The 230686-nt window shown below is 36.6% G+C and carries 215 protein-coding genes, 4 pseudogenes and 2 other annotated features (2 of these 221 only partly in view); of the genes and pseudogenes, 191 read left to right on the top strand and 28 right to left on the bottom strand.

Annotated features, from left to right (window positions below):
- A protein-coding gene (locus H8787_RS07570; protein ID WP_187327783.1) for a relaxase/mobilization nuclease domain-containing protein crosses the window boundary here: on the bottom strand, positions 1-917 show its 5' portion. Its footprint begins 415 nt before the window's first position; only the first 917 of its 1332 coding nucleotides appear in the window; its start codon is at positions 915-917; its stop codon lies off the left edge, out of view.
- A 2-nt stretch (positions 918-919) separates the two neighbouring features.
- Positions 920-1276, bottom strand: coding sequence for a plasmid mobilization protein (locus tag H8787_RS07565; protein ID WP_187327782.1), 357 nt, complete (start codon positions 1274-1276; stop codon positions 920-922).
- A 353-nt stretch (positions 1277-1629) separates the two neighbouring features.
- On the opposite strand from H8787_RS07565, the gene H8787_RS07560 reads away from it, so the two are divergent.
- From H8787_RS07560 to H8787_RS07415, 30 genes are all read left to right on the top strand, one after another.
- Positions 1630-1830: a PLDc N-terminal domain-containing protein gene (locus H8787_RS07560; protein WP_187327781.1), complete on the top strand. Its 201-nt coding sequence runs from the start codon at positions 1630-1632 to the stop codon at positions 1828-1830.
- Positions 1830-2744: an ABC transporter ATP-binding protein gene (locus tag H8787_RS07555; RefSeq protein ID WP_187327780.1), complete on the top strand. Its 915-nt coding sequence runs from the start codon at positions 1830-1832 to the stop codon at positions 2742-2744. Before H8787_RS07560 ends, H8787_RS07555 begins: the two co-directional genes overlap by 1 nt.
- The gene (locus H8787_RS07550) at positions 2741-3508 is read left to right on the top strand and encodes an ABC transporter permease (protein WP_187327779.1); all 768 of its coding nucleotides are present in this window, start codon (positions 2741-2743) and stop codon (positions 3506-3508) included. The genes H8787_RS07555 and H8787_RS07550 overlap by 4 nt, the downstream gene beginning before the upstream one ends.
- A gap of 15 nt (positions 3509-3523) precedes the next feature.
- Positions 3524-4627, top strand: coding sequence for a helix-turn-helix domain-containing protein (locus H8787_RS07545; protein WP_187327778.1), 1104 nt, complete (start codon positions 3524-3526; stop codon positions 4625-4627).
- Positions 4628-4905: 278 nt separating this feature from the next.
- Entirely contained in the window at positions 4906-5319 is a 414-nt protein-coding gene (locus H8787_RS07540; RefSeq protein WP_187327777.1) for a sigma-70 family RNA polymerase sigma factor, read from the top strand.
- 670 nt (positions 5320-5989) lie between these two features.
- Positions 5990-7810 (top strand): recombinase family protein, encoded by a 1821-nt coding sequence (locus tag H8787_RS07535; protein ID WP_187327776.1) that lies wholly within the window; start codon positions 5990-5992, stop codon positions 7808-7810.
- A 561-nt stretch (positions 7811-8371) separates the two neighbouring features.
- Positions 8372-9220 (top strand): KilA-N domain-containing protein, encoded by an 849-nt coding sequence (locus H8787_RS07530; protein WP_000048811.1) that lies wholly within the window; start codon positions 8372-8374, stop codon positions 9218-9220.
- Between the two features lie 10 nt (positions 9221-9230).
- Positions 9231-9512 (top strand): CD1845 family protein, encoded by a 282-nt coding sequence (locus tag H8787_RS07525; protein ID WP_102568195.1) that lies wholly within the window; start codon positions 9231-9233, stop codon positions 9510-9512.
- Positions 9513-9587: 75 nt separating this feature from the next.
- Positions 9588-10625: a DUF6017 domain-containing protein gene (locus H8787_RS07520; RefSeq protein WP_081528322.1), complete on the top strand. Its 1038-nt coding sequence runs from the start codon at positions 9588-9590 to the stop codon at positions 10623-10625.
- A complete protein-coding gene (locus H8787_RS07515; RefSeq protein WP_081528323.1) occupies positions 10625-11110 on the top strand; it encodes a PcfB family protein in 486 nt (161 codons plus the stop codon). The genes H8787_RS07520 and H8787_RS07515 overlap by 1 nt, the downstream gene beginning before the upstream one ends.
- Positions 11107-12888, top strand: a complete 1782-nt coding sequence (locus tag H8787_RS07510) for a VirD4-like conjugal transfer protein, CD1115 family (RefSeq protein ID WP_081528324.1) — start codon at positions 11107-11109, stop codon at positions 12886-12888. Before H8787_RS07515 ends, H8787_RS07510 begins: the two co-directional genes overlap by 4 nt.
- Positions 12889-12967: 79 nt before the next feature.
- Positions 12968-13585: an SAP domain-containing protein gene (locus H8787_RS07505; protein WP_081528325.1), complete on the top strand. Its 618-nt coding sequence runs from the start codon at positions 12968-12970 to the stop codon at positions 13583-13585.
- A gap of 313 nt (positions 13586-13898) precedes the next feature.
- Positions 13899-14210 carry a hypothetical protein gene (locus tag H8787_RS07500; protein WP_017645749.1) on the top strand — a complete coding sequence of 104 codons (312 nt, stop codon included), beginning with the start codon at positions 13899-13901 and terminating at the stop codon, positions 14208-14210.
- A gap of 3 nt (positions 14211-14213) precedes the next feature.
- On the top strand, positions 14214-14429 hold the full coding sequence (locus H8787_RS07495) for a Maff2 family mobile element protein (protein ID WP_000345446.1): 216 nt from the start codon (positions 14214-14216) through the stop codon (positions 14427-14429).
- A gap of 12 nt (positions 14430-14441) precedes the next feature.
- Positions 14442-15305, top strand: coding sequence for a VirB6/TrbL-like conjugal transfer protein, CD1112 family (locus tag H8787_RS07490; protein WP_081528326.1), 864 nt, complete (start codon positions 14442-14444; stop codon positions 15303-15305).
- 12 nt (positions 15306-15317) lie between these two features.
- The gene (locus H8787_RS07485; RefSeq protein WP_000573637.1) at positions 15318-15584 is read left to right on the top strand and encodes a hypothetical protein; all 267 of its coding nucleotides are present in this window, start codon (positions 15318-15320) and stop codon (positions 15582-15584) included.
- 3 nt (positions 15585-15587) lie between these two features.
- The gene (locus H8787_RS07480) at positions 15588-15986 is read left to right on the top strand and encodes a PrgI family protein (protein ID WP_000542588.1); all 399 of its coding nucleotides are present in this window, start codon (positions 15588-15590) and stop codon (positions 15984-15986) included.
- Positions 15889-18321, top strand: coding sequence for a VirB4-like conjugal transfer ATPase, CD1110 family (locus tag H8787_RS07475; RefSeq protein ID WP_001901813.1), 2433 nt, complete (start codon positions 15889-15891; stop codon positions 18319-18321). The genes H8787_RS07480 and H8787_RS07475 overlap by 98 nt, the downstream gene beginning before the upstream one ends.
- A 6-nt stretch (positions 18322-18327) precedes the next feature.
- On the top strand, positions 18328-20409 hold the full coding sequence (locus H8787_RS07470) for a CHAP domain-containing protein (protein ID WP_081528327.1): 2082 nt from the start codon (positions 18328-18330) through the stop codon (positions 20407-20409).
- A gap of 15 nt (positions 20410-20424) precedes the next feature.
- Entirely contained in the window at positions 20425-20655 is a 231-nt protein-coding gene (locus H8787_RS07465) for a hypothetical protein (protein ID WP_001901812.1), read from the top strand.
- On the top strand, positions 20633-22240 hold the full coding sequence (locus H8787_RS07460; protein WP_081528328.1) for a CD1107 family mobile element protein: 1608 nt from the start codon (positions 20633-20635) through the stop codon (positions 22238-22240). Before H8787_RS07465 ends, H8787_RS07460 begins: the two co-directional genes overlap by 23 nt.
- A gap of 91 nt (positions 22241-22331) precedes the next feature.
- Positions 22332-24038: a DNA topoisomerase 3 gene (locus H8787_RS07455; RefSeq protein ID WP_081528329.1), complete on the top strand. Its 1707-nt coding sequence runs from the start codon at positions 22332-22334 to the stop codon at positions 24036-24038.
- A 55-nt stretch (positions 24039-24093) separates the two neighbouring features.
- Positions 24094-25041 carry a DNA cytosine methyltransferase gene (locus H8787_RS07450; protein ID WP_197090290.1) on the top strand — a complete coding sequence of 316 codons (948 nt, stop codon included), beginning with the start codon at positions 24094-24096 and terminating at the stop codon, positions 25039-25041.
- Positions 25042-25050: 9 nt separating this feature from the next.
- Positions 25051-33441, top strand: a complete 8391-nt coding sequence (locus H8787_RS07445) for a helicase-related protein (RefSeq protein WP_161517680.1) — start codon at positions 25051-25053, stop codon at positions 33439-33441.
- A gap of 52 nt (positions 33442-33493) precedes the next feature.
- Positions 33494-34153 (top strand): DNA-binding protein, encoded by a 660-nt coding sequence (locus tag H8787_RS07440; protein WP_081528331.1) that lies wholly within the window; start codon positions 33494-33496, stop codon positions 34151-34153.
- Between the two features lie 149 nt (positions 34154-34302).
- On the top strand, positions 34303-34524 hold the full coding sequence (locus H8787_RS07435) for a helix-turn-helix domain-containing protein (RefSeq protein ID WP_000033212.1): 222 nt from the start codon (positions 34303-34305) through the stop codon (positions 34522-34524).
- A gap of 1 nt (position 34525) precedes the next feature.
- Positions 34526-35548 carry a DNA cytosine methyltransferase gene (locus H8787_RS07430; RefSeq protein ID WP_001049189.1) on the top strand — a complete coding sequence of 341 codons (1023 nt, stop codon included), beginning with the start codon at positions 34526-34528 and terminating at the stop codon, positions 35546-35548.
- A 13-nt stretch (positions 35549-35561) separates the two neighbouring features.
- The gene (locus H8787_RS07425) at positions 35562-36518 is read left to right on the top strand and encodes a HaeIII family restriction endonuclease (RefSeq protein WP_049513413.1); all 957 of its coding nucleotides are present in this window, start codon (positions 35562-35564) and stop codon (positions 36516-36518) included.
- Between the two features lie 41 nt (positions 36519-36559).
- A complete protein-coding gene (locus H8787_RS07420) occupies positions 36560-38443 on the top strand; it encodes an ATP-binding protein (protein ID WP_187328376.1) in 1884 nt (627 codons plus the stop codon).
- A 30-nt stretch (positions 38444-38473) separates the two neighbouring features.
- The gene (locus tag H8787_RS07415; protein WP_049513415.1) at positions 38474-39727 is read left to right on the top strand and encodes a DNA cytosine methyltransferase; all 1254 of its coding nucleotides are present in this window, start codon (positions 38474-38476) and stop codon (positions 39725-39727) included.
- 1 nt (position 39728) lies between these two features.
- Here the strand turns inward: H8787_RS07415 and H8787_RS07410 are convergent, their stop codons facing one another.
- Both H8787_RS07410 and H8787_RS07405 read right to left on the bottom strand, forming a co-directional pair.
- Positions 39729-41060 carry a relaxase/mobilization nuclease domain-containing protein gene (locus H8787_RS07410; RefSeq protein ID WP_081528332.1) on the bottom strand — a complete coding sequence of 444 codons (1332 nt, stop codon included), beginning with the start codon at positions 41058-41060 and terminating at the stop codon, positions 39729-39731.
- On the bottom strand, positions 41061-41420 hold the full coding sequence (locus H8787_RS07405; protein ID WP_081528333.1) for a plasmid mobilization protein: 360 nt from the start codon (positions 41418-41420) through the stop codon (positions 41061-41063).
- Positions 41421-41751: 331 nt separating this feature from the next.
- On the opposite strand from H8787_RS07405, the gene H8787_RS07400 reads away from it, so the two are divergent.
- The 13 genes from H8787_RS07400 to erm(B) all read left to right on the top strand — a co-directional run bounded on the left by H8787_RS07400 (position 41752) and on the right by erm(B) (position 49861).
- Positions 41752-42012 (top strand): metalloregulator ArsR/SmtB family transcription factor, encoded by a 261-nt coding sequence (locus tag H8787_RS07400; RefSeq protein WP_081528334.1) that lies wholly within the window; start codon positions 41752-41754, stop codon positions 42010-42012.
- 293 nt (positions 42013-42305) lie between these two features.
- Positions 42306-42719 carry an RNA polymerase sigma factor gene (locus H8787_RS07395; RefSeq protein ID WP_081528335.1) on the top strand — a complete coding sequence of 138 codons (414 nt, stop codon included), beginning with the start codon at positions 42306-42308 and terminating at the stop codon, positions 42717-42719.
- Between the two features lie 117 nt (positions 42720-42836).
- Positions 42837-43217, top strand: a complete 381-nt coding sequence (locus H8787_RS07390; protein ID WP_081528336.1) for a GntR family transcriptional regulator — start codon at positions 42837-42839, stop codon at positions 43215-43217.
- Complete coding sequence (locus H8787_RS07385) at positions 43210-44058, top strand: ABC transporter ATP-binding protein (protein ID WP_081528337.1); 849 nt, start codon at positions 43210-43212, stop codon at positions 44056-44058. The genes H8787_RS07390 and H8787_RS07385 overlap by 8 nt, the downstream gene beginning before the upstream one ends.
- Positions 44058-44687, top strand: a complete 630-nt coding sequence (locus tag H8787_RS07380; protein WP_081528338.1) for an ABC-2 transporter permease — start codon at positions 44058-44060, stop codon at positions 44685-44687. Before H8787_RS07385 ends, H8787_RS07380 begins: the two co-directional genes overlap by 1 nt.
- Positions 44688-45139: 452 nt before the next feature.
- Positions 45140-45454, top strand: coding sequence for a YdcP family protein (locus H8787_RS07375; protein ID WP_000420682.1), 315 nt, complete (start codon positions 45140-45142; stop codon positions 45452-45454).
- Between the two features lie 15 nt (positions 45455-45469).
- On the top strand, positions 45470-45856 hold the full coding sequence (locus H8787_RS07370; RefSeq protein WP_000985015.1) for a YdcP family protein: 387 nt from the start codon (positions 45470-45472) through the stop codon (positions 45854-45856).
- A gap of 28 nt (positions 45857-45884) precedes the next feature.
- Positions 45885-47270, top strand: a complete 1386-nt coding sequence (locus H8787_RS07365) for an FtsK/SpoIIIE domain-containing protein (RefSeq protein ID WP_000813488.1) — start codon at positions 45885-45887, stop codon at positions 47268-47270.
- Between the two features lie 2 nt (positions 47271-47272).
- The gene (locus H8787_RS07360) at positions 47273-47425 is read left to right on the top strand and encodes a hypothetical protein (protein WP_000879507.1); all 153 of its coding nucleotides are present in this window, start codon (positions 47273-47275) and stop codon (positions 47423-47425) included.
- A 22-nt stretch (positions 47426-47447) separates the two neighbouring features.
- Positions 47448-48710 carry a MobT family relaxase gene (mobT, locus tag H8787_RS07355; RefSeq protein ID WP_016397615.1) on the top strand — a complete coding sequence of 421 codons (1263 nt, stop codon included), beginning with the start codon at positions 47448-47450 and terminating at the stop codon, positions 48708-48710.
- On the top strand, positions 48655-48867 hold the full coding sequence (locus tag H8787_RS07350) for a peptide-binding protein (protein ID WP_029645760.1): 213 nt from the start codon (positions 48655-48657) through the stop codon (positions 48865-48867). The genes mobT and H8787_RS07350 overlap by 56 nt, the downstream gene beginning before the upstream one ends.
- Positions 48868-48915: 48 nt before the next feature.
- Positions 48916-48999, top strand: a complete 84-nt coding sequence (locus H8787_RS07345; RefSeq protein ID WP_001814874.1) for a 23S rRNA methyltransferase attenuation leader peptide — start codon at positions 48916-48918, stop codon at positions 48997-48999.
- 124 nt (positions 49000-49123) lie between these two features.
- Positions 49124-49861: a 23S rRNA (adenine(2058)-N(6))-methyltransferase Erm(B) gene (erm(B), locus tag H8787_RS07340; protein WP_001038795.1), complete on the top strand. Its 738-nt coding sequence runs from the start codon at positions 49124-49126 to the stop codon at positions 49859-49861.
- A 256-nt stretch (positions 49862-50117) separates the two neighbouring features.
- Here the strand turns inward: erm(B) and H8787_RS07335 are convergent, their stop codons facing one another.
- Positions 50118-51365, bottom strand: a complete 1248-nt coding sequence (locus H8787_RS07335; protein ID WP_000019067.1) for an ISL3 family transposase — start codon at positions 51363-51365, stop codon at positions 50118-50120.
- A 60-nt stretch (positions 51366-51425) separates the two neighbouring features.
- Between H8787_RS07335 and H8787_RS07330 the strand changes: the two genes are divergently transcribed.
- From H8787_RS07330 to H8787_RS07090, 50 genes and pseudogenes are all read left to right on the top strand, one after another.
- On the top strand, positions 51426-51740 hold the full coding sequence (locus H8787_RS07330; RefSeq protein ID WP_221735475.1) for a hypothetical protein: 315 nt from the start codon (positions 51426-51428) through the stop codon (positions 51738-51740).
- A 174-nt stretch (positions 51741-51914) separates the two neighbouring features.
- Positions 51915-52763, top strand: a complete 849-nt coding sequence (locus H8787_RS07325; RefSeq protein WP_081528340.1) for a MerR family transcriptional regulator — start codon at positions 51915-51917, stop codon at positions 52761-52763.
- A 511-nt stretch (positions 52764-53274) separates the two neighbouring features.
- Positions 53275-53430, top strand: a complete 156-nt coding sequence (locus H8787_RS07320; protein ID WP_001035198.1) for a hypothetical protein — start codon at positions 53275-53277, stop codon at positions 53428-53430.
- Positions 53431-53528: 98 nt separating this feature from the next.
- Positions 53529-55193 (top strand): recombinase family protein, encoded by a 1665-nt coding sequence (locus H8787_RS07315; protein WP_081528341.1) that lies wholly within the window; start codon positions 53529-53531, stop codon positions 55191-55193.
- Positions 55193-56860 (top strand): recombinase family protein, encoded by a 1668-nt coding sequence (locus tag H8787_RS07310; protein ID WP_081528342.1) that lies wholly within the window; start codon positions 55193-55195, stop codon positions 56858-56860. The genes H8787_RS07315 and H8787_RS07310 overlap by 1 nt, the downstream gene beginning before the upstream one ends.
- Positions 56853-58346, top strand: coding sequence for a recombinase family protein (locus tag H8787_RS07305; RefSeq protein ID WP_081528343.1), 1494 nt, complete (start codon positions 56853-56855; stop codon positions 58344-58346). Before H8787_RS07310 ends, H8787_RS07305 begins: the two co-directional genes overlap by 8 nt.
- On the top strand, positions 58337-60130 hold the full coding sequence (locus H8787_RS09960) for an Eco57I restriction-modification methylase domain-containing protein (RefSeq protein ID WP_222848862.1): 1794 nt from the start codon (positions 58337-58339) through the stop codon (positions 60128-60130). The genes H8787_RS07305 and H8787_RS09960 overlap by 10 nt, the downstream gene beginning before the upstream one ends.
- Before the next feature lie 280 nt (positions 60131-60410).
- Positions 60411-61535: pseudogene (locus tag H8787_RS10235) on the top strand (recombinase family protein).
- Positions 61535-61942: a hypothetical protein gene (locus H8787_RS07290; RefSeq protein WP_003068598.1), complete on the top strand. Its 408-nt coding sequence runs from the start codon at positions 61535-61537 to the stop codon at positions 61940-61942. The pseudogene H8787_RS10235 and the gene H8787_RS07290 overlap by 1 nt, the downstream one beginning before the upstream one ends.
- Positions 61943-62090: 148 nt before the next feature.
- Positions 62091-62846 (top strand): DeoR/GlpR family DNA-binding transcription regulator, encoded by a 756-nt coding sequence (locus tag H8787_RS07285; protein WP_003068600.1) that lies wholly within the window; start codon positions 62091-62093, stop codon positions 62844-62846.
- 184 nt (positions 62847-63030) lie between these two features.
- Positions 63031-63456, top strand: coding sequence for a galactose-6-phosphate isomerase subunit LacA (lacA, locus tag H8787_RS07280; protein ID WP_003068602.1), 426 nt, complete (start codon positions 63031-63033; stop codon positions 63454-63456).
- Between the two features lie 16 nt (positions 63457-63472).
- On the top strand, positions 63473-63988 hold the full coding sequence (lacB, locus tag H8787_RS07275; RefSeq protein ID WP_003068604.1) for a galactose-6-phosphate isomerase subunit LacB: 516 nt from the start codon (positions 63473-63475) through the stop codon (positions 63986-63988).
- Positions 63989-64000: 12 nt separating this feature from the next.
- Positions 64001-64930: a tagatose-6-phosphate kinase gene (locus H8787_RS07270; RefSeq protein ID WP_187327775.1), complete on the top strand. Its 930-nt coding sequence runs from the start codon at positions 64001-64003 to the stop codon at positions 64928-64930.
- A gap of 3 nt (positions 64931-64933) precedes the next feature.
- Positions 64934-65914: a tagatose-bisphosphate aldolase gene (lacD, locus tag H8787_RS07265; protein ID WP_003068609.1), complete on the top strand. Its 981-nt coding sequence runs from the start codon at positions 64934-64936 to the stop codon at positions 65912-65914.
- Between the two features lie 391 nt (positions 65915-66305).
- The gene (locus H8787_RS07260; RefSeq protein ID WP_003068611.1) at positions 66306-67139 is read left to right on the top strand and encodes a PRD domain-containing protein; all 834 of its coding nucleotides are present in this window, start codon (positions 66306-66308) and stop codon (positions 67137-67139) included.
- A 20-nt stretch (positions 67140-67159) separates the two neighbouring features.
- Entirely contained in the window at positions 67160-67477 is a 318-nt protein-coding gene (locus H8787_RS07255; RefSeq protein ID WP_002894735.1) for a PTS lactose/cellobiose transporter subunit IIA, read from the top strand.
- A complete protein-coding gene (locus H8787_RS07250; protein ID WP_187327774.1) occupies positions 67477-69183 on the top strand; it encodes a lactose-specific PTS transporter subunit EIIC in 1707 nt (568 codons plus the stop codon). Before H8787_RS07255 ends, H8787_RS07250 begins: the two co-directional genes overlap by 1 nt.
- A gap of 95 nt (positions 69184-69278) precedes the next feature.
- Positions 69279-70685: a 6-phospho-beta-galactosidase gene (lacG, locus tag H8787_RS07245; protein ID WP_187327773.1), complete on the top strand. Its 1407-nt coding sequence runs from the start codon at positions 69279-69281 to the stop codon at positions 70683-70685.
- Between the two features lie 96 nt (positions 70686-70781).
- Positions 70782-71675 (top strand): aldose 1-epimerase family protein, encoded by an 894-nt coding sequence (locus H8787_RS07240; protein WP_003068618.1) that lies wholly within the window; start codon positions 70782-70784, stop codon positions 71673-71675.
- A gap of 224 nt (positions 71676-71899) precedes the next feature.
- Positions 71900-72121, top strand: a complete 222-nt coding sequence (locus tag H8787_RS07235) for a helix-turn-helix domain-containing protein (RefSeq protein WP_003068620.1) — start codon at positions 71900-71902, stop codon at positions 72119-72121.
- 276 nt (positions 72122-72397) lie between these two features.
- Complete coding sequence (locus H8787_RS10230; protein ID WP_306665188.1) at positions 72398-72526, top strand: SHOCT domain-containing protein; 129 nt, start codon at positions 72398-72400, stop codon at positions 72524-72526.
- Positions 72527-72581: 55 nt separating this feature from the next.
- Positions 72582-74363, top strand: coding sequence for a recombinase family protein (locus H8787_RS07230; protein WP_187327772.1), 1782 nt, complete (start codon positions 72582-72584; stop codon positions 74361-74363).
- 212 nt (positions 74364-74575) lie between these two features.
- The gene (locus tag H8787_RS07225) at positions 74576-75031 is read left to right on the top strand and encodes a hypothetical protein (protein WP_048800164.1); all 456 of its coding nucleotides are present in this window, start codon (positions 74576-74578) and stop codon (positions 75029-75031) included.
- Between the two features lie 455 nt (positions 75032-75486).
- A complete protein-coding gene (locus H8787_RS07220; RefSeq protein WP_048800165.1) occupies positions 75487-75972 on the top strand; it encodes a thioesterase family protein in 486 nt (161 codons plus the stop codon).
- Positions 75973-76319: 347 nt separating this feature from the next.
- Complete coding sequence (locus tag H8787_RS07215; protein ID WP_037591024.1) at positions 76320-77246, top strand: glycosyltransferase family 2 protein; 927 nt, start codon at positions 76320-76322, stop codon at positions 77244-77246.
- A 75-nt stretch (positions 77247-77321) separates the two neighbouring features.
- Positions 77322-78173: a dTDP-4-dehydrorhamnose reductase gene (gene rfbD, locus H8787_RS07210; protein WP_003068630.1), complete on the top strand. Its 852-nt coding sequence runs from the start codon at positions 77322-77324 to the stop codon at positions 78171-78173.
- Between the two features lie 641 nt (positions 78174-78814).
- Positions 78815-80071 (top strand): sugar transporter, encoded by a 1257-nt coding sequence (locus H8787_RS07205; protein WP_039677221.1) that lies wholly within the window; start codon positions 78815-78817, stop codon positions 80069-80071.
- Complete coding sequence (locus H8787_RS07200; RefSeq protein WP_037591155.1) at positions 80071-81051, top strand: glycosyltransferase family 2 protein; 981 nt, start codon at positions 80071-80073, stop codon at positions 81049-81051. Before H8787_RS07205 ends, H8787_RS07200 begins: the two co-directional genes overlap by 1 nt.
- Positions 81052-81080: 29 nt before the next feature.
- A complete protein-coding gene (locus H8787_RS07195; RefSeq protein WP_003068638.1) occupies positions 81081-82052 on the top strand; it encodes a glycosyltransferase family 2 protein in 972 nt (323 codons plus the stop codon).
- The gene (locus H8787_RS07190; RefSeq protein ID WP_187327771.1) at positions 82053-82769 is read left to right on the top strand and encodes a glycosyltransferase family 2 protein; all 717 of its coding nucleotides are present in this window, start codon (positions 82053-82055) and stop codon (positions 82767-82769) included.
- Positions 82769-83128 (top strand): DUF2304 domain-containing protein, encoded by a 360-nt coding sequence (locus tag H8787_RS07185; protein WP_003027703.1) that lies wholly within the window; start codon positions 82769-82771, stop codon positions 83126-83128. Before H8787_RS07190 ends, H8787_RS07185 begins: the two co-directional genes overlap by 1 nt.
- Positions 83118-83900, top strand: coding sequence for a glycosyltransferase family 2 protein (locus H8787_RS07180; RefSeq protein ID WP_187327770.1), 783 nt, complete (start codon positions 83118-83120; stop codon positions 83898-83900). The genes H8787_RS07185 and H8787_RS07180 overlap by 11 nt, the downstream gene beginning before the upstream one ends.
- Before the next feature lie 23 nt (positions 83901-83923).
- Entirely contained in the window at positions 83924-86911 is a 2988-nt protein-coding gene (locus tag H8787_RS07175) for a rhamnan synthesis F family protein (protein ID WP_187327769.1), read from the top strand.
- The gene (locus H8787_RS07170; RefSeq protein WP_187327768.1) at positions 86883-88190 is read left to right on the top strand and encodes a DUF2142 domain-containing protein; all 1308 of its coding nucleotides are present in this window, start codon (positions 86883-86885) and stop codon (positions 88188-88190) included. Before H8787_RS07175 ends, H8787_RS07170 begins: the two co-directional genes overlap by 29 nt.
- A 3-nt stretch (positions 88191-88193) precedes the next feature.
- Positions 88194-89441, top strand: a complete 1248-nt coding sequence (locus H8787_RS07165; protein WP_187327767.1) for a glycosyltransferase family 4 protein — start codon at positions 88194-88196, stop codon at positions 89439-89441.
- A 186-nt stretch (positions 89442-89627) separates the two neighbouring features.
- Positions 89628-90776, top strand: coding sequence for a beta 1-4 rhamnosyltransferase Cps2T (gene cps2T / locus H8787_RS07160; RefSeq protein WP_187327766.1), 1149 nt, complete (start codon positions 89628-89630; stop codon positions 90774-90776).
- Complete coding sequence (locus H8787_RS07155; RefSeq protein WP_187327765.1) at positions 90773-91708, top strand: glycosyltransferase family 2 protein; 936 nt, start codon at positions 90773-90775, stop codon at positions 91706-91708. Before cps2T ends, H8787_RS07155 begins: the two co-directional genes overlap by 4 nt.
- A gap of 2 nt (positions 91709-91710) precedes the next feature.
- Positions 91711-92517: an ABC transporter permease gene (locus H8787_RS07150; protein WP_187327764.1), complete on the top strand. Its 807-nt coding sequence runs from the start codon at positions 91711-91713 to the stop codon at positions 92515-92517.
- Positions 92517-93719: an ABC transporter ATP-binding protein gene (locus tag H8787_RS07145; protein ID WP_003068659.1), complete on the top strand. Its 1203-nt coding sequence runs from the start codon at positions 92517-92519 to the stop codon at positions 93717-93719. Before H8787_RS07150 ends, H8787_RS07145 begins: the two co-directional genes overlap by 1 nt.
- A 14-nt stretch (positions 93720-93733) precedes the next feature.
- Positions 93734-95401 (top strand): rhamnan synthesis F family protein, encoded by a 1668-nt coding sequence (locus H8787_RS07140; protein WP_187327763.1) that lies wholly within the window; start codon positions 93734-93736, stop codon positions 95399-95401.
- Entirely contained in the window at positions 95401-97866 is a 2466-nt protein-coding gene (locus H8787_RS07135; protein WP_187327762.1) for an LTA synthase family protein, read from the top strand. Before H8787_RS07140 ends, H8787_RS07135 begins: the two co-directional genes overlap by 1 nt.
- Before the next feature lie 343 nt (positions 97867-98209).
- Positions 98210-98899, top strand: coding sequence for a tRNA (adenine(22)-N(1))-methyltransferase (locus tag H8787_RS07130; protein ID WP_048801014.1), 690 nt, complete (start codon positions 98210-98212; stop codon positions 98897-98899).
- Positions 98886-99683, top strand: a complete 798-nt coding sequence (locus tag H8787_RS07125) for a Nif3-like dinuclear metal center hexameric protein (RefSeq protein ID WP_187327761.1) — start codon at positions 98886-98888, stop codon at positions 99681-99683. The genes H8787_RS07130 and H8787_RS07125 overlap by 14 nt, the downstream gene beginning before the upstream one ends.
- A gap of 12 nt (positions 99684-99695) precedes the next feature.
- Positions 99696-100793, top strand: coding sequence for an NAD(P)/FAD-dependent oxidoreductase (locus H8787_RS07120; protein ID WP_187327760.1), 1098 nt, complete (start codon positions 99696-99698; stop codon positions 100791-100793).
- Complete coding sequence (locus tag H8787_RS07115; protein ID WP_037596811.1) at positions 100794-101264, top strand: 8-oxo-dGTP diphosphatase; 471 nt, start codon at positions 100794-100796, stop codon at positions 101262-101264.
- Between the two features lie 142 nt (positions 101265-101406).
- Positions 101407-102276, top strand: coding sequence for a glucose-1-phosphate thymidylyltransferase RfbA (gene rfbA, locus H8787_RS07110; RefSeq protein ID WP_006268635.1), 870 nt, complete (start codon positions 101407-101409; stop codon positions 102274-102276).
- Between the two features lie 3 nt (positions 102277-102279).
- Positions 102280-102873 (top strand): dTDP-4-dehydrorhamnose 3,5-epimerase family protein, encoded by a 594-nt coding sequence (locus H8787_RS07105; RefSeq protein ID WP_020997880.1) that lies wholly within the window; start codon positions 102280-102282, stop codon positions 102871-102873.
- 31 nt (positions 102874-102904) lie between these two features.
- Positions 102905-103951: a dTDP-glucose 4,6-dehydratase gene (gene rfbB / locus H8787_RS07100; RefSeq protein WP_049481087.1), complete on the top strand. Its 1047-nt coding sequence runs from the start codon at positions 102905-102907 to the stop codon at positions 103949-103951.
- Between the two features lie 34 nt (positions 103952-103985).
- Positions 103986-105005 carry a UDP-glucose 4-epimerase GalE gene (galE, locus tag H8787_RS07095; protein WP_187327759.1) on the top strand — a complete coding sequence of 340 codons (1020 nt, stop codon included), beginning with the start codon at positions 103986-103988 and terminating at the stop codon, positions 105003-105005.
- A gap of 258 nt (positions 105006-105263) precedes the next feature.
- Complete coding sequence (locus tag H8787_RS07090) at positions 105264-105845, top strand: class I SAM-dependent methyltransferase (RefSeq protein ID WP_003068681.1); 582 nt, start codon at positions 105264-105266, stop codon at positions 105843-105845.
- Between the two features lie 522 nt (positions 105846-106367).
- Here H8787_RS07090 and H8787_RS07085 read toward each other — a convergent pair.
- Positions 106368-107450, bottom strand: a complete 1083-nt coding sequence (locus tag H8787_RS07085) for a M24 family metallopeptidase (RefSeq protein ID WP_187327758.1) — start codon at positions 107448-107450, stop codon at positions 106368-106370.
- A 264-nt stretch (positions 107451-107714) separates the two neighbouring features.
- Between H8787_RS07085 and ccpA the strand changes: the two genes are divergently transcribed.
- The 13 genes and pseudogenes from ccpA (at position 107715) to ftsY (ending at position 122477) form a co-directional block, all read left to right on the top strand.
- The gene (gene ccpA, locus H8787_RS07080; RefSeq protein ID WP_037596820.1) at positions 107715-108719 is read left to right on the top strand and encodes a catabolite control protein A; all 1005 of its coding nucleotides are present in this window, start codon (positions 107715-107717) and stop codon (positions 108717-108719) included.
- 91 nt (positions 108720-108810) lie between these two features.
- Complete coding sequence (locus H8787_RS07075; protein ID WP_187327757.1) at positions 108811-109809, top strand: glycosyltransferase family 4 protein; 999 nt, start codon at positions 108811-108813, stop codon at positions 109807-109809.
- Position 109810: 1 nt separating this feature from the next.
- Positions 109811-111124: a glycosyltransferase family 4 protein gene (locus H8787_RS07070; RefSeq protein ID WP_187327756.1), complete on the top strand. Its 1314-nt coding sequence runs from the start codon at positions 109811-109813 to the stop codon at positions 111122-111124.
- Positions 111125-111150: 26 nt separating this feature from the next.
- Positions 111151-111483 carry a hypothetical protein gene (locus H8787_RS07065; protein ID WP_006268722.1) on the top strand — a complete coding sequence of 111 codons (333 nt, stop codon included), beginning with the start codon at positions 111151-111153 and terminating at the stop codon, positions 111481-111483.
- 300 nt (positions 111484-111783) lie between these two features.
- Entirely contained in the window at positions 111784-112485 is a 702-nt protein-coding gene (gene yycF, locus H8787_RS07060) for a response regulator YycF (protein WP_048801004.1), read from the top strand.
- Positions 112478-113830 carry a cell wall metabolism sensor histidine kinase VicK gene (gene vicK / locus H8787_RS07055; RefSeq protein WP_037596825.1) on the top strand — a complete coding sequence of 451 codons (1353 nt, stop codon included), beginning with the start codon at positions 112478-112480 and terminating at the stop codon, positions 113828-113830. The genes yycF and vicK overlap by 8 nt, the downstream gene beginning before the upstream one ends.
- Before the next feature lies 1 nt (position 113831).
- On the top strand, positions 113832-114635 hold the full coding sequence (locus tag H8787_RS07050; protein WP_039677204.1) for an MBL fold metallo-hydrolase: 804 nt from the start codon (positions 113832-113834) through the stop codon (positions 114633-114635).
- Between the two features lie 91 nt (positions 114636-114726).
- Positions 114727-114996, top strand: a pseudogene (locus H8787_RS09955) (YbaN family protein); the annotation flags it as partial.
- Positions 114997-115131: 135 nt separating this feature from the next.
- Positions 115132-115830: a ribonuclease III gene (gene rnc / locus H8787_RS07045; RefSeq protein WP_003068697.1), complete on the top strand. Its 699-nt coding sequence runs from the start codon at positions 115132-115134 to the stop codon at positions 115828-115830.
- On the top strand, positions 115821-119354 hold the full coding sequence (gene smc / locus H8787_RS07040) for a chromosome segregation protein SMC (RefSeq protein WP_187327755.1): 3534 nt from the start codon (positions 115821-115823) through the stop codon (positions 119352-119354). The genes rnc and smc overlap by 10 nt, the downstream gene beginning before the upstream one ends.
- Position 119355: 1 nt before the next feature.
- Complete coding sequence (locus tag H8787_RS07035; protein WP_003025135.1) at positions 119356-120150, top strand: Cof-type HAD-IIB family hydrolase; 795 nt, start codon at positions 119356-119358, stop codon at positions 120148-120150.
- The gene (locus H8787_RS07030) at positions 120150-120962 is read left to right on the top strand and encodes a Cof-type HAD-IIB family hydrolase (RefSeq protein ID WP_003068700.1); all 813 of its coding nucleotides are present in this window, start codon (positions 120150-120152) and stop codon (positions 120960-120962) included. Before H8787_RS07035 ends, H8787_RS07030 begins: the two co-directional genes overlap by 1 nt.
- A gap of 12 nt (positions 120963-120974) precedes the next feature.
- Positions 120975-122477: a signal recognition particle-docking protein FtsY gene (ftsY, locus tag H8787_RS07025; protein WP_187327754.1), complete on the top strand. Its 1503-nt coding sequence runs from the start codon at positions 120975-120977 to the stop codon at positions 122475-122477.
- 52 nt (positions 122478-122529) lie between these two features.
- Here ftsY and zwf read toward each other — a convergent pair whose 3' ends face one another.
- The 5 genes from zwf to H8787_RS07000 all read right to left on the bottom strand — a co-directional run bounded on the left by zwf (position 122530) and on the right by H8787_RS07000 (position 127398).
- Positions 122530-124017 (bottom strand): glucose-6-phosphate dehydrogenase, encoded by a 1488-nt coding sequence (zwf, locus tag H8787_RS07020; RefSeq protein ID WP_187327753.1) that lies wholly within the window; start codon positions 124015-124017, stop codon positions 122530-122532.
- Positions 124018-124064: 47 nt separating this feature from the next.
- Entirely contained in the window at positions 124065-125429 is a 1365-nt protein-coding gene (locus H8787_RS07015; protein ID WP_187327752.1) for an MFS transporter, read from the bottom strand.
- A 114-nt stretch (positions 125430-125543) separates the two neighbouring features.
- Positions 125544-126359, bottom strand: a complete 816-nt coding sequence (locus tag H8787_RS07010; RefSeq protein WP_003068707.1) for a TIGR03943 family putative permease subunit — start codon at positions 126357-126359, stop codon at positions 125544-125546.
- The gene (locus H8787_RS07005) at positions 126356-127261 is read right to left on the bottom strand and encodes a permease (RefSeq protein ID WP_003068710.1); all 906 of its coding nucleotides are present in this window, start codon (positions 127259-127261) and stop codon (positions 126356-126358) included. Before H8787_RS07005 ends, H8787_RS07010 begins: the two co-directional genes overlap by 4 nt.
- A complete protein-coding gene (locus tag H8787_RS07000) occupies positions 127258-127398 on the bottom strand; it encodes an SPJ_0845 family protein (protein ID WP_102989260.1) in 141 nt (46 codons plus the stop codon). Before H8787_RS07000 ends, H8787_RS07005 begins: the two co-directional genes overlap by 4 nt.
- Positions 127399-127540: 142 nt before the next feature.
- Between H8787_RS07000 and H8787_RS06995 the strand changes: the two genes are divergently transcribed.
- From H8787_RS06995 to H8787_RS06940, 12 genes are all read left to right on the top strand, one after another.
- Positions 127541-128401, top strand: coding sequence for a DNA adenine methylase (locus H8787_RS06995; RefSeq protein ID WP_119056383.1), 861 nt, complete (start codon positions 127541-127543; stop codon positions 128399-128401).
- Positions 128394-129206, top strand: coding sequence for a DNA-methyltransferase (locus H8787_RS06990; protein WP_187327751.1), 813 nt, complete (start codon positions 128394-128396; stop codon positions 129204-129206). The genes H8787_RS06995 and H8787_RS06990 overlap by 8 nt, the downstream gene beginning before the upstream one ends.
- On the top strand, positions 129190-129762 hold the full coding sequence (locus H8787_RS06985; RefSeq protein WP_070669406.1) for a PD-(D/E)XK nuclease superfamily protein: 573 nt from the start codon (positions 129190-129192) through the stop codon (positions 129760-129762). Before H8787_RS06990 ends, H8787_RS06985 begins: the two co-directional genes overlap by 17 nt.
- An 18-nt stretch (positions 129763-129780) precedes the next feature.
- The gene (locus H8787_RS06980) at positions 129781-130686 is read left to right on the top strand and encodes a type II restriction endonuclease (RefSeq protein ID WP_187327750.1); all 906 of its coding nucleotides are present in this window, start codon (positions 129781-129783) and stop codon (positions 130684-130686) included.
- 229 nt (positions 130687-130915) lie between these two features.
- Positions 130916-133045 (top strand): Tex family protein, encoded by a 2130-nt coding sequence (locus tag H8787_RS06975; RefSeq protein WP_187327749.1) that lies wholly within the window; start codon positions 130916-130918, stop codon positions 133043-133045.
- Entirely contained in the window at positions 133032-133481 is a 450-nt protein-coding gene (locus H8787_RS06970) for a SprT family protein (RefSeq protein ID WP_070484549.1), read from the top strand. Before H8787_RS06975 ends, H8787_RS06970 begins: the two co-directional genes overlap by 14 nt.
- Before the next feature lie 104 nt (positions 133482-133585).
- Positions 133586-133858, top strand: a complete 273-nt coding sequence (locus H8787_RS06965) for a PspC domain-containing protein (RefSeq protein ID WP_003072339.1) — start codon at positions 133586-133588, stop codon at positions 133856-133858.
- A 49-nt stretch (positions 133859-133907) separates the two neighbouring features.
- Complete coding sequence (locus H8787_RS06960) at positions 133908-134429, top strand: NUDIX hydrolase (protein WP_039677198.1); 522 nt, start codon at positions 133908-133910, stop codon at positions 134427-134429.
- A gap of 110 nt (positions 134430-134539) precedes the next feature.
- Positions 134540-135472: an HPr(Ser) kinase/phosphatase gene (hprK, locus tag H8787_RS06955; RefSeq protein ID WP_187327748.1), complete on the top strand. Its 933-nt coding sequence runs from the start codon at positions 134540-134542 to the stop codon at positions 135470-135472.
- On the top strand, positions 135465-136238 hold the full coding sequence (gene lgt, locus H8787_RS06950) for a prolipoprotein diacylglyceryl transferase (RefSeq protein ID WP_039677197.1): 774 nt from the start codon (positions 135465-135467) through the stop codon (positions 136236-136238). Before hprK ends, lgt begins: the two co-directional genes overlap by 8 nt.
- A gap of 17 nt (positions 136239-136255) precedes the next feature.
- The gene (locus H8787_RS06945) at positions 136256-136639 is read left to right on the top strand and encodes a DUF948 domain-containing protein (RefSeq protein ID WP_003068734.1); all 384 of its coding nucleotides are present in this window, start codon (positions 136256-136258) and stop codon (positions 136637-136639) included.
- Positions 136640-136654: 15 nt separating this feature from the next.
- Positions 136655-137128, top strand: a complete 474-nt coding sequence (locus H8787_RS06940) for a YtxH domain-containing protein (protein ID WP_006270707.1) — start codon at positions 136655-136657, stop codon at positions 137126-137128.
- An 89-nt stretch (positions 137129-137217) separates the two neighbouring features.
- Here the strand turns inward: H8787_RS06940 and H8787_RS06935 are convergent, their stop codons facing one another.
- A complete protein-coding gene (locus H8787_RS06935; RefSeq protein ID WP_037596847.1) occupies positions 137218-137505 on the bottom strand; it encodes a DUF3270 domain-containing protein in 288 nt (95 codons plus the stop codon).
- A 138-nt stretch (positions 137506-137643) separates the two neighbouring features.
- On the opposite strand from H8787_RS06935, the gene H8787_RS06930 reads away from it, so the two are divergent.
- From H8787_RS06930 to H8787_RS10140, 8 genes and pseudogenes are all read left to right on the top strand, one after another.
- A complete protein-coding gene (locus tag H8787_RS06930) occupies positions 137644-138573 on the top strand; it encodes a peptidase U32 family protein (RefSeq protein WP_187328375.1) in 930 nt (309 codons plus the stop codon).
- A 128-nt stretch (positions 138574-138701) separates the two neighbouring features.
- Positions 138702-139988: a peptidase U32 family protein gene (locus H8787_RS06925; RefSeq protein ID WP_006267751.1), complete on the top strand. Its 1287-nt coding sequence runs from the start codon at positions 138702-138704 to the stop codon at positions 139986-139988.
- A 697-nt stretch (positions 139989-140685) separates the two neighbouring features.
- Positions 140686-142347, top strand: a complete 1662-nt coding sequence (locus tag H8787_RS06920) for a ribonuclease J (RefSeq protein WP_003068746.1) — start codon at positions 140686-140688, stop codon at positions 142345-142347.
- A gap of 95 nt (positions 142348-142442) precedes the next feature.
- Positions 142443-143234: an alpha/beta hydrolase gene (locus tag H8787_RS06915; protein ID WP_187327747.1), complete on the top strand. Its 792-nt coding sequence runs from the start codon at positions 142443-142445 to the stop codon at positions 143232-143234.
- A gap of 144 nt (positions 143235-143378) precedes the next feature.
- Positions 143379-144083 (top strand): matrixin family metalloprotease, encoded by a 705-nt coding sequence (locus tag H8787_RS06910; protein ID WP_187327746.1) that lies wholly within the window; start codon positions 143379-143381, stop codon positions 144081-144083.
- Between the two features lies 1 nt (position 144084).
- Positions 144085-144450, top strand: a complete 366-nt coding sequence (locus tag H8787_RS06905; protein ID WP_048800988.1) for a hypothetical protein — start codon at positions 144085-144087, stop codon at positions 144448-144450.
- A 73-nt stretch (positions 144451-144523) separates the two neighbouring features.
- Positions 144524-146419 carry an ABC-F family ATP-binding cassette domain-containing protein gene (locus H8787_RS06900; RefSeq protein WP_187327745.1) on the top strand — a complete coding sequence of 632 codons (1896 nt, stop codon included), beginning with the start codon at positions 144524-144526 and terminating at the stop codon, positions 146417-146419.
- 495 nt (positions 146420-146914) lie between these two features.
- Positions 146915-147088, top strand: a pseudogene (locus H8787_RS10140) (MFS transporter); the annotation flags it as partial.
- Positions 147089-147105: 17 nt separating this feature from the next.
- On the opposite strand, the gene H8787_RS06895 reads toward H8787_RS10140, so the two are convergent.
- The 3 genes from H8787_RS06895 to murT are packed head-to-tail and all read right to left on the bottom strand — an operon-like array spanning position 147106 to position 149509.
- Positions 147106-147363, bottom strand: coding sequence for a LapA family protein (locus H8787_RS06895; RefSeq protein WP_006267878.1), 258 nt, complete (start codon positions 147361-147363; stop codon positions 147106-147108).
- Between the two features lie 17 nt (positions 147364-147380).
- Complete coding sequence (gene gatD, locus H8787_RS06890; protein WP_187327744.1) at positions 147381-148166, bottom strand: lipid II isoglutaminyl synthase subunit GatD; 786 nt, start codon at positions 148164-148166, stop codon at positions 147381-147383.
- Complete coding sequence (murT, locus tag H8787_RS06885) at positions 148166-149509, bottom strand: lipid II isoglutaminyl synthase subunit MurT (RefSeq protein ID WP_048800984.1); 1344 nt, start codon at positions 149507-149509, stop codon at positions 148166-148168. Before murT ends, gatD begins: the two co-directional genes overlap by 1 nt.
- A gap of 106 nt (positions 149510-149615) precedes the next feature.
- On the opposite strand from murT, the gene cdaA reads away from it, so the two are divergent.
- The 6 genes from cdaA to H8787_RS06855 all read left to right on the top strand — a co-directional run bounded on the left by cdaA (position 149616) and on the right by H8787_RS06855 (position 155120).
- The gene (gene cdaA, locus H8787_RS06880) at positions 149616-150473 is read left to right on the top strand and encodes a diadenylate cyclase CdaA (RefSeq protein ID WP_003068760.1); all 858 of its coding nucleotides are present in this window, start codon (positions 149616-149618) and stop codon (positions 150471-150473) included.
- A complete protein-coding gene (locus tag H8787_RS06875; RefSeq protein WP_049481033.1) occupies positions 150460-151188 on the top strand; it encodes a YbbR-like domain-containing protein in 729 nt (242 codons plus the stop codon). Before cdaA ends, H8787_RS06875 begins: the two co-directional genes overlap by 14 nt.
- Before the next feature lie 24 nt (positions 151189-151212).
- Complete coding sequence (glmM, locus tag H8787_RS06870) at positions 151213-152565, top strand: phosphoglucosamine mutase (RefSeq protein WP_187327743.1); 1353 nt, start codon at positions 151213-151215, stop codon at positions 152563-152565.
- Between the two features lie 106 nt (positions 152566-152671).
- Positions 152672-153322, top strand: coding sequence for a phosphoserine phosphatase SerB (serB, locus tag H8787_RS06865; RefSeq protein ID WP_187327742.1), 651 nt, complete (start codon positions 152672-152674; stop codon positions 153320-153322).
- 3 nt (positions 153323-153325) lie between these two features.
- On the top strand, positions 153326-154438 hold the full coding sequence (locus H8787_RS06860) for a glycerate kinase (protein ID WP_187327741.1): 1113 nt from the start codon (positions 153326-153328) through the stop codon (positions 154436-154438).
- A gap of 187 nt (positions 154439-154625) precedes the next feature.
- Entirely contained in the window at positions 154626-155120 is a 495-nt protein-coding gene (locus tag H8787_RS06855; protein ID WP_006270717.1) for an EbsA family protein, read from the top strand.
- On the opposite strand, the gene H8787_RS06850 is transcribed toward H8787_RS06855, so the two are convergent.
- The gene (locus H8787_RS06850; protein ID WP_102989258.1) at positions 155107-155304 is read right to left on the bottom strand and encodes a ferredoxin; all 198 of its coding nucleotides are present in this window, start codon (positions 155302-155304) and stop codon (positions 155107-155109) included. The genes H8787_RS06855 and H8787_RS06850 overlap by 14 nt on opposite strands.
- Positions 155305-155349: 45 nt before the next feature.
- On the opposite strand from H8787_RS06850, the gene H8787_RS06845 reads away from it, so the two are divergent.
- From H8787_RS06845 to rplT, 5 genes are all read left to right on the top strand, one after another.
- Positions 155350-155802 carry an SAG1386/EF1546 family surface-associated protein gene (locus H8787_RS06845; protein ID WP_049477168.1) on the top strand — a complete coding sequence of 151 codons (453 nt, stop codon included), beginning with the start codon at positions 155350-155352 and terminating at the stop codon, positions 155800-155802.
- Positions 155803-155811: 9 nt separating this feature from the next.
- Positions 155812-156489: a (d)CMP kinase gene (gene cmk, locus H8787_RS06840; RefSeq protein WP_039677182.1), complete on the top strand. Its 678-nt coding sequence runs from the start codon at positions 155812-155814 to the stop codon at positions 156487-156489.
- A gap of 26 nt (positions 156490-156515) precedes the next feature.
- Positions 156516-156645: a sequence feature (ribosomal protein L20 leader region), on the top strand.
- A gap of 15 nt (positions 156646-156660) precedes the next feature.
- A complete protein-coding gene (gene infC / locus H8787_RS06835) occupies positions 156661-157191 on the top strand; it encodes a translation initiation factor IF-3 (protein ID WP_003025051.1) in 531 nt (176 codons plus the stop codon).
- 33 nt (positions 157192-157224) lie between these two features.
- Positions 157225-157425: a 50S ribosomal protein L35 gene (gene rpmI, locus H8787_RS06830; protein WP_003025048.1), complete on the top strand. Its 201-nt coding sequence runs from the start codon at positions 157225-157227 to the stop codon at positions 157423-157425.
- Between the two features lie 46 nt (positions 157426-157471).
- Positions 157472-157831, top strand: a complete 360-nt coding sequence (gene rplT, locus H8787_RS06825; RefSeq protein WP_000124830.1) for a 50S ribosomal protein L20 — start codon at positions 157472-157474, stop codon at positions 157829-157831.
- Between the two features lie 474 nt (positions 157832-158305).
- Here rplT and H8787_RS06820 read toward each other — a convergent pair whose 3' ends face one another.
- Both H8787_RS06820 and H8787_RS06815 read right to left on the bottom strand, forming a co-directional pair.
- Entirely contained in the window at positions 158306-159391 is a 1086-nt protein-coding gene (locus H8787_RS06820; RefSeq protein ID WP_187327740.1) for a DEAD/DEAH box helicase, read from the bottom strand.
- Entirely contained in the window at positions 159378-160367 is a 990-nt protein-coding gene (locus tag H8787_RS06815; protein ID WP_187327739.1) for a Gfo/Idh/MocA family protein, read from the bottom strand. The genes H8787_RS06820 and H8787_RS06815 overlap by 14 nt, the downstream gene beginning before the upstream one ends.
- A gap of 104 nt (positions 160368-160471) precedes the next feature.
- On the opposite strand from H8787_RS06815, the gene udk reads away from it, so the two are divergent.
- Together udk and H8787_RS06805 are read left to right on the top strand one after the other, a co-directional pair.
- The gene (udk, locus tag H8787_RS06810; protein ID WP_003068781.1) at positions 160472-161107 is read left to right on the top strand and encodes a uridine kinase; all 636 of its coding nucleotides are present in this window, start codon (positions 160472-160474) and stop codon (positions 161105-161107) included.
- A gap of 39 nt (positions 161108-161146) precedes the next feature.
- A complete protein-coding gene (locus tag H8787_RS06805; RefSeq protein ID WP_006270713.1) occupies positions 161147-161827 on the top strand; it encodes a YoaK family protein in 681 nt (226 codons plus the stop codon).
- Positions 161828-161880: 53 nt separating this feature from the next.
- Here the strand turns inward: H8787_RS06805 and pepT are convergent, their stop codons facing one another.
- Positions 161881-163104: a peptidase T gene (pepT, locus tag H8787_RS06800; protein ID WP_187327738.1), complete on the bottom strand. Its 1224-nt coding sequence runs from the start codon at positions 163102-163104 to the stop codon at positions 161881-161883.
- A gap of 133 nt (positions 163105-163237) precedes the next feature.
- Positions 163238-164056: a Cof-type HAD-IIB family hydrolase gene (locus H8787_RS06795; RefSeq protein WP_115263245.1), complete on the bottom strand. Its 819-nt coding sequence runs from the start codon at positions 164054-164056 to the stop codon at positions 163238-163240.
- 136 nt (positions 164057-164192) lie between these two features.
- On the opposite strand from H8787_RS06795, the gene lepA reads away from it, so the two are divergent.
- The 7 genes from lepA (at position 164193) to H8787_RS06760 (ending at position 171896) form a co-directional block, all read left to right on the top strand.
- Positions 164193-166016, top strand: a complete 1824-nt coding sequence (lepA, locus tag H8787_RS06790) for a translation elongation factor 4 (RefSeq protein WP_187327737.1) — start codon at positions 164193-164195, stop codon at positions 166014-166016.
- Positions 166017-166238: 222 nt separating this feature from the next.
- A complete protein-coding gene (locus H8787_RS06785) occupies positions 166239-166868 on the top strand; it encodes a hypothetical protein (protein WP_187327736.1) in 630 nt (209 codons plus the stop codon).
- Positions 166869-167115: 247 nt separating this feature from the next.
- On the top strand, positions 167116-168018 hold the full coding sequence (murB, locus tag H8787_RS06780) for a UDP-N-acetylmuramate dehydrogenase (RefSeq protein WP_187327735.1): 903 nt from the start codon (positions 167116-167118) through the stop codon (positions 168016-168018).
- A 96-nt stretch (positions 168019-168114) separates the two neighbouring features.
- Positions 168115-169272, top strand: coding sequence for an ABC transporter ATP-binding protein (locus H8787_RS06775; RefSeq protein WP_003068788.1), 1158 nt, complete (start codon positions 168115-168117; stop codon positions 169270-169272).
- A complete protein-coding gene (locus H8787_RS06770) occupies positions 169253-170059 on the top strand; it encodes an ABC transporter permease (RefSeq protein ID WP_119056352.1) in 807 nt (268 codons plus the stop codon). Before H8787_RS06775 ends, H8787_RS06770 begins: the two co-directional genes overlap by 20 nt.
- A complete protein-coding gene (locus tag H8787_RS06765; protein WP_003068790.1) occupies positions 170056-170829 on the top strand; it encodes an ABC transporter permease in 774 nt (257 codons plus the stop codon). Before H8787_RS06770 ends, H8787_RS06765 begins: the two co-directional genes overlap by 4 nt.
- Entirely contained in the window at positions 170826-171896 is a 1071-nt protein-coding gene (locus H8787_RS06760) for an ABC transporter substrate-binding protein (protein ID WP_187327734.1), read from the top strand. Before H8787_RS06765 ends, H8787_RS06760 begins: the two co-directional genes overlap by 4 nt.
- Before the next feature lie 396 nt (positions 171897-172292).
- Here H8787_RS06760 and H8787_RS06755 read toward each other — a convergent pair whose 3' ends face one another.
- Positions 172293-172715: a DUF6556 family protein gene (locus tag H8787_RS06755; protein WP_003068792.1), complete on the bottom strand. Its 423-nt coding sequence runs from the start codon at positions 172713-172715 to the stop codon at positions 172293-172295.
- A gap of 201 nt (positions 172716-172916) precedes the next feature.
- On the bottom strand, positions 172917-175526 hold the full coding sequence (gene ppdK, locus H8787_RS06750; protein WP_187327733.1) for a pyruvate, phosphate dikinase: 2610 nt from the start codon (positions 175524-175526) through the stop codon (positions 172917-172919).
- Positions 175527-175709: 183 nt separating this feature from the next.
- Here ppdK and H8787_RS06745 point away from each other — a divergent pair, with 183 nt between their 5' ends.
- The 12 genes from H8787_RS06745 (at position 175710) to H8787_RS06690 (ending at position 193178) form a co-directional block, all read left to right on the top strand.
- Entirely contained in the window at positions 175710-176339 is a 630-nt protein-coding gene (locus tag H8787_RS06745; RefSeq protein WP_003068795.1) for a CBS domain-containing protein, read from the top strand.
- A 13-nt stretch (positions 176340-176352) separates the two neighbouring features.
- The gene (locus H8787_RS06740; protein ID WP_003068798.1) at positions 176353-177177 is read left to right on the top strand and encodes a pyruvate, water dikinase regulatory protein; all 825 of its coding nucleotides are present in this window, start codon (positions 176353-176355) and stop codon (positions 177175-177177) included.
- A 31-nt stretch (positions 177178-177208) separates the two neighbouring features.
- Positions 177209-179131 carry a fructose-1,6-bisphosphatase gene (locus H8787_RS06735; RefSeq protein ID WP_187327732.1) on the top strand — a complete coding sequence of 641 codons (1923 nt, stop codon included), beginning with the start codon at positions 177209-177211 and terminating at the stop codon, positions 179129-179131.
- A gap of 123 nt (positions 179132-179254) precedes the next feature.
- Positions 179255-180397, top strand: a complete 1143-nt coding sequence (locus H8787_RS06730; RefSeq protein WP_187327731.1) for a cysteine desulfurase family protein — start codon at positions 179255-179257, stop codon at positions 180395-180397.
- A gap of 4 nt (positions 180398-180401) precedes the next feature.
- Positions 180402-181616, top strand: a complete 1215-nt coding sequence (thiI, locus tag H8787_RS06725) for a tRNA uracil 4-sulfurtransferase ThiI (RefSeq protein WP_003068803.1) — start codon at positions 180402-180404, stop codon at positions 181614-181616.
- Positions 181617-181725: 109 nt separating this feature from the next.
- Positions 181726-181815: a sequence feature (ribosomal protein L21 leader region), on the top strand.
- A 35-nt stretch (positions 181816-181850) separates the two neighbouring features.
- Positions 181851-182165, top strand: a complete 315-nt coding sequence (rplU, locus tag H8787_RS06720) for a 50S ribosomal protein L21 (RefSeq protein WP_003068805.1) — start codon at positions 181851-181853, stop codon at positions 182163-182165.
- A 15-nt stretch (positions 182166-182180) separates the two neighbouring features.
- Positions 182181-182525, top strand: coding sequence for a ribosomal-processing cysteine protease Prp (locus H8787_RS06715; protein WP_037596891.1), 345 nt, complete (start codon positions 182181-182183; stop codon positions 182523-182525).
- A gap of 17 nt (positions 182526-182542) precedes the next feature.
- The gene (gene rpmA / locus H8787_RS06710) at positions 182543-182836 is read left to right on the top strand and encodes a 50S ribosomal protein L27 (protein WP_003032879.1); all 294 of its coding nucleotides are present in this window, start codon (positions 182543-182545) and stop codon (positions 182834-182836) included.
- 335 nt (positions 182837-183171) lie between these two features.
- Positions 183172-190716, top strand: a complete 7545-nt coding sequence (locus tag H8787_RS06705) for a mucin-binding protein (protein ID WP_187327730.1) — start codon at positions 183172-183174, stop codon at positions 190714-190716.
- Between the two features lie 192 nt (positions 190717-190908).
- Positions 190909-191214, top strand: a complete 306-nt coding sequence (locus tag H8787_RS06700; RefSeq protein WP_003068816.1) for a rhodanese-like domain-containing protein — start codon at positions 190909-190911, stop codon at positions 191212-191214.
- A gap of 22 nt (positions 191215-191236) precedes the next feature.
- The gene (locus H8787_RS06695; RefSeq protein WP_187327729.1) at positions 191237-192892 is read left to right on the top strand and encodes an FAD-dependent oxidoreductase; all 1656 of its coding nucleotides are present in this window, start codon (positions 191237-191239) and stop codon (positions 192890-192892) included.
- Entirely contained in the window at positions 192882-193178 is a 297-nt protein-coding gene (locus tag H8787_RS06690) for a rhodanese-like domain-containing protein (protein WP_003024965.1), read from the top strand. Before H8787_RS06695 ends, H8787_RS06690 begins: the two co-directional genes overlap by 11 nt.
- 135 nt (positions 193179-193313) lie before the next feature.
- Here the strand turns inward: H8787_RS06690 and H8787_RS06685 are convergent, their stop codons facing one another.
- Positions 193314-193802 (bottom strand): prolyl-tRNA synthetase associated domain-containing protein, encoded by a 489-nt coding sequence (locus H8787_RS06685; RefSeq protein WP_187327728.1) that lies wholly within the window; start codon positions 193800-193802, stop codon positions 193314-193316.
- A gap of 645 nt (positions 193803-194447) precedes the next feature.
- The gene (locus H8787_RS06680) at positions 194448-194705 is read right to left on the bottom strand and encodes a metal-sensitive transcriptional regulator (RefSeq protein ID WP_003068825.1); all 258 of its coding nucleotides are present in this window, start codon (positions 194703-194705) and stop codon (positions 194448-194450) included.
- A gap of 106 nt (positions 194706-194811) precedes the next feature.
- Between H8787_RS06680 and H8787_RS06675 the strand changes: the two genes are divergently transcribed.
- The 6 genes from H8787_RS06675 (at position 194812) to H8787_RS06650 (ending at position 199177) form a co-directional block, all read left to right on the top strand.
- Positions 194812-195666, top strand: coding sequence for a GNAT family N-acetyltransferase (locus H8787_RS06675; protein ID WP_048800099.1), 855 nt, complete (start codon positions 194812-194814; stop codon positions 195664-195666).
- 136 nt (positions 195667-195802) lie between these two features.
- Entirely contained in the window at positions 195803-196711 is a 909-nt protein-coding gene (locus H8787_RS06670) for a LysR family transcriptional regulator (protein ID WP_003068831.1), read from the top strand.
- Complete coding sequence (lspA, locus tag H8787_RS06665) at positions 196708-197181, top strand: signal peptidase II (protein WP_070669139.1); 474 nt, start codon at positions 196708-196710, stop codon at positions 197179-197181. Before H8787_RS06670 ends, lspA begins: the two co-directional genes overlap by 4 nt.
- The gene (locus tag H8787_RS06660) at positions 197159-198055 is read left to right on the top strand and encodes an RluA family pseudouridine synthase (protein ID WP_187327727.1); all 897 of its coding nucleotides are present in this window, start codon (positions 197159-197161) and stop codon (positions 198053-198055) included. The genes lspA and H8787_RS06660 overlap by 23 nt, the downstream gene beginning before the upstream one ends.
- Before the next feature lie 139 nt (positions 198056-198194).
- Entirely contained in the window at positions 198195-198533 is a 339-nt protein-coding gene (locus tag H8787_RS06655) for a zinc ribbon domain-containing protein YjdM (RefSeq protein ID WP_006269403.1), read from the top strand.
- Between the two features lie 8 nt (positions 198534-198541).
- Positions 198542-199177 (top strand): Pr6Pr family membrane protein, encoded by a 636-nt coding sequence (locus H8787_RS06650; protein WP_006269395.1) that lies wholly within the window; start codon positions 198542-198544, stop codon positions 199175-199177.
- Between the two features lie 173 nt (positions 199178-199350).
- Here H8787_RS06650 and H8787_RS06645 read toward each other — a convergent pair whose 3' ends face one another.
- The gene (locus H8787_RS06645; protein ID WP_187327726.1) at positions 199351-200865 is read right to left on the bottom strand and encodes a helix-turn-helix domain-containing protein; all 1515 of its coding nucleotides are present in this window, start codon (positions 200863-200865) and stop codon (positions 199351-199353) included.
- 296 nt (positions 200866-201161) lie between these two features.
- Here H8787_RS06645 and H8787_RS06640 point away from each other — a divergent pair.
- The 12 genes and pseudogenes from H8787_RS06640 (at position 201162) to H8787_RS06585 (ending at position 213012) form a co-directional block, all read left to right on the top strand.
- Positions 201162-202003: pseudogene (locus H8787_RS06640) on the top strand (phosphate ABC transporter ATPase).
- A 38-nt stretch (positions 202004-202041) separates the two neighbouring features.
- The gene (locus H8787_RS06635; protein WP_006267865.1) at positions 202042-202305 is read left to right on the top strand and encodes a chorismate mutase; all 264 of its coding nucleotides are present in this window, start codon (positions 202042-202044) and stop codon (positions 202303-202305) included.
- A 15-nt stretch (positions 202306-202320) separates the two neighbouring features.
- Positions 202321-203538: a chloride channel protein gene (locus tag H8787_RS06630; RefSeq protein ID WP_187327725.1), complete on the top strand. Its 1218-nt coding sequence runs from the start codon at positions 202321-202323 to the stop codon at positions 203536-203538.
- 85 nt (positions 203539-203623) lie between these two features.
- Positions 203624-204463 carry a thymidylate synthase gene (locus H8787_RS06625; protein ID WP_187327724.1) on the top strand — a complete coding sequence of 280 codons (840 nt, stop codon included), beginning with the start codon at positions 203624-203626 and terminating at the stop codon, positions 204461-204463.
- Positions 204464-204747: 284 nt separating this feature from the next.
- Positions 204748-205260 carry a dihydrofolate reductase gene (locus H8787_RS06620; protein ID WP_039677162.1) on the top strand — a complete coding sequence of 171 codons (513 nt, stop codon included), beginning with the start codon at positions 204748-204750 and terminating at the stop codon, positions 205258-205260.
- Positions 205260-205433, top strand: a complete 174-nt coding sequence (locus H8787_RS06615; protein ID WP_003024903.1) for a hypothetical protein — start codon at positions 205260-205262, stop codon at positions 205431-205433. The genes H8787_RS06620 and H8787_RS06615 overlap by 1 nt, the downstream gene beginning before the upstream one ends.
- A gap of 53 nt (positions 205434-205486) precedes the next feature.
- Positions 205487-206719, top strand: coding sequence for an ATP-dependent Clp protease ATP-binding subunit ClpX (clpX, locus tag H8787_RS06610; RefSeq protein WP_003068865.1), 1233 nt, complete (start codon positions 205487-205489; stop codon positions 206717-206719).
- 12 nt (positions 206720-206731) lie between these two features.
- Complete coding sequence (gene yihA, locus H8787_RS06605; protein ID WP_003068868.1) at positions 206732-207319, top strand: ribosome biogenesis GTP-binding protein YihA/YsxC; 588 nt, start codon at positions 206732-206734, stop codon at positions 207317-207319.
- A gap of 324 nt (positions 207320-207643) precedes the next feature.
- Positions 207644-208351, top strand: a complete 708-nt coding sequence (locus H8787_RS06600) for a glucosaminidase domain-containing protein (RefSeq protein WP_187327723.1) — start codon at positions 207644-207646, stop codon at positions 208349-208351.
- A 175-nt stretch (positions 208352-208526) separates the two neighbouring features.
- The gene (locus H8787_RS06595) at positions 208527-209324 is read left to right on the top strand and encodes a formate/nitrite transporter family protein (protein WP_187327722.1); all 798 of its coding nucleotides are present in this window, start codon (positions 208527-208529) and stop codon (positions 209322-209324) included.
- Between the two features lie 213 nt (positions 209325-209537).
- Positions 209538-211274 carry an ABC transporter ATP-binding protein gene (locus H8787_RS06590; RefSeq protein WP_187327721.1) on the top strand — a complete coding sequence of 579 codons (1737 nt, stop codon included), beginning with the start codon at positions 209538-209540 and terminating at the stop codon, positions 211272-211274.
- Positions 211264-213012, top strand: coding sequence for an ABC transporter ATP-binding protein (locus H8787_RS06585; RefSeq protein WP_187327720.1), 1749 nt, complete (start codon positions 211264-211266; stop codon positions 213010-213012). Before H8787_RS06590 ends, H8787_RS06585 begins: the two co-directional genes overlap by 11 nt.
- Before the next feature lie 117 nt (positions 213013-213129).
- On the opposite strand, the gene H8787_RS06580 is transcribed toward H8787_RS06585, so the two are convergent.
- The 3 genes from H8787_RS06580 to H8787_RS06570 form a co-directional block, all read right to left on the bottom strand.
- Positions 213130-214665, bottom strand: coding sequence for an ATP-binding cassette domain-containing protein (locus H8787_RS06580; protein WP_187327719.1), 1536 nt, complete (start codon positions 214663-214665; stop codon positions 213130-213132).
- 374 nt (positions 214666-215039) lie between these two features.
- Positions 215040-215780 (bottom strand): amino acid ABC transporter ATP-binding protein, encoded by a 741-nt coding sequence (locus H8787_RS06575; RefSeq protein WP_003032251.1) that lies wholly within the window; start codon positions 215778-215780, stop codon positions 215040-215042.
- Positions 215780-217957, bottom strand: a complete 2178-nt coding sequence (locus H8787_RS06570; RefSeq protein ID WP_187327718.1) for an ABC transporter substrate-binding protein/permease — start codon at positions 217955-217957, stop codon at positions 215780-215782. The genes H8787_RS06575 and H8787_RS06570 overlap by 1 nt, the downstream gene beginning before the upstream one ends.
- Positions 217958-218150: 193 nt before the next feature.
- Here H8787_RS06570 and uvrB point away from each other — a divergent pair, with 193 nt between their 5' ends.
- The 15 genes from uvrB to H8787_RS06495 form a co-directional block, all read left to right on the top strand.
- Positions 218151-220139: an excinuclease ABC subunit UvrB gene (gene uvrB, locus H8787_RS06565; RefSeq protein ID WP_187327717.1), complete on the top strand. Its 1989-nt coding sequence runs from the start codon at positions 218151-218153 to the stop codon at positions 220137-220139.
- A 22-nt stretch (positions 220140-220161) separates the two neighbouring features.
- Positions 220162-220659, top strand: coding sequence for a GNAT family N-acetyltransferase (locus tag H8787_RS06560; protein WP_003068888.1), 498 nt, complete (start codon positions 220162-220164; stop codon positions 220657-220659).
- Positions 220660-220695: 36 nt separating this feature from the next.
- Positions 220696-221247: a DUF1697 domain-containing protein gene (locus tag H8787_RS06555; RefSeq protein WP_187327716.1), complete on the top strand. Its 552-nt coding sequence runs from the start codon at positions 220696-220698 to the stop codon at positions 221245-221247.
- A 202-nt stretch (positions 221248-221449) separates the two neighbouring features.
- Positions 221450-222580: a radical SAM family heme chaperone HemW gene (gene hemW, locus H8787_RS06550; protein ID WP_187327715.1), complete on the top strand. Its 1131-nt coding sequence runs from the start codon at positions 221450-221452 to the stop codon at positions 222578-222580.
- A gap of 3 nt (positions 222581-222583) precedes the next feature.
- Positions 222584-223324: an acyl-[acyl-carrier-protein] thioesterase gene (locus H8787_RS06545; RefSeq protein ID WP_003068891.1), complete on the top strand. Its 741-nt coding sequence runs from the start codon at positions 222584-222586 to the stop codon at positions 223322-223324.
- Positions 223311-223937 (top strand): NUDIX hydrolase N-terminal domain-containing protein, encoded by a 627-nt coding sequence (locus H8787_RS06540; RefSeq protein WP_187327714.1) that lies wholly within the window; start codon positions 223311-223313, stop codon positions 223935-223937. The genes H8787_RS06545 and H8787_RS06540 overlap by 14 nt, the downstream gene beginning before the upstream one ends.
- A 93-nt stretch (positions 223938-224030) precedes the next feature.
- Complete coding sequence (locus tag H8787_RS06535; RefSeq protein ID WP_048800384.1) at positions 224031-224804, top strand: TIGR01457 family HAD-type hydrolase; 774 nt, start codon at positions 224031-224033, stop codon at positions 224802-224804.
- Entirely contained in the window at positions 224794-225432 is a 639-nt protein-coding gene (locus H8787_RS06530) for a TIGR01906 family membrane protein (RefSeq protein WP_187327713.1), read from the top strand. The genes H8787_RS06535 and H8787_RS06530 overlap by 11 nt, the downstream gene beginning before the upstream one ends.
- Positions 225432-226382: a CPBP family intramembrane glutamic endopeptidase gene (locus H8787_RS06525; protein WP_187327712.1), complete on the top strand. Its 951-nt coding sequence runs from the start codon at positions 225432-225434 to the stop codon at positions 226380-226382. The genes H8787_RS06530 and H8787_RS06525 overlap by 1 nt, the downstream gene beginning before the upstream one ends.
- Before the next feature lie 77 nt (positions 226383-226459).
- Positions 226460-226882 (top strand): nucleoside-diphosphate kinase, encoded by a 423-nt coding sequence (gene ndk, locus H8787_RS06520; protein ID WP_187327711.1) that lies wholly within the window; start codon positions 226460-226462, stop codon positions 226880-226882.
- Between the two features lie 154 nt (positions 226883-227036).
- Positions 227037-227927, top strand: a complete 891-nt coding sequence (gene rapZ / locus H8787_RS06515) for an RNase adapter RapZ (RefSeq protein WP_003068901.1) — start codon at positions 227037-227039, stop codon at positions 227925-227927.
- Positions 227924-228901, top strand: a complete 978-nt coding sequence (locus tag H8787_RS06510; RefSeq protein ID WP_003035601.1) for a YvcK family protein — start codon at positions 227924-227926, stop codon at positions 228899-228901. Before rapZ ends, H8787_RS06510 begins: the two co-directional genes overlap by 4 nt.
- On the top strand, positions 228898-229809 hold the full coding sequence (gene whiA / locus H8787_RS06505) for a DNA-binding protein WhiA (RefSeq protein ID WP_006269423.1): 912 nt from the start codon (positions 228898-228900) through the stop codon (positions 229807-229809). The genes H8787_RS06510 and whiA overlap by 4 nt, the downstream gene beginning before the upstream one ends.
- Positions 229810-230081: 272 nt before the next feature.
- Positions 230082-230603, top strand: a complete 522-nt coding sequence (gene pyrR / locus H8787_RS06500; protein WP_003072874.1) for a bifunctional pyr operon transcriptional regulator/uracil phosphoribosyltransferase PyrR — start codon at positions 230082-230084, stop codon at positions 230601-230603.
- Between the two features lie 4 nt (positions 230604-230607).
- Positions 230608-230686 carry the 5' end (the start) of a uracil-xanthine permease family protein gene (locus tag H8787_RS06495; RefSeq protein ID WP_048800104.1) on the top strand. The gene runs 1190 nt beyond the window's last position, so only the first 79 of its 1269 coding nucleotides appear in the window; the start codon lies at positions 230608-230610; its stop codon lies off the right edge, out of view.

The following is a 230686-nucleotide window of genomic DNA, read 5'->3' as shown; positions in this document are numbered from 1 at the left end:
GATTTAATGCCATGTTCTCTGATATAAATAACAGACTCAGCCATTGTATGAAGGTTATGTTTGGTTGCCCAATATTCGTAGCCTTTGCTTTCCTTTACCCTTGCATTGGAGTTCATGTCAATAACATTGCCGATGCGTTTTTTGACGTCGGGAGTCTTGATAAACTCTCTTTCTGAAATTCGTTCTTTTAATCTTTCTTCGGTATAATCTTCTCCGATTGTTTTAGTCCTTGTAAATCTCGCCTTATCTTTTGGCTTAAAAGCAATGTGCTTACCGTATTTGATTTCATAGCCAAGATCAGCCATCTTCTTTAAAAATTCGTCCCAGTCCTTTGACTGTTTTATTATTCTATCAATGTCAAATTGAAGTTTACTTTTCCAAGAAGTGCCATGCTTTGCCTGTTCGTTTTCATACCAAGATTTACCGTTAATCTTATATTTTTTCTTATAGCTTTCGTAAAACTCGTCAATGACAGATAGGCTATTTTCTTTGCAGAGTTTATCACTCTGATAACGGATTTGGTGGTAGCTTTTCTTGTTAGACTGGTAGCACCTACCTGTTACCATATTTACATTATTGAAGATGATGTGATTGTGGATATGCCCCTTATCTACGTGAGTAGATAAAACAAATTCGTACTCATCTTTGAGTATCTTTTTACACAGCTCCATACCAATCTGGTGAGCCAATTCAGGGCTTGTTTCTCCCGGTAAAAATGATTGAATGAGATGTCTTGCAAGAACGGTTCCTTTTGTTCCTGCGTCATTTCGTGTCCTTAAAAACTGATTGTGAGCAGTTGATTCGTGGCATTTATGAGTGCTTACTAAAAGCTGCTCGTCTGTTTTATCTCCATTTACAATATAGTCAATGGCAAGATTAAGCGTTGATTTTATTGGGTGTATTTTTGTAATAGCCATTATTATTCACCTCCCGTTTCAGATGTTCTTTTCAGAAGTAGTGAATGAATTTGCCACAGCTCTTTTGAGAAATGTTCAATCTCTTTTTTTATATCACTGATGTCCTCTTTGTAGATTACGCCTGTCGAATTTACTCGCTTTGCAATCTGATTGATGTTGTTTGTTGCATTGGAAAGTAAGCCTTGTAAATCTCTGAAAGGCTCTAAATCCACTTGATAAATTTCCTTTTCTAAAACGCATTTGCGGATGAAATGGCTCATGTTTCTACACTTCGCAAGTCTTTTTTTCTCTTCAAAAAGAGCCTTTTCTTCTTCAGTTAGTTTAATTTCAAGTCTTTCGTTTCTTATTCTATTTGCCATAGTTAGTTCCTCCTTTGAATGTATTTCGGGGTCTTAGGGTTCTCCCTAACAAGCTAAAAATTGATAAAAAAAGAAGCAGATCCCAAGGGGCTGCTTCGTCAATTTTCCGTAAGTGTCCGTACACTTACTGTGCTTGCTACATAAGAGTGAATTAGATAGCAAGCGTTAAGCGAGCTTTTAATTTATGTTTATATTATACCACAAAAGAGTAATTAATTTAAATTTCGATATAAAAGTTGAGGTTTCATGATAGTTGATTTTCGGCTAAAAAATCAACTAATAGTTTCTTGAAAGTTAATAAAGTTAACTGCTATAATATAAATAACATAAAGATAACGTAAGGAGGATTTAAAATGGAATTTATTAGAGAATATTTACCAATCTTAATACCGATAGTTGTTCTGGAAATTGGGCTTATGATTTACGCATTGAGCCATGTATTAAAACACGACAAGTTTAAATTTGGGAATAAGGCAATGTGGATAGTTGTAGTTGTTTTAATACAAATTATTGGTCCTATTTTGTATCTAACGATAGGAAAGGATAATGAATAATGGATGCTCTTAAAATAGATAATCTATATAAGTCTTTTGGAACCCATAATATTTTAAATGGACTATCTTTAAATATTCCTGAAAAAACTATATTTGGATTTTTGGGGAAAAATGGTGCGGGTAAGACGACAACAATGAAAATGATTTTGGGATTTTTGAAAATTGATGGGGGTTCTATTGAAGTATTTGGAGAAAAAGTAAAATATGGTCAGACAAACACTAATAGGTTTATAGGTTATTTGCCAGATGTGCCTGAGTTTTATGGTTACATGACACCAAAAGAATATCTTAAATTATGTGGTTCTATAACTGGGCTTAATAATGATGAGATAGCAAAAAAAAGTGATGAATTATTAGAATTAGTTGGACTAGATGGAATTGACAAAAGAATACATGGTTTTTCTAGAGGTATGAAGCAACGTTTAGGAATTGCACAAGCTCTTTTAAATAGCCCTAAATTATTGATTTGTGACGAACCTACTTCGGCTCTTGATCCGGTGGGCAGAAAAGAAATATTAGAGATCATTAGAAAAATAAAATCAACAGCGACGGTTGTTTTTTCTACGCATATTTTATCTGATGTTGAAGCGATTTGTGATCATGTTGTTGTCTTAGATGGCGGTAAAAACGTATTAGAAGGCTCAATAGATGAGCTGAAGAATATGAAACGTACAAATGAAATTGAGATAAGGTTTAAATCTATTGATGAGTTGAATAAGTTTAAAAACAACAATGTTATTTCGAAAATGAATTTTAAGGAGGAAGAAAGTACGCTTAGATTTTTAGAAGTAGATTCTGAAAATAAAGCATTTGATATATTATCTGAACTTCATAATGAGAATATTCTCCCTATTGAGTTTAGTGTAAAAGAGCCAACACTAGAAAATATTTTTATGGAGGTAATTAAGTCATGAGAATATTTTTTTCACTGATAAAAAAAGAATCAATTGAAAATATTAGGACAAAAAAGATGTTGGGACTTTTATTGTTGTTTATATTTATTGGATTGATAAGTCCACTTACAGCAAAACTGACTCCTCAAATCCTTCAAGCTATTGCAACTGATGGCATTGATATCAAGGCTAATACTCCAACAGAAATTGATTCTTGGGTACAATTTTTTAAGAACGTTAACCAGATAGGAATGTTCGGTCTTGTGATTTTGTTCAGTACGCAAGTTACGAATGAGATTCAAAAAGGAACTTTAATAAATTTGCTATCAAAGGGGTTACCAAGATATCAAGTAATAATATCAAAATGTTTTTTTAATGCAATCATGTGGATTCTTTCATATTGTATTTGCTTTCTTATAGCATTTGGATATACAAAGTATTTTTTTAGCAATAAATTTCCCATTGAGAATATTCTCTTGGCAGTATTACTTCCGCTAATTTTTGGAATATTTTTGATTGCATTAGAGATACTAGGCAGTGTCATTACTGAAAATGTGATAGGGACATTATTATTCGTCGCAGGTGCTGTAGTGATACAATTTACTCTTTCTCTAAAAGAAGAAATTGTAAAATATATGCCGATTGCGTTACTTGTAAAGCCTATAAATATAATTAAGGGGATCGGGTTTAATGACTATTTTATCCCTATTTTTACAACATTTGGTTTAATAATTATTTGTATTATTAGTTCTATTATTGTATTAAATAAAAAGGAAATGTCATAAAAAGGAGTGAATCATATGTTGAAAATTGCGGAGAATATTTATCAAAGAAGAAAAGAAAAAAATATAACACAGGAAGAACTAGCTGATTTCATGATGGTTACAAAAGCTTCTGTTTCAAAATGGGAGACCGGTCAGAGTTATCCGGATATTTTATTGTTACCAAAACTTGCAACATTTTTTAACGTTACAGTAGATGAGTTGATTGGTTATGAGCCTCAATTATCACTAGAACAAATAAAAAAAATATATGAAGATTTTTCAAAAGACATTACAAAGGATGGAATTGATGACGTTATTAGGGATATTAAATTGACAATAAATCAATATTATTCATGCTTTGAATTGCTTTATTATATGGGGGCATTGATAGTTAATCACTGTGATTTGGTTGGTGAGGTAGAAAAAAAGCAGGAATACTTAAGATATGCAAATGAAATATTTAAAAGAGTAATTGACCACTCTAAGAATAATACATTAACTAAAAAAGCACTAAACATGAAAGGGGTATGCCTTCTTCAATTAGGACAGGCAAAAGAGACGATAGAAATATTACCTTCATCGGAGGAATTGTTCTTATCAACAGAATGCTTGCTTGCATCTGCTTATCTGCAAACTCAAGAGGATGAATTTGTGGATGCAAAATTACAGGTGTTCATTCTAAAAAATGTTGTTGAGCTAGTCACCTTATTGCTAATGAAAAGCAATCTTAAAAATGATAATTGGTGTGCAACTTGTGAAAAAATTGAAAATTTAATAGAAACATTTAACCTGGTAGAAATTAATGTAGCTATGGCTTTGAATTTTTATTTGACCTTAGCTATGCATTATAACAAGGATAAAAACTTTAATTTAGCTAATAAGTATATAGAAAAGTACTTACAAATTCTTTTGGAGAGAGAGAAACAATCTTTTGAAATCAAAGGGGATCAATATTTTAATAAAATTGATAACTGGATTGAAGATAACTTGCTTTTAGGAGGTAAGCCTAATAGAAATCATGAGATAGTTTATAGTTCATATTTAGATGCTGTAATTAAAAATACAGAATTGGAGAATTCAATTGATTTCGATAGTACAAAAAAACTAATAGAAAAAGCAAAAGATATAATTAGTTATTAAGTATTCAATTACATGAATTAGCTAAGATAGGAGATATGTTTATGAGGGGAAAATGGATTGAATAATGGGGGGTAATTGCTATGTGTTATTTATGGTCTGTTATTCATAAAGAAAAAAACAATAGACCTTTTTGATACTGGTAATTATCATAAAAAATCAAATTTAAAATATAGAGAAAAAGCAAGATTCTTTCATTTCAGAGGACTTCGTATGCCTATGTGCAGAAGTCCTCCTTTTTTGTCTTAAAACGCAGACAAAAAAGAAATGGAGGAAATAAAATGCCAAAAGAATATTATCTGTATGTCAATGGACAAAAGGTTAGAGTCAGCGAGCAGATATATAAAGTCTACTGGCGAGAAAAAGAACACGAGAAGTATTTAGAGCAGGTGGACAAGAAAAACCACTTGCTCTTTTTTTCATCATTGGATCATGACGGACACTTTGTAGATAATATTGTTGATGAAAGCATTGATGTAGAAAAGATTGTTGAAACACATATGATGATTGAAGCAGTCAGAAATGCTATATTAAGGCTCAATGCAGAAGAAAGAGATATTATTGAACGCTTATATTTCAATGATGAAACTTTATCAAGTGTTGCAAGAGATAAGGGAGTAACTTATCAGACTATACAATGGCGAAAGGATAGAATTTTAAGAAAGCTCAAAGAGATTTTAGAAAAATTATTGTAGAAAATACTCTGTATGTGAGGGCGGATTTTCCTTTATAAAGTGAAGAGAGATCTGTCCTCTTTAATTTTTTAGAAGATAGAAAATGAAATTCAAGATATTTAAAGGGAATTCTCTCTTATAGCCATTAGGCAGTTGTTCTTTGACAATTGAATAGACCAAGACGGGACTTTTAATTACTTAGTGAGCAAAAGATATTTACGCCATGACTTTCCTGCTGATTAAATTCGGTTTAAATGAATACTGCCATAAGCGAGGATATAAGGAAACGAGCGATAAATAAATATTCTAAAGCAAAGAACAAGGACAACTTTGTGAGCCATGATCTAAGTGATGATAATGATACTTCTTTAGTGAAAGCCGGCTCATCTTAACAGGGGCGGTGGTGAGATTCCAATGTTGCTGATCCAAAGCACCCGTCAATGTCATAAAACTTAAAAATGAATTTTAACGAGGAGGGTTTAGAATGAATAACGAATTACTAAAATATAGCCTCCAATTATCTATGCTATCTATCTTGCTCTCTAAACATTTACTAAACGATATTGAATACAGAAAGATAAAGTTAAAACTGATGAAAAAGTACAACATTTCAACAGAATTATATTTATAATGTTTTGCGAGTGTGGTATAATACAACTGCATAGAGAGATACAAAAAGGAGGCGGATGCAGTGAAGAAAGATGTAAAAGTTATTAAAGGTGATACCACACTGAAAAGAACTGCATCAGGCTGTGTTGAACGCTCAATAAAGAGAGTGGCAGCATATTGCAGAGTTAGTACGGATACTGAAGATCAGATTAACAGCTATAATTCTCAGGTAGAACATTACACAGAATTTATACAGAAAAATAAAGAGTGGACTCTTGCCGGAATATATGCTGACGAGGCGATAACAGGAACACAGGTTGATCGAAGAATTGACTTTCAAAGGTTAATAAATGACTGTATGAACGGCGATATAGATATGATAATTACAAAGTCTATATCAAGATTTGCAAGAAATACATTAGACACCTTAAAGTATGTAAGAAAGTTGAAAGAGTTTAATGTTGCGGTCTTTTTTGAAGAGGAAAACATAAACACCTTAACAATGGACGGAGAGTTGCTTTTAACAATTTTAAGTTCAGTTGCGCAACAGGAAGTAGAGAACATTTCAGCCAATGTCAAAAAAGGTTTGAGAATGAAGATGGAAAGAGGAGAAATGGTCGGCTTTCAAGGATGTTTAGGCTATGACTATGATCCGGAAACTAAAAGTATTTCTATCAATGAAAAAGAAGCTGAGATTGTAAGATATATTTTCAGAAGATATATTGAAGGTGTTGGCGGTATGGTAATCTCCAGAGAACTTGAAGAACAAGGATATTTATCGCCAAGAGGGAATAAAAGATGGACGGAAACAACAGTTTTAGGAATCATAAAAAATGAGAAATATAAAGGGGATCTTATGATGGGAAAGACCTATACGGTTGATCCTATTTCAAAGAGAAGATTGGATAATTTCGGAGAACAGGATAAGTTTTATATAGAGAACCATCACGAGCCAATCATTTCGGAAGAAGATTTTGAAAAAGCTCAAGGTATTAGATTAAGAAGGTCAAAAAACAGAAATACCGTTGCTAATAATGGTGGTAAGAGAGAAAAGTATTCAAGAAAATATGCTTTTAGCAGCATGCTTGAATGTGGATTTTGTGGTCATAATCTTTCAAGAAGAAATTGGCATTCGAGTTCAGAGTATACAAAAGTTATATGGCAGTGTGTCAATGCTACTAAAAACGGAAAGAAGTATTGTCCGCATAGTAAAGGGATTGAAGAAGAAGCCATAGAAAAAGCATTCATGGAAAGCTATCGTCAGGTATGCCACAATAATGTGGAAATTACTAATGAATTTCTTAAAACTGTGGAAGAAGAATTGAAAGACAACAGTTTAGCTAAAGACCTGAAGAAGATAACAAATCAACTTGATAAGATACTAAAGAAAGAAAAGGATCTTGTTGAGTTAAGGCTGAATGAGTCAATCAGCATGGATATATATCAGGATAAGTATAATGAAATAGCTATTAGTAAAGAGAAATTACTTGCAGAAAAAAGGACTTTAGAAGTAACACTCACTGATGAAAAAGCGTTGAAGAAAAGGCTCGAGGGGTTTAAAAAATTACTTGAGTCCAATAAATATCTTGAGGAATTTGATAGGGCAGTATTTGAAAGTATAGTAGATAAAATCATCATTGGGGGAACTAACGATGAAGGTGAAATTGATCCTGCAATGATTACTATCATATATAAGACTGGAAAAAAAGATTCTCAGGACGGAAGATTATTCAAGAGCAGAAGAAAAAATGCCAAGGAAGTTAATGAGGAAACTGACAACAAATTGTATCCTCATTCAAGCGACGAGGTCAATAATTTGTGTTCCTATCCTATTGACAACACATGTGGAGTGCGTAGCTTTGCTCGCGAAAGCCTAGAAACCTTTGAACTAAAGCCATTTTGAAAAGCCTTGATTCCAAGGCTTTTTGTCGTATAGGGGGAGTATCAGAGTAAGAAAAAATAAATATAAGAATATAGACCTGATAGATGGAAGCGGTTAAGATTTGTTTCCATAAACTCATGGTGGGTAATCCTATGATAGAGACACAGTCATCTGTTAATAGTATATCATATGGAAGAAAGTATTGAACTTTTATTTTAGATAAACAATAATGTAAATAATAATAATTTTGATTTTATAAAACAAATTTATGAATCTGTTGTTCCTAAAAGTTTTAGACATTCTTTAGGGGGAGTACTATACACCAGATTGGTTGGCTGAGAGAACTTTATTGAACTCAGTTAAAGAAATTGATACTAACATTCAAGATGTTTCAATAGTCGATCCAACTTGTGGGTTTCGTGTCATAATAATGACACAGGCAAATAGTCAAGTAAATACAAGGGTTTTAGAGCTTCTACCAAAGTTTAAAATCAAAAAAATGAATCGTTGGTGTGCTGTTTAGAGCAGTTATTATGAAAATAAATGTTGTAAACAGTACATCAGCATAAAGGAGGAACTCATATGTCTAAGGTGAAAAAAGAGACGATTGAAGCAAAAGGATTTGCTATTCAAATTTATACTGAAGACTTTCAAAACGACTATATAAGTCTAACGGATATTGCTAGATATAAAAGCGATGAACCAAGTGATGTAATTAAAAATTGGATGAGAAGAAAAGATACAATTGAATTTCTTGGTTTATGGGAAAGCTTAAACAACATGAATTTCAATTCGGTCGAATTCGACCGAATTAAATCGGAAGCTGGATATAATTCCTTTACACTGTCCCCTAAGAAATGGGTAGAAAAAACAGACGCAATCGGAATTATCTCAAAAGGAGGAAGATACGGTGGTGCATTTGCACATACAGATATTGCCTTTGAATTTGCTTCATGGATTTCTGCTGAATTTAAGATGTATGTAATTCAGGATTACAAAAGACTTAAGTCAGATGAAAACTCTAAGCTATCATTAGGTTGGAATTTGAATAGAGAAATTTCCAAGATTAACTACAAAATTCATACAGACGCAATCAAAGAATATCTCTTAAAAGATCTTACCAACGAACAGTTGTCTTACAAGTATGCAAGTGAAGCAGATATGCTCAATGTAGCCTTGTTTAACAAGAGAGCTAAACAGTGGCGTGAAGAAAATCCTGAGTTAAAGGGTAATATGAGAGACTATGCAAGTCTGAATGAATTACTTGTTCTTGCAAATATGGAAAGCTATAATGCAATTCTTATTGGTAAAGGTATGGATCAAAAAGAAAGAATGATAGAACTTAGAAAGCTTGCCAGAACTCAGCTGATGTCAATTGAAAAGTTGAACAATACAGGTATTAAGAGTTTAGAGGATAAATCAAAGAAATAGAGAGGTTGTTATGAGATGGGCATTGAAAATTATCTTATTTCCAATAATATTGATCTTGTTGATACTAATTGCTTTTCTAAAATTTATTATAAAAGTTAGTGGAATGATTTTAGGTATAATATCTTTCCTAGTATTTATTGGAGCAGTAGCTTGCTTTATACAAAAAGATATGGCAACAGGAATAGCAGCATTACTACTGGCATTCTTGATCAGTCCTTATGGGCTACCTAAAATTGCACTTTGGATCACAGCATATCTTGAAGTAGCGAAAGATACATTAAAGGAAATATAAGAGAGAGTTAAGACGATGGAATATAAATCTATCGTCTTTTTCTATGCCTAAATTTCAGAGAAAGGAGGCGATGATATGAGTATGTATTTATTTGATGAACAACCTATACTGGCTAATAAAGCATTAGCCAGAGAATTAGGCTTAAATGAAGCTCTTGTGCTTCAACAAATAAATTACTGGATTGAGATAAATAAGAAGTCTGGTAACAATTATCATGATGGCAAGTATTGGACATATAACTCCATACGAGCATGGCAAGAAAAAGATTTTGATTATTTAAGTGTTGATACAGTAAAGAGAACTTTTTCTAAGCTTGAAAAAGCGGGCTATCTTTTAGTTGGAAACTATAATAAAGATCCTAGAGATAAAACGAAGTGGTACACAATAAATGACAAGAAATTAGAAGAACTTTATCTTGAACTAAATCAAAGAAAACAAGAGAAAGAAAGAAAAATATTAGAACAAGTAAGTAAAAGTGCTATGCCTAATGCATTAGGGCAAAATGCACCAATGGAAGAGGGCAAAATCAACCAATGCAATGAGGCATTTAGCACCGATGCATTTGATGAAAATCTACCAGTGCATTATGGCAACTTGCATGAACCATTACCAGAGATTACTACAAATAATTCATCAAAGATTACTTCAGATATTTCTACAGAGAAGTCCTCCCACCTACCCATCTATGAAAGAGATCTGTTTTATTCAGGGGACGGAATGGAGGAAGGACGTAAACAAATAAAATCATATAAATCTTGTTTAGAAGAATTAAGAGAAAGCACAGGATACAACGAACATATGAAACTGGGCAATAAGATTATTGCTAAAACCTTTGATGAAATAATTAAAGTTTTAGCTGATGTTATGGTATTAAATGCGGAAGATACAGTCACAATAAATCAAACGAAATTACCAGCATATGTTGTTCAAGAGAGATTTAGAGAATTAGATTCTTCGCATATGGAGTATCTTGTAAATGCTTTATCAGAGAACGAATCAAAAATAAGAAATGTAAGAGCATTTATCTTAACGGCAGCATATAATGCACCAAGCAATATGGATGCCTATTATACAGCACTTGTTAGTTATGATATGAGGGAAGGAGGTTACTAATGATAAATGAAGAAATTTCTAATAGAGTAGTTAATATTGAAGTTAATGTCTTAAAGGCAACATATCAAGAAATCTTAAGCCAAGTAAAGAAGTTACAACAGAGATCAAAACAACATGGTGGCTTAGATAAACTTATCAAGGCTGAGGGAAATGAAGTCAAACTCAAAGATATGGTTAAGAAAGGTCAGCTTGAAGAAATCAATGTTAAAGATGGTGAATTAAAAGAACTAAAAAAAGAATTGAATAAACATGGTGTTAAATTCTCAGTGATGAAAGATAAGGAGACTGGGACACATTCAGTATTCTTCCAAGCAAAAGATACAAAAGTTATGAATAAAGCTTTTCAAAATGTGCTATCAAATATTGAGAAAAAAGAAAAAAATAAGGAGTCAATTCACAAGAACATAAAGAAATTTAAAGAACTAGCTAAAAATACTATTTCTAAGGATAAAGTCAAGAATAAACAAAAGGAGCAGAGCCTATGATAGATAAGATACTAAAAGACATCAAAGGCTTATTCAAAGTGCAAGATAAGGCAAAGTTTCTAAAACAGAACATTCCCTATCTTGCATTTTTCTATGTAGGCAATATCTTTTCTCATCATGTACGAGCCTATACTGGCGGCGATGTGATAGATAAAATCTTTCAAGGAATATTGGAACTTAACACCATGAGCTTACTGCCAAGTATTCATGTGGCTGATATTTTAATGGGCGTGGGAGTAGCAGCTTTAATTAAATTTATTGTCTATACCAAAGGTAAAAACGCAAAAAAGTTCAGACAGGGGAAAGAGTATGGCTCAGCAAGATGGGGAACGAGAAAAGATATAGAGCCGTATATGGATGAAAAGTTTCAAAATAATATCTTGCTTACTCAAACTGAGCGATTAACCATGAATGGCAGACCGGCAAATCCAAAGTATGCAAGAAATAAAAATGTTTTGGTTATAGGTGGTTCAGGCTCCGGAAAGACGAGATTTTATGTAAAACCGAACCTAATGCAAATGCACAGTAGCTATTGTGTTACAGATCCTAAGGGAACGATAGTCATTGAATGTGGTAAGATGCTTGAAGATAACGGTTATGAGATAAAAATCTTAAATACCATCAACTTCAAAAAGAGTATGAAGTATAATCCATTCGCCTACCTTAGAAGTGAAAAAGATATATTGAAACTGGTACAGACAATTATTGCAAATACCAAGGGAGAGGGTGAAAAAGCAGGCGAAGATTTTTGGGTGAAAGCCGAAAAACTCTACTATACTGCTCTTATTGGCTACATCTTCTATGAAGCTCCAAGAGAAGAAAAGAACTTTGCAACACTCCTTGATATGATAGATGCTTCAGAAGTCAGGGAAGATGATGAAACATATATGAATCCTATTGATAGGCTATTTGAAGCATTGGAAAAGAAAGAGCCTACGCACTTTGCAGTAAAGCAATATAAAAAGTACAAATTGGCTGCGGGAAAAACAGCAAAGTCTATTCTTATTTCATGTGGTGCAAGGCTTGCTCCATTTGATATTCAAGAACTACGGGACTTAATGAAAGAAGATGAACTTGAACTTGATACACTTGGAGATAGAAAGACAGCACTTTTTGTTATTATCTCTGATACAGATGATACCTTCAATTTTGTTGTATCTATTATGTACTCACAGCTATTTAACCTACTTTGTGATAAGGCAGATGACGAGTATGGAGGAAGATTACCCGTTCATGTAAGGTGCTTACTTGATGAGTTTGCAAACATCGGCTTAATTCCGAAGTTCGAGAAATTGATTGCAACAATCAGAAGTAGAGAGATTTCAGCAAGTATCATATTACAAGCACAATCTCAGCTAAAGGCAATTTACAAGGATAATGCAGATACGATTGTAGGCAACTGCGATAGCACTTTATTTCTTGGTGGAAAGGAAAAGACAACACTTAAAGAACTGTCTGAAACACTGGGTAAAGAAACCATAGATCTGTATAACACATCGGAAACAAGATCTAATGCTAATAGCTATGGACTGAATTACCAAAAGACAGGAAAAGAATTGATGAGCCAAGACGAGATAACAGTTATGGATGGTAGCAAGTGTATTTTTCAGCTTCGAGGTGTCAGACCATTTTTGTCAGATAAATTTGATATTACAAAGCACAAGAATTACAAGCTCCTTGAGGACTATGATAAAAAGAATGTGTTTGATATTGAAGACTATATCAAGAGAAAAGGAAAAGTTAAGTTTAATAGAAATACAGTAATTACAAGATTGTAATATTTTCTTTTATAGCTTTATGTGGCGTGGGTATATTTGGTATAATAAGATAAATTTGAATTTATGGGGGTGTGGCTATTTGAAGAACGGTAGACCTGATTTCAGAGATATAAAGTCATTTGAAGAATTTTCTAGATATTATTGGTACAGAGAGGAACTTTCAAAAATTTGCAAGTCACTTGGATTAGAATATAGAAGTACAAAGCAAGAACTGAATCATATCATAGAACAATATTTTATGGGAAATAGAATAGAGAAATCTCAGAGAAATGGAAACAAAAATCAAACAGAAGTTGTAACATTATGTACACCATTACTTGAATGTGCTTTTTCCTTTAATCAAAAATTTAGGGACTATTTTTCTGCAGTAACGGGTGTTAGTCCATTTAAGTTCAATGCCGATATGGCAACGGCATGGAGAAAAGTGAAAACAGAAAATAACTTAAACTTTACAATTCAAGATATGCTCAAAGTATATTATGGCGAGTCAGACTACGCTAAGTATGATAATTCAGCTTGTCAATGGAATCAATTCCTAAAGGACTTTTGCTCAGATGAATTTAGCAACTATTATTCTAACAAGTTAAAAGTTGCTGCTATTATATGGAAAGAAGTTAGAGACTCAAAAAATGAAAAAATTTATTCGAGACAACTCCTAAACGAATATGGAGATAAAATAGAGGAGTATCATAAATAAATCCTAGTTTGTCGAACTGAATATAAAGTATTAAAGACGATAGAAATAAAAAATCTATCGTTTTTTTTCATGCCTATTTTCAATTTATATTGCGATCAATAAATAGGGAAAACTCGCAAGAGTTGCTAACTAGTATTTCAAATGCCTCTCACTAATATATACACGACAAAATGCTAGTTCCCTTAAATATGTTACAGAAAGTAAAGGAGAAAAGATGATAAGGATAAGAAGCCCTACCTAATAGATAACTAAATATACAAATACTTGGTGATTGAAATTAACTTTTCAGTCGCTTTTTTAATTGGAGGAAAAAATGGATAAAGAAATGATTAATATCAATGCCAATCTGTTAAAAAAACCTACTTTTGGAACTTTTACAAGAGGTGATGAAGAGGTTCAAGTTGTAAATTTTGCTCTTTCGAAAGGATATGGAAAAGGTAGAGAGTATATCAACTGTGCAGCCTATGGCAATAAATCTGACGTGGCTAAGGAATTTTCAGAAGGTGATTTCATTCATGTGTATGGTTACTTCAACAAACGAACTAAAAATGGAAAGACATATAAGAATTTTGTAGTTATGTCTATGAACAAAATTGAAAAGAAAGAAGAAAACGAGGAGGAATAAATAATGGATTTTTTCGTACAAGCAGTTAATGTATTAAAGATTTTGGTAATGGCAGTAGGTGCTGGTCTTGGAGCATGGGGTGTTATTAACCTTATGGAGGGATATGGTAATGATAACCCTGGAGCAAAATCTCAGGGCATTAAGCAGCTAATGGCTGGTGGAGGCATCGTTCTAATCGGCTTAAAACTAATCCCATTACTTTCAAATGTATTGAAGTAAGGAGAGTAGCTTATGTTTGGTATTTTCGATAAGATAGAGGAATTTTTTAAAGAGCTTCTTCTCGGAGGTATCCAAGCAAATCTTGAGTCAATGTTTATCGACATTAATGATAAAGTCGGAGCAGTAGCAACCGATATAGGCAAGACACCAATGGGATGGAACTCAGAGGTATTTAACTTTATTAAGAGTATCAATGATAGTGTCATTATTCCAATTGCAGGTTTAATCATTACAGCAGTTTTATGTATTGAACTGATAAATATGGTTATGCAAAAGAATAATATGCACGATACAGATACCTTTGAGTTTTTTAAATACATGATAAAGATGTGGATAGCGGTATGGCTAGTATCTCATGCCTTTACATTCTCAATGGCAGTATTTGATGTTGCACAACACCTTGTAAATCAGGCGGCAGGAGTAATCAATACTTCTGCTGCCGTTTCAGGTGATCAAATTGTTCAGATGGTTGAGGGATTAAAAGACAAAGGACTTGGAGAACTGGTGATGATACTCTTTGAAACCTCGCTTGTTAAAGTTGCAATACAGGTTATGTCGGTAGTCATAATGCTAGTTGTCTATGGCAGAATGTTTGAGATATATGTTTACTGTTCAGTTTCAGCAATTCCATTTGCCACTATGGGAAATAAGGAGTGGGGACAAATTGGAACAAACTATATCAAAGGTCTATTTGCTATTGGGCTTCAAGGCTTATTCTTGATTATATGCTTGGGTATTTATGCAGTTTTAGTAAAGACGATAAAGATAACGGACATTCATGCAAGTACCTTTATGATATTAGGCTATGCATTACTTCTTGGTCTAATGATGCTAAAGAGTGGAACGCTTGCAAAGAGTGTATTAAACGCACATTAAGGAGGATTTTTAATGATAGAAGTAAAGAAAAAGTTGTTTCCTGTTTCAATTATTGCAGTAGGAATTGGAGCATTTGCTATCTCGATTTTTAACAGGAACAAATTAAAGAATTTAGAAGATGAAGTAAAAAGTACAAGAGATGATGTGAAATCTATTCTTTGTTATCAAGAGCAGAAAAATGCATTCATTGAGTCAGAATTAGAAGAGATGAGAAATGAAGTTGCTTCATGCTATGAACATTTTGAAGCATTTTCAAAGGAAAAAGAAGATGGGAGGTAAGCTATGGGCTATGTACCAATTCCCAAAGATTTAAAAAAGGTAAAAACAAAGGTAGCCTTTAACCTTACAAGAAGACAATTAATTGGATTTACACTTGCTGGACTGGTTGGTATACCAGTCTATTTATTTATGAGAAAGTTTATGCCAAATGATATAGCGATACTGTTTTTAATTGTATCAACGCTTCCAATCTTCTTTGTAACACTATTTGAAAAAGATGGACTTACCTTTGAGAAATATTTTAAGCACATATATCTACACAAGTTTTATCAACCACAGAAGCGAGTGAGAAAGGAGGTTTACCTTGAACAAGAAAAGAAAATTACAGCAAATTCAATTAGAAAAAAATCAAAAGGTATTAAAGGAAAACAAAAGAAACCTGAAAAAAGAAAAGCTGACTAAGCAGAAGAAAAAAGCTTCTCTAATCGACTTAATATTTAAGAAAGAGCCTAAGAGATATACTGTTGAAGACACAATACCTTATCTGAGAATGCTAAAAAGTGGAATATGCCAGCTTGATGAAAAGCACTATAATAAGTGTATTGCATTTCAGGATATAAACTATCAGCTTGCCTTAGAAGAAGATAAGGATTTGATTTTCAATCAATTTGCGAATGTCTTAAACTCTTTTGATCCAAGTGTAGATATTGAGTTTTCATATATCAATCAGCTTGGAAGAAATAATGAATTAAAAGCAGCTATTCAGATACCGGATAAAAATGATGGTTATGATGATATTCGATTAGAGTTTCGTGAGATGTTAAAAAGTCAGCTTGCAAAGGGAAATAATGGTTTAAAGAAATCGAAGTATATCACCTTTGGAGTTGAAGCGGATAGTTTGGAGCAAGCGACTGCAAAACTTGAGCGACTTGAGATTGATATATTATCAAATCTAAAGAGTATGGGAGTTCGTGCTGAGGGCTTAACTGGAGAAGAAAGATTAAAGGTATTGCATGATATTTTAAATCCAGATAAGCTCTTTTCTTTTTCCTATAAAGACTTAAAACCAAGAGAAAGTACAAAGACTGTTATTGCACCAGATTCTTTTAATTTTGTACCAAGTAAGTATTTTAAGTTTGGAAAATATATTGGAGCTGTTAGTCATCTTCAAATACTTGCAAGCGAGCTGTCGGATAGAATGCTTGCAGAATTTTTAGATATAGATGATAACATCAATATTTCTTTTCATATCAAGGCAGTTGAACAGACAGAAGCGATTAAGATGGTGAAAAGAAAAAATACAGATATTGATAAGATGAAGATTGAGGAAAATAAAAAGGCAGTTAGAAGTGGCTATGACATGGACATATTGCCAAGTGATTTAATTACCTATGGTGATAATATCAAGATGCTTTTAAAAGACCTTCAGACAAGAGATGAGCGTATGTTTATCGTAACGATTGTCTTTATGAATTTTGCAAAGACAGTACAAAAGCTAGATACGACTATTTCTCAGATTTCATCTATTGCAAGTAAGCATAATTGTAAGATTAAACGCTTAGATCATAGTCAAGAACAAGGTTTTATCAGTGTATTACCTCTTGGCGTAAATAAGATTGAAATAGATAGAGGGTTAACCTCATCATCTACAGCAGTCTTTTTACCATTTACAACAGAGGAGCTTTTCATAAACTCATCAAATAGCTTGTACTATGGATTAAATGCCTTAAGCCATAATCTTATTATGGCTGATAGAAAAATGCTTAAAAATCCAAATGGCTTAATTTTAGGTACGCCTGGTTCTGGTAAGTCATTTTCTGCAAAGCGTGAAATGGCAAATGCTATTCTTACAACCGATGATGATGTCATTATCTGTGATCCAGAGGGTGAATATGGCAATCTTGTTAAACAGTTTAAGGGAGAAGTCATAAAGGTTAGTGCAAAGAGTAAAGACTATCTTAATCCCCTAGATATAAATATGAATTATGGAGATGGAGATGCACCACTTAAGGATAAGGCAAATTTTATTATGTCTATGCTTGAACTTGTGGTTGGTGGTAGTGGACTTACAGCAGAAGAAAAGTCTGTTATAGATAGGTGCTTACCTAAGATTTACGAGAAATATTTTGAAAATCCAGTTCCAGAGAATATGCCTATACTTCAAGACCTTTACAATATGTTAAGAGGGCAAGAAGAAAAGGTGGGAAAGAAACTTGCAACAGAAATGGAAATCTATGTTTCAGGAAGTCTTAATGTCTTTAATCACAGGTCAAATGTTGACTTAAACAAGCAGCTCATTTGCTTTGATATTAAAGAACTTGGAACACAGCTTAAAAAGATAGGAATGCTTGTTATTCAAGATCAGGTGTGGAATAAGGTGTCGCAAAATAGAAACACAGGAAAAAGCACAAGATACTACATTGACGAGTTTCACTTGCTTTTAAAAGACGAGCAAACTTCTCAGTATTCTGTTGAAATTTGGAAGAGATTTAGAAAATGGGGCGGCATTCCAACAGGAATTACACAAAATGTCAAAGATCTACTTGCAAGTAAAGAAATTGAAAATATTTTTGACAATACGGATTTTATTCTAATGCTTAATCAAGCAACAGGTGATAGAGATTGGCTTGTTGTAAAGCTTAAAATCTCAAAGGATCAGGAAAAATTCGTTACCAATTCAAGAGCAGGTGAAGGTTTGATTTTCTTTGGAAACACCATTGTTCCATTTGTAGATAACTTCCCTAAAGACACAATCCTATATCAAAAGATGACTACAAAACCTGAAGAAGTGAGGTAGCGTCTTATGAGTAAAAAAAGAAAGCGAGATTTGAATGAAAAGTTAAGGGCAAGAGAGGAGAAAATCATCACAAAATCTGAAACAGATGATGTCCTAGATTATAAAAGAAAAACTGGAGATGATTACAGGGATAAGGTAGTTAAAGAAGAAAACAGGTTTCAAGATAAAATTCATGAGAAGATAAGTAAAAGAACGGATATTACTAGTGAAATAGAAACAAGTAACAAGAGCAAAAATGCTATAAAAAGAAATATTCGAAGTAACAGTTTTCAAGCCGAAGTAGCCAAGTCAGATTATCAAACAGAGGTTAAAGAAAATCGTATCTATGATCCTTTAGCAAAAGACCAAGATGGTGATGGTGTTATTGATAGATATGATAATGATTTTAGAGATAGCGATGTATCATATGAGCCTTTAGGTAATAAAAAATCCAAACTTCATGAAAAGCAGAAAAGGTCACTTAAAAGAAAGAACTATTCTGATAAGCTCTTTACAAGAAAAGAGATGGATAAGAAAAAGGAAGATAACACTAAAGCTTCTAAAACTGGTAAAGAAGTCATCAGAGATAGGGAAAAGAAAAATCAGCTTTATAAAAGGTATAACAAAGAAACCTTAGTCGGTGGAAGTGTGATTGGAGCCGCAAAACTTGGTGAGGTTACAAGTGCTTATCTATCATCTGGTAGTGATGAAAATGCATCTGTTGAAGCTGCTGAAAAAGGCTTAGGAAGTTCCTCTAAACTTATTCATGGCGTAAAAAATTATTCGGATAAGAGAAAAAGTAAGAAGATATATGATTTAGAAAAGAGCAATAGGAAAATCAAAAGTAGAAAGTCCAAGCTTGAGTTTAGAAAGAGCATGGACGAGGTTGAGAAGACCGACCAATATAAAAAAGCAAATGCTTATAAGAAGTTTCAAAAGAAGAAACAGATGAAGTCAGCTATCTATAAACAAAAGAAGACAAGAATTAGAGATAGAGTTAAAAAGACACTGATGGATACATTCAAGGTATCTAAAGACTTCATCATAAGAAAAGCAAAAGTGGCAGCAATAGTAGTAGCTGCCATAATTATTTTTGGAACTTTTGTATTTAACTTTGCAAGCATGACAATGGGTGGATTTGCTAATTCTACGAGCAGTGTTTTAACAACATCATATTTATCAAGACCAAATGTTTTAACTGAGATTAACCAAAGTTTTTCAAACAAGGAGAATGACTTATATAGCGAGCTTGAAAATGTAGAAAAGAATAATCCCAGATACGATGAATATATCGTAAGAAAAAATGGAGATATTGGTCATAATGTTCATGAACTTTTATCCTATATCACTTCAAGATATGGTGAAGTAAAGAGTTTATCTGAAGTTAGTAATATTTTAGATGACTTATTTAAGACTATGTACCATGTCGATTATAAAGAGGAAATAGAGATAAGGTATAAGACTGTAACTGGAACTTACACTGATGAAGAGGGGAACGAATATACCGAGAGCCATGAAGAACCTTATGAGTATAGAAAGCTCATTGTTACTTTAAGTAAAAGAGAAATGGATAGCGTGGTTCGAGAAGTCTTCGTTAAGTATCCAGACAATTTAAAGCATTATGAAGCACTATTCCTTGCACAGGGGAATATGGGCGAAATGTTTGGCAACACGAATCTCATTACTGCAAATGGTGGCATAGGTGGAGGAAAAGAATACGAAGCATCGTCTGATGTTCAAAAGAAAATTGTAAATGCAGCATATATTACTCCATCACCTGGAGCAGGTTGGTGTGCAATGTGGGTTTCTCAGGTTTATCAAAATGCAGGTCTTGGATATATCGGAGGTAATGCTAATGATATGTACCGAAACCATACATTTACTTCTGATAGATCAAAGTTAAAAGTAGGAATGCTTGTAGCAGTTGAAAGTAGCAGTAGTGGTGGACAAGCCGGACTTACTTATGGTCATGTCGGAATTTATATTGGTGATGGTAAGGTAATGGATAATATCGGAGTAGTTAGGGTAACAACCTTAGATGATTGGATTGCAACATTCTGTAAACACCATCCAGTAGGATTTGGATTTCCACCAAACGTACAAAGATAGAAGGGAGTGGAAAATGTGAATAGGGAACTGAATACTGTTAATAAAAAAATTCAAAAGTTATTAGATAAGAAGGTTCAGATCGATAAAGATTTAGAGCCTTTATTTATTCGTAAAGATGAACTATTAGACCAGGAGTATGTAGTGATTTGTAGAGAGAACAATATCACTCTTGAAGAATTAGTGAAGATGTTCAAAGAGAAAAAAGAAAAGGAGAAATATAGTAATGAAAAGCAAATTGAAGAATAAGAAAGTATTGGCCGCACTTATTGGAGCAGCGTTACTTTTGGTTTCAATTATAGGTGTGATGACTGTAAATAAGCAGATTGTATTTGCAAAAGATGGAACTGTACTTTCAATGCTTAATCCGATTGAAGCTCTTGCAGAAACGGAAGAGAAATTTGAAGTAAAGATTAAGTATGTATTTTCAGACGAGAAAGTATTTAAGGAAGAAGTTGTAAAGGCAGATAAAGGACAAATCCTTGATAGTGGTGATTTGCCAATGTTACCTGACGATATGAAATTCATTGATGATTTTCTTTATTATGGAGTAAAAGGCGATGGGAAAGATGAGATTATCCGTAAGGTAGAAAAGATTGTAAAAGATGAAGCAACTCAGACTGAAAATGATAAAGATAAAGAAAAGAAGTCTGATGAAGCAAAACAGGATAAAGCCACTCAAACAGAAGAGCCTAAGAAAGATTCATCAACTCAAACTGATATTACTAAAAATGATTTAGATAAGATGGATAAGGAGTCTAAGGACTTAAAAGAAAAGGTAGATAATCTTAGCAAGGAACTTAAGGATAAAGATAAGTTAAGTGATAAGCAAAAAGATAAAATCAAAAATCTTGAAGATGAAATTGAAGCTTTGGAAAAGAAAATCAAAAAGGACAAGGACTCTGTTGATTCATCGAAAGAAAATATTGAGCTTAAAAAATCTATTGAAGAGTTAGAAAAGAAGACTAAGGAACTACAGGAAAAGCTCAATTCTATGAATAAGATAGGGACTAATTCTAATTCAACTATCTCAAATCCAGTACCGAAAAATAACGAATCTTTTAGCAAATTTATTCCAAGCACACCTATAAATACAGGAAAAGGTAGCGATGCTTCTGGTAATGCTTCAACGCCAACATCTAAAATAGAAAATAAGGTAGAAACTAAGTCGGATAAAAAAGAGGAGAGACAGGAAATACGTTATCCGAATAAGCTAACACCTAAACAAACTTCAAGTAATGGAGATACGTCTTCTATGGATGGAACAAGCAAGTCAGCAAATACCAATAAAGGAGTAGCGTCAGCACCGTCAAAAGCAAGAGGAACCGTTACAGAGAATAAGGATAATGCAAACAAAGATTATCCAATTCACCACAACGATGGTAAAGATAATAAGTCTACGGATATGTATTCAGCAGACGCAAGACAGTTTGTAACTTTTACAACTAAAAATGGAAAGACTTTTCATCTAATCATTAATCATGATGAAGATAGCGAGAATGTAATGCTTTTAACAGAAGTTTCAGAAGATGATTTGTTAAATATGGTTGAAAAGAAAGAAACACAAAAGGAGATTGTAAAGGAAGATCAAATAAAAGAAGAGCCTAAACCAGTGAAAAAAGATGAAAGTAGTAATATGGGAACATACTTAATTCTGATTCTTGTAGTAGCTGGAGCATTAGGTGCAGGTTATTACTTTAAGGTTGTTAAAAAGAAAGAGAATGAAGAACTTGAAGCATTAGAAGATGATGACGATGATTTTTTCTCAGAAGCTGATGAAAGTGAAGAAACATCAGAAATAGAGGTTGAAGAAATCGAAGAAGATGAAGAATAAAATGCATCATAAATTATATGATTTTGGGTGCAAGTTAAAGGCGAGGGAGTATTATCTTTCGCCTTATTTTATTTGAAAGATTGGAGATAATATGGATTTAGTTATTGCAGAAAAACCAAGTGTAGCTATATCAATTGCAAAGGTGATAGGAGCTACAAAAAAGAAAGATGGATACTATGAGGGAAGTGGATATAGGGTATCATGGTGCGTAGGTCATCTGATTCAGATGGCAAATCCCGATAGCTATGATGAAAAGTATGCTAAGTGGAATATGGAAGATTTACCGATTGTTCCAAGTGAGTATAAGTATGAGGTTTCAAAATCTACTAAGAAACAATTTAGTGTCTTGAAGAAACTATTGAATGATAAAGAAATAGAGAATGTAATAAATGCTTGTGATGCTGGTCGTGAAGGAGAAAGCATTTTTAGACTTGTCTATAATCAAGCAAATTGTAAAAAGAAGATGAAACGACTTTGGATTTCATCAATGGAAGATAGTGCAATTAAAGATGGTTTCAATAACTTAAAAGATGGAAGTTACTACGATGATTTATTTGAATCCGCCAAGGCAAGAGCGATTGCAGATTGGCTAGTCGGGATGAATATTAGTAGGCTTTATTCTTGCCTGTATAAGCAAAATTATAGTGTGGGAAGAGTACAAACACCTACACTTGCAATGATTGTAAATAGGGATGATGAAATCAGTAATTTCAAGAAAGAAAAATATTATACAGTTGAGCTTTCTTTAGATAAATTTTCACTTTCTACAGACAGAATTGATGACAAGACTACCACAGAGCAGCTTATCAATTTAGTAGGTAATTCCATAGAAATTACTGATGTCTTTCAAAAAGAAAAGATAACAAAACCTGAGTTACCTTTTGACCTTACAACACTTCAAAGAGAATGCAACAAGTATTTTGGATATAGTGCGAAACAGACACTTGATTATGCTCAAAGTCTTTATGAGAAGAAGTTTATAACATATCCAAGAACTGATAGTAGATGCCTGACTGAAGATATGATTACAAGCGTCATTAATAATATCTTAGGCAAGAATGACTTTGATACTGAAAGAATTAAGATAGTGTTTAATTCTAAAAAAGTTACGGATCACCATGCGATTATACCAACAATCAGCTCATTAAAAGAAGATATTTCAACTCTTCCAGAAAGTGAAGCAAAGGTATATAGACTTATAACAAATAAACTTCACGCAAGTGTTGGATACCCTTTAGTAGAAAATACTACAAAAATTGTTGCTGAGTTTGATGGTTTTGAATTTAGTAGTAGTGGCAAAGTGATTATTGATGAGGGATTCACTAAGTATTTAAAAGAATATAAAACTAAGAAAACTGAAGATACATTACTACCAGGTGTAAAGGTAGGCGAAGTATTTGAGATAAGAAATAAAGAAGTAAAAGAGAAATATACATCACCACCTAAGCATTTTACGGAAGATACACTTTTAAAGGCTATGGAAGTAGCGGGTAATGACGCCTTAGAAAAAGGCATTGAGGTAGAAAGAAAAGGACTTGGTACACCGGCAACTCGTGCAGGTATTATTGAAAACTTGATTTTCAAAGGTTTTATCGAAAGAGATAAAAAGAATCTAATTGCAACCAATAAAGGAATTAGTTTGGTGACTATTGTTTCAGATACTCTTAAATCGGCAGAAACTACTGCTGAATGGGAAATGAAACTATCTGATATTGCTAATGGAAAGGCGAATAAGGATGATTTCTTAAAATGTATTGAGAATGAAATAAGAGAAACAGTAGGGATATATCGTAAATAATTTTTGGGGGAATGAGAGCTAATCTTGTTCCCTTATTTTATTGGAGGTGATTAAAATAGATGAGCTAAATGTATTAGAACTGTTTGGTGGTATAGGTGCCATTAGAAAAGCTTTAATAAGGCAAAAAATATCTCATAAGACGGTGGATTATGTAGAGATAGATAAGAATTGTGTTAAAAGTTATAATGCACTTTATGGCGAAGAATTTGAGCCTAAGAGTATAGTAGATTATCATCCGCCAGATGAAAAAATAGATTTACTAATGCATGGTAGTCCATGTCAAGATTTTAGTCGAAGTGGCTTAAAGAAAGGTGGCACAAAAGGTAGCGGTACAAGAAGTAGTCTTCTTTTTGAAACAATACGAATAATAGAAGAAATGAATATAAAGCCCAAGGTTGTGCTTTGGGAAAATGTAAAGGGAGTTCTCGATAGAAATTTGAGAACTTCCTTTTTTCATTACTTAAAAGAAATGGAGAGACTAGGATATGAGAACAAATATGAAATTCTAAATGCTATGGAGTTTGGAATACCACAGAAAAGAGAGCGTATCTTTGTTGTAAGCATCTTGGGGAATAATTCTTTTGATTTTGCCAAGCTCGAAAAAACACAAGCAAGGGATATATCTGAATTTCTTGAGAAAGACGCTTCAAATCTTTATGAAGTAAGGCAAGAGTCAATGCTTCGATATATAAGAGGAAAACCTAAGAATAATAATTTTAGAGGAAGACTTAAAGTGATAGATAAGTTTGCCTACACCATTTCCACCAAGCAAGTGCGTATTCCTAACTCAGGAATTATTGATTTAAGTAATGGTAAATATAGATATTTAACTGAGCGAGAGTGTTTTAGACTTATGGGATTTGATGATGAAAACTTTAATAGGCTAAAAGCTATTTATCCAGGAAGAAAAGGGAAATTATCGTCAATACTATATAAACAAGCTGGAAATAGCATTGTCGTGAATGTGTTAGAAGCAATATTAAGAGAAATTTTGAAGAACTAGGAGGTAAAGATGAGGACGAATGATTTTTACAACATAATTGAGCTTGTAAAAAGAGATGTTTTAGATAGTGAAAGAGAATATCTAAAACTCTTAAAGGTCATTGGAAATAATCAAAGATATGACTTTTTAAGTCAACTTAGTATCTATGATAAAAATCCCAATGCAACTGCTTGTGCAAGCTTTGATATGTGGAGAGAAAGATTTAATCGAACTGTTATGAGAGGGCAAAAAGGGATACCTATTCTAAATGACAGTAATGCTTTCCAAAAGGTAGGATATATCTTCGATATTAGTCAGACGGTATCGATGGATAGAAATGTTAATGAAGTGGAACTATGGTCTTTTGATAGAGAAAAGCATGAAAATGCATTAAAAGATATGATTGAGCTGCAAGGGTATGATTCAAGTGAAAACCTATCAGAGAATCTATATTCTCTTAGCAGAATATACGCAGATGAAAGCATATATGAGCTTGCAAATAATCTGAGGATTGCTGATGAAGATAGAAACTCATTTATAAATTTTATGAGAAATTCTATTAGCTTTGCAATTTCAAATAGATTTAATCTGGATTATCATATTCCAATGGATAACTTACAAGAAAATTTTAAGTACCTAGATAGAATTTCTTTAATGAGTGTTGGTAACTGTATTTCCAATGCTTGTAGCAATATTATTGAAGCTACGATGGTTAGAACAAGAAATTTATCTGTGGGTAGAGACCTGACAAAGAGTATAGGTGCCGATTATAATAAGCTTAATGAAAATAATAAAGAATTAGGAGGTATGGCGAATGCTATTCGATCAAATGACGAAAGAGATGATAATGACGGAAACCGAATTTTCAGAGCTGGAGAATACAGACGAGATAATTTTGATAATCAAGGAGAAGACTTTGAACAAACTGGAGGAAGAGAAGAAATTCATGGAAGAATTTCCGAATCCAATTTACGCAGTGATGAGATTGGACTTTCTAACAGAGAGCAGCGAGGAGAAACACTATCAAATGCTAATAGACCTTTACAAAGAGAAGAGCCTAGTGAAACACTTGATGGAAGTTCAAAAGAGAGCCATAGACTTTATGAGGAAGGAAAAGCCGAATATGATGGAAGCTTGGAAAATAGAGAGCGAAACGAATCCAAAATACAAGGCAATGATTTCAGCCTTGAAAGAGATGACAATCAAGGAAATAGTGGAAGCTTAGAAAATAGCATTGAAAAAACAAACGAGGGAGCAGAAAATGCTTCCTTTTTCTATTCTAAAGAAGATCCATACAATTTAATGACTGATGAAATGCTTGAGCGTGTTCCAAAACTTTATGACCAAGAACACACTGATCTGGCAGATACTCAGGTTCATGCAGCATATATCATTCCATTTAGAAGCAATTGGACATGGTATATGACGGAATATGATAGGGAAACAGGAGATGCATTTGGTCTTGCTTTAGGAATTGAACCAGAGTGGGGATATTTTAACATCCGTGAGCTTGAAGAACTAAATGCTCAAAGACTTATTTTAGAAGATTTCCCAAAGACTTTTAGAGAGCTTAAAGACAGAGAATTAAAAAAGCAGATGGATGAACATGAACTTCAAATGGTATTTAATGGAGAACTTAGTTTTGAAAATGAGGTAATTCCTAAAGAAGCTACCAGTAAAATAACAGATGAATTTGAAGAAGAATTAAGTCCTAATTTTGCTGAAGAAGTTGGCTCTATTATGGAAGAATACGAAGTCCCAAGAGATGTTGCAATTAGCAGACTTGCCACTAGTAAATTAGAAGAAGCTCTTCAAGGAACAAACATTGGGATTGATGATTTTAATTTTGAACAATTAGAACAGATTATGAGTGCTATAAAAGAGTATGACTTTTATGGAAATGAAATTACTGAGATTGCAGATCCTAAACTTCCTGTATGGAAGATGGAACATTTAAAATGGCTTATTGATGATTGGAACAAAGGTCTGGATGGTGTTACATCAGAAAAGATAAAATATCTGAAAGAGTTAGACATTGAACTTGCTAAGTTTAATGTGCTTAAAGGTTATCTAATGAATGATGAAGTAAGCATAAGTCAAATTGAAGAATTTAAGGATAACATTGACTTTGTTACGATGAGTGAGTTTGTTGATAGTCTTAAAGATTACGCATATAACAATCAGAATGAGAAAGTAGCAGTTAAAGTCGGCAATGAATTTATACTTGCAAGTAAACAAGATAGCTTTGCCATCAGCCTTGAAGAGACTGGAAGAAAAGTGAAAGTTGAAAGAATAGAGTATCCACTTCATCGTGGCACTACTTTTAAGGAAAGTACGAAAGTCGATAAGCTCATTGATAGCGGAAAATATAAGGCTCTTGAAATTTCTGAATATGCTTTAGATGAAAAAGAAGCTGAAAATACGCAAATGAAAGAGCCACAAACAAGGCAGGAAACACTTTTTGATTATCTAAACCAAGCGGATAGTAATGTAGATAATATCAATGAAAAGCCCCTTGATTTATCCATCGGAAAAACTGTATATATGGATCACGAAGCATATAGGATTGATTCAGAGATTACTTTTAATAACATTTTACAAAAGAATGATTTAAGACTTGCACCACTTAGAAAAGGTAACTTTATGATGCCGATTGTGAGTTTTGCTGATGATAAGGAGCTTTTAGAAAAAATCTCTTTTGATAGACCAAAACTTATGGTTGGAGATGAAGTTCAATATAAGAATAAGGACTTTACCATTACAAGATTTGATGACACGGGAAAGGGTCTAAAGACAGTAACCATAAAGGATAATGTGGAATATCTTGGCGGAATGATTACAGGTTCAGAAGTTATTGCCTACAGACAAGATAGCGATTTAGATAGACTTTTCGGTTTAGAAGAAACAACAAGAATTAGTGAAAAGACAAAAGCTTCAAACTTTAAAATCACAAAAGAAACACTACCTGAAAAGTTGTCGCCAAGTGAGAGGTTAAACAATAATCTTGAAGCAATCTCTATGCTTAACAGAGTGGAGAGCGGAGAACTAGAGCTTGATATTACAGCTCAGGAAGTTTTAGCAAAATATGTAGGTTGGGGTGGACTATCTGATGTCTTTGATGAAAGTAAAGACGGTCAATGGAAAGAAGCAAGAGCTTTCTTAAAAGAAAACTTAACATTACCAGAATATGAGACTGCTAAGGAATCTACATTAACAGCTTTTTATACGCCTAAAATTATAATTGATGGAGTATATAAGACACTTTCAGAAATGGGATTTAAGAATGGAAATATTTTAGAACCATCGATGGGCGTAGGTAATTTTATCGGTAATCTTCCAGATGAAATGAGCAAGTCAAAGTTTTATGGCATTGAGCTTGATTCTGTTAGTGGTAGAATTGCAAAATTTCTTTATCCTGAAAGTGATGTGCAAGTTAAAGGCTTTGAAGAGACAAGTTTTTCAAATAACTTCTTTGATGTAGCAATTGGTAATGTTCCGTTTGGCGAATTTAAGGTTAATGATAGGGAATACAATCGTAATAACTTTCTAATTCATGACTATTTCTTTGCTAAATCTATTGATAAGGTGAGAAATGGTGGTGTTATAGCATTTGTCACATCATCTGGAACTATGGATAAGAAAGACGAAAGTATCCGTAAATATATAAATGCAAGAGCAGAATTTTTAGGTGCAATAAGACTTCCTAACGATACCTTTAAGGGTGTTGCCGGTACAGAAGTAACTTCAGATATTATATTCCTGAAGAAAAGAGATAGTGTACTTGAGCGTGATGATGACTGGGTTCATTTAGCGGAAGATGAAAATGGTCTTGTATATAATAAATATTTTGTAGACCATCCAGAACAAGTTCTTGGAAACATGAGAGAAGTAAGTGGAAGATTTGGAAAAACTCTTACTTGTGAGCCAATAGCATTTTTACCTCATGAAATAAATACGTCTTCTTTAAAAGATCGTATTGAAGCTGCAGGTGAAAGAATATCAAAAGATGCGAAGTATGAAGAGATAGAGTTATTAGATGATGAAGTAACAGCAATCCCAGCAACAGATGATGTAAAAAACTTTTCCTACGCAATCATAGATGAGGAGGTATATTACAGGGAAAATTCACTTTTTGTTAAGAAAGAAGTATCGGACAAAAACAAGGAAAAGATTAAGGATTATCTCGAATTAAATGACGCACTAAAGGATGTAATATACAAGCAAAAAGAAGATTTTAGTGAAGCTGAAATTAAAGAGTCTCAGGATAAATTAAACGCTGTTTATGATAACTTTTCTAAGAAACATGGTTTTGTTAATAATTTAAGTAACACCAGAGCTTTAAGAGAGGATAGTAACTTCCCACTGGTATCTTCTATCGAGATACTTGATGAAGAAGAAAACTTCAAGGCAAAAGGCGATATTTTTTCTAAACGAACTATCACAAAAGCGAAAGTTATTGACCATGTGGATTCTTCACTTGAAGCATTGGTACTATCTATTTCACAAAAAGGTTATGTAGATTTTGATTACATGACAAATCTAACGGATAAGGATAGAAACACTCTTATAGAAGAACTTAGAGGAGAAATCTTTTTAAACATTAGGGAAGAGAATGTTAGTTTTAATCAGAAGCTTTCTTTTGACTTGGGAGATGGGGATTTACCATTTGCTTGTAGCGATGAAACTAACTCCTTTAAGTATACCTATGTAACGAAAGATGAATACTTAAGTGGAAATATTAGAGAAAAAATAGGTGTTGTAGATAGCTATATCAATAGGTTGCGACAAGCAGAACGAATACTTTCAGAAGAAAGTGAAAACGAAAGGGAAACACTTGTAAACGAACTAAGCAGACTGGAATATCAAAAAGCAGAACTTCAAAGAGTAATGCCAAAAGAACTTGAAGCCAGTGAAATCAATGTAAGGCTTGGTGCAACATGGATTCCACCTAAAGATATTGAAAGATTCATATTTGAAACATTAAAAACTCCAGGATATGCAAGATGGGATATTAAAGTCAAATTTTCACATTTAACCAGTGAATGGAATGTTGAGGGTAAGAGCAAAGACAGGGGAAATGACCTAGCAGAAATGACTTATGGCACAAACAGAGTAAGTGCCTATAAGCTTATTGAAGATGCTTTAAACCTAAAAGAAACAAAGGTGTTTGACCAAATTATTAATCTAGATGGTTCAAAGACTTCGGTACTAAATAAAAAAGAAACTATGCTTGCAGGACAGAAACAAGAGCTTATAAAAGAAGAGTTTAAGAATTGGATATTTAACGATCAGGATAGAAGAAATAGACTTGTAAAAGCCTATAATGAAAAATTTAATTCTATTCGTAATCGAGAATATGACGGATCTAATTTAAGTTTTGATGGAATGAGTACAGATATTTCGCTTCGCCCACATCAAAAGAACGCAATTGCAAGAATACTTTATGGTGGTAATAGCTTGCTTGCCCATGTAGTAGGAGCCGGCAAGACTTTTGAAATGGTGGCAAGCTCAATGGAAGCAAAGAAACTTGGAATGTGTACTAAGTCATTATTTGTTGTGCCAAATCATCTTACAGGGCAAATTGGTCGTGAATTTATGCAACTATACCCATCAGCTAATATTATGGTGGCTGATAAAAAAGACTTTGAGCCAAAGAATCGAAAGAGATTTATAGGGAAAATTGCAACAGGTGAATATGATGCAGTTATTATTGGGCATAGTCAGTTTGAAAAAATTCCAATGTCTAAGGAATATCAACAAAAGCACATTCAAGACCAGATTGATGAGATTATCAATTATGTAGAAGAGTATAAGCATGACAGAAATCAAAATTTTACAGTAAAAGAGCTTCAAAAGACCAGAAAAAAACTAGAAACAAGACTTGAAAAGTTAAATGATGATTTCAAAAAGGATGATGTTATTACTTTTGAAGAGCTTGGCGTAGATAAGCTGATTGTTGATGAAGCTCATAATTATAAGAACCTATATCTTTATACAAAAATGAGAAATGTTGCAGGTATTGGGCAATCTGAAGCTTTTAAATCATCGGATATGTTTATGAAATGTCGATACATGGATGAAATGACTGGTGGCAAAGGAATTGTATTTGCTACAGGTACTCCAGTATCGAATTCAATGACAGAGCTTTATACTATGCAAAGATATTTACAGTACGACACTTTAAAAAAGAATGGATTAGAGCATTTTGATTCATGGGCATCAACCTTTGGAGAAACACAATCTGCTTTCGAGTTATCTCCAGAGGGAACAGGCTACAGAGTGAAGACTCGTTTCTCTAAGTTTTATAACCTACCTGAGCTTATGAGTATGTTTAAGGAAGTAGCGGATATTCAAACTGCAGATATGCTCAATCTTCCTGTTCCAGAAGCTCATTTTAAGGTCATTAAGACTGAGCCAAGTGAAGAACAAAAAGAAATACTAAAGAGCTTGTCTGAAAGGGCTGATAAGGTGCGTAATAAGTCCGTAGAGCCTGAAGAAGATAATATGCTTAAGATTACTAATGATGGTAAGAAACTTGCCTTAGATCAGCGTTTAATCAATCCTTTACTTCCAGATGATGAAAACTCAAAGGTTAATGTATGTGTTAAAAATGTATTTTCTATTTGGGATAAGACAAAAGAAGAAAAATCAACACAACTTCTATTTTCAGATATGTCTACACCTAAAGGTGATGGCAGCTTTAATATCTATGATGATATTAGGGATAAACTTGTAGATTTAGGAATACGAAAGGAAGAAATTGCCTTTATACATGAAGCCAATACTGATAAGCAAAAAGATGAACTCTTTGCAAAGGTAAGAAATGGAGAAATTCGTATTTTAATGGGTTCTACTCAGAAAATGGGTGCTGGTACAAATGTGCAAAATAAACTAATTGCAATGCACGATTTAGATGTACCATGGAGACCTGCTGACCTTGAGCAGAGAAGTGGTAGAATTGTTCGCCAAGGCAATGAAAATAAGGAAGTTAGTATCTATCGTTATGTTACAGAGAATACATTTGACAGCTACTTGTGGCAGACAATAGAGAATAAGCAGAAATTTATTTCACAGATTATGACTTCAAAGACACCTGTTCGTGTTGCAGAAGATGTAGATGAAAGTAGTTTGAACTATGCTGAGATTAAAGCACTTGCTACTGGTGATCCAAAGATAAAAGAAAAGATGGATTTAGATAATGAAGTTACAAAACTTAAAATGTTGGAAGCAAACTATAAGTCCAACCGTTACAGATTAGAGGACAAGGTGGTGAAAACCTACCCGGAAGAAATTGCAAGAACAGAAAAGCTAATTGAAGCAGTGAAAAGAGATATAGAAAATGTTGAACCACAAGGAAGTGGTGAAAATAAATTCACTTCTATCACGATTAATGGCGAGATAATTCGAGATAAAAAGATAGCTGGAGAAAAGCTTTTAGAAGCGATTAAAACTGTAAAACTTAATGAAAGTAAGGTTATCGGACAGTATCGAAATATGGATTTAGAGGTAAGCTATAACTTCTTCACCAATGAGCATAATTTCACTTTAAAAGGTGCTACAAACCATTCAGGAGAGCTTGGTACAAGTTCAGATGGTAATATTACAAGATTAGACAATGCTATTGATAAAATACCTGAAAGGTTAAATCGTCTTGAAGAAAAACTCGTTAGCACAAAGGAACAACTGGAAAATGCAAAAGAAGAAGTAATAAAGCCTTTTGAAAAAGCAGATGAACTAAAGACAAAAGTATTAAGGCTTACAGAATTAAACAAGCTACTTGATATGGGAGAAGTAGAAGAAAAAGAAAATCCTAATCCATTACTTGAAGATGTAAAGAGGGCTATTGTAGATTTTTGCAAAAGGGAATATGAAGATGATAGTTATACCTATGAGAATTTTAATAATCTATTTCCTGACCTTGCTCATATTGGAATTGCATATACTACTACACCAGATGAAAAGCATGAAATCCAATATGAAATTAGCTTAGAAGATTTTACAGCTACTCAATATATCAATGGAGAATCAATCACAAAGATTGATTATCTCAAAGACCTTGGAAGTGAAGAAAAGGCATTGGAATTTCTAAAACAAGAAATGGAATATGGAGACTTTGGAGAGTTTGTATCTATTGATGATAATGACCTTAAAAAAGCATTAGGTCTTGAAAGAGATGACGATGGTAATATCTATGATCCGCTTGCAGAAGATTTGGACAATGATGGTGTGCCAGATAGATACGATAATGACTTTAGAGATAGTGACTATTTTGAAACTACTTATGATGTAGAGGATAATCTTAATGCAAGGGCAGAAAGCAAAGAAAAACCATCTATTTTAGGGCAAATTAAGTCATATCAGTCACAAGAAAAACAAGCAGAAACACGAGAAAATAAATCAAAAGAACACGATGAACGTTAAGGGGCTTATTACAAGCTCCTTTTCATTTTTAGTAGAAAAATGGAGGTATATTATGAACTACAAAGAAATGAGAAATACACTAGAACAAATGGCAAACGAAAAACACGAAGATTTTGCAAAGGCACTAATTAGTTTTGAAAAAGGTATCAATGATAAAAATGCCTTGGATAGGTTGTACCAGGAGTATATGGATAATGACAGTATGAGCTTACTTAATGATGAGTTTGATTATTTGATTGATGAACTTAGAGAAAATGGACAGATTAAAGAAAGTGCAGCAATTGAAAAAGAAGATAATAATCTGGTGAACATTGTTGGGAATGTCGTAGGTGAGATTGAAACAATTGAAAGAGAAAACAAAAATGGAGAAGCCTTTAAAGTAGTTAATTTCTCGGTTGTGTCAAAAGATGATGAGGGAAATAAGACTTATATAAATTGTTCGGCTTATGGAGATAAGGGAGATATACCAAAGAATTTTAAGCAAGGTGACTTTGTAAAGATTTTTGGTCAGGTAAGAACATCCATTGACGATAACGGAAAGGAACATACTAATGTTAGAATACTATCGTCTAAGCTTTTAAAAGCAAAGGAACAGATGAAGAAGCAAGAAGAAAAGAAAGAATCGGTACTTGGAGCAATAAAGAAATATAAGGCTGAAGAAAAAGCAAAACCTGTAGAAAAGAAAGAATCTCTAAAGGAAACTGAGAGATAAGATATGTCGGTGTAGTCTTCGGGCTGCACCGATTATTTTTTTTTGCAAAACTAGTTCGAGAAAAGGGAATAAAAGTGTACTATAAGTACTAGTTTTGTGGTATAATAGAAGCGATATGATTTTAACAAGAAAATGACTGGAGGTTAGTCATGTCAAAATTCAGCTATAAAAAATTGTTTAAAAAATTGATAGATAAAGATATGAAAAATACTGAACTTATGAAAAAAGCAAAAGTGAGTAAAAGTACATTCTATAAAATTAAAAATGGTGATAATGTCACAACTGACGTGTTACTAAGAATCTGTAATGTATTGGAATGTGATATTTCAGAGATTGTAGAATGTGTTAATGATTCTTCGGAGGAAATATAAAATGAATTTAATTAGCTTGTTTTCAGGAGCGGGAGGATTAGACTTAGGCTTTGAAAAAGCAGGGTTTAATGTTGTAGCTGCTAATGAATACGATAAAACAATTTGGGAAACATATGAAAAAAATCATGATACAAAACTTATTAAGGGAGATATTTGTGGTATTCCTTCAGAGATGTTTCCTGAATGTGATGGTATTATCGGAGGTCCGCCATGCCAGTCTTGGAGTGAGGCAGGGTCATTAAAGGGGATTGATGATCCTAGAGGACAATTATTTTATCAGTACATACGCATTTTGAAAGATAAAAAGCCGAAGTTCTTCTTAGCAGAAAATGTTAAGGGCATGATGGCGAAAAGGCATAATAGTGCTGTTGAAAATATTGTTTCTCAATTTGAGGAAGCTGGTTACGATGTTTTCATTCATTTGTTAAATGCTAGTGATTATGGTGTTCCTCAAGATAGAAAAAGAGTTTTCTATGTTGGATTTAGAAAGGATTTAAACATCAAATTTGAACCACCTAAACCATACGAGTCAAAGTTGACTTTTAAAGATGCGATATTTGATTTAAAAGATTCGGCAATTCCAGCATTAGAAAAAAATAAGACAAATGGTGATAACTGTAAAGTTTTGAATCATGAATACTTTATTGGTGCCTATTCGCCAATATTTATGAGTAGAAATAGAGTTAGACAATGGGATGAACAGGCATTTACGGTCCAGGCATCTGGTAGACAGTGTCAACTACATCCGCAAGCACCAGTTATGCCTAAAGTAGAAAAAAATAAAAATATATTTGAACCTGGTAAGGAAGCACTATATAGAAGATTAACCGTGAGAGAGTGTGCAAGAATACAAGGATTCCCAGATAATTTTAAATTCTATTATACGAATTTGAACGATGCATATAAAATGATTGGTAATGCTGTTCCTGTGAACTTAGCGTATGTTATGGCTGAGTCAATTTTAGAAGCTTTGCGTAATTCTAGTTCAAATTTGAGTCTCTTAAAAACAGGCACAGATAATTAGGCGGAGGTAATCTATGAGTGAAAAAAGTAATAATCAAGGAAGGGCATATGAGTTTTCTTATTTAACTACATTGTTTGAAGAAATATCAAAAGTTCGTCCGGCAAAGATAGAAAAAAACAGTAGTTTTTATGCTGCAGAACGTGCATGGAATACTTTAACCGATTCTGAAAAAGCTATATACAAGATTAGTGCATTAGCTGGAGTAAATACTATATTTGAACTTGAACCGTTGATTTTAGATGATGGATTAGATGAGTTGGAATTGAAAATTCAATCAGATGATAAAGGTAAAGAAGGCGATGTAAGAGATGTACTGATTATTAGACGAGGTATTGAGTGGGAAATTGGTCTTAGCGTAAAACACAACCATTTTGCTGTAAAACATAGTAGATTATCTAAAAATTTAGATTTTGGAAAAAAGTGGTATGGAATAGATTGTTCTGAACAATATTGGAAAGATATTAAACCAATATTTGAATATCTTGATTCTGAAAAACAAAAGGGTTCTAAGTGGAGTGAATTACCTAACAAAGAAGACGATGTATATGTTCCTTTATTAAATGCATTTAAAGGGGAACTGGAGAGACAAAATTGCTTGTTTAGTAAAGATATTCCTAGATTGATGGTTGAGTATTTGCTCGGAGAATTTGATTTTTATAAAGTAATTGGGATTGATAATAAAAAGATAACTCAAATTCAAAGCTACAATTTGAGAGGAACGTTGAATAGACAGGGTAAAAAGCGTAAAAGAAGTGTTGAATTGCCAATATCAACACTTCCAACAAGGATTGTTAGCTTGGAATATAAACCAGACAGTAAGAATACATTGGAACTATACCTTGATGGCGGTTGGCAATTTAGTTTCAGAATTCATAATGCTTCGACTAAGGTTGAATCAAGTTTGAAGTTTGATATACAAATTATAGGTATGCCTACAACAATTATATCGATAGATTGTAGATGGAAATAGGAATGCTAGGAGGGTCTGATAGTTTTATCAGATGTAATATTATGGAAAATAGTGGATTTAAAATAAAATTTGATAAGAATACAATTGATCATCTAGGTATTAAGTTGTATAGCAAATTTCCCCCAGTAATTGCTGAACTTATTTCTAACTCATATGATGCAGATGCTGAAAATGTTGTAATAGAAATAGATTACAATAATAAAATTGTTACAGTTACAGATGATGGAATTGGAATGAATCACGAGGAATTGAATGAAAATTTCTTGAAAATTGGTAGAAATAGAAGAAAAGCCGAGGGAACTGGATTATCTAAAATTAAAGGCAGAAAAGTAACCGGTAAAAAGGGACTTGGGAAATTAGCAGTATTTGGAATAGCAAACACAATTGAAGTTCATTCGATAAAAGAAGGAATAAAAAACGCCTTTAGTATGAACTACGATGAACTTAAGGCTGAAATCAAGGATGAATATAAGCCAAAGGCATTATATGAAAATGAAAAAACAGATGAGCTACATCAAACACAAGTAATTATTAAAGAGATAACTCAAAAAAATATTATGGATATAGACACTCTGGCATATAATTTATCAAAAAGATTTTCGTTCTATGATTCTGATTTTAAAGTGGAGTTAGTTGATTTAACATCGGATAGACGCATTGAAATAACTAAATCCATATATTTTGAGAAATTAGATAAAGAATTTGACTGGAATTTCCCAGATGATTTTGAAAGCGAGTTAAGTCAAACAGAATGGTTTGAATGGTTGAAATCTCATAATGTTTCAGGTAAAATTTTTACAAAAAAAACACCATTGAACAAATCGGAAGCAGGTTTTTACATTTATGTAAGAAATAAACTTGCTGCTGAGAATGATTTTTTTGATGACAGAGCGAATGATACGTTTAATGGATATGTTACTGGATATTTTAATATAGATTTTATTGATGATTTAAATGAAGCTGATTTTATATCCACAGATAGAAAAAACATTTTATGGGAAGCGGATGAAGATACAGCTAAATTAAAACAATATCTTAATAAATTAGTATCTAAAGTTTCAAATTCTTGGAGAAAAAAGAGAAAAGATAAGAAAGAAGAACAGTTGCAACTTCCTGAAGATTTTTTTGAAGGAATGTCAAAACTCGAAATATCTAGTATAAATAAAGTTAAAGATACTTTAATTGCTAACTCGATAGAAACTGATAATATTGACTCGTTGAAACGAATCTTAGATAGCATGAAAACATTATATAAATTTGAAAGTTTTCAAAATTATATTGCCGAGTTAGATGATGAAGATTTAACGGTTGATAAAGTGGAAAAAATTACTACAGATTGGGAATATATAGAATCTAAAGAGTTGGCTAAAATATCAATCGGACGTATTAAGGCAATTGAACAGTTCGAAAAGTATGTAAGAAATGATGCAAGTGAAACAAAAGTTATTCAACCTTTCTTAGAAAAATTTCCATGGATATTGGATCCAAGGATTACAACATTTGAACGAGAAGTTACCTTCAAGAAGATATTAAAAGAAAATTTTCCAGATACAGAACTTGAAGAAAAAAATAGAAGACTAGATTTTCTTTGCAATTTAGTAAATGGCGAATTGATAATAATTGAATTAAAGAGACCAAGAATAAAAATTTCGTTAAAAGAAATTAGACAAGCAAGGGAATACGAAAGATTTTTGCTGAAAAATCATAAAGAGAGTATTGCAAACGGTGTTAAAACATTTTTGATTTCAGATAGTTTTGTGATGGACGATGAGACGACAGATTTTTATTCGTCTTTGGAAGATACAGGCAAACTCTATATTAAATCGTATTCAGATTTACTGCAGCAGGCAAAGCAATATAATAAAGATTATATAACTAGGTATAAAGAGATTGAGAGCATTTATAAACCAGATAAAGAAGTATAGTGATAAAACAACTTGAAAGGAGGTGTGGTTATGCTCAATATAGTAGATGTGTTTTCGGGAGCAGGTGGATTAACCGAAGGCTTTAGGTATAAAGACTATTATAATTTTATTTGTCATATAGAAATGGACAAAGATGCTTGCTCTTCTTTAGAATTAAGAAACATATATTACTATTTAAAAAAAGAAAATAACCTATCTCCATATTTTGAATATATTCAAGGAAAAATCTCGAGAGATGATTTGTACTCGATTATACCAAGAAATCTAACTAAAGATATATTGAATAAGGAAATAAGTAAAGATACTATACCTTCGATTTTTGAATTTATTGACCAAAGATTAGGCAATAATGAGTTAGATGGTATTATTGGTGGACCACCGTGTCAGGCATACTCTACAATCGGTAGAGCCAATAACAAGTCGAAAAAATCTACAGATAAAAGAATTTATCTGTATAAACATTATTTAGATTTTCTGGATAAATATAAACCAAAGTTCTTTGTTTTTGAAAATGTTAAAGGGTTGCTTTCTTTTAAAGATTTATCAGGAGAGTTACTCTTGCCAAAAATAATTTGCGAATTTGATAAGTGCGGATATGAGGTAGATTATCAAATAGTAGATGCAAGTAATTATGGTGTAGTACAAAAAAGAGAACGTTTAATACTTGTCGGACATCGAAAAGATTTAGTGTTCGATAACTCATTTTTTGACAGTTTGGCTGAATATGTTGAGGCTGCTCCAACTATAAAAGAATTGTTTGAGGACTTGCCAAGTATAAAGTCTGGAGGAAGTTCTCATAAGTATCGTTGTGATGTTTCGAGTCAGTTCGTTGAAAAATATATTCGTAAAAAAGATGATATTTTAACACAACATGCTGCAAGACCTCATAATGAAAATGATTTGAAGATATATAAATTGGTACTAAGAGCTAAGAAAAAAGGTAAGAATTTAAGGTATATCGATATACCTGAAGAACTACAAACGCATTCTAATACAACATCTTTTTTAGATAGATATAAAGCTTTGGATTATGGCTCTGTTAGTCATACAGTTGTTGCTCATATAGCGAAAGATGGACATTACTATATTCATCCAGATTTAAGACAGAATCGTTCAATTACAGTAAGAGAAGCAGCTAGAATACAAGGATTTCCAGATGATTTTTATTTTGAACATTCACGAACAGCTGCATTTAAACAGATAGGCAATGCTGTTCCACCAATTTTATCTAAAAAAATTGCAATGGCCGTTATAGATTTTTTGAGAGGAGAAAAAGGAGAATGAATTACCTTTCAATCTCCTTACCCATATATTTTTCATAATTTTTTCTGATTTGATATAGTTCTTTCATATCGGATTTTGAAGAAGAATACTCTTGCATCAGGGTATTCTTTTTTTCATGCAATGAATCAAGCTCTTTCAAAATATCCTTGGAGTTTGGAAGTTTTGAGTAAGATTTTTTTAGGTCTGAAAGGGCATTTTCATAGAGCGTTATTTCTGATTTATGTTCTTCAGAAAAAGCCTTATCAGATGGATCTTTCTTATATTCTAAATAGATTTGACGATACAATTTTACGGTATGAACTTGTTCCATAATATTTGATAGAGTTGAAATTTTGTTATCAACAACTTTGATTTGATCCTGTAAATCTTGTCTTTTTAATGCACTCTCTTTAATGTATTCATCCAGCTGGGAGATAGACTTAAATCTTTTTTCACGCATCAAAAGTACAGTATCGGCTGCAGTTTTCAAATTATGTTTTGTAGCCCAATACTCATAGCCTTTACTTGATTTTATCTTTTCATTATTCTCAATATCAATTATATTTCCGATACGTTTTTTAACAGCATAGGTTCTTTGATTAGCATTATCTAAGATACGCTCTTTTAATCTATCCTCAGTATAATCTTCTCCAATAGTCTTAGCTCTTGTAAATCTTTCTTTGTCCTTGTGCTTAAATGCAATATGTTTTCCATATTTGATTTCATAATTAAGGGTAGCCATTCTCTTTATAAAATCAGCCCAATCTTTGGATTGTTTAATAGCTCTATCTATATCAAATTGAAGTCTACTTTTCCAAGAAGTACCTTTCTTAAGTTGGTCATTTTCATACCATGACTTACCATTAGTTTTATATTTCTTCCTATAAGTTTCGTAGAACTCATCAATAACAGATAGGTTGTTTTCTTTGCATAGTTTATCACTTTGATACCTAATTTGATGATAGCTTCTCTTGTTGGATTGATAGCACTTGCCTGTAACCATATTTACATTATTGAATATGATGTGATTGTGGATATGCCCTTTATCTATGTGAGTAGATAGTACAAATTCATATTCGTCCTTTAATATCTTTTTACACAGTTCAAGACCGATTTGATGTGCCATTTCGGGCGTTGCTTCACCAGGCATAAATGACTGAATAAGGTGTCTTGCAAGTACTGTTCCATTAACTTTATTATCTTCTCTAGTCTTCATAAAAGCAGCATGGGCAGTAGAAGCAAAGCACTTATTTGTGCTTACCAATATTTTTTCGTCTGTCTTTTCTTCATTTGTTATATAGGCAATAGCGAGGTTAAGTGTTGATTTTATTGGATGTATTTTTGTGATTGCCATTTAAACCTCATCTCCTTTGTTAGTAGTTTTATTAAGTAGTAGGGAATGTATTTGCCATATTTCTTTTGATAGATGTTCAATGTGGGATTGTATATATTTGATGTCATCGCTATAGATAACACCAGTAGAATTAACTCGTTTAGCAATTTGGTTGACGCTACTTGCATATCTAAAAAGTAATCCTTGTATATCTCTAAATGGTTCTAAATCGACAACATAAATATCTGATTCAGATACTACTTTTCTTAGAAAATGGTTCATGGTCTTACACTTTGACATCTTCATTTTCTTTTCAAAGAGTGCTTTTTCTTCTTCTGTTAAGTTTATTTTCAGCTGAACATTTCTAATTCTATTTGCCATGTCTGTTACTTCCTTTCAAAAAATGGGGTCTTAGGGTACTCCCTAACAAGCTAAAATTGATAAAAAAAGAAGCAACTCCACGAGGGGCTGCTTCATCGATTTTTCGTAAGTGGGTACACACTTACTGTGCTTGCTACATAAGAATGATTTGTAAAACAAGCGTTAAGCGAGATATGAGTTTGTGTCTTAATTATACCAAGTATAGAAGTTAATGTCAGCGTATTTAAGAAACTATTTCTAAAAAAATTGAAATAGTTATTGAGTTCATCCTTGTGGTGATGTTATAATTATTTTGAAAAAATTTGAAATAGATTATGGAAAGGCTAAGCTAATGGATTATTATGATAAGTTTAAAGCTCTATCCGATCCGATAAGACTGGATATATTAAATGAATTGAATAATGGAGAGTTATCTGCAGGGGATATTGCAGAAAAATTTGCTCTACCAAATTCAAAAATTTCGTATCATTTAGCGATACTAAAAAAAGTAGATATGGTTACAGAAAGAAAATATAAGAATTTTATTTTTTATAGCCTAAATCGAAATGGTATTCAGGAAGCTTCAACTTGGTTTGATAGATTTCAAAAATAAAATTCGCATAAATAAGCTTTCTAAAATTAGCAATTACAAGGAGATGAAGATTTAACTGTTAATTAGGAGGATGATGTGCATGGGATGGGTTACGCACGATTTAATAAAAGGGATTCATAATTTTTTGTGCGGAAAATTTTCCTTATTGCATTTATCCTTTACCTAATTCTAAACTTAATAAATTAAATAGTAGAACTGTTTTTGTTCATTTGCGAGGACTCGGTGTGACATCATGCCGTAGTCCTCCTTTTTTGTCTTCAAACAAGATTTTGAAACGAAAAGGAGGACGAAGAATGAATAAAGAATATTTCTTGTTTGTAAACGGAAAGAAGATCAAAGTTAGCGAGGAGATTTATAAAGTCTATTGGCAAGAGAAAAATCATGAGAATTACTTGAAGCAGATAGATCGAAAAAATCAACTGCTTTTATTTTCTTCTTTTGACCATGATGGGCATTTTGAAGATAGTATCGTTGATGAGGGATTTGATGTAGATAAGATTGTTCAGACACAAATGATGATAGAGGCAGTGCGAGATGCACTATCAAAATTAAATGATGAAGAAAGAGAAATAATTGATAGACTTTATTTTAATGATGAAACTATTCGTTCGGTAGCTGAAACGAAAAAAATATCTCATCCAGCTCTCATAAAGAGAAGAAATAAGATATTGGACAAGTTAAGAGAATTGCTGAAAGACTTTAGGTAGTAATGAGAAGAAGCGGGCAAAGAAAATTTTGTCTGCTTCTTTTTAGATATTGAAATGTTTTAACTGTTATGCTATAATAATAACAGTTAAAACACAAATAACAGTAGGGGGTTGAGGATGAATATACAGATAAATAATTCCAGTGATGATCCAATATATCTGCAAATAAAAAATCAAATTAAAGCACAAATCATTTCTGGAGATTTGAAAGTGGGAGAACAACTACCTTCGATAAGATTCTTAGCGAAAGAATTAAGAGTAAGCATGTTAACTGCAAAAAGAGCTTTTGATGAATTAGAGTTAGACGGGTTTATAAATTCGGTACAAGGAAAAGGTAATTTTGTTGCAGCACAAAATAAAGAACTAATTCGAGAAGAATACTTAAAGAAAATTGAATCGAAGCTTCAAGAAGTAGTTGAACTTTCAGAAATTGCAGATGTATCCAGTGATGAATTGATAGAAATGTTAAAGAGTTATGTGGAGGGTGAATATGAGTAAATATGCTATTGAAATTAAAGATTTAGTAAAAACATTTGACAGTTTTAAACTAGGACCGGTAAATCTTACTATTCCGAAAGGAACAATAGTTGGATATATCGGACAGAATGGAGCTGGTAAAAGTACAACTATAAAATTGTTACTTGGGCTTTTAAGAAAAGACTCTGGCGATATAAGACTTTTAGATGAGGAAAATCCTAATAGTGTTGAACTGAAAGATAAACTTGGAGTGGTATTTGATGATTTGTTAGTGCCGGAAGAAATGACATTAATCGATGTTGAAAAGTTTTGTTATAGAGTTTATTCAAAATGGGATAAAAAGCAGTTTTATGGATTCGTTGAAAAATTCAATTTACCACATAAAAAGATGATTAAAAATTATTCTCGTGGTATGAAAATGAAACTTTCAATGGCTGTTGCTTTATCTCACAATGCTGAACTTTTGATTTTAGATGAAGCAACAAGTGGGCTTGATCCAATTGTAAGAGAGGAAATCTTGGATTTGTTATTAGATTTTATGCAAGATGAAAATCATACAATTCTTATTTCTTCCCATATTTTATCTGACTTAGAAAAAGTGGCAGATTACATTGCTTTTATTCACAATGGAAAAATCTTATTTATGGAAACAAAAGATGAGTTAAAAGAAAACTACGGTATATGTACTTTATCCAATGAAGAAGTAAATAACTTTGATGAAGAAGCCATTGTAGGAAGAAGAATACATTCTTTTGGGCAAGAGTTACTTGTTAAAAAGAGTCTTGTACCTGATGGTATCAAGTTACAAAAACCGTCAATTGAGGATATTATGATTTACTTTGTGAAAGGAGTGAGACAATAATGATAGCATTAATTTTGAAAGATATAGCTACTTTAAAAAAGACATTATTATTAACGGTTACTATCAGTATTGCACTGGCTGTATATGGAATTTATGAAAATGAATTGTTTATGGTTCCGTTAATATGTGCAATGATTCCGCTCATACTTACTGCAATCGCCTTTGGTTATGATACAAAATCAAATTTCGAACAGTTTGCATTTTCGATGCCAATAAAAAAGAGCAGTTATGTGTTGAGCAAGCTTTTCTTTGCATTTGCCTTTGGTTTGGTCGGTTCAATCTGCATTTTTGTACTGTTGATGACAAAAAATCAAATGTCATTGGATAATATAGTGTTTATTGCTTTAATTACATTAGCTGCTAGTATACTTATGTCTGCCATTCAATTACCATTTATTCTTAAATATGGTGCTGAAAAGGGTAGACTCATTATGGTAATCACTTATTTCTTAATATTTGCTTTATCAACACTGTTAAAAGAAAAGTCGGATTTTCTTGCAGAACTAATGGAGATTTTTAGTAAGAATTCTATATCAATGATTTGCTTAGGAATTTTAGTTGTAAGCATATTAATCATAGGGGTTGCAGTAAAATTGTCCGTTATGATTATGGAGAAAAAAGAATACTAGTTATAAATTATTTAATTTGTAGTTAGGTGGTAGAGATGGAAAAACAATTTTTTTATATAGCTGCTATTATATTTTTAGTATTAGGTTTAGCGGACTTAAGTAAAAGTTTTATGCTTAAAAATAGCATAAAAATCTAGTTATCCGCATAAAAACTGGACTTATCACACTTTATCAAGGTCAAAACCACTCAATTTACTACTAATTTACTACTTATGAATGAGCTTTGATACGACGATTTATCCTTGAAAAGTGAAGATATAAAGATACTTCCAATAAAATTTGAATATTTAATAGGTAGACACTTCAAAAAATGAGGTGTCTATTTTTTTACCCGATTTTGAAAGGAAGTGAACTTATGAAAACAAAAAATCAAGAATCAAAAGGTCGTTCCCCACTCTTTAAGACCATCAAACATTCATTCAGCCAATAAAAAAGAAAGGATAGGTAAAAATATGGAACTTAAATTTGTGATTCCCAACATGGAAAAAACATTCGGCAATTTAGAATTTGCTGGCGAGGATAAAGTCGTTCAGCGAAGAATCAACGGACGGCTAACTGTCTTATCAAGAAGCTATAATCTCTATTCTGATGTTCAAAGAGCAGATGATATTGTGGTGGTGCTTCCTGCTGAAGCTGGCGAAAAACATTTCGGCTTTGAGGAACGTGTGAAGTTAGTCAATCCACGTATTACCGCAGAGGGCTACAAAATCGGCACTCGTGGTTTTACAAATTACCTTTTACATGCTGACGACATGATAAAAGAATAAAGAAAGAGAGGAAAAATGATGAGATTAGCAAATGGCATTGTATTAGATAAAGACACGACTTTTGGAGAATTGAAATTCTCTGCTCTACGTCGTGAAGTGAGAATCCAAAATGAAGACGGGTCGGTTTCAGATGAAATCAAGGAACGTACCTATGACTTAAAATCCAAAGGACAAGGACGCATGATTCAAGTAAGTATTCCTGCCAGCGTGCCTTTGAAAGAGTTTGATTATAACGCACGGGTGGAACTTATCAATCCCATTGCGGACACCGTTGCTACTGCCACCTATCAAGGAGCAGATGTTGACTGGTATATCAAGGCAGACGATATTGTGCTGACAAAGGATTCTAGTTCATTCAAAGCTCAACCACAAGCAAAGAAAGAACCGACACAAGACAAATAGTCGCTAGGTAGAAAGGAGACTTTTTCGCATGAAACAGCGTGGTAAAAGGATTCGCCCATCTGGTAAAGATTTAGTCTTTCATTTTACGATAGCGTCACTCCTGCCTGTTTTCCTGCTGGTTGTCGGACTGTTTCATGTGAAGACAATCCAGCAGATCAACTGGCAGGATTTTAACCTATCACAAGCAGATAAGATTGACATTCCCTATTTAATTATCAGTTTCAGTGTCGCAATTCTTATCTGCTTGCTGGTAGCGTTTGTATTCAAACGGGTTCGCTATGATACGGTTAAACAACTTTACCACCGTCAAAAACTGGCAAAGATGATACTTGAAAACAAGTGGTATGAATCTGAACAGGTCAAAACAGAGGGTTTCTTTAAAGATAGTGCTGGTCGTACAAAGGAAAAGATAACCTACTTCCCTAAAATGTATTATCGACTTAAAAATGGCTTGATACAGATACGGGTGGAAATCACGCTGGGAAAATATCAAGACCAACTCTTACACTTGGAAAAGAAATTAGAGAGTGGCTTGTACTGTGAGCTGACGGATAAAGAGTTAAAGGATTCCTATGTGGAATATACTTTGCTCTATGACACCATAGCCAGTCGTATTTCTATTGATGAAGTAGAAGCTAAAGATGGTAAACTTCGCTTAATGAAAAACGTATGGTGGGAATATGATAAGCTCCCTCATATGTTGATTGCTGGTGGTACAGGTGGCGGTAAAACTTACTTTATACTGACACTGATTGAAGCCTTGCTTCATACAGATTCAAAACTGTATATTCTTGACCCGAAAAATGCTGATCTTGCGGACTTAGGTTCTGTGATGGCAAATGTCTACTATAGAAAAGAAGACTTGCTTTCTTGCATTGAAACATTCTATGAAGAAATGATGAAACGTAGTGAGGAAATGAAGCAGATGAAGAACTATAAGACTGGCAAAAATTATGCTTACTTAGGTCTCCCGGCACACTTCTTAATCTTTGATGAATACGTCGCTTTCATGGAAATGCTGGGAACAAAAGAAAACACCGCAGTTATGAATAAGCTGAAACAGATTGTCATGTTAGGTCGTCAAGCTGGCTTCTTTCTAATACTGGCTTGTCAACGTCCAGACGCAAAATATTTAGGCGACGGAATCCGTGATCAGTTTAATTTCAGAGTGGCTTTAGGTCGTATGTCTGAAATGGGCTATGGCATGATGTTTGGCAGTGACGTACAAAAGGATTTCTTCTTAAAGCGAATCAAAGGTCGTGGCTATGTTGATGTAGGAACAAGTGTCATATCAGAGTTTTATACTCCCCTTGTACCAAAAGGATATGATTTCTTGGAGGAAATTAAAAAGTTATCCAACAGCAGACAGTCCACGCAGGCGACGTGCGAAGCGGAAGTCGCAGGTGTGGACTGATCTTGCTGGCTGGTGTGGCAATAGCCACGCCAGCACTTAACCCCCCGTATCTAACAGGGGGGTACAAATCGACAGGAAACAGTCAAAAAAACATTAGAAAATCCTTTGGTTACAAGGGATTTACAAAATTTCAGCGTATGTCAAATGGGCTTTAAAAGTTGACATACGCCTTTTTGATTGGAGGGATTTTTACTGAATGAACAAACTTGGTTACAGCATTTAAAAGAAAAACGCTTGGCTTATGGACTATCTCAAAACCGTTTAGCTGTTGCGACTGGTATTACAAGGCAGTATCTAAGCGATATTGAAACAGGAAAAGTCAAGCCATCAGAGGATTTACAGCAGTCCCTTTGGGAAGCTCTGGAACGCTTCAATCCCGACGCTCCCCTTGAAATGCTGTTTGATTATGTAAGGATTCGCTTTCCGACAACAGACGTACAGCAGGTGGTCGAAAACATCTTACAACTGAAACTGTCCTATTTTCTTCATGAGGACTATGGTTTCTATTCTTATTCAGAGCATTATGCTTTAGGCGACATATTCGTCCTTTGCTCCCATGAACTGGACAAAGGAGTTCTGGTGGAATTGAAAGGTCGTGGGTGCAGACAATTTGAAAGCTATCTTCTGGCACAACAAAGAAGCTGGTATGAGTTCTTTATGGACGTTTTGGTGGCTGGCGGTGTGATGAAACGCCTTGACCTTGCCATTAACGATAAGACAGGGATTTTAAATATCCCTGTACTCACTGAAAAGTGCCAACAGGAAGAATGTATCTCCGTCTTCCGCAGTTTTAAAAGCTATCGCAGTGGCGAACTGGTACGCAAAGAGGAAAAGGAATGTATGGGAAACACCCTCTATATCGGTTCATTACAAAGTGAAGTTTATTTCTGTATCTATGAAAAGGACTACGAGCAGTACAAGAAAAATGATATTCCCATTGAAGACGCAGAAGTAAAAAACCGTTTTGAGATTCGATTGAAAAATGAGCGTGCCTATTATGCAGTCCGTGATTTACTCGTCTATGACAATCCAGAGCATACCGCCTTTAAAATTATCAATCGGTATATCCGTTTTGTAGATAAAGACGATTCCAAACCTCGTTCTGATTGGAAACTGAATGAAGAATGGGCTTGGTTTATTGGGAACAATCGTGAACGATTAAAACTAACCACAAAACCAGAGCCTTACTCCTTCCAAAGGACGCTGAACTGGCTATCTCATCAAGTTGCCCCGACCTTAAAGGTTGCGATTAAACTTGATGAAATCAACCAGACGCAGGTTGTAAAAGACATTCTCGACCATGCGAAACTGACAGACCGACACAAGCAGATTTTGAAGCAACAGTCAGTAAAAGAACAGGACGTGATAACAACAAAAAAAGGATATCTGTCAACCATACCAGTTGACAGATATCCAAAAAAAAGATATAATGGGAGATAAGACGGTTCGTGTTCGTGCTGACTTGCACCATATCATAAAAATCGAAACAGCAAAGAATGGCGGAAACGTAAAAGAAGTTATGGAAATAAGACTTAGAAGCAAACTTAAGAGTGTGTTGATAGTGCATTATCTTAAAATTTTGTATAATAGGAATTGAAGTTAAATTAGATGCTAAAAATTTGTAATTAAGAAGGAGGGATTCGTCATGTTGGTATTCCAAATGCGTAATGTAGATAAAACATCTACTGTTTTGAAACAGACTAAAAACAGTGATTACGCAGATAAATAAATACGTTAGATTAATTCCTACCAGTGACTAATCTTATGACTTTTTAAACAGATAACTAAAATTACAAACAAATCGTTTAACTTCTGTATTTGTTTATAGATGTAATCACTTCAGGAGAGATTACATGAACAAAAATATAAAATATTCTCAAAACTTTTTAACGAGTGAAAAAGTACTCAACCAAATAATAAAACAATTGAATTTAAAAGAAACCGATACCGTTTACGAAATTGGAACAGGTAAAGGGCATTTAACGACGAAACTGGCTAAAATAAGTAAACAGGTAACGTCTATTGAATTAGACAGTCATCTATTCAACTTATCGTCAGAAAAATTAAAACTGAATACTCGTGTCACTTTAATTCACCAAGATATTCTACAGTTTCAATTCCCTAACAAACAGAGGTATAAAATTGTTGGGAATATTCCTTACCATTTAAGCACACAAATTATTAAAAAAGTGGTTTTTGAAAGCCGTGCGTCTGACATCTATCTGATTGTTGAAGAAGGATTCTACAAGCGTACCTTGGATATTCACCGAACACTAGGGTTGCTCTTGCACACTCAAGTCTCGATTCAGCAATTGCTTAAGCTGCCAGCGGAATGCTTTCATCCTAAACCAAAAGTAAACAGTGTCTTAATAAAACTTACCCGCCATACCACAGATGTTCCAGATAAATATTGGAAGCTATATACGTACTTTGTTTCAAAATGGGTCAATCGAGAATATCGTCAACTGTTTACTAAAAATCAGTTTCATCAAGCAATGAAACACGCCAAAGTAAACAATTTAAGTACCATTACTTATGAGCAAGTATTGTCTATTTTTAATAGTTATCTATTATTTAACGGGAGGAAATAATTCTATGAGTCGCTTTTTTAAATTTGGAAAGTTACACGTTACTAAAGGGAATGGAGATAAATTATTAGATATACTACTGACAGCTTCCAAGAAGCTAAAGAGGTCCCTAGCGCCTACGGGGAATTTGTATCGATAAGGGGTACAAATTCCCACTAAGCGCTCGGGACCCCTTGTAGGAAAATGTCCTAAGTGGGATATCTGTCAACTGGTATGGTTGACTAAAAATACTTCCTACGAAAATGTAGGGGGTATTTTTTTACGAAAAAATACAATCGATTCTTAAAAAGAAAAATTTTTGATTGGCAAAACCATAACAAGTTCGTTTTAGGGTTTTGATTTTGCGATTGATGCCTTCTAAAGGACCATTAGAGTATTCAAATTTAGCGCTATTTAAGACATATTTTCTGTTTTGACGAAGGGTTTGAATAGCAGTATCCATTTCTGTATTGGTTTTTTGGTAGTCTAAGATGGTTGACTCTAGTAATTCACTATTGCGCTCGTTTAGGGCTTTCGTGATATCTTGGTAAGTTTGGTATACTTCAGCGAACTTGGAAAATTTACTAGTAATGAGATCAACAGCATTTTGGCGAGTCATATATTGTTTAACGCCGCGAAGAAAAACTACTTCTTCAGGGTGAAGATCTTCAGCTTTTTTATGGAATAGCTTCCAATGTGACTTCATAATTTTATATTCTTGGCTCTGTTTATCAAGTTGCTTTAGGATAGAGATACGACAATTGTCCAAAGCGCGACCAGCTAATTGTACAAGGTGGAAGCGATCAATAATGATATTGGCATTAGGGAAAAGGCGATAGATAAAACTTTGATATTGAGCATTTAAATCAATTACAACTGATTGAACGCATTCGCGTTCGGCTTTTGAATAACGACTTTCAAAATAATCAACAATGGTAGGTGATAGACGATCCTGTAACTTTGTGACAATTTGGTGGGTTTCAGCGTCACAACAGATAAAGGACATCACAGACTTAATTGAACGAAACTCGTCAAAACATAGATGCTTAGGCAACTTAGCCACACGATAGTGTGGTTCCATGCGCTCTAAGATTGTTCGACGAACACTGCTAGGAGAGCAGTGACACATTTCAGCAATAAGCTGACCAGATAAGCCTTTACGAGCTAAAAGCATGATTTGATTTTTGAGATCACTGGATAAGGTTTGATTTTCTTTGGTTAAATTAGTAATAGCACCAAAAGTAGTATGGCATGATTTACATTTATAGCGTTGTTTACGAAGCTCTAGTTCATATCTTCTCCCATTTAAACTTGCCAGTCGTACATGAGTTTTGCGAAAGCCATCCTTATTAACTGTGGGAAAGCCACAGTTACGACAACGATTAATCGGATAAGAAAGAGTAGCTGTTATTAGCGTTATATACTCTTTAACAGAATCGTTGTTGTGTTCAGCTTCTTCAACAGAAATAATTTTAATATTTTTATCTTTAATTCCAAGAATATTTAGGATAGAATCATTATGGGACATTTGTTTAACCTTCTTTCATGATTTTTGTGGTGAATTGATTGTATAACGAGGGGACAGCAAATGTCCTCTTTTTTGTATAAAAGTAATACAGATTATGTAAAAGCAGAGGTTGTATCTATATGGCAACCAAATCCGGAGGCTGTGAAAAAAGGAAATTCCAAATGGGCAAATTTTATGTACTTAGTTGATGGTAAACAATATATATCTAGTAACAGAATACAGGTTTCTATGAATACGAAAGTAGGAGACTTAAAGCAAATAAAATATGATAAAAGAAATCCTGAAAAAATTTATGGGTTTTCAGTAAAAAGAGCATGTATTCTTTTTATCGTTGCAATTGTTTTATTTATAATTGCTAAATTTAAGTTGTTTTAGTGGAGGTGATTAATATGCCTAAAATTCCATCGCTTGTAGTCTTTTGTATGATATGTATTCCGATAATAAGATTAATTTATTTGGCTATAAAAAAGAAAAAAATACGAGTAAGTTTTTTGCTTGACCTGTCCGTTGGGGACAGTGCTATCTTTTAATTAAAGGAGGTGGCAAACCATGTTAAGAAATGAAATTCAAAACAAAACAGGTTTAACAAGAAAAGCAATTGAATATTATGAGGAGAAAGGACTTATAAATCCTCAAAAAACTGAAAACGGTTATAGAGATTACAGCGAGAATGATTTAGAGGTTTTAATTCAAATATCTTTATTTAGAAAACTTGGAATTAGTGTAACTGAAATAGAAGGGTATCTAACCACTGGCATTAGTGCATTATCATCTGTTTTAAGAAGAAAGCAACATCAATTAGATGTTGAAGAGAAAAGAAAAGAAGTCCTTGAACTTGTAGTTAAAGGTGAAAATCAGGAACTTATAAATGAAAAAATTAAATTGATTGAAGCAGAGGAATCAATCTACGAAAGATTAGAGAGATTATTTCCAGGATATTTTGGACAAATGTTATTTGCAGCATATCAACCATTTTTAAATGAATCATTAGGAAAAGATGAGGAAGAAGCATTTGAAAAATATGTAGATTACTTAGATAATTTACCATTATTTCAGTTAAGTAAGGATGAGCAAAATTATATTGAAAAGATAAGTTCTACTTTTGATATGCAGATACTAAAAAAAGTTAATAAAGATAAAATTAACGCTATTGAAAATGTTGAAAAATGGCTAAAAGAAAATGATAATACTATTTCTCAATATGAAGAATATAAAAACAGTGAAGAATATCAAAAGAGCCTAATGAAGCAAATTCAAGATAAATTACAAAACTTTATGAAAGACAACAAGTATTATGAAATTGCGATTCCACTTATTAGAAAATTTAGTAAAAGCTATGATGATTATTATAAGAAACTAATCGTAGCAAATGATAAGTACTTAGAAATTAAATGTTAATGGTATTGAAAAGTATCTACTTGTAAATAGTGGGTGCTTTTCTTTTTTTTAAAATTTCATAAATCTGGTTACCAAGAGGGATAAATTTTCACTATTAAAGTGTAGGGGGAAATTTATCCTTTTTGCTTTTGAGGTAGAAGAGAAAATCTATTCCGTTATTAAGCAAAGAATCCTACATAGCAGAAAGCTAATTGATCTTTGACAACTGAATAGACCAAGGTGGGACGTTATCCATTTGTGGAGAATTATGACCTACGCCAAGACTTTTCTGCTGAGAAATTGGTTTAAATGAATACTGGTAAGTGCCAAGGATAAAAGAAAAAGAGCGATAAATAGGAATACATAAAGGATAGGTGTGGCAATCTATCTCTGTGATACGAATGGTGATAATGATACTTCAATAGTTTAAGCCGGCTCGTCTTAATAAGGGGCGGTGGTGAGATTCCAATGTAGCAGCCAATGCACCTACCAATGTCATAAAACTTATTATAAAAATAGTGAGGTTAAGACTATGAATAAGAAAAAAGAAGTTAAGAAAGATAAGGATAAGAAGCAAATAGCCGATGATTATTCTAAGAAAATAACCTACTCTACGAGCGAAAGTGAAAAGCTTGATTTACTTGATATTGTTGAGATGTATCTATGTAAATCTTGTGTCAGAATTTGAGGGGCTGACAAAGAGAAATAGGGTGCGGTAAAATATAGGTGGTAGAAGTAATCTTCCGAAATGACTATTTGCCAAAATATCATTTTAGGAGGATTGTTATGAGAAATACTGCGTGTATGTATCTTCGTCTTTCAAGAGAAGATGGGGACAGTAATGAAAGTAACTCTATTTCAAATCAAAGACAAATAATCAAATCTTACGCTAAAGAAAAGAACATAGATCTATCTTATGAATATGTAGATGATGGATATAGTGGTTCTAATTTTGAGCGTCCAAATTTCAAGAATATGATTGATGACCTGAATAAAGGAAAGTTTTCTATCATTATGGTAAAAGACTTATCTCGTTTTGGTAGAGATTATATTGAGTCTGGGAAGTATCTGCAAAAGATATTTCCTGAAAAAGGTATTCGCTTCATATCTGTAAATGATAACTATGATAGTGATAATGCAGATGTTAGTGATACACATTTAATACTTCCAATTAGAAATTTTATCAATGACAGTTATTGTCGAGATATTTCTATGAAAGTGAAATCATCAAAAGAGGTGAAAAGGAAGAATGGCGAGTTTATTGGATCATTTGCTCCTTTTGGATATAAGAAAGATGATAAGAACAAACATCAGCTTGTAGTTGATACAGAAGTAGCTCATATCATTGAGCGAATATTTAATATGAAAATAGAGGGTTATTCCTCAAAGGCTATTGCCGACTTTCTAAACAGTATTGGAACAGTTACACCATCAAAGCACAAAGAAAATAATGGTGATAACTTCAATACTGGTTTTGTTGTGAAAAAAGCAAAGTGGGATGCTAAGATGGTAAACCGTATTATTTCAAATAAGGTTTATATTGGTGTCCTGGAACAAGGAAAAACCACAAAGTTAAATTATAAATCAAAGCACGAAGTCGATGTTTCCAAAGAAGACTGGATAACAATAGAAAATGCTCATGAAAGCATAGTATCAAAATCCATCTTTGCACTTGCAAACAAAATGCTACTTCGTGATGTGAAACAGTCTAAAGATAAGCCATATATATTATCAGGTATGCTTTATTGCAAAGATTGTGAAAGTCCTATGATTAGGCGAAAAGTAAGAGATAAGATTTTCTACATTTGCTCTGAATATAACAATGCTGGAGAGTGTTCAAGACATAGTGTAAAAGAAGACTATGTTACTCATGCAACTATTCATGCATTAAATGAATATCTATCTAAGTACAATGAACTGCTTAAAAAAGTTAGCGAAATAGATGTGTCAAAGTTTAAATTAAAAGTTGATTTTGAGTCATTATATGCAGAAAAAAGAAAGCATGAAAGACTTAGACAATCTCTTTACATGGATTTAGAAGAAGAACTTATTACGACTGAGGAATTTGAACGATTTAGAAAAAATTATCTTATCAAGATTAGAGAAATTGAGAAACAAATTATTACAAAGCAAAATATCGTAGATGAACTGAAAATGAAGATAAACGATAAAGGTAGTTTCGTTTCTGAGATAGTTCCTAATCCTGAAAATGGTGAACTGAATCGATTGTCTTTAGTGTCTTTTATAGATCGTATTGAGATTGGAGAGGATAATGCAATTAACTTTGTCTTCAACAATATTGAAACAGTGAATCTGCTTCAAGCGATTGTAGATAGTGATAAGGTCGAAGCTAAGGATACACATAATGCAAGACTAATATCAATGGGCAAGTTATTTGGTGAGCATTTAGAAAGAGTTGAACCTAAGCTTGCAGTTGGAGGTGTTTGTTAATGGCAAGGACTTCCAAAAGATATATAAGAAAAAACGAAGAACAAGCACAAAAAGTATTCTATAAAGCAGGAGTATATACAAGATTATCCAGTGAAAGAAAAGAAGAATGGCGTGAGAAATCATCGTCTATCGAAACACAGGTGCTTTGTTGTAAAGAGTATGCTTTAAAGGAAAATATCAAAGTCGTAAATATTTACACAGACTATGAATATAGTGGGACAAATTTTGAAAGACCACAGTTCCAGGAAATGATGCAAGATATTCGTGAAAGAAGAATTAATTGTATTATCATAAGGGACTTATCAAGACTTGGAAGAGAATATCTTGAGATGGGAAGACTCATAGACAAGGTATTTCCGTTCTTGGGAGTAAGGTTTATTTCTGTTAATGATAAGGTTGATACCGTTAAGGATTTAGACTCAAAGAAGTCATTTGAAGTAACTCTTAAGAATATCGTCAATGATATGTATGCTAAAGACATTTCTGTAAAGATAAAGACAAGCAAACATAATAGGGCAAGAAATGGATATTTTATTGGTTCTGTTCCGCCCTATGGATATAAGGTAGTGAAATTAAAAGAGGGACAGAAGTTAGAAGTTGATGAGAATGTTCGATTCATTGTTGAAGAAATGTTCCGACTAACACTTGGAGGGAAAAGCCAATATGAGGTTGCAAAACACTTTAATACTATGGGTTATGCTACAGGAATGGTCTATTACAAAACAGGTAGAATTTATAGACGGGATGGTGATCCGCAGTGGAATAAAGGTACTATTTCCAAAATGCTTACTAATAGAACTTATACAGGAACTTTGGTGCAAGGCGTTAAGCAACAAAATCTTGCAAAAGGAATGAAGCAACAATTTGTAGATGAAAGCCAGCATATTATATATGAAAATGCTCATGAACCTATTATCTCAAAAGAAGACTTTGAAAAAGTGCTGCAAGGGCGAGCAAATAGATTAAAGAACAATGCTTTTGGTGCAGAGATGCATAACTTTGAAAGAGATTATGAGAATAGATATAAGGGCTTGATTTTTAATAATGCAACAGGTAAGGAACTTTATCGAAGAACCAGAATTTACGGGACAAACCATGATAGGCTTTATTACTCTTTTCAAAACGATACTTGCACAGGCAAGATAGATAACGAAGTAGGAGTATTTATTATGGAAAGAGAGCTTGATAAGGCAATGTCTGAAAAGGTAGCAGAGTTTATTACTAAGGCTACAAGCAAGGCAAAGCTAATAGAAAGAGTGTCTGCTAGGTTTTTTGAAAGTATAGATAAGCTAAACGAAGATATTTCAAAGCTTAAAATTAAGACAGAGAAGGAAGAATTCCTAATTCAAAAAGCTTATGAAGAATATAGCTTAGGCAAGATTGATAGGGAAGTATATAGCCTTAAAAGAGAGATTACTCTTAGCCATATTGCAACAATCAATAATGAAGTTATTGCTATTGAAAAGGTTGTAAAAGACCTTGAAAGGGATAAGAAAATATCTATTAAGTGGATTAAGGACGTATTTTCGGCAAAAAAGGTTGAAAAATTACCATCTGATTTAATTCATAGCTTAGTGGAAAAGATAATTGTCTATGGCAATCATAACTTTGAAATAATCTTTAAATTTAATATGGATAGTTTGATGGGAGGTGTTAATATTGAGTAAAATTGCACTTTACATTAGATTATCTGTAGAAGATCAGATGAAGAAAGATGAGAGCGAAAGTATCATCAATCAAAGGTATTTCCTGAATGATTTTCTTGATAGAAATGATGAATTTAAAAGTTTTCAAAGAGAAGAATACATTGATGACGGATATACAGGTACAAATGAGAAAAGACCATCTTTTCAAAGAATGCTAGAAGGAGTTAAGAATGGTAAAATCAATGCCATAATTGTAAAAGACTTATCGAGATTTATGAGGGATTATATTTCGCTCGGTGATTATCTGGAGAATATATTTCCTTTTCTTGGTATTAGATTTATTGCGATTAATGATGGCTATGATAGTGATAAGGAAAAAGGGAATGGAACAGACCTTGATATTCAGTTTAAAGGTTTGCTATATGACTTTTATACAAAAGATATTTCGCAGAAAGTAAAGACAGTTACTACAGAACTTAAGAAGCAAGGAAAGTTTCTTGCATGGAGTCCAGCATTTGGTTATATGAAAGATCCAGATGATAAGCACAACATCATTATTGATGATAAGACAGCTTGGATTGTGAGGAAGGTATATGACTTAGCACTTACAGGACTTGCATCAAGAAAGATTGCAGCAGTTATGAATGAAGAGAATATACCAACACCAAACGAACGTAAAAAAGAACTTACAAATATGGATTATGAATATAACATAGTATCATCAGATACAAGAGATGCACCAACATGGACAAATGGTACAGTGGTAGATATTTTATCCAATGAAAATTACACAGGCACTTATGTCTTCAATATGCAAGAAAAGTCGGTATTGACTCCTGGTAGTTTTAAATTTAATCCTAAAGAAGAATGGGGTAGAGTTTATGACCACCATGAAGCTATCGTTTCAAGAGAAGAGTTTGAAAGGGTTCAAGCTATCAAAGAAAATAATAGTTTCTTAAAAGGGAAAAATACTGACTATACATGGAGAAAGCATTCCCCATTACAAGGCTTCGCAAGATGTCCTACTTGTAACCATATTCTGGGACTTACTCAATCAAAGTTTAAACGACCGGATGGAAGCATGAGAATACACAAGTATTTTCATTGTAGGATCTGCAAGTGTAATAATGTTGAACATAAAAACTCAAGAGTTGATAAATTAGAGGAACAGGTGCTTTCGCTTATTAAAGAGAAATATGGTGAAGTAGAAGTAAAGCTCAAAGAAAAAATAAGCATTAAAGATATAGAGAAAAAGATAGAAAAGCTTCAGGCAAAAAAGATGTCTGATTTTGAAAAATATAAACTTGGGAAAATGACGAAAGTTAAGTTTGTAGAAAGTAAAAATCAGATAGATAATGAAATTAGTAAGCTAGAAGAAAAGATAAAACTATCTTCTAACGAAACAGAAGTAGTAACAGATAATGAACTTACACGAGAACTTATGGAAAAGTATGTTGAGTCGGTTATCTGTGAAGGCAGTATAGTTCAAAAAATCATATGGAAATAGACGCAAGAGGGAGTGAGAAATCACTCTCTTTTTGCTATCTAAAAATAGACAATATATTTTGTGTCAGTCGCTTGACACGAGAGGGCTCTGGAACTTTTATATTTAAATCTATTGAGCTAAAACGTAATGCTGGTACAGACCTAGGACAAATAATTCGTACGGTTAAAGGTTTTGATATAAATCCACTGGCCGTACAAACTGCTAAAACAAATTATATATTGTCAGTTTTGGATTTACTTTCATTGGATTCAGAATTTCACATCCCTATATATTATAATGATGTATTAAAATTAAATTGCCCAGTGGATAGTTCACAATCAAAAAACGAATTTGTAAATAATGTCTTAGATTCAAAGAGAAGGGACCTCAATATTGTTGAAGAGCTTGATAGGGTAGATTTAGTAGCAGGTAATCCACCTTGGGTAAATTGGGAGTACATGCCTGAAGAATATAGAAAATTGAATCAACACTTGTGGATTGACTATAATTTATTTTCAGCAAAAGGTAGAGATCTAAGTTTTTCAAAAGAGGATATATCAGTTCTAATTACTTATAGAGTGATTGATAGATTTTTAAAATATGGTGGCATACTCGGATTTGTAATCAGACAAGGAGTTTTTAAATCTTCATCAAACGGAGTAGGGTTTCGACATTTTTATGTTAAAGACCTTTTTGAATTAAAGGTATTACGGGTTGATGATTTATCAAAAATAAAAGTATTTGATAATGCAAGTAATACTACGGCAATGTTTTTCTGTAAAAAGGGAGAAAGAAATACTTACCCAGTTCCATACTATTTTTGGGAAAGGAGACATAATTTAAAAAGATTTAGCTATAATTCTTATTCTACATTAAAGGAAGTAGAGAGTCAGATTAATATTAAACCTCAAATTGCAGTACCTGCAATTGAAGATGATTTAACATCATTATGGCTAACTACAGAAGAGAATAAATTGTATGAACTAAAAAAAGTATTAGGGAGCAATGACTATCAGGCAAGAACTGGTGTATTTACAGGTGGTGCGAATGCAGTATATTGGCTTGATGTTATTTCTCGAAAGTCTGACTTAGTGAAAGTAAGGAATATTACAACTCGAGCAAAACGAAAAGTCGAAGATATACAGATGGACATAGAGCCAGAGTATATTTTTCCAATGTTAAAAGGGAGTAACGTAAGAAAGTGGAGATATGAATATAATTCATACTTACTATGCCCACATTCTATGGAAACGAAAATGTGGCCAATCTCCGGAGAAGAATTAAAACAATCCAATCCTAGGACTTATAGCTACTTAGAACATTTTAAGAATAATCTAGATAGTCGAAAAGGTTTTGCAGGTTGGGAAAAAGAAATACAAAGAAAAGAGTTTCACGCAATACTAAGAGTAGGAGAATATACATTTTCTAAATATAAAGTTGTCTGGAAATATATTGCATCAGAGTTTATCTGTGCGGTGGTAAGTGAAGTTGAAGATACGTTGTTAGGCAAGAAGATGCTGTTGCCTAATGAAAAAGTAATGTATGTTAGTCTTGATAATGAGTTAGAGGCTTATTACTTATGTGGTGTATTAAGCTCTTCTCTTATAGCAGAATGCGTGCAATCATATATGAATCCAACAAGTATATCAGCGCATGTTCTAGATAAATTAAATATTCCTAAATTTGAGGCTAACAATACTATTCATTTACAAATTGCTCAAGCTTGCAAACAGGGGCATTTAGATGGAGATATCATAACAAACACCAAAATTATAGATAGCCTTATAATGGAATTAGTGAAATAATACAATCTAATCTAGGTTATGTTAAAATTTAATTTCCTATGTCTATAGAAATGACTTTGAGAGATAAGGTTGCAAAATAGATTGTTTTAAATAACCCATATGCCAATTTCTTAACAAAAAGGAATTAGAGTCAGTATTTCTTAAAAATGTGATTCTGAGTCTTTTATAGTTTCATCAGAGTCTTTTTATTCATTTTCTTAATTACAATTTTATTGATATGCTTCTAATCCCTCACTTCTTTTCTTATAATAAAGCTGCAGATTTCTGGAAAGGAGGAAAAATGGTCAAAAGGAGTTCTAAGAAATTAACGAAGAAGCAAGAGCGTATCCGTAATGCCTTTGAATCTGAAAGAACGGTAGAGGTCATTCCAGCAGTTGTGCAGAATGCTAGCTTGGGAGAGCAGAAGATCCGTGTGGCAGCTTATTGTCGGGTGAGCACTTTTGATGAATCCCAATCAGGTAGTTTTGAACTGCAGAAACAAACTTATTTGGAACGGATTCAGAATACTCCCAACTGGGAGTTGGCTGGTATTTATGCTGATCAGGGCGCATCTGGTACTACCATTAAGCATCGTGAGCAGTTTCAAAAAATGCTTGAAGACTGTAGGCAAGGGAAAATCGATTTGATACTGGTCAAGAGTATCAGTCGGTTTGCTCGGAACCAGCTTGACTTCATCAGTATCTACCGAGAGCTGAAAGCTTTACCTCGTCCAGTAGGTATTTTAATAGAAGACATAAATCTAAATACGCTGGATACCAAAGGTGAGCTGGTATTAGGAGTTATGTCTATAGTAGCTCAAGGCGAGAGTGAACAGAAGAGTGCTTCAATTACCTGGTCGATTATTGAGCGTTTCAAATGTGGCATTCCGATTATTCCGACACATAACCTTCTGGGCTACACCAAGGACAAGTATGGTTAAATCGTGATTGATGATTCGGAAGCCAAGGTAGTAAGGTATATCTATGATTCCTACATGAACGGCAGGACTGCGCGTGAGATTGCTGATGCGTTAATGGAGCACCATATTCCAACGGTCACCGGACTTGAAAACTGGTCTACCCTTGCTGTCAACAATATTCTTAGGAATGAGAAATACAAGGGTGAGATTATTATGCAGAAAACCTATACGGTAGACTGCTTTAGTCATAAGACACGGAAGAATAATGGTGAACGGCCGAAATACCGACTGAGAAATGGAATTCCTTCAATCATATCTGACTCTGACTGGAGTTTAGTACAAGAGCTACTCTCTCAACCGAGAAGAAGAACGAAATCTGCAAAGTTAGCTGTTGTGCCAAAACTCTATGTAAAAAAAGTGAAGTCAGGTATACTGAAGGATTTTATTGTACTCGATTCTTTATGGAAGAAGAAGGAGATTCGAACTGTATTTAAAGGAGAAGAGTGATGAGATTTTCAGACTACGACTTACAGGTTATTACCATTGAGAAAAATGCCAGTGATTACAGTATGACTGTAAACAAGAACTTTGTGACCTTTAGTAAGGCCATAGCTGCTGAGCTGAATTACCCAAGTCATGTCATTGTGGCCTTCAACAAGGACACAAAGGTTATGGGAATTCAAGTTTGCCATGCCAATACCAAAGGCGCTTATGAGTTCTGCAAGTCTAAGAAGGTTAGAAAAGGTGTGGTTCAGATGGTGAACAAGAACCTGAAAGAAGCTCTCTTGACCATCATGCCAGATTGGGAAAGTAATAAACGCTACAAAGTACCAGGTATTCACATTGCTGAAGATAGGGCCTTTGTCTTTGAATTAAAAGGCTATGAGGTTCTTGAGGACTTTAGAAAGAAATAAATCTAAATCAAAGCAAAAAAAGAGGTAGAGCCTATCCAGACTCTGCCTTTTTATAATGAGTAAATTATGTTTAAAATAAACATAATATGTGGAGTTTTCACAAAAAAAGAGTTATAATGAAGAAAAAGAGAAAAGGAAGGAGTTAGCCATGAATAAGAATCAACGATTGGATGAATTAGTAAAATTAGTTGATAGAGCGGGTTCTGTCACCGTTTCAGAAATTATGGAAAGTTTGAAAGTTTCTGATATGACAGTGCGACGTGATTTGACTGAGCTGGAAAAACAAGGAAAAATAACCCGTATATTTGGAGGAGCTAAAAGTAATAAACCTTCACCATACCGTGAGATTCCCCATGAGGAAAAACTTTTCAAAAATATTGAAGCAAAGCGAACTGTCGCAAAAAAAGCTGTGGAGTATATTAAAGATGGGGATACGATTTTCCTTGGTCCGGGCACCTCTGTAGAAGTGCTGGCTGAAGAAATTTCCAACCGAAATCTGCGTGTGATCACCAACTGTCTGCCTATCTTTAATGACCTGCTCAAGAAAAAATCAGATACCTTTAAAGTCTTTCTTCTGGGTGGGGAGATGAGGGAAGCCACCCAGGCTTTTGTGGGGGAAATGACCAACGCTATCATGGACCGTATGTACTTTACAAAGATGTTCTTTAGTGGCAACGGCATTAAGAATGGTCAAATCATGACTTCCTCTTTTGAAGAAGCCTATACTCAAAAACTAGCTTTGGAACGCTCGACAGAATCCTATCTTCTCATAGACTCGTCTAAGGTTGGTAAAGAAGATTTTACCACTATCTGTCCCTTGTCTGAAATTACAGCTGTCATCACGGATCAGACTTCTGATACCTCACATGAGGAATTGGAAACCTATACCAAAGTTATTTCATAAGGAATTCGAAAGCCCTGAATCGGGGCTATTTGTTTGTCTTTCACATCTTTTAAAATATTTGATTAAAATAAACAAAAAATGTTGACAGATAACCGAAAAAGGAGTATATTATGATTATAGAAAACAGATAGTGATTTATTTAAACACAATTCTGTTAAAAACAATCAAATAAAGGAGAACGCTCATGGCAATTATTATTGGAGCAGATGCTGCTGACAGCAAGCTGAAAGATGTGGTCAAAGATTTTCTCGTTGGGGAAAACTTTGAAGTGGTGGATGTGACCAAAGATGGTCAAGACTTTGTCGATGTGACTTTGGCAGTTGCAGCAGAAGTCAATAAGCAAGAAGAGAATCTTGGGATTGTCATCGATGCTTATGGAGCAGGCCCATTCATGGTCGCAACCAAGATTAAAGGAATGGTAGCCGCAGAAGTTTCTGACGAACGCTCAGCCTATATGACCCGTGGCCATAACAACTCTCGTATGATTACGATGGGCTCTGAAATCGTTGGAGAAGGCCTGGCGAAAAACATTGCTAAAGGCTTTGTCAATGGCAAGTATGACGGTGGCCGCCACCAAATCCGTGTCGACATGCTCAACAAGATGTGCTAAGAAAAGGAGAATTCAAATGAAAATTGCAATTGGATGTGACCATATCGTAACCAACGAAAAAATGGCAGTTGTTGACTTCTTGAAATCAAAAGGCTATGAAGTACAAGACTACGGTACTTACGACCATGTTCGGACTCATTATCCTATCTATGGGAAGAAAGTCGGTGAAGCAGTCGCTAGTGGCAAGGCAGACTTGGGAATTTGTATCTGTGGTACTGGGGTAGGTATTAACAACGCAGTAAACAAGGTACCTGGTATCCGCTCAGCTTTGGTGCGGGACATGACCTCAGCTCTCTATGCCAAAGAAGAACTCAATGCCAATGTTATCGGTTTTGGCGGTAAAATCACTGGTGAACTTCTCATGTGTGATATTATCGAAGCCTTCATTCATGCAGAATACAAACCAAGTGAAGAAAACAAGAAACTGATTGCCAAGATTGCTCATGTTGAGAGCCAAAATGCTGATCAGACCAATCCGGATTTCTTCAAAGAATTTCTTGAAAAATGGGAGCGTGGAGAATACCACGACTAGTGAGGTAGGCTTATGATTCTTACAGTTACTATGAATCCTTCGATTGACATTTCTTATCCCTTAGATGTCTTTGAATTAGATACGGTCAATCGTGTGGCAGAAGTCAGTAAGACGGCCGGCGGCAAAGGTCTCAATGTGACCAGGGTTCTGGCAGAAATTGGAGATAATGTTGCTGGAACAGGGCTAATCGGTGGCACCAATGGCGATTTCTTACTGCAGCACCTTCCTCAAAATACTCAAGCCTACTTTTATGAGATTGCTGGAGATACAAGAAACTGTATCGCCATTCTCCATGAGGGGCAGCAGACAGAAATTTTGGAGGCTGGACCAACCATTGCACCAGAAGAAGCGAATGGCTTCTTGCACCACTATCGGTCTTTGATGAAAGCAACTGATGTAGTTGCCATTTCCGGAAGTTTGCCTGCGGGGTTACCGACTGATTTTTATGTTCAGTTAGTTGAAATTGCCCACCAATTTGGCAACAAAGTAGTCCTGGACTGTTCAGGTGCTGCACTTCAAGCAGCCTTGGAATCGCCTGTTAAACCAACAGCCATCAAACCCAATAATGAAGAATTGTCTCAATTATTAGGCCGGGAAGTTTCCAAGGACTTGAATGAACTGAAGGAAGTTCTTTCGGAACCGCTTTTTGACGGAATCGAATGGATTATTGTATCGCTCGGGGCAGGTGGTGCTTTTGCCAAGCATTGGGATACTTTCTACAAGGTGGATATTCCTAAAATTGAAGTAGTCAATCCAGTTGGTTCTGGTGATTCTACGGTTGCGGGTATCTCCTCTGCCTTAAGTCATCAGGTGGATGATCAGTCTCTTTTGAAAAAGGCAAATGTCCTGGGGATGCTCAATGCCCGGGAAAAAATGACCGGGCATGTCAATGTCTCTAACTACGACACTCTATATAATCAAATTACAGTGAAAGAGGTATAAAGAATGGTATTAACAGAACAAAAACGTAAATATATGGAAAAACTGTCTGACGAAAATGGCATCATCTCAGCTTTGGCTTTTGACCAGCGTGGCGCTTTGAAACGTCTCATGGCTCAATACCAAGAGACAGAGCCAACAGTGGAACAAATGGAAGAACTCAAAGTCTTGGTTGCAGAAGAACTGACTCCATATGCTTCCTCTATGCTGCTGGATCCTGAATACGGTCTGCCTGCTACAAAGGCTTTAGACAAAAATGCAGGTCTCTTGCTTGCCTATGAAAAGACCGGCTATGATACTTCCAGCACCAAACGCCTGCCAGACTGTCTGGATGTTTGGTCCGCAAAACGTATCAAAGAACAAGGTGCAGATGCTGTTAAGTTCTTGCTCTACTATGATGTAGATAGCTCTGATGAACTCAACCAACAAAAGCAAGCCTATATTGAACGTGTGGGTTCTGAGTGTGTGGCAGAAGATATTCCATTCTTCCTTGAAATCTTGGCTTATGATGAAAAAATTGCGGATGCGTCTAGCGCAGAGTATGCTAAAGTAAAACCTCGCAAGGTTATTGAAGCGATGAAAGTCTTCTCTGATCCACGGTTTAACATTGATGTTCTGAAAGTGGAAGTGCCAGTTAATGTGAAATATGTAGAAGGCTTTGGCGATGGAGAAGTAGTGCATACGAAAGAAGAAGCAGCTGCCTTCTTCAAACAACAGGATGAAGCAACTAATCTTCCTTATATCTATCTGAGCGCTGGTGTAGCAGCTAAGCTTTTCCAAGAAACTCTGGTCTTTGCCCACGAATCTGGTGCTAACTTCAACGGAGTGCTTTGCGGCCGTGCAACTTGGGCCGGCAGTGTCAAAGACTATATTGAGCAAGGGGAAGAAGCAGCTCGTCAATGGCTCCGGACAAGCGGCTTTCAAAATATTGATGAGCTCAATCAAGTGCTTAAGCAAACAGCGACTTCTTGGAAAGAAAGAGTCTAATTCTGCTATTTTATAATGAAATTTTTAACAGCTCTGATTTAAAATAGAAGGGGGAAATAAAAATCCAACGTAAGCGTTTCTGCATAAAATAGAGCTTCTGGAAATTTCCTAAAATAGGATCAGTCATTGGTATCCATTTAGGGAGAGTTATCAATGACTGATTTTCGTTTAAAATCACCAAAAAAAGAAAAAAATGTTTAAAAAGCTCAAAGAAAGGGTTTACAAATTATTAACCTTATGATATACTATAGTCACAAGTTAATAAAAGGTGAATGTTAGTAACTAAGATTACGCATGATCACAGACGAATTAGAGGTAAAAAACTTTCTAAGGGTGTTTGTGGTCATTTTTTATTTTTACAATTCTTGAATATTCAAGTAAGGAGGTTACCATGTATCGGATTCTAAATCCAATGAACCACAATGTCGCTCTTGTCAGAAATGAAAAGGGGGAAGAGTTGGTCATTGTTGGGAAGGGAATCATTTTTGGTAAAAAGAAGGGTGATTTTATCCCAAAAGAAAAGGCTGAGAAAGTCTTTCGGATGAAAACGGAGGAATCGAGAGAAAACTTTGTGAGTCTTCTCAAAGATGTTCCGCTGGATTTCATCACTGTGACCTACGAAGTGATTGACAGTCTTTCAAGGAAGTACAGCTATCCGGTTCAAGATTATATCTATGTCACTTTGACGGACCATATCTACTGTTCTTATCAAGCAGTACAACAGGGACGCTACAAGGACAGCGCTCTTCCAGATGCTAGAGAGAAATATCCAGTTCCTTATCAAATCGCTCAAGAAGCAGTTACTATCTACAGAGAGCGCTTGTTAGATACTTTCCCTGATGATGAGGTAAACCGAATAGCCTATCACTTTATCAATGCCGAGGGCAATTCTGATCCTGAGGGGCAAAGCCATCTGGATAAGCGAAAGGAAATCCTGGGAGCTGTGGAAGCTGAGTTAAGGAAGAATGATATTAGAAGAACGGCTGAAAACAGCAACTTCTATGACCGCTTCATGATTCACTTAAATTATTTCTTAGACTATTTAGATAGGAGTCGGGATGATAATGTGTCACTCCTTGAAATGGAAAGTCAGATAAAGCTGACTTATCCAGAAGCCTATCAAATTGGAAGTACCATTTACAAGATTGTCGCTCAACAAACTGGAGTAGATGTATACAACAGTGAGCGAGTCTACCTTGTTTTACATATTCAACGATTACTTTAACTAAAAAAGGAGGTTCTGTCATGAACAGAGAAGAAGTAACATTACTTGGTTTTGAAATTGTAGCCTATGCAGGCGATGCCCGTTCCAAACTGTTGGAAGCCTTAAAGGCTGCAGAAGCGGGAGATTTTGCTAAGGCAGATGCCTTGGTGGAAGAAGCCAATGGCTGCATCGCTGAAGCTCATCATGCTCAGACCAGTCTCTTGACAAAAGAAGCTGCTGGCGAGGACTTGGCTTACAGTGTGACCATGATGCACGGCCAGGATCACCTAATGACTACTATCTTGCTAAAAGACATGATGCACCATTTGATTGAACTATACAAAAGAGGAGTAAAATAATGAACAAACTCATCGGACTTATTGAGAAAGGGAAGCCTTTCTTTGAGAAGATTTCTCGGAATATCTATCTCCGTGCTATTCGGGATGGCTTTATCGCTGGTATGCCAGTCATCCTCTTTTCATCTATCTTTATCTTGATTGCCTATGTGCCAAATGCTTGGGGCTTCCACTGGTCTAAGGACATTGAAACTTTCCTTATGACTCCTTATAGCTATTCGATGGGGATTCTGGCATTCTTTGTAGGCGGAACAACCGCTAAGGCTCTGACAGACTCTGTCAATCGTGATCTGCCAGCGACAAACCAGATTAACTTCTTGTCTACGATGCTGGCTTCCATGGTCGGCTTCCTCCTGATGGCTGCTGAACCTGCTAAGGAAGGTGGCTTCCTGACTGCCTTTATGGGAACCAAAGGTCTTTTGACAGCTTTCATCGCAGCCTTTGTAACGGTTAATGTCTACAAGGTTTGTGTGAAAAATAATGTCACCATTCGTATGCCAGAAGAAGTTCCACCAAATATTTCCCAAGTATTTAAGGACTTGATTCCATTCACTTTGTCAGTGGTTATCCTTTATGCCTTTGAACTGATTGTTAAAGCATCTCTTGGTGTAACTGTTGCAGAATCTATCGGTACGCTTCTGGCTCCTCTCTTCTCTGCAGCTGATGGTTATCTCGGAATTACCCTTATCTTTGGTGCTTATGCTTTCTTCTGGTTTGTGGGTATCCATGGTCCATCAATCGTTGAACCAGCTATTGCAGCCATTACTTATGCCAATATCGATGCCAACCTGCACTTGATTCAAGCTGGTCAACATGCGGATAAGGTCATCACCTCTGGTACACAAATGTTCATCGTTACCATGGGTGGTACTGGTGCAACCTTGATTGTTCCATTCCTCTTCATGTGGCTCTGTAAATCAGAACGAAACAGGGCTATCGGACGTGCCTCTGTTGTTCCTACCTTCTTTGGAGTTAACGAACCAATCCTCTTTGGAGCTCCTATCGTATTGAATCCAATCTTCTTCATTCCATTCATCTTTGCCCCAATTGCCAATGTCTGGATTTTCAAATTCTTTGTCGATACCTTGAACATGAACTCCTTCTCAGCTAACCTTCCATGGGTAACCCCTGGACCTCTGGGAATTGTTCTTGGTACCAACTTCCAACTCTTGTCATTCGTCCTTGCGGCTCTTCTGGTTGTAGTGGATATTATCATCTACTACCCATTCGTCAAGGTTTATGATGAACAAATTCTGGAAGAAGAACGTTCTGGTAAATCAAACGATGCTCTGAAAGAAAAGGTTGCGGCTAACTTCAATACAGCTAAAGCAGATGCGATTCTTGAAAAAGCAGGTGCTGCAGAAAAAGCTCCAGCTCAAAATAATATTACAGAAGAAACAAATGTCCTTGTTCTTTGTGCTGGTGGTGGGACCAGTGGTCTCTTGGCTAACGCTCTCAATAAAGCGGCAGCCGAGTACAATGTCCCTGTTAAAGCAGCAGCTGGTGGCTACGGAGCTCACCGTGAAATGCTTCCTGAGTTTGACCTTGTTATCCTGGCTCCTCAAGTCGCTTCTAACTTTGAAGATATGAAGGCCGAGACAGATAAATTAGGCATCAAATTAGCTAAGACAGAAGGAGCACAATATATTAAGCTCACTCGTGATGGACAAGGCGCTCTGAAATTTGTTCAGGAACAGTTTGAAGACTAAATCAGTTAGCTTATTTGAGATGAAGCAAAATAAGTACTTTCCCTGTTTCCTTTCCAATGCTTCATCTCAAATACTATTATAAAGAGGAGAAAAAGATGGCAAAAACACTCCCAAAAGATTTTATTTTCGGTGGGGCTACGGCAGCTTATCAGGCTGAAGGAGCTACTCACACAGATGGTAAAGGTCCCGTTGCTTGGGATAAATACTTAGAAGATAATTATTGGTATACGGCAGAACCTGCCAGTGACTTTTATCATAAATATCCAGTTGACTTGGCATTGGCTGAGGAGTACGGTGTGAATGGTATCCGTATTTCGATTGCTTGGTCTCGCATATTCCCAACTGGATATGGTCAAGTCAACCAAAAAGGTGTCGAGTTCTACCACAATTTGTTTGCGGAATGTCATAAACGGCATGTGGAACCATTTGTGACCCTTCATCACTTTGATACTCCGGAAGCCTTGCATTCAAATGGTGATTTTCTCAATCGTGAGAATATCGAACATTTTGTGGACTATGCAGCTTTCTGTTTTGAAGAATTCCCAGAAGTTCGCTATTGGACGACCTTTAATGAGATTGGGCCGATTGGAGACGGCCAGTATCTCGTTGGAAAATTTCCGCCGGGCATCCAATATGACCTAGCCAAGGTCTTCCAATCCCATCACAATATGATGGTCTCTCACGCTCGTGCAGTAAAGCTCTATAAGGATAAGGGCTACAAGGGTGAAATCGGAGTTGTTCATGCACTCCCTACCAAGTATCCTCTTGATCCGGAAAATCCGGATGATGTGGTTGCAGCAGAGTTGGAAGACATTATCCATAACAAATTTATCTTGGATGCGACTTATCTGGGATATTATTCCGAAAAAACCATGGCTGGAGTCAATCATATTCTGACTGCCAATGGTGGTACTTTGGATTTACGAGATGAAGATTTTGAAGTACTCGAAGCGGCTAAAGACCTCAATGATTTCCTGGGCATCAACTACTACATGAGTGACTGGATGCAAGCTTTTGATGGCGAGACTGAAATTATTCACAATGGTAAGGGCGAAAAAGGAAGTTCTAAATACCAAATAAAAGGTGTTGGTAGACGGGTTGCTCCAGACTATGTTCCAAGAACAGACTGGGATTGGATTATATATCCGCAGGGCCTGTATGACCAAATCATGCGGGTGAAACAAGATTATCCAAACTACAAAAAAATCTATATTACCGAGAATGGATTAGGTTATAAAGATGAGTTTGTGAACAATACGGTCTATGATGATGGACGGATTGACTATGTTAAACAACACTTAGAAGTCTTATCTGATGCCATTGCTGATGGAGCAAATGTCAAAGGTTACTTTATTTGGTCGCTGATGGATGTCTTTTCTTGGTCTAATGGTTATGAAAAACGTTATGGGCTTTTCTATGTGGATTTTGATACGCAAGAACGCTATCCAAAGAAGAGTGCTCACTGGTATAAACAAGTAGCTAAAACACAAATTATTGAGTAGGTTTTAAAGATACTTCTTTATTATAATTTCTAATATAAAACGAGAATGTGAGTCTTTGAACTGATATTCTCGTTTTCTTTTGTTTTGGAGGAAAAAATGGTTATTGAATTAAGAAATAATGAATTAACTGTACAGTTTAAGGAGTTTGGAGGTGCTTTATCATCAATTAAAGATGAAGATGGAATAGAATATCTTTGGCAAGGGAATCCACAATATTGGAGTGGCCAGGCCCCTGTTTTATTCCCCATTTGTGGAAGTGTTCGTGACGATAAAGTTAGTTTTGATTCTGACAACAAAGATATTCTAAGGATTATTCCTAGACACGGTTTAGTTAGAAAAGAAAATTTTTTATTTAGACAGATTGATGAGCAAACGATAGCTTTTACTTTTAAATCCACAGAAGTTACTTTGAAAAATTATCCTTTTAACTTTGTATTAAAAATTATTTATCGCTTACACGAGTCAACGATAACGACTCAATATCAAGTGACGAATACTGAAAATAATAGGATATTACCCTATTTTATTGGAGGACATCCAGGTTTTAATTGCCCGTTAATAGATAGCGATATTTACGAAGATTATTATTTGGAATTTTCTGAAGAAGAGACTTGTAGTATCCCTAAAAGTTTCCCAGAGACAGGGTTGCTTGATTTACAAAATCGTACACCGTTTCTCATGAATGAAAGAAAGATTGATTTAGTACATTCACTGTTTTCTCATGACGCCATTACATTTGACAAACTTAAGTCTCGTAGTGTCAGTTTGAAATCTAAGAAAAGTAATAAAGGACTGAGAGTGGATTTTAAAGATTTTTCTAACTTAATTATTTGGTCAACAACTAATAATGGTCCGTTTATTGCTTTAGAACCATGGAGTGGTTTATCTACTTCACTTGAAGAAAGTGATATTTTTGAAGAGAAACGACAAGTGACATTTGTGGAACCAGGAGAAACAAGTATTAAATCATTCGATATTACAATTTTGTAATCACAAGAAGATCAATATATCCAGAAAAGTTAAAAACTAGTTTCAAAAAACATGCATCTGTCTTATGAGAAAAGGAAAAATATTATACCATTTTTTGATAGCTAACAGCATTAGAAACCTCAAATGGCATTCAGATAAGGATGATATAAATTTTGCTGTCATAACATGACAATTTCCCAGCTTTTTTCTGAAAGTGACATATACTTTTCTTAGGAGAAAGCTAGATGTACCAACGTATAAGAGATTTGAGGGAAGATCATGATTTCACTCAAAGATATGTTGCAGAAGTGCATTCCTTTTCTCATACTAACTATGCAAAAATTGAGAGAGGGGAGGTGGTTTTAACAGCCGATGTTCTTATAAAACTCTCTAAACTCTATAACGTTAGTACAGATTATATTTTAGGACTAACTGATTATCCTCATAAAATCAATTTTAAAAAATAGTCTCTCCTTGATTTGTTCTTTGACAATTGAATAAACCGAGGTGGGACTTTCTTATTTGTTGAGCAGCTTAGTATGATACGCTGGGATATGAGCGGTAATTGTCAGCTATAAAATAGAGTGGTCCTCTATATGCCAAGATTACAAATAAGGACAATGATACTTCTGAACGTTCAGGCTGCCAGCGTAAAAGGACAGCGGGTGAAATGCCCATGAGTGATCTAACCAATCATACCCACGGAGGATTTTATATAGTACAATTTACGAGGAGGGGAGAGTTTGAATCAATCAGCAGTAAAATATAGTATGCAACTATCAATGCTTAACTTTTTATACTCAAAAAATATGCTATCGAAAAATGAGTATGAAAAGATAAAAAACAAACTGCGTATTAAGTACACAAAATAGCTGACCTTTTTGTTTGAACGCGGTAATATAGAATCAAAAAGGAGGAATTTCAGTTATGAAAAAAAATAATGTTGAAATAATAAAGGCTGATTCTTTAGTTAGACGAAGAGGTATCAATGTAGAAAGACATTTAAAAAGGGTTGCTGCGTATTGTCGAGTGAGTTCTGATAGTGAGGATCAAAAAAACAGTTATGAATCTCAAGTAAGACATTACAAAGATTATATCTCTCAGTGTTCAGATTGGGAACTTGCAGATATTTATGCAGATGAAGGAATTTCAGGAACACAAACAGGAAAGAGACAAGATTTTCAACGTTTAATAACTGATTGTATGAATGGAGAAATCGATTATATTGTCACTAAAGCAATTGCTAGATTTGCAAGAAATACCTTAGATACTTTGAAGTATGTCAGAATGTTAAAGGATATGCAAATTGGAGTATATTTTGAAGAAGAAAATATAGATACCCTCACAATGGATGGAGAACTGCTTCTGACTATTCTGAGCTCCGTTGCACAGCAAGAAGTAGAGAATACTTCTGCCCATGTGAAAAAGGGATTGAAAATGAAGATGCAACGTGGTGAATTGATTGGTTTTCAAGGGTGCTTAGGCTATGACTATGATATAGAAACTAAGAAACTTTCTATAAATAAAGAAGAAGCAATAATAGTTCGTTATATTTTTGAAAGATACTTAGAAGGTATTGGAGGGAAAGTCATAGCAAGGGAACTTGATGAACTAGGTTACAAATCTCCAAGAGGATTAGATCATTGGAATGATACAACAGTCTTAGGAATCATAAAGAATGAAAAATATAAGGGTGATATTCTTATGGGAAAAACTTTTACAGTTGATCCAATAAGCAAGAGACGGTTGAGTAATTTGGGAGAAGAAGATAAGTACTATATCAAAGATAATCATGAAGCAATAATATCTAAAGAAGATTTTGAAAAAGCTCAGGAAATTAGATTGCGTCGAGCAGGAAATAAGAAGACTGCTGCAAATGTAAATGGCAAACGTGAACGCTATTCAAAAATGTATGCTTTTAGTAGCATGTTAGAATGTGGTTTTTGTGGTTCATTATTGTCTAGAAGAAGTTGGCACTGTCGTTCAGATTATCGAAAAGTTGTGTGGCACTGTGTTACTTCGATAAAAAAAGGGAAAAAATATTGTAAACATAGTAAAGGATTAGAGGAGGTAGCTATTGAGGGAGCTTTCATGGAAGCTTACAGACAACTATATCATTCAAACGAAAATATAATGACAGACTTACTTGAAACGATTGAATCTGAATTGAATGACAATAGTCTCAATAAGGAGCTAAAAAAAATTACTAATAAACTTCATGCATTGTTAAAAAAAGAGGAGAATCTTGTAAATTTAAGGCTAGAAGGGGAAATTAGTGATTCTATCTATACCGAAAAATACAATGAGATTTCATCAGAAAAAGAGTATCTTGCTGAAGAAAAAGTAAATATTGAAGCAACTTTAAAATCAGAAATCGATGTAAAGAAGAGACTTACTGAGTTTAAGCAATTACTATCTTCTCAGAAAATACTCACGGAGTTTGATCGTACAGTTTTTGAAAGCATTGTTGAGAAAATTATCGTAGGTGGTGTTAATAGTGATGGAAAAATTGATCCAGCAATGTCAACTATTATTTTCAAAACAGGAGAAACTCAAAATAAGAATGGAAAAAAATTTAAAAGTAAATGCAAAAATGCTAAACTAAAATCAGATAAATTGTGTTCTCAAAACAGTGACGAGAATAAAAAATTGTATTCCCAAGAGATAGACAACACGTGTGGAGGTAGTATCACTGCTTATACGAGATGATCTATCAGCGAAGTGTAAGGAAATGGTCTGTTCTGAGATAAGATAAGACTTTAGATAAGAAGTTTTTATTGAAGTATTGTATTGATATGTAGGTTATATTTTAATTTTGGGAATTAGGACGTAATACGAAATCTGGGAATGCTGATATAACAGTTGAAGATAATGAAGGTACACCTTGAAGCTAAGACTTTTGGAAATGAATTTGATAAAGAGTGGAAAATACAGAAGTTGATGGTGGTCAACTTTTCTTATATGAAAAACAAGAAAATAAGGCAAGAGCTCTAGTTTTATATGCTTCTCAAATTGAAGCTGGTGAGATTAAACGGATGTATCATGCAATTCATTTGATTGATAATACCGATTTTCTTTCAACTCTGGATAATCCAAAATCATATAATGATGCTAAAGGAGGAAATGACAAATTCGAAATTTGGCGTGATGTCTATCAACAAGATTATGTTACAAATGGAGTATTAGAAGCTAACATTAAGCCTTTTGAAATTGGACAAGCGAAATCTTCAATTGCTGATTTAAAAGAAATCGCACACGATGAAGTTCAAAAAAAATATAATCAATTCGCAACAATTCTTCGTAAGTATAATGTTGGCGGACGTGAAAATGCCTTCGATAAACTCGTCAATCTCTTCTTAGCAAAAATTGTAATATAGAACATCAGAATGAAGCAATAAAACAAATAGAAAAATTAGAAGATTTGATTGTGATTGAAGAAAGTAAGATTGTAGAAATTCAAAAACAGAAAACAGATATCCTAGAAAGATATTTAAATGAATAAAAAGTATTTTTGAGTAGGTGTAACATTTACCTGATGTAAATCTGTTGAATTTCAAGGGCAAATCAATCAATTTTATTTCTCAGTATAGATAATCGTCAAGCATATATAGGAAACATTCTCCTCTTTGTCAAGTCTAAATTTTTAGCACTCTCATTCAAACTAAACAAACTGAATATTTTCCAGCTAAGTCTTTCTCACGCCACTTTTCTATAAATTCTGCTTAGACGAACAATTAAAATATTTTGAATCTACTTCGTATTTACTCTTCATAAAAAGATTGATATAATAACTTTGAAAGCGCTTAAAAATTCAATTTAAAAAGGAGATTAAATGACTTTAGAAACAAAAAACATTGCCGTTCAAGATACTTATGGCGATCGATTCCAACATTGTTGGGGGTGTGGTCCTAAGAATGAGTCAGGCTTGCGTTTAAAAACTTATCCTAGTCTTGATGGAACAAGTTGTATTAGTAAGATAACACCAGCTCGCCAGTATACTGGTGGTGTTCCAGCTAATCTATTTGGTGGTATGATTGCCATGATTTTTGATTGTCACGGTACCGCTTCAGCAGCTTGGTTTGCCCATCAAAATAAGGGGTTAGATTTGACAGAAAAAACGGTGATTGGACGATTTATTACCGCTCGATTGGAAGTAGATTATAAAAGTCCGACACCTATTGATGAGGAAATTACGGTTGTCTCTCGACTTGAAGAATTGGGTGAAAGAAAAGTCATTGTGACAATGGAGATGATAGTAGCGGATCAGGTACGTGCCAAAGCAAAAATGGTAGCAGTAGCAGTGAAAGATAATATGTAACGGATTTTCCCTTGGTTCATTACACCAAGGGATTATTTTGATTATTTAAAAAATCTCTTTAATATTAAATTAATAGTAAACATCTCAGTTAAAACGATGAAGAAATGACAATAAAGCTTTAGAAACGATGGATTTCATCGCAAAAATATTTAACCAGCATTTAGTCTATGTAAAATTTGTTTTTTTAATGCGGAATTTTTGGTATAAAATAAAAGTATCTTGATTTATAGAATTGAGAATTTCTTGTTTCTTTTATGGAAATAGTAGAAAATGGAGCGTAGATGTAGTATAATGCGATTGTTATGGGTTTTAATTTTAATAAGGTAAATCTTAAGAAAGGGCGAAAAATGACAATCTCAATCATCATTCCTTGTTTTAATGAGGAAGAGTCGCTTCCGTTGTTTTATGCGGAAATGGAAAAAATTAAATCTCAGATAAATGATCATTTTGAATATATCTTTGTCAATGACGGTTCAAAAGATAGAACTTTATCTATTTTACGAGAGCTCAGTCAGAAAAATAATAGTGTTCGTTATCTTTCTTTTTCGAGAAATTTTGGGAAAGAAGCAGCTCTGTATGCGGGTCTCAAATATGCAACTGGTGATTTAGTGACTGTCATGGATGCGGATTTGCAAGACCCACCTGCATTATTGATTCAAATGAAAAATATGCTAGATGAAAATGCTGAATTGGATTGCGTAGGAACGCGTCGTACAACACGCGAGGGAGAACCTCTGATTCGTAGTTTTTTTGCGAAGATGTTTTATAAATTGATTAATAAAATTAGCCAAGTTGAGATGGTAGATGGAGCGCGTGATTTCCGTCTCATGCGTCGACAGATGGTAGATGCTGTTTTAGAGGTTTCTGAGTATAATCGTTTTTCCAAAGGGATTTTTGCTTGGGTTGGATTTAAAACAAAATATTTGGAATATAAGAACGTGGAGCGAGTTGCAGGAAAAACCAGTTGGAATTTCTGGCAATTATTGAATTATTCTCTAGAAGGGATTATAAACTTTTCAGATGCTCCTTTGACAATAGCTTTTTGGGGAGGTATTGTTGCCTGCTTATTGGCATTTTTCCTTATCATTATTGTCATTATTCGTACCTTGATTTTTGGGGATCCTACAGCTGGCTGGCCTTCTATGGTTTCGATTATTCTTTTTCTAGGTGGTTTTCAGTTGTTGACAATTGGCATTCTTGGTAAGTATATTGGGAAAATTTTTATGGAAACCAAAAAAAGGCCAATTTATGTTATTAAAGAAAAGAGCGAGTAGAAAAAGCAGATTTTTTCTGCTTTTTTTGGTATAATTAAGTTCATTGAATGTTTATTGTTCAGAAAGGAATTTCAGATGATTTTAATTACAGGAGCTAACGGACAACTTGGGACAGAACTTCGTTATCTTTTAGATGAACGCAATGAAGAGTATGTGGCAGTTGACGTGACAGAAATGGATATTACCAATGCCGAAATGGTAGAGAAGGTTTTTGCAGAAGTGAAGCCAAGTTTGGTTTATCACTGCGCTGCCTATACAGCTGTAGACGCAGCAGAAGACGAAGGTAAAGAACTGGACTATGTCATTAATGTGACCGGGACAGAGAATGTCGCAAGGGCGGCAGAAGCCCATGGAGCAACACTTGTTTACATCTCTACAGACTATGTCTTTGCTGGAGATAAGCCAGTTGGGCAAGAATGGGAAGTAGATGATCGACCAGATCCTCAAACAGAATATGGTCGCACGAAGCGTATGGGAGAGGAGTTGGTTGAAAAATATTCTAGCCGTTTCTACATTATCCGCACAGCTTGGGTCTTTGGAAATTATGGAAAGAACTTCGTTTTTACCATGCAGAATTTAGCCAAAACACATAAAACCCTGACGGTTGTTAATGACCAGCATGGTCGTCCAACTTGGACGCGAACGTTGGCTGAATTTATGACTTACTTAGCAGAAAATCAAAAAGAATTTGGTTATTACCATTTGTCAAATGATGCTATAGAAGATACGACTTGGTATGATTTTGCAGTAGAAATTTTAAAAGATACAGATGTTGAAGTTTTACCAGTAGATTCTAGTAAATTTCCAGCGAAAGCGAAGCGGCCATTCAATTCTACTATGAGCCTAGCTAAAGCTAAGGCAACCGGCTTTGTCATTCCAACTTGGCAAGATGCCCTCAAGGAATTTTATAAACAAGGGAAGAAATAGCATATTTTTATCAATTGTAGTGATTGGTGTTAGCCGATTTTTGGAGAGGATTATTTTCATCTTCTCTTTTTTTGATCTTTAGAGTAATGAAGATATGAAGTTAAAATTTGTGGTAATGACTTTAATTTTATATTTTACTTTTTGAGATAACGTATGAAGTGTTATTTGATGTTCTAACGTCAAAGATGGATAAGAGTTTTCCAGAAGAAATCTTGTGGAACGAAGCTCATTCTGGCTTTCTTAAAACTGAGCAACTCCCTACTCAATAATCGAGGTTAAATCAGAGAAGTAGGTTAATTGAAACTTTTTGAATTTCCAAGTAACATTTTATACCGAGACAGTTAACTATTTTGCGATGCTTGTTATATGAATCCTTCCAATCAGTTTTTGGGTGATTTTATACTAAATAAGGTGAGTCACTTGGATAGGATAAGTTTTAGTAATAGCTATTTTTCTTTAGTAATGTGGGGAATTGGGGGCTAGATACTTCAACTTGCATACGAGTACCTTCATCTAATTTATTCGTAACAGAGATTATAGAATTCAAAAATAGAGGTAATCGATTGATTGTTTTTCCTTATACACAAATCTCCTAGAAAATGGTATAATTAAGAAACTATAATGTGGGAGAGAGTTAGAATTTGAAAGAAACAACCCAGCAAAAAGTATTCTTTTGGAATATATTTGGCAGCCTGTCATCAGCTGTCGTTTCGGTCATTCTTTTAGTTGTTGTTACCCGTGTATTGTCAAGTGAATCAGCTGATTTATACAGTTTCGCTTATGCGATTGCCAATTTATTAGTAATTGTTGCTAGTTTTCAGGTGAGAGATTTTCAAGCGACTGATATTCAAGAAAAGTATTCTTTTGATGCTTATCTTGTAACAAGAATTTTATCTAATATTTTGATGGTGCTAATTCTTATTGGCTATATTATCGTGACCCCTTCAACACATAACAATATGGATATTATTTTTGGAGTATCTTTCTTTCGCGTTAGCGAAGCATTGTCGGATGTCTTTCAGGGATTGTTTCAACAAAGAGAACGACTTGATATTGCAGGTAAGTCCTTATTTATCAGAAATAGTCTATCAACCCTTGGATTCTTTATAAGTTTGATTATTTCAAGAAATCTACTATTGTCGGTGATTATTCAAATAATTATTGCTTTTTTCTGTATCGGATTATTTGATTACCCACAATCAAAAGCATTTCATAAAATTAATTTTTTTAAAGTAAATGTGAAAGATATTTTTAGTATTTTAAAAGACTGTTTTCCGCTTTTTATCAACGCCTTTTTACTGGTTTCTATTTATAATCAGCCTAAATATGCTTTGAATGATATCTTTAATAAAGGCTTTATTGGAGCAGGTGTGCAAAGGGATTTCAGTGTTCTCTTCACCCCGATATTTTCCATGAATCTTATGATTGTATTCTTGAGGCCAATGATTACCCAGCTTGCAATTTTTCGAGAAGAAAAGAAAATAAGTCATTTTATAACTTATAAAAACAATCTGTTTAAAACGTTATGGTTAACGAGTGTATCTATCTTTTTATTAGGAACATTTTTAGCGATACCTATTTTAGATATTGTTTATGGTACTGACTTAAAGCATTATCATTCTAGTTTTTTGATTTTGTTATTTGGAGGGGTAGCAAGTACTTTTTCTACAGTGTGTGATAATATTCTAACTGTTTTTCGTAAACAACATTATTTGACTATCTCTTTTTTAACGGGATATCTAGTATCTGTGTTGACTGCAAGACCGTTGGTTATGAACTACGAGGTTTTTGGAGCCGCTTTATCATTCCTTTTTTCAATGGTAGCGTGGCTAAGTGTATCCTTGATTATATATTTTGTAACAAATCCCTATACATGGTTTAGAAAGAAAAACAAATGATGAAATTTTCAATTATAGTTGCGGCTTATAATGTGGCAAACTATTTAAATGAATGTGTTGGAAGCTTAGCAAAGCAAAATTTCCCTATGTCGCAGTTTGAGGTATTAATTATTAATGACGGTTCAACGGATGAGGCTACGGGCCCACTCAGTGATGCTTTATCTGATAAATATGATGTTGTTAGAGTTATTCATCAAAAGAATGGAGGCCTGTCTGCAGCTAGAAATACAGGTATTCAAAATGCTGTGGGAGACTACTTGTTGTTTGTTGACGGTGATGACTTTTGGAGTGACAATCATTTTCTCAAAAAGTTGAGTGATAATATTGAACAAAACAAGAGCGATATAGTAATCTTTTCGTATAATAAATTCTATGATATAGATGATATCATTCAGGTTGGTTTTGAAACTGTTCCTTCTTTTGGACTTTTCAGTGATCATGTCTTGGATTTAGTATCAAAAGAAGTTTTGACTGCTCCTGCGTGGAATAAGTGTGTAAAGAAAGAGTTATTTAATCAAGGATTGGGCTTCCCTGTAGGTTTTTTATCAGAAGATTGTCTTTATTGTGCAAATCTTTTGAAAATGGCAGGTAGTTTTTCTATTCTTAATTCGGATAATTACATGTATAGACAAAACCGAGATGGGAGTATTACTAATATAGTGAAAGAGAAGAATGTCTATGATATTTTAAAAAGTATTGACATTGGATTAAAAGGTATTGAAACATATAATCAAAATCTTAAGACTGCACTTGAGGTTTATTTCACAATATCTTATATTTCAATATTGCCTTTTGTTAATCAGTATCTTCACAATAAAGATATTGGAAGTTTACTGAAAAAATATCAATATCTATTAAAATTTTCTAAAAAAATAAACAATAGGACATTCAAAATGGTTGGTATTTTTACGAAGATTATGGGACTTAGCATATCAATCAAACTTTTTCCACGTTTGATAGGATATTACAAAAAGAGTTAATTAAGTGAATGAAAGTAAGGGAAGTATAAATGTCTAATAATCTAGCAGTTTCAGTTATTATTCCCGTTTATAATGCGGAAAAAGGCATTAGAAAATGTCTAGATTCGCTTTTAGAACAAACTTTTAAGAATTTTGAAATCATATTATTGAATGACGGATCGACTGATAATTCTTTAAAGGTGCTTCAAACCTATGCCAATCATTATCCATTCGTTCGAGTGATTGATAAGGAAAATGAAGGTGTGGCAAAAACAAGAAATAGAGGGATTCTCTTAGCTAAAGGGGATTATATTGTTTTTATTGATAATGATGATTATGTAAACAGTGATTATCTGCAAGTATTTTATGAATCCATCTCCAAAGAGGAAATGGACATTGTACTTGGTGGTTATAGACGTGTCAACCAAGAATATAAAATTATTTTTCAACAAGATTTGATTGACACAGATTGGTCGAAATATATTGTGGTAGCTCCTTGGGCTCGCATTTATCGAACATCTTTCTTGAAAGAAAATCAAATTCAATTTTTTGACTATCCAATCGGTGAAGATGTTGTCTTTAGTTTAAATGCCTATAATAAAACAGATAAAATCAAAATTATTGATTATAATGGTTATAATTGGTTTTTTAATGAGTCTAGCATTTCAAATACGTCTCAAAGAGGATTTAATCCTAAGATTGATATAGTTTACTTTTTATCACAATTGAAAGAAGTCGCTGGTGATTCGATTTATTTGAGGTACTTTATTAAACGTTATTATATTTGGTATTTGTTGTTTTCAGGCCGTTCTGCATCAAGTTCTGAGTTTATGAATCAGTATAGGATGATAAAAGAATGGATTGGACAAGAGCAAGTGGATTCTAATCTATCACCTCTGTCTAATAAGGTTCATGGTGAGAGATTTCAAATAATTATATTCATCTTGCTTTTTAGAAGCTTAGAATCTTTGAGACTGATGCCACTATTTTCAAAAATCTACTGTAAAGGAAAGAAAACGTAATTGAAAGTTTTAATGATTATTCCTGCTTATAATGAAGAGGAAAGTATTTTAAATACCGTTTTAAGCATTGTCGAATATCGGAAAAAAGTTGATTTTGAATTGGATTATGTCGTCATAAACGACGGTTCGACAGATCACACCAAAGAGATTCTTGATGAAAATGGACTGAATGCAGTTCATCTTGTGATGAATCTTGGAATTGGCGGAGCCGTTCAAACAGGCTATAAGTATGCTCTGGAAAACGGCTATGATGTAGCTGTTCAGTTTGATGGCGATGGTCAGCATGATATTAACTCGTTAGCGTCTTTATTGAGACCTATTCGTGAGGATAAAGCCGATTTAGTAATTGGGTCACGTTTTGTTGGAAATAAAGTATCAGAATTTCAGACGACTTTTATGCGTCGATTTGGTATTACGATTATTTCTGCTTTTATTAAATGTACAACTGGAAAAAGAATTTTAGATACCACATCTGGTTATCGCTTGGGCAATCATAAGATTATTCGACAGTTTGCGATGCGCTATCCTATTAAATATCCAGAACCAGAGTCTATCGTTCATATTTTAAAACGAAAATATAGAGTAGTAGAAGCTCCGGCAAATATGTTTGAGCGTTCTGGCGGAGTTTCTTCCATAACGCCTATCAAATCAATTCGGTATATGATTGAAGTTTGTTCATCTATTTTGATTGCTGCTTTTATGAAAGAGAGTGAATAATGTCTATTTTGTCTATTGCTATGCTGGTTGCTTCTGTTTTATTTTTATATTTTGTGTTTAGAAATATCAATAGGAATAACATATTGTTTGAGCAAGCCTTTATGTGGATTGTGATTGGTTTTGTATTGATTATTATTTCAATTTTTGATTTCATTCCAGTTTATTTTGCTCAACTTTTAGGTTTTGAATTGACCTCAAATTTTTTGCTTTCTCTGGCAGTTTTTTTCTTGTTGATTATCGTATTTTTTCATACAATTGCTATTTCTAAACAAAAGGAGCAAATCAAGCAGTTGGTGCAAGAATTATCAATTACAAAGCAAAAAATTTCTGAATTAGAAAGCGAAAAAGATGAAAAATAACCATACTTGGGTCGTTTGTGCTTATGGAGAAAGTGAGTTTTTAGAAGCTTGTATTTTATCTCTGAGGGCTCAGACAATAAGATCGAAAATTATTTGCTATAGTTCGACCCCTCTTGATTCAATCAGGCAACTTTGCCAAACATACGAGATTCCTTTTTATACTAAAGAAGGTGGAGGGATTGGCAAAGATTGGAACAATGCACTTTCATTCGTCGATAGCCAGTATGCAACTATTGCTCATCAAGATGACTATTATGAGCCGACTTACTTAGAAGCTGTGCTGCAAAAAATAGAGCAATCTAAAGATGTTTTGATTGCTTATACAGATTACTTTGAAGAAAAAAATGGTGTCAAAATTTTAGCTAATAAAAATCTGAAAATCAAGACATTTATGCTCAAAGTATTGAATATAATGCCAGCTAGCCATTTCTGGAGAAATCGAGTATTAGCTTTAGGAAATCCTATCTCATGTCCAGCTGTTACCTATAATCTGGCTCGGATCAAGGAGTTTCGCTTTGATGAAAAAATGCGGGTCAGTCTAGATTGGTATGCCTGGTACAAGATTAGTGAATACAAGGGACGATTTGCTTTTATCTCTGAAAAACTTATGTGTCACCGGATTCATGAGGAGTCAGAGACGACCAAAACCATTTCAGACAATACTCGAACCAAAGAAGATTTATATATGTATCAGCTCTTTTGGCCTAAATGGATAGCCAAGCTGATTAATCGTGCCTATATAAAAAGTCAAGATTCTAATTCTAATGACTAGACTTGATATGATAAGGAAAGTGTATGAAAGATTTAATATCTGTCGTTGTGACATGCTACAACCATGAAGACTATATTGAGCAATGCTTGCGCAGTATTTTTAAGCAGAGCTACAGAAATATTGAACTTTTTGTTTTAAATGATGGCTCTACAGATAAGTCTGCTCAGATTATTCAAGAAACTCTGGTAGATTCTCCTTTTCCAACACAATTTAAAAGCCATGAGAATATGGGTTTGGTCATGACCCGCAATAAAGGCTTAGGTCTGATTAATGGAGAATTTTTTCTTTTTGTGGATAGTGATAACTTTTTAGATGAAGCTTATATTGAGAAATGCCATCAAAAGCTCTGTCAAGCAGGCGCGGACATCGCCTATAGCGATTTATATGACCCAGAAAGAGAAAAAATATATTTAAAGGGACAGCCCTTTGATTTATCCTCTTTTTTGGAGAGAAGTTATATCGATAGTTGTTCCTTGGTTCGAACAGAAATAGTTAAAGGTGTAGTTTATGATGTGGAACTTAACTATAAGAAGCTAGAGGATTATGATTTTTGGCTTAATTTAATTATCAACAGACAAGCTGTTCCAATCTATGTTCAAGATACGAAATTAAATTATCGAGTTCTTGAAAGCTCCATGTCTCAGAGAAATTCTACCAAGTATTATTTTGACGTTTATCTTTATGTTTTAAAAAAATATCTAGATAAAATACCTAAGGAAGTTTATCAGGCTCTGAGCGACAATATCTTTACTTTAGAAGGACGGCTGGATGATTTAATCCAGCATACTGCCAAGGTAGCTGACTATGTTTCTGAATTAAAAGGAGAATTAAGCACTTCAAAAGGAACTATCGAAACTTTGAAAATAAGTGTCAAAAAGATTAAACATCAGCGAGATGAAGCGATTGAAGAACAGTTTGAGATTCGGCACTCTATTTCTTATCGTTTAGGAAATGCAATGATTACACCTCTAAAATATATAGGGCAGATTATTCGGAACCCTAGAAACATAAAAGGTGTTCTTAGTCTGATGAAACAGCAGCTAATTCGACTGAAAAGAAAAGTAAAATCTCCTAAGACATATTATTATCAACTATTGCGCAATTCTCAACGTAAGCAGATTGCAAATTTAAATGGAAAAAAAGTGCTCATTTATGTTATTTTTGAATCTGAAAGACGTTTACAGCAATATAAAATCCTCTTTTTAGAGAAATTAGCGGTTTTAGCTGATGAGACTTTAATTGTAGTGAATGGGGGGCTGCTTGCAGAAGATATAAAAATTTTAGAGAAATATGGTCAAGTGTTAACAAGAGATAATATTGGCTATGATACAGCAGCTTTTCGTGAGGGAATTTTGTCTCTTGGAAAGGATAAGTTGCAACAATATTCTCAGTTAATGCTAGTGAATGATACTAATATTGGTCCAATGAGAGATTTAACAGCAGTCTTTCAATCTATGATTGAAAAAAATCTTGATTTCTGGGGCATTTCTTATGGAGAAACACAAGAAGATATTACAGGATTTAATAAGTACGGTTATATCCCTGAACATTTACAATCATATTTTCTTGTCATTGAGCCTTTGCTACTTCGGTCAGAAGCTTTCTATAATTATTGGGAACAATTGACCGATACTGATTCGCGTGATGAGGCTATTGGAAAACATGAAACAATTTTTACCAAACATTTTGCAGACCTGGGCTATCGTTATGATGCACTCGTTCATGAAAATAAAGATTCAGCTATGTATATTCACCCCTTAAAAATGTTAGAAGCTGGAAGTCCTCTAGTTAAATACACTGCTTTACGAAATTATGACGATCAGCAGTTTCTATGGCAAGGATTGGAAAGAGAATCTGAAATAGGTGATTTGTTAGAGTATATTCAAGAGAAGACAGATTACCCTGTCGACATTCTTGAAAATATAATTAAAAAATTTAAAGAAATTCCAAGAAATCAGTACATCTTAATCATCGATGGAGTAGAAAATATCATTCCTCAATGTACCCGCTATCGTGTTTTGAATAAGGCTGAACAGCTTAGAAAAAACGGTTTTGCTGTTAAGGTAGTAAATGCCTCTGAGTTTCAGGTTTCGCAAGCTCAATATGCTAGCCATATCATTATTTATCGTGCTTCTTGGTCTATCCAATTACAGCTTCTATGTGATTTGGCTAAGAGTGAAAATAAGCCAGTATATTTTGACATTGATGACTTGGTGTTTGATACAGTTTACACAGATCAATTAAGTTATACACAGGGCTTGTCTGAAAAAGAAAAAGGCAATTATGATGCCGGAGTTAGAAATTATGGAAAGATGTTGGCGGCTTGTGATGGAGCCATTACTTCAACCAATCAACTGAAAGAAGAATTACTCAAGTATCAGGATATAGTTTTGTTAAATAGAAATTTAGCTTCGAGTGAATTGATGGAAGTTAGCTCATGTTTTATCAAGGATTACAATCAGCAAAGCCAACAAGTTAAGATTGGCTATTTCTCAGGGTCAATTAGTCATAACGAGAACTTTGAATTGATAAAGCCGGCTCTTAAAAAGCTGCTAGAAGCGTATCCATTTATCGAACTTCATATTGTAGGACATCTAGATATTCCGACAGATATGAAAGTTTATGAGCAACAGATTATTGTTCATGATTATGTTGATTGGAAGACTTTACCACAGTTGATTAGTCAGGTAGACATTAATTTGGCACCTCTGGTAGATTCAATTTTCAACCGTGCTAAATCTGAGATCAAATGGTTAGAAGCAGCAATGGTTAAAGTTCCTACAATTGCTAGTGATATAGGTGCTTTTGCAGATATGGTGATAGATGGTCAGACGGGGCTTTTAGCCAAAGAGGACGAATGGAAAGAGAAGCTAGACAGCTTGATTTTTTCAGCTGAACTGCGGCAGAAATTGGCAGAAAATGCCTATCATTTTGTTTTAGAAAATTGCAGTTTAGATAACAAAGATGAAATGGTGACATATTTTGAAAAGAATAAAAACAATAAAAGTTGAAACAATCTTCTTGATATTAGCGAGTATTTTTATCCTGACGTTTATGATTGTCCAGCCAATCAATCGTGTACCTGATGAAAGTAATCATGCTCGCATGACTTGGGAAGTTTTTCATAAACCCACATCCGAAACTTATAAATGGATGGAGAAGATTCCTGCTACACCAGATGTTTCTCCTAAGGACTACAAACAATTATTTACTAAAAAAATTGCTTTATCAAAAGAAACATTTTCTTTTAGATTCACTCTAAAATCCCTCTCTTTTCTTCCTCAGTTAATTGGAATGACTCTTGGAAGTTTCCTTTATCCCTCTGTTGGTGTAATTGTCATGATGGGACGTCTTTTTAATGCTTTGGCTTACATTATAGGAATTTACTTTCTTATTAAGTATTTTAAATATGGTAAGAAAGCTCTGCTTTTTATTTCCCTTTTGCCTATTATGGTTCAGCAAGCTGCTTCACTGTCTTATGATGTGATGAACTACTTGGAGATTATGCTGGTAATTGGCTTTTTCACTAATATTGCTTATAAAAAGAAATTTACAAATAAGAATTTGCTTGAATTGTTCTTTATTTCAATTGGACTCTTTATAACCAAGCCTAATAATTTACTTTTGCTGGGATTATTGCCGTTTATTGATTTTGAATTTGAAGGTTTTTTATCAGCTCTAAATAGAGGTTTTTTAGCAACAAAAAATTTTGTTGATCGTTATCGCTATGTTTTCTATATATTGGGATTTATTGCATTTTTCTTAGCACTTCATCTGGCTTTTCGCAATCAAGGCGGATTAATGCATTACGGTCGGGTTTTGCTTAATACTCTCTTTAAACAGCGTCTAAATGGTGATTTGAATACAATTTTGACGATTGGAATATTTGGGTTCTTGGGAAATTTCACCATCCAATTACCTCTCTGGTTAATTTTTATTGATGTTGCAGTACTTGTCATCATTTTCTTGCAATCCCAAAAGGATTTTATGAGTCGGAGCTACACTGTTATATCTTGTTATCTTTTTGTAGTGCAGGTTATTGCTGTTATCTCTATTATGTATCTACAGTGGACACCGATTGTCCTTGGTAAAAATGCACCAGTGTCAGTAGGGGCTCAAGGTCGCTATTTCACGCCTTTTCTCATTTTGCTATTACCAATAGTCGCAAACCTTGGTGTATTGGAGATAAAGGAAGAAAAAGTTAATAGACTAATGGTTGGTACCTTGATTGTCAACTTCTTGATTTCTCTGTATTTAATGGTACCATTTTATTGGAATTTATTAGGATAAGCTATGAAAAAAACTATATTATTTATTTCCCCAACAGGAACACTAGACAATGGTGCAGAAATATCAATTGTTCATTTGATGGAATATCTAGTGCAAACGGGCCATACCGTCATCAATGCTATTCCCGACTACCATGTGTCAGTTCAGCAGGATTATATGGCAAAACTTGCTAAAAAAGGTATCGAAACACTAGCTTTGCCATCTGTTAAGTGGTGGTGGGAAGATGCACCAGGTGGTTTAGCAGGAACTCATAACGAAAGAGTTATATCCTATCAGGAAAATATTGCTGCACTTAGGAAAATCATTACAGACAAACAAATTGAATTGGTCATTACGAATACAGTTAATATGTTTCAAGGAGCAGTTGCAGCAGCCTGTGAGAATATTCCGCATTTTTGGCTGATTCATGAATTTCCTAATGGAGAGTTTGGCTATTATAAAGAAAAATTAACTTTCATAACTGATTACTCACAGGAAATTTTTGCTGTAAGAGGCGCTCTACAAAAGCAGCTGAAAGAATTGCTACCCAAGCAGAGTATCTTATCTTTTGCGCCTTTTACACAAATTGTTCCTACTGGAATTAAGGGAAAAGCCGCAGCAAAACGTCGCATTGTGTCCGTTGGTCGCTTAACTGAACGGAAAAACCAATTAGAATTGATTAAAGCTTATGGTAAGTTACCTCATCCTAGTCCAGAGTTGATTTTTATTGGTGCTTGGGATGAAGAATATAAGAAAAAATGTGAGACTTACATAGCAGAAAAGAACCTTAAAAATATTCATTTTTTAGGTCATAGAGACCAGCCTTGGGAAGAAGTGACAGCAGCAGATCTTGCTGTCTTCCCTTCAGCTATGGAAACTTTTGGTTTGGTTTATATTGAAGCTATCATGAACGGAATTCCAGTCATTATCTCGGATAATTTGGGTCATTTGTCGGCTTATGAAATTTTTGAAGAAGGGCAGCTATATCCATCGGGAAATGTGGAAATTCTCACTGAGCGAATAAAAGAAGCTTTGGATTCATTTGAACAGTTAAAAGAAAATTCTTTAGCTAATCTAGAAAAGATTCGCAGCCTTTATACTGTTCAGGAAGTTTATCATGAGATATTGGACCGGATTGAAAACCTGACATTTACTGATGGAAATTCCTTGTATCACCTGAAATTTTTATTTGAGTCATCTGTTTCTGCTTATCCTACAAGTTCTTTTTTGAAAAAATTAAAGAAAAAATTGTGTTTAATCCTAAAAGAGTAGAGGGGTCAGGATGATAAAATCATTCTGTTTGAGTTTTTTGGTATCGCATCAGAAAAAGACGGATAAATCAGTATTCTAGTTCATACTATTGGCTGTTTTAACCGCCTTTTTATTTATTGTATTACACAAACGATTTATAAAGTGATATAATAGATTAGATTGCAAAATCTTGAAATGAGGAAAATCATGCAACATGTATTCATTATTGGAAGTCGTGGTCTTCCTGCAAAGTACGGTGGATTTGAGACTTTTGTAGAAAATTTGGTTGAACATCAAATTTCATCACAGATTCAGTATCATGTGGCTTGTTTATCAGATGATGAAGCTTATCATCATTTTGATTACAAAGGCGTAGATTGTTTTACGATTAAAGCGCCAAAACTTGGCCCAGCTCGCGTTATTGCCTATGATATGATGGCAATTAACTATGCTTTGAAGTTAGTGAAAAATCAAAAAATTGATCAACCGATTTTTTATATTTTAGGGAATACAATTGGAGCTTTTATCGCACCTTTTGCTCGAAAAATTCATCATGCTGGTGGTGTCTTTTATATCAATCCTGATGGACTTGAATGGAAACGAGCTAAGTGGTCCAAGTCCGTTCAAAATTACCTTAAATATTCTGAGAAAATGATGACCAAACATGCCGATTTAGTCATTTCGGACAATCAAGGAATTGAAACCTATATCAAAAAGTCCTATCCATGGTCTAAAACGACTTTTATCGCTTATGGAACAGATTTGCGCTTGTCGTCTTTAACTGTTCAAGATGAAAAAGTCCGACACTTTTTTGATACATGGGCAAGTAAGGAAAAAAGCTATTATTTGATTGTTGGACGTTTTGTTCCAGAAAATAACTATGAAATTATCATTCGTGAGTTTATGAAGTCACAGACGCAACGAGATTTATTGATTGTCTGCAATCATCAAGGCAGTGCTTATTTTGAAGAACTACGACAAAAAACAAATTTTGACCAAGATGAACGAATTAAGTTTGTTGGAACTATTTATGATCAAGATTTATTGAAGTATATTCGCAATCAAGCTTTTGCTTATATTCATGGTCACGAAGTCGGAGGAACCAATCCTGGACTGTTAGAGGCGCTAGCTCAGACAGATTTGAATTTAGTGCTGGGTGTTGACTTTAATCAACAAGTGGCAAAAGAAACAGTTCTTTACTGGGATAAGAAAGAAGATAGCCTAGTTGATCTCCTTCATCAGGTAGATAAACAGTCCGACTTTTCAGACCAAGGTCAAGCTGCCAAAGAAAATATGAAAGAAAACTACACCTGGGAAAAAATTGTGGGTGAATACGAGGAATTATTTTTATCATGAAAGTGACGATTCTCATGTCCACCTACAATGGTGAGCGGTTTTTAGCAGAACAAATTGAGAGCATTAGGCAACAGACCTATACAGACTGGCAGCTGTTAATTCGAGATGACGGATCTAAGGACAGGACACGTGAGATTATTCAAGATTTTTGTCAAAAAGATAATCGCATTCATTTTGTCAATCCTGATAGCGTTGAAAATCTTGGTGTTATCAAAAGTTTCTTTCATCTTTTGAAACATCAAATGTCAGATGTCTACTTTTTTAGTGACCAGGATGATGTTTGGTTGCCTGAGAAAGTAGAAATGCAGCTAGAAGAAGCGATTAAATATGATGATAATCAGCCTTTATTGGTTTACACGGATTTAAAAGTTGTTGATCAAGAGTTAAATGTCGTACATGAAAGTATGATTCGAACACAGTCGGATCATGCAAATACAGAATTGCTTCAGGAAATAACAGAAAATACGGTGACTGGTGGCGTTTCCATGATTAATCAAGCTCTGGCTGATTTATGGACTGGGCAGGAGGAGTATGACTTACTCATGCACGACTGGTATTTGGCTTTGCTGGCAGCAGCCTTTGGCCACTTAGTCTATATAGATCGACCAAGTGAATTGTATCGGCAACATTCAAATAATGTTTTAGGTGCAAGAACACTCAGAAAAAGAATGCAAAATTGGATTCGCCCGCATATCCTCTTTACAAAATATTGGAATCTCATCCAAGCGAGTCAAAAACAAGCAAAAAACTTATTGGGGTTATCATTGAGCCCTGCTAATAAAGAAATTATAGAAAATTTTGTAACGATTATGGAAGTACCTTTGACAGAACGATATAAGCGTCTACGGAAATATGGCTTCCGAAAAAATCGTGCTTTCCATACTTTTGTCTTCACCACTTTGATTCTCACAAAATTTGCTTATAAGGAGTAATAATGGACTTATTTAGTCGAAAAAATATGATTCTCTTACGCGAGATGATTAAAACAGATTTTAAATTACGGTATCAAGGAAGTTTGATTGGGCATTTATGGTCCATTTTGAAACCTTTTATGCTATTTACAATTATGTATTTAGTATTTGTTCGATTTTTGAAATTTGACGATGGAACTCCCCATTATGCAGTAGGATTGTTGCTAGGAATGGTAACTTGGAGTTTCTTTACAGAAGCTACCAATATGGGAATGCTATCGATTGTTTCACGTGGAGATTTGATGAGAAAATTAAATTTCTCCAAATCAATTATCGTTTTTTCAGCCATTGCCGGTGCAGCCATCAACTATGCAATAAATATTTTAGTAGTCTTTGTATTTGCTTTGATTAATGGAGTTTCTATAAATGCAGGTTGGTTGATTATTATTCCTTTGTTTGTGGAATTGATTTTAATGGCTACAGGAGTTTCTTTGGCGTTATCTACTCTATTTGTTAAATATAGGGATATTGGTCCGATCTGGGAAGTTGTATTGCAGGCTGGTATGTACGCAACGCCTATTATTTACTCTTTAACATTTATTCTTCAGCGTGGACAAGTAACTATCGCTAAATTGATGATGCTCAATCCTTTGGCACAGATTATTCAGGATTTGCGACATTTTGTGGTTTATTCTGGAAGTATGAGAGGTTGGGATTTGATTAACACCCCTTGGATTGCAGCGTTTCCTTATGTGCTGCCAGTTTTAATTTTTGTCTTTGGTCTATATATTTTTAATAAAAATGCTAAGAGGTTTGCGGAGATTTTATAATGTCGAATAATATTGCAGTAAAAATTGATCATGTTAGTAAATTTTTTCGTTTGCCAACAGAAGCAACTCAAAGTTTAAGGACTAGTTTGGTCAATCGTTTTAAAGGAATCAAGGGTTATAAAGAGCAACATGTGTTAAAAGATATTTCCTTTGAAGTTGAAAAAGGTGATTTCTTTGGGATTGTTGGTCGAAATGGTTCTGGTAAGTCGACGCTTTTGAAAATTATTTCAGAGATTTATGTTCCTGAGAAGGGAACGGTGACTATTGATGGAAAGCTAGTTTCCTTTATTGAGCTAGGAGTTGGTTTCAATCCTGAGCTAACAGGTAGAGAAAATGTCTATATGAATGGTGCCATGCTTGGATTTTCTACCGAAGAGATAGACACTATGTATGATGATATTGTTGAATTTGCAGAACTTGAAGAATTCATGAATCAGAAACTGAAGAATTATTCTAGCGGAATGCAAGTCCGTTTAGCTTTTTCGGTTGCTATTAAAGCTCAGGGAGATATTCTCATTCTTGATGAAGTGTTAGCAGTGGGTGATGAAGCTTTTCAACGCAAGTGCAATGATTATTTTATGGAACGCAAAAAATCCGGAAAAACCACTATCCTAGTAACCCATGACATGAATGCAGTGAAAAAATATTGCAATAAAGCAGTTTTGATTGAAGACGGGCTAATCAAAGTGGTCGGTGCACCGGATGATGTTGCAAACCAGTATAGTCTTGATAATGCCAGCCAGAAAAAAGCCTTAAATGACGACTTTACTGCAGAGCATGAAGCTATCTCTGATTTAAAGGTTGAACTCTTGACTCCTGCACAAATAACTCCGAATCAAGAAATCAAATTTGAAATTTCGTATCAGGTAAAACAAGATATTCCGACTTATATCGCTTTTTCTTTGACTGATATTGACCGCAGTATTTGGATTTACAATGATAATTCTTTTGATGATATGACAAATGGAGAAGGCGAGAAGAGATTTGTATATACTTGTTCACTTGCTGAAGTAAATGATATCAAGCTTAAATTACAAGTATCAGTCCGAAACCATCATGATCAAATCCTTGCTTTTGCCAATTCAAAGAATACTCCCATTATCCTTATCAATCGTAACGATATTTCTGATGATGACATATCAGCAAAAGACTCTGCGACTGGCTTGATTCAGCGGAATGGAAGTTGGATAATTTCACAATAGAATAAGGTGATTCTATGGAGCGAATACTACTGTATACTCATTTTAACAAACTACATCAAGTGAGTGGTCATGTATTTTACCAATTAAAACAGATAAAACCGTTATTTTCTACGGTTGTCTTTATTTCAAATAGCCCTTTAGAAAAAGATGACAAGACTAAGTTGCAAAAAGAATTAAATATTGATATCGTGATTGAGCGAGACAATACCGGATTTGATTTTGCAGCTTGGCGTGATGGGATGCAGTTCATTGGCTTTGATAAAATACAAGGCTATGATTCTCTTACCATTATGAATGATACTTGTTTTGGTCCCCTATGGGATTTGCAAAAAATATATGAAGATATGGAAGCAAATCAGATAGTTGATTTCTGGGGAATGACGAATTTCCGAAAGACAAAATATTTTAAAGAGCACTTACAAAGTTATTTTGTATCGTTTAAACAGTCTATGCTTGGAACAGAGGTTTTTCAAAGGTTTTGGTCACAAATAAAAGAATTTACAGATGTTCAGAGTGTTATAGATCAATACGAGACACAGTTTACGATGTATTTTCAAAAAGAAGGCTTTTATTATCAGACATTCTATGATACTCGCCGAGAAGAAGCAGGAGGGCTGGTGCATCCTGACTTTTCTTATTATAAACCACAAACTATTCTTGAAAAGAAAGTTCCCTTTTTAAAAGTAAAAGCTATTGATGGCAATCCATTTTTAGTTGCCTATCTTTTAGAGAAGATAAAAGCAACTTCTTCTTATCCTGTTTCGTTGATCATTGAGCATATGCGTGAATATTTTTTTCCAGATGCTCCTTATCTTTTAAAAGGGAAGCTTCTTAGAGAGCCTAAGGAAGCAATTTCTATTCCTAAAGATGTTGTACTACATATTCATGTGACAAATTTGGCAATTTTTGAGCAATTTATCCCTAAATTTGTGAATCTATTTCCTCAATTTGAGTATTTACTAACAACACCTGATCAAAAGATAGCTAAGCAACTCAGTTGTGATGTAAATGGGATTTCTGGCAAAAGTCAAATAGTATTAACGCAAGAGCAGCACCCTTTATTAGCCATGTTTGCTCAAGCTGAACAATTAAAAGCATACCAATATATTGGCCATCTCTCTACTCATACTTTGGTTACTGAAACGGTTGATTTGGATGAGTGGATGCGAAGCGAATTATTGGATATGATGATTGAAAATTCCAGCAATAGTCTCCATGCTTTGAAACATTGTTCTGATTTGGGTCTTATCCTACCTGACCTTCCAAGCATAGTCCGAAATGGTTTATTTTATCAGGAGCCTCTTAAAGAAGAGATGGGGAAAATCTGGAAAACATTATCTTGTCGCAAATCATTTACATTTACTGATACAGCAACTCTGACGAGAGTCTACGGTGGCTTTATGTGGTTTAAGTATGAAGCCTTAGAGCCTTTCTTTAAAATGCGTTTGGAGAACTTGAGTTGTTATTCGCTTCAGGAGAAATCAACTATTTTAGAAAATTTACTGGTGTATGTTGTTTGGGACAAAAATTATGATTTTCAAATCATGCCTTTATCACAGTCATATCCATCATTATTAGATTTGCAATATTTAAATAATCAATTAGTGAAACAGCAAGAAACTTTAAAAGATAAAAAAAGTATTGTAAAACGACTTGCTAGATTCATTGGTAAGGAAGTATAATGAAATTTTTACGAAAAAATTTTGAGCAAATTAGTTTTATTCTGATTAGCTTTTTGATGCTTGATGTGACTATTGTGAATATTAGTATGGCATTAAGCAGTCATACTAATATAATGACTTATCCTTTTTTAGGAGTAGAAATTTTACTATCTAGTCTTTTATTATTTGGTATTAGTTTTCTTATTTCTAATTTGTTATATAAGAAACTGATAAGTTGGGCTATTATTATTTATTTTTTATACACTAGTTTTTCTTATTTACTGCAAGTGACTAGAAATGTTAATGATCCGTCATTTAAAGTTGAAAAAATATTTCAAAATCATTTTTTACAGCTATATTTTTTACCAGTTTTATTTGTGATTACCGTCATGGTTATTCTGTATAAATTGGTTTTTAAATTAGAGAGATGGACTGACTTTGAAGGATTACACATTGATGAAAGCAATTCAAACAGGATAGAAGATTTGCTTTTAGCTCAATTCTTGTTATCCCTTGTCTTTTCTGATAATAAATTTTTGAATGTTATTACAAAGACAGGATTTTTAAGTAAATTTTATGAAGAGAAACTCCAGATAAATGAATTATTTGTTTTTTCGCTCACTAGTCTAATATTCTTGATATTTGCGATTGGCTCTGTGCTTAGTTTTTTAGCAGTAAAAGGAATGAGAGATCTCTACAAAAATAAAAACAGTTTTTCCGTTACTGTTCTATTTAGCGCCGTTTTTGCCATGATATTTAACTATACAATACAAAATAGTATTAGAGGGGATATATCGGTTTTAGACCTTCGCTTATTTGCAGGAGCTAGTCTGTTTCAAATTATTATCTTTTTTATAACTTTCGTTTGGCTATATGTGATTTTTAATAGATTTCTTCTACCGACTATGCTCATTTTAACAGTAGGAGTAGGGAGTTCCATTGCTAGTTCTTTAAAATTTCAATACCGCCAGGAACCGATTTTACCAAGTGACCTCGTTTGGCTACGAAATCCAAAAATATTACTTGATTTTCTTAATGGTAATTATATTATTTACGTTATCCTGGTTTTGTTGCTTCTCGGATTTCTTTATTGGATTTTTAGAAAAAAGATTCTACCAAATAAAATGATTCTAAGCACAAAATATCGTATGATTTTGCTTGTCTTGCCAATTATTTTTTACTTAGGGCTGTTTCAGGTGTTTTCTTCTAAAAAGGATGGGAAAATTACTGAAAATATCCCAGTAGTCTCTATCTTAAACAATTATCATGATTTAACATGGTTTGGAAATACTGTCAATTCGCAAATCCGTTCTTTAGCATTTGTGTGGTTTGCTCAGTTGTCAGATACTACTATGACACGTCCTAAACAATATTCCAAAAAAACAATTAAAAATTTAGAGGAAAAATATAAGCATATTGCTGTAAATTATAATCAATCCAGAATCGAGAAAATTGAAAACCAGACAGTAATCTATCTCCTGAGCGAAAGTTTTTCTGATCCTGCTCGTGTTGAAGGGGTTACGATGTCAGAAAATCCAATTCCAAATATTCAAGAGATTAGAAACCGAACAACAAGCGGTTTAATGAAATCAGATGGTTATGGTGGCGGTACTGCTAATATGGAATTTCAAACACTAACAGGGCTTCCCTTCTACAACCTCTCTCCGTCAATTTCCGTCATTTACACAGAAGTAGTGCCTGGAATGAACAAATTTCCATCAATCAGTGATTTTTATAATCGAAAGAATCGTACAGTTATCCACTTAGCTTCGCCAAGTAACTATTCCAGAAATATTATCTATAATGATTTAGGATTTAATGAATTTATCCATTATGGAACCAAAGGGTTGAAGGGAGAGAACATTGGCGGCAATTATAGTGATAAAACAACATATGACCAAGTCTTAAAGAATTTGAAGGAAAACCAAAGTCAGTTCTTTTCTGTCATGACAATGCAAAATCATATGCCTTGGACAGAGCCCAATCCTGTGACTATATCTGCTAATTATGCTGGTTTTTCTGATGCCGACAATCAAACTTTGTCCAACTATGTTAGGATGTTGCATCACACAGACATTGCTACAAAAGACTTTCTGGCTCAACTTTCAAAAATAAACAAAAAGATTACAGTTGTTTTTTACGGAGATCATTTACCAGGGCTTTATCCACAGTCAGCTTTCAAAAATAACCCAGATAGTCAATATTTAACAGATTATTTTGTCTGGAGTAATTACGAGACTCCTAAGTTAAATTATCCTGTTGTAAATTCGAGTGATTTCACAGCTCTGCTTTTAGAACAGACGAATTCAAAAGTGTCCCCTTATTATGCTTTATTAACAGAAGTTTTGCATAAGGCTAGTGTTGATAAAAAAGATTTAGATGTAGAAGGGCAGCAAATTGCAAAAGACCTAAAACTAATTCAGTATGATATGGTGGCTGGTAAAGGCTATTTGTCAAAGAATTTTTTCAAAGTACATAGTGAATAAAAGTTGTAATATGTGGTTTTGGAATTACATCATTAGTTGGAAAAAGCCAACCATTATCAATCTCCATCTAAAATGGACGAAAATTATACTAGTTAATAAGACTTGACTCCTATGCACATAGAGGTCAAGTCTTTAATTTTTTATGGTCTGTCATAGTTATATGAATTCAGACAATCTCTAATTTGAATAGGTGTTTTCTCTGTACTGCAAGGTGGACATAATCACAAAGTTTCTTCCGTTTAGCTTGACAAGTGGATGATTGATTTCTTTGGGATAAGCTCTTTTTTTAGTTCTTTAAAAATGATATACTAAAATAAAACAATTATGTTAGAAATGAGTTGTTATGCAAGTAAAGAATATCTCAAAGCGATTGGGGAAAGTGGCTAGTTTTGTTCCACAGGGTGCTAAAATTTTGGATGTAGGGAGTGATCATGCTTATTTGCCTATTTATTTAATGCAGCAAAGACGAATTGTGTCGGCTATTGCCGGCGAAGTTGTTGATGGGCCTTATCAATCTGCGGTTGCCAATGTGTCGGACAATGAATTGTCCGATAAAATTTCTGTCCGCTTGGCAAATGGTCTGGCAGCTTTTGATGAAAAAGATCAGATTGACGTTATTATCATTGCAGGGATGGGAGGACGATTGATAGCAGATATTTTAGCTAATGGCAGTGCGAAATTGGCATCTGTTAAGCGTCTGATTCTTCAGCCTAACAATCGGGCAGATGAACTTCGCAGGTGGTTGTGTGGTCATGATTTTCAAATTATTGAGGAGACTCTTGTGGAAGAAAATGGGAAATTCTACGAAATCATAATAGCTGAGCAGGGGAAGCAAGTGTTGAATGCTGATCAAGAACGTTTTGGACCATATCTGATGAGAAAGCAGTCGGCTATTTTTCAAGATAGATGGCAGCGGGAAGCAGATAAGCTAGAAAAAGCTCTGGCTAAAATCCCGATGAAAAATCTGGCAGAACGCTCTGCTATATCCCAAAAAATCAACCAAATCAAGGAGGTGCTCCATGCTGGCGAGTGATTTTATTAATCGTTATGAAGCTTACTGCCCTCAGGACTTATCCGAGGAGGGAGATGTTCGAGGATTGCAAATTGGAACTCTGAATAAGGAAGTTAAGCGGGTGCTGGTGGCATTGGATATCCGCGAGCAGACAGTTGCAGAGGCGATTGAAAAGGGAGTGGATTTGATTTTGGTTAAGCATGCTCCAATTTTTCGTCCTATTAAAGATTTGGTGGCGGAGCGATCTCAGAATCAGATTTACATCAATCTGATTAAGCATGATATTGCAGTTTATGTCAGCCATACCAATATTGATATTGTAGATGATGGTCTTAATGACTGGTTCTGTGATCTACTGGAAATCACCGATACGGATTATCTTAGCGAAACGGCTCCCGGGCACGGTATTGGTCGTATTGGTAAAATCGCACCTCAGACTTTCGGAGAATTTGCAATCAAGGTTAAGGAAGTTTTTGATTTGGATAGCCTGCGTTTGGTGACTTATTCGGTTGTGGATCTGGAGAGAATGATTGAGAAAGTAGCGATCTGCGGTGGCAGTGGTCAATCCTTGTACAAAGAGGCATTTGTTAAGGGAGCACAAGTTTATATTACGGGCGATATTTACTACCATACAGCACAAGATATGCTAAGTGATGGTCTTTTAGCTTTGGATCCGGGCCATCATATAGAAGTGCTCTTTGTGGAAAAATTAGTTAAAAAGTTTCAAGACTGGAAAGTAGAAGAGGGCTGGGAAGTTGAATTTTTAGCCAGTCAGGTTTCTACAAATCCGTTTAAACATATCTAAGTAGGAAATTGTATGAAAAAAGTAGCGATTATCGGAGCAGGGATTGTCGGATCGACTGCTGCTTATTATCTATCGAAAAATTCTATCTTTCAGGTGACCATTTTTGATCATGGAATAGGTCAGGCAACCAAGGCAGCAGCTGGTATTATCAGCCCATGGTTTTCCAAACGGCGTAATAAAGCATGGTATCGTATGGCACGACTGGGAGCAGATTTTTATCTGGATTTGATAGCTGATTTACAGAAGGACGGTTTTGCAACGAAGTTTTATCAGCAAACTGGCGTCTTTTTGTTGAAGAAAAAAGAGAAAAGTCTGGAGACGCTCTATGAGTTAGCAAACCAACGGCGGCATGAGTCGCAACTAATTGGTAACTTGCAGTTATTTTCACGAGCGGAAGCAACGGAGTACTTTCCGGGGCTTCAGGGTTTTGATCGGCTGCTCTATGCTTCTGGAGGAGCACGCGTGGAAGGTTCTTTATTGACTCAGATTCTGCTTGCGGCTAGTGGTGCAAACCTAATCCAAAAGAAAGTAAATTTGGATATTCGAAATGATACTTGCTGGGTTAATCGTTCTTGTTTTGATCAAGTTATATTAGCAACAGGAGCGTGGTTGCCTGAGCTGTTGAAACCACTAGGTTATCAAGTGGATATTCGTCCACAAAAAGGTCAATTACGAGATTATCAGACTGGTCTGATGACAAATGATTATCCAGTGGTCATGCCAGAAGGAGAGCTAGATATTATTCCTTTTCAAAATGGCAAAATCAGTATGGGCGCTACTCACGAAAATGAAATGGGCTATGATTTAAGAGTGGATCAAGACTTGCTGGATAAAATGGAACAGGAAGCTTTTTACTATTTTCCTAGCTTGTCTCAAGCAAACAGAATGAGCGAACGGGTCGGAATTCGAGCCTATACCAGTGACTTTTCTCCCTTTTTTGGTCAGGTGCCAGATCTTTCGCAAGTATTTGCAGCCTGTGGTTTAGGCTCTTCTGGTTTGACGACAGGTCCTCTCATCGGTTATCATTTAGCTCAGATGGTTCAGGGAAAAAGCGGTAGCTTAAATCCAGCGGATTATCCTATTGAAAGATACATTAAGACAGAGAAATAGATGACAGAAAAAATTTTAAATTGGGTTAATATTTGTGTGAAAAAAGGGGACAAAGTTCTTTTGCTTAACCGCCAGCATGATGATTTTAAAGGCTGGATTCAACCAGGTGGGAAAGTTGAGTTTCCAGAATCTTTTTTTGAAGCAGCTGTGCGAGAGTTGAAAGAGGAAACAGGATTGATAGCTTTGAATTTACAGCTTAAAGGCATTTCAGGTTTTACCAATCCGACAAAAGCAGAGCGTTATGTCTATTATGATTTTCTATGTGAGAATTTTGAAGGAGAACTACTAACAAAATCACGAGAAGGTCAGCCAAAATGGTGGTCAATTGATGAACTGGATTCAATATCTATGCAGGATGATATCAGGGATAGGCTTTCTTTGTACTGGCGCAAAGGATCCTTTGAGTGTATTCACTATTGGGATGAAGAGCATCATTGTATCAAAGAAACCAAGACGATATTGTATGACTGAGTTAGCAATGATTTTAGGTTAAATGTAAATCCAAGAAACTCTTACAGGAGTGTGCTTTAAAATTTTAGTTTTTAAGTAAAAAGTGACATCCGCTTTCAAAAATGGTAAAATAAAGAGAATACATTAAGAGAGGAAACTCATTATGAAAGGTATTATTCTTGCAGGCGGCTCTGGTACGCGTTTATATCCTTTGACTAGAGCTGCATCTAAACAACTCATGCCGGTTTATGATAAACCCATGATTTATTATCCGCTATCAACCCTCATGCTGGCTGGTATCAAGGACATCTTGATTATCTCAACACCGACAGATCTCCCTCGCTTTGAGGACTTGTTGGGTGATGGATCGGAGTTTGGTATCAGACTTTCTTATGCTGAGCAACCAAGTCCAGATGGCTTGGCTCAAGCCTTTATTATCGGTGCTGACTTTATCGGCGATGACCATGTGGCTTTGATTTTAGGTGATAATATTTATCATGGTCCAGGCCTTAGCAAAATGTTGCAAAAAGCTGCTTCTAAAGGAAAGGGAGCTACTGTTTTTGGTTATCAAGTGAAAGATCCAGAACGTTTCGGTGTGGTTGAATTTGATGAAAATATGAATGCGATCTCTATCGAAGAAAAACCAGAACAACCCCGTTCTAACTACGCAGTTACAGGACTTTATTTCTATGACAATGACGTAGTAGAAATTGCAAAAAATATCAAACCTAGCCCACGTGGAGAGCTGGAAATCACTGATGTCAATAAGGCTTACTTAGACCGCGGTGATTTGTCTGTTGAGCTGATGGGACGAGGTTTTGCTTGGTTAGACACTGGTACACACGAGAGCTTGTTAGAAGCTGCTCAATATATTGAAACCGTCCAACGTATGCAAAATGTTCAAGTAGCAAACTTAGAAGAAATTGCCTACCGTATGGGGTATATTACCAAAGAACAAGTGCATGATTTGGCACAATCGCTTAAAAAGAACGAATACGGTCATTACTTATTGCGTTTGATTGGAGAAGAATAAGACATGTCTGAACAATTTTTTGAAAAAAAATTAGCAGCCCATAAGATTGAAGCTATTCCTGGCATGCTGGAATTTGACATTCCAGTTCATGGGGACAACCGTGGCTGGTTCAAAGAAAACTTTCAAAAAGAAAAAATGGTGCCACTTGGTTTTCCAGAAAGCTTTTTTGCAGAAGGGAAATTGCAAAACAATGTCAGTTTTTCTCGTAAAAATGTTCTCCGTGGTCTTCATGCAGAACCTTGGGATAAGTATATTTCTGTCGCAGATGGCGGTAAAGTTCTTGGTTCTTGGGTTGATTTGCGTGAAGGAGAGACATTCGGAAATACCTACCAAACGGTCATTGATGCCAGCAAGGGAATTTTCGTTCCTCGCGGTGTAGCAAATGGCTTCCAAGTATTGTCAGATACGGTTTCTTATAGTTATTTGGTCAATGATTACTGGGCATTGGAATTGAAGCCTAAGTATGCCTTTGTCAACTATGCTGACCCTACTCTTGAAATTAAATGGGAAAATCTTGACCAAGCAGAAGTCTCTGAAGCAGATAAGAATCATCCAATGCTTAAGGATGTTAAGCCTTTGACCAAAGATATGTTATAATGCCCTCAGAAAAATAGGAGAAAATCTTTTCATGACTGAATATAAAAATATTGTAGTGACAGGTGGAGCAGGATTCATCGGCTCTAACTTTGTCCATTATGTCTATAATAACTTTCCAGATGTGCATATCACGGTTCTGGATAAGCTAACTTATGCTGGTAATCGAGCTAACATTGAAGAAATTCTAGGTGATCGCGTGGAGTTAGTTGTGGGAGATATTGCAGATGCAGCAATTGTTGATCAAGTAGCTAAGAATGCGGATGCAATTGTTCATTATGCAGCCGAAAGTCATAATGACAATTCGCTAAATGATCCTCGTCCATTTATCGATACGAACTTTGTTGGAACTTATACGCTTCTTGAAGCAGCTCGTAAATACGACATTCGTTTCCACCATGTGTCGACTGACGAAGTTTACGGAGACCTTCCTCTTCGTGAAGATCTTCCAGGTCACGGTGAAGGACTGGGTGAAAAATTCACACCAGAAACGAAATACAATCCAAGTTCACCTTATTCGTCAACCAAGGCAGCTTCTGACTTGATTGTCAAAGCTTGGGTACGCTCTTTCGGTGTCAAGGCAACTATTTCTAATTGTTCAAATAACTATGGACCATATCAACACATCGAAAAATTTATTCCGCGCCAAATTACCAATATCCTCTCAGGTATTCGTCCAAAACTTTATGGCGAAGGTAAGAACGTGCGTGATTGGATTCACACGAATGATCACTCATCAGGGGTTTGGACTATTTTGACAAAAGGCCGTATTGGTGAAACCTACTTAATCGGTGCAAATGGTGAGAAGAACAACAAAGAAGTGCTAGAGCTCATTCTCAAAGAAATGGGACAACCGGCTGATGCTTACGATCGTGTAACAGACCGTGCTGGTCACGACCTTCGCTATGCGATTGATGCTAGCAAGTTGCGGGATGAACTGGGCTGGAAACCAGAATTCACTAACTTTGAAGCTGGATTGAAAGAAACAATCAAGTGGTACACAGATCACCAGAATTGGTGGAAAGCTGAAAAAGAAGCTGTCGAAGCCAACTATGCTAAGACTCAAAAAGTGTTGAAATAAACTAGTATTGAAGCTTTGTCTTTAAAGGAGAATCATGAAACATAAAATTTTAGTAACAGGTGGAGCGGGATTTATCGGAACTCACACCGTTATTGAGTTAGTTAATGCTGGACACGAAGTTGTTATTGTTGATAATCTAGTGAACAGCAGTAAAAAAAGTGTAGAAGTTGTAGAACGAATTGTTGGTCAAAAAGTTCCATTTTACCAAGTAGACATTCGTGACAAGAAGGCTTTACTTGAAATTTTTAAAGACGAACAACCGACAGGAGTTATTCATTTTGCAGCCTTGAAAGCAGTCGGTGAATCAACACAGATTCCGCTAACATATTACGAAAACAACATTACAGGAACATTGACATTGTTGCGTGTCATGGAAGAAGTTAAGTGCAAAAATATTATTTTTAGCTCTTCTGCAACAGTTTATGGTGATCCGCAGACTGTTCCAATCTTGGAAGATTTCCCGCTTTCAGTCACGAATCCTTACGGACGTACAAAACTAATGATTGAGGAAATGCTGACAGATATTTACAAAGCTGATTCAAGCTGGAATATTGTTTTACTTCGTTACTTCAACCCAATTGGTGCGCATGAAAGCGGTGATCTGGGCGAAAACCCAAATGGCATTCCAAATAATCTTTTGCCATACGTGACACAGGTTGCTGTTGGAAAATTAAAAGAAGTTCAAGTATTTGGTAATGACTATCCAACAGTTGACGGTACCGGTGTGCGTGATTATATTCATGTGGTGGATTTAGCAAAAGGACATGTCGCAGCTCTTTCAAAACTTGAAGGAGATGCAGGAATGAATATCTACAATCTTGGAACTGGTAAAGGATATTCTGTATTAGAAATCATTCAGAATATGGAAAAAGCAGTAGGTAAGCCAATTCCTTATAAAATTGTTGACCGTCGTCTTGGCGATATTGCCATTTGTTATGCTGACTCTACAAAAGCAAAAGAGGAATTAGGTTGGGAAGCACAATTTGATATTACGCGTATGTGCCAAGACGCTTGGCATTGGCAAAGCAAACATCCAAATGGGTTTGATGACTAAATAAAAGGATATTTCAACTAGTAAGCGAGGTCGGGATAATGGTTTCTCAACCTCGCTTTTTAATAGAAATAAGCCTGACGTATAGTAGCTGATTGCTCAACCTATTGCTTTGAGATTTGGGAAAGAGCTTGCTATTTTTTTAGGAAGCTTGTATGAATGATAAGCTGATAGTAATTTCAAAATGAATTTACTAAGAAATTAGAAAACCAGTTAAGCGTTTTTCTGGAAGAATGACTTACTTTCTGTTAAACTAAAAGTATGGAACATAATTTTAATCATAAAGCAGAATCATTTGATTCTCCCCAAAATAGATTTATTGCCGATCTCATTCGTCAAGAGTTGGAAAAGCAAGTTGTAGATTTTTCTGACAAGCATATTTTAGATTTTGGCGGTGGTACCGGATTGGTGAGTCTGCCATTGGCAACTCAATCCAAGTCAGTCATGCTTGTTGATATTTCTGACAAAATGCTTGAGCAGGCTCATCTAAAAGTAAAGAAGCAAGCCATTAATAACGTTCATTTATTGCGGCAGGATTTACTGTCAACTCCATTAAATCAATTGTTTGACATCATTTTAGTCAGTCGTGTTCTTCATCATATGTCAAATATTGAAGAAACTTTGAATGTGTTTAGAAATCATCTTGCTGATGACGGACAACTTTTTATTGCTGATTTTGTCAAAACAGATACAAATCATCATGGTTTTCATCTTGCTGATTTGGAAGGAAAACTGTCTCAAAGCGGTTTCTCATCAGTCCAATCTCAGATTATTTATAGTGCAGATAAACTCTTTTTAGGAAATTATGCGGAGCTTTTCTTGACACTAGCACAAAAAATATAGAATTGAACAAAAATCTTTTTTTGTAGACTTTGATTTTCTTTTACTTTATAAGTTCAGTATGAAAAATATTCTCGGATTTTACAGTAGTTATTGCCCCTATCAGTTGTTTATATTATAATAAGTATCAATATATAAAGGGGTTATGGGTTTATGAAGGTATTGTCACAAGATTTTTTCGACGCATATCAGACTGACACTTTTTCATTAAACTGGAAGCATTCTACTAGAATAGTACATCTTTATTTTTTGAGTTTTCAAGTTATTTAATTTCATATTGAGCAGAACAAAGTGCGCTCCCATAATTTGGGAACGCACTTTCTCTATATTTCTTATATTCTTGAGCTTAACGATATAAGCTGGTCGGATGAACACCCAAGGGTGTTTGTACAGGTTAAACTTCTTCTAAGATAAGGTCAATAACCGTTAGATTGCAAGCTTTATTGAACATTTTTCGTGGTAAAATATTTCTGCGTTTCCACTTAATTTGTAGTTACTTTATTATACCAAGCCTAATTTTAGCATTTAATCAAAATAGAGTAAATCTTTGCTTGTGCTTGTAAAGACTTCAAAGCCATTTTTTGTGACATGACCACAGTCTTCGATACGGACACCGACTTTTTCTGGAATGTAAATTCCTGGTTCGACAGAGAAGCACATGCCTTCTTCGATAACCATGTCGTTACCTTCCATGATAGATGGAAATTCGTGAACACTCATACCGATACCATGTCCTAAGCGATGATTGAAATATTCTCCATAACCGGCTTTTTCAATGACCGTGCGAGCAGCACGATCGACTTCATGAGCGGTTACACCTGGTTTGATAAAGTCTAGAGCAGCCCGTTGAGCTTCAAGTGTTAGATTGTAAATCTCCTTTTTAAATTGATCTGGTTTCCCAACAGCAACTGTTCGTGTCATATCGCTGGCATAACCGTTGACCATACAACCCAAGTCAAACAGAAGAAGTGCATTGTTTTCTACTTTGTTAGCACCTGGAATGCCATGCGGATTAGCAGCATTATTGCCTGTCAAAACCATCGTTTCAAAACTCATCTCATAGCCAAGTTGCTTGATACCGAAATCAATTTGAGCAATGATATCTGTTTCTGTCTTATCGAGAGAAATAGTATCAAAACCAATGCTGATAGCTTTATCCGCGTATTCTCCTGCGACAAACATTTTCTTGATTTCATCTGCTGATTTGATGAGGCGCATACGATTGATGTAAGGCGTTAAATTGGTAAATTCAGCTTGTTCGAAAACGGTGTGTAATCCATTGTATTTGGTCAAAATCAAGTTATCAAATTCAACAGCAGTGTTTCGGAAACTGCCCGCTGGCAAGGCTGCTTTGATTTTTTTCCAAGGGTTTTCCGAGTCAACATAACCGACAACCTTAAAATTAACAATCGCACTAGCTCGTTCTACCTCAAGAGCAGGAACAAAGAGCAGCGGTTCATGATTTGTGAAAATAAAAAGAAACATTTGGCGTTCATGAGGGTCGCTATAAAATCCTGTTAAATAATTGATCGTTACAGGATCAGAAACGATAGCAACGTCTGCTTTTTCTGTTTCCAGATAAGAAATAATTTGATTTATTTTTGTCATTCTATTACCTTCTTTCTATGCTCTATTTTTGCAAAAAATAGAGCAAAAAGCAAGGGTAGAATGATAACTTTTTTAATACTTCAGAGATTTTATCAATTAAGTAAATTTTTCTTGTAAAATAATGGATAAAATTGCTAAAAAGTTACCGAAAGAACAAGATTTTTCAAAAAGTTATCAAAATGCTTGAAAGTGTTTCCAATAAGTGATAAAATGATTTTGGTAGGAATGTGAAAACGATATTTTCAATAATAGAAAGGATAATTTATGAACACAGACGATACTGTAACGATTTATGATGTCGCCCGTGAAGCGGGAGTTTCAATGGCGACCGTTAGCCGTGTCGTAAACGGCAATAAAAATGTAAAGGAAAATACAAGAAAAAAAGTCTTGGAAGTCATTGACCGCCTTGACTATCGACCAAATGCAGTTGCTCGTGGACTTGCAAGTAAGAAAACGACAACAGTAGGAGTTGTCATTCCAAACATTACAAGCAGTTATTTTGCAACGCTTGCGAAAGGAATTGATGACATCGCAGAGATGTATAAGTATAATATTGTTTTGGCAAATAGTGATGAGGATGATGACAAGGAAGTTTCTGTTGTCAATACCTTGTTCTCAAAACAAGTGGACGGCATTATCTTTATGGGATATCATCTAACAGAAAAGATTCGTTCTGAGTTTTCTCGTTCAAGGACGCCGGTTGTACTTGCAGGAACGGTTGACGTGGAACATCAATTGCCAAGTGTTAATATTGATTACAAACAAGCAACTATGGATGCAGTAGAGCACCTCACTAAAAACAATAAAAAAATTGCTTTTGTGAGTGGACCTTTGGTAGATGATATAAATGGTAAGATTCGTTTGATTGGTTACAAAGAAGCGTTGAAAAAAGCAAAACTTTCTTATAGTGAAGGGCTTGTCTTTGAGTCTAAATACAGCTATGAGGATGGCTATCAATTGGCAGAGCGTGTCATTGCTTCTAAAGCGACAGCGGCCTTTGTGACTGGCGATGAACTGGCAGCTGGATTGTTAAATGGCTTATCAGACAAAGATGTAAATATACCAGAAGATTTTGAAATCATTACTAGTGATGATTCGCAGGTAGCACGTTTTACTCGTCCAAATTTGACGACAATTGGACAACCTTTGTACGATCTTGGTGCGATTAGTATGCGCATGTTGACTAAGATTATGCACAAGGAAGAGTTGGAAGAACGTGAAGTGGTGTTAGCTCATGGTCTTATTGAGCGCCGTTCAACAAGGAAGTAAGGGAGAGACCGCAAGGTCTTTTTCTTTTGCTTTTATAATGCATTGACCTTCTTGGTTTAATTTTTTCCATCTTTTGGGTATAATAGAAGACATGAAAGTATTACTTTATTTAGAAGGCAAGGCCGTTTTGGAAAAGTCGGGTATTGGTCGAGCTTTGCAACATCAGATGAAAGCTCTAGACTTGGCTGGGATTCCCTACACGACAGACCCTTCGGGAGATTATGATGTGGTGCATATCAATACCTATGGACCTAGGAGTTTGCGACTTTTGCATAAAGCTAAAAAGCAAGGAAAAAAAGTGATTATGCATGGGCATTCGACTAAGGAGGATTTTCGCAATTCATTTATTGGGTCGAATCTTTTTGCTTCTGCTTTTGGTAAGTATCTAGCACATATGTATCAAATGGCAGATTTTATCATTACACCATCTGAGTATTCCAAAAAATTGATTCAGTCTTATGGCGTGACAACACCGATTGTGGCTGTTTCTAATGGGATTGATCTCAATAAATATAAAAAAGATCCTCATAAAGAGATGGTATTTAGAAAGCATTTTAATATTCAAGAAGGTAGTAAGGTAGTTGTCTGTGCAGGGCTTTATTTCAGACGCAAAGGGATAGAAGACTTTGTAGAAGTAGCACGCAGAATGCCAGATGTTCGCTTTATTTGGCTGGGAAGCATTAACAAGTGGATCATTCCACGTAAAATCAGAAATCTTGTACTGTTTAATCATCCTAAAAATGTTGAATTTCCAGGTTATTTCAAGGGGGCTGTTTTTGAAGGAGCTATGAGCGGCAGTAGTCTCTTCTTTTTCCCTAGCTATGAAGAGACGGAAGGAATCGTTGTGTTGGAAGCGTTGGCTAGTCATCAACACGTGGTTTTGCGAGATATTCCCGTATATGAGGGCTGGATTGATGAGCAATCAGCTGAATTGGGGCATAATGTAGATGAATTTGTAGACTCTATCCAAAAGATTTTGGATGGTAAAGTAGATAAGCGAGAAGCTGGCTATAAGGTGGCGCAGAGTCGTTCAATTGATGATGTGGCTTATAAACTTGTGGATGCTTATCAAGAAGTATTGGAGATGTAGCATGCGAATTGGTCTTTTTACGGATACCTATTTTCCTCAAGTTTCTGGAGTGGCAACGAGTATTCGTACTTTGAAAACAGAATTAGAAAAGCTTGGACATACTGTTTTTATTTTTACAACGACAGATAAGGATGTCAATCGCTATGAAGATTGGCAAATTATTCGAATTCCGAGTGTGCCATTTTTTGCTTTTAAAGATCGTCGGATTGCCTATCGTGGTTTTTCAACAGCCTTAGAAATTGCACGTCAATATCAATTGGATATTATTCATACTCAGACTGAATTTTCTTTAGGTCTATTAGGTGTTTGGATTGCGAAAGAGTTGCGAATTCCAGTTGTTCATACTTATCATACACAGTATGAGGATTATGTACGCTATATTGCTAAAGGCATGGTTATTCGTCCTGGCATGGTCAAATACATTGTTCGCGGATTTATGAGTGATTTGGATGGTGTGATTTGTCCGAGCGAAATTGTTTATGACTTGCTCATGAAATACAAAGTAAAAGTAGAAAAACGTGTTATTCCGACTGGAATTGAGTTGGCTAAATTTGAACGTCCAGAAATTACTTCTGAAAATATTGCAGATTTGCGAGACAAATTAGGGATTGCTAAAGATGAAACCATGCTTCTCAGTCTGTCGCGTGTTTCTTATGAAAAGAATATTCAGGCAATTTTAGCTGCTCTGCCGGCTGTTTTGGAAGAAAATCCAGATGTGAAATTGGTAGTGGCAGGAGATGGACCTTATTTGTCTGACTTAAAAGCACAAGCCAAACGGTTGAACATTATAGATGTAGTTATTTTTACAGGTATGATTGCACCCAGTGAGACAGCCTTGTATTATAAAGCGGCGGACTTCTTTATTTCAGCTTCAACTAGTGAGACGCAGGGTTTGACTTATTTAGAAAGTCTAGCCAGTGGCACTCCGATTATTGCTCATGGTAATCCTTATCTAGACAATGTTATCAACAATAAAATGTTTGGAACGCTTTATTATGAAGAACGTGATTTGACGGGAGCAATTTTGGAAGCTGTTATTGCAACACCGGATTTAGATGAAAAGAATTTTGCTGCAAAATTATACGAAATCTCTGCTGAAAACTTTGGACGTCGTGTCTATGAATTTTATCTAGATTTGACTATTTCAAAAGATTTCAACAATGACTTGTATCCAGAAGTTTCAGCCAGCAGGAGGTTGGCACAATCAGTTATGCATTTGCCACAAAAAGCAATTGCTCTTCCTGTAAACGGTTCAGCGCGAATATTTAAAGCCTCAAAACGACAAATCAAAAATATACAGAAATACCTAAAATAAAACTTCTAGACCAGTGAGGTAAGAAAATGCGGCGTGCTCTTCCTTTCTTAGCTATATTACTCTTTTTCTATTTATTATTTGATGGCATTGTTCAGATGATACCGATGGACGAATTGTTACGAAAGAGTTTGGTGGTGAATAATCTTCTTGTTTATTCACCACTGGCAACATTCTTTGTGGCAGCTATTTATGCAGGTTTGTACGGTTTTTCTCGTCGTTTCGTGCTTTTAGCGACGTTGATGTTTTTTGTGACTATTTTGACCTTTGGTGAATGGATTTTACTATATCATGTGGCTTATTTTATATGTTTATTAGTGGGGACGCTGCTGGGTTATGGAGTATTTCGCTGGAGAAAGTGAGATAAATGATCACTAAGCAGTTGGACATTTGCTCCTTTAGGAAGTTACTACAGTAGCAGTGAAAAGTTAAGATCATTGCAGCGTGTCTTGGAATCTTTTCATAAAAATTTAATGAATGGTCTAAGACTTTTGTCTTGACCTTTTTTGATATTCAAAAGAACACCCTATCGAAGAGAATGTGTTATATTTTTAACATATTTGTTCTAAAATTGTAAAGTAAAGAAATACTGTTTTATGGGTTGAATTGGTAAATTTTAAGGAAATTTTGGTATAATGAAAAGATAGAAAAAGGTGAATAAAATGAAAAAAATATTAGTTGTAGATGATGAGAAACCAATCTCAGATATTATAAAATTTAACATGGTAAAAGAAGGTTATGAAGTAGTGACAGCCTTCAATGGTCGTGAAGCATTAGAGATGTTTGAAGCAGAACGTCCAGATATTTTGATTTTGGACTTGATGTTGCCTGAACTGGACGGCTTAGAGGTGGCGCGAACGATTCGGAAAACGAGCAATGTTCCCATCATTGTTCTTTCTGCCAAAGACAGTGAATTTGATAAAGTCATTGGTCTCGAAATCGGAGCAGATGACTATATGACAAAGCCGTTTTCTAATCGTGAGTTACAGGCGCGTGTCAAAGCTATTTTGCGTCGCACAGATTTGACAATTGAAAATCAAGAAGCAGAAGCTGCTCCGACAGAGATTGTGATTGGAGATTTGCAGATTTTGACCGATGCTTTTGTCGTGAAAAAGCATGGTGGAGAATTGGATTTAACACACCGTGAGTTTGAATTGCTACACCATTTGGCCACGCATATCGGGCAAGTAATGACGCGTGAACATCTACTAGAAACGGTGTGGGGATATGATTATTTTGGAGATGTTCGGACTGTTGATGTGACAATTCGCCGTTTGAGAGAGAAGATTGAGGATATTCCCAGCCGACCAGAGTATATTTTAACGCGGCGCGGTGTTGGATATTATATGAGAAACAATGATTGATAATATTAGACAATTTGTTGTATCAAGGGATTTTGTTTTTGTCTTACTTATTTTAGGATTTATTTTGGTCATTACGCTGCTCTCCTTGGAAAACAGACGTGATAATATTCGTATTCGCCGATTGAATCAAAAAGTGAAGGATTTAATCGCGGGAGATTATTCAGAAGTTTTAGATATGCAAGGTGGTCCGGAAATTACTGATATTACAAATAGTATCAATGACTTATCTGAGGTAATTCGCCTAACGCATGAAAATTTAGAGCAAGAAACCAAACGCTTGTCTAGTATTTTGTCCTATATGACAGATGGTGTTCTTGCGACCAATCGTCGTGGGCAGATTATTATGATTAATGATATGGCGACCAAGCAATTGGGAGTCAAAGAGTCTGAAGCACGAAAGATGAATATCTTAAAATTGTTGGATGTTGAAGACGAATATGATTTACGAGACTTGATTACGAAAGTTCCAGTGTTGACCATTGATTCGCAGGATGAAAATGGAGAGTTTTTAAGTTTACGTGTCCGATTTGCCTTGATTCGTCGAGAGTCAGGCTTTATTTCAGGGCTGGTTGCTGTGCTGCACGATACAACGGAGCAGGAGAAAGAGGAGCGTGAGCGGAGACTATTTGTTTCCAATGTTAGTCATGAATTGCGTACTCCCTTGACCAGTGTCAAGTCTTATCTGGAAGCATTAGATGAAGGTGCCTTGTCAGAACCAGTCGCACCAGATTTTATTAAGGTTTCGTTAGATGAAACCAATCGGATGATGCGAATGGTTTCAGACTTGCTGAGTTTGTCACGTATTGACAATGCTACCAGTCATTTGGATATTGAGCTGACGAATTTTACAGCTTTTATCACGTTTATTTTAAATCGTTTTGACAAAATCAGAAGTCAGAATGATGATAAAAAATATGAAATCATTCGTGATTACCCCATTAACTCCATCTGGGTTGAAATTGATACGGATAAGATGACACAGGTTATTGATAATATCATCAATAATGCTATTAAATATTCTCCTGACGGCGGTAAGATCACAGTGAGTATGAAAACAACCGAGACCCAAATGATTTTGTCTATATCAGATGAGGGCTTAGGGATTCCTAAAAAAGATTTACCGAAAATTTTTGACCGCTTCTATCGTGTAGACAAAGCAAGAAGTCGTGCACAAGGTGGATCCGGATTAGGTTTAGCTATTGCTAAGGAAATTATTAAGCAACATCACGGATTTATCTGGGCAAAGAGCGAGTATGGCAAAGGCTCAACCTTTACTATTGTCCTGCCTTATGATAAGGAAGCTGTCAAAGATGATGATTGGGAAGAAGATGAATTAGAAGGGTAGCATGAACGAGAAGGGATTTAAGTACAGTATTTTAGCGTCAGGTTCTACTGGCAATTGTTTCTATTTAGAAACCCCAAAGAAGAAGTTGCTGATTGACGCCGGCTTATCTGGAAAGAAAATTACCAGTTTGCTGAGTGAAATTGATCGTAAGCCAGAGGATTTGGATGCTATTTTGGTGACGCATGAACATAAAGACCATATTCATGGTGTGGGTGTTTTAGCACGGAAATATCATTTAGATATTTATGCTAATCAAGATACTTGGAATGCTATGGAAACAGCACTTGGAAAGATTGATGTCAGTCAGAAGCATATTTTTGAAATGGGAAAAACGAAAACATTTGGTGATATTGATATTGAAAGTTTTGGAGTCAGTCATGATGCGGTTGCACCACAATTCTATCGATTGATGAAAGATGACAAAAGTTTTGTTTTGCTGACGGACACTGGTTATGTCAGCGATCGGATAGCAGGAATCATTGAAAATGCAGATGGCTATTTGATTGAATCAAATCATGATATTGAAACCCTGCGCAGTGGTACTTATCCTTGGAGTTTAAAGCAGCGAATTTTGTCTGATCAAGGACATTTGTCGAATGATGATGGTGCTGAAACTATGATTCGTACTCTAGGGATACGGACAAAGAAAATCTATCTAGGACATCTCAGCAAGGAAAATAATACTAAAGAATTGGCTCATATTACAATGGTCAATCAATTGGCACAGGCTGATTTGGCAGTTGAGCATGATTTTCACATTTATGATACCTCACCAGATACGGCAACTCCATTGACTGATATTTAGGAGAGTCAATGTGAATTTTTATTTAATCATTTCATTGCTTTCACTGCTTTAACTTTAGCTGTTTTAAGGGGATCTTGTTGAAGCTCTCCTTTTACTGCTGTCTGTTGTTTGCTTTTTCACGCAGTTCTAAGCGGTTTGAATAATGGTTGTACCACACTAAGTTGTATCAAATCTATGTAGCAGACTTTCGTGAAACAGGAGTTATTGCTTATGCGCGGAAAAAAGAATTCTCATTTTTATTTATATTCTAATGGGAATTTCAATCTTCTTTGCACTAATTATTTGAGTCAAACTTGCTTTGGTGGGACTCACTCTTTTTATAACTTACTATTTATTCAAAGTTATTCCAGATAAGGAATGAAAATTCATTTCATCTCTAGTGAACTTTTGCTATCAAATTCTTGGTATCGTTGGAGTATCAAGGATTTTTTTGATATAATAATAGAGAATTTGTTTTCGTTTTAAAAGAAAAAAGTTCTTCTTGAAAGGAGAAAAAATGAGAGATTTACATAAAGTTTTGAGTAAGCAATTTGGAATTGTCTTCCAAAATGAGAGGTTGTTGGAAACAGCTTTTACTCATACTAGCTATGCTAACGAGCACCGCCTCTTAAACATTTCACATAATGAGCGCTTGGAATTTTTAGGAGACGCTGTTCTGCAATTATTGATTTCAGAATATCTGTATAAAAAATATCCGAAGAAACCAGAAGGAGACTTATCAAAACTCCGCTCGACGATTGTGCGTGAAGAAAGTTTAGCTGGCTTTAGTCGAGATTGTCAGTTTGATCAATTTATCAAATTGGGTCGTGGCGAAGAAAAATCAGGTGGTCGCAATCGTGATACCATTCTCGGCGATTTATTTGAGGCCTTTTTAGGTGCCCTTCTGTTAGATAAGGATGTGGAAGCCGTTAAGAAATTCCTTTATCAAATCATGATTCCAAAGGTGGAAGCAGGAGACTTTGAGCAGGTGATTGATTACAAGACCAAGCTACAAGAACTGCTCCAAGTCAATGGTGATGTTGATATTGTCTATCAAGTTATCTCTGAATCTGGTCCAGCTCATGCTAAAGAATTTGATGTATCTGTGTCAGTAGATGGCAGAGTGGTTGGGCAAGGGCAAGGTCGCTCTAAGAAATTAGCAGAGCAGGAAGCTGCAAAAAATGCGTTTGAAAAGGAAAATTATTCATGTATTTAAAAGAAATTGAAATTCAAGGTTTCAAATCTTTTGCAGATAAGACTAAAGTCGTTTTTGACCCAGGAGTGACTGCTGTCGTTGGGCCAAATGGATCAGGAAAGTCTAATATCATAGAAAGCCTGCGTTGGGCGCTGGGAGAATCTAGTGTTAAAAGCCTTCGTGGTGGCAAAATGCCAGATGTTATTTTTGCGGGTACGGAGAGCAGAAAGCCGTTAAATTATGCTTCAGTTGTGGTCGTATTGGATAATAAAGATCGTTTCATCCAGCAGGCTGCAGATGAGATTCGTGTAGAACGCCATATTTATCGCAGTGGAGACAGTGAATATAAAATTGATGGCAAAAAAGTGCGCTTGCGAGATATTCATGACTTGTTTATGGATACTGGACTTGGACGAGATAGTTTTTCTATTATCTCTCAAGGAAAGGTAGAAGAGATTTTCAACAGTAAGCCAGAAGAGCGCCGTGCTATTTTTGAAGAAGCAGCTGGAGTGTTGAAATATAAGACCCGCCGTAAGGAAACTGAAAGCAAGCTAACTCAAACACAGGATAATTTGGATCGTTTGGAAGACATTATTTTTGAGCTAGATAGTCAAGTAAAGCCGCTTGAAAAGCAAGCTACGGTAGCTAAGCAATTTTTGAAATTAGACGAAGAACGGCGGACTCTTTATTTGGATGTATTGATTGCCCAGATTGTCGAAAATAAAATGCGGCTGAATACAACGGAGGGACAGCTAGCAAGCATTCAGCAGGATTTATCTGCTTATTACAATAAGCGAGATCAGCTGGAGCAAGAAAATGCTCTTCTAAAAGAAAAACGACATGCTTTGCAAAAACAAATGGCAGATGATCAAGCAAGTCTATTGGAATTAACACGTTTAATCAGTGATTTAGAACGTCAAATTGAAGTTTCAAAATTGGAGTCTAGTCAAGCTGCCAGCAGTCGGAAAGAAAATGAAGAACGTTTACAGGGACTAGAAGAAAAACGAGCTGTAGCTCAAAAAGAATGGCAGGAAAAAAATGAGCAACTGATCGATTTTTCGAAAGAATTAGAGCAAAATCAACAGGCTATTCATAAATTAGAATCTGAAATTGAGACATTTTCGGATGATCCTGACCAGATGATTGAAAAATTACGTGGTAAATTTGTCCAATTGATGCAAGAAGAAGCAGACTTGTCAAATGACTTAACTGCTTTGGAAAGCCGTTTAGCCAATGAATTGCAATTATCTGAAAGCAAGCAAGCAGAGTTTGCCAAGTTACAAGAAAATTTAAAAAACACACAAGCAAACGAACAGAACCAGCTAGAAGATTTGGAAACAGCTCGACAGTCGGTTCAACAGTTGTTGGTAGATTACCAGGAACAGCTTAAGCGAGTTCAAAGTGTGAAAGAAGATTATCAGCAAAATCAAGCAGCAATGTTTGATATGATGGATGATGTAAAGAATAAAAAGGCACGCATTGGTAGTTTAGAAGCTATTTTAAAAAATCACAGTCATTTCTATGCTGGGGTAAAAAGTGTGCTGCAAGAAGCAGATCGATTAGGTGGAATTATTGGGGCTGTCAGCGAGAAATTGAGCTTTGACCCACATTATCAAACGGCACTTGAAATTGCGCTTGGAGCAAGTAGCCAGCATATCATCGTTGAAGATGAGCCGGCAGCGACACAGGCAATAGAATTCTTGAAGCGCAATCGAACAGGACGGGCGACTTTTTTGCCATTAACAACGATTAAAGCACGCCATTTGCCAGATCATCATCGAGCGATCATTGAAAAGAGCACTGGTTTTCTTGGTCTAGCTTCATCTTTGGTGCGTTATGATATGAGTTTAGAGCATATTTTCCAAAACTTGCTGGGAACGACAGCGATTTTTGATACGGTAGAAAATGCCAGAGCAGCTGCTCGCAAAGTTCGTTATCAAGTACGAATTGTCACGCTGGATGGAACAGAGTTGCGGACAGGTGGTTCTTATGCGGGTGGTGCTCATCGGAATAACAATACGATTTTCATCAAGCCAGAATTGGAAGCTTTGCAAAAGGAACTTTCTGAGAAGAATGTGATCTTAGCAGAACAAGAGAAGAGAGTGGAAGATTTGCACACGCTGTCAATTCAATCCACGAATCTTTTGGAAGAAATAAAAACAGATGGCGAGGAAGCACGGTTAGCCGAACAAAAGGCTCAATTTGCCTATGAGCAAACACACAAACAAGTTGAAGACTTATTTGAGCTTCTGACTTTGCAAGAACGCGAGCTATCTCGCGAGGTGCTTCCTGACATGGCAGAACAAAAAGAAACACTAATCAGGCATCTTGCAGAGATTGAGCAGGAAAAAACAGAAACAGAAACAGAAATTGAACAGATTAAGTCAGATAAAGACGCTGTTCAAGCGCGTCTAGATAAATTAACAGCATGCTTATCTGAGCTTCGTTTGGCTCGTACGGAAGTGACAGGTCATCAGCGTTATGTTCAGGCAGATCTCACCCGTTTATCTAATGAACAAGCTGAATTGGATAAAGAGATTTCAACTTTACAATTCTTGATGGAGCAAAAGGAAGAGACGGTTGCAAAAGTAGATATTGCTATCTTAGAAGAGCAGTTAGCAAAGGCAATGCAAGAAAAGACAGCTTTGAGTCAAGCAAGCATTCGTCATCAGTTTGAGTTGGACGATTTGGAAGGTCAAACCGAAGACAATACGAGTCATTTGGAACAAGTGCGCCACCAAAATGAAGATTTAATTCGCAAACAAGCCAAAACAGAAGCTGAAAAAGATAAGGTTGCAGACGTCCTTCGTCGTCTTCTGACGAATTTGACAGATGATTATCAAATGTCTTTTGATGAAGCTAGCAAACAGGCTCACCCACTAGAAAATCTAGCTGTTTCTGAAACCAAGGTCAAGGACTTAGAAAAAGCTATTCGGGCACTGGGCCCAGTCAATCTTGATGCGGTAGAGCAATTTGAAGAAGTCAGTCAACGCCTCCATTTCCTCAATACTCAGAGAGATGACGTACTCTCTGCGAAAAATCTGCTTTTGGATACCATCGAAGAAATGAATGATGAAGTAAAAGAACGCTTCAAAACAACTTTTGAAGCAATTCGTGAGAGTTTCAAGGTGACTTTCAGACAGATGTTTGGCGGTGGTTCAGCTGATTTGATTTTGACCGAAGGCGATCTTCTGACCGCTGGGGTAGAAATCTCAGTACAACCACCTGGTAAGAAAATTCAGTCGCTCAATCTGATGAGCGGAGGAGAAAAAGCTCTGTCAGCTTTGGCATTACTCTTCTCCATTATCCGTGTCAAAACGATTCCATTTGTCATTTTGGATGAGGTGGAAGCTGCACTTGACGAAGCCAATGTTAAACGTTTCGGAGACTATCTCAATCGTTTTGATAAGGACAGCCAGTTTATTGTGGTGACCCATCGTAAGGGAACAATGTCTGCAGCGGATTCTATCTATGGAGTGACCATGCAAGAATCTGGTGTGTCAAAGATCGTTTCCGTTAAATTAAAAGATTTAGAAAGTATGTAAAATGAATATAAAATTAGTTGCAACAGATATGGACGGCACCTTTTTAGATGACAAAGGTCAGTTTGACATGGTTCGACTTAAGAACTTATTGCTTCGTTTTAAAGAAAAAAGTATCTATTTTGCAGTAGCCAGTGGACGCGGTTTGCTGTCATTAGAAAAGCTATTTGAGGACGTGCAAGATGAGATTATCTTCATTGCTGAGAATGGTAGTTTGGTAGAATTTCGTGGAAAAGATCTTTATGAAGCAACAATGTCTAAGGATTTTTATCTATCAGCTTTTGAGAAATTAAAAACATCTCCATATATCAATATCAATGAATTGCTTCTGACAGGGAAAAAAGGTTGTTATGTCTTGGAGACAGTTGATCCAGCTTATTTAGCTTTCAGCACTCATTATAATGAAAATATCCAAAAAGTTGCTCGCTTGGAGGATATTACAGATGAAATTTTCAAATTTACCACCAACTTTTCTGAAGAAACAGTTGCTGCTGGTGAAGCTTGGGTTAATCAACACGTTCCTGGTGTCAAAGCCATGACAACAGGCTATAAGTCAATTGATATTGTTCTAGACTATGTGGATAAAGGAGTTGCTATTGTTGAATTAGCGAAAAAGCTAAATCTTGAGATGGATCAGGTCATGACATTTGGAGATAATCTGAATGACCTACACATGATGCAAGTTTCTGGTTATCCCATTGCCCCTGAAAATGCTCGTCCAGAGATTTTGGAAGTAGCCAAAGAGGTCATCGGACACCATGCAGCGCATTCAGTCATGACTTATATGGAGGGCTTATAATGGTAGATATAAAATTGATTGCTCTAGACTTAGATGGAACATTGCTAAATTCTGACAAAAAAATTTCTGCTCGAAATTTAGCAACTCTTAAACTGGCACAAGAACAAGGAATCAAGGTTGTTTTAACGACTGGTCGACCTCTTAAAGCAATGGAACTTTTCTTAAACGAATTGGGTGTTGCTAATCAAGAGGATGAATACACCATTACTTTTAATGGTGGTTTGGTGCAACGCAACACAGGTGAAATTCTTGATAAAACAGTTTTTGCTTATGATGATGTGACCCGTATTTTTGAGGAAACAGAAAAGTTGGGCTTGCCGTTAGATGCGATTTGTGAAGGGACTGTTTACCAAATCCAGTCAGATCATGAGTCGCTTTATCAAACTTGTAACCCTGCTTTAACATTTGAGTCTGTTTCGTTTGCAGATTTATCTAGCCAACAAACTTATAATAAATGTGTGACAGCTTATGCACCAGATCTACTTGATCGTGGTATTGCTCAATTTTCGTCTGACTTATTTGACAAATATGAAATTTTTAAGTCACGCGATATGCTGTTAGAATGGTCTCCAAAGAATGTTCATAAGGCAAATGGCTTAGAAAAATTGATTAGTCATTTAGGAATTGAACAAAGTGAAGTCATGACTTGCGGAGATGAAGCTAACGATTTATCTATGATAAAATGGGCAGGGCTTGGTGTAGCTATGCAAAATGCAGTAGCAGCAGTCAAAGAAGTTGCCAATGTGGTGACGCCGATGACGAATGATGAAGATGCTGTTGCTTGGGCTATAGAAAAATATGTACTGAAATAAAGGAGGAATCTGATGGGGTTATTTAATCGCCTTTTTGGTCGCCAAAAAGAAGAAAAACCAGTTGAAAATATTCTTGAAGAAGCTGTAGAAATAGTACCAGAGGATAATCAAGGAAAGAATCTAGAAGTAGCAGAAAAGGATTCTGTAGAGAATGCGCAATCTGAGAATCTAGATGAACAAAAGCTCCAGACAGAACTAAAAGAACGGCTTGCTGAGGATAAAATGCGTCTTGAAACCATTCAAGAAAAAGTAGAAGAAATAGATTCGGAAATGGCCGAGACAGAAGCAAGGATAGAGTCAGATGAAAGAGATTCACAAGTTCCAGAAAGCCATGCTTTGCAAAGTGAAATGGCAGATTCACAACCCGTAAACAAAGAAAAATCTTTTTCTCAGACTCCAACCCAGCAAGCAGGTGCTGCTGCAGATTTACAGGCTCGTTTAGTGGAAGCTAGACGACTACAAGCAGAACAAGAAAAAATGAGGCAACTGGACGAAGCGAATGCAGCAAGTGCAGAAACAATCTCGGAAAACTTTTCTAGCCTAACATCAACTAATGAAGCAGTTGATGCAAATTCATCTATTCAGGAAGAAACGGTTCAGGAAAAGTATGACCGCAGTCTCAAAAAGACACGGACAGGATTTGGAGCCCGCCTTAATGCTTTTTTTGCAGCTTTCCGTTCTGTAGATGAGGAATTTTTTGAAGAGTTAGAAGAACTCTTGATTATGAGTGATGTTGGGGTGCAAGTTGCTTCCAATCTGACTGAGGAATTACGTCAAGAAGCTCGCCTTGAAAATGCTAAAAAACCAGATGCCCTTCGTCGGGTCATCATCGAAAAGTTAGTAGACATCTATGAAAAAGACGGTCAATTTAACGAAAAAATTAATTTACAAGACGGTCTGACAGTTATGCTTTTTGTAGGTGTGAATGGAGTTGGAAAGACCACTTCCATCGGGAAATTGGCTTATAAATATAAACAAGCTGGCAAAAAAGTTATGTTAGTTGCAGCAGACACTTTCCGTGCAGGAGCTGTTGCTCAACTGGTGGAATGGGGACGTCGAGTAGATGTTCCTGTTGTGACAGGTCCAGAAAAGAGTGATCCAGCTAGTGTTGTTTATGATGGCATGGAGCGTGCAAAGGATGAAAATGTAGATATTCTCATGATTGATACAGCTGGACGTTTGCAAAACAAAGATAATCTCATGGCAGAGTTGGAAAAAATTGGACGAATTATTAAACGGGTAGATCCTGTTGCGCCGCATGAAACTTTCTTAGCTCTGGACGCTTCGACGGGACAAAATGCCCTTGTTCAGGCGAAGGAATTTTCAAAGATTACGCCAGTAACGGGGATTGTTTTGACAAAAATTGATGGAACTGCGCGTGGTGGTGTCGTTCTTGCAATCCGCCAAGAACTCGATATTCCAGTTAAACTGATTGGATTCGGAGAAAAAATTGACGATATTGGAGTATTTAACTCTGAAAACTTTATGAAAGGGCTCTTGGAAGGATTGGTATAAGAAAAAAGACTTGCAATTCATTCATTTTGCAAGTCTTTTGCATATATTTACTTTAACCCAATCGTCCTTCTTTGCGATAGGTTTCGTCTGGTTGCCAATTCCAATGAGCTTCAAATTGGTTAAGGAGATCAAAGCTAGCTTTGGGTCCCATAGTACCTGATTTGTACTGATGAAGAGGGACTTCGTTGTTTGCCCACAGGGATTCAATGCGATCAATCAATTCCCAGCTAGAACGTACTTCGTCCCAATGGCTGAAATTGGTTGAGTCATTGTTTAGCACATCGTAGATGAGCTTCTCATAAGGTTCTGGTGATGCGCCAGAAGCGGTTGCATCTGTACGATAATCAAGTGTCAGCGGAGCTAAGTTAAATTGCTCGCCTACTTCTTTGCCATTCATGCTAAGTGAAAATCCTTCAGTCGGCTGAATGTAAATCGTCAGTACATTTGGTTGAAGCGAGGAGCTGAAAATAGATTCTATTTGTTTGAAAACAATGTTGACATGGGTTCCTTTGGCAGTGAGACGTTTTCCAGTACGAAAGAAGAATGGCACACCACGGAAACGATCGCTGTCCACAAAGAACGCACCAGAAACAAAGGTTTCAGTGGTAGATTCTGGCTCAACATTTGGTTCACTGCGATAGGAAATATATTTTTTTCCGTCCACTTTTCCAGAAGTGTACTGACCACGAATGAAAAGTTTTTTCAGGTCATTATCGGTAGATTTGTGCAAGTGCTTGAAAACCTTAATTTTTTCAGCCCGAATGTCATCTTTAGTAAATGCTTTGGGCTTATCCATAGCAAGTAAAGATAGGAGTTGAAGCGTATGATTTTGCACCATATCACGCAAGGCACCTGAATGATCGTAATAGCCACCGCGCTCTTCCACGCCTAACTTTTCCGCAAAGGTAATCTGTACATTGTCAATATAATCACGATTCCAGACATTTTCAAAAAGAAGATTAGCAAAGCGAATGGCAAAAATACTTTGAATCATTTCCTTGCCGAGATAATGGTCAATACGGAAAATCTGCTCTTCGTCAAATGTTGCTAACAAATCATCGTTTAGTTTGCTAGCAGAGGCAAGATCTGTGCCGAAGGGTTTTTCTACAATTAAGCGTTCAAATCCTTTCCCATCTACAATTTGCTCGGATTTGAGATGTTTGGCAATCGTCCCAAAAAACTGAGGAGCCATAGATAGGAAGAAAAGTTTATTGTGTTCTGCTTGATAGTGCTCATTGAGATGATTTTGTAGTTTTCTTAATTCAATATAATGCTCGGTATCTTGGACATCGTGACTTTGGTAATAGAAATGGCTAGCAAAGTCTTGCGCTTGCTCAGGGCTGTCTGCGAGGTCTGTAATAGACTCAACCACGACAGATTCAAAATATTCCTTGCTCCAAGGTCTGCGAGCAGTTCCGATAACTGCAAAATGTTTAGACAAATTACCAGATCTATACAATCTAAAAAGAGAAGGATAAAGTTTTCTTTTTGCTAAATCTCCACTGGCACCAAAAATTGTAATAATCACTTTTGAAGACATTTTGAACACCTGTTTTCTAATATTTTATTTATTTTATCATAAATTGATTAAAATTTCCGAGTTTTGGTAGCTCGAAATAAAGAGTAAAAGAGATAAAAAATAAGGATAACAAGGAAGAAAAGGAGTAGAAAGACAAGATGCACACCGGTCGTTGTATTAGGAGATTGATTAACGATTATAGCAGCGATAGCTGTTCCCAAAGCACCGGCAAATGTTTGAGCCGTTTGAAAGAGTGCTGTAGCATCTGGTGATTTCTCACGGCTAATCTGTGAGACAGATAGAGCCATAGTGTTATTGAATGCCATATTACGCCCGATTGTAAAGAAAATATAAGTAAGAATAATCAGTGGTAGCGTTAAGGATTCCGTAAAGAATGCAAAAACGGAAATAGCTAAGAAAAAGAGAAGATTCCCACCATATAGGGAAAGTTTTGCTCCTTTGTTATCATACAATTTTCCTAAAAAAGGTGCTGAGAAAGCTCCCAACATTGTTCCGGGCAGCAGTGCAAAACCAGCAGCAGAGGTAGCTTCGTGTTTTACTAAAACTAAGAAATTAGGAATCAGAAAATTGGCTGATAAATTTGAAAATTGGTAAAGGAAGAACGGAATGATTCCAAGTAAAATAGCTGGATTTTTTAAAATACGAATATCTAAAAAAGGATGTTCCACTGTTAAACTTCTCCAAATGAAAAGTAGAAGTGATAATAAAAAGATGATGACGAAGCTCCAATTAAAACTACCTTCTTCTAAGCTAGAAATCATCATGATAGAAAAAGTCAGTGAAAGTGTAAGAAGCAAGAAAGAAATCCACTCAAAAGGACGTTTTTGTTTATTGGGGGTATTTTCTAAAAAGAAAAATCCTAGAATGAACGAGATGATCGAAACTGGCATGATGAATGTGTAAATCATGTGCCAATCAAACAAGCCAATCATAAAGCCGCCGTAAGTTGGACCAATTGCAGGTGCTAGGCTGATCACTAGCCCAGTCAGTCCCATATAAAAGCCAATTTGACTGCGTGGAATCCGTTCTACAATCAAGTTAAACATTAACGGTATGGCTATTCCAGTGGCAGCGCCTTGTAGAATCCGCCCTAGCATTAGTAGGGCAAAATTAGGAGCAAGCATCGCCACACCATTTCCGAACGTAAAAGTAACTAGGCTGGTGAAGAGAATTTTTCGTTCAGAGCAGTTGTGTGCTAGTGTGGCTCCGAGTGTAATCGTAATGGAAACAGCAAGCAAGTAGCCTGTCGTAATCCATTGCAATGTGCCAAGGTCTGTATGAAACACTTTCATAAGATGCGGAAAAGTGACATTCATACTGGTTTCAGAAAGAATTCCAGCAAAAGCAATTAGTGCTGTGGCAAAAATGGATAGCAAGGTTTTTCTTGAAACAGGTTGGTTGTGTTCTGACATAGTATCTCCTAAAATTATAAATCTCTCTTATTTTATCATAATTGCTCACAAAAGAGCATAATAGGAGACCTAGAGAAATAGTTCTCAGGTCTTCTTTTGTTTATTCAATGTGGGTTAAAAGACACGATAGACATAAGGATTGCTAGGTTTTTCAACTTTCTTGAAACTATCTACTTCAAGCATTGGTAAACTTTGGCCTAGCTGTTTGTGGTAGCGAATCGTAATTTTCCCACTCGCTCTTATCCAGGTGTTATTTTCGAAATGCTCAGTATTTCCAGTTGTCAGAAGTCCATAAACCCCCGAATCGGCGATACAATGAATAATGCCAAAGCGGAACAAAAATTGACTTTTAGCATCACTTGGATCATTATAGACGAAACCGGTAAATTCTAGTCGTTTTCCAGCAAATTCATCTGGATAATCATAAAGAACTTCCATGACCTCCATATAATTTTCATTCGTAACAGAGATGGTATCTTTTTTCAGATATTTTTTGGCGGCTGCTCGCATTTCTTTCTCATAAGCACTTTTAGTGAAATAAGTGCTGGTATCAGGTTTTAGATACTGATTGGTAGTGCCTTCATCAGCTTGAATGTTTTTTGAACTACCGTCAGCTAACGGGAAATGGTAACCTTTAGCAGAAACGGTCGTAGAGTCTAAACTGACTGTTGGAAAGAAGAGAGCCACCAGCAACGGTACGATGAGAAAAGCAATACTAGCAAATTTTGCCGAACGACTCGTCAGATGGCTGTGTACTTTCATTTTTTTCATCCAGACAATGAGCTGGACAATGGCTAGCACGAAAGAAAGAACCATTGAAATATATGCCAAATAAGAAAAATGCATATTGATGTATTGATTGAGCTTGCCAGAAAGTTGCAAATACATGGTAATTTCAAAATAACCAGCTAAAATTAGAAAACGAATCATAGCACTACCCCCACAAGCCAAGAATAAATGACGACAACTAAACTAACAATTCCAATAAATTGCCAGATGAATCGTCCTTTGAGGTAATTTTTCATCATGAGGATATTTTTCACATCTAGCATTGGTCCAATGACGAGGAAAGCGAGAACTGGTGCTAAGCCAAAACTAGAAATGAGCGAACTACCAATAAAGGCATCTGCTTCACTGCAAAGTGAGAGAAGAAATGCAAGCACCATCAATAATAGAATAGCCATAAGTGGTGTTGCACTAATGGAAGTCAGAATGCGTGTAGGCACATAGACTTGAACGATACTGGCAAAGAGACAGCCAAAGACTAAGTAACGACCTGTATCGAAAAATTCGTCAATAGATTGCACAAACACTTGAAATACTTTCTGCGCTTGATTCAAATGAGAAAAGTCATGCTCATGCCGAATAACTCGATTTTCTTTTTGAATATTTGCAGTATTGAGAAAGCCAAAGAAAATTCCTAGAACAATTGCTACAATAATAGAACCAAGCGCTCTGAGCAAAGCCATCTTAAAGGAATTCCCGAAAGCAGAATAGGTCGCAAAAAGAACAATAGGATTGATAACAGGTGCTGTCACCATAAAAGGCACAGCCGTGTAACTCGGTACTTTCTTTTCCAAAAAGCGATTGATAATAGGGACAATTCCGCATTCGCAAGAGGGGAAAATAAAGCCAATAAACGTACCAAAGAAAATCCGACCCCATTTATTTTTAGGCAGATAGCGATAAACTTTGTCTGGTGTGATATAAACCTCTATAAAACCTGAAATAATGCTCCCAATCAGCACAAAAGGCAGTGCTTCAATAATAATGGAGAGGAAAATCGCACCGGCTTGCAGCACACTAGGCGGCAGTTGATGGAAAAAGTTCATGACTTTTTAGCCTTTTGCTCTTTTTTCATCTTTTTTTCTTTTTCATCAGGAAATTCTACTTTTTCAATTTTAGGTAACGTTGCAAATTCTTCGAACATTTTGTCTAAATCATCTGAACGCGTAAATTTAATAGCCATAGCAGCCTCCTTTTTCTTTTTTACTATTATACTATCATTTTGAAGATTATGGTGAAATAAAGTCACGAGAATCATTATCCGTTTGTGTAATAAGGCTTGGAATGTGGTATAATGAAGAGAATATGTGTATAAGGAAAAAAACATGTCTTCAGATACTGATGTAAAATTAAGATATTATAATCTCCAGCCTTTTACCAAGTGGACTGGGGGGAAACGCCAACTTTTGGGAGAGCTGAGGAGTTACATGCCTGGGAACTATAATCGCTATTTTGAGCCTTTTGTTGGTGGTGGCGCTTTATTTTTTGATTTGGCTCCTGAGCAAGCGGTTATCAATGATTTTAATGAGGAGCTAATCAATGCTTACCGTCAGATAAAGGATAAGCCAGTTGACTTGATTGATTTACTGTTGGGGCATAAAGAAAATAATAGTAAGGATTATTATTTGGAATTGCGGGCAGCCGATCGAGATGGTCGGCTTGCCAGTATGACAGATGTAGAACGAGCAGCGAGAATTCTCTATATGCTTCGGGTTGATTTTAATGGCTTGTATCGAGTTAATTCAAAAAATCAATTTAACGTTCCTTATGGTCGCTATAAAAATCCAAAAATAGTAGATGTGGATTTAATTCACCAAATTAGCGGTTATTTGAATGAAAATGATATAGAGATTTTGCAAACAGACTTTGCTGATGCAGTTGCAGGAGCCCAAACAGGAGATTTTGTCTATTTTGATCCCCCTTATATTCCTCTAAATGAAACGAGTTCATTTACTTCTTATACTCATGAAGGTTTTTCTTATGAAGAACAAGTTCGTTTGAGGGATACCTTTAAGGAATTAACTGATAGAGGAGTTTATGTTATGTTGTCAAATTCTTCCAGTCCTTTGGTGGAAGAACTTTATCAAGATTTTAACGTCCACTTTGTCGAAGTGCAGCGGACTAATGGTGCAAAAAGTTCGAGTCGTGGAAAAATTTCAGAAATCATAGTAACAAATTATGACTAATTGCGAATACAAGTATGGGGGTGTTTTGATGACAAAACCATACTATCATAAAGACAAAACTATTCTGGTTCATGCAGATACCTTTGATTTTTTACAAAAAATGAAGCCAGAAAGCATGGATATGATCTTTGCAGATCCTCCATATTTTTTAAGTAATGGTGGTTTTTCTAATTCTGGTGGGCAGATTGTTTCAGTTGACAAAGGTGACTGGGATAAGATTTCTTCCTTGAAAGAAAAGCATGAATTTAATCGACAATGGATAAAATTAGCAAAAGAAGTTTTAAAACCCAATGGAACGATTTGGATTTCGGGAAGTCTACACAATATTTATTCCGTTGGTATGGCTTTGGAACAAGAAGGATTTAAAATTCTTAACAACATTACTTGGCAAAAAACAAATCCAGCACCGAATTTATCTTGTCGCTATTTTACTCATTCTACAGAGACGATCTTGTGGGCACGTAAGGATGATAAAAAAGCTAAACATTATTATAATTATAATCTGATGAAAGAAATCAACGGTGGTAAACAGATGAAGGATGTCTGGACAGGATCTCTAACCAAAAAAGCTGAAAAATGGGCAGGAAAGCATCCGACACAGAAACCAGAATATCTCTTAGAACGGATTATTTTAGCAAGTACCAAAGAGGGCGATTATATCTTAGATCCATTTGTAGGTAGTGGAACATCTGGTGTGGTTGCTAAGCGATTGGGACGTAGATTTATAGGGATTGATGCAGAAGAAGATTATTTAAAAATCGCTAAAAGAAGATTGGAGAAAGAAATTTATGACCAGAAAACATAATAAAAGCGGTGGGGGTTCTCAAACAATTATAAATGGATTAAAATTTGAAAGAGATACAGATTTTTCTGAATTGGTTGATTCACTTCCAAATTATGAAGTTAAAGAAATTAATTTTAATGATAAAAAAATAACAAAAGGTTTTGAAGTTTATAGGAAAGGTATGGATAAGCTTGTGGGTAAGATTATGCCTCAGCTTCGATTCTATGATTTTTTAAATGAAATAAATATCAAGAATACAAATTCTAAACAGTGGAAACCTGATGAAGTATTCGTTAATTTTGAGAATCACACTGTATATATTGTCGAGAAAAAATGGCAAGAAAGTGAAGGGAGCGTTGATGAAAAGTTATTGGGTTTTGGAAATAAAAGACGCCTTTACCAACGTTTGCTAGACGGTATTGAAGGTGACGAACCTTATGCAGTTCAATTTATATTTGTAGGGAATAGTAGTTTTTTTGGCAAGCAAAGATATAAAGATACATTTGAAATGTTAAGAGGTGACGGTATTAAAATTATGCTTGATGAGTATGATATGAATTTTTTCGGATTATATTAGAAGCTAAAGGATAAGATAATGAATTTTCAAGAATATATTACCTCTTCACCTAAAGAACGTTTAAATCACTTTTTGAATACTCTTTCAGTAACCAATCGCACTCCAGAATACTATGTTAACTGGGAGAAGGTTAGTCGTGAAACAAAAAAGTTTGAATTGGAACTGAACACGTTGAATTACCTAATTGGTAAAGAAGACATTTACAACGTTGCTTTAGAACTTTTTCAAAAACAGCCTGATTTGTTAAAGGCTGTACCTAGTTTGATTGCCAGTCGTGATAAAATTTTAGATATTCTCGTTATGGATAACGACGATAATATGTCTTTTGAACGATTAAATTTTAAAAAGATTGATACTAATAGATTGGTAGAGTATCTTGATTTTATTGAACAATCTGGTTTGTTAGATTTTCTTCAAAATCATGCAAATCGTTCTTTGGTAGATTATGTTTATGGAGTAGAGTCAGGTTTAGATAGTAATGCTCGTAAAAATAGGAGTGGAACAACTATGGAAGGAATCCTTGAGAGGAATGTTGCGAAGGTGTGCCAAACATATGGTTTAGAGTACAAAGCTCAAGCAACACCAGCTTTCATTAAGGAAAATTGGAGGATTGTCGTTCCAGTTGATAAATCTGAAAGACGTTTTGATGTAGCAGTGTTTTCTTCTGAAAAGAAAAAATGCTGGTTGATTGAAACAAATTATTATGGTGGAGGTGGCAGTAAACTAAAGGCGGTAGCTGGAGAGTTCACTGAACTAAGCCAGTTTGTCGAAACTTCTGATGATGATGTAACCTTCATCTGGGTTACCGATGGACAAGGGTGGAAAACTGCTCATTTACCATTAGCGGAAGCTTTTGCTCACGTTCCTAATGTTTTTAACCTTGAGATGCTTAAGCAAGATTATTTGGTTGAATTATTAAAATAAAAATTGGGACTTTTAAACAAATATGGAGAAGTATAATCACTAACTTTTCAAAAGTCTTGTTTTAAAATATCACATATGTCATTTATACAAATTGCTATATGTTTTATGAATATTAGGTGTCATACAATTTAAAAATAGAAAATTTTTGATAAAGTAAAATAGCCATAAACCAAGAATGAAGTAGTAATTGGATTTGGACGACTGGAAGAGGTATGATATAATATTTTTTATGGAAACAAATATTATTGAAATCGCACAAAGTTTAAATGTTAGTCAAAAACAAGTTGAAAAAGTTCTTGAATTGACAGCTGAAGGCAATACCATTCCTTTTATTGCTCGTTATCGGAAAGAGATGACGGGGAATTTGGATGAGGTGGAGATCAAGGCAATTCTTGATTTGGATAAAAGCCTGACAAATCTCAAAGAACGTAAAGAAGCAGTGTTAGCTAAGATCGAGGAGCAAGGAAAGCTGACGGATAAATTACGTGCAGCTATTGAAGCAGCTGAAAAGTTGGCTGATGTGGAAGAACTTTATCTTCCTTACAAAGAAAAACGTCGGACAAAGGCTACGATTGCGCGTGCAGCAGGACTTTTCCCCTTGGCGCGGCTTATATTACAAAATATTAGCAATCTTCAAGAAGAAGCCATTGGTTTAACTAGTGAAGCATTTCCAACGGCAGAAGCGGCTCTATCTGGAGCTGTAGATATTTTGGTGGAAGCCATTTCGGAAGATGCCCAACTGCGTGCATGGACCTATCATGAAATACTGAAAAATTCAAGCATTGTTTCAACTTTGAAAGATGCAAATTTGGACGAAAAGCAAGTATTTCAAATTTATTATGATTTTTCTGAAAAAATTGCGGATATGCAAGGTTATCGGACCTTAGCTTTGAATCGGGGTGAAAAGCTAGGTGTTCTTAAAGTTGGTTTTGAACATAATGTAGAAAAAATCATCCGCTTTTTTGAATTGCGGTTTAAGATTAAAAATAACTACATTCATGAAGCAATCCAGCAAGCAGTGAAAAAGAAAATCATTCCAGCTATGGAACGTCGAATTCGAACAGAATTAACTGAAACAGCGGAAGACGGTGCTATTCAGCTATTTTCAGACAATCTTCGTCATCTGCTCTTGATTGCGCCACTCAAAGGGCGCGTAGTACTCGGTTTTGACCCAGCTTTCCGGACAGGAGCTAAGCTAGCAGTCGTAGATGCAACTGGAAAAATGCTGACAACTCAGGTTATCTATCCTGTTCCGCCAGCAAAAGCAGCACAAATTGAAGCTTCTAAGCGAGAACTGTCAGACTTGATTGAACAATTTGGCGTTGAAATTATCGCTATTGGAAATGGAACAGCCAGTCGAGAAAGTGAAGCATTTGTTGCTGAAGTGCTGAAAACTCATCCCAATGTCAGCTATGTTATTGTAAATGAAAGTGGTGCATCTGTTTATTCAGCTAGCGAATTGGCGCGGCACGAGTTCCCAGATTTGACCGTTGAAAAACGTTCGGCTATCTCGATTGCCCGGCGTTTGCAGGATCCGCTTGCAGAGTTGGTTAAAATTGATCCAAAATCAATCGGTGTTGGGCAATACCAGCATGATGTTAGTCAGAAGAAATTATCTGAAAGCTTGGATTTTGTTGTAGATACCGTTGTCAATCAGGTTGGCGTTAATATCAATACTGCAAGTCCCTCTCTTCTCTCTCATGTAGCAGGATTGAACAAAACGATTTCTGAAAATATTGTCAAATATCGTGAAGAAGAAGGTATGATTCATTCGCGTGAAGATATTAAAAAAGTGCCTCGCTTGGGTGCTAAAGCATTTGAACAGGCAGCAGGTTTCTTACGGATTCCCGAAAGTGACAATATTTTAGACAATACAAGTGTTCACCCAGAGAGTTATCCAGCTGTTGAGAAATTATTCCAAATGCTAGCAATTAAAGACTTGAATCAAGATGGTCAGGAAAAATTACAGTCATTGGATGTAGCCAAGGTAGTTACCGACTTGGGAATAGGGGAAGCAACACTTAAAGACATCATTGCAGACTTACTCAAGCCAGGTCGAGATTTACGTGATTCGTTTGATGCACCAGTTCTTCGTCAAGATGTTCTTGATATAAGAGATTTACAAATTGGACAAAAATTAGAAGGTGTTGTACGTAATGTCGTTGATTTTGGTGCTTTTGTGGATATTGGTATTCATGAAGATGGCTTGATTCATATTTCGAAGCTCAGCAACAGCTATGTCAAACATCCAAGTCAAGTTGTCTCTGTCGGTGACTTGGTAACCGTTTGGGTAGATAAATTGGATATAGAAAGAGAAAAGGTCAATCTTTCCTTGGTATCGCCACATGAATCTAACTAACTATGTTAGACAAGTTTCTTTGGAAGATTTTGGCAAGGAATTTCATCATGAAGCTGATTGGAACAAGCGTCTCCTCTCAACGGGCGGACGCTTTTTTCCAAAAGACGGTCATCTCGATTTTAACCCTAAAATCTATGAACAGTTTGGCTTAGAAACCTTCCGAAAAATTGTTCGTCATGAACTTTGTCACTATCATCTTTATTTTGAAAAGAAAGGCTATCGACATAAGGATCGAGATTTTAAGCAATTATTGAAAGCTGTGAACGGTTTGCGCTACGCACCAACTTTATCAAGACAACCAACTGCAAAAATTCTTATTTACCAATGTCTGCATTGTCATGCACAGTACCATAGAAAAAGACGGATCAATACTGCTCAGTATTGCTGTGGCAGTTGCCAAGGAAAACTCATTTTTGTCAGACAGTTGCAGTCTTAATGACTATTTTGGAGAAATAATCAGAAATCCGCCTAAGGACGGATGGCATGGTGGTTAAAATATGCTACACTAATTCTAGTATCAATGAAAGAGGCTGAATGATTATGAAAACACAATTCTATAAATTACGCCGAAATAGCGCTATATCAGGAGTCTTAGCTGGTTTGTCTGACAAATTTGGTTTGGATGTTGGTCTCGTTCGCTTTTTATTCGTTTTATTTACTATCTTTAACTTTGGCTTAGGGATTATCATCTATATTATCTTAGCCGCTGTGATGCCTTACAAGGAAGATGTGGAAGAAGAAATGTATGGAACAGGACCTCGTAAGCGCAAAGAAGCAGAAGCTATCAAAGAAGAAGATGGTTGGTTTTGGTGACTATAATAGAACGAGACTTTGTTTATATATGTAAAAAGGGGTTCAGGAAATGGACTCTCTTATTTTTGAAGGAGAAGAGATGGAATATTGGGATGCTTATGATGAGTATCGGGAAAAAGTTGGATATAAATTGCTCAGAGGAGAAGAGATTCCGGAAGGGAAGTACCATCTTTGTGTCAATGTCTTTGTTCGTCATATAGATGGGGAATTTCTCTTAATGCACCGCAGTCCAAAAAAAGAAATTCATCCTAATTATTATGAGTTTGGTGCAGGGGGAAGTGTGCTGGCTGGTGAAGATAGCATGACCGCAGCCTATCGTGAATTGTGGGAAGAAACTGGTCTAATTCCTAGAGAACTACAACTGATTGAGAAAGTGACGTCATCTAACGATCGCTGTCATTTTGATTTTTATGAGGCCATCGTGGCAGAGAAAACGGTGAGGTATCAAGAGAGTGAAACGGATGGTCACATTTGGTTGAAGTCTAGTGAGCTTCGATATTTTATGGATCGGTATCCTGTATTTCAAAATCAAAAACAAATTGTAGAACAAATGATTCAGTCAGAGGATTGATGGGTACTACAGATGTTTGAATCCATTTTCTTTGCAAAATCAAAGATGAAACTCTCTTTTAGTCTGAAAATTTGCTATAATAGATAAAGAAATTATCAAAGGGGAAAAATATGGCTGTAAGGATCAAAGATCTATTAAAAAAAGTCAGATTAAATGTGGTTTATGGTGATGAGAAAATGTTGGAAAAAGAGATTACAACATCTGATATTTCTCGTCCTGGACTTGAAATGACAGGTTATTTTGACTATTACACACCAGAACGTATCCAGCTAATGGGAATGAAAGAATGGTCTTACTTGATGAAGATGACCTCTCACAATCGCTATCAGGTTTTACGGAAAATGTTTGAACGAGACACTGTTATGATTGTGGCGCGTGATCTGAAAGTACCTGATGAGATGTTGCAGGCTGCAAAGGAAAATAAAATTGTTGTTCTCAGCAGCCGCACACCGACGAGTCGTTTATCAGGTGAAATTTCTAGCTATCTAGATTCACGTTTGGCTGAACGAACCAGTATTCATGGCGTTCTAATGGATATTTATGGCATGGGTGTTCTGATACAAGGTGATAGTGGAATTGGAAAAAGCGAAACTGGACTGGAGCTAGTTAAACGCGGGCATCGTTTAGTCGCAGATGACCGTGTGGATATCTACGCGAAAGATGAAATGACTCTCTGGGGTGAGCCAGCTGAAATTTTGCGCCATTTACTTGAGATTCGTGGCGTTGGGATTATTGATGTTATGAGCCTTTATGGGGCAAGTGCTGTAAAAGATTCATCACAGGTTCAGTTGGCTGTTTATCTGGAAAATTATGATGTCAATAAAACATTTGACCGCTTGGGAAACAATGGTGAGGAGTTTGAAGTATCAGGTGTGGCTATTCCAAGAATCCGCATTCCTGTGAAAACGGGTCGCAATATTTCGGTAGTGATTGAATCGGCAGCGATGAATTACCGCGCAAAAGAAATGGGCTTTGATGCAACGAAGACATTTGAGGAACGCTTAACCAATCTTATTAGTAAAAATGAGGTGGCTCATGATTAATCCAATTGCATTTAAGATAGGGCCTTTTAGTATTCGTTGGTATGCGATTTGTATTGTGACAGGTTTGATTTTAGCTGTCTATCTAGCTATGAAAGAAGCACCAAGGAAAAAGATTATTCCAGATGACATTCTTGATTTTATTCTTGTTGCATTTCCTCTGTCGATCGTTGGGGCTCGCATTTACTATGTCATTTTTGACTGGAACTATTATGCTAAAAATCCTGCTGAGATTTTTGCTATTTGGCACGGGGGAATTGCTATTTATGGTGGTTTAATTACTGGAGCGATTGTCTTATATTTCTTCTCCCAACAAAAATTCATTAACACACTAGACTTTTTAGATATTGCTGTTCCAGGTGTAATGATTGCTCAAAGTCTTGGGCGATGGGGCAATTTCTTCAACCAAGAGGCTTACGGAGCGATTGTTAAACGTTTGGATTACTTGCCAAGTTTTATTCGCAACCAAATGTATATTGATGGGCATTATCGGCAACCAACTTTCCTTTATGAGTCGGTTTGGAATTTGTTAGGATTTGCTTTAGTGATGGTTGCGAGAAGAAAGAAAAATTTCCTCAAACGTGGAGAAATGACTGGATTTTATCTTATTTGGTATGGAATAGGTCGCATGGTGATTGAAGGCATGCGAACAGATAGTCTCATGTTTGCGGGCTTGCGTGTGTCACAATGGTTGTCTGCTGTTCTAGTGGTCGCAGGAATTATTCTTATCATTTACCAAAGAAAAAAAGCAGATACCCCTTATTATTAAAAAGTTAGGAGAAAAAGATGCTTGAAATTGCTTATAGTTTAGTGGCCCTTGCTTTGATTGCTTTGATTGTTTACACGATTTTCTTAGTCAGGAAAATCTCAACTGTCGTTGATGAAACAGAAAAAACAATTCAGGTATTGACAACGGATGTCAATGTGACACTCTATCAGACAAATGAATTGTTAACCAAAGTGAATGTTTTAGCAGATGATATTAACGGGAAAATGACAACAATTGATCCACTTTTCACTGCAGTTGCAGATTTGTCAGAGTCAGTTTCAGATTTAAATGATTCTGCTCGTCATTTGAGTAAAAAAGCTGCTACAGCAGGTAAAAATAGTGTAAAAGCTGGCGCAACTTTATCGGCCTTACGGATGATTACAAAACTATTTAAAAAATAAGAAAGAAGGTTTATTATGGGTAAATTTTCATCAATCCTTTTAGGAACACTCTCTGGAGCAGCTGCAGCAGTATTTCTCACTAGTAAAAAAGGAAAAGAAGTGACGGCTAAGGTTTCAGATTTCATGAATGAAGTCAAAGAAAATCCAGAGAATGTTAAAGATCAAGTAGTACAAAAAGCCAATCATTTCTCTAATCAGGCTGTAGAAGCAGTCAATCAAGCTAAAGAAAAGGTCGAGAGTGGAGAGATTACAGGTGAAACAATTCTTGGCTCTGTTAAAGAAGCGACGACACAAGTAGTTGAATTTTCACAAGAGAAATTTCAAGAATGGCGAGAAAAAATGGCACCAGAAGGGATTTCACCAGAAGAATTAAAAAAAACTGCTCCAGAATCAGCAGAAAAAGAAGATTCTCCTGAGGACATTGTCATTGATTTGACAGAAACTGAGGAAACAGAAATGGAAAACGAAGATAAAAAAATTGAGGATTAATACCTCAATTTTTTTATCTGTTTAACTGAATCGATTTGCATCACAATAAAAACAGTGCCTTTGAAAAAGCAGGCACTTCAATCCCAAAACTATTTATTTCTTTTTCGACGAATAAATGTTTGCTGCACTTTGATACACACTAAGCTAACAGCGATTGCTAAAGTAAAGGCTAGAAATGTATTTACTTTAATTGACAAAAACAAAAAACTAAACAAAGCTGTCAAGATACAGAATGTCGCAATATTCACGAAAAACAACAATTCTTTCAGGTTTGGATTCGTTTTTGCTTCAGGAATATAATCTTGATAAAGGGGATATTGTTCTTGTTCTAGATAAGTGTAGTCCTCTTGATAGGACTGATATTTTCTTGCGGTCATGTTCTCTCTCCTTACAGTACTCTCTTATTTTACCATGATTTTAATTAGATAAATATTACATAACGATTACAAAACGGCTAAAAATGCTTTTCAATTTAAAAAATAGAAGTGAAATCAAAAATGTGGTATAATTTTAACATGGAAAAGATAATCATTACAGCAACTGCTGAGAGTATTGAACAAGTAAAAGAGCTTTTAGAAGTAGGTATAGATCGCATATATGTTGGTGAAAAAGAGTATGGACTTCGTCTACCCCATGCTTTTTCTTATGAGGAATTACGCCGGATTGCAGATTTGGTTCATAAAGCTGGTAAAAAGCTGACAGTAGCTGTCAATGCGTTAATGCATCAGGAAATGATGAATCATATCAAGTCTTTTCTTGATTTTTTAGTGGATATTCAGGCAGATTATATTACTGTGGGAGATGCTGGTGTGTTTTATGTGGTAAAACGTGACGGTTATCCGTTTAAGACGATTTATGATGCCTCGACTATGGTTGCCAGCAGTCGTCAGGTGAACTTCTGGGGACAGAAAGCAGGCGCTTCTGAGGCGGTTTTAGCACGGGAAATTCCATCGGCAGAATTGTTTAAAATGCAGGAAGTGTTAGAAATTCCTGTTGAGATACTAGTCTATGGTGCTAGCGTCATTCATCATTCTAAGCGACCGCTTTTGCAGAATTATTACAATTTCACTCATATTGATGACGAAAAGAGTCGTGAGCGTGACTTATTCTTGGCAGAGCCGAGTGATCCGAATAGCCATTATTCTATTTTTGAGGACAATCATGGGACACATATTTTTGCGAATAATGATTTGGATATGATGACGAAACTTGGAGAATTGGTAGAATATGGCTTCACACATTGGAAGCTTGAAGGGATTTATACACCGGGACGCAATTTTGTTGAAATTGCCAAACTCTTTGTGCAAGCGCGTGAATTGATTGAAACCAATCAATTGACACATGATCAGGCTTTCCTATTAGATGAGCAAGTTCATCAATTGCATCCCGAGAATCGTTTTCTAGATACAGGATTTTATGAGTATGATCCAGATCAGGTGAAATAAAGAAGACAGGTGGTTGCGAGTTGTGATTGCTTGTTTATCTTTCACAATCTATCATCTTTAGCTTGATTTCAAGCCCTTTTTACTATAAAATGAAAAAGTTAAGTACTAGAATTTAGAAAAGAGAGAATATGACAAAAACTTTGAAAAGACCAGAAGTTCTGGCGCCTGCTGGAACGTTGGAAAAACTGAAAGTTGCCATTCGTTATGGAGCGGATGCTGTTTATATTGGCGGACAAGCTTATGGTTTGCGTAGTCGTGCAGGAAACTTTACATTTGAAGAAATGGAAGAGGGCGTTCAATTTGCTCGCGAGCATGGCGCTAAAGTCTATGTAGCTGCGAACATGGTAACACATGAAGGAAATGAAGAAGGAGCTGGAGAATGGTTCCGTACTTTACGTGATATTGGAATTTCTGCCGTTATCGTGTCAGACCCAGCTTTGATTGCCATTGCTTGCACAGAAGCGCCAGGTTTGGAAGTGCATTTGTCAACACAAGCTAGCGCGACAAACTATGAAACGCTAGAATTTTGGAAAGATTTAGGTTTAACGCGTGTGGTTTTGGCACGTGAAGTTTCCATGGAAGAATTAGCAGAAATCCGCAAGCATACTGATGTTGAGATTGAAGCTTTTGTTCATGGAGCTATGTGCATTTCTTACTCAGGACGTTGTACCTTGTCAAATCACATGAGCATGCGCGACGCCAATCGTGGGGGCTGTTCTCAGTCTTGCCGTTGGAAATATGATTTGTATGATATGCCGTTTGGACAAGAGCGCAAGAGTTTAAAAGGTGAAATTCCAGAAGAATTTTCCATGTCGGCTGTCGATATGTCCATGATTGATCATATTCCTGATATGATTAAAAATGGTGTGGATAGTCTGAAAATTGAAGGGCGTATGAAGTCTATTCACTATGTATCCACTGTTTCAAATTGTTATAAAGCTGCAGTTGATGCTTATCTTGAAAGTCCAGAAAAGTTTGAAGCAATCAAGCAAGACTTGGTCGATGAGATGTGGAAAGTGGCGCAGCGTGAATTGGCGACAGGATTTTATTATCATACGCCAACTGAAAATGAACAGCTTTTTGGAGCACGTCGTAAAATTCCGCAATATAAATTTGTAGCAGAAGTAGTGGCTTATGACCCTACCACACAAACAGCGACTATTCGACAACGAAATGTCATCAACGAGGGTGACCTAGTCGAATTTTATGGTCCTGGTTTCCGGCATTTTGATGCAGTAATTACAGATTTACACGATTCAGATGGAAATAAAATTGATCGAGCTCCTAATCCGATGGAACTATTGACGATTTCCTTGCCACATCCAGTTTATCCAGGAGACATGGTACGTAGTCGTAAGGAGGGGCTGATAAATCTTTACAAAGAGGACGGAACAAGTGTCACGGTTCGGGCATAAAATTCACTTTGAAAAAGAGGTTGGAATTATATTTCTACCTCTTTTCATTTGTGAAAAATATTTTAAAAATCTTAATGTAAACGCTTGCTTTTTTAAAAAAGAAGGTGTACAATATAATTAAAGAAAGATAAGAAAGGACTGATTCCAATGGGTATCAGAACGTTCATATTTTAAATCGTTTATGATGTATTAGTTTCTATTTGCTAATTGTTTTTCTTAATTGGAGGTATTTGATAATATTTCTGAAGATAGCATGTAGTGGTTTGTAGAACTGCATCGCGTATCGAGAACGCAGTGAAAGAATAAAGAAGAATATTATTTGATGTAGTCGATAAAAGCTTTTTAATGATTTTCACGCTTTGGTAAAAAACCACTATTGTTTTAGATGAATAAACTTGTTTTTGATATATTGTGGACAAGAAAATCATTCTTTAATAAAATAACGATGGAATCATCATAAGAATCTCTTTTCAGAAAGTTATTTTCTGAAAGTCTATCTATCACTTATTAGCAAATAGAGACGGCTCCTAGCTTTCTGTAGAAATACAGTAACTAGGAGCTTTTTTGTATGCTCTCCTCTTTGAAAAAAATCATGAAAAGTAGTATAATAAATAAAATATGCAAAATATTTGCAAAACTGTAATTCGACTTGGGAAGCCAAGGGCCGTTAGTAAGAAAAATATGAAAAGGAGAATCAATGAGCAATATTAAATTGATTGCTTTGGGCGGTGTACGTGAAAATGGAAAAAATCTTTACATCGCTGAAGTGGATGAATCTATTTTTATCCTTGATGTCGGACTAAAGTATCCGGAAAATGAACAGCTTGGTGTGGACTTTGTCATTCCAAATATGGACTATTTATTTGAAAATAAGGACCGCATTGCAGGGGTCTTTTTGACACACGGACATGCAGATGCGATTGGTGCTCTGCCTTATTTGTTGGCGGAAACAAAGGTACCTGTGTTTGGATCGGAATTAACGATTGAACTGGCTAAGCTATTTGTCAAAGGAAATGATACGGTTAAAAAATTCAATGATTTTCATGTGATTGATGAAGATACAGAGATTGACTTTGGAGGTACCATTGTATCTTTCTTTAAAACAACGCACTCCATTCCAGAGAGTCTAGGGATTGTCTTAAAAACGTCTGAAGGAAATATTGTTTATACGGGTGATTTTAAGTTTGACCAAACGGCTAGTCAGTCTTATGCAACAGATTTTGCGCGTTTAGCAGAAATTGGTCGAGAAGGTGTTCTAGCTCTTCTTAGTGATTCTGCAAATGCAGATAGTAGTATTCAAGTGGCAAGTGAAAGTGAAGTCGGCAAAGAAATCACCGATACGATTGGTGATTGGAATGGACGCGTCATAGTTGCAGCAGTTGCAAGTAATCTCTCGCGTATTCAACAGGTTTTTGAAGCCGCTGCTAAGACAGGTCGTCGTGTTGTGCTGACTGGGTTTGACATTGAAAATATCGTTCGGACGGCTATTCGCTTGAAGAAATTATCGCTTGTAGATGAGCGTTTGCTGATTAAACCTAAAGAAATGGCTAAATTTGAAGATCATGAATTGATCATTTTGGAAACTGGTCGAATGGGTGAGCCTATCAATGGCTTGCGCAAAATGTCTATTGGTCGTCACCGCTATGTAGAAATCAAAGAAGGTGATTTGATTTACATTGTTACAACACCGTCTATCGCAAAAGAGGCCTTGGTAGCGCGCGTAGAAAATATGATTTATCAAGCTGGTGGTGTTGTTAAATTGATTACGCAAGATTTGCGGGTGTCTGGTCATGGAAATGAGCGCGATTTGCAACTGATGTTAAATCTCTTGCAACCAAAATTCTTGTTCCCAATTCAAGGAGAATATCGTGAATTAGCAGCGCATGCTAAAGCTGCAATGGCTGTTGGAATGCTGCCAGAAAACATTTTTATTCCAAAACGCGGTAGCATTATGGAATATGAAAAAGGAGATTTCTTGCTTGCTGGTGCAGTCCCTGCTGGCGATGTCATGATTGACGGAAATGCGATTGGTGATGTAGGGAATATCGTTCTTCGTGACCGCAAAGTTCTGTCTGAAGATGGTATCTTTATCGTAGCTATTACAGTGAACCGTCGTGACAAGAAGATTATTTCAAAAGCAAAAGTTCACACGCGTGGATTTGTTTATGTCAAGAAAAGTCGTGATATTTTACGTGAAAGTGCTGATTTAATCAATAATACAGTTGAAGATTACCTTGCGAAAGATAATTTTGACTGGGGTGAATTGAAGGGGGCTGTACGTGACAGTCTTGCGAAATACCTCTTTGAGCAAACCAAACGTCGTCCAGCCATTTTACCCGTTGTAATGGAAGTACGTTAAGCTGGCTAAATTAGTACATTTTATATAGCAAAAAATAATGGGGTCAGGACACATGTTCCAGCCCCTTTCTTACATTTATAGGAAAAGGAGATAAAATGGCATTTTTTGAAATAGAGTATCACTCAACAGTACTAGAAATGGAGCGTCGTGTCAATGTCATCTATCCTGATGCAGATGCAGTAGCTCCTAATCAGGTGACAGACACTGATATTCCCGTTCTTTACCTTTTGCATGGAATGGGCGGCAATGAAAATTCGTGGCGAAAGCGGACCAATATTGAGCGTTTATTGCGCCATACAAATTTAATTGTCATTATGCCGTCAACAGATCTTGCCTGGTACACTAATACTGCTTATGGTTTGAACTATTACGATGCATTAGCAAAAGAATTACCTGAAATCATGCAACGGTTCTTTCCAAATATGAGCCGGAAACGTGAAAAAACATTTATTGCTGGCTTATCTATGGGAGGTTACGGGGCTTATAAAATTGCTTTGATGACGGATCGATTCTCTTATGCGGGGTCATTTTCTGGGGCAATCGGGATAGGCCTTGATGATATAGATATGGAAGAATTACCTGGTGGGAACCTCAGCTATTGGCAAGGTGTGTTTGGTGATTTGAAAGCAGCTGGTGTTGAGCAGCATTTCTTAACAACGATGGCAAAGAAGTCAGATAAAAGAACTAAATTCTATACTTGGTGTGGAGAGCAAGATTTTCTCTATCAAGCAAATGAAATAGCCGTCAAAAAATTACGCGAGTGTGGTTTAGATATTACGTATCATCATGCTCCAGGGAAACACGAGTGGTATTATTGGGAAAAGCAGTTAGAAGAATTTCTTAAATGGTTGCCAATTGGTTTTGAAGTAGAGGAACGCCTATCCTAAGTGTGTGGTGGTATCTTTGGTTCTTATATCTGACAGGGAATGATTTTTAGAGATTTGTCATTTCTTTTACAACCGTTTATTTTAAGAATTTTTTAAGTGAATCTCATTATACTTACTTTTTATCTTTTAGATTAGGAGGAGAGTATGAGATTTTTGTTTCGATTGATTTCAAGGTTATTTCGATTGCTCTGGCGATTGGTTTACACAGTTGCATCGACAGCACTTATTTTTGTAGGAATATTGTATATCGTGAGTCCTTCTAAAAGCAATTTTGCGACAGGGCTTCAGCAAGATGTGAACCAAATTTATCGATACGTAAGTGGACAAGATAGTCAGCTAGGTGTCAGGCAAAATGTGAAAGACCTAACCAAGCGGTTATCGGACGATCATGTTCATCAAGCCTCTGGTGTTCGGTGGGATAAGGCAAGCACTACGGTTTATATAGAGACACAAGACGAAACATTTCGCTCAGCTTATCAGGAAGCTATTCGTGCTTGGAATCAAACGGGTGCCTTTACTTTCCAGATTGTAAATGATAAAAATCAAGCCAATATTGTAGCTACAGAGATGAATAATAGCACTGTCAGTGCGGCAGGCGAAGCAGAATCCAAAACCAATTTGCTGACCAAGCGTTTTACAAATGTAACTGTTCGACTAAATCGTTATTATCTATTAAACAGTCAATATGGCTACTCTTATGAGCGAATCGTAAACACAGCAGAACATGAATTGGGGCATGCGATTGGATTGGAACACAATGAAGAAAAATCTGTCATGCAATCCTCTGGTTCATTTTATAGTATTCAAGCAGTGGACGTTCAAACAGTAAAGGAGTTGTATCAATCATAAAATGTTAAAAAATATATTTAAAGTCATTAGATATTTCCCAGAGCAAGTTTTTTTGTTTCTCTTTAATTCTAGTATTTTTGCATGGTTATGGAAAAGTGGCTCTGATATTGCAAATCGTATTGGAGTGACAGCTGCATGGCGAGAACATATTCCAGCTCCTATCCAAAGTTTTTTTGGCGAAAACAGTCAGGCAGTTCAAGGCTTTTTCAATCATTCAGCTGTTATGTGGTTGATTGGTTCTATGATGCTCCTTTGGGTGATTCGTTTTGTAAAAGGAATCATCAAATTAGTACTTTTTGTTTTGATTGTTCTATTAGGTGTTTACCTTGTGATGCAAAATCAAGAAATTTTACATACTTTTAGATGAAATGCGGCTTATCTTGACCGCATTTTTACTTTCTAGAATGGTAGTTGAGCCATGAATTTGCTATAATAGGTTTATGATTATTTTACAAGCAAATAAGATTGAACGCTCTTTTGCAGGGGAGCTTCTTTTTAACAATATTAACCTGCAGGTGGATGAGGGTGATCGGATTGCCCTCGTTGGTAAAAATGGAGCTGGGAAGTCAACCCTGCTCAAGATTTTGGTGGGCGAGGAAGAGCCTACTTCTGGTCAGATTAATAAAAAACGAGATCTTTCCCTGTCCTATCTAGCTCAGGACAGCCGCTTTGAGTCGGAGAATACTATCTACGACGAGATGCTGCTGGTCTTTGATGCCCTGCGTCAGCAGGAGAAGAGGTTGCGGCAGATGGAGCTGCAAATGGGAGAATTGGTAGGAGAAGAGCTGACTGCTCTCATGACTCAGTACGATCAGCTGTCAGAGGACTTTCGCCAGAAAGGTGGTTTTACCTACGAGGCCGATATTCGAGCTATTTTGAATGGCTTCAAGTTTGACCAGTCCATGTGGCAGATGAAGATTTCTGAGCTGTCAGGCGGGCAGAACACCCGTCTGGCTCTGGCCAAAATGCTTTTGGAGAAGCCAGAACTGCTAGTGCTGGACGAGCCGACCAACCACTTGGATATCGAGACCATTGCCTGGCTGGAGACTTACTTGATTAACTACAGCGGTGCCCTGATCATCGTCAGCCACGACCGCTATTTCCTAGACAAGGTTGCGACCATCACGCTGGATTTGACCAAGCATTCCTTGGATCGCTATGTGGGAAATTACTCTAGCTTCGTGGTCCAAAAGGAGCAGAAGTTAGCCACTGAAGCTAAGAATTACGAAAAGCAACAGAAAGAAATTGCTGCGCTAGAGGACTTTGTCAATCGCAATCTAGTCCGAGCCTCCACTACCAAGAGGGCTCAGTCCCGCCGCAAACAGCTGGAAAAGATGGAGCGTTTGGACAGGCCGGAGACTGGCAGCCGCTCGGCCAATATGACTTTCAGATCTGATAAGGTTTCGGGCAATGTTGTGCTGACCTTGGAAGACGCAGCTATTGGCTATGGAGAGGAAGTCCTGTCGGAGCCGATTAACCTCGACATTCGCAAGTTTAATGCGGTAGCTATTGTCGGACCAAATGGGATTGGAAAGACGACCTTGATTAAATCACTAATCGGTCAAGTGCCCTTCATCAGAGGCAAGGAGCAGCTGGGGGCTAATGTGGAAGTGGGCTACTATGACCAGACCCAGAGCAAACTGACTGCCAGCAATACAGTTCTTGATGAGCTGTGGAATGACTTCAAGCTGACGCCAGAGGTCGAGATTCGCAATCGCTTAGGCGCTTTCCTCTTCTCGGGTGATGATGTCAAGAAGTCGGTCGGCATGCTATCGGGTGGAGAGCGGGCGCGGCTACTCTTAGCCAAGTTGTCAATGGAAAACAACAACTTCCTCATCCTAGACGAGCCGACCAACCACCTGGACATTGACAGCAAGGAAGTGCTGGAAAATGCCCTGATAGACTTTGACGGCACCCTGCTCTTTGTCAGCCACGACCGTTACTTTATCAATCGCGTGGCCACCCAGATCATCGAACTTTCTGAGACAGGCTCCACACTTTATCTGGGTGATTATGACTACTATCTGGAGAAAAAGGCAGAACAGGAAGCCTTGCGTGAAGAGACGGAGCAGACTAGTCCTGACAAGCCAGCGCCTGCCAATGACTATCAGCTTCAAAAGGAAAACCAGAAAGAACAGCGCCGGCTGGCCCGTCACCTAGAACAACTGGAAGCGCAAATCGAGGACTTGGACAGCCAGATCAGTCAGCTTCAGGAAGCCATGCAGGCAACCAATGACGCTGGCGAACTCATGGAGAGCCAGCAGCAAATCGACCAGCTGACAGCCGCCCAAGAAGAAGCCATGCTAGAATGGGAAGAACTGGCGGAGAAGGTGTGAGAAGGAAAAAGAACCTGTGCAAGAATGCCTAGTTTCCTTTGGAAATGAGTTTCCCAGAGCTCGAAATACTTAATTTCACATGTGAAATCAGTCCCAAAAGGGCAAAACCCGAATTTTTACATGTGGAATTTCTGATTTTGTGGCAAAAAGGAAGATTCTTCATGAAAGATTTTTTCCCTGAGAGCAAGAGACGAACTTTTACATGTGTTCTGAGATTTTTTAGAGGAAAAGAAAGCATTTTTCATGTAATCTAAGTTCTTTTAAAGAAAAGTCAGCCCATCAGATTTTCTAAGAAGCTATTTTGGAGCAAAATGACTCTGTCAGATTTTCAGACGGTTGGTCTGAGAGCAAAACCCGAACTTTCTATTTTCTGACGAGTTCTTTTAGCAGAATTTGCCTTTTCTGATTTTCAGTCGATAAGATTTTGATGAAATCAGTCTCATCCGAAAATAAAATCCGAACAAGGGGCGGGAAGGTAGTTTTGAAAGAGCGGCTGGCCGCGTTTTCTCAACTATCTACACACTGGCAATTCTTTTCATGCCTCCTGCGACTTTTCTGATGGCGCTTCTGCCGAGTGTCCACACCCTTTCCTTTCTTCTGATTGGTCTGGGGGTAATTGGACTGGCTTTTCTTTCCTATATCTGTCAAAAGAGAATACAAAAAAACTAGGCTGGAGTGATTCCAGCCTAGTTTTCTGTATGGGAATTTTTAAGTGCTTCTTTGGTTTTCTTAAGCTCTTTTTTCAGTGAGAAGTTTTTCAGCATGCTGATGAGAAAGGTCGTGACAGAGCCTAGGAGCACTGAGACCAAAATCAAGATGATTAAGGGCAGTTTGAAGCTAAATAGGATAAAGCTAACATTGACACTCTGCATATTGGCCAAGGAAATACTGGCAACCAATAGAATGGTAATTAAAAGCAAAATATAGTGCAATTTTTCTTTCATAGTGATTCTCCTATTATCTATTCAAACTCAGCCTTGCTCTTGATATCTCCGTATTCTTCTGGGATTTCTTGGGCTAGGATATCTTCATAAGCGGCCAGTTCAACATCTGAGCCATACTTGTTTTTCAGAGCGGTGGTCACTAGACGGTAGGCCAAGTTCGCATTGCGGGACAAGATGGGACCGTGGAAGTAGGAGCCAAAGACATTCTTGTAGTGTACGCCTTCACTTTGATCTTCCTTGTTGTTTCCATTCCCATAAATAATTTTACCTAGTGGTTTTTCGTCTTCAGATAGAAACGTCCGTCCTTGGTGATTTTCAAAGCCGTAGTAGGTCTCATTGAATTCTTCGTTATGAATCTTAATGTCGCCGATGTAGCGGTTATTTTTTTGATTGAGAGTATAATGTCCCATAATTCCAAGTCCCTCAATCCGCCGACCAGAAGCTTCGATGTAATATTGCCCTAGAAGCTGAAAGCCACCACAGATAGCTAATACCACGCCGTCATGATTGATAAATTCTTCCAAGCTCTCTTTTTTTGTTGGCAGGTCTCGTGCCACAATGGTCTGCTCGTAATCTTGCCCTCCGCCGAAAAATGCCAAATCATAGTAATCATTATCAAACTCATCTTCAAGTGATACAATATCAATCTGAACGCGAGCGCCTAGCTTTTCAGCTACATATTTGAGCATGAGAATATTACCATTATCACCATAGGTATTCATGAGATTACCATAGAGATGGGCAATTTTTAAATAATAAGTATAATCCCGATTTTCAGGAGAAGTGAGGGATGTATAAACCATTAGTTCATCTCCTTTCTGACAACCTGATGAGAAGCAAGTAATTCACGAAATTCTAACATGGCGGTGTAGGTTGCTAAGATATAGGCATGTCTGGTTTTCTGATGTTTAATTTCTTCAAAGACTTGACTTAAATTAGCTACTTCATTGATTCGCTTGGCATCATAACCAGTAACTCGCAAGCGACGAGCAATTTCAGAATGACGAACGCCACCAGCAATGATATGCGAGATATCCATGTCTAAAATTTTCTCAAAATCAGCGTCCCAAATCCAGCTAGTATCAATGCCGTCTGCGTAGTTGGCGTTGAGGAGAACTGACAAACTGAATGAATAAGGAGCAAGCTTGATCATTTCTAGAGCTTGCGTAGCTCCAACGGGATTTTTAATCAGAACTAGCGTGCATTCTTTGTCGCCAATCTTGAAAGTTTCCTGACGTCCGAAAACGGCTCTACTTTTGTCAAAACCAGCCTTGATAGTAGCCGATTCGACTCCAAAGAACTGAGCAACAGAAACTGCAGCTAAAGCGTTGTAGATATTGTAAAGACCACCAATGTTGATGTGGTAACTTTGACCGTCAATGACAAATTCTGAACTGTTGTGTTGGAGGCTAGTCAATTGGGTCAGTTTGTAGTCTAATTCAGGACGTTTAAAATCGCAGTGCTCGCAAATATAATCGCCTAGATTGGCATAAGTATTGAGCTTGTATTTTAAAATATGCTGACACGTGGGACAGAGGATGCCCTCGGTATTATAATGAGCTAACTCAGCTTGCCCTTTTTTGGTGTCAAATCCATAGTAGCGGACAGGATTTTTCAAGCTGACCGAGTTAAAGAGTGGGCTATCACCATTCATCAGTACAGTAGCTTCAGGTATCTTGGCCGCTGCATCCAGAATCATCTGGTAGGTCGTGTAGATCTCACCATAGCGGTCCATCTGGTCACGGAAAATATTGGTAAAGACGAAAAGGCTCGGTCTGATATAATCACAGATGTGGGAGAGGCTAGCTTCATCAATTTCCAGCACAGCGATATTTTTGCCAGATTTCCCTTTTTTTGCAGTCAAGAAAGTTGTCGCAATTCCACTAATCATATTGGCTCCGCTGGGATTGGTCACAACCTCGCCAAAAGCCTCCTTGAGGATTCCAACTGTAAGAGCAGTGGTCAGAGTTTTACCGTTTGTCCCTGTAATCACCACCACTTCGTAATCACGAGCTAGTGTATTTAAAATGTCGTTGTCAAATTTTAGAGCAAGCTTTCCGGGTAAGGTCGATCCGCGCCCCAATTTACTTAAAACAAAGTGGGAGGATTTCCCTGCAAGTTTGCCAAATAATGTATTTATCTTCATAAGAAATATTTTATCATAAAAAGTAAAGAAGGTTACAGAAAAATATCTTGAAAAGTGATATAATAATTAAGAATGTTTTTAGGTTGAGAAAGAGAGGACACTGGAAATGAATTTTCAGCAATTGTCCAATCTCCAATATTGGTCTAGTTTATTTTCTAGTCCTTGGAGTATTGTCATCAATATCATCGATATTGCACTAGTTGCTTGGATTTTATTTTATTTTACAAAAGCAATCGCTGGCACTAAGATTATGATTCTCGTTCGAGGGGTTTTAATTTTTGTACTGGCTCAGATTCTTGCCAATGCAATTGGTTTAACAACGGTTTCTTGGTTAATCAATCAAGTCATTACCTATGGAGTTATTGCGGCTGTTGTGATTTTTACACCTGAGATTCGTACAGGTCTGGAAAGGCTGGGGCGTGCAACAGATTTGTTTTCGACAGCACCGATTAGCTCAGAGGAAAAAATGGTGCAGGCATTCGTAAAAGCAGTGAATTATATGAGTCCTCGGAAAATTGGGGCTCTCGTTGCTATCCAAGGAAGCAGAACCTTGCAAGAATATATCGCAACAGGGATTCCTTTGGATGCTGATGTGTCAGGTGAGTTGTTAATCAATATTTTCATTCCGAATACACCGTTGCATGACGGAGCTGTTATTGTAAGAGATAATAAAATAGCCGTTTCTTGTGCTTATCTTCCGCTTACAGAAAACACAGGAATTTCTAAGGAATTTGGAACGCGCCACCGTGCTGCAATCGGTCTTTCAGAAGTGTCAGATGCCCTTACTTTTGTAGTTTCGGAGGAAACGGGAGGTATTTCAATCACACATAACGGAGTTTTTAAACACGATCTGACCTTAGAAGAATTTGAAGCAGAATTGCGGAAAGTGCTGATTTCAGATGAACAACCAAAATCACCATTTAAAAATCGTGTGCTAGGAGGTTGGAAACATGAAAAATCGTAAGCAGATTTGGTATATCGTTTCTTCCATCTTTTTTGCTGCTATTTTATTTATTTATGCAACAGCGACAAATTACCAAAATAACTCAAGTGCTAGACAAACTACGTCTGAAACGTACACGAATGCCTTACCTAGTGTCCCAATTGATATTAAATACAATAGTGAAAAGTATTTTATTAGTGGTTTTGCGTCCGAAGTATCAGTAGTGTTAACGGGTTCCAATCGTGTGACACTTGCTAGTGAGATGCAAGAAAGTACTCGAAAGTTTAAAGTTGTAGCGGATTTAACAAAAGCTACGGAAGGAACAAGAGAGGTACCTTTAGCTATTAAAAATTTACCAAGTGGGTTGACTGCGACTGTTACACCGGCTAAGATTACGGTGAAGATCGGTAAGAAGGCAAGTAAAACATTTGAAGTTAAAACAACGATTAGTTCTGCTCAGTTGGCAGATGGTTTAACGGTTGATCGGGTAAGTATTGCTGATAATAAAGTAACAGTCACAAGTGATGAAGATACTTTAGAAAAAGTTGATCATGTAGAAGCAGCTCTTCCCACAAGTGAAAAAATTTCGAACAATTATACCGGAACTGTGCCTTTGCAAGCGGTTGATGCTAGCGGAACAGTATTGCCGAGTGTGATTACCCCTTATGAGACAACGATAAAAATTACAGTAAAATCATCAAGCTCGTCTTCAAGTTCGACGAGCTCATCCAAATAAAAGTATTGAAAGGATTTTAAAAAAATGGGAAAATATTTCGGAACGGACGGAGTTCGTGGAGAAGCAAATGTGGAATTAACGCCAGAATTGGCGTTTAAATTAGGGCGATTTGGTGGCTATGTATTGAGCCAACATGAGAAAGATGTGCCGCGCGTCTTTGTAGGACGTGACACACGTATTTCAGGAGAAATGCTGGAAAGTGCATTAATAGCAGGACTTTTATCGGTTGGAATCCGTGTTTACAAGCTTGGGGTTATCGCAACACCAGGTGTGGCTTATCTGGTGAAGTCAGAAAAAGCAAGTGCTGGGGTCATGATTTCAGCTAGCCATAATCCTGCACTTGACAACGGTATTAAATTTTTCGGCGGAGATGGTTATAAGCTAGATGATGATCGCGAGTTAGAAATTGAAGCACTTCTTGATGCTAAAGAAGACAATTTACCACGTCCAAGTGCGGAAGGATTAGGGACCCTGATGGATTATCCAGAAGGGCTACGCAAATATCAGCAGTATCTCGTATCGACTGGTCTTGATTTAGACGGAATGAAAGTTGCTCTGGATACAGCGAACGGTGCCGCTTCAACAAGTGCTCGCCAGGTGTTTGCCGATTTGGGAGCTAGATTGACAGTCATCGGAGAAAATCCAGATGGGTTGAATATCAATTTAAATGTAGGTTCTACACATCCTGAAAAATTGCAAGAAACAGTTCGTGAATCAGGCTCAGCACTTGGTTTGGCATTTGATGGAGATAGTGATCGCTTGATTGCGGTAGATGAAAATGGTGAGATTGTTGATGGTGATAAAATCATGTACATCATTGGGAAATATCTCTCTGGAAAAGGTTTACTAGCCCAAAATACAATCGTAACAACTGTTATGTCAAACCTAGGTTTCCATAAAGCTTTGGATCGTGAAGGTATTAATAAAGTGATTACAGCTGTTGGTGACCGTTATGTCGTAGAAGAAATGCGCAAATCGGGTTACAATCTTGGTGGTGAGCAATCAGGGCATGTCATTATCATGGATTATAATACGACGGGTGACGGTCAGCTGACAGCCGTTCAATTGACAAAAGTAATGAGAGAAACAGGTAAAACTTTATCTGAATTAGCTTCAAAAGTGACTATTTATCCGCAAAAATTGGTTAATATCCGTGTTGAAAATACTATGAAGGACAAGGCCGTGGAAGTTCCTGCTATTAAAGCTGTGATTGAAAAAATGGAAGAAGAAATGGCTGGAAATGGTCGTATTCTTGTTCGTCCAAGCGGAACAGAGCCTCTTTTACGAGTCATGGCGGAAGCACCAAGTCATGAGGAAGTCGATTATTACGTTAATACAATTGCAGATATTGTACGCGCTGAAATTGGTATTGAATAAAGTAAAAAGTCTCTGTTTATTATATAGGCAGAGATTTTTTACTTTATATTGTAGTTTGTTTTGTCAAGCAAATTTTTATATATTCAAAAATGTATGAGGGAATAATATGAGAGCCACAGGATTATTGGTAATGGATGTGGATAGTACTTTGGTGAAAGAAGAAGTAATTGATTTACTAGGGGCTGAAGTAGGAGTTGGTGAGCAGGTTGCAGCTATTACAAAATGTGCCATGCAAGGAAAATATGATTTTGAAGCGGCTCTGCTAGAGCGTGTGACCCTGCTTAAAGGACTCCCTGAGGCCATTTTTAAACAAGTTTCTAAGAAAATTCATTTTACCAAAGGGGCTCGACAGTTGATAGAAGAAATGCATCAGCGTGGTTATAAGGTTGGTATTGTATCAGGTGGATTTCATGAAATAGTAGATGAATTAGCATTGAAGTTGGACATAGATTATGTAAAAGCTAATCACTTGGAAGTAAAAGATGGCCAGCTGACAGGTAGGGTTTTAGGGACAGTTGTCACAAAAGAAGTCAAAAAAGCAATGCTAAAGCAATGGGCAGAGGAAAACAACTTGACTCTTGCTCAAACCATTGCTGTAGGAGATGGTGCTAATGACCTTCCAATGATATTAACAGCAGGAATTGGGATTGCTTTTAATGCCAAGTCTATTGTGAGAGAGCAAGCACCTTATCAAATCGATCAAGCTGACTTATATCAAGTTGTAAGCCTTTTAGAAAAGATAGAAAGTGAGGACTAGGTCATGCATATTTTAATTGCACCGGACTCTTTTAAAGAAAGTTTATCAGCTCAAAGCGTTGCAGAGGCTATAAAAGCAGGTTTTTCCAAGGCGCTCCCGGAAGCAACATTTGACTTGCTACCCATTGGAGATGGTGGTGAAGGAACAGTTGCTGCTTTAGCCGCCTCAATGAAATTATCCGAATATGAAAGAACAGTAACCGGACCATTCGGCGAGCCGGTTACGATGAAATATGCTCGAAAAGGCGATATAGCTCTCTTTGAAATAGCTGATTTGGTTGGGTTGGCGAATATCCCGTCAGAAAAAAGAAACCCTTTGACTCTTGATACCAGAGGATTAGGAGAGTTAATTTTGTATCTCGCCAAAGAAGGTGTGAGGCAAATTTATATTGGCGTAGGTGGTTCGGCTACCAATGATGGTGGAATTGGAATGGCAGCTGGATTGGGCTATGAATTTTTTGATAAGGATAATCACTTGCTCCAAGCAAAGGGTTCGTCTTTAGACCGTGTGGCTCGCATTTCAGCGGATAAAGTTCCTGCAATTTTAGGAAATTTGGATATTCAGATTCTGACAGATGTTATGAATCCTCTCTGTGGTGAAAACGGAGCTACATACGTTTTTGGAGGTCAAAAAGGCTTGCCTGATTTGTTATTTTCTCAAGTAGATCAAGCTATGGCAACGTTTTATAAACAGGCGAATCCAACAATCTTTTCATTGGCTGGTGCCGGTGCTGGAGGAGGTATGGCCGCAGGGCTGGTGACATTTGCACATGGAAAAATTGTATCAGGAATTGATACTTGTCTCAACTTGCTCGATTTTGATAATCGTGTCAAAAAGGCTGATTTAGTGATTGTGGGTGAAGGTCGAATGGATCAGCAAAGTCTGTCAGGTAAAGCCCCTATTGGAGTAGCAAGGAGAACGCCAATCAATATTCCTGTAATTGCTATTTGTGGTAGTCTAAGGAATGACTTACCGGATTTCCCAGTAGAGAATATTCAGGCTGCTTTTCCAATCATTTCTCAAGTCGAACCTTTAGTTATTACTTTAGATAGGGCAGAAGAAAACCTCGTCCGAACAGCACAAAATATCGGAAATTTATTGAGAATGAAAATATGATATTTAATTTTTTTCTAAAAATCGGAAAGATGATGCAGATGACTTGCTTGAAAAGTATAAAAGTCATTGCAAAAGTAGAGGTTTGTATAGAACGATATCTTGATTTCCTAATTTTTTTCTTTGTTATCCAATCTCACTCCCATTTTTCTTTTTTTTATGATAAACTAGTAGAAGAGGAGGTGCAAGCATGATAAAGATTTTTGGTCAGTTGCGTTATCATTGGCAACCAGATCTTTCTCTTCTAATCATCTATTGGTCTTTATCGGTCATTCCGATTTTTATAGGTTTTGCATTTTTATTTGAGAGTTCAGAAGTTCCGTTTTTAGTCCTTTTCTCTTTCTTTTTGTTCATGGTATTGTTGGGAATTGGCATACATCGATATTTTACGATATATGACGACGGGATTTTAAGGATTACTACAGCAAATCCATTTACACCTTCAAAGATAGAAATTTCAACGATTCGTAAGATAGAGGTAACAAAGACCTCTATTACTCTCTTCTTTGATGGCAAAGAAAAAGGCCGTACGTTTTGTATGCGCAAGTGGCCTAAGAAATATTTTGTAAATGCTTTGGCTTTGAATGACCATTTTAAAGGGGAAGTTGAATTAGTGGATAATTTAACCCATGTAGACTATTTTGAACTATATTATGCTCAACCTAAAAAGACTACTCTTTCATAAGAGCTTTTGTAGGACAATTTTTGATCGCTTCAATAATATCAGGTGTTTCGGGAACTTCCGTTTCCAGAAGCTCATCATCTTGATAAAATTTGACAATACCATTATCATGGTAATCAAATAAGTCAGAATAGGTTTGACAAAGACCACAAGCAATGCATCGTTCAGGAATGAGTGTAACTTTCATACTCATATTGTAATCGGAATTTGGAAAAAATACAAGGAGGAAGTCATGGCAAAGGAACCATGGGAAGAAGATATTTATGACAAGGGAGAAAAAGAATTGGCGAGAAGCAAAAAAATGAACGGTGTAGTAGCTAATCGTGTGTTGACGATTTTAGCTGTTATTTTTTTCGTTATAGTGATTGTAATGGTAGGAATGATGATTTATTTGTCTACTGGCGGAAGTAGTAAGAAGGCAGCAACGGAGGGCTTTTATAATGCTGCAAAAACTACTAGTAAATCAAGTGAAAGTTCTAGTGCTCCCGCTTCTTCTAAAGCAGCAAGTGATAGCAGTCAGCCGCAATCATCTGAAGGAACGATTACCGTTCAGGCTGGAGAAGGAGAAGCTGCCATTGCTGCGCGTGCGGGGATTTCAATTGCAGAATTAGAGCGTTTAAATCCGTCTCACATGACAACAGGTGCGTGGTACGCTAATCCAGGTGATGTAGTAAAAATTCGATAGGAGTGCCGAATGAAACAGATTCAAATTGCTATTGATGGCCCAGCTTCAAGTGGAAAGTCAACAGTTGCAAAAATTATTGCAAAAGATTTCGATTACACTTACTTGGATACAGGTGCGATGTATCGTGCAGCGACTTACTTAGCTTTACAAAATGATTTATCGGCGGAAAAGTGGTCTGAAATTGTTGCGCTATTAGATACTTATCCTGTTAGTTTTGGACGTGGTAAAGATGGAGAGCAACTCGTTTTTGTTGGAGATGTAGATGTGACGCATCCGATTCGAGAAAATGAAGTCACTAACAATGTTTCTTGGGTGTCTGCAATTCCAGAAGTACGAGAAAAGTTGGTTGATTTACAACGAGAAATTGCCACTCAAGGTGGTATTGTTATGGATGGGCGTGACATTGGAACAGTTGTTTTGCCTCATGCAGAGTTAAAAATTTTTCTTGTAGCCTCAGTTGAGGAAAGAGCTCAACGCCGCTATAAAGAAAACCTTGAAAAAGGTATTCCAACTGATTTGGAAACCCTCAAAAAAGAAATTTCAGATCGTGATTATAAGGACAGTCACCGTTCAGTTTCTCCTTTAAAACCAGCAGATGATGCTATTCATTTTGATACGACGGGTGTCGGAATTATTGAAGTTGTGAATTTTATCAAAGAAAAAGCTAAAAAAATCCTTGACAAATAATCCGAAACTTGTTATCATATAAAAGTTGAGAAAAGCAGAAGTGAGAACTTCTCGCCTTGCGACTAACGTTGTCTGGCTCTACGGATTAAGTTTCAGGAATGAAATACTATCATGTAGTGCGGACTTGCGTTAGCAAGTCCGCTCTTGTTTTTCTCTAAAAATAAAAAAGAGGTGAAAACCATAGCAAAACAAGACTTATTCATCAATGATGAAATTCGTGTACGTGAAGTTCGTTTGATCGGTCTTGATGGTGAGCAATTGGGCATTAAACCACTTAGCGAAGCGCAAGCGATTGCTGACGATGCAAATGTGGATCTTGTTCTGATTCAACCACAAGCTAAACCGCCTGTTGCAAAAATTATGGACTATGGAAAGTTCAAGTTTGAGTATCAGAAAAAACAAAAAGAGCAACGCAAAAAACAAAGTGTTGTTACTGTGAAAGAAGTTCGTCTTAGTCCAACTATTGACAAAGGTGACTTTGATACAAAACTTCGTAATGCACGCAAGTTCCTTGAAAAAGGAAATAAAGTGAAGGTTTCTATTCGCTTTAAAGGGCGGATGATTACTCACAAAGAAATCGGAGCGAAAGTATTAGCCGACTTTGCTCAAGCAACGCAGGATATTGCGATTATTGAACAAAGAGCTAAGATGGATGGACGTCAAATGTTCATGCAGTTAGCGCCAATCCCTGACAAAAAGTAATCTGTTAGAAGTTAAAAAAAGGAGAAAAATATCATGCCAAAACAAAAAACACACCGCGCATCAGCTAAACGTTTCAAACGTACAGGTTCTGGTGGCTTGAAACGTTTCCGTGCTTACACTTCTCACCGTTTCCACGGAAAAACTAAAAAACAACGTCGTCATCTTCGTAAAGCAGCAATGGTGCATTCAGGAGATTTCAAACGTATCAAAGCAATGCTGACAGGTCTTAAATAAGAGATTTTGCAGTAGATTATTCTAGGAAATATTGGAGGAAATATAAATGGCACGTGTTAAAGGTGGCGTTGTATCACGCAAACGTCGTAAACGTATTTTAAAATTAGCTAAAGGTTACTATGGTGCAAAACATATCTTGTTCCGTACAGCAAAAGAACAAGTAATGAACTCTTACTACTATGCATACCGTGACCGTCGTCAAAAGAAACGCGATTTCCGTAAATTGTGGATTACACGTATCAATGCGGCAGCTCGTCTCAACGGACTTTCATATTCACAATTGATGCATGGTTTGAAATTGGCTGAAATCGAAGTAAACCGTAAAATGTTGGCTGATTTAGCAGTTAACGATGCAGCAGCTTTCACAGCGCTTGCAGATGCAGCTAAAGCAAAGTTAGGTAAATAATAATTACAAAGCTGAGATATTTATCCCAGCTTTTTAATATAGTGTTGTGGTGTAGAAATTAGATTTGATAATGAAGAAAAAATAATATATGGAATCAACCAAAGATTGAGCAATAAAAAATCATGATGGTCTTATGAAAGGAAAGACAATGAAGAAATTAATAAACAGTAGATTCGTTTAAGTGCCATCAAGGAGTAACATTGTCAAAAGTATTAGTCACCTATTCTGATAACGAAAACAGATAAGAGATTGGCAGGAGAGTTTAGATAATGGAAAAACAGGATGTGATTTATTAAAAACATTGATAAGTATTGTAGATTGATTTAAAAATTTTCAAGTATTTTAATGTTATAAATAATAAAAAACTGGGATAATGAACACTGCATCCCAAAAGTTAATTTTTTATGTCTAACTTTTGGGGTGCAGTTCAAATGAACTAAAAGATTTAATATTTTTTAGTTCTAAACCAGTTTTCTATTTCACATAGAGTTCACGGTCTTTTAAGATAATTTCTTGGATGTGAGCATATTTTTTAAGTGTTTTTAATTCTTCTGGGTGGCTGATGAATGTAATGACAGATCCTTTTTTGCCCATGCGGCCAGTTCGTCCAGCGCGGTGTGTATAGGTTTCAAGGTCACGAGGTAAGTCGTAGTTGATGACACATTCAAGAGAATCAATGTCAATTCCTCTAGCTACCAAGTCAGTAGCAAGCAAGAGTGTAAGCTCGTCGTTTTTAAATTGCTCCAAGATAATCTTACGGAATTTAATGTTGACATCACTAGCCAAGGACACAGCCTGAATATGACGATATTGCAACTTCTCCTCAGCACTTCCTAAGTCTGAGAGGGCATTGAAAAAGACAAGCGCACGAAATTTTGAAACTTGAGCTAGCTTACGCAAGCATTCAACTTTGTCGCGCTGTTTAACTTGCATATAAAAATGACGAATATTATCAAGTTGTTGATTGTCTAGTTTGATTTGAAGAGTATTTTCAGCAAGTTTATCCTGCTCAAATTTAGCAGTAGCACTCATATAAATCAATTGATGTTCACGAGGTACATAGTGAATAATTTTGTCAACAAAGTGATATTGTGAATCACTAAGCAATTGATCAAATTCATCCAGAATGATTGTATCAACAGTCATCATTTTGATTTTTTTTAGTTTAATCAGTTCAAAAATGCGTCCTGGCGTCCCGATGAGAATTTCAGGGCCTTTTTTTAACCGTTCAATTTGTCGTTTTTGGCTGGAGCCAGATAGAAAGAGCTGAGCTGTTAAGCCAAGTAGTTCAGCCCATGTTTTGGTGACGTCGAAAATTTGTCCAGCTAGCTCAGTATTGGGAGCCAAGATAAGTAATTGCTGGGATTTCTTAGGCTTTAGTTTTAGAAGACTAGGAAAAAGATAGGCAAGTGTTTTTCCAGTTCCGGTAGGGCTTATCCCAAGGACATTTTCACCGTCTGTAATAGGTTGAAAGAGTTGTTCTTGAATGGGAGTTAAATGCTCAAAGCCAAGTTTGGTAAGTTGATTTTGCCAACTTTGAGGGAAATTAGTTGTTGTCATGATCAGCCTCAAATCTAATACCGGCATCTTGTCGCATGCTAAACAGAGTTTTATGCATGGCAGCAGCAGCGTCTAGCCAGTTTTGGTAAATTTCTTGTTTTATCTCACCGCTCAATACTTGAGCGAATCGTTTGGCTTCTTCTGCCATGGTGTGAGAAGAGCGCACAATTTCAAGAGTCTTTTTCTTTTTATTTAAATCTTGAAAAACAGCCGAAGTAATGAATTCAATCGAATTTAAGGTCAGTGTACCGTCTGTTGTATAAATTTCAGCAGGGAAAAAACTATTGATATTTTTTCCGGTTTGGATAGTCACTTGAAATTCTGGATAGATTAAGCTTCCTACTCCATTTAGATCGACAGTACTTGGTAATTGCTGAGCGGTGTAATAGGCATTTTCTGGTGCTCCAAAAAGTCGTATGGCTGCATAGACAGGATAAATGCCTAAGTCCATTAGAGCACCGCCTGAAAACTTAGCAGAAAAGACGTTTGGCTCTTGTCCAGCTAACAGAGCTGGCATTTTGGAAGAATACTTCGCATAGGTGAAATGTGCCCCAAGAATCGTTTTGTTTTTGAGAAAATCTGAAATGACATCAAATGATTGCTCATGATAGTTACGAGCTGCTTCAAAAATGTATACATGCTGTTCTTGAGCTAATGTTACCAATTCAGCCCATTCTTCTGGGCGTGAGACAGCAGGTTTTTCTACAATTACATGTTTGCTTGCTGAAATAGCAGCTTTTGCTTGTGGGAAATGCAGAGAATTAGGGCTTGCAATATAGACAATGTCTATATCATTAGTTAAAAAATTAGCCATATCTGTGTAGCAATCTACATTTTTGTAATAACTGGCAAATGCTTGAGCAGCATGTATCGTCCGTGAATATACCGCAGTCAGTTGATAGTCTTTTGTCGAATGAGCAGCCTTGACAAATTGGTGAACAATGTCTCCAGTTCCAATCGTTCCGAGTTTTAACATCGTTTTCTCCTTATTTTTTATTTTGTCATTTATTTTGATTTACCTCTTTCATTATATCATGATTTGTTGTAAAATAGATAAGATGATAAAAAATGGAGTGAATAATGCAAAATAGACCGATTATTATTGGCGTGACTGGTGGATCTGGTGGTGGTAAGACGAGTGTTTCGAGAGCTATTCTATCAAATTTTCCAAATGAAAAGATTGCTATGATTGAGCATGATTCTTATTATAAGGACCAATCTCATTTGACATTTGAAGAACGAATCAAGACCAACTATGACCATCCTTTTGCTTTTGATACAGATTTGATGATTGCGCAAATCAAGGAGTTGTTGGCAGGGCGTCCAGTAGATATTCCGACTTATGATTATACAGCTCATACGCGTAGTGATAGAACGTATCGTCAAGATCCGCAAGATGTCTTCATTGTAGAAGGGATTCTGGTTTTAGAGGACAAACGCTTACGTGATTTAATGGACATTAAGATTTTTGTGGATACAGATGATGATGTTCGGATCATTCGCAGGATTAAGCGAGATATGGATGAACGTGGTCGTAGTTTAGATAGTGTCATTGAGCAATATTTAGGTGTGGTAAAGCCTATGTATCATCAATTTATCGAGCCTACCAAGCGCTATGCGGATGTAATTATTCCAGAAGGAGCTTCTAACACAGTGGCGATTGATCTGATTACAACGAAAATTGAAAAAATCTTGCAGGAAGCAAGAGAGTCATAGAAAGGAAGTCTAGTGAGGAAGTGCTAGACTTTTTAGATAATGATGATAAAAAGTATAAAAAGGAAAAGGAAGTTTCATTCGCGCTCGAAATTTTTTGCCTGTCTGCTGACTTTTTGTGCGGGATTTATTGACGCTTATACATTTATTGAAAGAGGCGGGACATTGGTTGCGGGTCAAACAGGAAACGTTGTGTTCTTGTCAGTTGAGTTGATTCATCATGAGACAGGAGAAATAGAAGTGAAGTTGGCAACGATGCTGGCTTTTATGTTAGGCATTTTTGTGTTAACCATTTTCAAAAATAGCTTTGAAAATTCTTTATGGCGCTTGTCCAGCATTCTCCCACTGATTTTGTTTTGTGGGCTTACAGGATTTCTACCAGCAACCGTGTCTAATCTTTTCATTGTTCCGCCGATTGGTTTTTGTATGGGGTTGGTGGCAACGGCTTTTGGTGAAGTGGATGGCATTGTCTACAATAATTCCTTTATGACGGGCAATATCAAAAAAACAATGGTAGCCTTTGGTACTTATGTGCGTACAAAAGAAAAAACTTGCTTAACGGAAGGCATTTTCTTCGTGGCTTTATTAGGAAGTTTTGTGATAGGAGCGATTATTTCTACTTATTTGATACAATTTTATTTGTTGAAAACAATCTGGCTCGTGGCTATTATTTTGCTAGCATTTTTGAACTTTAGAATGGTGCAATACATTCGCAGAAGATAAAAAACTTTAACTCTACATAATGAGAGCTAAAGTTTTTTCTATTTGCCTGGGAGCTACTCGTCTCTGTAGGAAACAATACCAATAATAGTATCAACGGCACGTTCCATTGTTTGCAGACTGACGTATTCAAAGCGTCCATGCATGTTTTCGCCGCCGGCAAAGATATTTGGTGTCGGAATACCCATAAAGGAAATCTTTGAGCCGTCTGTTCCGCCACGAATAGGCTCGATAATCGGTTTGATGTCAAGTTTTTCCATAACAGCCTTTGCAATATTGATAGGTGTCATGTCTTTTTCAATGACTTGGCGCATATTGTAGTATTGATCTTTCAGTTCTAAATGAACCCGTTCACCATGTTTTTCATTCATCTTATTAGTAATGGAGCGCATGAGTTCTTTGCGTTTTTCAAAGGTTACTGCATCAAAGTCACGAATGATATAACTTGCTTTTGCTTCCTCAACAGTTCCTTCTACATTCATAAGATGATAGAATCCTTCGTAGCCATCTGTTAGTTCAGGGCGGTCACCATTTGGTAATTGATTATGAAAGTCAATAGCTAATTGCAGAGCATTGATCATTTGTCCTTTTGCTGTTCCGGGATGGACATTGCGTCCTTGGAAAGTGATTTCTGCACTAGCTGCAGAGAAAGTTTCAAATTGAAGTTCTCCGAGAGGTCCACCGTCAACCGTATAAGCGAAATCTACATCGAAATCTATCGCATCAAACTTGTCAGCTCCGACACCAATTTCTTCATCCGGCCCAAAACCAACTCGAATTTCGCCGTGTTTGATTTCTGGGTGACCTGCTAGATATTCAATTGCTGTCATAATTTCAGCAATACCTGATTTATCATCAGATCCAAGAAGAGTCGTTCCATCGGTTGTAATCAAGGTTTGTCCTTTGTATTTTTTCAAACTAGCAAAATCAGCAGGGTCAAGATTAAAACCAGACTGCCCAAGCGGAATCACTTCACCATCATAATTTTCAATAATTTGTGGATTGACACCTTCTGCGTTGAAATCTGCGGTGTCCATGTGAGAAATAAGACCGATTTTGCGCGTGAAACTTGGGTCATTTGCAGGAAGAGTACCGATGGCGTAGCCGTTAGGTAAGTAGTAAACATTTTCCAAGCCGACCCGCTTCATCTCAGGGATAAGGATATTAGTCGCAAAGTCCACCTGACTTTTGGTGCTGGGAGTAGTAGTGGAGGTCTCGTCTGAGCGTGTATTGACTTTAACATAAGTCAGAAAACGGTTTAAAAGATTAGGGTATTTCATAAGTTCTCCTTTTTGCATAGATGTAACTAGTGTATCATATTTTGGGAGGGAAGGCTATGTACGAATAATGAAAGTCGGATGACAATATATTTTAATAAAAATCATGAACTTGAAAGGAAGCTCATGATTCATTCTATCCGTTATTAAAAATAAACTTTTCAATAGCTGTGGCGACACCGTTCTCATCATTGGTATCTGTCACATAATTGGCTAGTTTTTTAACATAGTCGCTAGAATTGCCCATAGCCACGCCAAGACCTGCAAATTGGATCATTTCAATGTCGTTGTTAGCATCACCAAGTGCCATAATTTCTTGAGGTTTAATCTCTAAATGTTGAGCTAATTGCTTAAGAGCTGTTGCTTTAGTAGTGCCCTTTGGCATGGCTTCGTAAATGACCGGTTGTGAGCGAACACCGCTGAAACGTTGAGAAATCTGCGAACCAAATTGTTTTTCAAAGGTATCTAACTCATCAGGCTGGGCTAAAAACATAGCTTGAAATATAATATTTTTATCGCTGATAACTTCTTCGAGACTGATTTCTGTTGGGGTTGTAAAGACAAGGCTAGCGTCATAGGTGACTAGGTCAGTTGGCTCTTCGTCAACTACTAAATAGCGTTCTTCATCAAAAAGAGTTAGTTGGGCAGGAGTTTGCTTGGCAATTCTATCCAGATAAAGCATATCCTCCGAACTTAGCTCTTTCCAATCAACAAGCTTCCAATCCTTTGTTTGATGAGTGGAGCAGCCGTTATTGATAATGACATATTCATTATCTCCACTCAGTCCTAATTGTTCATAATAAGGTTTCACTCCGACTAGAGGGCGGCCTGTACAAAGAACCAGCTTTACTCCATGTTCGACAGCTTGATGAATAGCTTGAATATGTGCTTGGGGAATTTCTTTTTGACTATTTAAAAGCGTACCGTCCATGTCTAATGCGATTAGTTTAATCATAGCATTCTCGTTTCTGTAAATGTATTTATTTTTATTATAGCACAAATGAAACGGAATATGGCATGCCTTTTCAAGACTGGTAAAAGTCACCTTTCTTATGTTATAATAAATAGACTACCCGAAAAGGAAGAGAAAAATGAATGTAGATGAATTAAAAAAGCGGCAGGAGCGGATTCGGAATTTCTCCATCATTGCTCACATTGACCACGGTAAGTCAACCTTGGCAGATCGAATTTTGGAAGCAACGGATACTGTATCCAGCCGGGAAATGCAGGCTCAACTCTTGGATAGCATGGACTTGGAGCGGGAGCGCGGTATCACCATCAAGCTCAATGCTATCGAGCTCAATTATACCGCCAAGGACGGGGAGACCTATATCTTCCACTTGATTGACACACCGGGACACGTGGACTTTACTTATGAGGTATCACGGTCATTGGCAGCCTGTGAAGGGGCTATTCTGGTCGTCGATGCAGCACAAGGTATTGAAGCACAAACTTTAGCCAATGTTTATCTTGCCTTAGATAATGATTTGGAAATCTTACCAGTTATCAATAAAATTGACCTTCCAGCTGCTGATCCAGAGCGAGTTCGAACAGAGATTGAAGATGTCATTGGTTTGGATGCAAGCGAAGCTGTGTTGGCTTCGGCTAAAGCTGGTATTGGAATTGAAGAAATCTTGGAGCAAATCGTGGAGAAAGTTCCTGCACCGACAGGCAATGTGGCAGCGCCGCTCAAGGCTCTCATTTTTGATTCGGTTTACGATGCCTATCGTGGGGTAATCCTGCAAGTACGGGTTATGGACGGTGTGGTCAAGCCAGGAGATACCATTCAGTTGATGAGTAATGGCAAGACTTTTGATGTAACTGAGGTCGGCATCTTTACGCCTAAGGCTATTGGCCGTGATTTCCTAGCGACAGGGGATGTTGGCTATATCGCAGCCTCTATCAAGACGGTGCAGGATACTCGGGTCGGAGACACGGTGACCTTAGCGGACAATCCAGCCGCAGAACCTCTGCATGGCTACAAGCAGATGAACCCGATGGTTTTTGCCGGTCTCTACCCAATTGAGTCCAATAAGTACAATGACTTACGTGAGGCTCTGGAAAAACTCCAGCTGAATGATGCTAGTCTACAATTTGAACCAGAGACATCTCAAGCACTAGGTTTTGGTTTCCGTTGTGGTTTTTTAGGCTTGCTACACATGGATGTCATTCAGGAGCGCTTGGAGCGCGAGTTTAATATTGATCTGATTATGACAGCGCCGTCTGTTATCTATAAGGTCAATATGACAGATGGTGCCTCGCTTGATGTGTCCAATCCGAGCGAGTTTCCAGAGCCAACCAAGATTGAGTCAATCGAGGAGCCTTATGTTAAAGCTCAAATCATGGTGCCACAAGAATTTGTTGGAGCAGTGATGGAGTTGGCTCAGCGCAAGCGCGGTGATTTTGTGACCATGGACTATATTGATGAAAATCGGGTCAATGTCATCTATCAAATCCCGCTGGCGGAAATCGTCTTTGACTTCTTTGACAAGCTCAAGTCCTCTACTCGTGGCTATGCTAGTTTTGACTATGAAATTTCAGAATATCGTAAGTCTAATCTTGTCAAGATGGATATTCTCCTCAATGGTGACAAGGTTGATGCTCTCAGCTTTATTGTTCACAAGGAATTTGCTTATGAACGTGGGAAATTGATTGTCGAAAAATTAAAGAAAATTATCCCACGCCAGCAATTTGAAGTGCCAATTCAAGCCGCTATCGGACAGAAAATTGTGGCTCGGACAGACATTAAAGCCCTGCGTAAAAATGTCTTGGCCAAGTGTTATGGTGGTGACGTATCCCGGAAGCGTAAACTCCTAGAAAAACAAAAAGCTGGTAAGAAACGGATGAAAGCGATTGGCTCTGTTGAAGTTCCACAGGAAGCCTTCCTCAGCGTTCTCAGCATGGATGATGAATAATTTTCTAACAAAGTGCGTAAGAAGCTGATACAAAAGTTTTCGGATTTAAAGTTGGCTGTGTAAGAAATGAAGAGAACAGTAGTAGTTTGAGTCTTTTAGGAGTGAAGCAGAATTAAAGATTTGTAAATCTTTAATTCTGCTTCACTCCATTTTAAATAATACAAATAACGCTTTCCTGCTACTAAAAAATATGCTAAAATAAAGCAAGGGGGAGATGTCGTTATGAATCATAAAAAGAAATATCTTCTTTTATTTTTAGTCATTTTAGTTAGTGTTGGTCTTGGAGCATGTAATTCAAGTGGAAACAGCAAATCAAAGTCATCAAGCCAAATTTCGTCTTCAAGCAAAGTATCGGAAAAAGCAAATGGTAGTTTGAGTTCGTCAGCTACTAAGAAAAACGATGTGAAGACGGAAGAAACACAACGTGTAGGCTCGGATGATTATGGCTATATTGACATTCCAAAAAATTGGTTGAAATTTAGGGATGTCGATGATGGTGACAGTATTCAGTATACGGATGGTTCTGGCTACAATATTGTAACTATGAATGCTTACACGAAAGAAAAAGCTAAGATTCAAGAAAGAGAAGAGTTTACAGCTCAGACAATTGCCAATCGTATTTATTATAATTGGCAAAACAATAAAAATGTAAATAGAGTTTGGGGCTCAAAAGGAGCGGTTGCAGGTAACGAAGCCTATCAAGTAAATGTCATCATGAAATCAGGGCAGTATCTAGTTAGTTGGATTTTCAAAAAGGACGAGAAAGTTTATCTTATTGCACTTGAAGGCAATCGAGAAACTCTAATAAAGCTTCCTCCTTATATTGAAAAGACATGGAGTTTACGTAAATAGAAAGTTTAAAGAGAACTTTAAGAACTGAGAGAATGTGATACTCAAACTTAAATTGAAAAGAGTGAGAAGAAGTTGGTTTCTATGCAATGACAGCTTCCCCGCTCTTTTTTCATAGCTCATATAAATCACGAATAAGATCGTACAAGCATTTTTCGGATTTGTAAGGGAAATATTTTTCTTTATTCTATCGTAAATATGCCCTAAATTTGATATAATAGATTGAATTTTGTTTAAGAGAGAAATGAAAATGTCAACTTTAGAAACGTTAAAATCTGAATTGAACGGAATTGATATCCGTTTTGATGAACCTTTAAAACAATATACTTACACAAAAGTAGGTGGAGCTGCCGATTATCTGGTTTTTCCGCGAAATCGTTATGAATTGGCACGAGTGGTAAAATTTGCTAATCGGGAGCAGATTCCTTGGATGGTACTAGGAAATGCTAGTAATATCATCGTTCGTGATGGTGGTATTCGTGGTTTTGTGATTATGTTTGATAAATTAAATGGTGTTGCAGTGGATGGCTACACCATTGAAGCAGAAGCAGGTGCCAATCTGATTGAGACGACCCATGTTGCGCTTTATCACAGTCTGACAGGTTTTGAGTTTGCCTGTGGGATTCCGGGGAGTATTGGCGGTGCTGTCTTTATGAATGCCGGAGCCTATGGTGGCGAAATTGCCCATATTTTACTTTCTTGTAAGGTGCTGACACGAGATGGAGAAATCAAAAATATCAGTGCTCAAGACATGAAATTTGGCTATCGCCGTTCTTACGTTCAACAGACAGGCGATGTGGTAATCTCTGCCAAGTTTGCCTTAGCACCAGGAATGCACCGTGTGATTCGTCAAGAAATGGAACGTTTGACCCACCTTCGTCAATTGAAGCAGCCTTTAGAGTATCCTTCTTGTGGCTCTGTTTTTAAACGTCCGGTGGGGCATTTCGCAGGGCAATTGATTAGTGAAGCAAATTTAAAAGGGCACCGCATTGGTGGGGTAGAAGTTTCGACAAAGCATGCAGGTTTTATGGTCAATGTTGATAATGGAACAGCAGCTGATTATGAAAATTTGATTGCACATGTGATTGAGACAGTCAAAGCTCATTCAGGTGTGACTTTGGAAAGAGAAGTCCGAATTATTGGCGAGAAGTGATAATATCTTGGTATTTTTCGATGACATTCTCCAAGAAAATCAGTCAGGACAAGACTTTAATTTGTCAATCTATGAAAAAGAAGGAATTTATGGCAATTGAACAAACCAATCATTGAATTTAAAAACGTATCAAAAGTTTTTGAAGATAATAATACAGTCGTCTTAAAAGACATCAATTTTGAATTAGAAGAAGGGAAGTTTTACACTCTTTTAGGTGCTTCTGGATCAGGAAAATCAACCATTCTAAATATCATCGCTGGCTTGTTGGATGCGTCCAGCGGTGATGTTTTTCTTGACGGCGTCCGAATCAACGATATTCCGACCAACAAACGTGATGTGCATACGGTGTTTCAGTCCTATGCCCTTTTTCCGCACATGACTGTTTTTGAAAATGTGGCATTTCCGTTGCGTTTGCGTAAAGTTGAAAAACAGGAAATAGAGCGACGGGTTGCAGAAGTCCTGAAAATGGTGCGTTTGGATGGTTTTGAGAAACGCTCTATTCGCAAATTGTCCGGTGGACAACGCCAACGAGTGGCTATTGCGCGTGCTATTGTCAATGAACCGCGGGTTGTTTTGCTGGATGAGCCTTTATCTGCACTGGATTTGAAGTTGCGAACAGACATGCAGTATGAATTACGTGAATTGCAGCAGCGTCTAGGGATTACTTTTGTTTTTGTCACCCACGACCAAGAAGAAGCTCTGGCCATGAGTGACTGGATTTTTGTTATGAATGAGGGAGAGATTGTTCAGTCAGGAACACCTGTTGATATATATGACGAACCTATCAATCACTTTGTAGCGACCTTTATCGGCGAATCTAATATTCTTCCAGGAAAGATGATTGAGGACTATTTGGTTGAGTTCAATGGCAAGCAATTCGAAGCAGTGGATGGAGGGATGCGTCCTAATGAGCAGGTGGAAGTGGTCATTCGTCCAGAAGATTTACAAATTACGCTCCCGGAAGAAGGAAAACTTCAGGTTAAGGTTGACACCCAGCTCTTCCGTGGAGTGCATTATGAAATCATTGCTTATGATGACTTGGGTAATGAGTGGATGATTCATTCGACTCGCAAGGCCATTGTCGGAGAAGAAATCGGGCTAGATTTTGAACCAGAAGATATTCATATTATGCGCCTCAATGAAACAGAGGAAGAGTTTGATGCTCGGATTGAAGAATATGTCGAAATGGAAGAGCAGGAAGCAGGCTTAATCAATGCTATTGAGGAGGAGCGCGATGAAGAAAACAACCTTTAATCTTTTTGTTGCTCCTTATATTCTTTGGATTCTATTGTTTGTATTAGCGCCTGTTGCCATGATTGTTTGGCAGTCGTTTTTCAATATTGAAGGTCACTTTACTCTTGAAAATTATAAGATCTACTTCGCTTCGCAAAATCTAACCTATCTTAAAATGAGTTTGAATTCGGTCTTGTATGCAGGAATTATCACAGTTGTTACCTTGGTAATTAGTTACCCTACTGCGTTTTTGTTGACACAATTAAAGCATAGACAGCTTTGGTTGATGCTCATTATTTTGCCGACATGGGTCAATCTACTTCTCAAAGCTTACGCTTTTATCGGGATTTTTGGACAAAATGGTTCGGTCAATCAGTTTTTAAGTTTTATCGGGATTGGTCCTCAGCAAATTTTGTTCACAGACTTTTCTTTTATTTTTGTTGCTAGTTATATTGAGCTACCTTTTATGATATTGCCGATTTTTAATGTTTTAGAGGATATGGATCAAAATCTGATCAATGCTAGCTATGATCTTGGTGCCAACCGTTGGGAAACCTTTTGTCGTGTCGTTTTTCCTTTATCCATGAATGGTGTGAGAAGTGGTGTGCAGTCTGTCTTTATTCCCAGCCTCAGTCTTTTTATGTTGACGCGTTTGATTGGTGGCAACCGTGTTATTACGCTAGGTACAGCTATTGAGCAGCATTTTTTGACTACACAAAATTGGGGCATGGGCTCAACCATTGGTGTTGTCTTGATTGTAGCCATGCTTATCATCATGTGGGCAACAAAAGAAAGGAGAGAACGATGAAAAAAACTGCTAGTATTTATTTAACAGTTGTCTTCTTAATTCTTTATTTGCCGATTTTTTATTTGATTGGCTATGCCTTTAATGCTGGTGACGATATGAACAAGTTCACAGGTTTTAGTCTAGCGCATTTTCAAAATATGTTTAGTGATACTCGCTTGATGCTAATTTTGGCACAAACTTTTTTTCTGGCTTTTTTGTCTTCTTTGATTGCTACAGCAATCGGAACGTTTGGTGCTATTTATATTTATCAGGCAAGAAAAAAATATCAAGAAGCCTTTTTGTCGGTCAATAATATTTTAATGGTAGCACCAGATGTTATGATTGGTGCGAGTTTCTTGATTTTATTTACAACCGTCAAATTTCAATTAGGTTTTCTATCAGTCTTAGCCAGTCATATTGCTTTTTCAATTCCTATCGTAGTCTTGATGATATTGCCACGGTTAAAAGAGATGAATGATGACATGATTAAGGCGGCCTATGATTTAGGAGCAAGCCAAGTTCAGATGCTCAAGGAAATCATGCTGCCTTATCTGACGCCAGCTATCATTGCCGGTTACTTTATGGCTTTCACCTACTCTCTAGATGACTTTGCTGTGACGTTCTTTGTGACAGGAAATGGTTTTTCAACCTTGTCGGTTGAGATTTACTCGCGTGCTCGTCAAGGAATTTCTCTAGAAATCAATGCTCTCTCTGCTTTGGTATTTCTTTTCAGTATTCTTTTGGTGATTGGTTATTATTTTATTTCTCGTGAGAAGGAGGATGCGGCATGAAAAAGCTTTATTCATTTTTAATGGGCATTGTTGCTATTATCCTTATCCTCTGGGGCTTGAGCCATCACATTGAAAGTCGGACAAAAATCGGTTCTGGTGACAAATTAGTCATCTATAATTGGGGAGATTATATTGATCCAGAATTATTGACGAAATTTACAAAAGAAACCGGTATCCAAGTTCAATATGAAACCTTTGATTCTAACGAATCCATGTACACGAAGATTAAGCAGGGCGGGACAACCTATGATATTGCTATTCCCAGTGAATACATGATTTCAAAAATGATGTCGGAACACTTACTAGAAAAGTTGGATCATTCTCAGATTAAAGGCTTAGAAAATATTGGAAAACGATTTTTAAATCAATCATTTGATCCTAAAAATCAATACTCTATTCCTTACTTTTGGGGAACGCTTGGGATTGTCTACAACACAGAATTAGTCAAAACAGCACCTAAGCATTGGAGTGACTTGTGGCGACCTGAATATAAAAACTCTATCATGATGATTGATGGAGCGCGCGAGGTAGTGGGTGTTGGGTTAAATGCTTTAGGTTATAGCCTCAATTCTAAAAATACTAAGCAATTACAAGAAGCAGTTGATAAGCTTTATACGTTGACACCGAATATCAAAGCTATTGTTGCTGATGAGATGAAAGGCTATATGATTCAAAATAATGCTGCTATTGGTGTTAGTTTCTCTGGAGAGGCGCGGCAGATGCTGGATAAAAATCCGAAATTGCGTTATGTCGTACCGCCAGAAGCTAGCAATCTTTGGTTTGATAATATTGTCATTCCTAAGATGGTCAAAAATAAAAAGGCTGCCTATCAATTCATTAACTTTATGTTAAAACCTGAAAATGCCTATAAAAACGCCTTGTATGTTGGTTATTCTACCCCGAATGTACTAGCCAAAGCAATGCTTCCTAAAGAAGTGCAGGAAGATAGAGCCTTTTATCCAGATGAAGAAACGATGAAGCATTTGGAAGTCTATCGGCAATTAGGGGCGAAATGGCTGGGAATTTACAATGATTTATATCTTCAGGTGAAAATGTATCGGAAATGATACTCTGTAAAAATCTTTTCAAACTTCGTTAGCTTTGACAGCCCGAGAACTATGAAAGGTTGCAGATAAAGTGAATGCAGCGTAACAATCTAGAGGATTGTGAAAGGTGGCGATAAAAAACGAAGTTTTCGTCAGAAGTACTCTTTCAAGATAGACAAGCGAATCGTCTTGATACTTACTTCGCAAGTTCTATCCGCTACTCAAAGCCATACTGTTGACACATCCTCACGGATGTTTCATCTCCAATCTCAAAAGCTCCACGGGAACTTTCGATTTATCTACGACTTGTCTTAGTTTGTTTTGTGATTTTCATTGAGTGTAAAATTAGATATAAAAAACGGAAGTTGAACAACTCTCGGACATTGGTCTGATGAGTAGTCTTGCTTCCGTTATTTTTTAATTGCTAGAGCTTGATGATGTTGTATCCTTATCAGCACTGTTGCTACTTGTTTGGCTAGAGCTAGTATCGCTTGATGTATTGCTAGACTGCGTAGTGTTAGAGCTAGCGCTACTTGTTTCTGTTTCGCCTTGACTAGTAGCAGTTGTGTTGTTAGAGCTAGGGGCCTCAGTCGTTGTTTCTTTCTGAATTTCTTTGATAATGGTTGTTTGTGTCGTCTGACTAGTTTTTGTTTTGTTATCAGATTTATTGTTATTCATGAAAGTCATGATGGTAATCGTTGCAGTGATAATCCCAAGGATACTCCCAATCGTAGCAAGGGTCTTCTGAAAAGCTGAGAGACCTTTTTTGATATGATGACGAGTAGGTGTTTTTTCTTCTTTAGTAGTTGAAGTTTTATTTTTTCGAGAATAATTTTCCATTGTCAGTTGATAATCTCCTTTCTCATCTTCATTATACCCTCTTTGTTTAAAATTGTCTTAAAAAAATTTAAAACATTGAAAATTTCATGTAAATTAATCGAAAGAGAATGTGGTTTTCTACTATAAGGACTAAAAAATCAGCTCAATTCTTGTCTGCCCTTGTTGACAGATGAAAAGAGCTGGTGTGATTATAAGGAAGGACTAGGAAAGATTTGCTTGTGCAACAGCTAATCGTGCAGCAGGGACACGATAAGGGGAGCAAGAAACATAAGTAATGCCAATGTCTTGGAAGAAAGGAATAGAAGTAGGATCTCCTCCGACTTCACCACAAACTCCAATTGGAAGATTGGGATTCACTTGGCGAGCCTTTGAAATGGCTATTTTCATGAGTTCCCCAACTCCAGTCTGGTCAATAGTTTGGAAAGGGTCAAAAGACATAATTTCTTTGTCTTTGTAATGCTGGATAAATTTTCCAATATCATCACGAGAAAAGCCATAGGTCATTTGCGTTAAGTCATTGGTACCGAAACTAAAGAAATCTGCTTCTTCAGCCAGTTGGTCTGCAATAAAGCAGGCGCGCGGCAGTTCAATCATGGTGCCAATTTCATAAGGGAAAGGTTCAATATGATGCTTGTTGAAGATAGTTCCAATGTGCTCAACTAGTAGCTTTTTGAGATAAACGAGTTCTGATTTTTCAGCAATCAGCGGAATCATGATTTCTGGCTTAATGACCATGCCTTCTTTTGCCAGTCTAATGGCACTGTTAAAAATAGCTTCTACCTGCATTTTATAAATTTGAGGCTGTGTAATTCCTAAACGACAACCACGATGTCCTAACATTGGATTTGTTTCTTGCAGGGAGGCAATTTTCTGTGTTAATGTCTCAGCAGAGATTTGTAGTTTTTCAGCCAACTGCTCAATTTCTGGTTTATTTTTTGGTAAAAATTCATGCATAGGCGGATCCAATAAACGGACAATCATCGGCTTATCCTGAATTGTTTGAAACATTTGATAGAAATCCTCTTCTTGGAAAGCCAAGAGTTTCTTTAAAGCGGAATTTGTTTCTACTTCGTCGTTTGATAAAATCAATCTCCGCATTTCTAAAATTCGTTTTTCACCAAAGAACATGTGCTCTGTACGAGCAAGGCCAATTCCTTTAGCACCAAATTGCATGGCTGTTTTTAAGTCTTGAATCGTTTCTGCATTTGCACGAACGCTCAGTTGAGCCACTTCGTCTGCCCAAGAAAGGAACAACTGTAATTCGTCGTTATTGTCAATCATAGTAGTTGGAATATTGCCCGTGTAGAGCTTGCCGGAAGTGCCATCTACAGAAAGGATGTCTCCCTCTCTTAGAGTCACTTTGTCGCATACAATTGTTTTATCGTATTCATTGATAGACAATTCGCCACATCCTGCGACACAACAAGTGCCCATGCCACGAGCTACAACGGCAGCATGAGAAGTCATTCCGCCATGACTAGTCACAATTGCTTGACTGACCACCATTCCTTCAATATCCTCGGGAGAAGTTTCTTGGCGAACCAAAATAACGTTTTTTCCTAGCGCATGAAGTTCTTTAGCCCGCTCGGCGGTAAAGACAATTTCTCCTGTTGCTGCGCCTGGACTAGCGGGAAGTCCTTGAGTCAAATAATGAGCTGATTTCAAAGCAGATTCTTCAAAAATAGGGTGAATCAGTTGGTTAATAGCAGAAGGACTGACTCGTAGGAGAGCTTCTTCTTTTGAAATCATTTTTTCATCGACTAGATCCAAAGCGATTTTTAAGCTTGCTTTAGCAGTACGCTTCCCATTTCGAGTTTGCAGGATGTACAATTTCTCCTTTTCAATGGTAAATTCAATATCCTGCATATCTTTGTAATGTTTTTCAAGAATCTTGGCATAGTTACAAAAGTTTTCATAGGCCTGTGGTAAGATTCGTTTAAGAGAGTCAATCGGTTCTGGAGTTCGAATACCAGCTACGACATCTTCCCCTTGAGCATTGAGTAGAAATTCCCCAAACAGATGATGTTCACCAGTGGCAGGATTTCTTGTGAAAACAACGCCTGTGCCGCTTTTTTGGTCGCTATTTCCAAACACCATGCTTTGAACATTGACAGCCGTTCCTAAATCGTGAGGAATTTGATTCAATTCGCGGTAAACTTTAGCGCGTGGATTGTTCCATGATTTGAACACAGCCTTGATAGCAGCGTAGAGTTGCTCTTTGGGACTCTGTGGGAAATTTTGGTAGTGCTCTTGATAAATTTCTTTATATCGTTGGATAAGTGATTGGTGCTCTTCTTTTGAAAAATCATTGATTGTTTTATTCAATTGCTTTTCGGTTTTTTCTAAGCATCGATCAAATTCCTCTTTTGGAATGCCGTAGACGACATCTGCAAACATCTGCAACAAACGGCGATAGCAATTATAAGCGAAATTAGCATTTGTTACGTCCGCTAAAGTCTGAACACGTAAGTCATTTAAACCAAGATTGAGAATGGTGTCCATCATACCAGGCATAGAAATTTTTGCACCGCTACGAACGGAAACTAGCAGTAGCGAGGACTCATTGCCCATAAAAAATTTATTTGTCTTGCTTTCTAAGTTCGTAATCGCTTTCAAAACTTCCTCTTTTAAAATAGATTCAAAAAAAGAAGGAGTTTCTAAATAACGTAGACAACTTTGAGTTGTAATGGTAAAGCCTTCTGGCACTGGGAGCCCTAAATGAGTCATTTCTGCCAAATTAGCCCCTTTACCACCTAATAAGGCTTTATCACTAGCACGTCCTTCATCAAAAAAATAAATCCATTTATCCATTTTTGCCTCCGATTGATTAAATATGTGTCATATTAAACGACAGATACATTGTAATATATAGCATATATATTTGTCAACAGAAAAGAATCAGTCATAAATTATTGACAATCAGAATTTATTTGTTATAATATGACACATAATGATGATTATTAAAGATTGAAGTTTTTTAAAAAGGAGTAACAGTTGAAATTAACAAAGCGACAAAAAGAAATTGTAGAAATTGTGAAAAAGGATCAGCCAGTCAGCGGGGAAAAAATATCAGAGCTGTTAGATGTATCTAGGGCGACCTTACGCTCAGATCTATCCTTTCTAACCTTAGTAGGGATTTTAAAAGCAAGCCCGAAAGTTGGCTACACTTATTCTGGTTCAGATTTGGAAACTCTCTTTTTCTTTGATACTTTTCAGAAGAAAGTAGAGGATGTGATGACCTCCCCCGTATTAGTAACACATGATTCTTTTATTCAAGATGCTATTATCACATTATTTATGTATGATGCAGATGTTCTCTATGTGATAGATGAAAAGAAGCAGCTGCTAGGCATTTTATCACGAAAGGATTTGTTAAGGGCTGCCCTCAATGCCAATATTGATGTGACCCCAGTAGCCGTTTGCATGACCAGAATGCCACATATTAAGACTTGCCATAAGGATTTGAATATTCTTGAAGCAGCTGCACTTTTGCAGGACTTCGCCATTGATTCATTGCCTGTTGTGGAGGAGCAAAATGAAGCTCACATTATAGGAACAATTACTAAGTCGGCTTTGCTGAACTTTATTATCCAAGAAGCAAGAAATGCTGAAGTAAATCGCTAAAAAAGGAGTTTTCATGAAAAAAGAGATTACTATTTATACTATTTCTGATTCTTTGGGAGGAACATCCCAAAAATTATTATCAGCCGTCATGGCTCAATATCCAGATTTGATTTTCAATAATAGTTATCGATTCCCATTTATTAATAAGGAATCTGAATTGTTAGATATTTTGCAAGATGCTATCAAAGATGATGCAGTTGTTATCAGCACTTTGGTAGATAGCCATTTAGCAGCAGCAGCTAGAGAATTTAGTAGAGTCAATCATTTATCCTATCTAGATTTGATGAATCCATTCTTTGAAATCATCAAGGAAAAAACGGATACTCAACCTATTGAAGTTCCAGGTGTTCTACATCGTTTGGATACGGAATATTTCAACAAAATATCTGCGATTGAATTTGCTGTTAAATATGATGACGGCAAGAACCCGCAAGGATTTTTGGAGTCAGACCTTGTGATTCTGGGAGTTTCTCGAACTTCCAAGACTCCACTCAGTATCTATTTAGCTAATAAAGGCTATAAAGTATCAAATCTTCCCTTGATCCCTGAAGTTCCACTACCACAAGTTTTAGATAAAGTAGATAAAAGAAGAATGATTGGGTTGGTCTGTGATCCGGATAAATTGGCTAAAGTGAGAAGCAATCGCTTGGATGCGCTCGGTTTGACACAAGCTACAAGCTATACAGATGTAGAAAAAATTTATGAAGAACTAGATTATTCCAAGAAAGTTTTTCAAAAGCATCAGGCTTATATCATCAATATTACCGATAAATCTATTGAAGAAACGGCTTGCATTATTGAAGAACATTTGAAATCTCTGTCTTCAAATAAGTATTAAATATAGTATTGTATTGAAATGAGGTGAACGAATGGAGCAATACAAACGAATTCTATTAAAAGAGTTTGATTCTAAGCAAAAGGTCATCACAGAGTTAATCAATCTGGAAGCCATTTTAAATTTACCAAAGGGAACCGAGTTGTACCTTAGTGATATTCATGGTGAGTTTGAGGCTTTTGACTATATCTTGAGAACCTGTGCAGGAAACCTGAACGAAAAAATCAATGATTGCTTTGGAGAGAAATTATCAAAAGAGGAAAAAGACAAGCTGACCTTACTAATTGCGTATCCTCAGGAAGTTTTGAGCGATGGGTTCCTTTATCCTTTGAAAGATAAAAGTTGGTATGGAGAAATCATTCAAAATCTGTTGACTTTGTTAGCTTTTGTAGCAGCCAAATACACACGCTCTAAAGTAAGGAAAGCCTTGCCGCCACAATATGCTTACATTATTGAGGAATTGCTTTACACTGATAGAAATCTGCCGGATAGCAATATTTATTTTGAAACGATTCAGAACTATTTGATTGATTTAGGTGAAGCGAATCAGTTTATTTCGACATTATCAACGGTCATTCGGCAATTAATCATTGATCATCTTCACATAGTTGGTGATATTTTTGATCGCGGAGCAGCAGCGGATAAAGTAATGAATGAACTCATGGCTTATCATTCTGTTGATATTCAGTGGGGCAACCACGACATTATCTGGATGGGGGCTTTCTTCGGCTCAAAAGAATGTTTACTCATTCTCTTACGAATAGCTGCTAGGTACGGGTATCTTTACGATATTGAGCGAGCTTATGGTCTTAATCTAAGACCACTCGTCCTCTTTGCTGAAAAGACTTATTCGGAAAATGCAAAATTCAAACCTAAGTTAGGAAAAAGAAGTGACGATTATTCTCCTGAGGAAATTCTTCAGTTGGAGAAGATTCACCAAGCTTTAGCGATTATCCAGTTTAAATTGGAAAATCAGCTCATCAAAAGACGACCAGAATTTAATATGTCTCAACACCTTACTCTGGATAAGATTGATTACTGGGAAGAGAGTGTCATGATAGAAGAGAAGAAGCATTTCTTAGCTAATACTTGTTTTCAAACGATTAATCCCCAAAAGCCAGAGGAATTAACGGATGAGGAAGAAGAAGTGGTTGCTACTTTGCTGGATTCATTCCAGCATTCTATTCAGCTCAAGAACCAGATTTCTTTTTTGATGAACAAGGGTTCCATGTATAAGATTTATAACAATCATCTCCTGTTTCATGGCTGTATCCCTCTAGAGACATCAGGAGACTTTCAACCTTTGCAAATCAATCAAATCCGCTATGCTGGTAAAGAATTGCTCGACTTTTTTGAATACCATATTCGAGAAAGTTCTAAAAATCCAGAAATTCAGAACGATTTCTCAACTGATCTTATCTGGTACTGTTGGAATGGGAAGTTGTCTCCTTTGTTTGGTAAAGACAAAATGACAACTCTAGAACGTTATTTTATCGAGGATAAACAGACGCACGTTGAAAAAGAAAATCCTTATTTTTCTTATCGGAATTCTGCCAATATATGCAAGTTAATTTTAGAAGAATTTGGGCTTTTTTCAGAACATTCTAGGATTGTAAATGGGCATACACCTGTGAAAACGCTGAAGGGAGAATCGCCGATTCGAGGTGAAGGAATGCTGTTCGTTATTGATGGTGGTTTGTGCGAAGCTTATCAAAAGAAAACAGGAATTGCTGGCTATTCCTTGCTTAATAATTCTTATGGTTTCCAAATTGTGACGCATCAACCTTTCCAAAACGTCCAAAAAATGATTGAGGAAGCTTTAGATTTATCTTCCTTGAAGAGAGTAATTGAGCACGTTCGCGAACGAACCTTGATAAAATCAACGACAATCGGAAAAATTCTCATTGAGCAGCAACAGGAATTATCTGTTCTTTTACATGAATTTTATGACTATTAAGAAAATAATATAGTTGTCATCTCTCTAAGTTTTCCGCTTAGAGAGCTTTTATTTACGACTTTCTCTGTTGTTCCTATTTCTTTTTCATGTTACAATAAGGGTATTGAAATATAGAGGTTTAAGATGATTTATTTAGATAATTCGGCAACTACAAAGCCTTACCCAGAGGCTTTGGCTACTTATACAGAAGTTGCTTCAAAAATCTGGGGGAACCCTTCCAGTCTTCATAGTTTGGGTAGTCAAGCAACGCGCTTGTTAGATGCATCACGCAAGCAGATTGCAGGTCTTTTAGGTAAATCTTCTCAGGAGATTTTTTTTACGTCTGGAGGGACAGAAGGAGATAATTGGGTTATCAAGGGTGTGGCTTTTGAAAAAGCACGCTATGGCAAGCATCTCATTGTATCTGCTATTGAGCATCCAGCAGTGAAAGAATCTGCACTCTGGCTGAAAGAGCAAGGATTTGAAATAGACTTTGCACCTGTCGATAACAAAGGTTTTGTAGAGGTTGAAAAATTAGCAGACCTTATCCGACCAGATACTACTCTAGTTTCTGTCATGGCTATCAACAATGAAATCGGTTCTGTTCAGCCGATTAAAGCTATTTCAAAGCTTTTAGCGGACAGGCCAACAGTTTCTTTTCATGTGGATGCGGTTCAAGCCATAGCCAAGATTTCAACAGAAAATTATTTAACTAATCGCGTGGACTTTGCGACGTTTTCTAGCCATAAATTTCATGGTTTACGTGGTGTTGGATTTGTCTATATCAAATCTGGCAAGAAAATTTGTCCGCTGTTGAATGGTGGTGGTCAAGAATCAGATAAGCGATCTACGACTGAAAATTTGGCGGGTATTGCAGCAACTGCAAAAGCCTTGCGCTTGTCTATGGAAAATTTGGAAACGTTCACCACACGAACCTCTAAGATGAAAGAGATTATTCTAGAAGAGCTAGCTAAATACCCTGATGTAACAATTTTTTCAGGAATAGAAAATTTTGCGCCCCATATTTTGACTTTCGGAATTAAAGGCGTACGAGGTGAAGTGGTAGTTCATGCTTTTGAAGAGTATGATATTTATATCTCTACTACGAGTGCTTGTTCCTCTAAAGCGGGCAAACCAGCTGGAACTTTGATAGCCATGGGTGTTGAAAAATCCCTAGCTCAAACTGCTGTTCGGATTAGTCTGGATGCAGATAATGATATGAGTCAGATTGAGCAATTTCTAACAACGTTCAAAATCATTTATGAAAAAACTAGAAAAGTAAGGTAAACAAATGGAGTATTCAGAAATTATGGTTCGCTACGGCGAGCTTTCAACTAAAGGAAAAAATCGAATGCGCTTCATTAACAAATTGAAACGCAATATGCAAGCAGTCCTGTCTATTTATCCAGAGGTTCATGTGAAAGCAGATCGAGATCGCGCACATGTCTATCTTCATGGAACGGCTTATCAACCAGTCGCAGAATCCCTCAAACAAATTTTTGGGCTTCAAAATTTTTCTCCGTCTTATAAAGTTGAGAAGTCTGTTCCTGCTTTGATTGAAGCGGTACAGACAATTATGAAAGAAATTTATAAAGAGGGAATGACGTTTAAGATTGCCAGCAAACGTAGCGATCACAATTTTGAATTGGATAGCCGTGAGCTGAATCAAACTCTTGGAAATGCCGTGTTTGATGCCATCCCACATGTTCAAGTCAAGATGAAAGCACCGGATATTATCCTACAAGTGGAAATACGTGAGGAAGCAGCTTATCTGTCTTATGAAACAATCCGTGGAGCAGGTGGGCTTCCTGTTGGGACATCTGGAAAAGGGATGTTGATGCTGTCAGGCGGAATTGACTCCCCGGTTGCGGGCTATCTAGCCCTTAAACGTGGAGTGGATATTGAAGCGGTTCACTTTGCGAGCCCGCCTTATACAAGTCCAGGTGCTCTTAAAAAGGCGCAGAATTTGACACGCAAGTTAACCAAATTTGGTGGTAATATCCAATTTATTGAAGTGCCATTTACGGAAATTCAAGAAGAAATCAAAGCGAAAGCACCAGAAGCTTATCTGATGACCTTAACTCGTCGTTTTATGATGCGGATCACGGATCGGATTCGTGAAGAACGCGGTGGGCTCGTTATCATCAACGGAGAAAGTCTTGGTCAAGTTGCTAGCCAAACGCTAGAGAGTATGCAAGCGATCAATGCTGTTACCAATACTCCAATTATTCGTCCAGTCGTGACTATGGATAAACTAGAAATCATTGACATTGCTGAAAAGATTGATACATTTAATATCTCGATTCAACCCTTTGAAGATTGTTGCACCATTTTTGCACCAGACCGTCCGAAAACCAATCCAAAGATAAAAAATGCCGAGCAATATGAGGCACGTATGGATGTCGAAAACTTGGTAGAACGTGCTGTGGCAGGCATTGTGATTACAGAAATCACACCGGAAGCAGAGATCGACGAAGTGGATGAGCTAATTGAGGAATTGTTGTAGCGAAAATTGTTTTGCCCTTGCTTAAAAATTCATTAGATAGCTACCTTTTGATAAAAAATACTTGTCAAACTATTCTGGAAGTGCTATACTTATAGAGTTGACTATGCACATTCCTGTGCAACCGCTCGAACATCGTAGCTCGCATTTAGTGAGTATTAAGTGGTTCGTCCCACGATGCTAGGCGAGTCTTCACAAAAATACGGGGAAACCCCAAAAAATCATAGGAGGTGCATAATGAGCACATACGCAATCGTTAAAACTGGCGGAAAACAAGTTAAAGTTGAAGTTGGTCAAGCTATCTACGTTGAAAAATTGGATGTTGAAGCTGGTCAAGAAGTGACTTTTAACGAAGTTGTTCTTGTTGGTGGTGATAAAACTGTTGTCGGAACTCCAATTGTTGCTGGAGCTACTGTAGTTGGAACTGTTGAAAAACAAGGAAAACAAAAGAAAGTTGTTACTTACAAGTACAAACCTAAAAAAGGTAGCCACCGCAAACAAGGTCACCGTCAACCATATACTAAAGTTGTCATCAACGCAATCAACGCTTAATTTATAGGAGAACACATGATACAGGCAGTCTTTGAGAAAGCCGAAGATGGCGAGCTGAGGAGTGCGGAAATTACTGGACACGCCGAAAGTGGCGAATACGGCTTTGATGTCGTGTGTGCATCGGTTTCTACGCTTGCCATAAATTTCATCAATTCAATTGAAAAATTTGCAGGTTACGAACCAATCTTAGAATTAAACGAAGAAGAAGGCGGATTTTTACGAGTAGAAATACCGACGGATGTTCCGCCACACCAGAGAGAAATGACTCAACTTTTCTTTGAATCATTCTTCTTGGGAATGGCAAACTTATCAGAGGACTCATCTGAGTTCGTCCAAACCAGAGTTATCACAGAAAACTAACACGGAGGAAAAACACTATGTTAAAAATGAATCTTGCAAACTTGCAACTTTTCGCCCACAAAAAAGGTGGAGGTTCAACGTCAAACGGACGTGATTCACAAGCAAAACGTCTTGGAGCTAAAGCAGCTGACGGACAAACTGTAACTGGAGGATCTATCCTTTACCGTCAACGCGGTACTCACATCTACCCAGGTGTTAACGTTGGCCGTGGTGGAGACGATACATTGTTCGCGAAAGTAGAAGGCGTTGTACGCTTTGAACGCAAAGGTCGCGATAAAAAACAAGTTTCTGTTTATCCAATCGCGAAATAAAATGTAAAGACCCTTACACCTATGGTGTGGGCCTTTCTTTTGAAGCTGGTAATCTGAAAAGAAGAGAAAGTATACATAAAATAATTATAAATCATCTATATTCTAAGATAGCTGTAAATTTTTTGCAGTTATCTTTGTTTTGACTACATTTTTTATATGTTTTTTATGTATTTTATAATAATATTAGTTGAATTATTCGGAATAGCAAAGTATAATATAATATGTAGGTTTATTCAATTTTTTAAGGATTGATAACAGTTTTATATAGTCTGTTACCAATCCATTTCCTAAATAAAAAATTGTATGAATATTTCACGACGAAAGGAATGCACAAGGTGAAAAGTTTTAAACTTTATAATGGGAAACGAGATAAATTCTCTTTGCGGAAGAAGAATGTCGGTCTGGTTTCCATTGCTATTGCTACTCTAGCTCTTTATGGAATTGTAGGAGGAAGTCAAACGACTTATGCTGAAGAGCAAAACAGTACTAGCGGTCAAGTTACAAGTGTCTCTGCTCCCACAGAGGATGCAAAGACAGAAAAAGTATCTACTACTACATCATCAACGGTAACAGAAGCTTCTTCAGCTAGTAGTTTTTCAAGAGTAGAAAATACAAGCGTGAGTAGTACTCAGACTGCCTCAGAATTTCAAAATTCTAGTACAGAAAGTGCTCCGTCAGAGAATTCATCAATGTCAAGCGATGGTAGTTTGTCAACAAATGGAGAATCTTCAAAATCAGCTAAAACTCCAAATATTGAGGGAACAACTCCTGAAAACACAGCGCCAAAGTCTGACGAAACAATTGTTGAAAGCACAATACCTAAAACACGAGCGGCACGTACCCGTAGAAGTGTCGCAGAATCTTCTTCTCATATTTCAAACTTTTCAGTAACAGTTACGACAAAAGACGGAACAGTTATGAATGCGGGAGATACGAAAACCCTACCTGCTCAAGAAGTTTCTTTCGAAAAGGTTCAAATGACTTTTAAAATTAAGCAGGATGGAACGCTGAAAGCTGGAGATAAGATTCGGATTCCAGTCAAACTGGAAAATAACGCTTATGCTGCTTATTATGCAAATCTTGGCTCTGGGACAGCAGAAACGATTCCTGGTGTTGGAACTATCAAATTTGATTTTTCTAAAAAAGACGATCTTGCTTATGAGATTACATTGAATAGTGAATTTGCATCACTTTCAAAGGGGCAAGAAAAAACGGTTAATGTTAATTTTAGTGCTGCAAATGGTGCCAAATTTACGGCTCAAAAAAGTAAAAATAATATTGTATTGAACATTAACGGATCAACTTTTACTTTTAAACCTGTACAGAGAACATTTCCTAAATCTGAGGGAAATTTTGCTGTGTACAACGGTGCTAGTAGTGATGCGGCAAATTCAATCAAAATAGGTACTTCAACTGGTGATGCAAACTATTATAACAACATGCTATCTAGTGATGGTCAAACACCAGGAAATACAAATATTCCCAAGGGAGATATCATCACTATTCATCGCATAAAACTAGAAAATGGTTCAAAGATTATTAAAATAAAGCCAGAGCCTCATCGCATCACTAGTACTTTAGCCATTAGTGAAGATGGTAAATACCTTGTTAAGAATGATACATCTACATCTATACCAATTACTAACGAAAATGAAAATAAGTTAATTACTCTTCCACCTAAATCAACAGATGCAGATATTTTAAAGGCATTAAAGAAAGCAGGAAAAAATTCTTCAGTTGTCATTGATAATGGTGATGGTACCTACACTATTGCCACTAACTTAGGTAAAATGATTGGTGAAGGTGCGACGACTTATCATGATATTCATCCTGCAGATGATTATGGAACGTTTGGAGATCGATATCAGGAAATTGATAGGACTGATGTGGTGAATGCTAAAGTAAATTCTATTTTAGCTAAAACATCTGCTATTCAGGGTACAGGGCATTCGACTCGACTTATGTTTGCGGATTCCTCGATTAATAATACGATTACTGGTAATTCCAAAAGTTATAGTGTAAATGATGATGGAACTGAAAATGAAATTAAATCAGAAAAGATTAGTGCTACTACTAAGCCGTCTAATGCACGCTCACAAGGGCAAACAAAAATAACTGTACAGTATGTAGATACAGCTGGGAACCAAATTGCGACACAAAATTATCAATATGGTTATCCAGGAGGAACATTACATACACAGTCACCTAATTATACTGCTAAACCGCAAAATATACCTGGTTATACACTTGTAACTACGCCTAAGTCAATTCCTTCTATACAAGGAACCCAATTAACAGGAAATCAATCGATAGCTTTTAATAGTTCTGATCAAGTCTTTTATTACGTCTATACTGTTAATAAATCTAACGCTAAGGTGACTTATATTGATGATGATGACAATCATAAAGTTCTTGAAACAAAAGAATTAACTGGCGATTACAACACTACGGATCCATACAGGACAACTGAAACAATTAAAAAGTATACGGATAAAAATTATGAATTAGTTTCAGATAATTATCCAGCAGATGGTGTAAAATATAATGATAAGCTTCAAACCTTTGAAGTTCATTTAAAACATAAAGTTAAAACTGAAACTCAGACTAAGACAGTTAAAGAAACCATTAAATATATTTATGCAAAAGATGGTGCTACAGCAGCTCCAACTTATACTGTTGAATTAAAATTCACCAGAACAGCAACTACCGATTTAGTTACAAATGTTACAACTGGGGACTGGACAGCAGAAAATGGAACAAGTTTTGCAGCCGTAACATCACCAGCAATCAAAGGTCACACTCCAGACTTAGCGGAAGTTCCAGCAGTTGACAATATTACGGCTAACAGTGCTAATATCGAAAAGACAGTCGTTTACAAAGCTAATCCAGCTAGTGCAAAGGTAACTTATATCGATGACACAACAGGGGAAACGCTTGAAACGAAGGATTTGAATGGTTTTTATGGGCAGACTGATCCTTATCGAACAGCTGAAACCATTAAGACGTATACCGATCGAAATTATGAACTTTATTCAGACAATTATCCAACAAATGGTGTGACTTACAATGAAACCCTTCAAACCTTTGAGGTTCGTCTACGTCATAAGGTAGCTTCAGTTCAAGAAACAAAGACTGTCACAGAGACCATCAAGTATGTTTATGAAAATGGTGACCAAGCAGCTACTCCTAAAGTCCAAAAATTAGACTTTAAACGTACGAATACAAAAGATTTAGTTACTGGGAAAATCTCTCAAGAGGGGGTATGGGCTCCGTCAACAGGTACTTTCTCAGAAGTGGTTTCTCCAACGGTTGATGGTTATACACCGGATAAATCAAAAGTTGATGCAGTAACTATTACCGCTGCTCACTCTGATATCCATGTTACAGTTACCTATAAAGCAGATAAGCAAAAAGTGACTTACACCATCATTGATGATACTGCTCATAAAACGCTGAAAGATAAGGAAGTGCTGACTAGCGGAGATTCAGATACTCCTCTTTCAGATAGTGCACGAGCAAAATATGATTCAATTGTGAATGCTTATCTGGCCCAGGGCTATGAATTGGTTTCAAAAGACCCACTTCCAGCTAAGTTCGATCTTGATAGCAGTCATGATCAAAACGTGACGGTTCACTTGAAACACAAGGTAACAACATCTAGTGAGATTAAAACCGTTAAAGAAACCATTCATTATGTTTATAAGAATGGTAGCCAAGCAAGCCCAAGTCGTAGTACTTCATTGACTTTTACTAGAGAAGTGAAAACAGATGAAGTGACAAAACGTTCCACTAAAGGAGCTTGGTCTCCGGTTACAGGAACGTTCGCAGCAGTAACCTCCCCAACGATTACAGGTTATACAGCTGATAAGCCAATTGTTGCAGCAGTAGAGGGGATTACAGGTGACAGCGATGATATCGAAAAGACAGTTGTTTATACAGCTAATCAAGAAAAAGCCCAAGTTCGCTATATAGATGATACGACGGGTGCAACTCTTGAAACAAAAGAATTAACTGGTGATTATAATACAACGGATGCTTACAGAACAACTGAAACAATTAAAAAATATACAGATAAAAATTATGAATTAGTTTCAGATAATTATCCAGCAGATGGTGTAACTTACAATACTACTTATCAAAAATTTGAAGTTCATCTACGTCATAAGACAGCTCCAGTTGAAGAAACAAAGACTGTCACAGAGACCATCAAGTATGTTTATGAAAATGGTGACCAAGCAGCTACTCCTAAAGTCCAAAAATTAGACTTTAAACGTACGAATACAAAAGATTTAGTTACTGGGAAAATCTCTCAAGAGGGGGTATGGACTCCCTCAATAGGTACTTTCTCAGAAGTGGTTTCTCCAACGGTTGATGGTTATACACCAGATAAATCAAAAGTTGATGCAGTAACTATTACCGCTGCTCACTCTGATATCCATGTTACAGTTACCTATAAAGCTGATAAGCAAAAAGTGACTTACACCATCATTGATGATACTGCTCATAAAACGCTGAAAGATAAGGAAGTGCTGACTAGCGGAGATTCAGATACTCCTCTTTCAGATAGTGCACGAGCAAAATATGATTCAATTGTGAATGCTTATCTGGCCCAAGGCTATGAATTGGTTTCAAAAGACCCACTTCCAGCTAAGTTCGACCTTGATAGCAGTCATGATCAAAACGTAACGGTTCACTTGAAGCATGGCACAACTGATATCCAAGAAACCAAGAAAGTGAGTTTGACAGTTCGTTATCATGGAGCGGGTAGTCAAACGCCAGCTAATAATGTACAAACAGCAACGTGGACACGCACAGTAACGAAAGATAAGATCACAGGTACTGAAGTTTCGGCTACAGCTTGGACCAGTGACAAAACTAATTATGACGCTGTGCCATCCCCAGTGATTCCAGGTTATAGGGTAGATGTTGCGGCTGTTCCATCAGAAACAGTCACTCAAGAGGATATTGTCAAGGATGTGCATTACACTATCCAAACGCAACGAGTGACTTACACGGTCGTTGATGATACAACAGGTACGACTCTAGAAAACCAAGTGGAATTAACGACTGGTGAGTCGGATGCAGCTCTTCCAGCAGCAGCGCAAAGGAAATACGATACGGTTGTATCAGCTTATCTGGCCCAGGGCTATGAATTGGTTTCAAAAGACCCACTTCCAGCTAAGTTCGACCTTGATAGCAGTCATGATCAAAACGTAACGGTTCACTTGAAGCATGGCACAACTGATATCCAAGAAACCAAGAAAGTGAGTTTGACAGTTCGTTATCATGGAGCGGGTAGTCAAACGCCAGCTAATAATGTACAAACAGCAACGTGGACACGCACAGTAACGAAAGATAAGATCACAGGTACTGAAGTTTCGGCTACAGCTTGGACCAGTGACAAAGCTAATTATGACGCTGTGCCATCCCCAGTGATTCCAGGTTATAGGGTAGATGTTGCGGCTGTTCCATCAGAAACAGTCACTCAAGAGGATATTGTCAAGGATGTGCATTACACTATCCAAACGCAACGAGTGACTTACACGGTCGTTGATGATACAACAGGTACGACTCTAGAAAACCAAGTGGAATTAACGACTGGTGAGTCGGATGCAGCTCTTCCAGCAGCAGCGCAAAGGAAATACGATACGGTTGTATCAGCTTATCTGGCCCAGGGCTATGAATTGGTTTCAAAAGACCCACTTCCAGCTAAGTTCGACCTTGATAGCAGTCATGATCAAAACGTAACGGTTCACTTGAAGCATGGCACAACTGATATCCAAGAAACCAAGAAAGTGAGTTTGACAGTTCGTTATCATGGAGCGGGTAGTCAAACGCCAGCTAATAATGTACAAACAGCAACGTGGACACGCACAGTAACGAAAGATAAGATCACAGGTACTGAAGTTTCGGCTACAGCTTGGACCAGTGACAAAGCTAATTATGACGCTGTGCCATCCCCAGTGATTCCAGGTTATAGGGTAGATGTTGCGGCTGTTCCATCAGAAACAGTCACTCAAGAGGATATTGTCAAGGATGTGCATTACACTATCCAAACGCAACGAGTGACTTACACGGTCGTTGATGATACAACAGGTACGACTCTAGAAAACCAAGTGGAATTAACGACTGGTGAGTCGGATGCAGCTCTTCCAGCAGCAGCGCAAAGGAAATACGATACGGTTGTATCAGCTTATCTGGCCCAGGGCTATGAATTGGTTTCAAAAGACCCACTTCCAGCTAAGTTCGATCTTGATAGCAGTCATGATCAAAACGTGACGGTTCACTTGAAACACAAGGTAACAACATCTAGTGAGATTAAAACCGTTAAAGAAACCATTCATTATGTTTATAAGAATGGTAGCCAAGCAAGCCCAAGTCGTAGTACTTCATTGACTTTTACTAGAGAAGTGAAAACAGATGAAGTGACAAAACGTTCCACTAAAGGAGCTTGGTCTCCGGTTACAGGAACGTTCGCAGCAGTAACCTCCCCAACGATTACAGGTTATACAGCTGATAAGCCAATTGTTGCAGCAGTAGAGGGGATTACAGGTGACAGCGATGATATCGAAAAGACAGTTGTTTATACAGCTAATCAAGAAAAAGCCCAAGTTCGCTATATAGATGATACGACGGGTGCAACTCTTGAAACAAAAGAATTAACTGGTGATTATAATACAACGGATGCTTACAGAACAACTGAAACAATTAAAAAATATACAGATAAAAATTATGAATTAGTTTCAGATAATTATCCAGCAGATGGTGTAACTTACAATACTACTTATCAAAAATTTGAAGTTCATCTACGTCATAAGACAGCTCCAGTTGAAGAAACAAAGACTGTCACAGAGACCATCAAGTATGTTTATGAAAATGGTGACCAAGCAGCTACTCCTAAAGTCCAAAAATTAGACTTTAAACGTACGAATACAAAAGATTTAGTTACTGGGAAAATCTCTCAAGAGGGGGTATGGACTCCCTCAATAGGTACTTTCTCAGAAGTGGTTTCTCCAACGGTTGATGGTTATACACCAGATAAATCAAAAGTTGATGCAGTAACTATTACCGCTGCTCACTCTGATATCCATGTTACAGTTACCTATAAAGCTGATAAGCAAAAAGTGACTTACACCATCATTGATGATACTGCTCATAAAACGCTGAAAGATAAGGAAGTGCTGACTAGCGGAGATTCAGATACTCCTCTTTCAGATAGTGCACGAGCAAAATATGATTCAATTGTGAATGCTTATCTGGCCCAAGGCTATGAATTGGTTTCAAAAGACCCACTTCCAGCTAAGTTCGACCTTGATAGCAGTCATGATCAAAACGTAACGGTTCACTTGAAGCATGGCACAACTGATATCCAAGAAACCAAGAAAGTGAGTTTGACAGTTCGTTATCATGGAGCGGGTAGTCAAACGCCAGCTAATAATGTACAAACAGCAACGTGGACACGCACAGTAACGAAAGATAAGATCACAGGTACTGAAGTTTCGGCTACAGCTTGGACCAGTGACAAAACTAATTATGACGCTGTGCCATCCCCAGTGATTCCAGGTTATAGGGTAGATGTTGCGACTGTTCCATCAGAGACAGTCACTCAAGAGGATATTGTCAAGGATGTGCATTACACTGCGAATCCAGTGACTCCAGACAAGCCAACACCTCCAGTAGTTCCGTCAGTCTCGGACAAACCAGCACCTCCAACTTTGACGGTTGTACAAACACCTCCAACCAAACCAGCTTCAGCGAAAGAAAAGTTTTTACCAAGTACAGGTGATGTACAAGATGGTTCAACTCTTACAATGCTGACAGGTATCGGTTTACTTTTATCAGCTTTAGGTTTAGTTGGTCGTTGTAAAAAAGAAGATTGATGAACCTTTTGTAAACATATAAAAGTAAACTAAAGGTTGAATCATTCGATAGAAAGGATAAGCTTTACAAGCAACTTGGCATAGTTGATTTGTGAAGCTTCCTTTTTTTGTTAAAAGATTGAAACAATATGCTTGACAAAAGAAAGGCTTCATGGTTTAATATACCCCATAAGGGTATAAATGGAGGTGCTTATGTTTCACTTATTTACGAAAATAGATAGTATTTCTACAAGTGAATTGGAACAAAAATTAAAAAAGAAAATTCAACTGCTAGATGTACGAACACCGTCTGAATATCAAAATGGTCATATTCAGGGTGCGAAGAATGTCCCACTCAATGAAATCGCAAGATACACGCCAGCAACAAATGAAACACTGTATGTCATTTGCCATTCCGGTGTGCGGAGCAAAATGGCAGCCAAAAAGCTAAAGAAAAAAGGCTACGATGTTGTCAATGTTCAAGGCGGTATGAGTGCTTGGACTGGAAAAGTTGTTTAAAAGTGATAAAGGAGGAAGTTGAATGAAAATTATCATTGTTGGTGGAGTTGCAGGTGGAATGTCTGCAGCGACGCGTTTAAGACGGCTAAAAGAAGACGCTGAGATTATTATTTTTGAAAAGGGGCCATTCGTTTCCTTTGCGAACTGTGGTCTGCCTTACTATGTTTCTGGAGAAATTGCTGAGCGGGAAGACTTGTTAGTGCAAACGCCTGAGAGTTTAAAGGCACGCTTTCGTTTAGATGTGCGACCTTTCCATGAAGTGACGGCTATCTCACCAGATCAACATATAGTGACGGTTCGGCATGACGGAAAGGAATTTACAGAGAGTTATGATAAGTTGATTTTATCTCCGGGGGCAAAGCCTTTTGTGCCTCCAATTGAAGGTTTGGAAACAGCTGAAAATACCTATACTTTACGTAATGTTCCTGACCTAGATGAGATTATGTTGGCTTTAGAAAAACAACCAAAAGAAGCTGTGGTGATTGGTGCTGGATTCATTGGGCTTGAAATGGCAGAAAATCTTCGTAAGCGTGGTTTGAATGTGACAATTGTTGAGAAAGCACCGCATGTTTTGCCACCGCTTGATGAAGAAATGGCTGCTTTTGTTCAGGCTGAATTGTTGAAAAACGGCATTCAAGTAGTTACTTCTCAGTCTGCTACACGGTTTGAGGACAAGGGAAAGGTCATTGTGCTGGAGAATGGGCAAAAAATTGCTTCTGATGTGACCATTTTATCTGTCGGGGTGCAACCAGAGAATGCTTTAGCACAGGTAGCAGGTATTGAGCTGGGATTGCGTGGCGGTATCTTAGTCAATGAGCGTTACGAAACCAGTCAACCTGATATTTATGCAGTCGGCGATGCGATTGTGGTTAAGCAAGAGATTACAGGAGAAGATGCACTGATTTCATTGGCTTCGCCTGCCAATCGTCAAGGTCGTCAAGTTGCGGATGTGATTGCTGGAGTAGCTCGAAAGAATAAAGGCAGCATTGGTACAGCTATTGTTCGGGCATTTGACATGACGGCAGCTTCAACAGGGCTGAGCGAGCGCATTCTTCGTATGAATGGCCTGCCTTATCAAGTTATTCATGTCAGTGGTAAGGATCATGCTGGCTACTATCCGGGTGCGACTGATGTGACCTTGAAACTCCTCTTTGAGCCAACAAGTGGCAAAATTTATGGTGCACAAGGTGTTGGGAAAAAAGGCGTTGATAAGCGGATTGATATTTTGGCAACGGCTATTAAAGGTAATCTAACCATTTTTGATTTGCCAGAGTTGGAATTTACCTATGCGCCACCGTTTGGCTCTGCTAAAGATCCGGTCAATATGCTGGGATATGCAGCCTTAAACTTGGTAGAAGGTTTGAGCGACAATATCCAGTGGTATGAATTGGAAGATGAACTAGCTGCTGGTAAGAAGTTCCTAGATGTGCGGACGGCCAGTGAGCTTCAACAAGGTCGTTTGAAAGTGGATACGGTTCACATTCCTTTAAATGAATTGCGTGAGCGTTTAGGAGAGTTAGACAAGTCGCAGGATTATATTGTGAGCTGTCATAGTGGACTTCGTAGCTATATTGCCGAGCGCATTCTCAAACAAGCAGGATTTTCTGTTCAAAATCTAGACGGCGCCTTTGCCTTGTACAAAATGGTAAAACCAGAGGGGGTAGAATATGGAAACTAGCATCAGCATGCCTGAATTTTATAAAAAATATCAGACAGAAATCTTATCCATTCTTGATGTGCGAGAAGATTATGAGTTTCAAATGGGACACGTGCCGACGGCAAAAAATCTGCCATTAAGCACTTTTGAGACGGGCTACAAACAACTCAGCCAGCAGGAGAAATACTATGTCATCTGCCAATCTGGCGCACGTTCTGCGGCTGCGTGTCAGTTTTTAAGTGCGCAAGGATTTGATGTAACCAATGTAGCTGGGGGCATGAATTTCTGGCATGGCGAGGTGGAATAAGGAAAGAGAAAAGAAACTGAATAAAAACCTTCCAAAAATAGTAAAAAGCTTAAAATCAAGTTATCAAAAACGTTGATTTTAAGCTTTTTCTTGTTCATTGCTTCATTTTGACTAGAAATTGAGTTTTTGTCCAACCTATAACTCAATAATATGTGGCTCATAACCAATAGCTTCTAGGAATTTGAGTAAGTCCGTTGTGTCTAAAAAGAGTGTTTTTTCATTGGTATTGGGGTGAAAACTCATTCGTTTTTCCGACATGATTTCTTTGTCAAAATAGACTTGAATATCTTTGTCTACATTGTTTAACAATCCAAAAGGAGAAACAACACCTGCTGGCAACATCATTTTTTCAAATAGACTATCAGATGATGCCATGCGGATTTTATTGGCTCCGACCAGTTCTTTAAACAAGTTCATGCCCAAGCGTTTTTTGTCGTCCATGATGAGCAAGTAGTAGGCGGTTTTCTTCTTGTTAGTGAGAAACATGGTTTTGGTGCGGACACCTTCAATGCCTTTGATAAAGCTGTCTGCCTGCTCGGTCGTAAGCGCTGGTTCGTGCTCTACGATTTCAAATGGAATGTTTAGTTTGTTTAGGGTTTCTTCCACTTTTGTGTATAAGTCCATTTTACTTGCCTCCTTTGATTTGTTTTATTACTCTTATTATACCATATTGAGGAGGACTTTTCTTTCAATGGTTGGCAACCTGCCCCCAAAAGCAGTCCATTCCGTCGATCAGGTCGCTAGTCTGCCCCAAAAGCAGTTCACTCCGTCGATCGGGTCGATAGCCTGCCCTAAAAGCAGTTCACTTCATCCGTCGGGCTGACAGCTAGCCTAGAAACAAGTTTGCTCTGTCCGCCGGACTGACGGCTTGCCCAGAAACAAGTTCACTTCATCCGCCGATCGGACGGCTTGCCCAGAAACAAGTTCACTTCATCCGCCGAGCGGACGGCTTGCCTAGAAATAAGTTCGCTTTGTCCGCCAGGCTGACGACTTGCCTAAAAACAGATTTGCCCTGTCCGCCGGGCGGACGGCTTGCTTAGAAATCAGTTTGTTCTGTCAGCCGGGCTGAAACGTTGCCTGACAACAAGTTGACTTTTTCCGCCGGGCGGACAGTCTACCTAGAAACGAGTTTCGTCCATCAGCCGGGCGGATGCTCCCTTTGCTCAATAGATCAATTCTATTTTTTAAAAAAGAAGTGATAGTTAGAATAACGCTTTTACTGTGCAACGTCAATAAAAAAACCTCAGCAAGCGAAGAAAACTACTGAGATTATTTTCGTTTGATAAAGTATTGGACGGCTTTTTCTAGCCGCTCTTTTTGAGCTTTAGGATCGTCCAAAGGATGGTTGAGGCATTCGGTGAGATTTTCGGTAATCATCAACTCAATGACACGCTCGACACTAGAGCGAACAGCGGTTAATTGGGTGATAACGTCTGCACAATCGCGTTCTTCCTCTATCATTTTTTGAATGCCACGTAATTGTCCCTCGGAGCGTTTTAGTCGCGTAATAAGCTTTGAGTTTGTCATGTTCTTGTCCTCTGTGTATTTTTTTACATTATATCTTGAATAGTCTCCTTTGTCAAAGTAGCCGCTTTTTCTTTGTGGTATAATGAAAGAGTTAAGGAGAAAAGTGATGAATATTGTAAAAAGAAATAATGTAACAGAAAAAGAACGCCAACAACTGTTAGCAATTACGAGAGATTGTCATCAGCTAGATGGAACTTATCGTACCCCCTATCTTGATACGACTTACAACGTAGATAAAGATATGCCTGCTTTTTTCTTAGCCTATGAAGCCGCTAAGTTAGTAGGTTATTTATTCGTTTATGCTGATGAACCGAAAGAAGCTGAAGTTTCGCTCTATGTGATACCTGCTTATCGGCGCAAAGGAATTGCTCGTGCCTTGCTAAGCGAATTTGCAAATGTAGCGACACAATACAATTTATCCGAAGTTGACTATGTGACAGAAACAGCTTTTTTGACCAAACACCCGAATTTTTTAGAGCATTTTCAATTTCACATAACAGATGCTGAGTTGTGGCTGGAGCAGCCGCGCAGACAATTTGCTTTAGAAAAGAGAGCGGATTTAGAAGTTGTTTTGGCAGATTTGGACTTGGTCGAAGAGATTGCAACTTTCCAAGCAGAAGCGTTTGGAAATCCTTTAGAAAGCAGCCGCACTTATGCACGTGAAGCTATCTTAGATAATAACACTCTTTTGTTTGTATTGAAAAAAGACGGGCAAATCGTTGCATCTTGCTCTGTTGATATGAGCACAGATTTCAATTTTTTCTTTGGTCTAGCAGTGAAAAAAGAGCTACAGGGACAAGGACTAGGCTCTTATCTTATGTCGGCAATAATGAATGACATGTATGAGCGGAATGATTTAAATTTCCAAATTGTGGTAGACAAGGAAAATGCAGGAGCTTACAAACTTTACCAACGATTAGGGTTTCAAGTGATGACAGAAGTCGCCTATGTCAGCAAGTAAGAGGAGATAAAGATGTGTCAAGAATGTTATTCTAGGGAAAGTAGGAGAACGCCTTTATTGAATCTTTAGTGTATGACGGTTTAGTTATGCCTTGATTTATGGTATAATGATAAAACATTTAAAAGAGGATAAAAGCATGAATATTCAACAACTGCGTTATGTTGTAGCGATTGCCAACAGTGGCACCTTTCGTGAAGCAGCTGAGAAAATGTATGTCAGCCAGCCGAGCTTGTCCATTGCAGTTCGAGATTTAGAAAAAGAATTGGGCTTTAAAATATTTCATAGAACGAGCAGTGGCACATTTCTGACACGTCGAGGGATGGAATTTTACGAAAAAGCCCAAGAATTGGTCAAGGGATTTGATGTATTTCAAAATCAATACGCCAATCCAGAGGAAGAAAAAGCAGAATTTTCCATTGCTAGCCAGCACTATGATTTCTTACCGCCTCTGATAACGGAATTTGCTAAACGCTATCCAAAAGATAAGAATTTCCGAATTTTTGAATCCACAACAGTGCAGATTTTAGATGAAGTGGCGCAGGGGCATAGTGAGATTGGCATTATCTATCTGAACAATCAAAATACTAAAGGAATGATGCAGCGGATTGATAAATTGGGACTAGAAGTGATAGATTTGATTCCTTTTCAGACACATATCTATCTACGGGCAGATCACCCCTTAGCTGGGAAAGAGGAGCTTACTATGGAAGATTTGACAGATCTGCCGACAGTTCGTTTTACACAGGAAAAGGATGAATATCTCTATTATTCAGAGAATTTTGTGGATACTAGTGCCAGTTCTCAGATGTTTAATGTAACTGATCGTGCCACTTTGAATGGCATTTTAGAGCGGACGGATGCTTATGCAACAGGATCTGGATTTTTGGATAGTAATAGCGTAAACGGCATTACGGTGATTCGATTACAAGACAACTTGGAAAATCGCATGGTTTATGTTAAACGTGAAGAAGTAGAGCTTTCACCAATTGGTGCAGCTTTTGTTGCTGTTATGGAAAAATATTTTGCAAAAAGAGGTAAAAAATGAAACGAAAAGTGATGGTGCCAATTGTGATTGTAGCCTTAATTGCTTTGGATCAATGGGTAAAATTTGAAATTGTCAAAAACATTCAATTAGGTGAAGTAAAGTCCTTTATTCCAAAAATTTTGAGTTTGACTTATTTGCGAAATACAGGTGCGGCATTTTCAATTTTAGAAAACCAGCAGTGGTTGTTTGCGGTGATTACTTTAGTGGTGATTGGTGCAGCTATTTGGTATTTGAGCAAGCACATCAAAGGTTCTGTCTGGTTACTGTCTAGTTTGAGTTTGATTATTGCAGGTGGGATTGGAAATTTTATTGACCGCATGCGCCAAGGCTTTGTCGTGGATATGTTTCAGCTGGATTTTATAAATTTTGCAATCTTTAATGTAGCGGATAGTTATCTGACGATTGGTGTGATGGTGTTAGTAGTGATGATGTTAAAGGAAGAAGACAATGCAAGTAAAGGTAGAAATTAGTGGTATAAGGTTGGACAAGGCGCTTGCTAATCTGACACCATTATCCCGCAGCCTTGCTAATGAACAAATCAAAAGTGGGCAAATCTTAGTCAATGGACAAGTGAAGAAAGCAAAGTATGCCGTTAAGGCGGGTGACGTGATTACTTACGAATTGCCCGAACCTGAAGCGATGGAATACGTTGCAGAAGATCTGCCACTGGATATTGTTTATCAAGATGAAGATGTTGCAGTCGTAAATAAGGCTCAAGGGATGGTGGTACATCCAAGCGCTGGACATACGAGCGGTACGCTGGTCAATGCCCTCCTGTATCATATCAAGGATTTATCTGGCATCAATGGTGTTTTGCGACCTGGAATAGTCCATCGGATTGATAAGGATACATCAGGCTTACTTATGATTGCTAAGAACGATGATGCCCATATCAAGCTGGCTGATGAATTAAAAACTAAAAAATCTCTACGGAAGTATTGGGCTATTGTGCATGGCAATTTACCGAATGATAGAGGCGTTATTGAAGCACCGATTGGGCGAAGTGAAAAAGATCGCAAGAAGCAAGCTGTTACAGCTAAAGGCAAACCAGCAATTACTCGTTTTCATGTTTTAGAGCGCTTTGGGAATTATACTTTAGTAGAATTGCAATTAGAAACAGGTCGTACCCACCAAATCCGTGTGCACATGGCTTACATTGGTCATCCGGTAGCAGGGGATGGCGTGTATGGACCACGTAAAACGCTAAAAGGGCACGGTCAATTCTTACATGCTAGAACGCTTGGATTTACTCATCCTAAGACGGGAAAAATCATGGAATTTACAGCAGAAGTGCCGATCGTTTTCCAAGAAACATTAGCTACATTGAGAAAAGGACTGAAATGAGATTAGAGTAAGAAAATATGTAAACTCATGATAGTAGATTTCTTTTAAAAATTAGTCATTTTCTCTTATTTGTCAAATTTTTTATTTTATAGTAAAATGGGAAGGCGTCATAAATTCTAAGTATTAGCAAGGAGAGAAGATGAATCAATTACCAAATTGTCCAAAATGCCAGTCAGAATATGTTTACGAAGATGGGTTACTATTAGTTTGTCCAGAGTGTGCTTATGAGTGGAATCCGGCTGAAGTCGATGAAGAAGATGATGGCATCAAAGCGATTGATGCAAATGGCAATCAACTTGTGGACGGAGATACTGTTACTCTCATCAAGGATTTAAAAGTCAAGGGTGCTCCAAAGGATTTGAAACAAGGAACGCGCGTGAAAAATATTCGGATTGTAGAAGGCGACCATAATATTGATTGCAAGATTGATGGTTTTGGTGCGATGAAACTTAAGTCAGAATTTGTTAAGAAAATCTGAGGTCAGTAATGAAACGAAATGTAATTTTTTATAGCCGCATGATATTGTTTATCTTAGGGTTTGTGGGAGTATATCTTGAAATTACAAAGCATGGCGGTCTTGGCATGCTTATGTATTATACTGTTTTGTCCAACATTATCGTAACAGCTTTCACAGCTTATTTGCTGTATCTAATGGCGCGTTCTGAAAGTCGCTGGCAAACGAAGACACTATTTCGGATTAAAGGCGGTGTCACTATGTGTATCATGATTACCTGTGTCATCTATCATGTTCTGCTTGCTCCGTTAGCGACTGATTTTTATCGACTGGAAAATTTCCTATGTCATTACATTGTACCGTTATGGTTTTTAGCGGATACTGTGCTTTTTGATAAACGTTTGCAATATCGCTGGTTTGATCCCATTGCTTGGACTAGTGTGCCTCTACTTTACATGGCTTTTGCCCTGTTTAATGGTTTGGTTCTCAAGTGGCCTATTCCAGGTGCTAAAGACAGTCCATTTGCTTACTTCTTTCTAAATATCCCAAAATATGGCTGGTCTTATGTCTTACAGTGGTCAATCAAAATTTTTATTGGTTATTTGCTTGCGAGCTTTCTGCTTTACGGAGTTATGTCCCTATCCTCACATAGGAAAGGGTCTTCTTAAATACTTGAAACAGCAAAATTTGTCTACTTGCCTGAAAAAAACTTTCTTTTTGAACGTCTTTTTCAGGTTTTTTCTTGCCTTAATTACTACTGGCGCTGAAAAATTAAGCTCTTCATTTTGTTGAGGACAGTTCATAAAGTAAACACCATTACTCTGTTTCCATCTAATGATGATTAAAGTAACTTTTTCAACCCATTGATATATTCCTGATAGCGTTCTTTTCTCAACTTATAAATAGCTTCATAGATATGCTGGTAATGAATATCATAAAAATTCATCGAGAAATTGATAAGAATGTGTTCCTTATCTGGAAATAAGCTCTTGATATAAGTTGAAATATGTTGGTCTGCTACAATTATATTTGTTTCTTCGTGATCCTGTAAATGGAGCGAACTATTCAAAAAGTCAATTACCACAATCCGAGTAATAGAAGGAGGAATATTTCTTGAAAAAGCATTCTTTAAAGTCGTTACATCGGCATTATTACTTGCAAAAATATACAAAGAAATAGGTGCCATATTGGCATAAATCAACTCCCTTAGTTGAATGGTCACATGATAAATGTGGTACTTGTATACTTCACCTGTCAATCCCACCTCTTTCATCCATTCTTTGACAAGTGGGCTCAAGAGGAGATAGAGTGGGTCAAACAATCCGCGGTGGTCATATTGGAAAATGTAAGAATTGGGAACCAAACTTTGTAAATTGCAGATAAAAGGCTTCATAAAGAAGAGCATGACAATCCTAAATGGTTGAGAATCGATCAGCTCATCTCCAAATAATAAGCGAAATTTTTGGATGAGCGGCAGTAACATTCCTTGTTTCATGATAATATCAAGAGCTGTATCGCGATCGTGTTCCAACCATTTGTCTCTAGAGAAAGGATTAGGGGTAGTACAATAGGCTAAAAATAGATAATCGTAGTCTGTCGGTGTAAACATCACTTGTAGGGCAGGTTCCAAAATTTTCTTGGTTAAGGTTATCAGTTTTGGATAGACAAGGAGCGTTTTTAGTTTTTCTAGCTCTTGTGAGGCAGGTAGAACCACAGGAAAATTCTTTCGTTTCCACATTAGCACCACGAGAATAGAAAAGAAGCGACTTTCTTCTGTAGCTGCTTCGAAGGCTTCTTGTGAGATGTGGGCATTGGAAGAACGAATCCATTGATAAACGAGTTTTAACTCTTTTTCTTTAATTTCATACAGATGAATGCCAAATTTATATTCCAGCAAAGCGATAAGGAACCGAATACGGTATTCTGGTCCAATGACTTGGTATCTGTCTAAAGATAACCCAACTTCTTTCAAAAAGTCCAAACACTTATCACGTATTCGATAGCCAGTTGCACGGGAGATGTACTCTTTTTGGATAAAGCAAATGAAACTCTCTTTTTCTTCTTGTAAGAAGTAGCGCAAAAGGTGGAGAAAGGTTGAACTTTGATAAATCCGATGAAAACAGATGGAAGGATTGATTTTTGTAATCAGGTCTAAGTGAACTGTGTTCGCAAAAACTTTCAGATAAAATAAATCATTGAATTCCTCTTTCAATTCTGCTAGATGTTGATAGATGATTTTTTCACTAAATTCAGTGAGTTGTGCTAGTTGCTCAATATCAATCGTTTGAAATTCTAGAATGATTTGTAAAATGGTTGCTTTATTTAAAATTGATTCTTCCAAATATTTATCTAACATAAACGATTTTTAAAATTACCATACAAGGAAAGGGCTTGTCAACTAAGATTTTAAAGAAAAGGGGCGTTATGAGTATCGTTTGGAGTCATTGAGGTTAAAAGGGCGCTATTTTAGTAGGTTTGTCTCATTTTAAGTAAGTATTTTTGCATTCAATTGAGAAAAAATGTACATATATTCTATTTTAGTATTTTACGATATAAAATGAGTTTTTCAACCATTGAATCAAATCTCTTATCAATTTTTTAGTATATAGATGTATAATAAGCATAGCAATTATAAATGTGAAAAGGTATTCTATGAAATTAAAAATTTGTAAAAATGATTTTAGTCTTCAATGGAATGGCACTTACTATTTTGCCTTAGTAGATTATCCTGAAATTAACAAATGGGAATTGGAAAAAATTGCCAAGTTCGTGGCATATGAAAAAATGTATGGTAGAACGACCAAAATCGAGTGTGAAAATATTGCTTTGCAACACCAAGTGTACTCTTATATAGAGAATAGCAAGGAAAAGTTTCCATTTATTCCGAGGGATAAACGAGAAGCAGGCACTTTTAATGTAGACGGTAAATGTGTAACTTCCAACCATCTCAGCCATACTTGTACTATAGAAACTGCTAAGGAGATTTTGAAAAGTGGGAAATTATTGTCTGCCACGAAGGCTTTTGGTTTGGCTGGTAAACAGCTTGTGAACGATAAACGAAATGCAGCAGGTGATCCAGCGGATTATTTTTACTATGTCATGTTTGGGTGGTCTAATACGACATCTGGTTATAGGTTAGCAATGGAACGATTGCTAGAAAGAAATCCCACGGAAGTCGATCTGGAAGAAGCTTTCGTACCTGGTGTTAGTTTTCATTTCCGGTATGAAACTATTGTGAATCAAAAGGGCTATGTATTTGATGGTTATCATGCAGCAAAAGTGAAAGATGAGGTATTGTTAGATCTCAGTCTTTGTGTCTGCATTATTGCAAGTCAAAATAAAAAGGAATTTGAAGGTATTATTCCAAATTATTTAAAAACAGGATTCATTATTTAGATTATCAAAACGATGGACTGGTAAAATGGAATGATAAGGTATATGAAAAAGTGCTTGAGCTAGATGGTAGAGATAGGACGACCACTAGCATATTGTAAAAGATTTTGATAAGATAGAAAGTAATTAGGAGGCAGCTATGGATTTAGCAGAAATTAGAAAAGAAATTGATCAAATAGATGTAGACTTGATTACCTTGTTAGAAAAAAGAATGGCGTTAGTGAGCCAGGTAGCTCTCTACAAACGTCAGACTGGGAAAGCAGTATTAGATACTCAGCGTGAGCAAATTATTTTAGAGAAAGTTGCAAATAGTGTGCAGGAAAAACAGTATGAAGATACCCTTGTGCAGACTTTTTCAGATATTTTAAAACATTCACGTGCTTATCAAGAGCGGCATATCTAATATAGGAATGATAAAATGAAAAAAATTCATAGGTTAAAGTGGGTCAATATCGGAAATCAAGTGATAGCTATTACGGTATTGTCCATTCTTATGGGACTAGTAATTGGAACTATTGATACGATATTTGGGCGAACGCTTATATTTTTAAGTGAAGTCCGCATCTTGCATTCCCTTTATTTGATTCCTTTTTTAGCTTTTGCAGGATTAGTGATTGTATTTCTCTATCAGAAATATGGTGGGAAAAGTAGCAAAGGAATGGCCTTGATTTTTGAAGTTGGTCATGGTGTAGAAAATCACATTCCCAAGCGCTTAATCCCTCTTGTTATAGTGACGACTTGGTTGACGCATCTTTTTGGTGGTTCGGCCGGTCGAGAAGGAGTAGCAGTACAATTAGGTGCCACAGTCTCTCACTGGTTTTGCAAAAACTTTTCTACTCCTAATACTTCAAAAGTATTTTTAGTTACAGGAATGGCTGCTGGTTTTGCTGGGCTATTTCAAACGCCACTGGCTGCAGTTTTGTTTGCGATGGAAGTCTTGGTTGTAGGAAACTTGCAGCTGACTGCTTTGTATCCTGCCATGATAGCCTCTCTCGTTGCTGCTTGGACATCACATGCGTTAGGTCTTGAAAAATTTATGCAACCAATTTCTGCTCATTTGGGATTATCTCCAATACTTGTTATTAAATTAGTGCTCCTTGGAGTTTTATTTGGACTTTGTGGCAATGTATTTGCTTATGCTCTCTTGTGGAGTAAAAAGAAAGCGGCAACTATTTTTCCAAATCCCTACAAACGAATCGTGGTGATGGGAATTGTCTTAAGTATTGTCTTTTTATTGTTGGATAAAGGTCGATACTCAGGGCTTGGAACAAATTTAATTACGGCTAGTTTTGCTGGACAATCTATTTATTTATATGATTGGTTCTTTAAATTACTTCTAACAGTTTTGACTTTATCAGCAGGTTTTCAAGGTGGAGAAGTGACACCGCTTTTTGCCATTGGGGCAAGTCTAGGCGTTCTACTGGCAGGTTTATTTGGTCTTCCAGTTAGCTTGGTTGCGGCGCTAGGCTATGCTGCAGTTTTCGGAAGTGCTACCTCTACTTTCTTGGGACCGATTCTGATTGGTTGTGAGGTGTTTGGTTTTAGCAATTTTCCATATTTTTTCATAGTCTGTGTCGTGGCATTTAGTCTTCACCGACAATATTCGATTTATGGAGCCCAAAAAATTCGATATTGAAAAATAATCTTCTATGAGGTTTTAACTTGTAGGAGATTTTTATTTTGTGTTATACTAGAAAAAGCAAGATTAGAAAAGGGAAGTCATGACAAAAGCAGATACCATTTTAAAAGAAAATATTCGAAGAATTTTATATGAAGGTGTTTTTTCTGAAAATGCACGTCCGCGCTATAAAAACGGGAAAGTTGCTAATTCTAAGTATATCACTGGTTCTTTTGCTGAGTACGATCTGAGCAAGGGAGAATTCCCTATCACAACGCTTCGTCCGATTGCTATCAAATCAGCGATCAAAGAAGTCCTCTGGATTTATCAAGATCAATCCAATAGCTTAGAAGTTTTAGAAAACAAATACAATGTTCATTATTGGAATGATTGGGAAGTAGGAACTACTCGCACTATTGGTGAGCGATATGGTGCTGTTGTTAAAAAACATGATATTATCAATAAAATTTTAAAACAGCTGGAGATGAATCCTTGGAATCGTCGAAATATTATCTCACTTTGGGACTATGAAGCTTTTGAAGAAACAGAAGGATTATTACCTTGTGCTTTTCAGACCATGTTTGATGTCCGACGTGTAGATGGTGAAATCTACCTAGATGCAACTCTGACACAGCGTTCAAATGATATGTTGGTAGCTCACCATATCAATGCCATGCAGTATGTCGCATTGCAAATGATGATTGCTAAGCATTTTGGGTGGAAAGTTGGCAAATTCTTTTATTTTGTCAATAATTTGCACATTTATGATAATCAATTTGAACAGGCTGAAGAATTACTTCGACGTGAACCGACGGATTGCCTGCCACGATTAGTATTGAATGTCCCAGACGGAACCAACTTTTTTGACATTAAAGCAGAAGATTTTGAATTGATCAATTATGACCCTGTTAAGCCACAGTTGAAATTTGATTTAGCAATTTGATAATGAAACAAAATTTCTCTGAATGTAAAAAGTTTATTATTTTGATACAAATTGGTTTTGCTTCCTATGCAATTCCAGTTGCCTCCCAGAATGTAAATAAAAAGAATTCACAGAAAGCTGAGTTTCACCAGACTTATTATGTTTTTTCAAAAACTAATAAACGAAGAGGCTTATTTAACTATTTTCCAAAGGCAAATATAAATTGTCTGGTGATTTGATAGTTAAAATCAGCCTTTTTTACTGAAATTTGATAAAATAGAACTATCAATTCAAAGGATGAAGGAATGACGAAGAAAATTGTAGCTATTTGGGCACAAGATGAGGATGGCTTGATTGGGCGAAACAATAGATTGCCTTGGCATTTACCAGCTGACCTTAAGCATTTTAAAGAAACAACAACTGGACAGGTTATTTTAATGGGTCGGGTGACATTTGACGGGATGAACCGTAGAGTGTTGCCTAATCGTACTACGATTATTTTGACAAGAGATAAGTCGTATCAAGTAGAAAATGAGCATGTATTGATCTTTCACGATGTCACTTCTGTTCTAAAATGGTATGAGATGCAGGAAAAAGAGCTTTATATTATTGGTGGTGGTCAAATTTTTTCTGCATTTGGGCCTTTCATTGATGAGTTAGTTATGACACGTATTCATGCTAGTTTACAAGGAGATACCTATTTCCCGAAAGAGTTTGATATGACGAAATTTCAGGAGTGTTCTCGTCAATTTTATGCCAAAGACGAAAAGAATGAGTATGATTTTACTGTAACAACCTTCCAGAGAAAGGAGTCGTAATGGAACGTAGTATTTTCGGATTTTTTACGGCTCTTTTGTGTGTCGTTTGTGTCATGGCGGCTACACAGGCTTTTCGTAAAAAGCGGTATGGATTATCAGTTCTCTTTTGGCTGAATGCTTTTACAAATTTGGTGAATAGTATTCATGCTTTTTATATGACCTTATTTAAATAATAAATAACTAAACGAACGAAAAAGAAATTGTAATGAATAGATTGGAGTGAAAGATGCCTACAAATCGTACGAGCGAAATGATGGTTTATTGTTCTTTTTGTGGTAAAAGTCAAGAAGAAGTTCAAAAAATTATTGCAGGAAATAATGCATTTATTTGTAACGAATGTGTGGAATTAGCACAAGAAATTATTAGAGAAGAATTAGCAGAAGAAGTCTTGGCAGACTTGTCGGAAGTACCAAAACCACAAGAATTGCTTAACATTTTAAATCACTATGTAATAGGGCAAGATCGTGCAAAGCGAGCGCTGGCTGTTGCTGTATACAATCACTATAAACGTATCAATTTTCACGATAATCGTGAAGAAGAGGATGATGTCGAATTACAAAAATCCAATATTCTTATGATTGGTCCAACTGGTTCTGGTAAGACTTTTCTTGCTCAAACTTTAGCGAAAAGTCTAAATGTTCCCTTTGCGATTGCAGATGCGACAGCTTTGACGGAAGCTGGCTATGTCGGGGAAGATGTTGAGAATATTCTCTTAAAACTCTTACAGGCGGCAGATTTCAATATTGAACGTGCAGAACGTGGCATTATCTATGTAGATGAGATTGACAAAATTGCAAAGAAAAGCGAAAATGTCTCTATTACTCGTGATGTTTCTGGTGAAGGCGTTCAGCAAGCTCTGCTTAAAATCATTGAAGGGACTGTAGCTAGTGTACCTCCACAAGGCGGTCGCAAACATCCACAGCAAGAAATGATTCAAGTGGATACCAAGAATATTCTTTTTATCGTTGGCGGTGCTTTTGACGGAATTGAAGAAATCGTCAAACAACGTCTAGGTGAAAAGATCATTGGTTTTGGTCAAAATAACAAAGCCATTGATGAAAATAGTTCTTATATGCAAGAAATTATTTCCGAAGATATTCAAAAATTTGGGCTTATTCCTGAATTGATTGGTCGTTTGCCTGTGTTTGCAGCGCTTGAGCCTTTGACTGTTGATGATTTGGTGCGAATTCTCCGTGAGCCTAAGAATGCTTTAGTGAAACAATATCAAACGCTTCTTTCTTATGACGATGTTACATTAGAGTTTGATGATGATGCTCTCCAAGAGATTGCTAACAAAGCCATTGAACGCAAGACAGGTGCTCGTGGCTTGCGCTCGATTATCGAAGAAACCATGATGGATGTCATGTTTGAAGTACCAAGTCAAGAAAATGTGAAGTTAGTGCGGATTACCAAGGAAGCAGTTGATGGAACAGATAAACCGATATTAGAAACAGCTTAAGCGAGGTGTTGTATGGAAATTAATACGCACAATGCGGAAATTTTGTTGAGTGCAGCCAACAAATCTCATTATCCTCAGGATGAGATTCCTGAAATTGCTCTTGCTGGGCGATCCAATGTTGGAAAATCTTCTTTTATCAATACATTATTAAATCGAAAAAACTTAGCGCGAACTTCTGGTAAGCCAGGGAAAACGCAGCTGCTGAATTTCTTCAACATTGACAATCAACTTCGGTTTGTAGATGTCCCAGGCTATGGCTATGCCAAAGTTTCTAAGACAGAACGAGCTAAGTGGGGTAGAATGATTGAGGAGTATCTGACGACTAGGGAAAATCTCAGAGCAGTTGTAAGTTTAGTGGATTTTCGGCATGAGCCAAGTGCAGATGATGTGCAAATGTATGAATTTCTAAAATACTATGAGATACCCGTCATCGTTGTAGCTACAAAAGCAGACAAAATTCCACGCAGTAAATGGAACAAGCATGAATCGGTCATTAAAAAAAGGTTAGATTTTGATAAAAATGATGATTTTCTTATTTTTTCATCTGTAAACAAAGATGGTTTAGATGCAGCTTGGGATGCGATTTTGGAAAAAATTTAGGAATGAAAGAAAAGAGGCTGGGACAAAAAATCCCGGTCTTGCTTTTTCGTTAGAAATATCTTTTGACACGTGATACGGTAGCTGATTGCTCAACGCACTGCTTTGAGGTTGCAGATAGGACTTGCGAAGCAAGTCTCAACTTTGTTTGTCTTTTAGACTTCAAAAAGTTTCTAATCATTTTCGCGGAACTGGAACTACGAACGAAAAAGTAAAAATTTTTAGTTCTGTTCTATCGCCTTTATAATGAATCTGTCACCAAATTGTAACTAAGTAACGAGGATTTTATGTTATAATCAAACATATATTATACTGGAGAAATGAACTATGAGAAAGAAAAAATTGAAAAAAAAAGTTTTAACAGTTCTGGTTTTGGTGGCTGTTACTTTATTAGTTAGTGCAGTTTTATCCAAGCAAATTCGCCCAGCTAGTGCCAATGATGAGGCTTACCAACGTCCCTTGACCCAAACAGAAGTGTTTATTTCACAAATTGGTGAAACTGCTCGTCAATTGGGTCAAGCAAACGATTTATATGCTTCCGTTATGATTGCACAGGCCATTTTGGAAAGCAATTCTGGACGTTCTGCTTTATCAGCTGCCCCTCATCACAATTTATTTGGAATTAAAGGTCAATACGCTGGTCAATCTGCTACAATGCCTACGCTAGAAGATGATGGGAAAGGAAATACTTATAAGATCAATGCAGAGTTTAGATCGTATCCGAGTTATTTTGAATCTTTGCAAGACTATGTAGCAATTTTAAAGCATAGTTGCTATACCTATGCTTGGAAGAGTAATACGACCAGTTATATGAATGCGACAGCAGCTTTGACAGGGATTTATGCGACGGATACAAGCTATAACGTCAAGCTAAATAATTTGATTCAACAGTATAATTTGACACAATACGATGTACCAGGTACGCAAACAACTAGCGCTACAGCATCTAACAAGGTCTACAATCCTTATCGTCAACAATATACAACACAGGAAGTGTTAAATTTGGATGTTGCTTGGGCGAATCGTCGTCGATAATATTTGTAATTAGATGAGAGAGATTGGGATTTTTATCCCAATCTTTTTTGTTCGGTGATGAAATTAGTTTATTCGTCTATTTTTATGGATCTATAAAGAAAACGTTTCCCATAACTAAAAGTTTGTGATATAATGAACACATCGTTTTTATGACAAAAAACAAGGGGAGATGAGAATGTCAGAATCGTTATTTATTTCAAAAATTGAATATGCGTGTCACAAAAAGGAAGAATTATTTAACAGGAGCAAAGCGAAGTATGCAATTCGTTCGATGTTTGCAGGGGCATTTTTAACATTGAGTACAGCGGCGGGAGTTATTGTAGCAGACCTAATGAATGGATTTGCTTCTGGGACTGGACGTTTTGTTTTTCCGTTTATTTTTGCTTGGGGATTAGTTTACATTCTCTTTTTAAATGCTGAATTAACTACTTCAAATATGATGTATTTAACGGCGGGAACCTTTTTGAAGAAGATAAATTGGAAAAAAGCTTTGCTCATTTTACTATATTGTACATTTTTTAATTTAGTAGGCGCTCTTTTTATTGGTTTTATCTTTAATCAAACTAGTGAATTTACTCATCTCACATCAAAGAGTTTTCTAGCTGGGATAGCAGAGCATAAATTGTCTCGTCCTAATCAGCTCGTCATTTTTGAAGGGATTGTTGCCAATATTTTTGTTAATATTGCAATTCTATCTTATTTGTTGTTGAAAAATTCAACTGCAAAAATTCTGATTGTGATTTCTGCCATTTATATGTTTGTTTTTCTGACCAATGAGCACTTGGCAGCTAATTTTGCATCATTTTCTTTAGTGACTTTTAATAAAATTGCTGGGCAAATAGAGGTTTTTAATCTTTTAAATATTTTAAGGCATTTTAGTGTTACTTTTTTAGCTAATTGGATTGGTGGAGGGCTTTTGATTGGTTTGTCCTATGCTTTTTTAAATAAAGACGAAACTACTTATGTAGATTGAAAATAGACCGTTCGTGCATATAAATATGTGTTCAAAAAAGTAGAAGAAGAGGATGGAAACGTTTCTCTTCTTTTTATTTGCTTCAAAAAAAGAAAGAATTAAAATCTGTTGCCATAATAAAAGGCATGCAATTTGACTGTATCCGCCAACAAATCGCAGAGCAAGGTAGATTATGATAAAATAGAACTAGTTTTAGATGAGAAAAGAGATTTCATGAAAGATTTATTGAAATATTTTAAAGGTTATGTGAGGGAATCCCTGTTAGGACCGTTTTTTAAATTGTTAGAAGCCAGTTTTGAATTACTGGTGCCAATTTTGATTGCGACAATTGTTGACCAAATAATCCCTGAAAAAGATAGTACACATCTTTATATCATGGTCTTTTTATTGGTTGTTCTAGCATCGTTTGGTGCTGGGGTGGCGATTATTGCTCAATATTATTCCTCAAGAGCAGCGGTAGGATTTACGCGTCAATTGACCAAAGATTTATATCAAAAAATTATGCGTTTGCCAAAAGCTCAGCGAGATAACCTGACAGCATCTAGTTTGGTTACTCGTTTGACAAGTGATACTTATCAAATCCAAACTGGTATTAATCAATTTCTTCGTCTGTTTTTACGTGCGCCGATTATTGTTTTTGGCTCGATCATCATGGCATTTTTGATTAGTCCAAGTATTACGCTGTGGTTTTTGCTGATGGTTGTAGTCTTAACCGCTATTATCTACATCATGTCACGTTTCGTCAATCCACTTTATGCTAATATTCGTCGGATTACAGATAATATTGTCAGTATGACACGTCAACAATTACAAGGTGTGCGTGTTATCCGTGCTTTTGGACAAACAACTAAAGAAATTCAGGAATTTCAAAATATCAATGAAAATTATAAGACTTGGCAGATAAAAACAGGAATATTGTCTAGCTTGATTAGTCCGTTGACCTTTTTAGTAGTGAATAGCACGCTACTCATAGTTATTTGGCATGGAAATCTAGCGATTGGACATGGTTTACTAACGCAAGGGAAATTAGTTGCTTTGGTCAATTACCTTTTGCAAATTTTGATAGAACTATTGAAATTGGCGATGCTCATTACTTCTTTGAACCAAAGTTACATCAGCGCTGGACGAATTCAAGAAGTTTTTGAACAGGAGGGAGAAGATGTTCTGGCAGAGTTACCGATTGTTTACTCTGTGGGTGATCAATCTATTTCTGCTCAAAATGTTACGTTTACCTATCCACAAGCCGCTCGTCCAGCATTAGAAAATATTTCGTTTGATTTACCATCTGGTCAGACTTTGGGAGTGATTGGAGGAACAGGAGCAGGGAAATCAACTTTAGTGCAGCTGTTGGCACATTTGTATGAGGCAGATGCAGGCCAGTTGGTTGTTTTTAAAAATAATCGAAGTCCTCGAAATCTTAAAGAATGGCGTTCTTGGATAAGTTTAGTACCACAAAAGGCAGAATTATTTCGAGGAACCATTCGCTCAAATTTATCTTTGGGATTAAATGATAATGTGAGTGATAACCATCTCTGGTGGGCTCTTGACATTGCGCAAGCTAGTGACTTTGTACAGGAAAAAGAAGACCAGCTAGATGCGGTGGTAGAAGCTTTTGGACGCAATTTTTCTGGCGGACAGCGTCAGCGTCTCACGATTGCGCGAGCTATTTTACAAAAGGCTCCATTTCTTGTATTGGATGATTCTACTTCGGCACTTGACTATTTAACAGAAGCTAAACTATTGCAGGCTATTAAAGGAGAATTAAAAAACACAAGTTTGATTTTAATTTCTCAACGAACCAATAGCTTGCGTGCAGCTGATCAGATACTTGTCTTGAATAAAGGACAACAGGTCGCTCTTGGTACACATGAAGATTTGCTTCAAACGAGCGATATTTATCTAGAAATTCATCTCTCACAACATAGCAGGGAGGAAAAGCATGAAAACTAGATATTCTAAAAGTAGTTTGCAACGCCTTGCAAGTGACTTATTACAGCAACGTTGGCTTGTCCTATTAGCCACAGTTGGAATGATTATTCAGGTTGCCTTGACCATTTATTTGCCGATTTTAATTGGAAATGCAGTTGATAGTGTTTTACTTCCCGATGCAAGTCAGCATTTGTTTCCAATTCTTTCTAAAATGAGCATGGTGATTGTTGCTAATACAGCAATTCAATGGCTCAATCCTTTAATCTATAATCAGTTGATTTATAGTTATAGTCAGCAACTTCGTAATGCTGTCATTCAAAAAATTCATCATCTTCCCTTGGCTTATCTTGATCGTCAAGGAAATGGTGATTTAGTGAGTCGCTTAACAACGGATGTGGAGCAGTTAAATAATGGGTTGCTCATGGTTTTCAATCAGTTTTTTGTGGGTGTGTTGACCATTTTTGTAACGATTGTGACAATGGCAAGGATTGACTTTTTCATGATGGCATTGGTCTTGCTATTAACTCCCTTATCTATGCTGATTGCAGACTTTATCGCTCGTAAAAGCTATAAGTTGTTTCAAAAACAGACAACAGCTCGGGGGCTTCAGACACAATTTATCGAAGAAAGTCTCTCTCAGGAAAGTTTGATTCAAAGTTTTAATGCTCAAGAGCAGTTCATTGCGAACTTTACAAAGGGGAATGAAAGCTATGCGGATTATTCTCAGGAAGCGATTTTCTATTCCTCGACTGTCAATCCAGCAACGCGTTTTGTAAATGCTCTTATCTATGCGATGATTGTAGGATTTGGTGCAGCTCGTATCATCAACGGCTCTAGCTTTACGGTCGGACAATTAGTGACATTTTTAAATTATGTCAACCAATACACCAAGCCTTTCAACGATATTTCGTCTGTCATGGCCGAATTGCAAAGCGCCCTTGCCTGTGCAGAGCGCTTGTACACGATTTTAGATGAAAAGGAACTTGTAGAAATTGGAAAAGAAGAACTTACGAGTGAGACTATCTTTGGAGCTATTCGTTTTGAACATATATGTTTTGGTTATGAAAAAAACAAGCCCTTGATTCATGATTTAAATATGACGATTCCTGCGGGAAGTAAAGTTGCTATTGTTGGTCCAACCGGTGCTGGAAAATCAACTCTCATCAATCTCCTTATGCGATTTTATAATGTGGATGCGGGTAAGATAAAGCTAGACGATCGAGATATTACAAATTATACTCGAGTGTCCTTCCGCCGGCAGTTTGGCATGGTGTTACAAGAAACGTGGCTGAAAAAGACCACGATCCATGATAATATTGCTTTTGGGCGACCAGAAGCGAGTCGAGAAGAAGTGATAGCAGCTGCTAAAGCAGCGAATGCACATTTTTTTATTCAGCAATTACCGAATGGTTATGACACTTATCTAGCGGACGCAGGTGACTCTTTATCACAAGGACAACGGCAGTTATTGACGATTGCGCGTGTTTTTCTAGCTGTACCTAAAATCTTAATTTTAGATGAAGCAACTTCATCCATTGATACACGAACCGAAGTGCTTATTCAAAAAGCTTTTAATAAGCTAATGGTAGGAAGAACCAGTTTTATCATTGCTCATCGTCTGTCTACTATTCAAAATGCAGATATCATCTTGGTTTTGGTTGATGGTGATATTGTCGAACATGGCAGTCATCAGGAGTTGATGCAAGCGAAAGGTATTTATTATCAAATGCAGACAGCGCAGGGAAGTTTGGGTATTTAAAATTAACAAATGGAAAAACTTAGGGAATGATATACTATTTGAGACAAATTCAAAGGATCGTTATCACATTTTCCCACATCTTGTTTTTAGTGTAAACTGTCATATAGTTTTCAAAACTTATAATTGTTCTTTCCTTACTTGCTCTAGTCCAGTTTCAGTCAGATGGTAGATTTTCTGACAGACTTCTTTTAGAAAAGTACGATCATGAGAAACAGTAATAAAAGCTCCGGTATAGCTTGTAAAAAGTTTTCGAATTTGTGGCTGTGAAGTAGGAGAAAAGTTACGTGTCGGCTCATCTAGCAACAAGACATTTGCCTGATCTAATACCATTTTTAGCAACAACAATTTGGCCTTTTGTCCACCAGACAGTTGAAAAATGGGATGATGTACTTCGTTGCGTGTGAATTGCAGACTGGCTAGGTGTGTGAGGATTTTTTCTCGCTCAATAGCCTCTCCTGTGGATGTTAGAAAATCTATTGGAGAATCGACTTCGTTTAAAATATCATGATAGTTTTGAGGCATATATCCTAGTGTAATGCCTCTCTTTTCTTTCAGTAGATGTCGCAGTTCTTTGAGAAAAGTAGATTTACCGACACCATTTTTACCAATAATCCCAATCTTTTCCTGTCCCAAAAGTTCAAAGTTAATATTTCGTACTAAGATATGCTCTTCTATCTTTAAACACATTTGTTGGATAGTAAGTACTCTTTTTGTCGATGGAAGAGGGGAAATGGCAGGAAATTTCAGAATGATAGCATCTGCTTGTGTTGGTAACTCTGTCATTTTAGTGGCTTCTCGATTAAAACGTTTTTCTTGCGAGAGAATATTTTTCATTTTTTTGGCTAGTAATCTACCAGCTGTGCTGTCATGAGTATGACGCAAGACATGCTCCACACTTTGTTTGACTCGCTGGTGTTTTGCCATTGCTTTTTGATATTCTTCTCGTTCTTTTTTTGCATCTTTTGTTTGCTTTTTAAATGTCTCCTGTCTCTCTTGGCTATAATTCTCATAATCAAGATTTCGAACAGTCGTTCGAGCTTCCTGTTTTTTCTTAATCAATTCCAAATGAATGATTTTTGTCGCTACATGGCTCAAAAGACTTTCATCATGTGAAACGAAGATAACTGTTCGAGGTGTATTTTGGAGAAAATTTTCTAGCCATATCAGAGTATCTAGATCTAAATCATTAGAAGGTTCATCTAAAAAGAGAAGGTCCCAATCAGTAGAGAGGATTTTTAAAAGTTGAATTTTTAATAGTTCGCCACCAGATAAAGAGGCCATTGTTTGCTGGCTAGTAAAACGTTCACTCTCAAAATGGAATTCTTGTGCAAAGCGGTAAAGTTTGTTGTAATCTAGGTCTACTTCCACATCTCCAAAAAAATAGTCGTTAAGGGAGAGTTTTCTTTCATTTTTAGGTAAACTTTGTGGCAAATAAGCATAACGATTATAGCTTTTTTGAATCTCTCCCGTATAACTAACATAGTCCGAAACAAGTGCGTCATTCATGAGTAGTTTGAGAAGAGTAGATTTTCCATTTCCTTCTTCCCCGATAATGGCAATTTTATCACTTGTATTAACAGTGAGTGACAAATCACTAACCATGTTTTTGAAGTCTTTTAAATGTGTAATGGTTAAATGTCGAATTTGTAGCATATATGTCTCCTTATGATGTTCATTGTCATTTTAGAGCTAAGAAAAACAGCCCTATTTACCTAGTAGAGCTGTTTTTGCTTTTGAGTTGCTAACAAATATTGCAAAGCAAGTAGTTTGCGATGGATATATTTAGCCTTGAGAAGTAAAACTGTCTTCTTTGAAAATGAGCAAGAGCACAACAAAAAATCTACTAGATAAAGTTTCCTTTAAGCAATAGATTTTTTGTACATAAGCTCCTTACCTCCGAATTTCATTGATTTTAATATAACAAAAAAGTGATTTAATATCAAAAGAGACCTGAGTTAAGTTTTCAATCGGGAATAAATTAATAGGAATATAAAAAATCCCGAAACAATTTTCGGGATGGAGTGTTATTACACATTCAAGACTTTATCTAAGAAGTCCTTTAGACGTGGGTGCTGTGGATTATCAAAGATTTGGTCGGGTTTACCGTCTTCTAAAAACTCTCCGTCAGCCGTAAAGATAACACGGTTTGCCACTTGGCGAGCAAATCCCATTTCATGAGTTACGATAATCATAGTCATGCCTTGCTTGGCCAATTCTTTCATAACATTGAGAACATCTCCAACCATTTCAGGATCAAGAGCAGAAGTAGGTTCGTCAAAGAGCATAATATCAGGATTCATAGCAAGTCCCCGTGCAATTGCAACACGTTGTTTTTGTCCACCTGAGAGGCTATCTGGCATGGCATCAGCTTTATCAGAGAGACCGACTTTTTCTAATAGCTCCATACCGAGTTTTTTAGCTTCGGCTTGTGTCATTCGTTTGTGCTCGACAGGTGCAAAGGTGATGTTTTCTAAAACGGTCATGTGAGGGAAGAGATTGAAGTGTTGGAAAACCATACCGATATTTTCACGAACTAGATCAACATCTGTGTTTTTATTGGTCAAATCAAATCCGTCCACAGTGATGGTTCCACTTGTTACTTCCTCAAGGAGATTTAAACTGCGAAGAAAGGTTGATTTTCCTGAGCCTGAAGGTCCGATGATACAAACGACATCCCCTTCATAGAATTTGGTTGTGATTCCTTTTAGAACTTCATTTTCCCCATAGTATTTATGTAAATCGTTGACATCAATTTTTAACTTAGCCATTATTTAATCCTCTTTTCTAAGCGTTTTGCAAGTCTAGTCAAAAGAGTAATGATAATCAGATAAAAAACTGCTAGGATAGCATACATTTTGAAACTTTGGTAGTTACGAGCAATGATGATTTTACCTGTTTGGAAAAGTTCGACAAGACCAATGGCGGAAACAATTGTTGTATCTTTCAAAGCAATCACAAATTGATTGACGAAATTTGGTAACATGATTTTTGTTGCTTGTGGCAGAATAATCTTTCTCATTGTCTTGGAATAAGAAATACCAAGACTGCGACTGGCTTCCATTTGTCCAGCTGGAACAGCTTGAATCCCACCACGAACGATTTCTGCAATGTAAGCTCCAGCATTGAGTGAAAGAGCAATCGTGCCAGCTACAAAATCGTTAATTGGATTTTGATGACCTGTCATTGATTCAATAAGGTTTGGGATGCCCCAGAAGATAAAGGCTGCTAGAATCATAAGTGGGATCCCACGAATAACATCTACGAAGACTTCTGAGATAATGCGGAGTGCTTTAACAGGACTTACACTAAACATCCCAAAGATGATTCCGATGACCATAGCGATTGCAAATGACAGAAGTGCGAGTGCCAAAGTAATTCCAAGACCACTTAACAATTGCTTGTAGTTATTTTGGAGGAGCCCCCAAATGGTTGTTTCATCAACTGTATTGTCTGAAGAGCTAGTATTTGAGTTTGATTTCTTTAAATACTTATCAAGAATTTTTTGATACTGACCATTTTTTTTGATATTTGCTAAACCATTATTAAACATTTGGATCAATTCAGGATTACTACCCTTTTTTACGGCAAAAGCAGTATCTCCAATAGGAGTTCCTTTGATTGGTGTTTTCAGTTTTTGGCCTTGGCTAATGGAGTATTTAACAACAGGTTCGTCATCCATAACGGCATCCACAGAACCAGAGTTTAGACTGTCATACATAGAAGAAGCATCAGAGAATGTTTTGATTTTGTAATCATATTTACTTTGATTTTTTGTTAAGAAAGTTTGTGAAGCAGTTCCGTTTTTAACACCGATTGTTTTACCTTTCAAGTCTTTATAAGAAGCAATTGTACTTGATTCTTTGACGGCAAGGATAGCGTTTGCAGTATAATATGGTTCTGAGAAATCAAAGGTCTCTTTACGAGCATCTGTTACAGACATCCCTGCAATCATTCCATCGGCTTGTCCAGATTGTACAGCATTTAAAGCAGCGTCAAAACCAGGATTTGTGATTTCGATCGTGAAACCTTGATCTTTGGCGATAGCTTTTATCAAATCCATGTCAATCCCAGTATATTTGTTATTACTATCTTGGAAAACGAATGGTGCAAAGGAAGAGTCGCTAGCAATGGTATATTTTGCTTTGACAGGAGTTGCTTTTTTGCCAGCAGGAGTAGTAGTTTCTGGAGTGGAACTAGTTGCCTTTGTAGATCCTGTCCATTTTGAGATGATTTTATCAAGAGAACCATCTTTTTTCATTTGAGCAAGTGCTTCATTGAATTCTGTTACTAGATACTCATACTTGCTTCCTTTTTTGACACCAAATGCGAAGCTGCCAACAGCTTCCCCCTTCATAGAAATTTTTAAGTTTTGGCCTTGCTTGATAGCGTATTCAATAACAGGCTGATCATCCATCATAGCATCAATTGAACCAGAGTTCAAACTATTATAAGTCAAATCAGTCGTATCAAAAGTTTTAAGATTAAATTTATATTTGTCTTTGATTTTTTCCAAAAAACGTTGAGAAGCAGTTCCGTTTTTAACCCCAACAGTTTTTCCTTTTAATTGTGAATAACTACTAATCGTATTTGTTTTAGTCGTTGCGATGACAACTTTTGTATCATAATAAGTATCAGACATGGTGAAGACTTTTTCACGGTCTTTGGTTTTTGTCATTCCAGCCATGATAGCATCTGCCTGACCAGATTGAACAGCATTGACCGCTGCATCAAATCCAGGGAAAGTCATATTGATGTTCCAACTTTTTAGTTCAGCGACTTTATTGATAATATCTACGTCAATACCTTTGTAAGTTTGATCGGAATCTTTAAACTCAAAAGGTGCATAGGCTGTATCAGATACTACTTTGATTGCATCCGCATGGATATTAGTTGTAGCAAATAGTGGTAGTAAAGCTAACAAAAAAGCTATGATTTTTTTCTTCATGAGTCTCTCCTTTAAATAATATTTTTAAATTATATCAAAAATATCTTCAAAAGGCAAATATTTTTCGTTTTTATGTTAGATTTTATGACATGTAAATTTTCGATTTGTATGTCTAAGAGATAAAATATAAAGTAATAAGCTCAGAAATTTGAAATGATGATACTTGTGTTAAAATAGTAGAAAGAGGTGTTATATGATAAACAGAATTACAGACAATAAATTTAAATTGATCTCCAAGTATGAGCCTTCAGGCGATCAACCACAAGCCATTGAGCAATTAGCGGATAATATTGAAGGTGGTGAAAAAGCTCAAATTCTCATGGGAGCGACAGGAACAGGGAAGACTTATACTATGAGTCAGGTTATTCAAAAGGTCAATAAACCGACCTTAGTCATCGCTCATAATAAAACTCTGGCTGGTCAGCTCTATGGCGAATTTAAGGAGTTTTTTCCTGACAATGCGGTCGAATACTTCGTGTCTTACTATGACTATTATCAACCGGAGGCTTATGTGCCTTCCAGTGATACTTATATTGAAAAGGATAGCTCGGTCAATGATGAGATTGATAAACTTCGTCACTCAGCAACCTCTGCTCTCTTGGAGCGCAACGATGTGATTGTTGTGGCGTCAGTCAGCTGCATTTATGGTCTGGGATCTCCTAAGGAATACTCCGATAGCGTGGTCAGTTTGCGTCCTGGTCTAGAAATTTCCCGAGATAAGCTACTCAATGATCTGGTAGATATCCAGTTTGAGCGTAATGATATTGATTTTCAGCGGGGGAAATTCCGGGTGCGTGGTGATGTAGTAGAAATTTTTCCGGCTTCTCGTGATGAGCATGCCTTTCGAGTAGAATTTTTTGGTGATGAAATTGACCGTATTCGAGAAGTAGAAGCGTTGACAGGACAAGTTTTGGGTGAAGTGGATCATTTAGCAATTTTCCCAGCTACTCACTTTATGACAAATGACGAAAATATGGAGATTGCCATTGCCAAGATTCAGGCCGAGCTGGGGCAACAGCTGGCTATCTTTGAAAAGGAAGGAAAGCTCTTGGAAGCCCAACGATTGAAACAGCGTACGGAGTATGATATTGAGATGCTCCGTGAGATGGGCTATACCAACGGTGTTGAGAACTATTCTCGTCACATGGATGGGCGCAGCGAAGGTGAGCCACCTTATACCTTGCTTGATTTCTTCCCAGATGATTTTCTCATCATGATTGATGAAAGTCATATGACGATGGGGCAGATTAAAGGGATGTACAATGGTGACCGCTCGCGGAAGGAAATGCTGGTCAATTATGGTTTCCGTCTGCCGTCTGCCTTGGACAATCGTCCGCTGCGTCGGGAAGAGTTTGAAAGTCATGTTCATCAGATTGTCTATGTATCTGCGACACCGGGTGACTATGAGCGAGAACAAACGGATACAGTAATTGAGCAAATTATTCGACCAACTGGGCTTCTGGATCCAGCAGTCGAAGTGCGTCCGACTATGGGACAAATAGATGATCTTTTAGGTGAAATCAATGCGCGTGTTGAAAAGAATGAGCGAACGTTTATCACAACGTTGACTAAAAAGATGGCAGAAGATTTGACAGATTACTTTAAAGAAATGGGAGTTAAAGTCAAGTACATGCACTCGGATATCAAGACATTGGAGCGGACTGAGATTATCCGTGACTTGCGCCTGGGTGTCTTTGATGTCCTGGTCGGGATCAATCTGCTGCGCGAGGGAATTGATGTACCAGAGGTCAGTCTGGTTGCTATCCTTGATGCAGACAAAGAAGGTTTCTTACGAAATGAGCGTGGTTTGATCCAAACCATTGGTCGGGCTGCCCGCAACAGTGAGGGTCATGTCATCATGTATGCGGACACGGTGACTGACTCCATGCAGAAGGCTATGGACGAGACTGCTCGCCGCCGTCAAATTCAGATGGCTTATAATGAAGAACATGGTATTGTACCGCAAACAATCCAGAAAGAAATTCGTGACCTGATCAGTGTAACCAAATCTGTCCTGCCAGACAAAGAAGAAGTCGTTGAAATTGAAAGTCTTAATAAACAGGAACGTAAAGATATGATTAAGAAACTAGAGGGACAAATGCAAGAAGCTGCAGGACTTCTCGACTTCGAACTGGCTGCACAGATTCGCGATATGATTTTAGAGATAAAGGCGATGGACTGAGGGATTTCAAGGAGGAAAGCAAATGGACATCACTATCAAAGCAATGGAAACAGCTGAGGAGATAGAAGGGAAGTCCAGAGTTCATTGGCAGACATGGCGTGAAGCTTATGATGAGATTTTACCTGCGGAATTTCAAGAGCAGATGACTTTAGATAAGTGCCGATTTTATAGTCAAAAGTATCCCGGAAATACCTTGATTGCCTTGAATGATGCTAAAGTGGTTGGCTTTGTTAGCTACGGTGATTTTCGAGATTCAGCTACGATAGCGGGTGAAATTTTCGCCTTGTATGTCTTAAAAGATTATTATGGCAAGGGTGTAGGACGGCAGCTCATACAGGCTGCTTTTGCTGCCTTGGATGGTTATCAAGAGATTTTATTATGGGTTTTAGAAGATAACAAACGTGCTATCGCTTTTTATGAAAAAATGGGTTTTGTTTTTGACGGTGAGGAAAAGAGCGTTGACCTAGGAAAAGCCGTGAAAGAAAAACGAATGATCTACTCGAGAAATTCTAAGAGTTAGTTTGGAAATAATAGATATATTTGTAAGGAGCACCATATGTGTTATGCATTTTTACTTCGCGGCATCAATGCCGGCGGGAAAAACAAGGTCGTCATGGCTGATTTGAAGAAGGATTTGGCTGGCTTGGGTTTTGAAAATCCAGTCTCCTACATCAACAGCGGCAATCTTTTCTTTGATAGCAAGGAGCAAGAGGAAAGGATTCGGGAGAGCTTGACTGCTTATTTCAGTCGGTCTTATGATTTTCCCCTGCCTTTTGTCCTTGTCAGATCTGCCATGCTTCAAAAAGAAACAGCCAATCTGCCTGCTTGGTGGCAGGATGAAACAGCCTTTCGGCGAGATGTTCTCTTTTATCTGCCGGAGACAGACAGGGAGAGTGTTCAAGAGCTGGCAGGCAGTTGGGCAAATGATAAGGAACAGCTGCATTTTGGGCAGATGGCTTTCTTTTATAGCAATGCTGACCAAGCGGACTATCTCAAGTCCAACTATCATAAAAAACTGCTCAAATCCAATTTTTACAAGCAACTAACCATCCGAAACGGCAAGACTTTCCAGAAGATAGTGGAGATGGTAGGTACAATTCAAAAATGAATAATTGATAGATTTTGGTCTTCTTTTTGCTAACAAATTTATTATTTGGAAAAAGTTCAAGTTGAAGTAGCGAATTAAGTTGAACGTTTTTAACATTTATGGTATTTTCGTTGTAGAGCAAGAATATATCGATAAGAGATCTATGCTTTTTGTTGTGAACTTTGAAACATCTATATACTAAAATTATGCTATAATAAATGCTATGTATACCAAACCAACTTCTGCCTATGTACACATTCCGTTTTGTACTCAAATTTGTTATTATTGTGACTTTTCTAAGGTTTTTATCAAAAATCAGCCAGTTGACGCCTACTTAGAGCACTTGCTTCAAGAATATGCTTCTTATGATATAAAGCATTTACAGACGCTTTATATCGGTGGTGGGACACCGACAGCTCTTTCAGCGAAGCAGCTGGAGTTTTTGTTAACAGAGCTGACGAAAAAGCTGGATTTGTCATTGTTAGAAGAACTGACTATTGAAGCCAATCCAGGGGATTTGGATCCGGATAAGATTGCTGTTTTAAAGGTTTCACCTGTGAATAGGGTATCTTTAGGTGTTCAGACTTTTGACGATCGCATGCTCAAGCAAATTGGTCGCAGTCATTTAGAAAAAGATATCTATGAAAACATCGTCAATCTGAAGCTGGCTGGATTTGACAATATCTCGATTGATCTGATCTATTCGCTGCCCAAGCAAACTATGGATAATGTACGAGAAAATGTAGCCAAGGCTGTTGCGCTAGATATTCCTCACATGAGTCTTTACAGCTTAATTTTAGAAAATCACACGGTTTTTATGAATCGGATGCGACGTGGAAAACTCCCTCTGCCTAAAGAAGATTTGGAAGCAGAGATGTTTGAATACATCATTGAGGAGTTAGAAAAAGCTGGTTTTGAGCACTATGAGATTTCCAATTTTTCTAAACCAGGTTTTGAGAGTCGACATAATCTTATGTACTGGGACAATGCGGAATATTTTGGTGTTGGAGCCGGAGCATCTGGTTATGTCAATGGAGTTCGCTACAAGAATCATGGTCCCATCCGTCATTACTTAGAGGCGGTCGAAAAAGGTAATGCCCGTGTGAGTGAGGAACACCTTAGCAAACAAGAGATGATGGAAGAAGAAATGTTTTTGGGATTGCGCAAGAAGTCAGGTATTTCTAAACAACGCTTTGAGGAAAAATTTGGTGTTTCTTTTGATCGGCAGTACGGTCATGTTGTAACAGAACTGACAGAGCAAGGGCTCTTAGTACCTGACAAGGACATTGTCCGTATGACCAAAAAAGGTCTTTTTTTGGGCGATACGGTTGCAGAAAAATTTATATTGGAGTAGATTATGGGTTTAACTTATCAAATGAAAATGAAAATTCCTTTTGATATGGCAGATATGAATGGTCATATCAAGCTGCCTGATGTCATTTTGCTATCCTTACAGGTATCAGGGCTGCAGTCCATTGATTTGGGGATTAGTGATAAAGCTATGCTGGAAAAATATAATCTAGTCTGGATTATCACGGATTATGATATTGATGTAGTACGGCTGCCTAAATTTGGGGAAGAAATGACGATTGAAACAGAAGCTTTGTCATATAATCGTTTATTCTGTTATCGTCGGTTTACTATTTATGATGAAGCGGGAAATGCTATTATTAATATGTTGGCTACTTTTGTCCTTATGGATAGAGATAGTAGAAAAGTGCATGCAGTAGAGCCAAAGATTGTTGCACCTTATGAAGCAGAGTTTTCTAAAAAATTGATTCGTGGACCGAAGTATCCAGATTTGAAAGAACCAATTAGCAAAGATTACCATGTCCGTTTTTACGATTTAGATATGAACGGCCATGTTAATAACAGTAAGTATTTGGACTGGATTTTTGAGGTTATGGGTGCAGATTTTCTCATGAAACATATTCCTAGAAAAATTCATCTTAAGTATGTCAAGGAGGTACGACCTGGCGGACAAATTACCTCTAGCTATGATTTGGAGGGCTTGGAGAGTAATCATCAGATTTCTAGCGATGGTGATATCAATGCCCAGGCAAGTATAATATGGAGAAGTTGTGATGACAGAAGATAGTAAATGGTTAGAATGGGCAACTCGTCTGCAAACTTTAGCACAAAATGGATTAGCCTATAGCAAGGATGAATTTGATATTGAGCGATTTCAGGAGATTCGTCAGATTGCAGCTGAAATGCTAGTCACTCCTTCTGGTATGCCACTTGAAAAAGTAAAAGATCTGTTTTGCGATGAGACAGGCTATCAAACACCGAAATTGGATACACGGGCAGCAATTTTTAAAGACAATACGATTTTGCTCGTTCAAGAAAAAAATGGACTATGGGCTTTGCCGGGCGGATGGTGTGATGTGGATCAGTCTGTAAAGGACAATACAATAAAAGAAGTAAGAGAAGAGGCAGGCTTAGAAGTTCAGGCAGACAAACTGATTGCCGTTTTAGATAAACATAAAAATAATCCAGGAAACTCTACCTCAGTACATCACATTACCAAAATATTTGTTTTGTGTACGAGCTTAGGTGGGGAGTTTAGAGCAAATGCTGAGACGATAGCCTGTGGTTATTTTGCTTTAGATGCGTTGCCAGCATTATCTGAATCTAAAACGACTACTCAACAAATTGCAATGTGTTTTGAGGCGCAGGCATCCAATAACTGGGAAACCCGATTTGATTAATAACGTACAGATTTAAAAGTTGAAATAGAAAACTATTTTCAATTTATATAGATTAGAGGAGTATTTAAGCTTTTAAATTAGAGGAGAAAGTGAGTGACTTATAAAGGCTATTTAATTGATTTAGACGGAACAATTTATAAAGGAAAAGAACGTATTCCTGAGGGTGAAGCGTTTGTACATGAGTTGCAACGGCGCAACATTCCATATTTATTTGTGACGAATAATACAACACGTACACCTGAGACTGTTCAGGCTATGTTGGCGGAACAATTCAATGTTAAAACACCTATTGAAACGATTTATACAGCAACTTTGGCAACGATTGATTATTTAAATGATAAAAATATAGGAAAGAAAGTCTATGTTATCGGCGAGGCTGGACTTAAAAATGCTATTTCAGAAGCTGGTTATATCGAAGACACCGACAATCCGGATTATGTAGTTGTTGGTTTGGATTGGGAAGTAGATTATGAAAAATTATCGATTGCTACTTTAGCTATCCAAAAGGGAGCCCATTTTGTAGGAACCAACCCTGACCTTAATATTCCGACAGAGCGTGGTCTCATGCCTGGCGCGGGCTCAATTATCACTTTAATTGAAGCGGCAACTCGCGTAAAACCTGTTTATATAGGTAAGCCAAATGCTATTATTATGGAAAAAGCTGTTGAACGTCTTGGATTGCCACATAAAGAAGTGATAATGGTTGGGGATAACTATCTTACGGATATTCGAGCTGGGATTGATAACGGTATTCCTACACTTTTGGTGACAACTGGTTTTACTCGTCCAGAAGAGGTAGCAGACTTACCAATCCAACCAGATTATGTACTTTCTAGCTTAGCGGAGTGGGATTTTGATGCGCACTAAATTGATCTTTTGGTTGAGCATGCTCTGTCTTTTAGCAGCTACGATTTTATTGACGATTTATCTCACTTGGTTGTTTTATCCTTTGGAAATTTCTTGGTTACACTTAGAAAATAAAGTGTATCTCAACTCTACAACGATTCAGTACAATTTTAATATTTTGATGAATTACCTAACCAATCCATTCCAGCAAAAACTCTCAATGCCCGATTTTCACTCATCAGCGGCAGGATTGCATCATTTCCAAACTGTGAAATATCTTTTTCATCTGGTTCAGCTTGTTTTCCTAGCAACCTTACCAGTAGTTTATTTGTTTGTAAAACATATAATTAAAAAAGGTTATTTATCTGTTTTTTCAAAGGCCGTTTTGAGTATTGTTTGCCTGCCAATTATTGTTGGAGCTATCGCATTTGGAATCGGATTTGATGCGTTTTTTACTCTCTTTCATAAGATTTTATTTGTTGGAGACAATACTTGGCTCTTTGATCCTAGGAAAGATCCAGTGATTTGGATTTTACCGGAAGAATTTTTCCGCCATACTTTTCTATTATTTTTTGCCCTTTATGAAGGATTCGCATTGTTACTCTATAGCTGGAGTAAAAAAAGTTATTTGAAAAAGAAAGGAAACTGATGCAAACAAATCAGCAAGTAAGAAAAGATATTGGTTTATTCTCTGCTTTATGTCTACTATATGTGGCCGTAATGGCAATGATTAGTCTGATTTATCAAACGATTGTAACCTTATTTCAAGCTATTCGTTATTCTGGCAATCTTGAAAAAATTCAAAAAGTAACGGAAAATTTTATGGAACGAGACGGCAGTTATTATTTGATTGCTGTCTGTGCAGGAGTTTTTATCTTTTGGCTGTATCGGGATGGAAAATTATTTAAGTCTGATTTACGAATGCAGAAAAGAGCCATGACTTCAAAAACGTTTGGGATAGTCTTATCTTTCTTGCTTTTAGGTCAATTAGGGTTCGTCTTGTTTAATCAGATTTTTGAAACAATCTTTAATTTATTTGGTTTTACTATGCTTAAAGCTGTCGAATCAGCTTCAGCAGGTTCAGATAGTGTTTCTATGTTTTTGTATGCAAGCTTTTTTGGACCTGTTTCAGAAGAATTGATTTTCCGTGGGGCAGGTTTAAGAACGTTTGAAAAATATGGAAAAATCTTTGCAATTCTGATGTCTTCACTCTTATTTGGTTTGTTTCATGGTAATCTCCCGCAGTTCGTTTTTGCAACTTTTGTTGGAATGATCTTCTCTTATGTGACCTTGGAGTATTCTATTTTCTGGGCAATGATTTTTCATATTTTTAACAATTTAGTTATCGGAGAAGGATTAACTTATCTCTATTCTTTTTTGCCAGACGATGTAGGAGGTGCCTTGCATTTGTTTATCCTGCTAATTGGTGCAAGCATCGCAGTCATTTTCCTATTAAAAAATAAAACAGATATAAAAAGGTATGTACGGAGAAATCGTGCATATCCAGGAACATATCGGCAAGCTTTCCGCTCGGTCTGGTTTTGGCTCTTCATATTTTTTATGTGTCTAACGTCGTTGACATTGATAAGGCATTTATAAAAGAGAGTTTTGAAAGGACTTTCAACTTTCTTTCATTTATGATAAAATAAAGGTAATAAAAGAGGAGCGTGTCAATCATGGAACAAACATTTTTTATTATAAAACCAGACGGTGTAAAACGTGGCTTGGTTGGAGAAGTACTGAAGCGCGTGGAACGACGTGGTTATAAAATTGAACGATTAGAAATGAGAACGAATGTTCCAAACCATATAATTGATCAGCATTATGAAGCTCTATTAACAAAAGATTTTTACCCCGCAATTCGTGAGTATATGACAAGTGGGCCTTTGATTGTTGGTATTTTATCGGGTAATCAAGTGATTTCAGGTTGGCGTCACATGATGGGGACAACCCGGCCAGAAGAAGCTCTACCAGGGACGATTCGTGGGGATTTTGCGCAAGCAGCTGAGGATGGTGCAACGATTCAAAATGTTGTTCATGGTTCAGACTCTGAAGTGTCAGCCAAACGAGAAATTGCCCTTTGGTTCGATGAAGAATGAAGCAATAAATATAAATGTGAATTGAGAGAAGAACTACATTAATCGCTGTTATTCTCTCTTTTTTATTATAAGATTCACGTCTGGTATGTTATAATAAAAAAGAATTGACGATACTTTAGGATATTGAAATTGATTGTTGTATCAAGGAGGAGATATGTCAGATAAAAAAATTCATTTAGTAATTGTGACAGGAATGAGTGGGGCAGGAAAGACTGTAGCCATCCAGTCTTTTGAAGATTTGGGCTATTTTACGATTGATAATATGCCTCCTACGCTGGTTCCTAAATTTTTGCAGTTGGTTGAAACAACGCAAGACAATGACAAAATTGCCATGGTTGTGGATATGCGCAGTCGTTCTTTCTTTTCGGAAATTCAACAAGTTTTAGATGAAATTGAAAATAACGATGGACTTGATTTTAAAATTTTATTTCTAGATGCAGCAGACACAGAATTGGTCGCTCGTTACAAGGAAACACGACGTAGCCATCCTTTAGCGGCAGATGGGCGTATTTTAGACGGGATAAAATTAGAGCGGGAATTACTTGCACCATTAAAAAACATGAGCCAAAATGTGGTAGATACGACTGACTTAACACCACGTGCATTACGTAAAACAATTTCTGAGCATTTCTCGGACTCAACAAAACTCCAATCATTTCGCGTTGAAGTGGTAAGTTTCGGCTTTAAATACGGTATCCCGTTAGACGCGGATCTTGTTTTTGATGTGCGTTTTTTACCAAATCCTTATTACCAACCAGAACTCCGCAATCAAACAGGGCTTGATAAAGCAGTTTATGATTATGTCATGAATCATACGGAGTCAGAAGAATTTTATCAACATTTAGTGGCACTTATCAAGCCTATTTTGCCGGGTTACAAAAAAGAAGGAAAGTCTGTTTTGACAATTGCTGTCGGTTGTACAGGTGGTCAACACAGAAGTGTCGCTTTTGCCCAACGTTTAGCCGATGATTTGGCTAATGATTGGACTGTTCATTCGTCTCATCGAGATAAAGACCGTAGAAAGGAAACGGTAAACCGTTCATGAGAAAACCTAAAATTGCTGTTATCGGTGGTGGTACAGGAATTTCTGTGATTTTAGACAGTTTGCGTAAGAAAGATGTAGATATTGCAGCCATTGTAACAGTCGCTGATGACGGAGGAAGTTCAGGTGAATTACGGAAAAACATTCAGCAATTAACACCACCAGGTGATTTACGAAATGTTTTGGTGGCTTTGTCGGATATGCCTCGTTTTTATGAAAAAGTCTTTCAATATCGCTTTGCAGAAGAAGACGGTGCTTTAGCTGGACATCCTCTTGGAAACTTGATTATTGCCGGAATTTCAGAAATGCAGGGTTCGACTTATAATGCTATGCAGCTGTTGACCAAGTTTTTCCACACAACTGGCAAGATTTATCCGTCTTGTGATACACCTTTGACGCTTCATGCAGTATTTACGGATGGAAGTGAGGTGGCTGGAGAAAGTCATTTGGCAGAGCACCAAGGTATGATTGAACGAGTTTATGTCACCAACACCTATAATGACCAAAAACCAACTGCTAGTCGCAAAGTGGTGCAGACAATTTTAGAAAGTGATATGGTAGTTTTAGGACCGGGATCATTGTTTACCTCTATCTTACCCAATATGGTGATAGAAGAAATTGGGCAAGCGCTCTTGGAAACCCAAGCAGAGATTGCTTATGTTTGTAATATTATGACGCAGCGTGGTGAAACCGAGCATTTCACAGATAGTGACCACGTAGCTGTTTTGCATCGTCATCTTGGGAAAGCATTTATTGACACGGTTTTAGTGAACATTGAGCAAGTTCCTCAAGAATATATGAATTCTAATAAATTTGATGAATATTTAGTGCAAGTTGAACATGATTTTCAAGGCCTGAAAAAACAAGTTCCTCGTGTCATTTCGTCTAATTTTCTTCGCTTGGAAAATGGCGGAGCTTTTCATGACGGTAAGTCTGTGGTAGATGAACTGATGAAGATCATACAGGTGCGTAAATGAGTTTTACTATTAAAGTGAAAGAAGAATTGCTTGGTCTAGGTAGGCAAGACAAAACGGAATTATCTGCAATTATTAAAATGTCAGGGAGCTTAGGAATTGCTAATCAAGGTTTGACATTATCCGTTACAACAGAGAATGCAAAAATTGCTCGCCATATTTATGAATTATTGGCAGCTTTTTATCACGTTAAGTCTGATATTCGCCATCATCAAAAAACAAATCTTCGGAAAAATCGTGTTTACACTGTTTTTTTAAATGAAAGTGTGGAACAAATTTTAGCTGATTTGCACTTGGCAGACTCTTTTTTTGGAATTGAAGCAGGCATTGATCAAGCTATTTTATCAGATGACGAAGCTAGCCGAGCTTATTTGCGTGGGGCTTTTCTGTCAAGTGGCAGTATGCGCGATCCAGAGTCAGGAAAATATCAGTTGGAAATCTTGTCGGTTTATTCTGATCATGCCGAAGGGTTAGCAACCTTAATGCGAAAATTTTTGTTGGATGCAAAAATAATTGAGCGTAAAAAAGGAGCGGTGACCTATCTGCAACGAGCTGAAGATATTATGGACTTTTTGATTGTGACTGGTGCTATGAAAGCAATGACTGAATTTGAGTCGGTCAAACTTTTGCGAGAAGCTAGAAATGACCTGAATCGGACAAACAATGCAGAAACGGCTAATATCGCTCGAACAGTGACGGCTAGTATGAAGACCATTCACAATATTGGCAAGATTATTGATACAGTTGGTTTAGAAAGTTTGCCTGTTGATTTACAGGAAGTTGCTTATCTGCGTGTCAACCACCCCGATTATTCTATTCAGCAATTGGCAGATAGTCTTAGTAAGCCTTTGACGAAAAGTGGTGTCAATCATCGTTTGAGAAAAATCAATAAAATTGCAAATGAATTGTAGGAAATACAAAGAAGTACGGTTTTTGTGTTATATGCAGAATCAATTTAGGGATTTCCGTGAAAACTTTACAGTTTTCTCTTGAATATTTTCAAAAAATGTGATATAGTTATAAAAATTAAATAATCCTTTAAATCTGTCCCGTGAGGCAGACAAGGAGTCAAAGTATAAGATGGTGTTGCACGGTGAGGCTGTTGGTAGTTTCTTTGTGCTTGCCTAGATTTTCTGAAGTCTCCTTGTGAAGGAGACTTTTTCTATTTTTAAGGAGGCTTTCTATGAAAACGAAAGAAGTTGTTGATGGTTTGACAATGAAACGTGCTATTACACGCATTACTTATGAAATCATCGAACGCAACAAAGAGCTAGACAAGATTGTCTTGATTGGTATTAAAACCAGGGGTGTTTACATTGCACAACGGATTCAGGAGCGGTTGGCACAGCTTGAAAAGGTCAATGTACCTATCGGTGAGTTGGATACTAAACCATTCCGTGATGACTTTAAGGTGGAAGAAGATACGACACACGTTCCGGTTGATATTACAGATCATGAAGTTATCTTGGTGGATGATGTGCTCTATACAGGACGCACCATTCGTGCCGCTATTGATAATTTAGTTAGTTTGGGACGTCCGTCACGTGTTAGCCTGGCTGTTTTAGTAGACCGCGGACACCGTGAATTGCCGATTCGAGCAGATTATGTGGGTAAAAACATTCCAACTAGTCGAACAGAAGAAATTATTGTGGAAATGATAGAACAGGATGGTCAAGACCGTGTCTTGATTGCGGAGGGATTATAAGAAAATGAGTCAAGATGTAAAATACGATGTTCATGATATGCCAAAGCCAGGTCTACTTGTAGGATTGTCATTTCAGCATTTGT

The organism is Streptococcus sp. NSJ-72 (assembly GCF_014334035.1).
In the GTDB taxonomy this organism is placed as follows: Bacteria; Bacillota; Bacilli; order Lactobacillales; family Streptococcaceae; genus Streptococcus; species Streptococcus constellatus.
Note: the sequence above shows the minus strand (reverse complement) of the source record. Positions and strands in the feature narration are given on the sequence as shown.

Coding starts and splice junctions, on each gene's coding strand:
- H8787_RS07565 (WP_187327782.1), bottom strand. CDS start 1,276: ATGGCAAATAGAATAAGAAACGAAAGACTTGAAATTAAACTAACTGAA.
- H8787_RS07560 (WP_187327781.1), top strand. CDS start 1,630: ATGGAATTTATTAGAGAATATTTACCAATCTTAATACCGATAGTTGTT.
- H8787_RS07555 (WP_187327780.1), top strand. CDS start 1,830: ATGGATGCTCTTAAAATAGATAATCTATATAAGTCTTTTGGAACCCAT.
- H8787_RS07550 (WP_187327779.1), top strand. CDS start 2,741: ATGAGAATATTTTTTTCACTGATAAAAAAAGAATCAATTGAAAATATT.
- H8787_RS07545 (WP_187327778.1), top strand. CDS start 3,524: ATGTTGAAAATTGCGGAGAATATTTATCAAAGAAGAAAAGAAAAAAAT.
- H8787_RS07540 (WP_187327777.1), top strand. CDS start 4,906: ATGCCAAAAGAATATTATCTGTATGTCAATGGACAAAAGGTTAGAGTC.
- H8787_RS07530 (WP_000048811.1), top strand. CDS start 8,372: ATGTCTAAGGTGAAAAAAGAGACGATTGAAGCAAAAGGATTTGCTATT.
- H8787_RS07525 (WP_102568195.1), top strand. CDS start 9,231: ATGAGATGGGCATTGAAAATTATCTTATTTCCAATAATATTGATCTTG.
- H8787_RS07520 (WP_081528322.1), top strand. CDS start 9,588: ATGAGTATGTATTTATTTGATGAACAACCTATACTGGCTAATAAAGCA.
- H8787_RS07515 (WP_081528323.1), top strand. CDS start 10,625: ATGATAAATGAAGAAATTTCTAATAGAGTAGTTAATATTGAAGTTAAT.
- H8787_RS07510 (WP_081528324.1), top strand. CDS start 11,107: ATGATAGATAAGATACTAAAAGACATCAAAGGCTTATTCAAAGTGCAA.
- H8787_RS07500 (WP_017645749.1), top strand. CDS start 13,899: ATGGATAAAGAAATGATTAATATCAATGCCAATCTGTTAAAAAAACCT.
- H8787_RS07495 (WP_000345446.1), top strand. CDS start 14,214: ATGGATTTTTTCGTACAAGCAGTTAATGTATTAAAGATTTTGGTAATG.
- H8787_RS07490 (WP_081528326.1), top strand. CDS start 14,442: ATGTTTGGTATTTTCGATAAGATAGAGGAATTTTTTAAAGAGCTTCTT.
- H8787_RS07485 (WP_000573637.1), top strand. CDS start 15,318: ATGATAGAAGTAAAGAAAAAGTTGTTTCCTGTTTCAATTATTGCAGTA.
- H8787_RS07480 (WP_000542588.1), top strand. CDS start 15,588: ATGGGCTATGTACCAATTCCCAAAGATTTAAAAAAGGTAAAAACAAAG.
- H8787_RS07470 (WP_081528327.1), top strand. CDS start 18,328: ATGAGTAAAAAAAGAAAGCGAGATTTGAATGAAAAGTTAAGGGCAAGA.
- H8787_RS07460 (WP_081528328.1), top strand. CDS start 20,633: ATGAAAAGCAAATTGAAGAATAAGAAAGTATTGGCCGCACTTATTGGA.
- H8787_RS07455 (WP_081528329.1), top strand. CDS start 22,332: ATGGATTTAGTTATTGCAGAAAAACCAAGTGTAGCTATATCAATTGCA.
- H8787_RS07445 (WP_161517680.1), top strand. CDS start 25,051: ATGAGGACGAATGATTTTTACAACATAATTGAGCTTGTAAAAAGAGAT.
- H8787_RS07440 (WP_081528331.1), top strand. CDS start 33,494: ATGAACTACAAAGAAATGAGAAATACACTAGAACAAATGGCAAACGAA.
- H8787_RS07435 (WP_000033212.1), top strand. CDS start 34,303: ATGTCAAAATTCAGCTATAAAAAATTGTTTAAAAAATTGATAGATAAA.
- H8787_RS07430 (WP_001049189.1), top strand. CDS start 34,526: ATGAATTTAATTAGCTTGTTTTCAGGAGCGGGAGGATTAGACTTAGGC.
- H8787_RS07425 (WP_049513413.1), top strand. CDS start 35,562: ATGAGTGAAAAAAGTAATAATCAAGGAAGGGCATATGAGTTTTCTTAT.
- H8787_RS07420 (WP_187328376.1), top strand. CDS start 36,560: ATGGAAAATAGTGGATTTAAAATAAAATTTGATAAGAATACAATTGAT.
- H8787_RS07415 (WP_049513415.1), top strand. CDS start 38,474: ATGCTCAATATAGTAGATGTGTTTTCGGGAGCAGGTGGATTAACCGAA.
- H8787_RS07410 (WP_081528332.1), bottom strand. CDS start 41,060: ATGGCAATCACAAAAATACATCCAATAAAATCAACACTTAACCTCGCT.
- H8787_RS07405 (WP_081528333.1), bottom strand. CDS start 41,420: ATGGCAAATAGAATTAGAAATGTTCAGCTGAAAATAAACTTAACAGAA.
- H8787_RS07400 (WP_081528334.1), top strand. CDS start 41,752: ATGGATTATTATGATAAGTTTAAAGCTCTATCCGATCCGATAAGACTG.
- H8787_RS07395 (WP_081528335.1), top strand. CDS start 42,306: ATGAATAAAGAATATTTCTTGTTTGTAAACGGAAAGAAGATCAAAGTT.
- H8787_RS07390 (WP_081528336.1), top strand. CDS start 42,837: ATGAATATACAGATAAATAATTCCAGTGATGATCCAATATATCTGCAA.
- H8787_RS07385 (WP_081528337.1), top strand. CDS start 43,210: ATGAGTAAATATGCTATTGAAATTAAAGATTTAGTAAAAACATTTGAC.
- H8787_RS07380 (WP_081528338.1), top strand. CDS start 44,058: ATGATAGCATTAATTTTGAAAGATATAGCTACTTTAAAAAAGACATTA.
- H8787_RS07375 (WP_000420682.1), top strand. CDS start 45,140: ATGGAACTTAAATTTGTGATTCCCAACATGGAAAAAACATTCGGCAAT.
- H8787_RS07370 (WP_000985015.1), top strand. CDS start 45,470: ATGATGAGATTAGCAAATGGCATTGTATTAGATAAAGACACGACTTTT.
- H8787_RS07365 (WP_000813488.1), top strand. CDS start 45,885: ATGAAACAGCGTGGTAAAAGGATTCGCCCATCTGGTAAAGATTTAGTC.
- H8787_RS07345 (WP_001814874.1), top strand. CDS start 48,916: ATGTTGGTATTCCAAATGCGTAATGTAGATAAAACATCTACTGTTTTG.
- H8787_RS07335 (WP_000019067.1), bottom strand. CDS start 51,365: ATGTCCCATAATGATTCTATCCTAAATATTCTTGGAATTAAAGATAAA.
- H8787_RS07330 (WP_221735475.1), top strand. CDS start 51,426: ATGTCCTCTTTTTTGTATAAAAGTAATACAGATTATGTAAAAGCAGAG.
- H8787_RS07325 (WP_081528340.1), top strand. CDS start 51,915: ATGTTAAGAAATGAAATTCAAAACAAAACAGGTTTAACAAGAAAAGCA.
- H8787_RS07320 (WP_001035198.1), top strand. CDS start 53,275: ATGAATAAGAAAAAAGAAGTTAAGAAAGATAAGGATAAGAAGCAAATA.
- H8787_RS07315 (WP_081528341.1), top strand. CDS start 53,529: ATGAGAAATACTGCGTGTATGTATCTTCGTCTTTCAAGAGAAGATGGG.
- H8787_RS07310 (WP_081528342.1), top strand. CDS start 55,193: ATGGCAAGGACTTCCAAAAGATATATAAGAAAAAACGAAGAACAAGCA.
- H8787_RS09960 (WP_222848862.1), top strand. CDS start 58,337: ATGGAAATAGACGCAAGAGGGAGTGAGAAATCACTCTCTTTTTGCTAT.
- H8787_RS07290 (WP_003068598.1), top strand. CDS start 61,535: ATGAGATTTTCAGACTACGACTTACAGGTTATTACCATTGAGAAAAAT.
- H8787_RS07285 (WP_003068600.1), top strand. CDS start 62,091: ATGAATAAGAATCAACGATTGGATGAATTAGTAAAATTAGTTGATAGA.
- lacA (WP_003068602.1), top strand. CDS start 63,031: ATGGCAATTATTATTGGAGCAGATGCTGCTGACAGCAAGCTGAAAGAT.
- lacB (WP_003068604.1), top strand. CDS start 63,473: ATGAAAATTGCAATTGGATGTGACCATATCGTAACCAACGAAAAAATG.
- H8787_RS07270 (WP_187327775.1), top strand. CDS start 64,001: ATGATTCTTACAGTTACTATGAATCCTTCGATTGACATTTCTTATCCC.
- lacD (WP_003068609.1), top strand. CDS start 64,934: ATGGTATTAACAGAACAAAAACGTAAATATATGGAAAAACTGTCTGAC.
- H8787_RS07260 (WP_003068611.1), top strand. CDS start 66,306: ATGTATCGGATTCTAAATCCAATGAACCACAATGTCGCTCTTGTCAGA.
- H8787_RS07255 (WP_002894735.1), top strand. CDS start 67,160: ATGAACAGAGAAGAAGTAACATTACTTGGTTTTGAAATTGTAGCCTAT.
- H8787_RS07250 (WP_187327774.1), top strand. CDS start 67,477: ATGAACAAACTCATCGGACTTATTGAGAAAGGGAAGCCTTTCTTTGAG.
- lacG (WP_187327773.1), top strand. CDS start 69,279: ATGGCAAAAACACTCCCAAAAGATTTTATTTTCGGTGGGGCTACGGCA.
- H8787_RS07240 (WP_003068618.1), top strand. CDS start 70,782: ATGGTTATTGAATTAAGAAATAATGAATTAACTGTACAGTTTAAGGAG.
- H8787_RS07235 (WP_003068620.1), top strand. CDS start 71,900: ATGTACCAACGTATAAGAGATTTGAGGGAAGATCATGATTTCACTCAA.
- H8787_RS07230 (WP_187327772.1), top strand. CDS start 72,582: ATGAAAAAAAATAATGTTGAAATAATAAAGGCTGATTCTTTAGTTAGA.
- H8787_RS07220 (WP_048800165.1), top strand. CDS start 75,487: ATGACTTTAGAAACAAAAAACATTGCCGTTCAAGATACTTATGGCGAT.
- H8787_RS07215 (WP_037591024.1), top strand. CDS start 76,320: ATGACAATCTCAATCATCATTCCTTGTTTTAATGAGGAAGAGTCGCTT.
- rfbD (WP_003068630.1), top strand. CDS start 77,322: ATGATTTTAATTACAGGAGCTAACGGACAACTTGGGACAGAACTTCGT.
- H8787_RS07200 (WP_037591155.1), top strand. CDS start 80,071: ATGAAATTTTCAATTATAGTTGCGGCTTATAATGTGGCAAACTATTTA.
- H8787_RS07195 (WP_003068638.1), top strand. CDS start 81,081: ATGTCTAATAATCTAGCAGTTTCAGTTATTATTCCCGTTTATAATGCG.
- H8787_RS07185 (WP_003027703.1), top strand. CDS start 82,769: ATGTCTATTTTGTCTATTGCTATGCTGGTTGCTTCTGTTTTATTTTTA.
- H8787_RS07180 (WP_187327770.1), top strand. CDS start 83,118: ATGAAAAATAACCATACTTGGGTCGTTTGTGCTTATGGAGAAAGTGAG.
- H8787_RS07175 (WP_187327769.1), top strand. CDS start 83,924: ATGAAAGATTTAATATCTGTCGTTGTGACATGCTACAACCATGAAGAC.
- H8787_RS07165 (WP_187327767.1), top strand. CDS start 88,194: ATGAAAAAAACTATATTATTTATTTCCCCAACAGGAACACTAGACAAT.
- cps2T (WP_187327766.1), top strand. CDS start 89,628: ATGCAACATGTATTCATTATTGGAAGTCGTGGTCTTCCTGCAAAGTAC.
- H8787_RS07155 (WP_187327765.1), top strand. CDS start 90,773: ATGAAAGTGACGATTCTCATGTCCACCTACAATGGTGAGCGGTTTTTA.
- H8787_RS07150 (WP_187327764.1), top strand. CDS start 91,711: ATGGACTTATTTAGTCGAAAAAATATGATTCTCTTACGCGAGATGATT.
- H8787_RS07145 (WP_003068659.1), top strand. CDS start 92,517: ATGTCGAATAATATTGCAGTAAAAATTGATCATGTTAGTAAATTTTTT.
- H8787_RS07140 (WP_187327763.1), top strand. CDS start 93,734: ATGGAGCGAATACTACTGTATACTCATTTTAACAAACTACATCAAGTG.
- H8787_RS07135 (WP_187327762.1), top strand. CDS start 95,401: ATGAAATTTTTACGAAAAAATTTTGAGCAAATTAGTTTTATTCTGATT.
- H8787_RS07130 (WP_048801014.1), top strand. CDS start 98,210: ATGCAAGTAAAGAATATCTCAAAGCGATTGGGGAAAGTGGCTAGTTTT.
- H8787_RS07125 (WP_187327761.1), top strand. CDS start 98,886: ATGCTGGCGAGTGATTTTATTAATCGTTATGAAGCTTACTGCCCTCAG.
- H8787_RS07120 (WP_187327760.1), top strand. CDS start 99,696: ATGAAAAAAGTAGCGATTATCGGAGCAGGGATTGTCGGATCGACTGCT.
- H8787_RS07115 (WP_037596811.1), top strand. CDS start 100,794: ATGACAGAAAAAATTTTAAATTGGGTTAATATTTGTGTGAAAAAAGGG.
- rfbA (WP_006268635.1), top strand. CDS start 101,407: ATGAAAGGTATTATTCTTGCAGGCGGCTCTGGTACGCGTTTATATCCT.
- H8787_RS07105 (WP_020997880.1), top strand. CDS start 102,280: ATGTCTGAACAATTTTTTGAAAAAAAATTAGCAGCCCATAAGATTGAA.
- rfbB (WP_049481087.1), top strand. CDS start 102,905: ATGACTGAATATAAAAATATTGTAGTGACAGGTGGAGCAGGATTCATC.
- galE (WP_187327759.1), top strand. CDS start 103,986: ATGAAACATAAAATTTTAGTAACAGGTGGAGCGGGATTTATCGGAACT.
- H8787_RS07090 (WP_003068681.1), top strand. CDS start 105,264: ATGGAACATAATTTTAATCATAAAGCAGAATCATTTGATTCTCCCCAA.
- H8787_RS07085 (WP_187327758.1), bottom strand. CDS start 107,450: ATGACAAAAATAAATCAAATTATTTCTTATCTGGAAACAGAAAAAGCA.
- ccpA (WP_037596820.1), top strand. CDS start 107,715: ATGAACACAGACGATACTGTAACGATTTATGATGTCGCCCGTGAAGCG.
- H8787_RS07075 (WP_187327757.1), top strand. CDS start 108,811: ATGAAAGTATTACTTTATTTAGAAGGCAAGGCCGTTTTGGAAAAGTCG.
- H8787_RS07070 (WP_187327756.1), top strand. CDS start 109,811: ATGCGAATTGGTCTTTTTACGGATACCTATTTTCCTCAAGTTTCTGGA.
- H8787_RS07065 (WP_006268722.1), top strand. CDS start 111,151: ATGCGGCGTGCTCTTCCTTTCTTAGCTATATTACTCTTTTTCTATTTA.
- yycF (WP_048801004.1), top strand. CDS start 111,784: ATGAAAAAAATATTAGTTGTAGATGATGAGAAACCAATCTCAGATATT.
- vicK (WP_037596825.1), top strand. CDS start 112,478: ATGATTGATAATATTAGACAATTTGTTGTATCAAGGGATTTTGTTTTT.
- H8787_RS07050 (WP_039677204.1), top strand. CDS start 113,832: ATGAACGAGAAGGGATTTAAGTACAGTATTTTAGCGTCAGGTTCTACT.
- rnc (WP_003068697.1), top strand. CDS start 115,132: ATGAGAGATTTACATAAAGTTTTGAGTAAGCAATTTGGAATTGTCTTC.
- smc (WP_187327755.1), top strand. CDS start 115,821: ATGTATTTAAAAGAAATTGAAATTCAAGGTTTCAAATCTTTTGCAGAT.
- H8787_RS07035 (WP_003025135.1), top strand. CDS start 119,356: ATGAATATAAAATTAGTTGCAACAGATATGGACGGCACCTTTTTAGAT.
- H8787_RS07030 (WP_003068700.1), top strand. CDS start 120,150: ATGGTAGATATAAAATTGATTGCTCTAGACTTAGATGGAACATTGCTA.
- ftsY (WP_187327754.1), top strand. CDS start 120,975: ATGGGGTTATTTAATCGCCTTTTTGGTCGCCAAAAAGAAGAAAAACCA.
- zwf (WP_187327753.1), bottom strand. CDS start 124,017: ATGTCTTCAAAAGTGATTATTACAATTTTTGGTGCCAGTGGAGATTTA.
- H8787_RS07015 (WP_187327752.1), bottom strand. CDS start 125,429: ATGTCAGAACACAACCAACCTGTTTCAAGAAAAACCTTGCTATCCATT.
- H8787_RS07010 (WP_003068707.1), bottom strand. CDS start 126,359: ATGATTCGTTTTCTAATTTTAGCTGGTTATTTTGAAATTACCATGTAT.
- H8787_RS07005 (WP_003068710.1), bottom strand. CDS start 127,261: ATGAACTTTTTCCATCAACTGCCGCCTAGTGTGCTGCAAGCCGGTGCG.
- H8787_RS07000 (WP_102989260.1), bottom strand. CDS start 127,398: ATGGCTATTAAATTTACGCGTTCAGATGATTTAGACAAAATGTTCGAA.
- H8787_RS06995 (WP_119056383.1), top strand. CDS start 127,541: ATGTCTTCAGATACTGATGTAAAATTAAGATATTATAATCTCCAGCCT.
- H8787_RS06990 (WP_187327751.1), top strand. CDS start 128,394: ATGACTAATTGCGAATACAAGTATGGGGGTGTTTTGATGACAAAACCA.
- H8787_RS06985 (WP_070669406.1), top strand. CDS start 129,190: ATGACCAGAAAACATAATAAAAGCGGTGGGGGTTCTCAAACAATTATA.
- H8787_RS06980 (WP_187327750.1), top strand. CDS start 129,781: ATGAATTTTCAAGAATATATTACCTCTTCACCTAAAGAACGTTTAAAT.
- H8787_RS06975 (WP_187327749.1), top strand. CDS start 130,916: ATGGAAACAAATATTATTGAAATCGCACAAAGTTTAAATGTTAGTCAA.
- H8787_RS06970 (WP_070484549.1), top strand. CDS start 133,032: ATGAATCTAACTAACTATGTTAGACAAGTTTCTTTGGAAGATTTTGGC.
- H8787_RS06965 (WP_003072339.1), top strand. CDS start 133,586: ATGAAAACACAATTCTATAAATTACGCCGAAATAGCGCTATATCAGGA.
- H8787_RS06960 (WP_039677198.1), top strand. CDS start 133,908: ATGGACTCTCTTATTTTTGAAGGAGAAGAGATGGAATATTGGGATGCT.
- hprK (WP_187327748.1), top strand. CDS start 134,540: ATGGCTGTAAGGATCAAAGATCTATTAAAAAAAGTCAGATTAAATGTG.
- lgt (WP_039677197.1), top strand. CDS start 135,465: ATGATTAATCCAATTGCATTTAAGATAGGGCCTTTTAGTATTCGTTGG.
- H8787_RS06945 (WP_003068734.1), top strand. CDS start 136,256: ATGCTTGAAATTGCTTATAGTTTAGTGGCCCTTGCTTTGATTGCTTTG.
- H8787_RS06940 (WP_006270707.1), top strand. CDS start 136,655: ATGGGTAAATTTTCATCAATCCTTTTAGGAACACTCTCTGGAGCAGCT.
- H8787_RS06935 (WP_037596847.1), bottom strand. CDS start 137,505: ATGACCGCAAGAAAATATCAGTCCTATCAAGAGGACTACACTTATCTA.
- H8787_RS06930 (WP_187328375.1), top strand. CDS start 137,644: ATGGAAAAGATAATCATTACAGCAACTGCTGAGAGTATTGAACAAGTA.
- H8787_RS06925 (WP_006267751.1), top strand. CDS start 138,702: ATGACAAAAACTTTGAAAAGACCAGAAGTTCTGGCGCCTGCTGGAACG.
- H8787_RS06920 (WP_003068746.1), top strand. CDS start 140,686: ATGAGCAATATTAAATTGATTGCTTTGGGCGGTGTACGTGAAAATGGA.
- H8787_RS06915 (WP_187327747.1), top strand. CDS start 142,443: ATGGCATTTTTTGAAATAGAGTATCACTCAACAGTACTAGAAATGGAG.
- H8787_RS06910 (WP_187327746.1), top strand. CDS start 143,379: ATGAGATTTTTGTTTCGATTGATTTCAAGGTTATTTCGATTGCTCTGG.
- H8787_RS06905 (WP_048800988.1), top strand. CDS start 144,085: ATGTTAAAAAATATATTTAAAGTCATTAGATATTTCCCAGAGCAAGTT.
- H8787_RS06900 (WP_187327745.1), top strand. CDS start 144,524: ATGATTATTTTACAAGCAAATAAGATTGAACGCTCTTTTGCAGGGGAG.
- H8787_RS06895 (WP_006267878.1), bottom strand. CDS start 147,363: ATGAAAGAAAAATTGCACTATATTTTGCTTTTAATTACCATTCTATTG.
- gatD (WP_187327744.1), bottom strand. CDS start 148,166: ATGGTTTATACATCCCTCACTTCTCCTGAAAATCGGGATTATACTTAT.
- murT (WP_048800984.1), bottom strand. CDS start 149,509: ATGAAGATAAATACATTATTTGGCAAACTTGCAGGGAAATCCTCCCAC.
- cdaA (WP_003068760.1), top strand. CDS start 149,616: ATGAATTTTCAGCAATTGTCCAATCTCCAATATTGGTCTAGTTTATTT.
- H8787_RS06875 (WP_049481033.1), top strand. CDS start 150,460: ATGAAAAATCGTAAGCAGATTTGGTATATCGTTTCTTCCATCTTTTTT.
- glmM (WP_187327743.1), top strand. CDS start 151,213: ATGGGAAAATATTTCGGAACGGACGGAGTTCGTGGAGAAGCAAATGTG.
- serB (WP_187327742.1), top strand. CDS start 152,672: ATGAGAGCCACAGGATTATTGGTAATGGATGTGGATAGTACTTTGGTG.
- H8787_RS06860 (WP_187327741.1), top strand. CDS start 153,326: ATGCATATTTTAATTGCACCGGACTCTTTTAAAGAAAGTTTATCAGCT.
- H8787_RS06855 (WP_006270717.1), top strand. CDS start 154,626: ATGATAAAGATTTTTGGTCAGTTGCGTTATCATTGGCAACCAGATCTT.
- H8787_RS06850 (WP_102989258.1), bottom strand. CDS start 155,304: ATGAAAGTTACACTCATTCCTGAACGATGCATTGCTTGTGGTCTTTGT.
- H8787_RS06845 (WP_049477168.1), top strand. CDS start 155,350: ATGGCAAAGGAACCATGGGAAGAAGATATTTATGACAAGGGAGAAAAA.
- cmk (WP_039677182.1), top strand. CDS start 155,812: ATGAAACAGATTCAAATTGCTATTGATGGCCCAGCTTCAAGTGGAAAG.
- rpmI (WP_003025048.1), top strand. CDS start 157,225: ATGCCAAAACAAAAAACACACCGCGCATCAGCTAAACGTTTCAAACGT.
- rplT (WP_000124830.1), top strand. CDS start 157,472: ATGGCACGTGTTAAAGGTGGCGTTGTATCACGCAAACGTCGTAAACGT.
- H8787_RS06820 (WP_187327740.1), bottom strand. CDS start 159,391: ATGACAACAACTAATTTCCCTCAAAGTTGGCAAAATCAACTTACCAAA.
- H8787_RS06815 (WP_187327739.1), bottom strand. CDS start 160,367: ATGTTAAAACTCGGAACGATTGGAACTGGAGACATTGTTCACCAATTT.
- udk (WP_003068781.1), top strand. CDS start 160,472: ATGCAAAATAGACCGATTATTATTGGCGTGACTGGTGGATCTGGTGGT.
- H8787_RS06805 (WP_006270713.1), top strand. CDS start 161,147: ATGATGATAAAAAGTATAAAAAGGAAAAGGAAGTTTCATTCGCGCTCG.
- pepT (WP_187327738.1), bottom strand. CDS start 163,104: ATGAAATACCCTAATCTTTTAAACCGTTTTCTGACTTATGTTAAAGTC.
- H8787_RS06795 (WP_115263245.1), bottom strand. CDS start 164,056: ATGATTAAACTAATCGCATTAGACATGGACGGTACGCTTTTAAATAGT.
- lepA (WP_187327737.1), top strand. CDS start 164,193: ATGAATGTAGATGAATTAAAAAAGCGGCAGGAGCGGATTCGGAATTTC.
- H8787_RS06785 (WP_187327736.1), top strand. CDS start 166,239: ATGAATCATAAAAAGAAATATCTTCTTTTATTTTTAGTCATTTTAGTT.
- murB (WP_187327735.1), top strand. CDS start 167,116: ATGTCAACTTTAGAAACGTTAAAATCTGAATTGAACGGAATTGATATC.
- H8787_RS06770 (WP_119056352.1), top strand. CDS start 169,253: ATGAAGAAAACAACCTTTAATCTTTTTGTTGCTCCTTATATTCTTTGG.
- H8787_RS06765 (WP_003068790.1), top strand. CDS start 170,056: ATGAAAAAAACTGCTAGTATTTATTTAACAGTTGTCTTCTTAATTCTT.
- H8787_RS06760 (WP_187327734.1), top strand. CDS start 170,826: ATGAAAAAGCTTTATTCATTTTTAATGGGCATTGTTGCTATTATCCTT.
- H8787_RS06755 (WP_003068792.1), bottom strand. CDS start 172,715: ATGGAAAATTATTCTCGAAAAAATAAAACTTCAACTACTAAAGAAGAA.
- ppdK (WP_187327733.1), bottom strand. CDS start 175,526: ATGGATAAATGGATTTATTTTTTTGATGAAGGACGTGCTAGTGATAAA.
- H8787_RS06740 (WP_003068798.1), top strand. CDS start 176,353: ATGAAAAAAGAGATTACTATTTATACTATTTCTGATTCTTTGGGAGGA.
- H8787_RS06735 (WP_187327732.1), top strand. CDS start 177,209: ATGGAGCAATACAAACGAATTCTATTAAAAGAGTTTGATTCTAAGCAA.
- H8787_RS06730 (WP_187327731.1), top strand. CDS start 179,255: ATGATTTATTTAGATAATTCGGCAACTACAAAGCCTTACCCAGAGGCT.
- thiI (WP_003068803.1), top strand. CDS start 180,402: ATGGAGTATTCAGAAATTATGGTTCGCTACGGCGAGCTTTCAACTAAA.
- rplU (WP_003068805.1), top strand. CDS start 181,851: ATGAGCACATACGCAATCGTTAAAACTGGCGGAAAACAAGTTAAAGTT.
- H8787_RS06715 (WP_037596891.1), top strand. CDS start 182,181: ATGATACAGGCAGTCTTTGAGAAAGCCGAAGATGGCGAGCTGAGGAGT.
- rpmA (WP_003032879.1), top strand. CDS start 182,543: ATGTTAAAAATGAATCTTGCAAACTTGCAACTTTTCGCCCACAAAAAA.
- H8787_RS06700 (WP_003068816.1), top strand. CDS start 190,909: ATGTTTCACTTATTTACGAAAATAGATAGTATTTCTACAAGTGAATTG.
- H8787_RS06695 (WP_187327729.1), top strand. CDS start 191,237: ATGAAAATTATCATTGTTGGTGGAGTTGCAGGTGGAATGTCTGCAGCG.
- H8787_RS06690 (WP_003024965.1), top strand. CDS start 192,882: ATGGAAACTAGCATCAGCATGCCTGAATTTTATAAAAAATATCAGACA.
- H8787_RS06685 (WP_187327728.1), bottom strand. CDS start 193,802: ATGGACTTATACACAAAAGTGGAAGAAACCCTAAACAAACTAAACATT.
- H8787_RS06680 (WP_003068825.1), bottom strand. CDS start 194,705: ATGACAAACTCAAAGCTTATTACGCGACTAAAACGCTCCGAGGGACAA.
- H8787_RS06675 (WP_048800099.1), top strand. CDS start 194,812: ATGAATATTGTAAAAAGAAATAATGTAACAGAAAAAGAACGCCAACAA.
- H8787_RS06670 (WP_003068831.1), top strand. CDS start 195,803: ATGAATATTCAACAACTGCGTTATGTTGTAGCGATTGCCAACAGTGGC.
- lspA (WP_070669139.1), top strand. CDS start 196,708: ATGAAACGAAAAGTGATGGTGCCAATTGTGATTGTAGCCTTAATTGCT.
- H8787_RS06660 (WP_187327727.1), top strand. CDS start 197,159: ATGCAAGTAAAGGTAGAAATTAGTGGTATAAGGTTGGACAAGGCGCTT.
- H8787_RS06655 (WP_006269403.1), top strand. CDS start 198,195: ATGAATCAATTACCAAATTGTCCAAAATGCCAGTCAGAATATGTTTAC.
- H8787_RS06650 (WP_006269395.1), top strand. CDS start 198,542: ATGAAACGAAATGTAATTTTTTATAGCCGCATGATATTGTTTATCTTA.
- H8787_RS06645 (WP_187327726.1), bottom strand. CDS start 200,865: ATGTTAGATAAATATTTGGAAGAATCAATTTTAAATAAAGCAACCATT.
- H8787_RS06635 (WP_006267865.1), top strand. CDS start 202,042: ATGGATTTAGCAGAAATTAGAAAAGAAATTGATCAAATAGATGTAGAC.
- H8787_RS06630 (WP_187327725.1), top strand. CDS start 202,321: ATGAAAAAAATTCATAGGTTAAAGTGGGTCAATATCGGAAATCAAGTG.
- H8787_RS06625 (WP_187327724.1), top strand. CDS start 203,624: ATGACAAAAGCAGATACCATTTTAAAAGAAAATATTCGAAGAATTTTA.
- H8787_RS06620 (WP_039677162.1), top strand. CDS start 204,748: ATGACGAAGAAAATTGTAGCTATTTGGGCACAAGATGAGGATGGCTTG.
- H8787_RS06615 (WP_003024903.1), top strand. CDS start 205,260: ATGGAACGTAGTATTTTCGGATTTTTTACGGCTCTTTTGTGTGTCGTT.
- clpX (WP_003068865.1), top strand. CDS start 205,487: ATGCCTACAAATCGTACGAGCGAAATGATGGTTTATTGTTCTTTTTGT.
- yihA (WP_003068868.1), top strand. CDS start 206,732: ATGGAAATTAATACGCACAATGCGGAAATTTTGTTGAGTGCAGCCAAC.
- H8787_RS06600 (WP_187327723.1), top strand. CDS start 207,644: ATGAGAAAGAAAAAATTGAAAAAAAAAGTTTTAACAGTTCTGGTTTTG.
- H8787_RS06595 (WP_187327722.1), top strand. CDS start 208,527: ATGTCAGAATCGTTATTTATTTCAAAAATTGAATATGCGTGTCACAAA.
- H8787_RS06590 (WP_187327721.1), top strand. CDS start 209,538: ATGAAAGATTTATTGAAATATTTTAAAGGTTATGTGAGGGAATCCCTG.
- H8787_RS06585 (WP_187327720.1), top strand. CDS start 211,264: ATGAAAACTAGATATTCTAAAAGTAGTTTGCAACGCCTTGCAAGTGAC.
- H8787_RS06580 (WP_187327719.1), bottom strand. CDS start 214,665: ATGCTACAAATTCGACATTTAACCATTACACATTTAAAAGACTTCAAA.
- H8787_RS06575 (WP_003032251.1), bottom strand. CDS start 215,780: ATGGCTAAGTTAAAAATTGATGTCAACGATTTACATAAATACTATGGG.
- H8787_RS06570 (WP_187327718.1), bottom strand. CDS start 217,957: ATGAAGAAAAAAATCATAGCTTTTTTGTTAGCTTTACTACCACTATTT.
- uvrB (WP_187327717.1), top strand. CDS start 218,151: ATGATAAACAGAATTACAGACAATAAATTTAAATTGATCTCCAAGTAT.
- H8787_RS06560 (WP_003068888.1), top strand. CDS start 220,162: ATGGACATCACTATCAAAGCAATGGAAACAGCTGAGGAGATAGAAGGG.
- H8787_RS06555 (WP_187327716.1), top strand. CDS start 220,696: ATGTGTTATGCATTTTTACTTCGCGGCATCAATGCCGGCGGGAAAAAC.
- hemW (WP_187327715.1), top strand. CDS start 221,450: ATGTATACCAAACCAACTTCTGCCTATGTACACATTCCGTTTTGTACT.
- H8787_RS06545 (WP_003068891.1), top strand. CDS start 222,584: ATGGGTTTAACTTATCAAATGAAAATGAAAATTCCTTTTGATATGGCA.
- H8787_RS06540 (WP_187327714.1), top strand. CDS start 223,311: ATGACAGAAGATAGTAAATGGTTAGAATGGGCAACTCGTCTGCAAACT.
- H8787_RS06530 (WP_187327713.1), top strand. CDS start 224,794: ATGCGCACTAAATTGATCTTTTGGTTGAGCATGCTCTGTCTTTTAGCA.
- H8787_RS06525 (WP_187327712.1), top strand. CDS start 225,432: ATGCAAACAAATCAGCAAGTAAGAAAAGATATTGGTTTATTCTCTGCT.
- ndk (WP_187327711.1), top strand. CDS start 226,460: ATGGAACAAACATTTTTTATTATAAAACCAGACGGTGTAAAACGTGGC.
- rapZ (WP_003068901.1), top strand. CDS start 227,037: ATGTCAGATAAAAAAATTCATTTAGTAATTGTGACAGGAATGAGTGGG.
- H8787_RS06510 (WP_003035601.1), top strand. CDS start 227,924: ATGAGAAAACCTAAAATTGCTGTTATCGGTGGTGGTACAGGAATTTCT.
- whiA (WP_006269423.1), top strand. CDS start 228,898: ATGAGTTTTACTATTAAAGTGAAAGAAGAATTGCTTGGTCTAGGTAGG.
- pyrR (WP_003072874.1), top strand. CDS start 230,082: ATGAAAACGAAAGAAGTTGTTGATGGTTTGACAATGAAACGTGCTATT.